General features: G+C 48.3%; 165 protein-coding genes, 5 tRNA genes and 1 pseudogene (2 of these 171 only partly in view). 113 read left to right on the top strand and 58 right to left on the bottom strand.

Going from position 1 to position 230,686, the window contains the following annotated elements:
• The 18 genes and pseudogenes from lpxK to G8768_RS10880 form a co-directional block, all read left to right on the top strand.
• Positions 1-664: the 3' portion of a tetraacyldisaccharide 4'-kinase gene (lpxK, locus tag G8768_RS10960; protein WP_166847159.1), read on the top strand. Its footprint begins 401 nt before the window's first position; the window shows 664 of its 1,065 coding nt (coding positions 402-1,065); its start codon lies off the left edge, out of view; the stop codon is at positions 662-664.
• A gap of 61 nt (positions 665-725) precedes the next feature.
• Positions 726-1,487: a 3-deoxy-manno-octulosonate cytidylyltransferase gene (gene kdsB, locus G8768_RS10955; RefSeq protein ID WP_166847162.1), complete on the top strand. Its 762-nt coding sequence runs from the start codon at positions 726-728 to the stop codon at positions 1,485-1,487.
• A 19-nt stretch (positions 1,488-1,506) separates the two neighbouring features.
• On the top strand, positions 1,507-2,013 hold the full coding sequence (locus G8768_RS10950) for a low molecular weight protein-tyrosine-phosphatase (RefSeq protein WP_184679373.1): 507 nt from the start codon (positions 1,507-1,509) through the stop codon (positions 2,011-2,013).
• 10 nt (positions 2,014-2,023) lie between these two features.
• Positions 2,024-3,082, top strand: a complete 1,059-nt coding sequence (murB, locus tag G8768_RS10945) for a UDP-N-acetylmuramate dehydrogenase (protein ID WP_166847165.1) — start codon at positions 2,024-2,026, stop codon at positions 3,080-3,082.
• Between the two features lie 6 nt (positions 3,083-3,088).
• Entirely contained in the window at positions 3,089-5,032 is a 1,944-nt protein-coding gene (gene uvrC, locus G8768_RS10940) for an excinuclease ABC subunit UvrC (RefSeq protein WP_166847168.1), read from the top strand.
• A 153-nt stretch (positions 5,033-5,185) separates the two neighbouring features.
• Positions 5,186-5,734 (top strand): CDP-diacylglycerol--glycerol-3-phosphate 3-phosphatidyltransferase, encoded by a 549-nt coding sequence (gene pgsA / locus G8768_RS10935; protein ID WP_166847171.1) that lies wholly within the window; start codon positions 5,186-5,188, stop codon positions 5,732-5,734.
• Between the two features lie 197 nt (positions 5,735-5,931).
• A tRNA-Cys gene (locus G8768_RS10930) sits at positions 5,932-6,005 on the top strand.
• A 382-nt stretch (positions 6,006-6,387) separates the two neighbouring features.
• A tRNA-Leu gene (locus G8768_RS10925) sits at positions 6,388-6,474 on the top strand.
• A gap of 420 nt (positions 6,475-6,894) precedes the next feature.
• Positions 6,895-7,488: a DUF6338 family protein gene (locus tag G8768_RS10920; protein WP_166847178.1), complete on the top strand. Its 594-nt coding sequence runs from the start codon at positions 6,895-6,897 to the stop codon at positions 7,486-7,488.
• 647 nt (positions 7,489-8,135) lie between these two features.
• A complete protein-coding gene (locus G8768_RS10915) occupies positions 8,136-8,969 on the top strand; it encodes a TIR domain-containing protein (RefSeq protein WP_243749481.1) in 834 nt (277 codons plus the stop codon).
• A gap of 303 nt (positions 8,970-9,272) precedes the next feature.
• Positions 9,273-10,181 (top strand): FRG domain-containing protein, encoded by a 909-nt coding sequence (locus G8768_RS10910; RefSeq protein WP_166847184.1) that lies wholly within the window; start codon positions 9,273-9,275, stop codon positions 10,179-10,181.
• A gap of 563 nt (positions 10,182-10,744) precedes the next feature.
• Positions 10,745-11,389: a hypothetical protein gene (locus tag G8768_RS10905; RefSeq protein WP_208020156.1), complete on the top strand. Its 645-nt coding sequence runs from the start codon at positions 10,745-10,747 to the stop codon at positions 11,387-11,389.
• 138 nt (positions 11,390-11,527) lie between these two features.
• A pseudogene (locus G8768_RS21035) lies at positions 11,528-11,800 on the top strand (hypothetical protein); the annotation flags it as partial.
• A gap of 637 nt (positions 11,801-12,437) precedes the next feature.
• The gene (locus G8768_RS10900) at positions 12,438-12,968 is read left to right on the top strand and encodes a hypothetical protein (RefSeq protein WP_166847191.1); all 531 of its coding nucleotides are present in this window, start codon (positions 12,438-12,440) and stop codon (positions 12,966-12,968) included.
• Positions 12,965-13,462 carry a hypothetical protein gene (locus tag G8768_RS10895; protein WP_166847196.1) on the top strand — a complete coding sequence of 166 codons (498 nt, stop codon included), beginning with the start codon at positions 12,965-12,967 and terminating at the stop codon, positions 13,460-13,462. The genes G8768_RS10900 and G8768_RS10895 overlap by 4 nt, the downstream gene beginning before the upstream one ends.
• Before the next feature lie 2 nt (positions 13,463-13,464).
• Positions 13,465-14,445, top strand: coding sequence for a type II secretion system F family protein (locus G8768_RS10890; protein ID WP_166847202.1), 981 nt, complete (start codon positions 13,465-13,467; stop codon positions 14,443-14,445).
• Between the two features lie 9 nt (positions 14,446-14,454).
• Positions 14,455-14,931: a pilin gene (locus tag G8768_RS10885; RefSeq protein WP_166847206.1), complete on the top strand. Its 477-nt coding sequence runs from the start codon at positions 14,455-14,457 to the stop codon at positions 14,929-14,931.
• 294 nt (positions 14,932-15,225) lie between these two features.
• The gene (locus G8768_RS10880) at positions 15,226-15,615 is read left to right on the top strand and encodes a hypothetical protein (RefSeq protein ID WP_166847213.1); all 390 of its coding nucleotides are present in this window, start codon (positions 15,226-15,228) and stop codon (positions 15,613-15,615) included.
• Positions 15,616-16,692: 1,077 nt separating this feature from the next.
• Here the strand turns inward: G8768_RS10880 and G8768_RS10875 are convergent.
• A complete protein-coding gene (locus G8768_RS10875; RefSeq protein WP_166847217.1) occupies positions 16,693-17,088 on the bottom strand; it encodes a hypothetical protein in 396 nt (131 codons plus the stop codon).
• Between the two features lie 233 nt (positions 17,089-17,321).
• Here G8768_RS10875 and G8768_RS10870 point away from each other — a divergent pair, with 233 nt between their 5' ends.
• From G8768_RS10870 to G8768_RS10845, 6 genes are all read left to right on the top strand, one after another.
• Positions 17,322-19,166 carry a hypothetical protein gene (locus tag G8768_RS10870; protein WP_166847221.1) on the top strand — a complete coding sequence of 615 codons (1,845 nt, stop codon included), beginning with the start codon at positions 17,322-17,324 and terminating at the stop codon, positions 19,164-19,166.
• Between the two features lie 34 nt (positions 19,167-19,200).
• Positions 19,201-19,488 carry an excalibur calcium-binding domain-containing protein gene (locus G8768_RS21370; protein WP_166847226.1) on the top strand — a complete coding sequence of 96 codons (288 nt, stop codon included), beginning with the start codon at positions 19,201-19,203 and terminating at the stop codon, positions 19,486-19,488.
• Between the two features lie 509 nt (positions 19,489-19,997).
• Positions 19,998-20,465 (top strand): paraquat-inducible protein A, encoded by a 468-nt coding sequence (locus G8768_RS10860; RefSeq protein ID WP_243749540.1) that lies wholly within the window; start codon positions 19,998-20,000, stop codon positions 20,463-20,465.
• Between the two features lie 69 nt (positions 20,466-20,534).
• The gene (locus G8768_RS10855) at positions 20,535-21,392 is read left to right on the top strand and encodes a hypothetical protein (protein WP_166847233.1); all 858 of its coding nucleotides are present in this window, start codon (positions 20,535-20,537) and stop codon (positions 21,390-21,392) included.
• Between the two features lie 606 nt (positions 21,393-21,998).
• Positions 21,999-22,778 carry a sterol desaturase family protein gene (locus tag G8768_RS10850; RefSeq protein WP_184679372.1) on the top strand — a complete coding sequence of 260 codons (780 nt, stop codon included), beginning with the start codon at positions 21,999-22,001 and terminating at the stop codon, positions 22,776-22,778.
• A gap of 196 nt (positions 22,779-22,974) precedes the next feature.
• Positions 22,975-23,343 carry a helix-turn-helix domain-containing protein gene (locus G8768_RS10845; RefSeq protein WP_166847236.1) on the top strand — a complete coding sequence of 123 codons (369 nt, stop codon included), beginning with the start codon at positions 22,975-22,977 and terminating at the stop codon, positions 23,341-23,343.
• Positions 23,344-23,421: 78 nt separating this feature from the next.
• Here G8768_RS10845 and G8768_RS10840 read toward each other — a convergent pair whose 3' ends face one another.
• Complete coding sequence (locus G8768_RS10840; protein WP_166847239.1) at positions 23,422-24,030, bottom strand: pyridoxamine 5'-phosphate oxidase family protein; 609 nt, start codon at positions 24,028-24,030, stop codon at positions 23,422-23,424.
• Between the two features lie 31 nt (positions 24,031-24,061).
• Entirely contained in the window at positions 24,062-24,526 is a 465-nt protein-coding gene (locus G8768_RS10835; RefSeq protein WP_166847242.1) for a nuclear transport factor 2 family protein, read from the bottom strand.
• A gap of 220 nt (positions 24,527-24,746) precedes the next feature.
• Between G8768_RS10835 and G8768_RS10830 the strand changes: the two genes are divergently transcribed.
• On the top strand, positions 24,747-25,643 hold the full coding sequence (locus G8768_RS10830) for a LysR substrate-binding domain-containing protein (RefSeq protein ID WP_166847245.1): 897 nt from the start codon (positions 24,747-24,749) through the stop codon (positions 25,641-25,643).
• Positions 25,644-25,774: 131 nt separating this feature from the next.
• Complete coding sequence (locus tag G8768_RS10825; RefSeq protein ID WP_184679371.1) at positions 25,775-27,913, top strand: TonB-dependent siderophore receptor; 2,139 nt, start codon at positions 25,775-25,777, stop codon at positions 27,911-27,913.
• Between the two features lie 220 nt (positions 27,914-28,133).
• On the opposite strand, the gene G8768_RS10820 is transcribed toward G8768_RS10825, so the two are convergent.
• Together G8768_RS10820 and G8768_RS10815 are read right to left on the bottom strand one after the other, a co-directional pair.
• Positions 28,134-28,583 (bottom strand): nuclear transport factor 2 family protein, encoded by a 450-nt coding sequence (locus G8768_RS10820; RefSeq protein ID WP_166847251.1) that lies wholly within the window; start codon positions 28,581-28,583, stop codon positions 28,134-28,136.
• A gap of 40 nt (positions 28,584-28,623) precedes the next feature.
• A complete protein-coding gene (locus G8768_RS10815; RefSeq protein WP_166847254.1) occupies positions 28,624-29,067 on the bottom strand; it encodes a DUF2147 domain-containing protein in 444 nt (147 codons plus the stop codon).
• 833 nt (positions 29,068-29,900) lie between these two features.
• On the opposite strand from G8768_RS10815, the gene G8768_RS10810 reads away from it, so the two are divergent.
• Both G8768_RS10810 and G8768_RS21365 read left to right on the top strand, forming a co-directional pair.
• The gene (locus tag G8768_RS10810) at positions 29,901-30,671 is read left to right on the top strand and encodes an SIMPL domain-containing protein (protein ID WP_166847257.1); all 771 of its coding nucleotides are present in this window, start codon (positions 29,901-29,903) and stop codon (positions 30,669-30,671) included.
• Between the two features lie 33 nt (positions 30,672-30,704).
• Entirely contained in the window at positions 30,705-30,968 is a 264-nt protein-coding gene (locus tag G8768_RS21365) for an acyl carrier protein (protein WP_166847259.1), read from the top strand.
• A gap of 104 nt (positions 30,969-31,072) precedes the next feature.
• Here the strand turns inward: G8768_RS21365 and G8768_RS10800 are convergent, their stop codons facing one another.
• The 3 genes from G8768_RS10800 to G8768_RS10790 all read right to left on the bottom strand — a co-directional run bounded on the left by G8768_RS10800 (position 31,073) and on the right by G8768_RS10790 (position 32,736).
• Complete coding sequence (locus G8768_RS10800; protein ID WP_166847262.1) at positions 31,073-31,669, bottom strand: STY4526/YPO1902 family pathogenicity island replication protein; 597 nt, start codon at positions 31,667-31,669, stop codon at positions 31,073-31,075.
• Positions 31,670-31,753: 84 nt separating this feature from the next.
• Positions 31,754-32,497, bottom strand: coding sequence for a hypothetical protein (locus G8768_RS10795; RefSeq protein ID WP_166847265.1), 744 nt, complete (start codon positions 32,495-32,497; stop codon positions 31,754-31,756).
• Complete coding sequence (locus G8768_RS10790) at positions 32,497-32,736, bottom strand: thioredoxin family protein (protein ID WP_166847268.1); 240 nt, start codon at positions 32,734-32,736, stop codon at positions 32,497-32,499. Before G8768_RS10790 ends, G8768_RS10795 begins: the two co-directional genes overlap by 1 nt.
• A 109-nt stretch (positions 32,737-32,845) precedes the next feature.
• On the opposite strand from G8768_RS10790, the gene G8768_RS10785 reads away from it, so the two are divergent.
• Positions 32,846-33,406, top strand: a complete 561-nt coding sequence (locus G8768_RS10785; RefSeq protein ID WP_166847271.1) for a MarR family winged helix-turn-helix transcriptional regulator — start codon at positions 32,846-32,848, stop codon at positions 33,404-33,406.
• Between the two features lie 20 nt (positions 33,407-33,426).
• Here the strand turns inward: G8768_RS10785 and G8768_RS10780 are convergent, their stop codons facing one another.
• Both G8768_RS10780 and G8768_RS10775 read right to left on the bottom strand, forming a co-directional pair.
• Positions 33,427-33,954, bottom strand: coding sequence for a redoxin family protein (locus tag G8768_RS10780; protein WP_166847274.1), 528 nt, complete (start codon positions 33,952-33,954; stop codon positions 33,427-33,429).
• Between the two features lie 177 nt (positions 33,955-34,131).
• Positions 34,132-34,560, bottom strand: a complete 429-nt coding sequence (locus G8768_RS10775) for an Rrf2 family transcriptional regulator (RefSeq protein WP_166847277.1) — start codon at positions 34,558-34,560, stop codon at positions 34,132-34,134.
• A gap of 147 nt (positions 34,561-34,707) precedes the next feature.
• Between G8768_RS10775 and G8768_RS10770 the strand changes: the two genes are divergently transcribed.
• The 6 genes from G8768_RS10770 to G8768_RS10745 all read left to right on the top strand — a co-directional run bounded on the left by G8768_RS10770 (position 34,708) and on the right by G8768_RS10745 (position 44,648).
• A complete protein-coding gene (locus G8768_RS10770; RefSeq protein WP_166847280.1) occupies positions 34,708-34,980 on the top strand; it encodes a hypothetical protein in 273 nt (90 codons plus the stop codon).
• A gap of 110 nt (positions 34,981-35,090) precedes the next feature.
• Entirely contained in the window at positions 35,091-36,323 is a 1,233-nt protein-coding gene (gene hmpA, locus G8768_RS10765) for an NO-inducible flavohemoprotein (RefSeq protein WP_166847284.1), read from the top strand.
• Between the two features lie 318 nt (positions 36,324-36,641).
• Entirely contained in the window at positions 36,642-37,310 is a 669-nt protein-coding gene (locus tag G8768_RS10760; protein WP_166847289.1) for a 2OG-Fe(II) oxygenase family protein, read from the top strand.
• 211 nt (positions 37,311-37,521) lie between these two features.
• Positions 37,522-43,287, top strand: a complete 5,766-nt coding sequence (locus G8768_RS10755; protein ID WP_166847291.1) for a cadherin repeat domain-containing protein — start codon at positions 37,522-37,524, stop codon at positions 43,285-43,287.
• Positions 43,288-43,357: 70 nt separating this feature from the next.
• Positions 43,358-44,035 (top strand): hypothetical protein, encoded by a 678-nt coding sequence (locus G8768_RS10750; RefSeq protein ID WP_166847294.1) that lies wholly within the window; start codon positions 43,358-43,360, stop codon positions 44,033-44,035.
• Between the two features lie 49 nt (positions 44,036-44,084).
• Positions 44,085-44,648, top strand: a complete 564-nt coding sequence (locus G8768_RS10745; RefSeq protein ID WP_166847297.1) for a hypothetical protein — start codon at positions 44,085-44,087, stop codon at positions 44,646-44,648.
• A gap of 14 nt (positions 44,649-44,662) precedes the next feature.
• Here the strand turns inward: G8768_RS10745 and G8768_RS10740 are convergent, their stop codons facing one another.
• The 5 genes from G8768_RS10740 to G8768_RS10720 form a co-directional block, all read right to left on the bottom strand.
• Entirely contained in the window at positions 44,663-45,208 is a 546-nt protein-coding gene (locus G8768_RS10740; protein WP_166847300.1) for a redoxin domain-containing protein, read from the bottom strand.
• Between the two features lie 2 nt (positions 45,209-45,210).
• A complete protein-coding gene (locus G8768_RS10735; protein ID WP_166847303.1) occupies positions 45,211-45,420 on the bottom strand; it encodes a carbon storage regulator in 210 nt (69 codons plus the stop codon).
• 11 nt (positions 45,421-45,431) lie between these two features.
• Entirely contained in the window at positions 45,432-45,803 is a 372-nt protein-coding gene (locus G8768_RS10730; protein ID WP_166847306.1) for a hypothetical protein, read from the bottom strand.
• On the bottom strand, positions 45,800-46,333 hold the full coding sequence (locus tag G8768_RS10725) for an STY4526/YPO1902 family pathogenicity island replication protein (RefSeq protein WP_166847309.1): 534 nt from the start codon (positions 46,331-46,333) through the stop codon (positions 45,800-45,802). Before G8768_RS10725 ends, G8768_RS10730 begins: the two co-directional genes overlap by 4 nt.
• A gap of 286 nt (positions 46,334-46,619) precedes the next feature.
• On the bottom strand, positions 46,620-47,054 hold the full coding sequence (locus G8768_RS10720) for a hypothetical protein (RefSeq protein WP_166847312.1): 435 nt from the start codon (positions 47,052-47,054) through the stop codon (positions 46,620-46,622).
• Between the two features lie 377 nt (positions 47,055-47,431).
• Between G8768_RS10720 and G8768_RS10715 the strand changes: the two genes are divergently transcribed.
• The 3 genes from G8768_RS10715 to G8768_RS10705 all read left to right on the top strand — a co-directional run bounded on the left by G8768_RS10715 (position 47,432) and on the right by G8768_RS10705 (position 48,870).
• Positions 47,432-47,638 carry a hypothetical protein gene (locus G8768_RS10715; RefSeq protein ID WP_166847315.1) on the top strand — a complete coding sequence of 69 codons (207 nt, stop codon included), beginning with the start codon at positions 47,432-47,434 and terminating at the stop codon, positions 47,636-47,638.
• 334 nt (positions 47,639-47,972) lie between these two features.
• A complete protein-coding gene (locus tag G8768_RS10710; protein WP_166847318.1) occupies positions 47,973-48,371 on the top strand; it encodes a hypothetical protein in 399 nt (132 codons plus the stop codon).
• The gene (locus G8768_RS10705; RefSeq protein ID WP_166847321.1) at positions 48,364-48,870 is read left to right on the top strand and encodes a hypothetical protein; all 507 of its coding nucleotides are present in this window, start codon (positions 48,364-48,366) and stop codon (positions 48,868-48,870) included. The genes G8768_RS10710 and G8768_RS10705 overlap by 8 nt, the downstream gene beginning before the upstream one ends.
• 49 nt (positions 48,871-48,919) lie before the next feature.
• On the opposite strand, the gene G8768_RS10700 is transcribed toward G8768_RS10705, so the two are convergent.
• On the bottom strand, positions 48,920-49,495 hold the full coding sequence (locus G8768_RS10700) for a class I SAM-dependent methyltransferase (protein WP_166847324.1): 576 nt from the start codon (positions 49,493-49,495) through the stop codon (positions 48,920-48,922).
• 103 nt (positions 49,496-49,598) lie between these two features.
• Between G8768_RS10700 and G8768_RS10695 the strand changes: the two genes are divergently transcribed.
• The gene (locus G8768_RS10695; protein ID WP_166847327.1) at positions 49,599-50,252 is read left to right on the top strand and encodes an ArsR/SmtB family transcription factor; all 654 of its coding nucleotides are present in this window, start codon (positions 49,599-49,601) and stop codon (positions 50,250-50,252) included.
• 47 nt (positions 50,253-50,299) lie between these two features.
• Here the strand turns inward: G8768_RS10695 and G8768_RS10690 are convergent, their stop codons facing one another.
• Positions 50,300-51,097: a MerR family transcriptional regulator gene (locus G8768_RS10690; RefSeq protein ID WP_166847330.1), complete on the bottom strand. Its 798-nt coding sequence runs from the start codon at positions 51,095-51,097 to the stop codon at positions 50,300-50,302.
• Between the two features lie 236 nt (positions 51,098-51,333).
• Here G8768_RS10690 and G8768_RS10685 point away from each other — a divergent pair, with 236 nt between their 5' ends.
• The 19 genes from G8768_RS10685 (at position 51,334) to G8768_RS10595 (ending at position 118,805) form a co-directional block, all read left to right on the top strand.
• The gene (locus G8768_RS10685; protein WP_166847333.1) at positions 51,334-51,726 is read left to right on the top strand and encodes a hypothetical protein; all 393 of its coding nucleotides are present in this window, start codon (positions 51,334-51,336) and stop codon (positions 51,724-51,726) included.
• A gap of 482 nt (positions 51,727-52,208) precedes the next feature.
• Positions 52,209-52,667, top strand: coding sequence for a type II secretion system protein N (locus G8768_RS10680; protein ID WP_166847336.1), 459 nt, complete (start codon positions 52,209-52,211; stop codon positions 52,665-52,667).
• Between the two features lie 122 nt (positions 52,668-52,789).
• Positions 52,790-54,682 carry a type II secretion system secretin GspD gene (gene gspD / locus G8768_RS10675; RefSeq protein WP_166847339.1) on the top strand — a complete coding sequence of 631 codons (1,893 nt, stop codon included), beginning with the start codon at positions 52,790-52,792 and terminating at the stop codon, positions 54,680-54,682.
• 1 nt (position 54,683) lies between these two features.
• Positions 54,684-56,165, top strand: a complete 1,482-nt coding sequence (gene gspE / locus G8768_RS10670; protein ID WP_166847343.1) for a type II secretion system ATPase GspE — start codon at positions 54,684-54,686, stop codon at positions 56,163-56,165.
• Positions 56,165-57,382 carry a type II secretion system inner membrane protein GspF gene (gene gspF / locus G8768_RS10665; protein WP_166847347.1) on the top strand — a complete coding sequence of 406 codons (1,218 nt, stop codon included), beginning with the start codon at positions 56,165-56,167 and terminating at the stop codon, positions 57,380-57,382. Before gspE ends, gspF begins: the two co-directional genes overlap by 1 nt.
• Positions 57,383-57,392: 10 nt before the next feature.
• Complete coding sequence (gspG, locus tag G8768_RS10660; protein ID WP_166847349.1) at positions 57,393-57,836, top strand: type II secretion system major pseudopilin GspG; 444 nt, start codon at positions 57,393-57,395, stop codon at positions 57,834-57,836.
• Positions 57,805-58,407 (top strand): pilus assembly FimT family protein, encoded by a 603-nt coding sequence (locus tag G8768_RS10655; protein ID WP_166847351.1) that lies wholly within the window; start codon positions 57,805-57,807, stop codon positions 58,405-58,407. Before gspG ends, G8768_RS10655 begins: the two co-directional genes overlap by 32 nt.
• Positions 58,376-58,759, top strand: coding sequence for a type IV pilus modification PilV family protein (locus tag G8768_RS10650; protein WP_166847353.1), 384 nt, complete (start codon positions 58,376-58,378; stop codon positions 58,757-58,759). Before G8768_RS10655 ends, G8768_RS10650 begins: the two co-directional genes overlap by 32 nt.
• On the top strand, positions 58,756-59,481 hold the full coding sequence (gspJ, locus tag G8768_RS10645) for a type II secretion system minor pseudopilin GspJ (RefSeq protein WP_166847355.1): 726 nt from the start codon (positions 58,756-58,758) through the stop codon (positions 59,479-59,481). The genes G8768_RS10650 and gspJ overlap by 4 nt, the downstream gene beginning before the upstream one ends.
• Positions 59,468-60,601: a type II secretion system minor pseudopilin GspK gene (gene gspK / locus G8768_RS10640; RefSeq protein WP_166847357.1), complete on the top strand. Its 1,134-nt coding sequence runs from the start codon at positions 59,468-59,470 to the stop codon at positions 60,599-60,601. Before gspJ ends, gspK begins: the two co-directional genes overlap by 14 nt.
• Positions 60,594-61,718 (top strand): type II secretion system protein GspL, encoded by a 1,125-nt coding sequence (gspL, locus tag G8768_RS10635; protein WP_166847360.1) that lies wholly within the window; start codon positions 60,594-60,596, stop codon positions 61,716-61,718. The genes gspK and gspL overlap by 8 nt, the downstream gene beginning before the upstream one ends.
• 10 nt (positions 61,719-61,728) lie before the next feature.
• Positions 61,729-62,214, top strand: a complete 486-nt coding sequence (gene gspM, locus G8768_RS10630) for a type II secretion system protein GspM (protein WP_166847362.1) — start codon at positions 61,729-61,731, stop codon at positions 62,212-62,214.
• Between the two features lie 455 nt (positions 62,215-62,669).
• Positions 62,670-95,885, top strand: a complete 33,216-nt coding sequence (locus G8768_RS10625; protein ID WP_167202765.1) for an Ig-like domain-containing protein — start codon at positions 62,670-62,672, stop codon at positions 95,883-95,885.
• A gap of 11 nt (positions 95,886-95,896) precedes the next feature.
• Positions 95,897-101,266, top strand: a complete 5,370-nt coding sequence (locus tag G8768_RS10620) for a hypothetical protein (RefSeq protein WP_166847368.1) — start codon at positions 95,897-95,899, stop codon at positions 101,264-101,266.
• 27 nt (positions 101,267-101,293) lie between these two features.
• Positions 101,294-102,112, top strand: coding sequence for a peptidylprolyl isomerase (locus G8768_RS10615; protein WP_166847371.1), 819 nt, complete (start codon positions 101,294-101,296; stop codon positions 102,110-102,112).
• Between the two features lies 1 nt (position 102,113).
• Entirely contained in the window at positions 102,114-102,932 is an 819-nt protein-coding gene (locus G8768_RS10610) for a peptidyl-prolyl cis-trans isomerase (RefSeq protein ID WP_166847374.1), read from the top strand.
• A 13-nt stretch (positions 102,933-102,945) separates the two neighbouring features.
• On the top strand, positions 102,946-109,422 hold the full coding sequence (locus tag G8768_RS10605; RefSeq protein WP_166847377.1) for a LamG-like jellyroll fold domain-containing protein: 6,477 nt from the start codon (positions 102,946-102,948) through the stop codon (positions 109,420-109,422).
• On the top strand, positions 109,423-118,497 hold the full coding sequence (locus G8768_RS10600; protein ID WP_167202763.1) for an RHS repeat-associated core domain-containing protein: 9,075 nt from the start codon (positions 109,423-109,425) through the stop codon (positions 118,495-118,497).
• A 14-nt stretch (positions 118,498-118,511) separates the two neighbouring features.
• Positions 118,512-118,805, top strand: coding sequence for a hypothetical protein (locus tag G8768_RS10595; protein WP_166843625.1), 294 nt, complete (start codon positions 118,512-118,514; stop codon positions 118,803-118,805).
• Positions 118,806-118,870: 65 nt separating this feature from the next.
• Here the strand turns inward: G8768_RS10595 and G8768_RS21150 are convergent, their stop codons facing one another.
• Both G8768_RS21150 and G8768_RS10590 read right to left on the bottom strand, forming a co-directional pair.
• The gene (locus tag G8768_RS21150; RefSeq protein ID WP_279545617.1) at positions 118,871-119,143 is read right to left on the bottom strand and encodes a DDE-type integrase/transposase/recombinase; all 273 of its coding nucleotides are present in this window, start codon (positions 119,141-119,143) and stop codon (positions 118,871-118,873) included.
• Entirely contained in the window at positions 119,103-119,576 is a 474-nt protein-coding gene (locus G8768_RS10590; protein WP_279545615.1) for an IS6 family transposase, read from the bottom strand. Before G8768_RS10590 ends, G8768_RS21150 begins: the two co-directional genes overlap by 41 nt.
• A 72-nt stretch (positions 119,577-119,648) precedes the next feature.
• Here G8768_RS10590 and G8768_RS10585 point away from each other — a divergent pair, with 72 nt between their 5' ends.
• A complete protein-coding gene (locus G8768_RS10585) occupies positions 119,649-120,077 on the top strand; it encodes a T6SS immunity protein Tdi1 domain-containing protein (RefSeq protein ID WP_166843624.1) in 429 nt (142 codons plus the stop codon).
• A gap of 247 nt (positions 120,078-120,324) precedes the next feature.
• On the opposite strand, the gene G8768_RS21360 is transcribed toward G8768_RS10585, so the two are convergent.
• Complete coding sequence (locus tag G8768_RS21360; RefSeq protein WP_371315432.1) at positions 120,325-120,720, bottom strand: DDE-type integrase/transposase/recombinase; 396 nt, start codon at positions 120,718-120,720, stop codon at positions 120,325-120,327.
• Between the two features lie 171 nt (positions 120,721-120,891).
• Here G8768_RS21360 and G8768_RS10575 point away from each other — a divergent pair, with 171 nt between their 5' ends.
• From G8768_RS10575 to G8768_RS10555, 5 genes are all read left to right on the top strand, one after another.
• Positions 120,892-121,452: a DUF7919 family protein gene (locus G8768_RS10575; protein WP_166843623.1), complete on the top strand. Its 561-nt coding sequence runs from the start codon at positions 120,892-120,894 to the stop codon at positions 121,450-121,452.
• Between the two features lie 325 nt (positions 121,453-121,777).
• On the top strand, positions 121,778-122,110 hold the full coding sequence (locus tag G8768_RS10570; protein WP_166843622.1) for a hypothetical protein: 333 nt from the start codon (positions 121,778-121,780) through the stop codon (positions 122,108-122,110).
• A 331-nt stretch (positions 122,111-122,441) separates the two neighbouring features.
• Entirely contained in the window at positions 122,442-122,618 is a 177-nt protein-coding gene (locus tag G8768_RS10565; RefSeq protein WP_166843621.1) for a hypothetical protein, read from the top strand.
• A 126-nt stretch (positions 122,619-122,744) separates the two neighbouring features.
• On the top strand, positions 122,745-123,464 hold the full coding sequence (locus tag G8768_RS10560) for a hypothetical protein (protein ID WP_166843620.1): 720 nt from the start codon (positions 122,745-122,747) through the stop codon (positions 123,462-123,464).
• A 321-nt stretch (positions 123,465-123,785) separates the two neighbouring features.
• Positions 123,786-124,382, top strand: a complete 597-nt coding sequence (locus G8768_RS10555) for a hypothetical protein (RefSeq protein WP_166843619.1) — start codon at positions 123,786-123,788, stop codon at positions 124,380-124,382.
• 181 nt (positions 124,383-124,563) lie between these two features.
• Here the strand turns inward: G8768_RS10555 and G8768_RS21355 are convergent, their stop codons facing one another.
• On the bottom strand, positions 124,564-124,878 hold the full coding sequence (locus G8768_RS21355; protein WP_371315431.1) for a DDE-type integrase/transposase/recombinase: 315 nt from the start codon (positions 124,876-124,878) through the stop codon (positions 124,564-124,566).
• Here G8768_RS21355 and G8768_RS10545 point away from each other — a divergent pair.
• Positions 124,855-125,313 (top strand): SMI1/KNR4 family protein, encoded by a 459-nt coding sequence (locus G8768_RS10545; RefSeq protein WP_166843617.1) that lies wholly within the window; start codon positions 124,855-124,857, stop codon positions 125,311-125,313. The two genes, G8768_RS21355 and G8768_RS10545, sit on opposite strands and share 24 nt — an antisense overlap.
• Before the next feature lie 183 nt (positions 125,314-125,496).
• Here G8768_RS10545 and G8768_RS10540 read toward each other — a convergent pair whose 3' ends face one another.
• Positions 125,497-126,339, bottom strand: coding sequence for a hypothetical protein (locus G8768_RS10540; RefSeq protein WP_166843616.1), 843 nt, complete (start codon positions 126,337-126,339; stop codon positions 125,497-125,499).
• 169 nt (positions 126,340-126,508) lie between these two features.
• Between G8768_RS10540 and G8768_RS10535 the strand changes: the two genes are divergently transcribed.
• A complete protein-coding gene (locus tag G8768_RS10535) occupies positions 126,509-126,949 on the top strand; it encodes an RHS repeat domain-containing protein (protein ID WP_166843615.1) in 441 nt (146 codons plus the stop codon).
• On the opposite strand, the gene G8768_RS10530 is transcribed toward G8768_RS10535, so the two are convergent.
• Both G8768_RS10530 and G8768_RS10525 read right to left on the bottom strand, forming a co-directional pair.
• A complete protein-coding gene (locus tag G8768_RS10530; RefSeq protein ID WP_166843614.1) occupies positions 126,916-127,206 on the bottom strand; it encodes a type II toxin-antitoxin system mRNA interferase toxin, RelE/StbE family in 291 nt (96 codons plus the stop codon). The genes G8768_RS10535 and G8768_RS10530 overlap by 34 nt on opposite strands.
• On the bottom strand, positions 127,196-127,438 hold the full coding sequence (locus G8768_RS10525; RefSeq protein ID WP_166843613.1) for a CopG family ribbon-helix-helix protein: 243 nt from the start codon (positions 127,436-127,438) through the stop codon (positions 127,196-127,198). The genes G8768_RS10530 and G8768_RS10525 overlap by 11 nt, the downstream gene beginning before the upstream one ends.
• Positions 127,439-127,502: 64 nt before the next feature.
• Here G8768_RS10525 and G8768_RS10520 point away from each other — a divergent pair, with 64 nt between their 5' ends.
• From G8768_RS10520 to G8768_RS10510, 3 genes are all read left to right on the top strand, one after another.
• Positions 127,503-127,700: an RHS repeat domain-containing protein gene (locus G8768_RS10520; RefSeq protein WP_167202761.1), complete on the top strand. Its 198-nt coding sequence runs from the start codon at positions 127,503-127,505 to the stop codon at positions 127,698-127,700.
• A 332-nt stretch (positions 127,701-128,032) separates the two neighbouring features.
• Entirely contained in the window at positions 128,033-129,988 is a 1,956-nt protein-coding gene (locus tag G8768_RS10515) for a hypothetical protein (protein WP_166844877.1), read from the top strand.
• A 110-nt stretch (positions 129,989-130,098) separates the two neighbouring features.
• A complete protein-coding gene (locus G8768_RS10510) occupies positions 130,099-132,915 on the top strand; it encodes a DEAD/DEAH box helicase family protein (RefSeq protein WP_166844874.1) in 2,817 nt (938 codons plus the stop codon).
• A 14-nt stretch (positions 132,916-132,929) separates the two neighbouring features.
• On the opposite strand, the gene G8768_RS10505 is transcribed toward G8768_RS10510, so the two are convergent.
• Positions 132,930-133,553 (bottom strand): hypothetical protein, encoded by a 624-nt coding sequence (locus G8768_RS10505; protein WP_166844872.1) that lies wholly within the window; start codon positions 133,551-133,553, stop codon positions 132,930-132,932.
• A 17-nt stretch (positions 133,554-133,570) separates the two neighbouring features.
• A complete protein-coding gene (locus tag G8768_RS10500) occupies positions 133,571-135,682 on the bottom strand; it encodes an MOSC N-terminal beta barrel domain-containing protein (protein WP_166844870.1) in 2,112 nt (703 codons plus the stop codon).
• A 188-nt stretch (positions 135,683-135,870) separates the two neighbouring features.
• Between G8768_RS10500 and G8768_RS10495 the strand changes: the two genes are divergently transcribed.
• A complete protein-coding gene (locus G8768_RS10495) occupies positions 135,871-136,890 on the top strand; it encodes an AraC family transcriptional regulator (RefSeq protein WP_166844868.1) in 1,020 nt (339 codons plus the stop codon).
• Positions 136,891-136,920: 30 nt separating this feature from the next.
• Here G8768_RS10495 and G8768_RS10490 read toward each other — a convergent pair whose 3' ends face one another.
• Entirely contained in the window at positions 136,921-138,294 is a 1,374-nt protein-coding gene (locus tag G8768_RS10490; protein WP_166844866.1) for an NAD(P)/FAD-dependent oxidoreductase, read from the bottom strand.
• 144 nt (positions 138,295-138,438) lie between these two features.
• The gene (locus G8768_RS10485) at positions 138,439-140,805 is read right to left on the bottom strand and encodes a TonB-dependent receptor (protein ID WP_166844864.1); all 2,367 of its coding nucleotides are present in this window, start codon (positions 140,803-140,805) and stop codon (positions 138,439-138,441) included.
• 511 nt (positions 140,806-141,316) lie between these two features.
• Here G8768_RS10485 and G8768_RS10480 point away from each other — a divergent pair.
• Together G8768_RS10480 and G8768_RS10475 are read left to right on the top strand one after the other, a co-directional pair.
• Positions 141,317-142,525, top strand: a complete 1,209-nt coding sequence (locus tag G8768_RS10480; protein WP_166844862.1) for an RtcB family protein — start codon at positions 141,317-141,319, stop codon at positions 142,523-142,525.
• Between the two features lie 120 nt (positions 142,526-142,645).
• A complete protein-coding gene (locus G8768_RS10475; protein ID WP_166844861.1) occupies positions 142,646-143,593 on the top strand; it encodes a hypothetical protein in 948 nt (315 codons plus the stop codon).
• A 271-nt stretch (positions 143,594-143,864) separates the two neighbouring features.
• On the opposite strand, the gene G8768_RS10470 is transcribed toward G8768_RS10475, so the two are convergent.
• The gene (locus tag G8768_RS10470) at positions 143,865-144,740 is read right to left on the bottom strand and encodes an MBL fold metallo-hydrolase (protein WP_166844859.1); all 876 of its coding nucleotides are present in this window, start codon (positions 144,738-144,740) and stop codon (positions 143,865-143,867) included.
• 166 nt (positions 144,741-144,906) lie between these two features.
• On the opposite strand from G8768_RS10470, the gene G8768_RS10465 reads away from it, so the two are divergent.
• Positions 144,907-145,797, top strand: a complete 891-nt coding sequence (locus tag G8768_RS10465; RefSeq protein ID WP_166844857.1) for a LysR family transcriptional regulator — start codon at positions 144,907-144,909, stop codon at positions 145,795-145,797.
• Positions 145,798-145,850: 53 nt separating this feature from the next.
• On the opposite strand, the gene G8768_RS10460 is transcribed toward G8768_RS10465, so the two are convergent.
• From G8768_RS10460 to G8768_RS10440, 5 genes are all read right to left on the bottom strand, one after another.
• Positions 145,851-149,006 (bottom strand): efflux RND transporter permease subunit, encoded by a 3,156-nt coding sequence (locus G8768_RS10460; RefSeq protein ID WP_166844855.1) that lies wholly within the window; start codon positions 149,004-149,006, stop codon positions 145,851-145,853.
• The gene (locus G8768_RS10455) at positions 149,003-150,079 is read right to left on the bottom strand and encodes an efflux RND transporter periplasmic adaptor subunit (RefSeq protein WP_166844853.1); all 1,077 of its coding nucleotides are present in this window, start codon (positions 150,077-150,079) and stop codon (positions 149,003-149,005) included. Before G8768_RS10455 ends, G8768_RS10460 begins: the two co-directional genes overlap by 4 nt.
• Positions 150,080-150,524: 445 nt before the next feature.
• Entirely contained in the window at positions 150,525-151,196 is a 672-nt protein-coding gene (locus tag G8768_RS10450) for a glutathione S-transferase family protein (protein ID WP_166844852.1), read from the bottom strand.
• A 7-nt stretch (positions 151,197-151,203) separates the two neighbouring features.
• The gene (locus G8768_RS10445; RefSeq protein WP_166844850.1) at positions 151,204-151,761 is read right to left on the bottom strand and encodes a hypothetical protein; all 558 of its coding nucleotides are present in this window, start codon (positions 151,759-151,761) and stop codon (positions 151,204-151,206) included.
• Positions 151,762-151,845: 84 nt separating this feature from the next.
• Positions 151,846-152,898: a helix-turn-helix domain-containing protein gene (locus tag G8768_RS10440; RefSeq protein ID WP_166844847.1), complete on the bottom strand. Its 1,053-nt coding sequence runs from the start codon at positions 152,896-152,898 to the stop codon at positions 151,846-151,848.
• Between the two features lie 125 nt (positions 152,899-153,023).
• On the opposite strand from G8768_RS10440, the gene G8768_RS10435 reads away from it, so the two are divergent.
• The 11 genes from G8768_RS10435 to G8768_RS10385 all read left to right on the top strand — a co-directional run bounded on the left by G8768_RS10435 (position 153,024) and on the right by G8768_RS10385 (position 167,455).
• On the top strand, positions 153,024-154,832 hold the full coding sequence (locus G8768_RS10435; RefSeq protein WP_166844845.1) for an acyclic terpene utilization AtuA family protein: 1,809 nt from the start codon (positions 153,024-153,026) through the stop codon (positions 154,830-154,832).
• A gap of 171 nt (positions 154,833-155,003) precedes the next feature.
• The gene (locus G8768_RS10430; RefSeq protein ID WP_166844843.1) at positions 155,004-157,097 is read left to right on the top strand and encodes a TonB-dependent copper receptor; all 2,094 of its coding nucleotides are present in this window, start codon (positions 155,004-155,006) and stop codon (positions 157,095-157,097) included.
• Between the two features lie 101 nt (positions 157,098-157,198).
• Positions 157,199-157,975 carry a tellurite resistance TerB family protein gene (locus G8768_RS10425; RefSeq protein ID WP_166844841.1) on the top strand — a complete coding sequence of 259 codons (777 nt, stop codon included), beginning with the start codon at positions 157,199-157,201 and terminating at the stop codon, positions 157,973-157,975.
• 161 nt (positions 157,976-158,136) lie between these two features.
• Positions 158,137-158,988 (top strand): M90 family metallopeptidase, encoded by an 852-nt coding sequence (locus tag G8768_RS10420; RefSeq protein ID WP_341800998.1) that lies wholly within the window; start codon positions 158,137-158,139, stop codon positions 158,986-158,988.
• A gap of 56 nt (positions 158,989-159,044) precedes the next feature.
• A complete protein-coding gene (locus G8768_RS10415) occupies positions 159,045-159,698 on the top strand; it encodes a methyltransferase domain-containing protein (RefSeq protein WP_166844839.1) in 654 nt (217 codons plus the stop codon).
• Positions 159,699-159,885: 187 nt separating this feature from the next.
• Positions 159,886-161,136 (top strand): efflux RND transporter periplasmic adaptor subunit, encoded by a 1,251-nt coding sequence (locus G8768_RS10410; protein ID WP_166844837.1) that lies wholly within the window; start codon positions 159,886-159,888, stop codon positions 161,134-161,136.
• Between the two features lie 70 nt (positions 161,137-161,206).
• A complete protein-coding gene (locus tag G8768_RS10405; RefSeq protein WP_166844835.1) occupies positions 161,207-161,893 on the top strand; it encodes an ABC transporter ATP-binding protein in 687 nt (228 codons plus the stop codon).
• A gap of 11 nt (positions 161,894-161,904) precedes the next feature.
• Complete coding sequence (locus G8768_RS10400) at positions 161,905-163,230, top strand: ABC transporter permease (RefSeq protein WP_166844833.1); 1,326 nt, start codon at positions 161,905-161,907, stop codon at positions 163,228-163,230.
• Positions 163,231-163,239: 9 nt separating this feature from the next.
• A complete protein-coding gene (locus G8768_RS10395; RefSeq protein WP_166844831.1) occupies positions 163,240-164,451 on the top strand; it encodes an ABC transporter permease in 1,212 nt (403 codons plus the stop codon).
• A gap of 147 nt (positions 164,452-164,598) precedes the next feature.
• Positions 164,599-165,954, top strand: coding sequence for a sigma 54-interacting transcriptional regulator (locus G8768_RS10390; protein WP_166844829.1), 1,356 nt, complete (start codon positions 164,599-164,601; stop codon positions 165,952-165,954).
• A gap of 109 nt (positions 165,955-166,063) precedes the next feature.
• Positions 166,064-167,455: a sensor histidine kinase gene (locus tag G8768_RS10385; RefSeq protein ID WP_166844827.1), complete on the top strand. Its 1,392-nt coding sequence runs from the start codon at positions 166,064-166,066 to the stop codon at positions 167,453-167,455.
• A gap of 5 nt (positions 167,456-167,460) precedes the next feature.
• Here the strand turns inward: G8768_RS10385 and G8768_RS10380 are convergent, their stop codons facing one another.
• Complete coding sequence (locus G8768_RS10380; protein WP_166844825.1) at positions 167,461-170,139, bottom strand: beta-propeller domain-containing protein; 2,679 nt, start codon at positions 170,137-170,139, stop codon at positions 167,461-167,463.
• 162 nt (positions 170,140-170,301) lie between these two features.
• On the bottom strand, positions 170,302-171,885 hold the full coding sequence (locus G8768_RS10375; protein ID WP_166844823.1) for an AMP-binding protein: 1,584 nt from the start codon (positions 171,883-171,885) through the stop codon (positions 170,302-170,304).
• Positions 171,886-171,997: 112 nt separating this feature from the next.
• On the opposite strand from G8768_RS10375, the gene G8768_RS10370 reads away from it, so the two are divergent.
• A complete protein-coding gene (locus G8768_RS10370) occupies positions 171,998-172,597 on the top strand; it encodes a uracil-DNA glycosylase family protein (protein ID WP_341800997.1) in 600 nt (199 codons plus the stop codon).
• Between the two features lie 18 nt (positions 172,598-172,615).
• On the opposite strand, the gene G8768_RS10365 is transcribed toward G8768_RS10370, so the two are convergent.
• The 3 genes from G8768_RS10365 to G8768_RS10355 all read right to left on the bottom strand — a co-directional run bounded on the left by G8768_RS10365 (position 172,616) and on the right by G8768_RS10355 (position 177,851).
• Positions 172,616-173,386, bottom strand: a complete 771-nt coding sequence (locus tag G8768_RS10365; RefSeq protein WP_166844821.1) for an SDR family NAD(P)-dependent oxidoreductase — start codon at positions 173,384-173,386, stop codon at positions 172,616-172,618.
• A 202-nt stretch (positions 173,387-173,588) separates the two neighbouring features.
• Positions 173,589-175,685, bottom strand: a complete 2,097-nt coding sequence (locus G8768_RS10360; RefSeq protein ID WP_166844819.1) for a 3-hydroxyacyl-CoA dehydrogenase NAD-binding domain-containing protein — start codon at positions 175,683-175,685, stop codon at positions 173,589-173,591.
• Between the two features lie 297 nt (positions 175,686-175,982).
• Positions 175,983-177,851, bottom strand: a complete 1,869-nt coding sequence (locus G8768_RS10355; RefSeq protein WP_166844817.1) for an acyl-CoA synthetase — start codon at positions 177,849-177,851, stop codon at positions 175,983-175,985.
• A gap of 328 nt (positions 177,852-178,179) precedes the next feature.
• Between G8768_RS10355 and G8768_RS10350 the strand changes: the two genes are divergently transcribed.
• Positions 178,180-179,067, top strand: a complete 888-nt coding sequence (locus tag G8768_RS10350; RefSeq protein ID WP_166844814.1) for an acyl-CoA thioesterase domain-containing protein — start codon at positions 178,180-178,182, stop codon at positions 179,065-179,067.
• Positions 179,068-179,131: 64 nt separating this feature from the next.
• Here G8768_RS10350 and G8768_RS10345 read toward each other — a convergent pair whose 3' ends face one another.
• A complete protein-coding gene (locus G8768_RS10345) occupies positions 179,132-179,950 on the bottom strand; it encodes an IclR family transcriptional regulator (protein WP_341800996.1) in 819 nt (272 codons plus the stop codon).
• A 182-nt stretch (positions 179,951-180,132) separates the two neighbouring features.
• Between G8768_RS10345 and G8768_RS10340 the strand changes: the two genes are divergently transcribed.
• The 6 genes from G8768_RS10340 to G8768_RS10315 all read left to right on the top strand — a co-directional run bounded on the left by G8768_RS10340 (position 180,133) and on the right by G8768_RS10315 (position 186,808).
• Positions 180,133-181,029 carry an HAD family hydrolase gene (locus G8768_RS10340; protein WP_166844812.1) on the top strand — a complete coding sequence of 299 codons (897 nt, stop codon included), beginning with the start codon at positions 180,133-180,135 and terminating at the stop codon, positions 181,027-181,029.
• A gap of 125 nt (positions 181,030-181,154) precedes the next feature.
• Positions 181,155-181,364, top strand: a complete 210-nt coding sequence (locus tag G8768_RS10335; RefSeq protein ID WP_166844810.1) for a hypothetical protein — start codon at positions 181,155-181,157, stop codon at positions 181,362-181,364.
• Positions 181,365-181,403: 39 nt separating this feature from the next.
• The gene (locus tag G8768_RS10330; protein WP_166844808.1) at positions 181,404-182,465 is read left to right on the top strand and encodes an AraC family transcriptional regulator; all 1,062 of its coding nucleotides are present in this window, start codon (positions 181,404-181,406) and stop codon (positions 182,463-182,465) included.
• A gap of 416 nt (positions 182,466-182,881) precedes the next feature.
• Positions 182,882-184,681 carry an acyl-CoA dehydrogenase C-terminal domain-containing protein gene (locus G8768_RS10325; RefSeq protein ID WP_166844806.1) on the top strand — a complete coding sequence of 600 codons (1,800 nt, stop codon included), beginning with the start codon at positions 182,882-182,884 and terminating at the stop codon, positions 184,679-184,681.
• Between the two features lie 24 nt (positions 184,682-184,705).
• A complete protein-coding gene (locus tag G8768_RS10320) occupies positions 184,706-185,050 on the top strand; it encodes an SCP2 sterol-binding domain-containing protein (protein WP_166844804.1) in 345 nt (114 codons plus the stop codon).
• Between the two features lie 162 nt (positions 185,051-185,212).
• Positions 185,213-186,808, top strand: coding sequence for an AMP-binding protein (locus G8768_RS10315; RefSeq protein WP_371315439.1), 1,596 nt, complete (start codon positions 185,213-185,215; stop codon positions 186,806-186,808).
• 90 nt (positions 186,809-186,898) lie between these two features.
• Here G8768_RS10315 and G8768_RS10310 read toward each other — a convergent pair whose 3' ends face one another.
• The 6 genes from G8768_RS10310 to G8768_RS10285 form a co-directional block, all read right to left on the bottom strand.
• Positions 186,899-187,555, bottom strand: coding sequence for a glutathione S-transferase family protein (locus G8768_RS10310; RefSeq protein WP_166844802.1), 657 nt, complete (start codon positions 187,553-187,555; stop codon positions 186,899-186,901).
• Between the two features lie 177 nt (positions 187,556-187,732).
• Positions 187,733-189,262 (bottom strand): SpoVR family protein, encoded by a 1,530-nt coding sequence (locus G8768_RS10305; protein WP_166844800.1) that lies wholly within the window; start codon positions 189,260-189,262, stop codon positions 187,733-187,735.
• Positions 189,259-190,554 carry a YeaH/YhbH family protein gene (locus tag G8768_RS10300; protein ID WP_166844798.1) on the bottom strand — a complete coding sequence of 432 codons (1,296 nt, stop codon included), beginning with the start codon at positions 190,552-190,554 and terminating at the stop codon, positions 189,259-189,261. The genes G8768_RS10305 and G8768_RS10300 overlap by 4 nt, the downstream gene beginning before the upstream one ends.
• A 53-nt stretch (positions 190,555-190,607) precedes the next feature.
• Complete coding sequence (locus tag G8768_RS10295) at positions 190,608-192,530, bottom strand: PrkA family serine protein kinase (RefSeq protein ID WP_166844796.1); 1,923 nt, start codon at positions 192,528-192,530, stop codon at positions 190,608-190,610.
• Between the two features lie 1,505 nt (positions 192,531-194,035).
• Positions 194,036-194,112 (bottom strand) — tRNA-Asp (locus G8768_RS10290).
• Positions 194,113-194,156: 44 nt separating this feature from the next.
• Positions 194,157-194,232: transfer RNA gene (locus tag G8768_RS10285), tRNA-Val, on the bottom strand.
• A 248-nt stretch (positions 194,233-194,480) separates the two neighbouring features.
• On the opposite strand from G8768_RS10285, the gene G8768_RS10280 reads away from it, so the two are divergent.
• From G8768_RS10280 to G8768_RS10245, 8 genes are all read left to right on the top strand, one after another.
• A complete protein-coding gene (locus G8768_RS10280) occupies positions 194,481-194,963 on the top strand; it encodes a cytochrome c-type biogenesis protein (RefSeq protein ID WP_166844524.1) in 483 nt (160 codons plus the stop codon).
• Positions 194,964-196,268 carry a c-type cytochrome biogenesis protein CcmI gene (gene ccmI / locus G8768_RS10275; protein WP_166844526.1) on the top strand — a complete coding sequence of 435 codons (1,305 nt, stop codon included), beginning with the start codon at positions 194,964-194,966 and terminating at the stop codon, positions 196,266-196,268.
• A gap of 219 nt (positions 196,269-196,487) precedes the next feature.
• Positions 196,488-199,988 carry a chromosome segregation protein SMC gene (gene smc, locus G8768_RS10270; protein ID WP_166844528.1) on the top strand — a complete coding sequence of 1,167 codons (3,501 nt, stop codon included), beginning with the start codon at positions 196,488-196,490 and terminating at the stop codon, positions 199,986-199,988.
• Between the two features lie 114 nt (positions 199,989-200,102).
• Complete coding sequence (zipA, locus tag G8768_RS10265) at positions 200,103-201,077, top strand: cell division protein ZipA (protein ID WP_243749478.1); 975 nt, start codon at positions 200,103-200,105, stop codon at positions 201,075-201,077.
• A gap of 102 nt (positions 201,078-201,179) precedes the next feature.
• Positions 201,180-203,228 carry an NAD-dependent DNA ligase LigA gene (ligA, locus tag G8768_RS10260; RefSeq protein ID WP_166844531.1) on the top strand — a complete coding sequence of 683 codons (2,049 nt, stop codon included), beginning with the start codon at positions 201,180-201,182 and terminating at the stop codon, positions 203,226-203,228.
• Positions 203,229-203,252: 24 nt separating this feature from the next.
• Positions 203,253-203,903: a transglycosylase SLT domain-containing protein gene (locus G8768_RS10255; RefSeq protein ID WP_166844533.1), complete on the top strand. Its 651-nt coding sequence runs from the start codon at positions 203,253-203,255 to the stop codon at positions 203,901-203,903.
• Positions 203,904-203,964: 61 nt separating this feature from the next.
• Entirely contained in the window at positions 203,965-204,390 is a 426-nt protein-coding gene (locus G8768_RS10250) for a hypothetical protein (RefSeq protein WP_166844534.1), read from the top strand.
• Positions 204,391-204,490: 100 nt separating this feature from the next.
• Positions 204,491-204,922 carry a PaaI family thioesterase gene (locus G8768_RS10245; RefSeq protein ID WP_166844536.1) on the top strand — a complete coding sequence of 144 codons (432 nt, stop codon included), beginning with the start codon at positions 204,491-204,493 and terminating at the stop codon, positions 204,920-204,922.
• 1 nt (position 204,923) lies between these two features.
• Here G8768_RS10245 and G8768_RS10240 read toward each other — a convergent pair whose 3' ends face one another.
• Positions 204,924-205,802 (bottom strand): EamA family transporter, encoded by an 879-nt coding sequence (locus G8768_RS10240; protein ID WP_166844538.1) that lies wholly within the window; start codon positions 205,800-205,802, stop codon positions 204,924-204,926.
• 170 nt (positions 205,803-205,972) lie between these two features.
• Here G8768_RS10240 and G8768_RS10235 point away from each other — a divergent pair, with 170 nt between their 5' ends.
• Entirely contained in the window at positions 205,973-207,388 is a 1,416-nt protein-coding gene (locus tag G8768_RS10235) for a Na+/H+ antiporter NhaC family protein (protein WP_166844540.1), read from the top strand.
• Between the two features lie 60 nt (positions 207,389-207,448).
• On the opposite strand, the gene G8768_RS10230 is transcribed toward G8768_RS10235, so the two are convergent.
• From G8768_RS10230 to G8768_RS10220, 3 genes are all read right to left on the bottom strand, one after another.
• Positions 207,449-209,326 (bottom strand): polysaccharide biosynthesis protein, encoded by a 1,878-nt coding sequence (locus G8768_RS10230; protein ID WP_167202759.1) that lies wholly within the window; start codon positions 209,324-209,326, stop codon positions 207,449-207,451.
• Between the two features lie 281 nt (positions 209,327-209,607).
• Positions 209,608-210,636 (bottom strand): MraY family glycosyltransferase, encoded by a 1,029-nt coding sequence (locus G8768_RS10225; RefSeq protein ID WP_166844544.1) that lies wholly within the window; start codon positions 210,634-210,636, stop codon positions 209,608-209,610.
• Complete coding sequence (locus tag G8768_RS10220) at positions 210,633-211,637, bottom strand: NAD-dependent epimerase/dehydratase family protein (protein ID WP_166844546.1); 1,005 nt, start codon at positions 211,635-211,637, stop codon at positions 210,633-210,635. The genes G8768_RS10225 and G8768_RS10220 overlap by 4 nt, the downstream gene beginning before the upstream one ends.
• Positions 211,638-211,892: 255 nt before the next feature.
• Between G8768_RS10220 and G8768_RS10215 the strand changes: the two genes are divergently transcribed.
• Both G8768_RS10215 and G8768_RS10210 read left to right on the top strand, forming a co-directional pair.
• A tRNA-Val gene (locus tag G8768_RS10215) sits at positions 211,893-211,969 on the top strand.
• A gap of 423 nt (positions 211,970-212,392) precedes the next feature.
• Positions 212,393-212,842: an energy transducer TonB gene (locus tag G8768_RS10210; RefSeq protein ID WP_166844548.1), complete on the top strand. Its 450-nt coding sequence runs from the start codon at positions 212,393-212,395 to the stop codon at positions 212,840-212,842.
• 285 nt (positions 212,843-213,127) lie between these two features.
• Here the strand turns inward: G8768_RS10210 and G8768_RS10205 are convergent, their stop codons facing one another.
• A complete protein-coding gene (locus tag G8768_RS10205; RefSeq protein WP_166844550.1) occupies positions 213,128-213,691 on the bottom strand; it encodes a hypothetical protein in 564 nt (187 codons plus the stop codon).
• A gap of 260 nt (positions 213,692-213,951) precedes the next feature.
• On the opposite strand from G8768_RS10205, the gene G8768_RS10200 reads away from it, so the two are divergent.
• The 3 genes from G8768_RS10200 to G8768_RS10190 all read left to right on the top strand — a co-directional run bounded on the left by G8768_RS10200 (position 213,952) and on the right by G8768_RS10190 (position 215,849).
• Positions 213,952-214,335, top strand: a complete 384-nt coding sequence (locus G8768_RS10200) for an energy transducer TonB (RefSeq protein WP_166844553.1) — start codon at positions 213,952-213,954, stop codon at positions 214,333-214,335.
• Positions 214,336-214,573: 238 nt separating this feature from the next.
• Positions 214,574-214,933, top strand: a complete 360-nt coding sequence (locus G8768_RS10195; RefSeq protein WP_166844555.1) for a hypothetical protein — start codon at positions 214,574-214,576, stop codon at positions 214,931-214,933.
• A 496-nt stretch (positions 214,934-215,429) separates the two neighbouring features.
• Complete coding sequence (locus tag G8768_RS10190; RefSeq protein ID WP_166844557.1) at positions 215,430-215,849, top strand: hypothetical protein; 420 nt, start codon at positions 215,430-215,432, stop codon at positions 215,847-215,849.
• A gap of 116 nt (positions 215,850-215,965) precedes the next feature.
• On the opposite strand, the gene G8768_RS10185 is transcribed toward G8768_RS10190, so the two are convergent.
• The 3 genes from G8768_RS10185 to G8768_RS10175 form a co-directional block, all read right to left on the bottom strand.
• Positions 215,966-216,406, bottom strand: a complete 441-nt coding sequence (locus tag G8768_RS10185; protein ID WP_166844559.1) for a hypothetical protein — start codon at positions 216,404-216,406, stop codon at positions 215,966-215,968.
• A gap of 11 nt (positions 216,407-216,417) precedes the next feature.
• A complete protein-coding gene (locus G8768_RS10180) occupies positions 216,418-216,915 on the bottom strand; it encodes a hypothetical protein (RefSeq protein WP_166844561.1) in 498 nt (165 codons plus the stop codon).
• A gap of 360 nt (positions 216,916-217,275) precedes the next feature.
• Positions 217,276-217,725 (bottom strand): hypothetical protein, encoded by a 450-nt coding sequence (locus tag G8768_RS10175; RefSeq protein WP_166844563.1) that lies wholly within the window; start codon positions 217,723-217,725, stop codon positions 217,276-217,278.
• A 372-nt stretch (positions 217,726-218,097) separates the two neighbouring features.
• Here G8768_RS10175 and G8768_RS10170 point away from each other — a divergent pair, with 372 nt between their 5' ends.
• From G8768_RS10170 to G8768_RS10155, 4 genes are all read left to right on the top strand, one after another.
• On the top strand, positions 218,098-218,886 hold the full coding sequence (locus tag G8768_RS10170) for a leucine-rich repeat domain-containing protein (protein ID WP_166844565.1): 789 nt from the start codon (positions 218,098-218,100) through the stop codon (positions 218,884-218,886).
• A gap of 523 nt (positions 218,887-219,409) precedes the next feature.
• Positions 219,410-220,198: a leucine-rich repeat domain-containing protein gene (locus tag G8768_RS10165; protein WP_166844567.1), complete on the top strand. Its 789-nt coding sequence runs from the start codon at positions 219,410-219,412 to the stop codon at positions 220,196-220,198.
• 25 nt (positions 220,199-220,223) lie between these two features.
• Positions 220,224-221,045, top strand: a complete 822-nt coding sequence (locus tag G8768_RS10160) for a leucine-rich repeat domain-containing protein (protein ID WP_166844569.1) — start codon at positions 220,224-220,226, stop codon at positions 221,043-221,045.
• Between the two features lie 25 nt (positions 221,046-221,070).
• Complete coding sequence (locus G8768_RS10155) at positions 221,071-221,394, top strand: hypothetical protein (protein ID WP_166844571.1); 324 nt, start codon at positions 221,071-221,073, stop codon at positions 221,392-221,394.
• A gap of 99 nt (positions 221,395-221,493) precedes the next feature.
• Here the strand turns inward: G8768_RS10155 and G8768_RS10150 are convergent, their stop codons facing one another.
• Together G8768_RS10150 and G8768_RS10145 are read right to left on the bottom strand one after the other, a co-directional pair.
• On the bottom strand, positions 221,494-221,967 hold the full coding sequence (locus G8768_RS10150) for a hypothetical protein (protein ID WP_166844573.1): 474 nt from the start codon (positions 221,965-221,967) through the stop codon (positions 221,494-221,496).
• A 428-nt stretch (positions 221,968-222,395) separates the two neighbouring features.
• Positions 222,396-222,566: a hypothetical protein gene (locus G8768_RS10145; RefSeq protein WP_166844575.1), complete on the bottom strand. Its 171-nt coding sequence runs from the start codon at positions 222,564-222,566 to the stop codon at positions 222,396-222,398.
• Between the two features lie 445 nt (positions 222,567-223,011).
• On the opposite strand from G8768_RS10145, the gene G8768_RS10140 reads away from it, so the two are divergent.
• Both G8768_RS10140 and G8768_RS10135 read left to right on the top strand, forming a co-directional pair.
• Positions 223,012-223,479 carry a (2Fe-2S)-binding protein gene (locus tag G8768_RS10140; RefSeq protein WP_166844891.1) on the top strand — a complete coding sequence of 156 codons (468 nt, stop codon included), beginning with the start codon at positions 223,012-223,014 and terminating at the stop codon, positions 223,477-223,479.
• Positions 223,476-225,749 (top strand): xanthine dehydrogenase family protein molybdopterin-binding subunit, encoded by a 2,274-nt coding sequence (locus G8768_RS10135; RefSeq protein WP_166844577.1) that lies wholly within the window; start codon positions 223,476-223,478, stop codon positions 225,747-225,749. The genes G8768_RS10140 and G8768_RS10135 overlap by 4 nt, the downstream gene beginning before the upstream one ends.
• Before the next feature lie 97 nt (positions 225,750-225,846).
• Here the strand turns inward: G8768_RS10135 and G8768_RS10130 are convergent, their stop codons facing one another.
• The gene (locus tag G8768_RS10130) at positions 225,847-228,240 is read right to left on the bottom strand and encodes a TonB-dependent receptor (protein ID WP_166844579.1); all 2,394 of its coding nucleotides are present in this window, start codon (positions 228,238-228,240) and stop codon (positions 225,847-225,849) included.
• Positions 228,241-228,372: 132 nt separating this feature from the next.
• On the opposite strand from G8768_RS10130, the gene G8768_RS10125 reads away from it, so the two are divergent.
• Positions 228,373-229,407, top strand: a complete 1,035-nt coding sequence (locus G8768_RS10125) for an AraC family transcriptional regulator (RefSeq protein ID WP_166844581.1) — start codon at positions 228,373-228,375, stop codon at positions 229,405-229,407.
• A 38-nt stretch (positions 229,408-229,445) separates the two neighbouring features.
• Here the strand turns inward: G8768_RS10125 and G8768_RS10120 are convergent, their stop codons facing one another.
• A protein-coding gene (locus tag G8768_RS10120; protein ID WP_166844583.1) for a DUF1254 domain-containing protein crosses the window boundary here: on the bottom strand, positions 229,446-230,686 show its 3' portion. The gene runs 229 nt beyond the window's last position; only the last 1,241 of its 1,470 coding nucleotides appear in the window; its start codon lies off the right edge, out of view; the stop codon is at positions 229,446-229,448.

Genomic DNA, 230,686 nt, shown 5'->3' with positions numbered 1-230,686 from the left:
GGCTCTGGCCAAACTGCAAGCCCGGCATAACTGCGATATTGTTTTGAGTGATGATGGCTTGCAGCACTATCGTTTGGCGCGTCATATTGAATTTGCCGTGCTGGACAGTGCGCGGGGATTGGGCAATGGCTGGTGTTTGCCGGCCGGCCCCTTGCGTGAGCCGCCCGAGCGATTGGAAGAGGTCGATTTTCTGATTGTGAACCAAAGCCCGCGTTCAAAAAGACACCCAAGCTTTGAACAGCTTCCCACGAATGCTCCCAAGCCCTTGGCTATGAGCTTGGAAGCCACCGGTTTGCGTAATCTGCATACCGGCGAACAGCGCCCTTGCGATGAGGTTCAGTTGCAGAACATTGCCAGGGAAGGAGACTTGCAGGCCATTGCCGGCATTGGCAATCCCCAGCGCTTCTTTGACAGCTTGCTGACCTATGGGTTGAGCTTTCAGAGCCAGGCTTTTGATGATCACCAAAATTACGATGTGCAGCATCTTGCCTTTGCGTTGAACAAGCCCCTGCTAATGACCGCCAAAGATGGGGTAAAATGCCAAAGCCTGGCGACACGGCCGGGCACAGAACAATGGTGGCAGTTGGAAGTTGACGCAAAGCTCGATGAAGAGTTCTGGCAACACTTCCTTGCCCGCCTGGCAGATCTGAAAGCTGCCGATTAAAACCGCCGAGTATTGATTCGCTGGTGCTTAACGCCAAACCCTAATTGTTAAAGAGCCCATCATGGAATTTTTTGTTGTTATCCCCGCCCGTTACGCGTCCAGCCGATTACCCGCCAAGCCTCTGGCTGATATTGCTGGCAAGCCAATGATTCAGTGGGTGGTTGAGCGTGCGCAAATGAGCGATGCCAAACAGGTGATTGTCGCAACCGATGATGAGCGCATTGAAGCGGCTGTAAAAGCTTTCGGTGGGGAAGTGTGCATGACCCGCACGGATCACCAGTCGGGCACCGACCGTTTGCAGGAAGTGGCTGAAAAATACGGCTTGGCGCCAGACGCCATCGTGGTGAATGTTCAGGGCGATGAGCCTCTGATTCCGCCTGAAGTAATTAATCAGGTGGCCAACAATTTAGATCGAGCCAAAGAAGCCAGCGTGGCCACCTTGAGTGAACCGATTCACAGCGTGGAAGATTTTTGCAATCCGAATATTGTAAAAGCGGTGAGCGACGAGCAGGGGATTGCATTGACGTTCAGTCGTGCCCCTGTGCCCTGGCCTCGTGATGCGTTTGCACAAAGCCGGGACGCATTGCCCGAAGGTTTTGTGCCTCAACGTCATATTGGTATCTATGCCTATCGTGTGGCCTTGCTCAACCGCTTTGTCACCTGGGACGTGGCGCCTATTGAGGCCACGGAATCCCTGGAGCAGTTACGCGTACTTTGGCACGGTGAAAAAATTCACTTGGATGAAGCCTGCGCTGAAGTGCCCGGTGGTGTGGATACACCGGAAGATCTCCAACGCGTTGTTGATTTTATTCAAGGCCAATAATCAAGGAGAGCAACGCAACATGGCAAAAGAAACCTTGCAGGCACCGGTGAAGGTGCTTTTTGTATGTTTAGGGAATATCTGCCGCTCACCCACGGCCGATGGCGTCTTTCAAAAGAAAGTCAAAGATGCCGGCCTCGCCGACCAAATTATTATCGATTCGGCGGGCACTGGCGGATGGCATATCGGTAACCCGGCCGACCCTCGAGCGTCGCAACATGCCGCCAAGCGCGGCTACGATATGAGTCAATTGCGCGCCAGAAAAGTGGCCGACAGCGATTTTGAAGCGTTCGATTATGTTCTGGCGATGGACGCCGATAATCTTCACGATCTGCAAGCGTTGTGTCCAGATGCCTATCAAGATCGCGTGCAGCTTATGCTGGATTACCTTCCCGAAGATTTCCCTAAGCCCATGACAGAAGTGCCCGACCCGTATTACGGCGGTGAAGACGGTTTTGAATTGGTCTTGGATTTGATTGAAGCGGCTTCTGATAATTTATTGGCCGACATTCAACAGCGTTTGACGTAAAGCGACGACTATGGCCCTAATTGAACATCAAGACCTGAGCAATTTTAATACCCTGGCCATTCAAGCCGAGGCGCGTTTTTATTGGGCGATTCAAAGCTTTGAAGATTTGCAGGCTGCACTGGACTGGTATCGCAGCGAAAATGCCAATATGCCACTGCTGGTGCTTGGGGGTGGCAGCAATGTAATTTTGTCGGATCATTTTCCGGGCTTGGTTTTGCACATGCAAAATCAAGGCATCACATTGCTTGAAGAGCTTAGCGATTCGGAAACCGTGTACCTCGATGTAGATGCCGGAGAAAACTGGCATGAGCTGGTCTGTCATTGCTGTGAGCAGGGTTGGTATGGCTTGGAAAACCTGGCACTGATTCCCGGTGCGGCAGGCGCTGCGCCTATTCAAAATATCGGGGCCTATGGTGTCGAGCTTTGCGACGTAATGGACAGCCTGGAGTGCCTGGAAATCGACAGCGGTAAACACTATCGCCTTAGCGCCGAACAATGTCAGTTCGCCTATCGCGACAGCATTTTTAAACAGGCGGGCGAACCCCGTCGCATCATCAGTCGAATTCGTCTTCGCTTGCGCCGAGGCGCCCAAGTTAACACCCGGTATCCCGGCCTGCAGCAAAGCTTACAGGATCTGGGCGTTCATCCGGAACAGGCCAACCCCAAAGATATTCTCCAGGCCGTTTGCAATTTGCGGCGTGTCAAATTGCCCGACCCGGCTGAGTTGCCCAATGTGGGCAGTTTCTTTAAAAATCCTATTGTCAGCGAAGCCCACTACCAGCAGCTCAAAGCCGAGTACGCCGATCTGGTGGCTTATCCCCACGGTGATGATTATAAGCTTGCCGCAGGCTGGCTGATTGATCAGGCCGGTTGGAAAGGGCACCGCGAGGAGCAGGTGGCCGTCCATGAACGTCAGGCGCTGGTTCTGGTCAATTACAATAAAGGTTCGGCAAAAGAGGTACTTATGCTGGCCAAAAAAATACAAGACGATATCTGGCAGCGCTACCACGTTGCACTTGAAATCGAACCTCGCCATATTTTAGCCAGCGGTGAATTGGCGCAGGATTAAAACCGAATGACAGAAAAACGCAGCCCCAAGAAAAAAGAGCTTTCTAAAAAGCGCGCAGAAGAAATCACCGCGCGCAAAGTCGAAGCTCGCGCCAGTGCGGACGGTATCGCCCCGGCCCCCGAAGGCGGTTGCCAGTTTGATCACAAGAGTTTTTTGAAGCAGCTCACCCAACGTCCGGGCATTTATCAAATGTACGATGCCGACGGCAAAATTCTCTATGTGGGTAAAGCCAAGAATCTTAAAAACCGAGTCTCCAGCTATTTTCGTTCCAGCGGTTTAAACAACAAAACCATGGCGCTGGTGGCGCGTATTGCGCGGGTGGATGTCACCGTTACCCATACGGAAGTGGAAGCACTGATTCTTGAGCAGAACCTGATTAAAGCTCAGCGCCCACCGTTTAACATTTTATTGCGTGACGACAAATCCTACCCCTATGTGTTTCTGTCCAGCGGCGAAGACTATCCGCGAGTTGCCATGCATCGCGGTGCCAAGCGCAAAAAAGGTGAGTACTTTGGGCCGTTCCCCAATGTGATGGCGGTAAAAGAAAGCCTCAGCTTTCTGCAAAAAACCTTTAAAGTGCGTCAGTGTGAAGATTCCGTTTTTAAAAATCGCTCGCGCCCTTGTTTGCAGTATCAGATCAAACGTTGCGATGGCCCCTGTGTAGAAGCCATCAGCAAAGAGAATTACGCCGAAGAAGTTCGTCACACCAAAATGTTCCTGCAAGGTGAGAGTGATGAAATCCTCGAAGAGCTGGCCGATCGCATGGAAAAAGCCTCCATGGATTTACAGTTTGAACAGGCGGCGGTGTATCGCGATCAAATCAGTGCCTTGCGTAGCTTGCAAAGCCAGCGGGTGGTGGAATCCGGCAACGCCAATGTGGATGTCATCGCCATCGCAATAGAGCGCAACGTCTGTTGTATCCACCTGCTGTACATTCGCCAGGGCCGCATTCTGGGCAGCAAAAGTTATTACCCCAAAGACAATCTCGCGGCTGGCCCCGAAGTCATGCTGAACGATTTTGTTGGGCAGTATTATTTAGGCAACAAGGGCAGGGATGTACCGCGAGATGTTATTCTGAGCCACCCATTGCCCGACGCTGAGCTGCTGAGCGAGGCTATTAAAGAAAGCCTGGGTAAAAACATTCAGCTGCGCCACAGCGTACGCAGCGAACGCCAGAATTGGTTGCAGCTGGCCATGAGCGCCGCCGAACAAAACCTGAAATCCCAATTGGCGCGTAAACAAAACTTGCAGCAACGTTTTGAATTATTGCAGGAACGCTTGAATCTGGAATCCATTCCCCAACGCATTGAATGCTTTGATATCAGTCACAGCAGCGGCGAGCTCACCGTTGCTTCCTGTGTGGTGTTTGGCCCGGAAGGTGCCATCAAATCCGACTATCGCCGTTTCAATATTGATGGCATTACCGGTGGCGATGACTACGCCGCCATGGAGCAGGCGCTCAGCCGTCGCTACAGCCGCATCCAGGAAGGTGAGGGCGTGTTGCCCGACATCCTGTTGATCGATGGTGGCAAGGGCCAGCTCAATCAGGCCAAGGCGGTGTTGGGTGAACTGGGCGTGCAAAACGTCACCATGATTGGTGTGGCCAAAGGCACTACGCGCAAAGCTGGCTTTGAGGTGCTGCACATGGCTGATACCGGTGAAGAGTGGGTACTCGATGCCACCTCTCCGGAACTGCATCTCATCCAGCAAGTACGCGATGAAGCCCACCGCTTTGCTGTTACCGGCCACAAAGCCCGCCGTGATAAAAAACGCCGCAGCTCCAGCCTGGAAGATATTCCCGGCGTGGGTGCCAAACGCCGCCGCGAACTGTTGCGCCATTTTGGTGGCTTACCACAAATCAAAGGCGCCAGTGCTGACGACCTGGCCAAGGTAGAAGGCATCAGCAAAAAACTGGCCGCGGAAATCTACGGGCATTTTCACGCCGAATAAACGCGCCTGGGCCTCAGCTTTACCCAGCGATGCTGGCCAAGGCAGCCCAGATCAGGTAGGCTGCGCTTTTTTTGCAATAACTTCATGTTTTCAGGCTAAGTGTCTGATTTTTGCACTAAAATCGTAAAGACGGATCGAGCCAGTAGAAACAAGATGAACCTAGCCAATCAACTGACATTATTACGCGTACTGCTTATCCCGGTGATTGTGCTGGTGTTTTATTTGCCTTACGGCTGGAGCTACCCGGTCGCCGCGTTCATCTTCGCACTGGCGGGCATCACCGATTGGCTCGACGGTTTTATCGCCCGTCGCTACAACCAGTCCACCGCCTTTGGTGCTTTTCTCGATCCGGTGGCCGACAAGCTGATGGTGGCATCCGCCCTGGTGCTCTTGGTGCAGGCCCATTCCACCGCCTGGCTTACCGTTCCGGCTGTTGTAATCATTGGCCGCGAGATCGTCATCTCCGCCCTGAGAGAGTGGATGGCCGAACTGGGCGAGCGCTCCAACGTCGCCGTTTCCTTTATCGGCAAAGTGAAAACCGCCGCCCAAATGGTTGCCATCACCGTATTGCTGGCCTTCCCGGTAGACGATCGCTACTGGCTGATCGACGTCGGTTACATCCTGCTGTACATGGCCGCGGGCCTGACACTCTATTCCATGATTCTATACCTGCGTGCAGCCTGGCCATCATTGAAGCCATAAGACACAAACTGCCGCCTTTTTGTACGAATTTCGCCAAAGTCGCTCGCAATACTTGACAGTGAGCGGCCAAACCATAGAATAGCCGCTCTTTGCAGAAACGGCCTTTTCAAGCCGCAAATGCAATAGGCTCTAATGCGGCTAAGTCCCAGAAAGTACTAGGAATTTTCAAGCGGATGCATTAGAATTGCCGCCCTTATGGCGCGATGTCAGAGTGGTTATGTCACGGACTGCAACTCCGTTTACTCCGGTTCGATTCCGGATCGCGCCTCCACTTTCCCTTAGGTTGAATCCTTCAACTTAGGTGCCGCAAGGCAAACCCGATTGGCCAAGCTGATCGAAGTAGGGCTGCCTCCTACTTTAAATACCCCTCGATGCCCGGGTGGTGGAATTGGTAGACGCCGCGCAGGAAGCGCAAGTGCAGCGAGAGCAGGAGCGGTAGCTGCCACAGGACTCAGCGCCCAAGCGCTGATAAAAGTAGGGCCGCCATACCTACTATAAAAAATACCTCTCGATGCCCGGGTGGTGGAATTGGTAGACGCCGCGCAGGAAGCGCAAGTGCAGCGAGAGCAGGAGCGGTAGCTGCCACAGGACTCAGCGCCCAAGCGCTGATAAAAGTAGGGCCGCCATACCTACTATAAAAAATACCCCTCGACGCCCGGGTGGTGGAATTGGTAGACACAGGAGACTTAAAATCTCCCGATAGCAATATCGTGCCGGTTCAAGTCCGGCCCCGGGCACCACTATCTATCGATAGTAACTACTAACTTTGTTTTCATAGTAGACGCCCCTCTGCACAATCTTGTGTTGTACTTCTTCAATTCCTTTAATTAGCCTTTCAATAAGGATACTTGATTGTCACCCTATTTATATTGTGGTCTTGTATGGTTGGTTCTTTAGTATTAATCTTTGCGTGAAGTCTATTGCTATAGCAAACTTGATTTTCATTTCAGAATTACTATTGTTTTGTGAATGTGAGTTAGAGAGCCCAGTTTCCCATTGAAGAGGTGTATTATTTAGAGGTGGTAAACTCTTAAGAAAAGCCTCAGATGATTAAAATTGAAACAAGGAAATATGACAGGATGTTATTCGGCCGCCTATTGATTGATATTGCTACTCTAATTGCAAAGACGCCTGTCTTTTCAATTGGTTATTAGATCCCCATGGAGAGCATAGCATCTGATCTAGTCCAGCTGCTGAGGTATTTATTGCCTGGCTTTTTAGCTGCTTGGGTTTTCTATGGCTTTACCTCCTTTGTAAAACCAAGCCAATTTGAACGAGTTGTGCAAGCCCTAATATTTACACTGATAGTTCAGGTGGGCGTTTACTTTTATAAGGCTTTGGTTTTTTGTATCTCAAAATATTGGGCGTTTGGCTCTTGGAGTGCAGATGTGGAGCTTGTTGTTTCAGTCGTAATCGCAACAATCTTAGGTTTTGTATTTGCATATTTTGCAAATAACGATAAGTTTCACTTTGTAATTCGAAAGATAGGTATCTCGAAGGAGACTTCGTATCCGTCCGAATGGTATGGCGAGTTTTCAAATAAGGTAACCTACGTTGTTTTGCATTTGGATGGAGAGCGGCGCTTATATGGATGGCCTAAAGAATGGCCATCTAATCCTGAAACAGGTCATTTTTCTATACAGCAGGCATCGTGGATTGTCGATGACGAAGTGCCTCTTATTGGTGTGGATACTATCCTAATACCAGCAAAAAGTGTCCAAATGGTAGAGTTTATGGAAAAAACATGGGAGTGATTTATGTCTAAAAAATCATCTAATCCACCGCCTCCAGCGCCCCGGCCTTCAAGTATAAATAAAGGAGCTAACGTAAACCCGCCGCCACCAAGTAATGTGCGGCCATCACCGCCACCAGCTCCCCCGCCAAAGCGTTAAGATTAATAATGCTCTTTAGAAGTTATCTGTGAATAAACTTCAAACATGGAAGCTATGCTAAATAATTGTTTGTGGTTTAGTGAAATTTGGAGGCTTAGCCTTCATCCGTTCCAGTTAGGTTTCACCGACCGTCAAAACTGGCTGTTAAGGAAATCGGTGAAAGGTCTGAACTTTCGGGGCCTAACTCTTTAAGAGCCCCTCGAAAACTTTGAGGATGATTTATGAATAATAGATCTGAATTGGGGTGTTCAGATAGTTTGTCAGATATGCAAACGGCATTTGGGTACCTATTCCTTATGTTGCTAGTGGCTTTTCCAGAGCCTCTAGTGGCATTTGGCATGGCATCATTAGCAACGGTGATGCTTGCATCTGTTAAAGGTGCTGTCTCGTCGCTTTTGCCGACTAACTGACACTATTGGCCCTGGGTGGTTGCTCGCCCAGGGTCACCCTTATCCCAATAATGAGCGCATATTTAAAGCCAAAAGCAAAAGCGATAATGTGAAGGTATTATGTTGAGAAAACCAAGATTATTCATAGCTTCATCTGTTGAAAGCCAGCGAGTTGCTGAGGCGGTGAATGTGAACCTTGACCATGAGTTCGAGGTGACGTTATGGAAGAATGGAACATTTAAGTTATCGTCGACGTCGATCGATGACCTGGTTGAGAAGTCCTCATTTGTGGATTTTGCGCTTTTTATTTTCGCTCCGGATGACATAGCAACAATTAGAAACAGAGAAGAATATGTTGTTAGAGATAATGTAATCTTTGAAATGGGGCTGTTTGTTGGTGCGATTGGTAAATCTCGCTCATTTATATTGAAGCCTCGTGATGTAAAGATGCATCTTCCCACTGATTTATTGGGTGTAAATCCTGCTGATTATGATGCTGATCGCTCGGATGACGATTTGATTTCTGCGACTAATCGGGCGTGTTCTCTGATTAAATCTGAAGCCGAAAGGCTAGGTCTTCTTGATCATGTAGGTCTCTCTGAATCGAGGAAGATTGTAGTAAATCCATCTAGTTATAACCTTCAAATTCAAGACTATAAAGTTTTAGCAGCTTGCTTGCAAAGTCATACAGCAGATCCAGTAGGGCTGAGATTCCATATGATTGCTAATAGCTTTCGTGGTGTGGATGAGTCAGCCTTGCAGGTGTCATTGATTAAGCTTGAAAGAATGGATTATCTAAGTAAGTCGATAGAAACTGATCACCATGATGAATACAGTTTTTATGCATATTCGATTACTGAAATGGGAATTGACCTTTTATTGAAAAATGAGGATGCTCTAGGGGCGGCGGCTCAGGAGCATCCGCAGATCTTTCCGGATGATGTTCCGTTTTAGCCTTGTAGATGAACATGAAGAATAAATAAAAATTAGTATTAAGAATAAATGGAATGTTCGTCCATAAGAACAGTTTCATTGAGAATGGTATTTTGCGCACTTCTTCATTTGAAAATTCTACCCGGTAGTCGTTGCTATGCCTTTCCTTAAACCTCTTTGTGCGTGTTGTCTAGGAGTCTGGAAACCGTAAGAGGTGATTCTTGATTTCTCGTTTGACTCGTTGAGGTTGGCTGCGCAGTAGAATGGTCTAATTTAGTAGCCAGAGTCGGTGTTCTTTTAATTTGGTTGGTGAGTGCGTTTCTAGTGAAGAGTAACGAATTAATTTCAACGGCAAAAGAATTTTTAGACTTTTTTATCGGCGACTCTCGGTTTAAGACATCGAATAAGTTCGACGCTTCTAAAGGCTCGCGTCGTGGGATGCTGTTTAGAGGGCAGAGTGATGCGGCTTGGGGGTTGCTGTCTAGTGTATTCCGAGGGGGGCGCCCCTTGCTAGATTTTACTCCGCAGGCTCCCGAAGTAGATAAAAGTAGCCTTAGAGAATCCTTGGGGCATCACCTGCATGCCGAAGCACGTTCTGTGTTCTTGTTTTTAGAATCAGCTGATCGAATGGGTATTCCAACCCCCATCGATTTGACAACTTTGAATGACAGCACCGATTTAATCACAGCAGCAATGAGAGATGAAGAGTATGACTACTCTGAGCAGTTCCCGAAAAGCACTTTTGAGGCGTCCATGGCTCTCGCTCAGCACAATGGTGTTCCAACTAGGCTGCTTGATTGGTCTGAGTCACCATTGGTAGCATGTTATTTTGCTGCTTTAGGGAGGTCGGTTTTTTCTAGCAAAAAAAGCAAAATAAATCAGGAGATAGTAGTTTATTTTATGTCTAGAGATCAGTGTCATCATGCAAGTTCCCCTGTGTCCTTAATCAAAGTGCCCAAGTTTCAAAACGTGAATTTACGGTGTCAACAAGGGATGTTTACTAATATTAAGGGCGCAAATACCATTTTTCTGGAAGACGGAGCTTGGCCAGACCTGTTAAGCTTGACCAGTTCAAAGTTTCAAATTCAAAAAAGACGATTGCCGGCTTCTGAGTCAGATGACTTGCTTCGATTGTTGTATGATTTAGATATATCTAGAGAATCACTGTTCCCATCTTTGGCGAATGCAGCGGCTTCTTATAAATATCGAAAAGCGCTATTCTCGAATATATAGCGCGCGTAAGATTTTCCTAAAATTGAAGGAATAGAGAGGACATCCACTTTCATTAGCCTAGTGCCGCTATCTTAACATTAGGCCAATCTCCTGACTTTTACCGGCCCCAGCGATATTGCAGCGCCCAAATATAGAGTCTAAGGTATTCATGGTGGCCGTTATTCAGTTTGAATCTTGTTTTAAAACTCTCGCAGGTGCTTCTGCCGTTCTCAAGAAAACCTCCTCCACTTTGGTTTACTTAGGTTGGCCGTGAGCTGAGTTTTTCAGTTATCGTGCTAATCAAATTAATTCTCCACTTTTAGGATCAGTTATACTTGACTCTAGTAAAATCTAATCAGTAGATAGAATTAGGCAACTTGCCTATGCCTGATCGCAAGTTACTTGTGTTAGCATTGGGTGGTAGTTAAAGGTGGGTGTCCCGTTTGTTCTTGTTTTTCTCCATTAAAATGATCTTCGCAAATCCATTTTTAATGAATGCCGGTGTCCCCCGTTAATGATGAAGAGCCGACAATAGCTCTTTTGACAGAGCTATTTTTATTTTAGCAAAAGGATTAAGAGTTGTTATGAAAATACCCATCGTATCGAGTTTAGTTATTGTTGTTATTTCTCTTGGTAGTTCTGTCGCTGTGAATGCAGCGGGCTCAAAGAACACGAGTGGTAAATCCGTGGTTTTGCCTGCGCCACAGGTGTCTATCGCAACCCATGATGCTTATTTTGAGCATTTAAAAGCACATTGTGGCAAAGCTTACCAGGGGAAAATTACGGTTGACAACGCTAAAGGCGGCGGTTTTGCTGGCAAGAAATTAATCATGCATGTTCGCCGTTGTAGTGAGCGTGAATTGCAGATCCCATTTCACGTAGGTGATGATGCTTCACGCACTTGGATTTTAACCAAAACGGGCTCTGGTATTTCGTTAAAACACGATCATCGCAAAGCTGATGGTAGTTATGATGACTCGACTATGTATGGCGGGCATACGCTTGATGGGGGCTGGGATCGCGTGCAGTCGTTTCCTGCCGATCAATATTCAAAAGAGTTATTTGTCAAGCATGGTATTCCGCAATCGAGTGGCAACACCTGGCAAATGTTCATTTACCCTGATAAGTTCACTTATCGCATGGTCCGTGAAGGACGTGAATTTAGAGTGGACTTTGATTTAACTAAGGCGATTTCGCCACCAGCAGCGCCTTGGGGTTACAGTGATTAATGGGCTGTTATTAAATACTAAGGATATCCACCTTCATTGGCTTAGCTCCGCGAGTAAAGAGCTAGGTCAATCCCTTGATTTTTAATTCCATCCTCAAATATAGCTAAGAATCGTCCAAAGTTGTTGTAATTTAGCAGCATGACGATAGCCCGAAGCCAGCAAGTGTCCTTAGCCGATACTCCTTATTATCACTGCGTAAGCCGTTGTGTGCGTCGTGCCTTTTTGTGTGGGAAAGATCATTGCAGCGGTAAAAATTACGAGCATCGCAGGGGGTGAGTTGAAGAAAGAATTCTGGCGATGCAGTCTGTGTTTTGCATCGATGTTTGTGCTTATGCCGTAATGAGTAATCATTATCATGTTGTACTGCATGTCGACCACCAAAGGGCCAAGGCATTGAACGCAAAAGAAGTGCTTATGTAAACCTCCTCCAAATTAGTTGCAATCATAATTAGAGTTTTCCAGTCATTCATGTTTGTATAACATCCTCGTCGTACAGGTAAATCTTCGAATCATTCGATAGGGGGTGAACTTTGATTGTTTTAGCGGAAATACAAGATCAGCGCGATAGAGGTGCTGAACCTCGATTCCTGAACGGCCTTAGGTGCGTTATTTCGTATGAAGGTATGCCAGCGGCTGAATGTGGGGTTGAGCTTTCAGGCGGTATTACGGAGATTTACCCAGGCGAGAGTGCGGAGGTGTTTATCCACTTTGTGACCCCTGAACTTCATGTTGACAAGCTAAAGGTGGGCGATACCTTTGAGCTGGTTCGTGTGCCTTATTCAATAGCCACAGGGACAGTGATTGACCTATAAGGTCATAATCGATAGATGTTGGCCTATGGCGCCCTTGCGTAGCCGTGAATATCCTCGGCATCCTTCCTGACAAGAATGACTCAATGGGGGCAGATTATCTCGATGAGATAAGAGTGGTATGTGGTGTGATGTTGATATTTTTCAGAGTAGGCTCAGGCTGAATTTGACTAAGTCAGCATGTGCGATGTACTTTGTCGGAGTAGGGTGGGTAAAAATAATGACAAGGATAGCGATAGATGTCAGAGTCGGTGGGTTCATATTTCCAATATAACTGCGCGGGAGACAAGCCACTTTTCTACCAGGTTAAGCCTATAACAGCATTGCTTTACAGCATCGCAACTTGGGGCTTGTATTCTTATTGGTGGCACTATCAAAACTGGCATTTGATTAAAAATAATGCTGAAAGTACTATTTCACCGCTTGCCCGATCTGCGTTTCATCCGTTATTTGCGTATTCACTATACGATCAGATCTCAGAAACAGCCTCCAGCTTAAATGTCCGCGGCGCTGTATTCCTCAGGACTTTGGGTATACTCCACGTGCTTTCCGTCGGATTTTGGTTTGAGCCAATCTTTGATTTATTTCCAATCATTTCACTGCTCGTCCTTTTGCCATCAATGTTTGACTTGGTTCTCGTGCAATGGAAGGTGGTAGAAATCAACCAAGCTCTCGGTCTATCAATTTGCAATAAATTCGAAACAATTGATTTGATACCCTTATTTTTAATCGCTAGCCAAATGTTGGCTTTTTACTTGGTGATGATATGAACAACATCCCTAAGAACCTTTCTTGGAGTTACAACCAGCGTACGCTTGTTGAATTCTCGTTTTTCGCTTTAATTCTCGGAGTGCTAATTGCTTTAGCAGCAGAGACTATGCCTACCTATATCAAAAGCGCAAAACTAGTAGAACCAATAAATTTTGCTAAAGATGTTCAGACCCATATGATTATTGATGCTGCTTTGACCGGTCGGTGGTCAGGGGAGGACGATATACCCATAGACAAAGAACGTTGGGGAAGGGCTATACAAGAGTTCGAGGTCAATCAATTCGGGAATATTTCTATTACCCTTCATGATGATTTGGGTTTTAAAGATAACAACGTATTGGGGTTTAATCTCAATTCTCAGACGCAGGGTAAGGCTTTTCTATTTTACAGCTGGCAATGCGGTAATCCTGCACCCCAAGTTTCACTTTATATGGCCGAACCTGTAAGAACCACGGTTCCACCAATTATTTCTCATACCATCTGTAGGAAGTGATGATGATTACAAACGAATCAGCTATGGATCGAATATCGGTAGTAAGTCGAATGCTTGCGTACCAGCAGGACCAAGGGGAGTCAATGGTCTCGGCTCTGGCCAAGACAAAGTCGAGTTTGCCGGCCCATTATGACGATAGTATTGAGGCGATTAAAAATATTATTACAGGGGATGAAGACGTAGTATTTACAGGATACGGTGCTGGGCCATTTAGGATATTTGCCGTCTTGGCTGGCCTAATTCGAAAGGAGGACGGCGACGTCAGTCAGCTCTTTATAGGGGCAAAGGAATACATACAAGAAGCCGTCATTCAAGCGCGAGAATATTGGAGTGGTTTCAATTCACTAATTGCCTACCTGGTCGTAGTGTTTATTTTGGCTATAACGGTTATTGCAATCTTTACGAAAAAAGTTATGCCTGGATTTGAGGAAGTGTTTTCCAATTTTGGGGCAGAACTACCTACTTTGACAAAGTTTATTCTTGTGAACGAGTCAATGTTTATGCTGGTAACTGGCATTCTAACGCTATGTGTGCTGATTTGCGTTGCCAGTTCCTATCATGTTAGGAAACAGGTTGCTCAGCTTAGGCCGCTTTCATCTATTTGCAGGTGGATTCCTGGCGTGAGATCCTTGGACGATATTTATAGTTATTTTTTGTTTGTCCACTTTGCAAATGTACTAACCAATGCACGAGTGGAAGGGGTGGCTTCGTTTAATCATGCCAAAGATTTGTCGATGCTCACAGATAAAAAGACTAGTAAATTTTCAGTTTGGTGGGACGCCGTAAAGGCTGCTCAGGAAGTTGGCGTTTTGGATCAAGAAATTGAATATCAGGTTTCCCACATAAATACCTTGTTTAGCCGACAAATGATCCTCTTGAGGGAGTCTGTGACTCTCATAACCCAAATATCCCTGGGATTACTGATAGGCCTGTTTGTTATTGCAATGTATTTACCCATATTTATGCTTGGTTCAGCAATTTAAGGAGTTAACATGAATTCACGTGGATTTACTTTAATTGAACTGATGATCGTAGTGGCGATCATTGGTATTTTGGCAGCTGTTGCTCTACCTTCTTACCAGACATATACGACCAGGGCCCAGGTTTCAGAATCGTTAGTCATTGTGGGTGAGTTGAAAAACACCGTCGCGGAGTACTACAAGCACACGGGTAAATTTCCGCTTACAAATAAGGATGCAGGTATGCCAGAGCCCAAGTACCTACTTGGTAACTACGTAAAAGAAATCCGCGTAGAAAATGGTGCTTTTCATATTCGACTGGGAAACAAGGTGAATGCAATGCTTGATGGAAAGATATTAACTGTGAGGCCGATTGTTGTAACCGGATCCCCAGCCAGTCCTTTTTCTTGGGTTTGTGGGCATTCTTCAATTCCGGAGGGGATGGAGGCTGTCGGAAAAAATCGAACAGAACTGGACCCAGCATTGCTGCCGGGTAGTTGCCGTATATAAGTAAGTTTGAGGGGGAAAGCTATGATCGAAACGAATTCTTTCAGTTTTTGGGAAGGGTATTTTTGAATCGCACACCATCTTTGCATATGGGCAAGAGAGAATATATTGTCATAAAACTAGCTGTGTTTTCTGAAGTTAAATCTGCGGAAAAATTTCCATTGTTTGAGCGGGATGTTGTATGAAAATGAAACTCATTAGAGAACCAATAAACGCAGTAGATGTTGATGCTTAACAAAAAGTTTCGCGTCGTCGAACGTTAATCTATGGGCTCAGAGTTTTTAGGGGAAGTTGCAAATGAGTCGAAGGAAAGAAATCGATAAGGAAGAATTCGATTTGATCTATCTATATAAGGTTATGAGATCCTTATTTTCAAGGAAAAATGACATTTCTTCAATGGAGGAGCTCGATGAGACTGTGGGAGAACTTAAGAAATTCTCTATCCTGACAAAGCGCGAAGTTCGAAAGTTCCTTAAAAAGCACAGGAAGAAGCTCCTTTTAATTGACAGGGAGTCATTAGATTTACGTCATCAGAAGCTTTATCGTGAAGACTTGGGGGAAGAAGAGTACCTTGATTCGATTAGGCGTCAGTATTGGTTTGGCTATCCGGGTTTGATTCGAATTGCTATGGAGATAGAGTTTGGGAAAGCTTATGAAGACTTTGCAGACAAGCGAGATGGAAATTAGCGAGTGAAGGTGTAGAGTGCGAAACTCATAATTCGCTGATCTGACGTTAAATGGTACCCTGTAAATATGAGCTATATAAAAAATAAGGCTAACGATACTGAGTTACAATGTTGGCTAAATGTAAACCGAAATCAGCTCTTACGACTCGGGTTTCCCATAGACGTATTAAATGGGAATCGATGGAACTACCTCTTGGATCATGGATATGATGTCGAGTCGGGATGGGATTTAGATCAGCTGTCTGTTGCAGAAACAAGATTATTTCTAGATCTTGTGGGTGGTCAGTTTTCACGGAATAGTTGGTCATGTCTCAATGACTTGTATAAGGTAATTGGAAAAGCTTAGAAGTATCAAGTAAGAGCAGCCTACTGACTTTACTTTGAGTTCTTATTTTATTGAAAGCACGTTCCTAATAATTCTAGATCTATAAAATCTGATAGTGATTGCAGGGTCGCAATTGGTAGGTGCTTCTTACAGTGTGTTCAGTGGAGGTTTCCGAGCATGGTAAGTTTTTTAAACAAACATCGATAATGTTATCTTTGCAATTTGGATTAGGTCTAATGTTTTTGTTAAATCCTAGGTTGTTGCTTGTTTTGTATACAAAGGTTTCCAAGTGATGGTGGTAAGAGAAACCATCAATTAAAATCGCTGTAGTGAGCTCATATGAAAAAGAAAAAAATAGCCTACGCATATTGCATTTTCTTAATTGGATTGTGCCTGCTTGGCAGTTCATTGTTTCAATGGCCAATGCAGTGCGTGCTTATTGTCGAAGAGGTTGTGCTGAATGATTGAATACTGGAAAAAGTGTTTTCCTTTCACCATTGGAATAATTCTGAGCGTTTTTTTTGTACTATTCGCGATTGAGTTTGTTAGGATGCTTGATCTTGACGATTTGGAAGATACTCTCTCTACACTTCCGTATTTGTGGGTTGGGATTGGATGTGGGTTGTTTGGCGTGCCTTTGGTTATGTTCGGAATAGATAGGTTAACAGGTGAGGAGTCTTAGGTGTCGAAGTAAGAGGGCCGGAGTTTAATGAGTCATATATAGAGTTGGCTTGATTGGGGTCAATGATGGGTTTATTCGAAGCTTTTACTGAGAAGATAATAACGGTTCAAGTAGATCAAGTGAATTGCTCCAAGAGCAGGAGCGATAAAGATATAGAGATGCCAACCGAAGTTGTCAAAAACGCCTAAAAACCAAAATGCTATTGTGGCAAGTATTCCAAGTAATATCTGAAGAGTGATGACTCTGGGGCTTGAAATTTCTATGGCTGGATTCAACCGCTTGCGCACCAATTGAAAGCAGGCGTAAAGCCCAAGCAACGAAAATATCTCAATCAGCAGTATAGGTATCATTTCCAGCAAAAGGCCGTGACTTCCCAAGAACAAACTTAGAGGGAAAACGGCTAAACCAACACCAACAAATAGAAGTGCTGGGCCAAATAATAGTAAGTACTCAATTATTAAAAACATCTCTTAGCTATCCAGTGCGATTGACTTTTAACAGGGTGCACGTGCCCATATTGCTTATTGAAAGCCCCGCAGTGTTCTGACGCATAGAAGGGTGCTGTGAGGTATAAGACTCCACTCAATTGACCTTTATTTTCTGTGGTAATTCTTATACCGTATTCATTAGATAGTTGTCGTGAAGGAATATGACTTGTCGACAATGCCCCCTAAGTTAATTTGTAACAAGGAAGTAAGTCATGAAACTAAGCCAGGTTCTCTCCCAAGTAAATCAGGTTGAAAAGTCTAAATTCATCAATGTGTTGGACAAAATATGTTCAAGTAAAGTGGGTGAGGATACGCGTTTAGCTCAAGACTTGTCTAGGATTGATGGTCACTTACGCAGTGCTTCTGGTAGTGAAATTAATCAACTGTTTACCTCTTGTGAGCGTCATTTTGCTGATTTCCTACGTTCTGAACTGGCCCTTACTGGTAGTCAGATTTCTCTATTGGTGAAAATTCTGTCCCGTGATGGCAATTGTGTTGCCAGGGTTTCGTGGATTGAGAAGTTGTACGCACGTGAATATGCTCGCATTGATACATTGTCAGAAGAGCTAAAAAAGGAAATTGAGGCGTCAGAAGAACTTTCAGATTACGGGCGAGGGGTACGTTTATCGATTTACAAGGATTGCTTTGATGCGGCCTATCACAATGATTTACGGCTTAATCGTGAAGCTAAAATCAGTGATGATGAACGTTCAGTATTAAATGTCCTTGCAGCGCGAATGGGGCTGACAGCGGATGAGGTATTTGCTATTGAGCATATGGTAGTCAAGATTCCCAAAGTTAATATTGATGATTCGTTAAATGCTTTGCGTGAGCTAGGTGTTTTATTTGTTGATCGCCGAAGAATGGAGGTTCTAGTTGCAGATGAGGTGGTTGAAATTCTGAACAAAATCCAGGGGGTCGAGCTTACTGATAAACATGTTTTACGAGTTTTGCGTAGTTTAAGCGATCCTGAGCTGTCATTGGTAGTTCGTAAACACGGTTTTAAAGCCCGAGGAACAACAAGACAAGAGAAAATCCAACTGATATCTCTGTCTGGTGTTCCTATCAGAAGTGTACTCTCCAAAGATATTTTTTCTGATGATGCACCTCTTAATAAGCGCAAAGAAAGATTAAAGACTCTGATGGATGGGCTTGAACTTGATTATTCACGCTCAGGAACAACGTTAAATGATCGAATTGACATTTTAATTGAAAGTTTGAAGTCTGGTTTTGAACGTGAATGTAATGCCTTGAGTGCCAGCGGTTATAAAGACCTCCTTGGTGTTCTGAGCGAAACGGAACCCTCTATGGCTGCTCGTCTAAGAGAGGACTTTGAAATTGAAGAGGTCGAAAAGATTAATCCTGAACGGCTGAAGCAGCTGAGTATTTCTCCCTTGGACATACTTTTTTGTTACTCAAATGATGAAGTTAAAAGAATCCGGGATAACTTGAATATTAGTAAGCGTGGTAGTGCAAGATCACTTATTTTAGAGGCGTTTGCGAGTAGTAACGATAAATTGCTGGAACACTATGAACTGTTAGCTACTCGGGATTGGTCGGGTCTCAAGGAGAGGAGTATTGATATTCGAGAACCAGAGATTGGAATAAAATTTGAAGAAGCAACCAGAACAATGCTTGAACACCTCGGACTCACTGTAGATGAGGATCTTCGCAAGAAACTGAATACCTCTAAAGATCAGATTGATATTATTGTTTCAATTAGCGATGACGATATTATCATTGGTGAAGCCAAGTCCTTCAAAAATGGAGAATTTGGAAAGTACTCATCGACTTCACGTCAAGTTAAATCTTACGTAGCTCAGTGTGAAGCGGCTGGAAAAAGAGTGGCTCAAGTTTTGATTGTGGCCCCCAGCTTCTCACAGGACTTTATCGAATCAGCTGAAATGGATACTGATATTAATATTTCTCTCCTTGAAGCCGGTGGGTTAAAGAAAATAGTTGACACATACAAGTCTAAAAAGAACCCACGTTTCTCAGAAAAGCTTTTGACCAAGGGAGGACTTTTGAAGTCAGATCTTATTGCCAAAACTATATAGAGTTAGGGCAACCCAAGTTATGCGAGGGTAACAGATGAAGCATTGGATATTATTCTTCGCCATAGTGTTTGTCGATTTCGCGGTTGCTCATGGTGGAAGGTTAAACAGTCAAGGGTGTCACAATAATCGCAAAACGGGTGGGTATCATTGTCATCGAGGTTCCCCATCGGTTAAGCCAGCACCGAAGCTTAAATCCAAGTCTTCTGTAAGCTATCGGAACTGTAGTGAAGCGAGGGCAGCCGGCGCCGCCCCTATTCGTCGGGGCCAGCCGGGTTACGGTAAGCATCTTGATCGAGATGGTGATGGGATTGCGTGTGAGTAGGGCTTAGATATAGCCGATATGGTTATGTCTTGCGGTGAATGGTCGTAGTCCAGAGTGCGTTTTAAAGTTGTGAGGGAAATGTGGTCAGGAAGAGAAGAAGGGCAATGAGTGCCTTAAGTAAGGACAGTGAGATATCAAGCTCTTTATATATGAGCGCTTTTTTTCTGGTAATTTTTGGCCTTTGGGGACTGGCCAGGTTATTTGTGTTGTTTTTCGATCACTCTCTAATCTCCATATTGATTACTATTTTTGTCAGTGCAATTGCCATACAATCCTTTTCAACCTTACGGGCTCTTCGAGCGCTAAGGAAAAACCTTAGATCCAAACCTGATGAGTACAGGGATAGTGTTGTACCTAAGCCCATTTTGTATCACGCCGTATTCTGGTTTTTGCCTAAATATTGAAAATCGAACACGCAATCCATTCTCTATTGTGGGTATGATTAAGCTTGTGGAAAAACTTAGTATTTTAGGTTCAAACACTGATTTCAGGAGTAATTCACATTGACCATGATTAACAGGGTGCTCTGGGTATCGTCTGTTGTTCTGTTCCTTTTTGGCATTTTTCTGCCGATGTTCACCATGCAGAAGTTTCTGGTTTTCAATGATACTTTCTCTTTAGCTGGTGGCTTATATGAATTGCTGAGTCGTGGAGAGTTCTTTCTCTTCTTGCTGATACTCGTATTTAGCGTGTTAATGCCCGCCTGCAAATTCTACATAAGTTTTATGCTGACCTTCGATAAGGTCAGCTCACCTGATGAAAAGCTCGATACAGTCAAGAAAATGTTGTTGGTAGGGAAGTGGTCCATGGCGGATGTGTTTGTTATCGCAATTTTGGCATCGACCATTAAGGTGGGGGGCTTGGCCCATGTAAGCGTGCATGTTGGTTTGTTTGTATTCTGTGCTTCTGCTTTGTTGACTATGGTGCTTTCACATCAATTAATGTCGGATTATGAGTTAGCTATCAAGAGTGAATGAGACGGCGGTGTGTTTTTCTTAGATTGTTCGCAATTTATTTACTGAAACTGTATGCAACGAGAGCACTTTATGAATAAGGTGATTGTATTCTTTCTAACAATGGGATTTTCAATGTTTGGATTCGGGAAAAAGGAAGTTGAAGTTGAGTTTTATGAGGGGAAGGAAAGAACTCCTTTCGCTGTATCTAATGTTCCAATTGATCAGCTGCCAGATACCTTTGAAATCGATACTGTTATGCATTTGGGCAATGAGGACTGGATAGTTGTTACTGCGGAGCCCGCGGAGAAATCTAAGTTCCGTAAAATCGGAAAATTGAGTCTCTACTTGGAGAAAAGTGAAATTATTCAGATGGACCCAAGTGAGCTGCTCTACAGCCTCCCGACAATTAGCAATGACCTGGCTAGCGTTGAAAATTCACGATCTGTAGAAAGCGTTGTTGTGCTTCGAGAAGATGATTGGCGACAGTTTGAATTTCTGAGTAAAAAATTTGAATCGACTATTGAAGAGGAATTAACTGCTATAGAAAATATCTATAAGAACTTTAGGGACGGAGTTGGTTTTAAGGACATGCACCTTAGAAAGGGAATTGATACTCCACTAGAGGATAAATCCCTCACAGTCAAGTCTCTGGAATCATCTTTTGATATTACCGATGTGTATGGTGGTATTGCTTTTAACGAAGCCGAAGCAACGATTGTAGGCGGTTTTGCAATAAAAACCAGTAGTGGTTGGTTGCTCTGGGGGCAAGCCGATGAATCAGGTAATATTAAGGTGTTAAATATCAGCCCGACTCAAGATTCCAGTGTAGACGATGTCGCAACCGAAATTGATGATTTTACGGGGAAATATGGTTTGTACCTTGTAGATTGGCCAAGACTCTTTTGGTGTGGTCCGGATAAAGCTCGATTCAGTGAATATGGGCAGTAACGTTTTGAAACCGAGTGTTACAGAAAAATTGACCTTAAATTGATTGTTGAATCGCTAAAACTATCCAATAAAGGCGCATGCGGAGTGATAAGACTATTGTTGTTAATTGTGATGTTGTTTCCCATGGATTACTTTTCTCACGAATGCCCCAGGACGAATGACTCATAGGAGGTAAAAGTGCATTGGGATGCTAGCCGGGAGGTATTTCTTGGTAAAGTTCTGTCGGGAATTTATCAGCCTGAAAGGGAGCCTAAGTACAAATATCGTGTTCGAGTTGACAAAGTGTTTAAAGGTGTAATGAATGAAGGGATTATAGCCTTTAAGGCGAGTTGGAGATCATATGATTTAACGTTAGGAGGTAACTTTGTATTTTTCTTCGTCGAGGGGTAACCGAAGGCTATAAGTTGGTTTTGCCTTTTGAACATCATTGGGAAAAACGAAATGATATCAGTCAGGCGGAGTATGTTAGAGAGATTCTTGCATTGGAGAAGGCTAGTAGAGAGAATTTCGAATAAAAGGGTAATGCAGCTTGATATTAAACTAATATGGCCTGATGTAATATGAGGTCATGTTTAAATACGGTTCAGATCGTTAGTGGTGGATAATGTGGAGTTACTGACTTTAGTTATCATTTTTGTTGCTTTTATTGGCATATTTACACTCGAGGTAATTGCTCCGGCTTCCAAAAACAATTGCGACCGTCGGTGGATGATTTTGGCCTCAGCCGTGAATGCATTTCAATCTATTTCCACCATAGGCTTCGGGCTTGTATTTGTCGAACTTTTCAGTGAGCTGTCCCTTCTTGACCTGAGCAATATCAATATTCTGCTTCAGGGAATCCTGGGTTTTTTAGTTACCAGCTTTGTAGCCTACTGGTGGCATCGTGCGATGCATAAATTTGATCTGCTGTGGAGAATTTTTCATCAGCTTCATCACAGTCCGAGGCGCATAGAAGCTTTGACATCGTTTTACATGCATCCATTTGATGGCATGGCGGCAACCTTTATAAATGGCCTGTGTTGTTATCTGATTCTGGGGCTAAGTGCATATGGTACGGCTATCAGCCTAATCATTGCGGCTCTATACAATTTGTTTATCCATGCGGACTTAAAAACACCCTATTGGCTGGGACTGATACTGCAACGGCCAGAAATGCATCGTGTACACCACAAGCACATGCATCATGCTGATAATTATGGATTAGCTGTTTGGGATTTGCTCTTTGGAACCTACGACAACCCGAAAGAGTATATTGAAAAGGTCGGTTTTGATGAAAAGCGAGAGCGCAGAATATACGATATGCTGAGAATAAAAGATGTCTATAAAGCAGAGAAACCACCTCAAAATCCCGGCGGCAAGACCGCTGCTGATAGCATGACCTCTTAGGGGCTTTGTTAACGAGTTTACCCTTGATGTCTTTGTTAGCATCAAATTATGATCTGCTTTTAAATGCTCAAATTCGTCCCATTTACTAGCTTCTCTTGTGAAAACCGTACAAAAATCACCCAATGTCACGACAGTGTCGTGTTTTTGTCCCTGAATTTCTGCGATAAAGACTGTGAAGCAGCTAAGGCGAGATTTGATGAGTATTAAGCAACGTCGTTTGGACCGGGGATGGTCCCAGGAAGAATTGGCCCGTATGTCTGGCCTGAGTACCCGTACAATTCAGCGGATCGAGGGCGGGCAAAAGGCGGGTTTGGAATCCCTGAAATGCTTGGCTGCTGTTTTTGAAACGTCGATAAGCACTCTAATGGAGGAGCAGATGATCACAGAGCAGAAGCCGGTAGACCCGCCAAAGCAACCCATGATCAACGAGATCGAGCGGGAGGCCATTGAGTTTGCACAAACCATTCTCAATGACCCTAAGAAGGGGCAGGCCGATACCCTTAGCCAGGTTGAGCGTGATGCGATTCGCTATGCCAGGAATCTATTGGGAAAGTTTGGGGGGTAAGGGCGCAGGCTCGGGATTGAGCTGCGAATCTATATAAGTAGACTTACTTACCTCTATATGAACGAAAGCTTGGACAGTTCAACCGCTTTCAAGCTTCTTAATCCTTTCCTTTAGCATCATTATCTCTCGATCCTTCTCCTTTAAAACCCTCTCAACATCCTCAGCTTCAAAGCGCTGGGGAATATGCTGGGGGCAATTAAAATCGAAAGCATCGATATTGAATTGGATGATCTGTTCTGGAATAGCTCGGTATTCTCCTGGGGCCGGCATAAGCTGTTCGAGCAGTTTGACGTTGTCTTCGATGACTTGGGCGGTGCCCCAAATTTTCGCACGAGCTTTTCGGCTATAGTCGATCAGAAAGATAAACGCTTTGGCGTTTTCTGCCAGGTTTCCATGGGTGATAAATTGTCGATTGCCTTTGTAATCGGCGAAGGCGAGGGTCTTTTTATCAAGGATTTTCAAGAACCCTGGTGGACCGCCCCGATGTTGAATATAGGGCTGGCCCTCGGCATTGCTGCTGGCAAGAAAAAAGCTTCTTTGACGGGCAATAAAAGCACTGAGCTTGTCATTCACTTCCGTTGCCCAAGCGCCGTTTCCTTCCATTTGGGCGTAGGCGCGCCTTGAGCCTTTTCGGCTTTGGATGGCTTTTACCGTCTCGGTAAACGCGATATCGCTTGAGTAGCTCATAATGTTATTCCTTTACTTGCCCGCGTTGCTTTTATAGACCTAATTCGCTGAGGCCAGGGTGGTCGTCCGGGCGGCGCCCCAGGGGCCAATGAAATTTGCGTTCGGCTTCGTCGATGGGTAAATCGTTGATGCTGGCGTAGCGTTCAATCATCAATCCTTCTTCATTGAACACCCAGTTTTCATTGCCGTAAGAACGAAACCAATTTCCCGCAGCGTCGTGCCACTCGTAGGCGTAGCGCACGGCAATGCGGTTGCCGGTGAATGCAAACAGCTCCTTGATCAGCCGGTATTCCTGTTCTGTTGCCCATTTTTCAGTGAGGAAGGTCTGGGCATCTTCACGGCTATGGACAAAGTGGGAGCGGTTGCGCCATTGGGTGTCGAGAGAGTAGGCCTGGGCAACCGTTTCCGGGTTACGGCTGTTCCAGCCATCTTCAGCAAGACGTACTTTCTGGCGAGCGCTTTCTTCGGTAAATGGGGGGAGGGGCGGTCGAGACATTGTGGATTCCTGGGTTTTGACTTTGGTGGTTGGAATATACCCTTGTTTATTTTGTTAATAATTGATTGTTTTATTAATTATCTATTTCGTTTTATGAAATAATAATGTTTCTGCTCGAAGTCTATCTGTGACGCTGAAAAGCTCCCGTTAAACGATATCGGGCCGTTACAGCTTCCAATGGAAGGAAGCCTGCGGGAAAGTAGCTAAGAGGTAAGCATTCGTGAATAAGCTGGAATATTTGAAGATCTTTGTTGAGGCGGCGAGCCGAGGGAGCTTTGCGGAAGCCAGTCGCCATCTGGATATTTCGCCTCCGGTAGTCACTCGAGCGGTTGCGGCATTGGAGCAATCGCTCGGAGTGCGCTTGTTCAATCGAACCACTCGACAAGTCCGTTTGACGGAAGCGGGCAGCCGCTTTTATGAAGACAGTAAGCGTATTCTGGATTTGTTGGAGGAGGCTGAATCGGCCGCTTCCGGTGGGTATTCCCAACCCAAAGGGGTGCTAACGGTTACGGCGCCGGTGTTGTTCGGCCAGAAACATATCGTTCCCATTCTGAGTGATTACTTAACGTGCTTTCCCGAGGTGGACATACGGGCGATGTTTTATGACCGCGTGAGCAATATGCTTGACGAAGGCCTGGATGTGGCGATTCGGATTGGTCATTTAAAAGATTCCAGCCTGTACGCCGTACCAGTGGGAAATGTGCGGCGGATTGTTTGTGGTTCACCTGACTATTTTGAACTGCAGGGAATGCCAAAGAGTCCGGCTGATTTGCTGAAGCACCAGATCATCATGGCCTCAGGTGTTGAAGCGTCTACCCATTGGAATTTTGAATCCCCCAAAGGCAAGGAATCGGTCAAGGTGTCACCCCGGATGTACTGCAATCAAAACGGTGCGGCCATTGAGGGGGCAAAATGCGGGGTAGGTATTACCCGTTTGATGTCATATCAAGTCGGTGAGGAGTTGGAACAAGGCTCTCTGTTGCGCGTTCTTGAGGACTACGAAGCCGAGCCACTGCCAATCAATATTGTGTATCTGGAAGGCCGCGAGGCCAACGCTAAAATCCGCTCCTTTATTGATTTTGCGGCGGAGTGTTTGCGAAAAAATCCGTTTATTTGAAATGATATCCCGGCTTTTAGAATCATGGGCGCAGAATTTTGTTCCTGTGAAAAGAATTCTCTTGATTATTTTTATGAATCTAAATGATAATGCTTATCATTGCGGTCATGACAAGGTATCGGGAGAATCCAATGGCAATAAAACCTCACTGCGTGCTTATGGCGAGTTTGCTGGCCGCCTCTATGGCCAATGGACAAGATAGCAAGAACGATGGGATTGAAGAGGTCATTACCTACGGTCGAGCACAACAATTTTATCTGGAAAAGCAGACCAGCATTGGTTCGAAGATCGAACTGGAGCAGCTGAATTTGCCTCAGTCGGCCCAAATTCTGTCGGCCCAGCTGATTGAGGATCAGGCCGCGCGGGACATTACGGACCTGTATCGTTCAATTGCCGGGGTGAGTGAATTTAGTTATTCCGGCGTGACGTTTCGAGGTTTTCGGGATTCTTCCAACGTCTTTTATGACGGTGTTCGCGGTGATCCGTATTCCGGTTTCAGTGTGCCTCAGTTGTTCAATGTAGAGCGTGTCGAGATTCTAAAGGGGCCGGCGTCGGCTTTGTACGGTGGCGGTGAACCTGGCGGTATGATCAATTACGTGACCAAAAAGCCGAGCTTCGATGACAATGTTGAGCTGAGTTTTACGACCGGGAGTCGTGATTTACGAGGCGGGTCGCTTGAGGCCACGGGTGGGCTGACAGAGTCAATTGCGTATCGTTTGGGCGCCTTCTATGAAGAGGCGGACAGCTTCCGGAATAATGCCGATGAGGTGAATATCGAAATTGCGGGTGGCCTGTTGTTCGAGTTAAGTGATGCGACTCGCCTGACCACCACATTCGACTACATCAATCAGGATTTGGGCGGGAACCGCTTCCGTGGCGTGCCGGTTGATGATGAGGGGCGCTTTCTGGTTGACCCTTCCTATAACAGCAATGAAGCTTCGGATTTTCAGGATCTGGAAGCCTGGGTTGTGCAGTTAAGTTTAGAGCATCGCTTTAATGATCAGCTTCGCAATACCACCACGGTTCGCTATTTGGATAATGAGCGTTTTCAGAAATACCATGAGCCCAGAGGATGGATCGATGCCAATGGTGATGGTGTGGCCAACGCTGCGGATCAAGTGATTCGCCGGGAATACCGCGATCAGGATCGCGCTAATACGGAATACAGCGTGACCACAGATTTTGTATTGAAAGTCGACAATCTGGCGGGTGAGCATCAATTCCTCTTTGGTGCGGATTTCCACGATGTGGATTCCGAGTATGAATATTTGAGGGCGCGTTACGAAGGCGATGGTGTTCGAAATCTGAATATTTTTAATCTTAACTACGGTTTAACTGATCCAAGCAGCTACCGTCTACGTGATTTGAATCGTGACGGTGCAGAGGCAAGACGCTGGGGCCTTTATGTGCAGGATTATTGGGTGTTTAACAAAAACTGGTCGTTGATGGCCGGTTTGCGCTATGACAACTTTGACAATACCGATAAGGCTTCTTCTTACAGTTTCGACGACAGCAATGTTTCGCCGCGCATAGCCTTGATTTATAAACCCGCCGAAGGCTCGACAGTTTATTTGAACTATTCCGAGAGCTTTAATCCGGTGTCAGTAGGCAATCAGGCTGATGTGGCGGGTGAGGCCACTCTGGAACCCGAAACCGGTGAGCAGATTGAACTGGGCATCAAAAACGAATGGCTGGATGGTCGTATTATGACGACCGCAGCCATTTACCAGATCAAAAAGCAAAATGTGGTTCAGCAAAACCCGAACGATACCGCCGACTTGCCGAACGACGGCATTCCACCTCTGGTCAATATTGGTGAAGTGGAATCCGAAGGCGTGGAGCTGAGTTTGGTGGGCGATTTGGCCGCAAACTGGACGATTACCGCAAACTACGCCTACAACGATACTCAGGTTGTGAAAGGTGTTTCGGGTGATTCTCTTCGCAATACATTTGGTGACGGCAGCCGCTTTGTGAATGCACCTGAACATCAGCTGGGTTTATGGACACGATACGATTTTGAGTCTATTGATTCAGCAATTGCCTTTGGGGTAGATTACGTCAGCGAGCAGTTCAGTTTTCATGGTCAACGTGTTCGCCCGTATACCATTTTTGATATGAGCTGGCAGACCCAGTGGAACGACACCTTGATCAAGGTGAACGTTCATAATTTATTCGATAAAGAGTACGCGGTCAGTGGTTTCAGCGAGCGTACCGGCCATTTCCCAGGAGCTCCCAGAGAAGTGGTTCTGCAAGTGGTTCACAGTTTGTAACGTACTCGCCAAAGACCGGCTCGATTTCCCTGCCTGTATAGCAGTCAGGGAAATCGAAATTGCAAAGACGATCATGGTTTTTCTGCACAATCGGATTTTGCCTTCTGGCAACGGTTATTGTGTTCTCCTAACCTTGTGGTGCCAGAGCACGCAAAGAGAGAGAAAAGTAAAAAGGCCCTTGATCTGGGCCGAAGTTAAGCGTTGTTATGTTATATGGGCGCTAGTGGCTGCTAAAGGTTTTACTGATGATTTTCCAGCCATTACCATCATTAATCAGGTGAAAGAAGTTACTAAAGCGGGTGCTTCCTGGGAATCCGGACTCTTCCAGAATCACCGAAGCCACGTTCCCCTGGATGCTAATGTGCTTAATTTCATGTTGATACTTTGAACCACTGTTTTTTACCGGATTTTTTACCATGTCTTCGATAAAAAGATGTGGGCTTGCCATAAGCAGCTTACCCATCAGGTATCCATTCATGGTGGCATCTTTGTGAAAACAAGCGCTCAGTAACTCACGGTCACCCTCGAATGTACCTTTGGTGTATTGGTCCATCAGCTTGAGGATGTGAAGCCTATCACTGTTATTTGAATCGGCTTGAGCAGGCGTAAATGATGCCATGCCCAAAAGCAGGCAAATCCATACTGTGGTAAAAAGTGGTTTATTTTTCATGATATTGACTTGGTGCCTTTATAAATATTAGGTAGCAAGGTTAGAGTTCGGATTTGTACCAGTTGTCGCCCTGACACAGAAAGCTATTGATACAGCCGGAGAGTTTCATTTTGTCTGCGGACTTAAGCGCTATTTTGGCGCGGTAGGTCTTTCCGCTTTTCGGGTCATAGATTTCACCATCATCCCATTTCTTCGCGGATTGCTTTTCCAGGCCAGTTAAAATGTCTAAGCCTACGATGGGGCGATCACGCAGCGCCTCATTTTCATTGTTGGCGTCCAGTACCGGACTGCCGTCTTCCTTCTTATCGTTTTTGAGCCAGACAATCTTGCCGCAAAGTTTTTCATCGCAATTAAATATTTCCAACTTGCTTTCTTTGTCGTCGGATAGCCAAATGCCAATCGGGGAAAGCCCGTCAGTGGCTAGCGCCGGAATAGCCAAAATGGTAGACAGCAGGAATATGGACGGTTTTATTATGTTGTTCATAGTAGCTCCTAAGGTAGGTACCTAGTGCTGTATATACTAACGGACTTGTTCATTTGGATACCAGCTTTTGTCTGAGAAATTAAGGCTTGTTTTGCCTGAGAGCGCTGATCTTGCATGTTAACCCTTATGCCCGGTACACAGTTCTGCATGCATATCGGTTGCTACTTGCCCTTGTGAGTAGTAGGCGGAGGGCTTGACTGTGAGAAAAGTGGATGAAATAAATGGTGATACACTCTAATATGCCTGTTTTGCTTGGGCACATCTTTTTGCAGATGCCCGTGCCGATCAAAATGTTAGGGAAGCAAGCTTGTTTAAGGGAAAAATATGATTCAGCGATCACTCAGAGTTTTTATGCTTGGCCTAATTTTATGGCCTATTTCAATTGAAATTATCGGCTTTCTGTCTCCCTTCTGGGCTCACTTCCATTTGGGTGACAGCACTGGAGCTTCTGATTATTTGTTACTTTCAAGGTTTCAGCCTTATATGCCCTTAATTTCAATTCTATTTTCGTATGCCTTTTATTTGCTATCTATGACCAGCGATAAGCTCTATGTGAAAATAATATGTGTTCTTCTTGCCATTCTGCTCATAGCTACCTCTGTTTATGGGTTTCTCGAAAAAGGGACCTTGAGTTATGTCATTGTTTCGAGTATGAATTACATTATCAGACTGCTTATGTTGTGTTTGGGCGTTAAGTTACTCTTGAATCACTTTTCTAAGGATCGGGATTCTATGTCCTCGACAGGATGACATTTTACTTATAATAATAAGAGTTGATTGCTTTGCTCGACACTTTGCCCATATGTCAGGTTTATTCACAAAAGGAAGTTACTGTGAAAAGTTTTTTATGTTTTATTGGTGTTCTGTTTTCCGGGACTGTGATTGCTCAGCCCGAAATTAAAGGGAATCCCGAGGACTTGAGAGGATTTCTTCATCCCACCGGAAATGTTGTTGTTATAAGTGCTTCAGCCGAAGAAAAGGCCTACTCTGATGTGGCGATTATTAGTCTTGTTGTGACCACAGAAAATAAGATGCTATCTCAGTCCATCGCTGATAACAGCTCTTTGCGGGATAGAGTAAATCAAGAATTGCTTGATTCCGGAATTGAGGAGAGTGCCATCAAAAGTTCAAAGTTTTCTTCTTCTCCTGAGTATGGATGGTTTGGTAGCAAGCCATCCAGCTTTAAGGTTGTTAATCGTATGGCCATTTCGATCATTCGTGAAGAACATCTGGAAGAAATCGCGAAAATTGCCGATCGGTACAAGCAAGTTGTTCTTTCCGACACAGTATTCGAACATTCGAAGAAAAAAGAGTATCTCGAAAAGGTTAAGGCCAAGGCCCTAGCTGATATTCTTAAGCAGAAAGATATGTATGAATCACTGCTGGACTTAAAACTTCGTGCAGTCGGTATTAGAGATTCCAACGAAGGGCATCGAGCTTCTCGCGGAGCAATGATGCTTGAAGAGGTTGTTGTTACAGCTTCGTTGCGAAAAGGTAAGTCATTGCCGTTGTCAAAACAACGTTCCCCCGCTCAAGAGTCATCTTTTGATGAGGTGGTATATACCTCTGACTTGGTCGTGGATTTCGAAATCATCGATCAGTGATTACATTTTTTCTTAGCTCAGGAAACTAGAAACATGGGCCTGGACACAGTTGAATTGGTCATGTGGGTTGAAGAGGAGTTTGATATATCCCTCAGCGATGATGAAGCTTCTGTTGTTTTGACAGTAGGGGATCTAGCGGAGTTGATTGCGAACAAAGTCAACGAGAAGCATGGGAAGCGTTGGACTTATATTGATCCATTGCCGGCAGTGATTGATGTTTTGGTCAAGGATTACGGTGTAAAAAGGGAAAAAATCAGTACTGCGAGTCGTATTGTCGATGACCTGGGGCTGGATTAGTTCGGCCGGCCGGGTGTGGTCGCGGAAGTTTATCAGTCTCTAAGACTATAATTGCCTCCTCCCCGAGGTTTGGATTTTGAAAGGCCCTTTCATATTAACCCAGTTCACATAGAAGCTTTGGGGCGCGTTACTGTGATCGATGGCATACGATTGCAGGGAATCGGATCTTGATCAATATACGCTTTGATGGAGGTCCAGAGCTGACGCAGCGTTAAGCCGGAGCTTTCGGCAGCTTTTAGAAATCGTTGATGCTCATCGAGATGGCTGTGCTGTTGCCAATGTCGCCAGGCCTGCTGCTCATCGTTTTCGCTGCAGCTTTGCGGGCGTCCATTTCCGATACCGCCTTGATCCAACAAGCGGCGGCGATAGGAGAACTCCCCAGCATTTAATCCAAAAAGGCGACGCATCAATTCGAGTGGAGCGCCCAGTTCAAGGTATCGGTCTTCGAGTGCTCGTCTGCGCTGGTGATCGTGAAGCTCTTCCAGACATGCGCGAAATTTCTGAATGTCGATTTGAACATCCATAAACTGTGAAGCACGTTCGACCAGGTATTGCTGCTGCCCGAATGTTAATGTAGAAAGGGCGTAAAGTTCCTGGCTGCTTAAAGGGCTTAGTATCATAGCCAGGCTGAGGGTGCGTTCGGCTTCGCAAATAAGTGATCTGGCCGCAGACATACACAGTTGTTTATAGACTTTAGGCATTATTTGTTCCTCCAGTTTATCCGGTATAAAACACTCGCTAAAAAACGGGGGCTGCTGTGGAGTTTATGCAGCAACCCCAGTGAGCTATCGATTGACTCTCCCCGGCAGGCTCAAATCACCTGAAGCAACATCCATTACGTTGACCACACACAGCAATGGTGCATGAACGCTTTCGTTCACTCTCAGGCCGGCAGTGACACCATCGAACTTAAGCGCTTGAATGGCTTGCGGCGTATCGAAAGCAACTTTGATATTTACCGATTCATTGTGAAATGTTGGGTCCCAACCGGGGCTGTCCAGCAAAATGGGGAAACCAGGCCAGGTTTTGGGAAGTCGGGGTTTGGTGCCTTCGGGGATATCAACAACCGCTAAAGCACCTTTACCACAAGCGTCATTGGGTTTGAGAACCACCCAGTGACTATGCCAAACATCGCCATCGTTTTCGGTTGAACCATCGCCATTTTCATCGTAAAGCGGGGTGTCATCGAAGTCAGGGTGGGAAGTGATTGCCAGTGCTAAAATTCCGGCATTGCGTTCAAAGCCCACTTCGTAGCTGTCGATATTGGTTGGCCAGACATAAGAGAAAACGTCACTGCCAGCGGTTTTTCCTGTTGCAGTTGGCTTGTTCTTTCCAGCTTTCCCCGACACCGCCATATGGAAGGTGGCGATTCGGCCCTCGGTGGTCACACGTGTGTGTACGATGTCGAACTCTGCGGTGGTATTTGGCTGGCTTTGTGAATGGATGCCGCCTTGATGCTTATCACCAGAGTGGGCTGCAATTCCGCCGCTGATGAGCAGCAGGGGCAGCAGTGTGCAAATTGCTTTCATCACGATTCCCCTTTCAGATCAACCAGGGCAGCACCGAAGTTGATGTGGAAAACCTGATCGTCCAAAACCAAGGCAGGAACGGATTGCACACCGCGGCTTTCAGCTTGTTGGATGGAGGCAGGTTTATCACCTAAATGGACAATATCAATGGCAATTTGAGAGTCTAAGGCACCCAATATCTGTTGCTCTGCATCGATGCAAACCGGACAGCCTGCGTGATAAAAAATTGCGTTTCTCATGAGGTATATCTCCAGATAATAAATTTACATGTATCGACTCGATACCTTTTTATTGTTGCTGTATTTTTCTGGGCTTGTCAAGAAGGTTTTTAGTCGATACCATTTGATTATGAGTCAATTAGAATTGCATAAGCGGGTCGAGCGGCTTTCAGAGCTCTACAAGGTGGATCTCAGAAGATCGGCGGCCAGGTTTGGTCTCTTGCCCGTGCATCTGGAAATGTTGCATTACCTGTCGATTTGCAATCAGTACTCGGATACCCCCATCGCGGTCACTGAATATTTAGGGCAGACCAAGGGCACGGTTTCCCAGAGCATCAAAGTGCTTGAGAACAAGGATTTGCTGCGCAAAGTCGCGGACGCGAATGATCGGCGATTGGTGCATCTCAGATTGACCGATGAGGGCAGGCAAGTTCTGACTGAAGCCCTCCCGGCAACCTGGCTTGGCTCGGCCTTTGAAAATCTGGAATCCGCTGCTCGACAACAGGTTTTGGCGGGGCTGGACATTTTGTTGATGCAATTGGTCGTCGAAGGGGATGTGCCAGGTTTTGGGGTGTGCCGTAGTTGTAAGCATCATTCAAGGGGTCCGCAGGGGGAGCCTTATTGCCAGCTTTTGGCTGTGTCGCTGGAAAAAAATGGCCCGGATCAATTATGCCGCGAGCACCGGGCATAGCGATGGCCTGCTGTTAGGTCTTATTCAGTATCTCCAGGCCTGCATCCCTTGGCTGTGGTGTTGCTGCCGAAGTTTGCGGGGTTGTCTGTGGATGAATGTCCGTTGTTCAAACGTCCGATACAGTGCCCCAGAACCACGTCGGGCAGCAGGCCAAAATGGCGCAAGCGCAATTCGCCACCAGGACCAAAAATCAACAGGCTTGGGGTGCCTGATAGGCCCCATGTGGACATGGTTCGGGGAGTGCCGGAAGCTTGAGCCTGATCGATGGCCACAGGAATGGAGATCCGATACTCCTGCAAAAAAGCTTTCAATGCGTTGCTGTCCATCGCGTCATGGTGTTCAAACACAGTGTGCAAGCCAATGACCTGCACATCCTTGTTCGAAAAGGTGCGGCTTAAGTCCATTGCCTGGGGCAGACTATGGGACACGCAGGCAGGGCAGAGCATCTGAAAGGCGGTGACTACGACCACTTTCCCCCGGTATTTTTCAAGGGAAAGCGGGGCGGCGCAGTTCAACCATTCACTGGCGTAAATTTCCAAGGGTTTCATGGTTATCTCCCGTCAAAAGAATCTGTTGAGGGAAGTTGATCATGGCAATCGCTTTGCCTGTGAGCGTAAACCTATTTTTGAAAATAATAGGTTTCTATCTAGGTTGACGCTGCTGGTGTTGCCCGAGCGCTGGAGAAAAATGTTTGAATCTCGATGGTAGAGCAGAAAGCTTGAAGCTCAGGCCAGTTCCAAGGCGTGGATAAGATTAGGCATTGGCTTTTTGATTAAATCAGCCAGGGTATATTTGCCCAGATGCTGCATGAAGGCTTGTTGCGCATCGTGAAGAATGCCTTTCAGTTGGCAGTGGGGGTTCAAGGTACACAGGGGTGAGTCGCAGTTTACTGGCGCAAGTGTCTGTTCCATAACTTCAACCACTTCTCTCAGAGACAGGGTCTCGGGAGGAATTCCGAGCTTTATGCCGCCGTTTTTCCCTCGGCTCGCGTCGATCCACCCCTCTGAAGCCATTCGATTCACGATCTTCATTAAGTGATTTTTCGAGATATCCAGAGACAGGGATATCTTCTGTATGGTGGTTTTTTCCTCGGTCATAGAGGCCACATACGTCAAGATTCGAAAAGCGTAGTCGGTGTGTTTTGTGAGCTGCAAATAATGTCCTCCTGTTTGTATGGCCTAATTATAGCTTGACCGTTTATAAAAAGCATGTAACATGCATCTTTAAAGATGTATGTAACTTGCATCTTTGGGGTGATGTGAGGTTTGCATCAAAATCGCTTCAAATCCGGGAGAGGTGCTATGTATCGACAACTCTGGATGCCGAAAGACATTCATGAATCCAACGAAATTCGGGCTCACCAGTGGGCTCTGATTCTCGGGAACTGGATTATGTTGGTTGCCACGGGAAGTATTCTCGTTTCCGTGGTGCTGAGCTACGGCTTTGAGCAGTCTCTGTCAATTGCGACGCTCATTTTCTGGCACACCACAACCGTGATTTGCGCGGGCTTGCTCAAGATAGGCTATCTCCTGCGCTGTATTGCATTGAAATTCTTTGGAAGTCGCGATTTTTAAGCCGTGGCTTTTCATCCCCCAGCTTGGGGTTGTCCGATAGACATTCTGACCACTAGCCCAGATGTCGAGAGAAGGGCAGCTGTATTATCGTTTCGTAAGGATTCTTTTGTATGCTGAGTGAACATACTATTCAGGTGGTCAAATCGACCATTCCATTGATCGAGGGTGCAAGTGATATTTTAACCGATCATTTTTACCGCAGGATGTTTTTACACAACCCGGAACTGCAAGATGTGTTCAATATGAGCCATCAGCGTTCGGGCCGTCAACGTGCGGCGCTCTATGATGCAATTGCCGGCTACGCGAAAAATATTGAAAATCTCGAAGTGCTTAAAGGCGCTGTAGAACGCATAGCACACAAGCACAGCAGTTTTGGTATTCAGCCCGAGCAATACGACATTGTAGGGCATCACTTAATTGAAACGCTCCGGGAATTGACCGGCGAAGCCTTTACTCCGGAGGTCGAAACGGCCTGGGTGGAAGCCTACGGTTTGCTCGCCAATATTTTTATTCAGCGTGAGGAGAGTATCTATCAGCAAGGTGAAGATGACACGGGTGGCTGGAGAGGGAAGCGGGTATTCCGGCTTCGCGAAAAGCGTAGCGAATCCAAACTGGTAAAAAGCTTTGTGTTTGAGCCGGTGGATGGTGCTCCGGTGATGGATTTTCTTCCAGGCCAATATCTGGGGCTCGAAGTTAAACCTTCGAAATCGGAAAATATCGAGATTCGCCAATATTCCCTGTCAGGTCGATCTGATGGCCGTCGTTATCAGATTTCTGTTAAGCGAGAAGGTATGGATCATCCCGGCATGGTGTCCAACTATTTGCACGACGAGTTGCAGACCGGTGATGAAGTGATCATTCGTCCCCCTTGTGGTGATTTTCATTTTGTTGATCGCCAGGCTCCGACCGTTCTGATCAGCGCGGGGGTTGGATTAACGCCCATGCAATCCATGCTGGAAACTCTTTATGAACATCAGGTTGGCCAGGGGCTTAGTTATCTCCATGCCTGCAACCACGCCGGTGAGCATTCTTTTAAAGACGCTGTGTCGGATATTCTGGGCAGTGCGCACGGAAAACAATGGGGCTGGCAAGGCCATGTATGGTATTTGGAAGGAGAAGAACGCGCGGAGAATAACTCGGCGTGTTCCGTTGACGGCTTTCAGTGTCATTCGAATATGATGGATCTGTCTTCGGTTCGTGACGATCTTCATCTGGAGAGCGCGCATTTCTATGTTTGCGGCCCTGTGCCATTTATGGCCTTTGTTAAACAACAGTTACTGGACCTTGGGGTTGAGGAAGAGCGCGTTCACTATGAAGTGTTCGGTCCCCATGAAAGCCTGTAGCAGAAAAGATATCATTCACACTGTCGCCCCGTCATCTCGGGGCGCGTGGCTCACTTGACCAAAATAAAAAGCTGATTTTTTCGCGCCTACCATATTTGCTGTCATCCATTCTTATCGATTCCTTATCCATTATTCATATTTTCAGTGTCGCGATTGAACGGGTGATGTTGAAAACTATTTGACGGCCGGGCAGCATTGATTGATGCCTGGCAAGCATTAACTCGCTCTGGCGCGAGGAAGCTTTTTTCTGGTGGCGGGTCACTCCAACTGCTTAACTGCGCTCCTTTTTCAACCTCAAAGCGTTTGATAGGAGGGTAGGTGTCTATTCAAATCTGCCAGGTTTTGGATCGGCCAACATTGGCTCGGGTTCGTGCAGCAATATCAAAAGGAAATTGGCAGCCTGTGTCGGGCACGCCATCATTGCTGTTTGATGTCTCTTTTGATCGGCATCTTTGGCGAGGAGCGATTTCCCTTCGGAGGGCGTTAAATCACTTGTTGCTGCACGAGTTAAAAAGCAATTCCAAAGTCCAGTCCTACAGTTTTGGTCGCCGACTTTCTCCGTTCGGGTGGCTGGGGCTGTCGATTGGGCAGAAAGTGATACCGCATATCGAATCCCCCTTAAAAGAAGGTTCTCAAACGCGAGCGGATATCGCCTGCATTCTATGCCTCTCCGATGAAAAAGAGTATCAGGGTGGTGCGATCAGCATTCGCTATAACGGATGGCAGCGTTGTGTTCGTCTTGGGCCGGGTATGGCGGTGCTCTATCCGGTCGGTGCGTTGCTTGAGATTCAGGCCGTCAAGGAAGGGCGATTGTGTCTTGCAAAGAATCATGTTCAAAGTTGGGTTCCAAATGCGGCGCATCGTTATGTGTTGCAGTTACTCGGTGCGTCACAGCGTGAGCTGAAAGCTGATCCTCGATGCCTGGTTTCTCTGGATCGTATCAATGTTGCCTACAAACGATTGCTGCACGAGTGGTCGTCAAGCTAGTGGATTTCTTTAATCTTTCTTCCACTTTGGAAAAGTTAAAAGGAGGAATGGGGTGACAATTTGGGTTTAATGCCATGCTCGTCGGGGTGGGTTTCCTTGTGTTTTCGGATGACCTCCTGACGCGTTTGTCCCGCACAGTTACGTCACGTTTGAAACTTCGTTTCTGGGGATTAGGGTCATGCTCAAATTATTTACAATGGAAGGAACGAAAATGACAGACAATGTTTCTCAAACCAACAAGAATGCTCTCGTGAATCCGGAGTTGATTTCGGGTGGCAATAAACCTGCAACGCCATCGGTGCCAACGTTTGAAATCAAAGAAAATGACGCTGGCGCAAAGGTCGTTCAGCTTGGGGTGACGGATCCTGATAAAGGCGATACCCACAGTTATACCGTCAGCGATGACCGTTTTGAGGTTGTTGGTAGTGTTTTGAAACTGAAAGATGGCGCGAGTCTGAATTATGAATTGGATGCGGAATTGCCGTTAACCGTTACCGTTACTGATGCGGGTGGTTTATCAAGCTCTCTGAACGTCAAGGTAGTGGTGCTGGATATTGCTGAAACGGTAAGCAGTATCGAAAACCAAATTCTCACAATGGTTCCTGTTCCTGAGGACAGCGCTATCGGTTCCGAAGTTGGTGTCAAGGTTAATGCCGTTGATCCAGATGCTGGTGACCAGGTGTCCTACGAGTTGGTGGATGACGCAGATGGCTTGTTCACCATCGACCCGACGACCGGCCTGGTGACCTTGGCGGGTGAGTTGGATTATGAAACTGCGGAACATCATGAAATTACGGTACGTGCCACTTCGAGTGATGGTTCCTCTAGCGAAGCGAGCTACATTATCCCCGTTGGCGACGTAGAGGAAATTGTTCCTGTAAGTGATATCAGCGACAGCAATGCCGAGGATAATAGCGTCGTCGAAAACAGTGTGGTTGGAACCGTTGTCGGAGTAACCGCTCTGGCGGTAGGTGACCCAAACGACACGATTAGCTATTCCCTGAGTGAAGATGCCGATGGCCGCTTTTCCATTAACGGTACAACGGGCGTTGTCACCGTTGCCGGTGAATTGGACTATGAAACCGCATCAAGCTACGAGATTGTCGTGGTGGCGATTTCCAGTAATGGCACTCGAAGTGAAGCGTCTTTTACAGTCAACATTGCGGATGAAAATGATGCACCGACCTTACTTGTTAACGGTCGCAGTCAACAAGGCAGCACTAATACAATTACGGAAGACTTTGAGAGTGGTACAACGGGTTGGAGCAATAACAACACTACGGACGGTGGTGCGAGCCTGAGCAATTTTCTTGGTCGTTTCAGTGGTGGCGGAATTTTCGGTGGTGGCCCGGATGCGGTAGAAAAAACCTTTGCCCTGGGGAGTGGCGCAGAAAGCGCGGTCATCGAATTTGATCTTTATGAGATCGATTCTTGGGACAATGAAAATTTTATCATCGACGTGAATGGTGAGCGTATTGAAATACCGTTGTCCTATACGCGAGACGATGAGGCGAATTCAGGTACTCAGGGTTCAGTAAGCTGGTCACTGGTTCCTCAAGGGCCAGCGTCTAATCTGGGTTTCACAAACGCCTGGTATATTCAGGGAACCGATCAGATTCATACGGTCCGAATCGAAGTTCAACAACCTAGTGATCAGCTGACATTGAAACTCAGCAGTTCTTTGGATGAGTGGGTCGAGAATGAATCCTGGGGTATCGACAATCTTCGTATCCAGAGCTTCGATAGTCATGGCGGCAGTAACAGCCTGGCGGTTCAGGAGAACCAGGCCGGTGCCCACATCGCAACGGTGGCTGTTCAGGATCAGGATGGTCAGGGCCAGGAAACCTATAGCGTTAGTGATTCCCGCTTTGAAGTGGTCGGCGGTGTTCTGAAGCTTAAGGATGGCCAGAGCCTGGACTATGAAACGGAAAGCTCGGTCACCCTAACCGTTACCGTCACTGACGAAGGTGGTTTAACAGACCAGCAAACTCTGACCATTGGTGTAATCGACGTTAATGAGTTGGTGCCGGTCGGAAGTGTCAGCGACAGCGATAGCCGTGATAACACTGTGGCTGAAAACAGCACCGTTGGTTCGGTTGTTGGAGTTACCGCTCTGGCCGTCGCAGGTCCTAATGACACCGTGACTTATTCCTTGAGTGAGGATGCGGATGGTCGTTTCACTATTGATGGCGATACAGGTGTTGTCACCGTTGCCGGTGAATTGGACTATGAAACGGCGTCCAGCCACAACATTGTTGTGGTCGCCACCTCCAGCAATGGCACTCGCAGCGAAGCAAGTTTTACCGTCAATATTGCTGATGCCAATGACGCGCCTACTTTGTTGGTCAATGGCAGCGATCAGGTGGGGGCAACGACCCTCATTACCGAAGATTTTGAAAACGATGCCAGTGGCTGGAGTAATAATACGACTACTGATGGTGGTGTCCATTTTGGAAACTTCCTGGGACGCTTTGGCCAGGGTGCCGGAAACATCTGGACGGGTAAGATAAACGATGTAGTCGAAAAAACATTCTCATTGGGCAGCGGTGCCGAGAGTGCTGTTGTTGAATTCAATTTATATGAGATCGATTCCTGGGATGGTGAAAACTTCATTGTTGAAGTGAACGGCGAGCGTATCGAAATACCGCTGTCGATTTATCGTGACAGTGAAGATAACTCAGGTTCTCAGGGGAACATCAGTTGGTCCCTCGTCACTCATGGTCCAAGTGCGCATCTGGGTTTCACAAATGGTTGGTCGCAGTATAACGACGGTGACCAGATTCATACGGTTCGTATCGAAATTCAACAGCCGGGCGATGAGCTGAATTTGAAACTCAGCAGCACATTGGATGAGGCTGTAAGCAATGAGTCCTGGGGTATCGATAATTTACGCATCCAGAGCTTTGACGGGAATGGCGCGAACCATAGCTTAGCCGTTCAGGAAAACCAGGCCGGTGCGCATATCGCTACGGTAGCGGTTCAAGACCCGGATGGCCAAGGCCAGGAAAGTTATCGTGTCGATGACGCCCGTTTTGAAGTGGTGGGCGGTGTTCTGAAACTGAAAGATGGTCAAAGCCTCGATTATGAAGCCGAAACCTCTGTCACTCTGACTGTGACCGTCACCGATGAAGGCGGCTTAACGGATCAGCAAACCCTGACGATTGCAGTGATTGATGTCAATGAACAGGTTCCCGTCGTGCCGGTGGGCAGCATCAGTGACAGCGATGGCAATGACGATATCGTTGCTGAAAACAGCGCCGTGGGGTCTGTTGTCGGTGTGACCGCTTTGGCGGTGGGTGGTCCAAATGACACTGTGAGCTACTCTCTGAGTGAAGATGCGGATGGTCGCTTTGCGATTGATAGCGATACCGGTGTGGTAACGGTTGCGGGTGATCTGGATTATGAAGCGGCGTCCAGCCATAACATTGTGGTCGTCGCGACGTCCAGCAATGGCACTCAAAGCGAGGCGAGTTTCACCATTAACATTGGAAACGCCAATGAGGCGCCCACCTTGCTCATTAATGGCAGCGACCAGCAAACGTCAACGGCGATAACTACGATTACAGAAGATTTCGAGAATGGTGCGACGGGTTGGAGTAATAACACCACCAGCGATGGCGGATCTCCAACCGGCACTGTTTTAGGTCGCTTCGGTGGTCCTAATATTTTCACGGGTAACGCCCCGGATTCTACTGAGAAAACCTTTGCTCTGGGAAGTGGCGCTGATCGCGCCGTCATCGAATTCAATCTTTATGAATTTGATTCCTGGGATGGAGAAAGCTTTGTCGTTGAAGTGAATGGAGAGCGCGTCGAAATTGCTTCTTTGTCTCATCAAAGAGATGACGGTGCGACGTCAGGAACTCAGGGTTCGTTGAGCTGGTCGATGGAGCCACAGGGCGCAAGTGCCGATCACGGCTTTACTCAATACGCAAATGGTTATGTCACAGATCAACTCTATACCGTTCGTATTGAGGTTGAACAACCAGGGGACCAGCTGACGTTAAGACTCGGCAGTACTCTGAACGAGTGGTTGGAAAATGAATCCTGGGCGATAGATAACCTGAAGATAGAAAGTTTTGATGGCAATGGCGCCAGCAACACTTTGGCGGTTCAGGAAAACCAGGCCGGTGCACAGATTGCGACGGTGGCAGTTCAGGATCCGGATGGCCAGGGTCAGGAAACCTATAGCGTTGATGACGCTCGCTTCGAAGTGGTGGGCGGTGTTCTGAAACTGAAAGATGATCAAAGTCTGGATTATGAAACTGAAACTTCTGTGACGTTAACAGTGACCGTTACCGACGAAGGCGGCCTAACGGATCAACAAACACTGACCGTCGATGTGATTGATGTTAACGAACTGTTGCCCGTTCCTGTTGGCCACGTCACTGATCGCGATGGCGGTGATAATACCGTGGCAGAAAACAGCCCGGTTGGCACAGTGGTTGGTGTGACGGCTCAGGCGGCAGGTGGCCCGAACGACACCGTAACGTATTCGCTGAGCGACAATGCCGATGGCCGTTTTGCCATTGATGCCAGCTCAGGGGTCGTAACCGTTGCTGGAGATTTGGATTACGAAGCGCAAACGAGTCATGTGATCACGGTTGTTGCAACATCCAGTAATGGAACGCAAAGCGAATCTTCGTTCACTATTCAGGTTTCTGATGTGCAGGAGCTGGTACCGGTTGCTTCGGCGACTGATGCAGATGCTTCGACCAATAGCGTGGCAGAAAACAGTCCGGTCGGAACCGTTGTGGGTATTACCGCGCAAGCCGTGTCCGGACCTAACGATACCGTGACCTACACCCTGGGTGATAATGCTGGCGGTCGTTTTGCTATTGATCCAAATACGGGCGTGGTTACTGTTGCAGGTGATCTGGATTATGAATCCAACAACAGTCATCAGATTGTGGTTGTAGCAACGTCCAGTAACGGAACCCAAAGCGAGGCGAGCTTTTCGATAGAGGTTTCCGATGTACAGGAATTAATACCACTGGGTTCTGTCAGCGACAGTGATATTTCCAATAATACCGTCGATGAAAATAGTTCCGTTGGTACCGTTGTTGGTGTTACCGCTTTGGCGGTGGGTGGTCCTAACGACATCGTAAGTTATTCTCTGCTTGACGATGCCGGTGGCCGCTTCGCCATTGATCCGGAATCCGGTGTGGTTACCGTCGCCGGTGATCTGGATTATGAATCACACATCAGTCATCAAATTGTCGTGCTCGCGACGTCCAGTAATGGCACCCAAAGTGAAGCGACATTTACCGTATCGGTTGCTGATGTTGTTGAGTTGGTGCCGTTGGGTAGTACCACGGATCGTGATCCTCGAGAAAACAGTGTGGCGGAAAACAGTGCGGTGGGTACAGTAGTGGGTTTGATCGCTTCGGCTACTGGCGACCCAGCGGATCAGGTGAGCTACTCGCTCAGTGATGATGCCGATGGTCGTTTTCAGATCGATGCGAACACGGGTGAAGTCTCTGTCGCTGGAGGTCTGGATTATGAGTCGGCGACAGAACATAGCATCACTGTGGTGTCGACATCCAGTAACGGCACAAGCTCGGAGGCGTCCTTTACGATCCAGGTTACTAACGTGAATGAAGCGCCGATTATCGATCTGGGTGTCTTGGCAGACTTCGCCATTTCACGATCAGCTTCCATTCCATCCTCAATGTCAGATGTGGCGAAAGCACTGAACGTCCAAGTAAATGATCACTTGGTGCTTGCCGATGAGACGCCGTTGATGCTGGCGACGGATTTTTCGGATCAAGCTACTTTGCCTCTCGACGATGTGCTGGGCGGCTCCGAAAGTGATCTGTTTGAACAGGAAGAGGTAGAGGTGAAAGAAGAAATGATGGCTGCAAGCCTTGAAGAAGGAAGTCGTGCTCAGGTTTCAGGTGGCCCTCAATTGGATGCCGCTTCATTAGAACTGATGACTTTTGATCCTCTTGCGCAGTTTGAATCGGTGGATGCATTCTGATTTGACAACGTTCACTGTTCACAGTTTTCAAAGCCCCTCCTGAGAGGGGCTTCTGAATCTGAGAAGTACTATGTCCAAATTTGAATTTTCCGATGCAGTGATATTGTCATTACTGGAACGAATCCATGTCGATACTTTGTATTTGAGATTAACGGTGAATCAAGCTGTCCAATCTCTGTATCGTGGTGCCATCGTATCCAGACAGTTATGGGATACAGGGTCTTCAGTGGTCGCCCAAAAAAGGCAGGGTTTATGGTATGACAACACCTTGTCCCTAAGTGATCCTCATCGGGAACGCTGTCGGAATGCTTTGAGTGGTCCTGTCGTATTTGAAATTTCAGCGGACTGTTTGTCACAACAGTGGGTACGTTCTCTGCGGTTATCTCATTTTCACCCGGAGCGATGGAGTTACATTCAATCCGACTTAAGGCTGACGCATCTTCCCGTGCAGTGGTTGAGCGAATTCCGATTCGGGCGGGAGCAAGCTGTCATCTTACTTCGATGCATCGCAGGTATGTTGGAATTGCCTCAGCACCTGAAGGCTGTACGGCTGGATGGCCTGCCATCAACGATACCTCAATACAAAACACTTACTGCCAGTGCGTTCAGGTATCTAAAAGCGGCAATGGCTTCAAATCCAGACTACCACGCCGATCTTTCCACTTTCCCCTGTGAAGAGGGCTGCGAATGCATCCGGCATTACCATTCCATGTCACCTGAAGTACTGAAGTTTTCGTTCTCCTTATAGTCTTGTCAGCAGGGCAGGCGATTGTTGGTAAATGGACTGAGAGTTTGCTATGAAAGCCCAGGAAGGCACCCTAACAACTGTGAATTTACTGCTGTTGTCAGAGATAGCTCGATCTTCAAGTGCCCGCCATATTTTCTTTCAGAAAATTCCCATGGTTTATTCACTGGCGGCTCGGGCCCATCGAGTGCCACTTGATCTGTTGTATGTAATGAGCGTGGTTCTGGATGGAAGAGAATCGGAGTTAAGGCGCTCGGAGCGTCTGCCACTGATCAGCCCCTGGGTAATCATGATCAATGGATTGGCAGTGCGGTTCCGTTCAATTGTGGCCGCTCGAAATGTTTTGACCCAATTGGAAAACAGCGCACGCCGTGTTCGTATCGGCTTAATGCGGGTTCATTATCAACCACGATCTGATACGGGCGTTTTGCTCAGTCCGCTTGGCAATCTGTCTCACTCGGCCCGAATATTGCGAACCCACTTTGAGCTTGGCGGTGATTGGTGGTTTGCAGCCCGCTGTTATGCGGGCCATGAGGTGGGGTATACAAAAGATCAGAGCGGAGAGTTCGAGCGAAAGCTGCAGGAACACATCCATTTTCCGTTTGAGGAACGATAATTCGGATCTCGCGGTTAGTTTGCCGCAGTAGCCAGAGATGCTGATTGTTGTTTGGCTTCTGTCAGATTGAGCCAGCGGATACCTGAGAGGAGCAGGTTGATATTCGCTTGCAGAAACGGGCTACTTGAATAATGGCTCATTTTCACATCGCCGTGTTGGTCAATCAAAATGACGGCGGGTTCTGGCTGTAGGCGATTGGCTTTACTGTCGAGATAGGTATAGGCCCCCAGGGCGTTCAAGTGCTTCCGGCTTAAGCCATATCCATATTTCACACCAGGAAGCGCATCGTCATTGCTGGCTTCCGGCTTTCTAGGGTCACCCGAGGCAGCGATCAGTTCGATGCCAAGATCAGACAACGCTTCACTGTGTTTGCTCCATTGCTCCAGGTAAAGCTTGCAAACCTGGCAGCGCTTGCCTCGATGCAAAAGAATGATTCTCCAGCGCAAATCAGCATTCGGCGAAGACAAGGAAAACAGGCTTCCATTGTCGTTATACACAAAAATTTCAGGTAGCCTCTGGCCTTCCTTTAGAGGCTCTGTGGGCGTTGATATATGGGGCATACTCATAAATTCTTAATCCGTCTATGTTGAGAGGGCATGGTGATGCGCCTCTCGGATAATTCTGAAGTTTGTTTTGATCTGATAGGAATGCCGCTTGGTGCCTGAATGGCAAGGCGAACCTTGCCCTTATCGATACCAATGACCTCGACCTTTACCTGTTGATCGATAACGATTCCTTGGCCAACTTTCCTTTTTAGTACCAGAGTGCTCATTTTATTTGCCTCTAGGGTTTGCTGACCGCAGAGCAGGTGAAACCATGCTCGACAACGGCGTGTTTGGATTCATGTAAAAACATGGCCAGTGTCGGCATCACTTTTCGCTCGATATAGGTCTGAAAATCAACCGGACGTTGGCTGTTCAGGATTTTAACGAAATGTTGATCCTCTCGATCTCGAAACCACAATTTGGTTTGTACGGTTTGAGAGGGCTGAGTCACAGCAGGGGTATCCAGCCAGGCGCCGTTTTTGTAACGTGCCAATGTCCGAAATCGTTCTGACTTACGCGAGGAAGGTTGACTCTTCCTGCGTGATGAACGAGTTTCTGCCCTGTAGCGAGCCAGCTCTGAGAGGCCTCGCTGAAAAAGTTGTGCAATCATTTCAAGTGTTCTCTCAAGGCTGACCAGATTTGATGCAGGTCCAAATCAGTGACTTCGGCTATTTTCAGAAATCTTGCTCGTTCATCCAGGTCCTGATGTTGTACCCAAAGCTTCCATACGATGTGTTCGGTGTCTTCTCCGCATTGCCTGGGGCGGCCGTTTGAGGAACCGGCAATACCCAATAGTTTGCGGCGATGGGAAAACTCCGCAGCGTGTAAGCCGAACAATCGACGCATCATGCAAAGGGGAGCGCCTAGCAATAGGTAGGTATCTTCCAGATCGCGCAACGACTCCATATTTTTGACTTCCGACAACTTCTGGCGAAGCGCTTCTATATCAAGACTGATTTTGACGAACTGATCGGCTTTTTCTACCAAATACTTTTGTTGTCCAAAAGTAAGATTGGATAAATACAGTTGCTCGTGATGTTTTAAGGGATCCAAATCTTGTGGTGTGGCTCGCGGGCTTTCGATCGCTGTGAACAGAGATTGAGCGGCGGCACGACATAAGTTTTTGTGAATCTTTGGCATATTACCCTCCAGGGGAACTCACTAAGTGGCCAGCATCATTCAGATTTGACCACTTACTGCTTAAATCTCTTTACCGGTCGAAGGAAAGTTTATGGCTTTGCCTTCGATGGATGTGCTTTACCATACTTGCGTGTTTTGCATGCAAACGGTGTGTGAGGGGCAGCGCTGCAGATATGTTTTCAAATAACACTGCAGATATGTGTATGACTGCTCCTTTGGGGCCAGCACTTTGTTGCCCGAATGTCGACGTTTGTTGGTGAACATTCGAGGGTGCATTGTGCGGGCGCTAACGCAATAATTCGTTTAGAGGAGGGCGGAAAGGGCCTTTGAGCCAAGCTTGCGGTACGGCTCGATTGGTGTGAGGTATTTTTCCGTTTGAACTGCCATCAATGGACGGAAGGGATTCTGCAATTGGAAGTGTGCTGCAGGAAACTTCCATGACCGTACATAGGCAGCTATCGCAACCGGACTCCTTGATTGACGGTGTTTTTTCGTCAGTTTCAGGATGGTGCTCACTCCCACTGCAACCATCTGTTGATTCATAATCAGGAAAAAGATAGCTGGATTCCTGGCTGCTGTTACTGATTGGAGAGCAACCGTTGGCTGCCAATGCAGTGACTTGTATCAGCAGCAAAATAGCAGTTAACCATGCACCGATTATTCGGGTCGCAATGATATTGCGCCGAAAAAAAGAATTCTTTTGTAAGTTAACGTTGCTCATGCTGCGTAAGTCCGATTCCTTCGATGTTGTGGCGAGAGAATATACTTAAATGACTGGGGCAGGGAAAGAGTAAATCATCAGCTGAAAGGCTCGCTTCAGCTGGAAAAAATAACTTTTTCAGTGATGGCTAAAGAATTATCTTGGGAAAAAAGAATAAATTCCCTTGTTTTTTTTGGTAAAAATACCAGCTCACCAATCACCTTGCTTTTGATGGCCATTTGAGTGGCTTATTTTTGAAGTGTTAGCACTTTTTTCTGAAATTTGATGAGCGGTCATCTCCATCAGGGGTATTGGTACGGTAGTGCTAATGCAGGCAGGAGTCAATCCTGTTCTGCTCGACGGTGCTTGCTACCACTCATCTAAACTTATTCATTTCCATGAAAGATTATTACTTGGGGCAAGTCACCGCGTTTGCTCTAATTCAACTGCGCTTACCCGGTACATTCCATGGACGTTATTCGCCTTGTGGTCATGCAGGGCGATCTGCCAAAGAGGGTAGTGGTAAGCTTGAAATCGATGCGCTCCATGGATTGCCCGGCCATCGATTAGCGAACGTCCTGGAAGCGGTTGCTGTCGAGGTGTAGTCAGGACGTTCATTTTGGCCACAACGATTCTGATGGAGTCAGAGCTTGTCGATTCATTGGTGATCTTGAGTTGAGAAGGCTTTTACGTTCAGTCAGTGGTGTTACCGTTACCCCGGTAATTGCTCCGCCGATGAGTGCACGTGACAAGGAAAGGTTCAGAGTCGTTGTGGTCCTCTGTCTGCGAAACTGTGTTGCATTGCAGAGTTGGTTTAGTGTTACGGTTCCTCCAGGTTTTCTTCGCCGTACGCTTTCTGCTCACGGGACATCAATCTGCATGTGGTCACACCCTTGGCCAAGGACGGCCCCTTTTTTATCCAGCTTGTTAAGGAAATTCATGATTGTAAATGAAGTGCAGGACTCTCTGCGTGATCGTGTCGTAGGGCTTTTGTCATATCTGATGTTCAGAAAGACAGCGACAACATTAAGTAGCAGTGCCGCCGCTCAGCTAACATCAGATCCGCTGTTGAAATGGATGGAAGAGAAACCAGATCTCACATTGAATGATATCGAAAAGGTTTCGAAAGCCCTTAATATACAGCCTGTTTTTTCCGTTCAGCTGCCGAGGCGATCCCATGCCATAAAGATCGAAGGGCTAGAGGCGAAGGACAGTGTCGATATCTCCCTGGCTGCGGTAACCCAAAGCAATAATTGGCGAGAAGAAACGCTTCGTACAGTATGGAAAAACAATAATCGCCCGCGATGGATGGAGGTGGTAGGTGGCAGCCATGAGTGAAACCGAAGAACTACAGCTCTATGAAACCTGTCTGCTGGATGCCTATGTGAAAACCAATTTGACGACCTTGAATCGCGCTGAGCGATGCGATCTCTATCGAAGAGTTGATCGAATTGAGTGTCTTAGCGGAGCCCCTAATCTGGGTGATCAATTAATTTATCGTTATCAAGTCGGTTTTGGTTTGCGCTGCGTATTGTCGGATGAGGAAGACGGCGGCGATATGAACGAAGTAAAAAGCGGGGGGCGAAGTGAAATGCATGATCCAGGTTTGAGGTTGCTCGCATCGTTCCAGCTGGATTATCTTTCGAATACGACTATCTCTGACAAAGCACTGAGAGCCTTTGCAAAAAAGCAGGTGCTTTCCAGTGCGGCAGTGTTATGGAAAGACTGGGTGGAATTGCTGTCGTTGCGATTGCCATTAAGGGGCGAATTACATCGAGAGCTGGTGCGCGCTACGGGAGTCAATGTGCTTACGACACGGGATCGCAAGGCATTTTAAGCACAGCTTGGAAGCCGTTTGAAAGAGGGCAAGCGGCAGTTTGCCCGGTTTAATTTACAGCCAGTAATCCGAAATGATAGGGGCAGGATTGCGTAATATCGATGGCTATGACTTCGCGGAAGCCTGCTTGATACATCCACTCTGAACATTGTTCCGACGTTGGCCGAATGGTTAGATCAGGGCCTCGGGGTGTGGGAATATCACTGCGCCAGTGTATGACGGACAAATAACCGCCGGGTTTTAAGGTGTCGCGGAGCTTCCGAAGGAGGCTAACAGGTTCTTCCAGATGCAAAAGGTTGTAGACCATAGCGCCTGCTTGACTGCCTTGAGGAAGGCCAACCCCCTCTGAAATCACATCACGCCGTTCAACATGAATATTTCCCAGTCCAGCGTCGCTCCCCAGCTGTTTGGTACGGGCTACCATATCCATATCGATGTCCACCGCAGACAGTGTACCGGTAATCCACCGCGCCGCGGGCAAGGTGAAGGTTCCATATCCACAGCCGACTTCCAGCCAGTCTCCCTGGCGAGTTTTCTCCGGGATAAGCTGTTTTATAGCGCTATCGGCATCAAAAAACTCGGCCCAGTACCCTTCATCGGGCATGCCGCTGTCACGAACCTTCATAGTGTTTCCGTATTCAAGTAATCCTTTGAATACTATACTGGGTGCCCTTTTTGTATTCAAGAAGTTATTTGAATACAATGTGGGCAAATCTTAAGGCGGGCCCATGACACAGTTTAAAAAAACGCTCTTTAAGCACTTTGCTGCGGTGGCCAAGGCAGTGGCGAATCCCAACCGAATGGAGATATTGGAGCTGTTGTCTCAATGTGAGTACTCGGTTGAAGAGCTAGCCAATCGAACGGGATTGAGCGTTGCCAACACTTCGCATCACCTTCAGCAATTGAGGGGGACCGGCCTGCTTATTAGCCGAAAAGAGGCCCAGCGCGTGTTTTATGGTTTAAGTGGCGGCGACGTATTAACCCTGATGAAAAGCATTCAAACCGTTGCCGAAAATCATATTGAGCAAGTGGACGAGCTTATTTCGGATTATCTGCTGAGCAAAGATGAGCTGGAGCCGGTGTCCCGGAACGAGCTGCTCAATAGGGTTGAAGAAGGGTCTGTTATCGTACTTGATGTTCGACCTGCCATGGAATATCAAGCTGGACATTTGCCCACCGCGATTAATCTGACCGTTGAAGAGTTGAAGCAACGATTTGCGGATTTAAGCCCGGATCAGGAAATTGTGGCTTACTGCCGAGGCCCGCATTGTATTTTGTCGTTTGAGGCAGTGGAGTTTTTACGTTTGAAAGGGTTCAAAGTTCGCCGCCTGGAAGAAGGCTTTCCAGAATGGAGGAGTGCAGGCTTACCAATTCATTCTTGATCGGCAGCCTGAACCCGTGGAGCTTCAGCGACGTTGTCAGCTGTGCTTTATTCAATCGGTATATGTATTTCGGTTCGATACCTATCGGGATTCCCCTTAAATATCATTCCAGGCCCTTTCAGATACACTTCTCTTGTCGGTAGGCTAGGGTGCAACTGATGTTCACTCAGATAGTCGAACAGCTTTTTATAGCTTTCACCCAGGGTGTCGTAGGGGCCTGAATGAATCAGTGAAACGCATTTGCCGCCTTTGAGAACTCTACAATCCAATGCACTTTTGATTTCCTTTTTCAGGGGTAAGCAAGACTCAACCTCGGCGACTTTCTTATGCTCACCATCGTAATATAAATTGAAGGCGGGGCCACGTCCGTGGCGCCCGGCGGTTTTATATAACACCGACATGGCTTTGCCGGTGTCGGAATACGGGCCTTTCCAACGAGTTGCAAGGACTAGGCAGTCGTCGAGTGTTGTCATGGTAATCTCGGAAGCACGTTCATTCATTTTACTGACCTCAAGTTCTTTGTGAATAATCAAATCAATTGAAGACGTAAGCTTTCGAAGGCCCTTTATCTTTCGGTCGATATCGGATTTCTTTTCCGTGAGTGCCTGAACTAACTGAGCATCACTGTCCACCTCGCTCAAAATTTTCTGAATCTCTTCCAGGGAAAAATCCAGGCTTTTAAGAGCTTTAACAAGACGAGCCACTTCAAGATCACGCTCGCCGTAATACCGATAGCCGCTATCAGGGTTTATATAGCTGGGTTCGATGATTCCTTTCTTGTGGTAAAACCTGAGCGTTTTAACCGTCATCTGGGTAATTTTGGAAAACTCGCCTATCGAATACATAAATCAGCCTTCTGTTACGTCAGGAACGCAAAATGAAAGCTCCCCCAGGGGGAGAGTCAAGGGAAGTCTAATCGGTGGTCCGGGTTTGTTTCCATACCTGGGAGATTAAAAGCCCTAACTCAGCGTTGACCCGTCTACAGGTTCCGGCTTGATGATTACTGTTCTTCGCATCTGGAAAGCGAAATAACCTTTATCACAGCGCTTTTTCACAAGCCGCAGAAATCTGGAGACCGTTAATGCTAAATGCCGAAAACCTATTGCAATCATTTGAAGCACTGGAAATCCCCGCACCGGACTTCCATCATATTGACCATGTCAAAGTTGCCTACAGCATGTTGGACCGGTACGAGTTTATGGATGCGATGACACGCTACGCGTCTACAATACGCACCATGGCCGAATCCGTCGGGGCGCCCGAGAAATACAATCTGACCATCACCGTGGCCTTTATGAGTGTCATCGCCGAGCGCATGGCCAGCACCCGCTACCACAATGTGGACGAGTTTCTGGATTCCAATCCGGATTTACTGAACGGGGACATGCTTAGCAGGTGGTATTCATCAGAACGGATCAACTCTCCGCTGGCACATGGCCAGTTTGTGTTGCCGGATAAGGTGACCGTTGATTGATCAATTGTTCCCTTATGGGCATCTTTTGAGGCCCATATTTCTTTTTGTGTATATTGGCTCTATGCCGCTGTTCCTAAAGGCTTTACTCGTTACTGTCCATGCATTCTCGGATAGGCGAATACGCACCGATCACTGATCTAACTTTGCGATGTGAGTTGCCAAAGCGCTTTGACTTTCAGGCCAGCCTAAAAAACGATCAACTTCCGTGGTTCTTCATGAGGAGTTCGTATCTTTTTTATTTTCTGTTCATTTTTTAGTCTTAGGTTTCCAGGTGTTTTGTTCACGTTTTCAGGTGTTCGTTCTCGGCCCAGGACTGCCAGAGGTGAAAGGCATATAGCGGTTTGTCAGTATGTCCCTGAATGCCAAGGGCGTTGGCCATCCCCTGTCTTGGCATAATGAAGTGATCAGGTTAATATCGCTCCCTCAATTAATGACGCCTCAATTTACGGGATGCAGGAGCATTGCAGGGCAAAGGGAATTTAATGAAAACTTGGATTTACGCATACGTCATTGGAATTCCGCTTATCATTGCTGGAATCGCCTATCAGGGATACCTTGATTATGAATTTCTTAATGGCAGCAGCACTGCTGTTAAGGGTACCCCAGTCCAGAAACAATCCTCTCGAGCTGCCAGTAGCTCATTCTCCGCAGCGTTTTTAATGGGTAATCCAGCTGAGAAGCCTGCCCCTGAAGTGAAAGCTGTTGAGTCATTGCCCGAAACTCGTTTGAGCTTTGAATTGAAAGGTATTTTTTTGAGTGACGACTCGGCCTTGGCCGGAGCCGTCATTGAGGTTTCACCCGGGAAGCCGGCTTTTTATGGCCTTGGCCAGGAAATATCCGATGAAACCACTTTAGTTGAGCTAATGCACAATGGAGTGGTGCTGGAGCGGGGGGGCAGGCGTGAAACCTTGCTCGTAAAGCAAGCTCGGAGTGAAAGCTAAGAGCCGCTGCCTGGCGGCTTATAAACATAATATTAAGGACGTCTACCTGCACAGGGTGTCAGATATAGGAAGCTGTAGTGTCATATACATTAAAAAATATCCTTCCATCTATAGTCGCTTTTATGAGTACCTTGCTTCTCGCTGGTATGGTAACTGTGGTGTCGGCACAGGAGGAACAAGCACCAGCGGAGCTGGGCGATGGTCAGGTGACTTTATCCCTGTTTAATGCCGATATTCAGGATCTGGTGCGTTGGGCGTCCTCTGCGACCCAGAAAACCATCATTATTCACCCTACAGTTAAGGGTAAGGTGACGGTTGTGGCGGGTGAACCGATGAGCAAAAACGAAGCTTATCAGGTTTTTCTTTCGGTGCTTCAGGTCCATGGTTATGTGGTTGTGGAATCAGAGGGTGCCCTCAAGGTTGTGCCTGATAAACTGGGGCGCGAGAGTAATATTCCGCTAGCGGATTCTCAGACGGGCTCGGGCCTTGAAGACATGGTCGTACAGGTTTTCAAGGTTAACAATATGGCCGTTGGGGAAGTTCTTACGATTATTCGCCCTATGGTTCCGCAAACAGGACATCTGGCGGCTTACCCCAGTACCAATTCTCTATTGGTTGCTGCCAGGTCCGGGAAAATTCAGCAAATAGCGAAGATCATCGCCAAGTTGGATACCGCAGGTTCGCTGAATATTGAAATGGTACCCATTGAATTCGCAAGTGCCCGAGATCTCTCCCAAACCCTCGGTCGCCTGATTCCCCAGGCCAAAGGAAAGAACAGCAGTTCAGCATTGACGATTGCGGTAGATGAACGTTCAAACAGTATTCTGCTTACGGGTGATCCGGGTTCCAGAAAAGAGCTGCGTAAAATTATTAAGCGCCTGGATCAGCCTCTGCCGGGTGAGGGCAACACTCAGGTTATTTTTCTGCAATATGCCCAGGCAAAAGATTTGGTCCCGATTTTGGAGAGTGTTGGGGGAAGTGCTGCCAAGGAAGGAAAGGATCAAAAGGAAAGTAAGGCCAGTTTTAGCATTCGGGCCGATGAGTCCCTGAATTCCATTGTGGTAACTGCGACGCCCTCGGTTCTGAGCACAATCAAAGGTGTTATTGCCAAGCTGGACGTGCGGCGTGCGCAGGTGCTTGTTAAGGCGATGATTGTTGAGGTAAATGAAGACTTCACTCGAGATCTTGGGATCGAATGGAGAGCTTTATCAAGCGAGGGCAATACTGAGATCACCACCGGGGTTTCAAATTTCCCCAATAATGTGAATTCTGCGGTTGCTGATGTCGCCGGGCTTGGTGCCTTGGGACAGGGCCTCTCGATTGGCTTTTTTCGAGGTGGTGATTTGCGAGGTGTGATTCGCGCACTGGAAGGTGATTCGGACGCAAACGTTCTGTCAACGCCCACCATTCTGGCGATGGATAATGAAGAAGCCAGTATTCTTGTCGGTGAAACGGTGCCGTTTATTACCGGTTCGCAGAATCGTCAAGGGAACACTGATCCTTTCCAGACAATTCAGCGAAAAGACATTGGTGTGACCTTAAAAATTAAGCCACGTATCAATAACAGTGATTCTGTAACCCTGGAAATTGAGCAAAGCGTCGAGAGTATTGCCCAAACCACTGCGGCAACTGCTGACATCGTGACCAGCAAAAGGGAGATCAAAACACGGGCATTGGTTGATGACAATCAGGTTCTGGTATTGGGAGGCTTGATTCGGGATGAGATGACCGAAACCGAATCCAAAGTCCCTGTTTTGGGAAGTATTCCTCTGCTTGGGAGAGCTTTTCGCAGTACTAACAGCAGTTTGGTGAAAAGGAATCTCATGGTATTCATTCACCCTGTAATATTGCGAGACTCCAGAAAGAGCCTGACGGTAAGTCGGGATCGCTATGACTATATGCGTGAACGACAAGACGCATTGCAAGTAAGAATGGAAGGCGTTCTGGTTCCTGGTACCGCACCTCGTCTGCCTGACCTGCCTGAGGTCAACCCAGCTCCAGAGGGTGAGCAATAGTATGTCGATTGCAGATTCGGTATTGCCTTTTTCCTATGCAAAGAGGCATCAGCTTCTTATGGGGCAGGGGGAACTGGGGCTCTGTATTTACCATGCTGAGCCTATACAAACTGCGGTTTATAGTGAGCTGTGCCGCTATTTCAAGCAGGCGTTGCCTATTGAGCAGCTTGAAGCATCAACGTTTGCCAAGTTGATGGCGCAAACCTATGAGGCAAGTTCGTCTGCCTCAAGAGAGGTAATGGACGAGATTGATGCTGATCAGTCTCTCGCGAGTCTGCAAGAGTCCATGCGAGAGGCCGAAGATTTGCTCGAGCAGGAAGATGAAGCGCCTATTGTCAGATTAATCAACGCCATTCTGGCGGAAGCTATCCAAAAAGCGGCTTCGGATATTCATCTGGAAGTTTATGAAAAGAGCTTGTGCGTTCGTTTTCGTGTTGATGGTGTTCTGAGCGAAGTTGCTCGTCCCAAACGTGAGTTGGCAAGCTTGTTGACTTCGCGTGTGAAAGTTATGGCGGGGCTGGATATCGCTGAGAAGCGTGTACCACAGGATGGACGTATTTCACTGCGTTTGGGGGGGCGGGAAATTGATGTGCGGGTTTCTACTTTGCCCTCGGTTCATGGTGAGCGCTTGGTGATGCGTTTATTGGACAAGCAGTCAGGGCGCATGGACCTCTCCAGTCTTGGATTGTCACCAGTAGTAAGGAGCAAGCTTCTCGAGCTGCTGCAGTTCCCCCATGGAATTGTGTTGGTCACGGGGCCGACAGGCTCGGGTAAGTCGACAACACTTTACGCTGGGCTTACGACGATCAATAACAAGGAAAAGAACATTCTTACTGTCGAAGATCCGGTTGAATTTCATGTGCAGGGAATTGGCCAAACCCAGGTCAATGAAAAGTCCGGGATGAGTTTTGCCAAAGGGTTGCGAGCCATTCTTCGTCAGGACCCGGACGTAGTTATGGTCGGTGAAATTCGTGATATTGAAACCATGAAAATTGCTGTGCAAGCAAGTTTAACTGGCCATTTGGTCCTATCAACTTTGCACACGAATTCGGCGGTAGGGGCAGTTACTCGTTTGATGGATATGGGGGTTGAACCCTTTTTGCTGTCTTCCTCATTGCTCGCTGTGCTCGCCCAGCGTTTGGTTCGCAGGCTGTGTGTGAATTGCCGAGAGGAATATCGACCAGATGCCGCCGATTTAAGACGTTATGAGCTAGAACTTGGCGACGGCCAGATATTGTACAGAGCATCCCAAGATGGTTGTGAGGCCTGCGACCATAGTGGTTATCGTGGGCGGACAGGTATATATGAACTGGTTGTTGTAGACCAAATTATCAAGCAGCTTATTCATGATGAGGCTGCTGAAAAGGACATCCTTGATTACACGCGTAAAAGTCAGGCTTCCATGCTTCATGACGGCTGGGAAAAGGTCTTGTCAGGGGAGACCAGTCTTGCAGAGGTTCTTAGGGTTGTGCAGGAAATCTGATGGCCAGTTTCAGTTATCAGGCTATCGATAAGGATGGTCGAAAGGTTAAAGGCGTAAAGCAAGCCGACAGCGCCAAACAGCTGCGACAGAACCTGAAGCAAGAAGGCCTGATGCCGGTAGATGTTCGAGAAAATAAAATCTCTGAGAATTCACGAAATGGTGGTTTGTCAGGTAGCGGCTTGGTCTTGTCGAGTAGCCAGTTGGCCATGCTCACTCGGCAGCTTTCAGTCTTGCTGGATTCGGGAATGTCTTTGATTGAAGCCTTGGAGGCTCTCTCACAGCAAGCGGATGGTAAGCGCATGAAAACCCTTTTGGGGGTTCTGAAATCAGGGGTGAGTGAGGGAAACAGTTTTGCAGATTGTCTGGCTCAGTTTCCTCGAACGTTTGATCAACTCTATATTTCCTCGATTCGGGCTGCTGAACAGTCAGGAACACTGGATCGCATACTGGATCAGTTAGCAGATCATACTGAATCTGAACGGGAGTTTCGTCAGAAAACGATACTGGCACTTATCTATCCGATCCTTGTTGCAGTTATCTCTTTACTGATTGTCGTTGGATTGATGGTGTATATCGTGCCTCAGGTTGTTGGTGTGTTTGAAGAAAGTGGTCAAACGCTTCCGGTTCTTACTCGAGGGCTAATCAGCATCAGTGAGTTTTTGCAGCAATGGGGCTTGCTGATGTTGCTGGTATTGTTAGCTACACTCGCAGGAGCACGTATTGCCATACAAAATAGTCAAGTCCGCTATCGGTTTGATCAATTTCTGATTTCCATGCCTCTGTTAGGTCGTTATTTACGGGGGATTCAATCAGCTCGCTATGCCCAGACCCTTGGAATGCTCAGTGAAAGTGGTGTTGCGCTTAGCAGTGGATTGCCGATCGCCGAAGAGGTTGTTGAAAATGCTTTTTTCAAACGGTCCCTCAAAAATGTTAGCAAACGAGTGATTGATGGTGAAAGTTTGAGCATTTGTCTTGGTCAAACCAAGTTGTTCCCGATGTTAATGGTGCATATGTTGGCCAGTGGTGAAGCCAGCGGAAATCTGGACCAAATGCTTAAAAAATCTGCCCGGCAGCAACAAAACGATTTGGCGGCTCTTGTGAGTACCGGGATAGCTCTATTTGAACCGTTGATGCTGCTGGTTATGGGGGCGGTTGTTCTTTTAATTGTATTAGCAATTCTGGTTCCAATCTTGTCGATGAATCAGTTAATTTCCTAAAGAGGTTTTTATGGCTGAAAAGAAGCATCTTAAATATAAAAGGCACTCAGGTTTTACCCTGATTGAAGTGATGCTCGTTGTTGTTATTTTGGGTGTACTGGCAACGTTGGTCATTCCCAATATGGTCGGGCAGGATGAGCAGGCACGCAAAGCTGCAGCGGCTTCTGATATTCGAGCGATAGCCACGGCACTGGGAAACTACCGATTGGATAATTTTAGTTATCCGAGTACCGATCAGGGGCTTGCGGCTCTGGTGGAACAACCGAGCGGGTTTCCGGAGGCAAAAAACTGGCGTCAGAAGTATCTTCGCAAAGTGCCTACGGATCCTTGGGGTAATGAGTACGTGTACATAAGTCCTGGGGCTGACGGGGATTTTGATTTAATTAGCTTTGGCCGAGATGGAAAGGCCGGCGGTGAAGGGAATGATGCCGACATCAACTTCAGCGAGTTGTAGCATTTCTCTGTACTCACACAGCCGAGGTTTTACACTGCTGGAGTTGATGTTGGTGGTGAGTATTATTGCCACCCTGAGTTGGCTGACCGTTATTGCCATTCCGAACGGGCAGCAAGCCAGGGTGGAAAGCGCCGCTCAGATGTTTCGCCTACAACTGGAATCGCATCGTCGAACAGCGAGTATGAAGGGAAAAATGCTGGGGGTGGATTTTCTTGAAGGGGCTTATCAGTTTTTAATTTGGGATCACCGTCAAAAAATATGGCAAGCCTTCGAGCAACGATCAAACATTGGAAAAGATCTATCCTCCGGAAAGGTAGAGCTTGATCAGCCTGTGGAGTTGCAAATCGAGCAGGGGCTTGATTTTGGTGAAAGTGGTTTTGCTGATCGCTTGGCTGACCCTAGTGAAGAAATAAGCGATGTTCTGGAGCCGGAATGGCAGGCGGATATTTTAATTTTTCCGGATGGTCGCCTCAGTAAGTTCAGCGTGTTGTTCGATTCTGAACAAAGTGAACTGTCGGTTCGCGTGGTTGGAGGTGCATATGAAAAAACCAAAATGCAAAATCTCCTCTAAAGGATTCACGTTGTTAGAGGTGATGGTTGCATTGGCTGTATTTTCGTTGTCTGCCATCGCTCTCACTGTGCAATTGGAGGCAAGCAATCAGCTTAGGTACAACATTATCGAGCGAGAGCAGGCATTGTGGTTGGCGCAGACTGAACTAAGTTATCTTTCGCAATCAGAGAAAGCCAGATCTGAATTACCCGAGCGCAAGGATCTGATTTTTGGAGGGCGTGACTGGATGATATCAAACGAAAGGGAAGTGCATACTTCCCATGGCGTAAGTAAGCTTGTCGTAAAGGTGTTTGTCTCAGGTAAAGAAGAAAAGCCTGTATTTACAATGGAAAGATACGTTAGGGAAAAATGATCGCACAATCACACTGTCAGAGTCGGGAGTCAGGGTTCACATTGATGGAGTTGCTGTTGGCTATCGGAATTTTTTCAGTGATCAGTGTTGGTGCCTTTCGTCTGATAGATGATGGCCTTAAAAATATCAAGCATGCTGACCAGCGTTATGAAAATTTCTCGCACATCTCTCGTTGCCTGAGTTTGTTTGAGCAAAGCCTCCTGCAAGCCGTTGCCAGGCCCGTTAGGGAAGAATATGGAGATGTTCGGGAGGCGTTCAGTGGTGACAGCCAAAGTGTTGAGTTTACCCATTTTGGTTGGGGAAATCCGATTTCCAATTGGCAAGGGGATTTGAAACGCAGTCGTTTTGAAGCGAACCTGATTCAGGATGAAGATGGTATGCGAGATGTTTGGGAGTTGAAGCAATGGCAAGTATTGGACCGGGCTTACGACAGCCAGGCTGACACAATTATTTCCTGCGAATTTGAGCGGGTAGAGCTGAGGTATGCCGGAAAGATAGATGACTGGTACAACAGCTGGCCAGTAAGCGACCTGGACAACAGTAAATCAAGAATGCCTGTTGCTGTAGAACTGACGGTGGATGCTCCTGGATTTGGTGAGATTCAGAGGTTTTTTACGGTTGGAGGCCAATATCGCGAAAGGAAGAAAGAAAAACTGCAAGCTAGGCCCTCTGAAACCAAGCAGAAAGTAGAAGCGAAAGGAATTCAACGTGGGCGCCTGTAGAGATCAAAGTAGGGTATACAGCCAGGCTGGTGTCGCTCTGATTTCAATGCTATTGGTTCTTGCGATCGTTACGGCGTTGTGCACGCAGATGTTGACGAAGAGCCGACTTGAACTGAAACGCTCGGAGGCGTTGATACGAACAGCTCAAACAGAGCAAATGGTGTTTTCAGGGCTGGCTTATGGCCAGGTTTTGGTTCTGAAGTACACAGAGAAAGAAACAAATCCTGGCGCAGCAAGACAGGTGAATGAGCCATCTTCGCAAAAAGAGATGGGATCAGGGTTTGAAAATCGGAGTTTAGCCCATTTGCAAATTCAAGGTGGTGCGCCGCTTCCTGAGCCGGAGGCGGGGGAGGCAAGCAGTGTGTTTGTGGGGCCTTATTGGCCATTTGCTGGAAATGCGGAAGAGTTTTCGATTTTGATCGAGGATGAGCAGGGGAAATTTAACCTGAACAATTTGGTTAATTCGAATGGCAAGGTTAATGAAGCTCAGTTGAAAGTTTTTCAACGAATATTACTGGCTTTGGAGTTGGAGCCTGAGCTGGCGCTATATATTGCGGATTGGATTGACTATGACAGGAATCCAATTGCCTATAACTCAGAAGATTTTTCCTATCTTCAAGAGGTTGTAGCGTATAGGACCGCGAACCGACCAATAAAGTACTGGAGAGAAATTATATCTGTTAAGGGTGTCAGCCAGGAAGTACTGGAACAACTACTGGCTTACGTAACCGCAATACCAGGACCAAGCAAAGTCAACGTTAACTCAGCTTCATCAGTATTACTCGAAGCGATGATCCCGGGGTTAGATGGGGAAGCCTTGCTTGAATCCCGCGATGCAAACGGGGGGTATTCCTCGGTCTCGGAATTAAGCAAGTCAACACTGACAGCTGGATTGAAAATGGATGCTAATTTGTTTTCAGTGGACAGTGCCTTCTACGCTATAACGGCCTATTGTCGATTTGACGGTTTTGAGTCCAGCTGGCAAATATTGTCCGAGCGAGTAGAGGCGAAGAAAAAAAATAAAAAGCCTCAACTTCACACTCTTTGGAAAAGGCAGCTGCCTTTTTGGGAGTTGGGTTTAACAAAAATGCAGAAAATTGTTGATTTAGAAAATGAATGACAATCAATACATAGTGTACTGGAATCTTTCAGAGGGAGAGGAGCCTCTTTATGCGCTCAGGCGTGATGGTCAATGCGTACTTTTGGATTCGCTGCCTGAATCTGCAATTAGCTGTGTCGTTGTTCTGCCGAGTGTGGCGGTTTCCAATCAATTACTCACAGTTTCTGTAAAACAATTGAAGTCAATGCATCGAGCATTTCCTTATATTCTCGAAGATGAGCTGCTTGAGTCCGTTGATTTGATGCATCATGTGTATGCTTTGAAAGCAAAGCAGGGAGAAGAAGCTGTTCTTCAAAGCATATCGATTTCTGCTGAGCTGATGGAATCAGTGCTCGGTTTTTTTCAAAGACAAAATGTGCGTGTTAATGCAATCTATGTTGATGCTGATCTGATTGAGTGTCCCGAGGAAGGGCAGGTGAATATCCTGCCCACTCCCGGAGGCGTAAACGCCCGTTTACCAGATGGCAGTTTTGTCGCGGTGGAATTGCTTGAAACCTCTGAATGGAGTGGATTACTTCGTAGGGATATCCTGAGTTCAATAAATGATGACTCCTTTCTTAGCTATCTCTCGGACCGTTTGGCTCTGGAGCATGATGCGCAAAACTTGCTCCAGGGAGATTACGCACAAAAAGACAGTGGAAAAAACTGGAAGGCTCCGCTCAAAGCGGGTTCTGCCTTGTTTGTATTGGCTTTTGTAGTTCAGTTTATCTATTGGCAGGCAAGTGCCTATGTTTTTGGAGAGCGAGCTGGAGCCCAGTTGGAAAATGCAAGAAATGAATATCGTCGCATTTTTCCGGGAGATGCGAGAATCATTGATATACGAAAACAGGCTTCGGGACATTTGAAGCGAGCCGCTCAGCCGGGTGGGAATATCGTATTGCTAGATCTCGTTTCTGTGCTTTCTGAAGTTTCCGAGGATGAGGGTTTAACACTTGTATTACAGTCTATTCGTTATGATCAAGCATCGGGGGAAACGACCGTAGTTATGCATCTTGATAGCGTGAGCCGCGCGGAAAAGCTCATGCAAGCTCTAACTGGAAAAGGAATTTCATCGAGTCTTGGGCAGGTGCGAAAAGAAGGTGATGGTGTTATTGCTCGGTTGAGAATTAAATCTTAGGAACGTATTTATGTGGACTTCTTTAACAGCAAAGTTTTACGCGCTTTCACCGCGTGACCAACGAGCAGCTATAGCAATTGGGCTTGTTCTGGTTCTTGCACTGATATATTCCCAGATTATGTTGCCAAGCTACCAGCATTATATTTCCCAAAAAAGAAATTATCAGGACCAGTTGGCTCTCAATTCCTGGTTGGCTGAAAACAGTTCGGTACTCGAACAAGTTTCTTTGTCCAGTACGGTTAAGAAAAATCGTACCGGTAAGTCTGCGGCGTTGAGCACTATATCAGAGAGTGCTAAAAAAGCAGGCATAGAATTAAACCGTATAGAGCCTCATGCAGAAAGAGTTGTTGTCGCAATTGACAAAGTATCTTTCACGGATTTGCTTGAGTGGTTGCAACTGCTCTCAGTGAAGCATGGGGTTGATATTTCTGAAGCATCTATTAATCGTATCGGTGAGAATTTGGCCTCAGCCCGTTTATCTCTTAATGGTGGTTAGGTCTTATGTTTTTTAATGGGATTCATGCTTTTGCTTCAAAAATTCATTACTTTGTAGTAATTAAATAAAAATAATGCCGGCTAAATGTTGAGCGTTTAGGATGGCTAAGGCCAAAAGAATGATAAACAGTCGTGTCTTTGCTTGACCGACTCTTAAGCAATACGTAATAATTCCGCCTCGTTGGATTTTGAGCCACAGGGTGGCGTACAGTTTTTGAACTGTACGACTTAGGGTTAGGCAGTGAAGTGGGTGTGCATAGCCTGCTTGATATGGAAATTTAAGGTGGAGCAGTGCAGTCTATTTATGGAAAAATAAGTACAGTTTTTGTACTTCTTCTCTCATGCCTATTACCTCAGAATTCACTAGCGATTACCGCGGACTTTCTAGCCCGTAGCCAGCTAAGCCCGGACGCTGATCGTGTAAGTTATCGATTTGCACTCGATCAGTGTGATAATTTGGCTCATGCCCAGTTCACGGCAGGCTCTTTTCAGCAAACGGTCGGTGTTAGTGAGTTTTCCCCCTTAAATGGTGAAATGACTTGTTACTATGACTTCGATGCAGAAGGTTCAGGTAGCACGAGTCCGAGTGTTGTCCTTAGTTACCATGATGGTAGCAGCCACAACTATGCTGAGAATTTCAGTTACGAACAGACCGCTCCCAGCCTGGAGCTGGTTTCTATTTCAGTCGCTGAAACCGATGGCGAAAGCCAATTGGTTGTTCAGGTTCGCGCGGAAGATGATACGGATTTACGTTATGTTGACTTCAATGTGGACGGCCTGCGTGCGTCTGAATTGAGGGCAAATGGCGGTATTATCTCAAAAGCCCGTGAAAAAGCGTTTGCCCGTAGCGGAAACACCCGCCTCAACTTTCCGGCGATATCCTCTGGTCTCTATACCGCGCTGATTCCCTTTAACTCTCCACTGTCTCTGGACGAAATCGATCGTGATGGTGTAGTGCTACTGTCGGTTTATGCGAGTGATGCGTCTGGCAATCAAACCAGTATCTCCTCTGTCGAGTTTACCGGAGAGAAAATCAGCGAGAAACCACTGTCCATGTCAGTGGTTCCCGACTCAATCAATTTTGGAAATATTCTCGAATCTCTGTTGATTGTGCCTAGTGTACAGTTTGAATTCCGAGGTCTTACGCCATTAAGCGGTGAGGGGACGGGTGTAAGCTATCGCTCATCCAGACCTGATTTGGTATCTGTCACCCCGGCTGGTGTCGTGTACCCTTTAGCTGAGACGCGAGGGCAGGCAGTAAGCATTTCGGTGGCCTATCCGGGGTTGGATACTCAAGAAATCCCTGTTGTGGTGGAGTTTACCAAGCAGGCTCAAAACCTTGAAGTTGATGGTCTCGACGCTTCAAACAAGTTCGTGCTGCCAAGTCTGAACACGGAATATCCGCCATTGGATGTTTATTTGGTGTTTGATGATGGTTCAAAAACCCTGTTGAACGAGCAGCTCAATCTCGAATACAGCGTATCCAATGAGGATTCCAATCTGCTTTCTGTTGGTGATGATGGCAGCTTAACAGCCAATGCCGTGATTGATGAAAGCACACCCGTGAATATTCGTGTTCGTGTCGTTCAGGAGCCGAGTGTACAAGCTGAATTTTTTATTGCTGCGGTTGATGCGGCGCCAAGTGTAGATTTTGAATTGCCAGATGAAGTGGCCGTTGATTCTGAGTTGCTGCTGGATGCAAAAGCCGAAGATGATGTGTCGATTGCATCAGTTCGCTATCTGGTAAATGGTCTACAGGTCGGAGAGCGTGTTGAAGCTCCGTTCAGCATGAATCTTTTGATATCGCAGGATTTGGGCAATCAGGCTGTAGAATTTCAGGCCATCGCCACTGATAGTCTTGGTCAGGAAACTTTTTCTCCGGTGAGGTCGGTTAATGTCCGTGACGTTTCCACGCTGGATGTCCCAACCCTGAACTTCAGCAGGCCTGCACCTAATCAACTGGTCGTAGCTGAAACCAGTATCATCATCCAGGCTGAACGAGATATGGGGTCAAGCTTCGTTGCTGGGCGGGATCACCAATCCGAAATTAAATATGTAGAATTCACTCTAGATGGCTCTGTCGTTTTCGTATCTCATTTCCCTCTGTATGAAACCCGAAAAGTTGGATTTGAGGATCATACTTTTGAATTATGGCGGTCTGTAGTTAGCGTTGGGCGTATTGCCGTAGAGCAGACAAGTTTGAGCGTGGCTGCGACTGTCTATGGCAGAAATAACGGCATTGGTAATGTCAGTGGTCAGCTCATTAAGGTTGTTCAGAACGAAAAGCCTTCTATCCGTTTCACTGGCCTGCAAAACGATAATTCTGTAGCTCGCGGTCAAAAACTGGACCTTCCGATTGTATTGGTCGACGATACCCTGCATCTAGGTGCAAAGCTGGATTTGTTAGCTAACGGTGAAGTTGTCGCAAGCTATGAAATACCTGAAGAAATTCTGGCTGATGCGAACACTTCTACAAACCGAGAACTTACAGAGACCCTCGAATATCAGGTAAGTAGCAGCGCGGATTTCGATCAGCTTTCGCTGAAGCTCAGGGCCGTGGATTTTCACGGACTTATTTCCGAGTCGGAAGAGCTTCGCCTACAGTTGAGTGCTGACCAAGCGCCAACTGTTGCAATTAGCTTTCCTGATGCATCCAGCACAGTTGTAGCTGGTTCTGTTGTGGAATTACGTGCGAATGCCGAAGATGATATCTCAATTGCAAGGGTCGATTTCTACGTCAACGATCAGTTGGTGGGAAGCGACGTTAGCGCGCCCTATAGCTTCAACTACCAAACTCCAAAGGAAATTCAGGCTAATCAGCTGCTTAACATTAAAGCGATCGCTACTGACAGTATAGGGCAGGCCGCTGAAAGTGCCGTGGTTACTGTAACACTGGGCTTTGATGAAGATGCTCCGGTTATCAATATTGTCGCGCCCGAGATTACCGGCAATACCAATGGCCAGGCGGTGGCGGACGTTGTCGAGGGCACTAATTTTCTACTGAAAGCTGCCGGATTCGACAATGTATCCGTCCGAAGTGTTCTGTTGCGGGGAGTTGCCAAGTCTAACGGTAGCTATATCGTTACCGGTAATTTGGAAGATGAGCTTAGTGGCGATGATTTTGTTCTTCAGCTCGCCTCTGAAAACGCTAAAAACTTTTCAGCAGCTCAGATTGTAAAAACACCTGATATTAATTCCGGCACCAACGAATACGCCATTGAAATTGATGTAGTAGATTTTCAAGGTAATCGCAGTACTGCTGCGATTACTATTCGTGCAGTAGGGGATGCAACGCCTCAAATCATCTCTCACAACTTGTTTCAGAGTGAATACTATACAAATGGCGTAGCTCGTTTTTCGGTTTCGGCTGAAGATGATCATTTAGTGAGCCGAATTGAGGCTGAGTTTGTTGACCGAAGTAGTGGTAATACTCTAACTCGAGTTAATCAGGACTCGAGTAATGGTCTTGTTCCTTCAAAAACCGTGAATGCCCAGTTTTCCCTCGATTTGGGTCTTTTAGGCTTAGGGAATAATAACCGGGATATTGACGTTAAATTGCTTGCCTATGATAGTTCAGATCAAGTATCGGCCGAATACAGCTTTGGAATTTCACTGCTCAAGGATGAAGACAAGCCTTTATTGGCTATTGAAAAACCTGCAATTGGAAGCAATGTTTTCGCAGGTCAGGCGTTCGATTTGCATTGGCGCGTGCAAGACAATGCTGGTTTAAAGAAACTTGGCATTTCTCAAGAAGGGAATGCGTTACTGGACCGGTCTTTGAGTGGAAATAGTCAGTCTGATTCACTGAATATTGATGTGCCTGAAGGCATCGACTCTGTCGATTTGCGTATTGAGGTGGAAGATGTTCATGGAAATATCTTGCAGCGCGACATTGCCTTTCCTGTAATCGTCAATAATCCTCCGGAAATTACTATTCATCAGCCTGGCATTGGCAGTCAGTTTATGGAGGGTGAGCTCTTCACCGTCACCGCTGTGGTCATCGATGACTTGGGTGTTGAATCCTTGCAGGTTTCCATTCAGCAGGATGGCGTTAACGCATATGTGAAAGAATACGCAGATTCTGCCTTGAGCGAGCTTATACAGGATGGCGGACATGTCTCGGTTTCATTGAGAATGCCCAACGTGGATAGCAGCAAGCCGGTTAAATTGGTATTACTTGCCCGTGATACAGCGGGTCTTGAAGGTACAGCAGAGATTGAGCTTAGTGTCGAGGCGGATACGGATGCGCCTTCGGTTATTCTGGACGTACCTGACAAACCAATTGAAGTAATGCCTGGAGACAGAGTGGCCGTCCAGGGGATTGCACAGGACAATCGTATTGTCACTGATATTGAAGTTATGCTCGAGGGTCCGGGTTCTCAGCTTCTGAAGCTGGAGTGGGAATTCTTCTCACGCAACGACCACCTGGAAAAGAAAACCGTCGCCAACCCCTTGAGTCTTGGGGAGCTGGTGCTCGAAGAGCGTTTTATTTCAGAGTTTTCTGGAAAGGTCATAATTCCTTCCAACTATAATGTTCATGCGGGCCAGGTACTGAAACTCTATGTGCAAACCCAGGATATCGCTGGAAATTCAGCTGAGTCGAACAAACTCGATGTCACCGTCCTGGCTGATGAAGAAGCTCCGGAAATTCATATCATAAGCCCGGAAGCTCTGGAGTTGGTTGTGGGTTCCGCAACCGATCTGGATGTCAATGTGTTGGATAATACACAGCTCCAATCGGTACTGATTTTTCTACAGGGATCACGTGATCAACCTATAGGCCTGACGGAAAATATCGGCAAGCGTGACTTTAACTATTCAGGTGTATTGGATATTCAAGGCAAGCAAGTTGGTGATACGGTTAGTTTGGTCGTTGAGGCAACTGACAGCTCGGGTAACAAAAATACCGAGACCAAAACCTATCAAGTTGTAGACGATAAATCACCGACGTTCACACTGGATGATGATAACAGCCAATCAGGGGCCTTGAATAAAGGTGGTTTCAGCTTCCATCGTATAATTGTCGAGGATGATTACATACCAAGCCTCTCAACGGATGGTTTTGAATATTTTAGTACCTTCAGTACATTACAGCGTAGCTCGGGAGATCAAGTTCGAGAGATAAATTCCGCGCGAGCAGCTGTGGATGGCTCCCCGGGTGGGAAAGTTTTGCCGGTTATCGACATTAACTACTCAGAAGCTGATATTGATATCGGTCTATTCATCAATGACACTCCCTACATCCAAACCGAATCGGCCCGTCTGCGTCAATGGCCATTGCCGGAGATAAAAGGGCAGTTGCGTCTACAGTTGCCAGTCAATTACAGCGCGAGTTATCAGGTTTCATTATTTTCCAGCAGTGATTGTAGCCAACTGCTTCAGGAACAGGAGTATCAGGACTTCGTTGATCTCGATACGCTCCTGGCTGGTAAAAGTGCCTATGTAGAAATTACACCTGTTGTTAAAGACGGAAGTGGCCAGGCAGTAGAGTTTTTTATCGAGAAAATACTACTCGATACATCCAGCTTTAAGCAGATTCAACGCGTACATGGTGGGCGTTCGGCTTACAGCGCCGCTGACCCGAATCGCTTGCAGGTAAGTCTCCAATTATGGGATCAAATGAGTGGCGGCCGGCGCCAGGCGACCCTGGGTGCCAGTCCTCTGAAATCTTCCAGCTCTCTGCGGAGCGTTTACAACGATATCATTGTGGTACCTGTAGACGACGGGGGACACCTGGAAGTTTATGCGCATGGTCTTGATGCTGTAGAGCGTGATCCGGCTCTAATTCAGCCCGTAGCTCGACAGCGCCTGCAATTGGATCAGGAAAATCCGAATGTCGAGCTGCTGTCACCTGCCAGCCATCAGGCGGTAGTGCCATTACAACCTTTGGATATTGATGTTCGAGTTAACGATAACAGTAGCATTCTTCGTTCGCTTAAGTTGGTGGATGTCGATGGAAATGTCTTGGCAGAGCAGGCGGGTTACTTCGGTATAGAGCCAGCCAGTGGTCTCAGCGATTACAAACTGTCCTACACTGTGCCGCGTAATCCGGCTTCGCAATTGGCTCTGCGATTGCTGGCAACTGATCACAGTGGTAATTCAATCAGCGAGGAGATTCGTTTCCCTGTTGCAGAAAATACAAGCCCTACACTCCAGATAACCGAATTCAAGAGTTATAAGGTTAATGGGATTTTCAACAATGTTATCGATAGTCCTCAACAGCTGAATTTGGGCGAGTTCTACGTTCGTACTGGTGAGTCCTTTCAGTTTGATTCCGTAATTTACGATGATGCGGGCTTATCCAAAATTGTCATTGAGCGTGTGGACCCCATTCAGGGTAATGAAGTTCTATACGAAGAAAACTTTGGTAATACGTGCCCAGAAATTCAACCGCTGAGAAAAGAATTGTCCACCGAGCTGGTTTTCCAGCAATACGAGGCCACTCAATTCCGGATTCGAGTGGAAGACAATTTTGGCAATGTCAGTAATCGCGAATTCGTTGTTAGTCCGGTGCAGAATCTTCGCCCACTGGTTCGAATTCTGACGCCTAGAGATCAGCAATCCATTGTGTCTGGAAGTTTCCAGATTAAAGTCGGCGTTGCGCTCACTGATGACCGAGTTGTTCCATACGATGGCCTTAGTGTGTCGGCTGGAGGTATTCAGCTAATAGAACTAACCCGCAGAGATGGATTATCCCCTGAAGATGTAGATGATGTTGCGCTGGTTGCGGCCTATGACAGTATGTATGCGCAGTATCTCAACGAATACTCGGAATCGCTCGCACGTGAATATGGCTTGATGAACAGCCCCAATGCTTTGGTGCGCGAATATGTGTTGGAATTGCCTCAAGCGGCAATCAGTGGGACCGAGCAAATCGAACTCAATGTTCAGGTGAGAGACTCTGATGGTAGTGTTGGCAACCATGTTATCAATCTGAACATTGTTCCCGATGATATTAATCCTGAGGTTGTGCTGCACAAACCGGGTGCGGGCTCTTCAGCCGTGGAAGGGGCGGCGCTGGAACTGATGTTCAGTGCCTACGATAATTCCAAAGTTTCCTCTATTGAACTCTATCAGAGTTACGGTGCGCGCCTCCACGATGGCAACTATGTGCAGCTTGATTACGGAAGTCCATTGCGGATTGTTGATAATATCGAGCGACGAGATTTCAATGTCATCACCACTCAAAATATTGATACTCCTGAGTTTGCGCAGGCCGTCGACATTGATACCTTCAGTGAGATTCAGGGGCGTATCGATGGTAGCCAGGCGGGGGATGATTTTTTTGTTTGGTTTAAGTTAGTTGCCCGCGATGAGGCTGGAAATACAAAAACTCGAGAGTTGAGTTTTCCGATTAGTGTAGACCAGCAACCGGTTGTTGATATTCGCTCTCCAATTCAGGGTGAAAATATTGTTGAATTGGATCGTCTGGCGGTTAATGTTGATGCATTTGATGATATTGCCATTGAGACCGTAACACTTGTGGCCACTCATCCACAGTTGGGAGAAATATACAGCCGTATTCTGCGTCAGGCACCCTACACATTTATTGTGGATGTGCCTGCTTTTGATGCTTCCAATTCCGCCAATAATCAACTGCAGCTGCAAGTACGGGCTCAAGATACTTTTAACAATGGCCAGCAGGTGGCTACGGAAAGTATGACCCTGAATATTGTCGAGGATACCCCACCCGTAGTTTCGATTTCCAAGCCGGACAATGAAAGTCGTGTGCTGGAAGGAGAAGTGGTATTGATTCAGGTCGCGGCTGTTGATGATATCGGCCTGGAAAGCGTGAGTCTGAATGTCAGTGGCTTGCCTGGTGGACAGAAAAGCTATGTCGATACCAGCTTCCCCTATGAATTTGGTCTCGAAATTCCTTATGGAATGGCAGGAAAGTCTATTGAACTGAGTTCGAGCGCTGTTGAGCTTCGATATCACGGTGATGCCCGCGTATCTATTACCACTAGCCCGACTCGCCTGATTGTGGGCAAAGACGATGTTGCTCCAACCATTAAGATTGATTTGCCCAAAGCTTCCGGAGCATTTGCTGCTGAAAACCGATCTTTACCATTTTCTGTTGTCGTAGAAGACAACGTCGAAGTTGGTGCGGTAAAACTCAAACTCTTTGCCGACATCAACGGTAATGGAACCTTTGAGGCAAGCGAAGAGCAAACTTCCCGAATATTTTTCCGTGGTCCTTTTGCCGGAACCATTCCTTTACGTTCCATTAAGGATTATCTGGGTACAGACACGACTAAAACAGAGTTGGCGATGAGTCTGGTGATAGAAGCACTGGACGGCGCTGGTAATGTCAGTGTCGAGCGTCGGGCGGTAACTTTACGCCCTAATCAGCCGCCAATTGTCGATGGTATCAATATACTCGATATCGAAGGTTTCAGTCTGGGATCGACGATTACAGAAATTACCGAAGGTCGAGATATTCTGGTAAACGTTTCGGCGACAGATGCTGAATCCGGTGTTGATTCTGTCGATCTTCTGTGGGCATATGGCGAGCCCGATAAGCTTAACTATACAAAGTTGAGTCGTGATAATGTGGCGCCATACCAATTCACCGTCGCTGTTCCAGAAGCACCCGGGCAGGTAATCAGCTTTAAAGCGATTGCAACGGACATTGATGGCTTTAGCTCATCCGAGTCAGCAGCGTTGACGATGACTATAGCCAATGACAAACCGCCACAGGCTCAAATTATTTCGCCCGCTAACGACGAAACCGCTATCGTCGATGGTCAGTCCTTCGATGTCATTGTGGAAGCTATCGATGATTTGGGGCGCCGCGGTATTGATCGAGTCGTGTTCTACGTCAACAATGAAGTCGTAGAAACGGTCACCAATTCTCAAAATACCCCTGAAGGTGGGGCTAATCTGCAGAATCAGTACAAAATCAATGTGATTGCTCCTCAGGGGGCGAAAGGCTTGGCCTTGCATGCTGTTGTATTTGACGTGAAAGGGCACAGTACGAAGACTCAGGTTGTACGTGTGGGTGTCGTTGAAGATACCGTCAAACCCAAACTGTCAGTCTTGAGCCCGATTGATAATGCAATTGCAACAGCTGCCGAAACGATGCTTCTTGGTCTGGAGGTGACGGATATTGGTTCCGATATTGGTCGAACCGTATATGCCAATCTTGATCGTCAGTTCCGAAACCCGGCCGGTGAGTGGGAGTCTATTTACGAGACACGTGTTGAACTTCAACGCGATGATAATAGTCCTACACGTCCCGATCTTCCGCTAAGCAATGCTGATGATTTCCGTTACATATATTGGGCACGTTTTGCGGATGGCAATATCCTTCGTCGTGGACAGGGAACCAATGAGAGGGTACTGCTGACCTATCAAGTGGAAACTGAAAACCACGATGTAGAAGAATCTGTGCGATTGGAAATTGGTCTGCCGCTGGCAGAGCGATACTTCCTGTTGCCCGATGAGCCGTCCGAAGACAGCCGTTCTCTAGCGAATAAAGTTTACTACAGCGCAGTTGATCGCTTCATTGATCAAGACAGAGCAGCGGCGATGGTTGCTGCATGGTCGACCCTAAATCCAATGAACCTGGAAGCTGGTTCAAAGGGTACAAGCAGTGCTTCAGGGAACGCCAAAAGTGGTCTTTTCTTCCCTGAACAGCAGGATGAGGTCAGTGGTTCGGGTAATATCAAATATCTGTATTCCGATGTTCTGCTGAACGGGGGTGAAGTTTTCACCGGCACAATCAGTGAACTGAGTGCAGGTGCTGATTTCATTCTTGCTGGTAAGTCTGCGGTTGATACGCTCAGTGGTCCGAGTGGAAACAATTTTTCTCAAACATTAATTAACAACATCGAAAGTAATGTCCAGACAGGGCGGGTATACAGCAATGATACTGAAGCTGAACTGTTAATTTTCAGTTCGAAGAGTGACCCGCGCCATCCAGGGCTACCCTATTCATTATCTGGACGAATTGCATTGCCGTTCCCGGATGTTTATGGTCTCCACAGTGCTGGCCAGTTGGCCTTTGTGGCGAATGGCTTGGGTGGGGTTCAAGTCTTTAATATCTCCGAACTGGAATCCCCCTACAAAGCTTCCTTTATTCAAACAACTGGTCTTGCCCGTGACGTTGTCGTCGACGGTCGATTTGCGTATATCGCTGCTTCGGAAGAAGGACTGGTAATTGCTGATGTCAGCGATCCAGCGATGCCGATTGTAGCCAAACTCGATACGTTCGGAATTGCCAATCGACTGACCATTAAAGCGGGTGTTGTTTATCTCACCGATATGGCCGGGGATACTCAAAACTCACAGCTAAACATCATTGACATTCGTGACCCGTACCAACCAAAGCTGTTAAATACTGTTGCTTTAACGCCAGCACGCAAAGATCTGTTGGCGGGCGGTAGTTATGATGTTTCCGTATTAGGTAACCAGGCTTTTGTTTCAGTTCATTATTCCAATGCTGAAGGAAAGGCGGTTCAGGGGATTGTAGAGATCATTGATCTTCCGAGCCTTGAAGAAGTGGGACTTGATGCGACGATTCCGGTGATCACTCATCCTGAAGCCAGCAATCAAGACCCGGGCAGCCGCGGCTTCTCTGTCGTTCGCGGTGGTATTCACGTGGCAGCAGGCACGCAAGGTCTCGCTCGCGTCACTTTGCCGAGTCTTACGATCTTATCGACGTCCCCGAAATCCGGTGCAAGAGATTTAAACAGCCAGATTGCTAGTGTTGATATTGAAATGTCTTCCGCTTTGCCTGCAGATATTGATATTCCGGCCTATGTCCGAGTGACGGTATCTGATCCTTTGATCGGAGAAGACGTCAGTGATCGCTTTGCAATGTCACTGACGCAACCTGCAGGTATCGACAGCAATCGTAATATCAGTCTAGTGCCCGATTCAGAATTCAGTTTTGCTGCGAATACGGAATACTTTGTTGAAATTGCTGACGGTCTGACGGCTTTGAATGGGCAGACTCTGCCACGTAGCTACAGTTTCAGCTTTTCGACTTCCCGAGCGGGCGCTGAAGCGGCGCCAATTATCGAAAGCATCACGCCAAACGCTGGCGGTATTGAAGGTGGCACTGAAATTGTAGTGAGTGGTGAGCACTTCGGTGAAGGTGCTGAACTCTTTATTGGCAAACAGAAAGCTGTAATCAGTTCAATTGAGCTGGCGGATTCTGAACAGCCTTATGATCGAATTCATGCTACCACTGTTGCCAATGTGGCTGGCCCAGCGAGTGTTATGGTACGTAACCGTCATGGCCTTGAAACAGAATTGATCGGTGGCTTCAACTATATTCAGACCCTACAGCTGTCGTTTGTAAATCCGGCCGTTGTTAAAATTGATGGCCAGGACACTGTGGTTGAGTTAACTGGCTATGGTTTTTCCAATCAGACCTCGATTAAAGCGTGGCGGGAAACTCACCCGGACGACATTCGTGAATACAGTGTTGATGGGGAAGCATTGACTCTCCTGAGCGCCCAAAAAATGCGTTGGCGCATTCCAAACTTCAACGATTACCGAGGTTTTCTGAATGTAGAACTCAATGATGAGTTGGGACGTGTGTATTATGCGCACAATGCACTGTTCTACGGTAAGTTGAGTGTGAACGGTGTCATTGAAGCAACCGCACCACTTGGAGCAAGCGGTGCAGGTGACTATATTCCTGACGCTGGCAAACTGCCACCAGGCAAAATTGTAGCGACGGCGGCTGATCCAGACCAAAATTTGTTTTATGTCCTGGGTGCTGGCTACAGTGATCAACAAAAGTTTGAAGTTAATCCAGATGTCGAATACAACTCTTTGGAGGAATTTCGACAGTTTGCTGCCCCGGGCTGGATTTCTCTGGTTGCTTATCAGCCTGGTGATTTGGAAAATGCCGCTCCGATGCACGGACTTGGATATTTCAACTTGCCTCAGGATGTCGTTCCTCAATCTATGGCTCTAGAGGGAGAGCACTTTTATTTGAGCGCGGGTGGTCACGGCTATTCACGTATCGATACGGAATTTGAAGATCGTCGTATGATATTTGTATACGAACGAGAGGATCGTGATCTTGCATCACAAGGAAATCCGGGAGTAGGGCGCGATCGAAATTATATCTATGCACTGGAACTGAATTTCAGTGTGGCCCCCGAACTTATGGTGGCGAAGGACAATATTCTTGTTGTTTCCCAAAAGCTCTCTCGAGCGGTCCCTGGTGAGGGCGTCGCCGTCATCAGTATTGCCGACCCAAGCCGTCCTACTGTTGTAAAAACTTTGAGTACGGCGGTTATCGCGGGAGAGACTGTTCAACTGAAACCCAGTTATGTTGACATTATCGGTTCCAGTTTGCATGTTGGCACCGAATCCGGCACGGTCGTATTTGATTTGTCAAAACCAAGTATTCCGCAAATCAATGATCATGGAGTGAGCGGATCTGCCGAGCGCGGCAACAATTGGATCTTCTCATTGAGCGGGAAAACTCTCCGCAGTTTCGGTATTCGCGGGGAAAGCGATACTGAGCTGCTTGGTAGTTATAGTGACAATGGGCTGACGCTTCCTGGCCATAAAACCGCCATCGCGGCGGCCAGTAGTCTGTCAGCTTATGCGACATTCAAATCCAATTTAAATTCTCCACCCGATAGCTATATTGGGGTATTGGATGCGGGGCAACCGGATAATCTGCGTCTGTTGGATGCGGTTAAATTGCCCGACTATGCGAAGACAAGTACTCGCAACCTCCAGTTAAATGGCGATGGGATTCTGAACGGCTTTACGGAAGGAGCAGTTGGAAATCCTGGATTAAGCTCCAAACTCTTGCTGATCGATACTGAAATACTCGATATCACTAATAGCCAGCCTTATAACGGCGAGGCCAATGTTTCTCCAGATGCAGAAATTGTGTTGCAGTTTAATCGTCCACTGGCGATTCCGGCAGGTGAGACTGCGGCAGCGTATCTGTCTCGTTACCTGGCTCTGGTCCATGACGATGGTACGGCAAATGGGCAGGTTCAGGCGATCAACATCAGTTACGATGAAGGCTCTCCAAAAACGATTCGACTGCAGGCAAATTCACAACTGCAGGGCAGTGAAAACTATTATATTCAATTGAAAGATGAAGCAGGTAGCCGTCGCAGTCTGGGCTTGCTGGATCATCGAATTTATTTCAGTACCGCGGTGTCTGCAGGCCTCAAACCGGAAATTCAGGAAATTCAACCTCAGCAATTGCCAACCGCCGGTGGACAAATCAATGTGTTGGTTAAAAATGCGAATAATCCAGCATTTACCATAGCGGGTGAAGCGGTTTCTATTGCCAGCCAATTGCAGACCAATCCCGAAGAAATTCGCTTTACATTGGATGTGGGTGAAAATCTGGCCGGCTTGGCAGAGCTTGAGATTATTAATCAAAATGGTATGACTGACCGAGAGCTGGGGGCATTGCAGTTTGTTGAACCTATGGTTCTTAACAGCATTTCTCCAAATAGTGGCTCTGTGAATGGCGGCACTGAAGTTATATTCAGTGGTCGAGGGTTTGGTTCCGATTCTACGCGCTTGTCTGTGTATTTTGGAGATCTTGCCGTACCGTCAGAGAATATACGAGTTCTTGATGCTCAAACGGTGAAGGTCATTACACCCGCAGGCCGAGTGGGTACCGTTGATGTACGCCTGAGTGTGAGTGGTGGATTGAGCTCTACCCTTGAACAGGCCTTTAGCTATGAGCAGGCTGTGGACGCCAACATCCGGGGTGGTGGGCGTGAGCATATTTATGATTTGGACCTCGATCCGACCGCGACCTTTGTGCTTGCTGCAAAAGGCCAGGACGGCATTCTAATTTATGATATAAACCCGGCCAAATACCTGAATGGCCAGGACGCCGGTGATGGCGCAGAGATCGATCCTTCTGTATTAAAGCAGTTGATTGATGCGGATGGGGACGGAACCGACGATCGAGTGCTGGCAGAAATTGATCTGCCAGAAAGCTATGGAGCCTATGGAGTCGAGTTCTATTTTGAACGCTCACTGGACAGGGCGTTTGTAACCGCGAGCAATGGTTCTGAAGCGGCTCTGTTCATTTTGTCCTTGAATTCAGCGGATTTAAGTAAGTCCCATGTTGTTAAACAGATTGCACTCCCGTCGACGCTTGCCAAAGGTATAACCGCGCAAAGTAATGAAATTGCTATTGCAATGGGCGAGGCAGGCTTTGGAATAGTCGATAGTTATTTGCAAAACAAAGCGTATCTCAGTAGTCGTTTTACGTTGCCAAATCAGCAGCAAGCTCTCGACGTTGTCGCTTTGCCCGCCGAAAACGGAAAGTCTCGATATTTACTTCTAGCCGGACAATTCGATCCTCAAACCAATCGACTGTTGAATCCTGAGGATCTGGATAGCGGTGGTTTGTATTTACTGGAGAACAGTGCAGAGAAGGGCATCGAACTCCTGTCAAGCCTGCCATTGCCAGGCCTGAAACTTGCAAAAGAGGGTGGTAACTTTTTTGTCGCCAGTGGCGAGGCAGGCTTGTCTGCGGTTACTCTGGGTAGCGACGGAGAGCTTCAGTTGCTGTCTCGTGTGAGTTTTGATACTCATGTCTATGACGTTGATGTGAAAGGTGGAATCGCTTATCTCGCTCTTGGAACAGGAGGTGTGGCCAGCGTCGATGTCTCCAATCCGTCGAATCCAATTGTCGGTACCGGGCTGCAAGTTGAAGCGGCGGGGCACTATGATGCCGTATTACTGACCGATTTTTCAGTGGTAACCGGTGGGTTGAGCAGCGATGGTCGACAGGGTTTCTTGCAAACCTCGGACTCTCTCGCTCTGACAGTAAGCAGCGTGCTGCCTGATGACGGTTACGTCTACAAAGATCAGGCCGGCGCTATTATCACTCTCAGGTTTAATAAAGAGATTGATGTCTATCCTGACAATACTGATAAGTTCAAGTTAATAAATGAAAGCGGCTCAGTTGTCGAGACCAGCGTTAGCATTGAGAACAATGATGCTAAAATTCGGATTACCTCACCCAACGTGTTATCTAATGGCGACGTTTTGCGCCTGCGCGCTGAAGCTGGAATTGCCAGTGCCAAAGCGATTAACGATGGTTATAGCGTACTGTTTGAACTTCAACAGGACCGGGAATTTACTTTTGAGTATCAGGCGAATCGAGGAGATAAGCCGGAACTCAATACAGTAGTGCCTCGTCGTTTAGAACTGGGCATCCAGACACAAATTAGTGTAACGGCGCGTAATGCCAGCGCTAACGCAGAGCGACTACGCCTGTTTATTGGTGGTCTTGAAGCGACTATCCAATCTGTAATTGATGATGATACCGAACAAGGCAGTATTATTATCGAAGCACTGGCTCCGGCAATAAGTATTGCAGGTCAATTTGATGTTGAACTGCACAGTCTCTCCCGTGGCGTATGGCGTAAGTCTTTGCTTAAAGGTGGGGTTGCTGTTGATGGCTCACTCAAGGTGGAGTCCATCAGTCCAATCTGGGGGCCTGTAGATAGCGAAACCCAATACACGGTTATCGGTTCGGGCTTTGAACCTGGTCATTCTCTGGGGAATGGTATTAAAGCCAGTATCGGCGGTATTCCTGTCTCTGCACTTGAGGTTATTTCTCCCAGCGAAATGCTGATTACTGTAAGTGGCGGTGCTCCGGGATTAAAGGATCTCGTGATCGAAAACCGTTATGGTCGAGAGGTGCGGGTTGAAAATGCAGTTGGGTATGGCTTGCGAACCTTGTCCGAGGCTCAAGTCAATGGCCTTAATCCTCAAAGCATAGTAGTAGAGCAAGAAGACGGGGTGGCGCTGGCCGATGCGGGCTTATTTTCAACCTTGTTCTCAAGTAGCAGCCAAAATGACAGTGGTATTCCAAGTGGCGACTCATCTGGACAGGAAACCCCGGATGCGGATTCTATATCCGAGTTGCTTGGAGGCGGTGCGTCCATTGATCCTCTGATTGTCAGCAGCTTCGATATTCAAGATGGCGACCAAACGCTATTAGTAGGGGGCGCTTCAACTTTGCCGAGCGGTTCCTCCGGGCGTGTCGATTTGTTAACACACCAAAACTTCCTTGAGCTGGATATGAAACGGGCAGCGTCTGGCCTGTCGGAACAAGAGAAAATAGAATTCAGCGAGTTGGAGGGGCGAGGACTTCCAACGGCCACCGATTCATTGGGACTCGAACTTTTCTCGTACACCAAAAACAACACTGATCACAAAGCTCTGTTGGTTGCCAATGGTGTTGGCGGGGTTGCCATGTTGAACCTTGATGACTCTCAAGGTATGCAAGTGGTTTCTCGTGAACTGCAGGCTTACCAGGGCGATGTGACCTATGGCATTGAAGTTGTCGGGCGAGCTGTACTGGCCTCTACATTCGGGGGTGCCGGTGAGCGTCCTTTGTTTAGTGATCCTCCTCCACCCAAGTGTGAGCCGAGCGCTGGTATGGGATCAACGAATGCTGGACGCATTAAGCTCTTAAGCTACCTATCCCCTGAAGACCCTGTCGATCTGGGGGCCATACAAGGGGTATCCGGGGCTGCTCGCTTGCGTGCGCACAATGATTGGTTATTCGGTGTGGGTGGCGTGAACGATACAGGCTGGCCCGAGATTTGCCCGTTCGACTTGAGGACAGCAGGCGCTTCGCGTTTGCCTCCTGCACCGGACAGTGGCGGCGTTGTGCTGGGTGTTGTTAATGCTTACAACACCTTCGATCCACAATTGAGTCGCAAGTTTGAATTTGAAGGTAATCCGAAAGACATTGCGTTCTACGGTGATTTTGCGATTGTCTCTATTGAAAACTTTGGCTTGAGAATCTTTAACCTCAAGCGTGAAGAACAGACCGCTGCTGTTGATTTCAGCAACATTATCAGTCGCACACCAAAATTGAGCAGTCTCAAGGTAGTGGGCAACTTACTGTTAGTGTCGGCAGGTAGTGCCGGACTTATGGTCTTTGATATCAGTGAGCCACTTTCGCCTGTCATTATTTCCGCGGGTACCGCAGAAGTGGTAAACGATCTGGATATCTTTAAGGGACGATTATTGGCAGCATCGCGTCGCGGTGTTGTGCAGTTGGAATTACCTCATTCTCTGGTGCTGAAGGCTTCCCATGTTGAAGGTGACAAGATCGGTGCTGCTGAAAGCATTGTTCTGACCTTTAATGAACCCGTAACTGTTGACTCGGTTACTGATGTCAGTAATTGGGTAATTACTGATGACGAAGGCAACGCGGTCAGTGGTTTAAATATCACGGCGGTTGATGATGCCGACAATCAGCTCAATTCGGTTGAGCTAAGTTTCGACAGGGAGGCGGGCAAGACTTACCGTGTTCAGCTAAAAGATCTGCGTAATTTACGTGGTAGCGGTTTGTGGCGTCCATTCCAGATGAACTTGACGGCAGCGGATACAGGCGCAGTCCGCCCAGTGATTGAGGGTTTTGCAGAACCGACTTATCGCTTCGGTGAGAGTCGAGACCTGATTATTGATGGCAGCGGCTTGCGTAACGATCCGGCAGTCAAGGTGCGGATAGACAATCGAGAAGTCAGCTATGAGTACGTTGATGAAAATACTCTGCGTATTCCAGCGGTAACCGTAGAACTTCTCGGATTGAATGCAGGAGCTCATCATTTGCAGATCAGTGATTCCGGTCTCGTTGCAAATCAGTTGGGTGCCCTGGTAGTGGCTGAGGCGATGACTGATGCCAGTTTTGATCTGTCGCGGGAGTCAGGTTCAAGTGAGGGTGGCCCTGTTGTCAGTATTACAAGTCAGTCCAAAGTTTTCCTCCCTGGAGCCAAAATCATATTGCGCTCTTTCAGTGGCAAAGAGATTCGTACCCAGGAAATCCAGGCTGGGAATTACCTCTACAACTTGCGTGATGACGTGCGCAGTATGCAGCGAATGGATTTCCGTCTTCCCGCAGTAACCGAGCCTGAGCTTTATGAAGTTTTGGTCACTCAGTCCGGTCTTGAGCATAAAGTTGGCGAGTTTTCATTCCAATTGAGGGAAGGCCGAGGTATCGAGCTCCCTAATTATCCTCCACAACGTATCGGGGCATTGGGTAGTCGGAATGAAGAACTGTATGTCGGTGTTGATTTGGGTGGAGTTCAGGACTCGGCCTCAGCGATACCTTATGGTTTGGAAATTTTTGATGCCGCCATATGGGATCGACCTGTTCGCTTGGGGCAACTTGCTACCAATGCTCCGGTCAATGGTTTGGCTCTGGTAGACGATAGCGTTTATTTAGCGGCTGACAGTGCCGGTGTATTGCAGGTTGATGTTCGTGATCGAGCCAAGCCTTATGTGGTGAAGCAACTGGAAATTCCTGGCAACCGTGTTATGGATGTTGCGTTTAATGCCGCTGAACATGTTCTGGCGGTAGCGATCGACAATGGCCAGGGCGGCAGCTTTATTCGATTTATTGATGTGCTCGATCCTGAATTGGATGCGGCAACACAGTATTCAACGTTGAATTTAAATCGCAGTGAGCTTTCAGGCAGCGTCGTAGATATTGATTGGCTGGGGCAGCGTTTGTATGTATTGCTGCAACGTGCAGATACACTTGAACTTCTGACATATCATGATGTGGCCAATGCCAATTTTGAACGCCAGGTTATTGAGCGTGCATCGGTACAAGCTGATCAGCGACCATCTTTTGAGGTGTATTACGGACAGATTCTGATTTCTACCGGCGCGGAATACTTGATTCTACGAGAAGACGGGCAGAGTGGGTTTTATGAGACCACTTATTGGCAGGAAGCTCAGGAGTACTACAGTGAAATCGCCTCTATATCCGGTCGCGTGTTCGCTGCAGTTGAAAGTGGTCTACAGGAAGTGGGGAATGGTCAGCTGGTTCTAACGTCGACCAGTAACTTCAGTGCCGGAATCAGCAGTGGCGAATCCATACAATTTGCCTTTAACCAGTTACTTAATACCGACCAGCTTCTGCCGGGGCAAGGTGTACGCTTAGAAACTGCTGCAGGTGATGTCGTGGATCCTGCAAATTATGAACTTGTTGCAGTGAATACACTTGGTGGTGCTCAGGTAGAAGTTCGCCTGTTGCCGGGTTACAGCTACGAGGGTGGATTGCGTATCTTCCTTGAGCCTTCAATTGCGACCTTAAGCGGTCAGGTGCTGGATCGTGAGATTAGTTTTGATTTTGATCGCAGTCTCAAACAAAGACCTGAAATTAATTCGGTAGTTCGTTTCTCCGACGATACTGAATACAGCGAACATTTCCATGCAGATGGCACTGAAACGGCCCGAGTCAAAGGCAATGGCTTCGGTCAGGATCCTGCGGCTTTGAATATCCGAGTGGCTAATGTACTGGTATCGGCAGCTGATATTCTCAGTGTTGATGAGCAACTGCTGAGCTTCCGTGTACCCGATCTCAAATTGGGTAATGACGCCGTAGCTCTGTCTTTGAGTATTGAGCGTGAAGGGTTGAGCAGTACAGCACATGGTGCGATGATTCGCCTGCCTAAACTCGCCCTGGAAACCTTAACGCCGGATTCCGGCCCACCAGAGGGTGGTGGCCTTGTTGATATATATGGCCGTGGTTTCGATGCCAGCACTCAAATCAGTTTTGGTTCGCAAATAGCAGGTGATGTTCGTCTGCTGAGTGAAAACCATCTTCAGGTTCGCGTGCCCTCGGGAGAGCTGGGGAGAGTGGATGTCAGCGCAACATCACAGCTGTTTGCTGATGAAACTGCGACACTGGGTTCTGCCTATTTCTACACAGAAAAGCAAATCGGTACCGTTGATTTGCCTCGTGATAATGCGGCACCCATTAGTGCTTTGGCTTTGAGTGACCAAGTACTCTACGCCGTTACCGGGGGTAGTTATCCCGTGGTTAACGAGCAGGGTAGAGTGTTGAGCACATCAACCAGCGTCGATGCGCAGTTGGTCCTGAGTGACGTGTCCGATCCATTGCGACCAGAACTGCTGTTCCGGGATTTGGCAGGCAAACAATTGCCATACCATTTCCGTAGCACAATTAATCCTGAAGGGTTCAGAGACATCGAACTGGACGGCAAGCATCTTTATCTCGTAGGTGGGGATCGTCTATATCACTTCGATATCACCTTGCCGAGTGACCCAAGTTTGCTGCGTGAATATCGCCTCAACGATCAACTTCATGACGTAACGGCCAAAGGTGGTTTGTTGTATGTCGCTGGCGAGAAAGGTGTTTACGCTTATCGGGTTGGCCCTGACCTGGATCTACAGCGTTTAATTGTAATGGATACCACTAAGCTGGGTGGCAAACCGAGCAAGCTTGCGCTCTCTGATGAACTGCTATGGGTTGCATTGGCTGAAGCCAGGAAAGTTGTATCAATTGAATTGCGCAGCGGCCTCTACAATATTGAACACAATATTGCAGCGTTGGATAGCAGTGCTAACAGCTATCGCCCTGAAGATATTCTGGTTCATCAAGATAAACTGTTGGTGTCCACTGGCGAGGGCGCCTCGGTACAAGTTTATCAACTGGGTGATGTTGCCAATAACGCTCGTGCTGAGTTGAGCTTGTTGATTCTGCGCCAGGATGGTGAAGTCTTTGCTGGTGACTTGGCGATTCAGGGGCAAGACCTTTACGTTGCCGCTGGGCAGGGAGATCTGCAATTGTTTGACATCTCTACCTGGTTGGCGGGAGATTTCAGGCAAGGTTTGGCGCTGAAACAATACTATTCTCTGACTGGTTCTGCCGAGGCGGTTGTACTGGCCGATAAGAGTTTTTATGTTGGTAGTGCCTATATTTATGCCGATGGAGAGCCTGCCGAAAATCCGGTATCTGTTGACGCTCATATTGGCGGATTGGGCGGTGGTTTAAACACCTTTGAGCCGAAAGGGCTGGCGGTGATTGAGCAGTTGCCAGTGTCGGGTGCGTACCTGCCTGTCGATGGAGCGATTGAAATTCAGTTCAACCGAATTCTCGACAATAGCCAACTGGCATTGATCGACAGTAGTTTGTTGATCCTTACCCAGGCAGGGCAGCGTGTCGAAGGTTTGAGTTCAGTAAGCACCAATAACGCGGGTTCTCGAATTCGATTCAAACCCACAACTGAACTTGATGCTGAAAAAGTTTACCAACTCACACTCAGTGGAGCCTTGAAAGATATTCATGGCAATTTGCTGGGTGAAGATTATCGCTTTGGCTTTACAGCAAGCGCTCACCGTCAACCGGAAGCGAAGCAGCTGCAACCGAATGCAGGCACTTGGCGTGGTGGAAGTCGCATCACGGTATTGGGTAGCGAACTGGCGAATGTCGATACGATTTGGTTAGGCGATAATTCCATTGCGGCCAGTGAGTTTGCGGTTCACAAGGATTCTGAAATTCAGTTTGATACGCCTGCTTTATCGGTAAGTCCTACAGGAAATTTGAGTGTTGGTCTGCGCCTGAGTGCTGGGGCGATGAACCAGTTTATGCCGTTGGCCTTTACCTATGTCGCTGATCCTGAAATTCAGGAAATCGGAGAATATTCCCGGGATAATGAATCCGTACTTGAGCAAGTCAAAAGCTTTGAATTCAACGGCAATCAACGAATCGGCATCCGAGGTTTGGGCTTGGGCGTAGAAACCCGAATTCAAATCAATGGTCGCCCAGCCAGCGGGGTGGAGTATCACAATGACAGTCTGATCAGTTTTGATCTACCGAGAGATACGATCGGTACTTTGACGATCAGTCTGAGCAACTTGCCAAGTGGTAATGATCGTATTGAGAACACTCAATTGACAGTTGTTCTTGGCTCGAAGATTGGTCGTCCGGGTATTCATCAGATAAGCCGAGATGGCTCAATTCTGGCTATGTCTTCGACGAACTCTGTATCCCTGTTCAGTCAAATTGAAGCAGGATTGCCGACGTTACTGTCGCAGATTCCACAATCTGGAACGGTAGGCGCCGTGTCGATTTCAGAGGGCTATCTGGTCGTCGCCGATGGCGCCGGTGACCAATTGCGTGTCTATGATATTGCGAACGTTTATTCACCTCAGGAAATCAATCAATTCGATTTGCCTGAAGCAGCAAGTCTGGACGATCTTGTGCTGCAAGGTCAGACAATATTGGTACGTACTCAAAATGATGTTTACGCCGCACACGTTAAAGCGGGGGACTTTGTTCGTATCGAAACCGGTTCAGCCATTGTTGATTTGGTCGCTGATAAACAACACGCCTATATGTTGTATGGTGATCGACTTGAGGTGCGCAGCCTGGAGCAACCTGAAACCGTTGCAGCCACTCACAATCACAGCCTCAGCTCAGCGAGTAATATTGTGCTCGATCAACAGCGTGCGTTGATTTACAGCGCGAGCGGATTTGAGCTTCTGACCTTGTCCCGGATTCGCAGTCAGCAGCAATTGCCGCTACTTGGAAGTTATACTGGGGTCATCGAAGAGCTTACCTTTGAGGGAGAGCTTCTGGCTCTGTACAAAGAAAATGAGCTGCGTTTATTTGATATCAATCTTGCGTCAGGTTCGGTTATAGAATTAGCGGAACTGAGCGAAGTCGACATAAAACAATACACTCCTGACAACTTATCGTTGAGTAATGGAACGCTTTCCTGGATTGATAGTGAGAGAAGCTATCGCTTCGCGAATGTTCCTTTTGCGAACGTCGTAAGAGTACTTCCTGAACAGGGCATTGCATCGGCTAATGCGTCTGTTGCTCTGAACTTTAGTGGATCATCCGAATCCTGGGAAGGGGTGACATTAGGGCTCAAGGATCTTGAGTCAAATAGCGATATCAGCGGTGTAACGTCACTATTGGGCTCTCGCTTGAGCTTCCAGCGAGTTGACGGAAATTACATCGAAGGCCGTGATTATCAAATCAATTTATTGAACGAACCACAGCAAGCTTTGGTGGGAGCGAATGTAAGCTTTGATTTGCCTTGGGATATTTCCGCTCAAGCATTGTTCGGGGCCGTGAAATTCGAAGTGTACGATATTTCTCCAAATCTGATCTTAATTGACAGTAGTCACGATATCAGTGTGACGGGAGATATGCTGGAGAACATCACAGAAGTTTATCTGAACGGCACTCAGCTGGCGGCTCAGCAGTGGCGTTACGACGAGCAGAATAAAACCATTGTGTTGAGCTTGTCTGTGTCGGAGCAAGGCGACTATTCAGTGCGTTTCCGCTCGCCCTATCATGAGCAAACATTGCTTGGAGCTATTGTCGCTCAGGCACCTCTGGGCGCCATTCAGGCAACGACGGATAATTCTGCAGCAAATAATCTGCTGAGTGATACCGGGGGTGATACGATTGTCATCGCCGGGGAAGGGCTGGGTAAGGACCTCGTGGTTTATATGGTACCTTCCGGTTTTGAAAGCGGATACACACAAGCCGATAGACTGAATGGTGACTTTAGCAATAATCAATATACGGCGAGTTCTCCAGCCGTAGAACATGATCAGCTGTACTCTCTGATTTTGATTCGTGAGGATTCTGGCCAGGAAATTGTCTTGCAGGATGTCTTGACCGGTGTCGACGATACTTCCCCGATTCTGGAAGAACAGCAGCTCATGTCTCGCACTCGAAACCTGGTGCTGGAATTTGATGAGCCGGTTGTCGCAACAGCGATGTCCGTCCAGGAAGAAATTCTGGACTACAGCGGTAGCGCATCGGTTGATGTCAGTACACAGTTTGATCTCGTTCAGACTCAGGAGAAACTTGAACTCAAACTGCTTCCTGGATTTGAGTTGCGTAGCAATCGCCGCTACACCATTACGATAGAAGGTATTGCGGATGAGCGCGGCAATCAGCCAACTGAAACGCAAACATTGAGTGCCGGAGCCTTTACTCAGGTTCTGAATACCGAAGACAGCTTGGCGCCGCGCAATATTCAAATTCTTAACGCCGCCAATGATCAGGCACTGAATGAAGGTGATGCCTTCACTCGCGGTCGTCAGTATGAGGTGCGTTTCGCGGCGGAAGATAATCTGGACGAAATCGATGATCTGATTTTCAGAGTGCGCTTATCTACCGATGGCGGTGCCAGCTATGGCGCGCAAACCGAGTTGGCGAGTGACGAGAGCTTTGAGTTGGATATGCCCGCTGGTGTTGATTCGCTGTCGATTCGGGTGGATGTTGTTGATAGCAGTGGCAATTCGGCGCAGCTGATACTGCCGCTAACGGTTGCAGATCCGGATATTGCCATTGGTGATATGCAGCTAAGCCCTTCAAGTGTTGAAGAGGCCAGTCGTGTTCTAATCAGCTTTGAATTGAATGGCGATGTCGGGTTGGTTCGCGAGGCGAATATTCGAGTTCTCGATCGTTGGTACCCGGCTGAAATTATTCTAAATGGCGAAAGCCAGGCTCAGGTTCAGCTCTCTTTCCTTAATCCGAAGTTGGCCGACATTGCACCTGTCACCGAGATACCCGTGCGTTTGAGCCTTGAATACGGTGAGGGTGTAAATATCACCGCTGACAGCAGCTATACCTTGGTTCAGGACGCGACTGCGCCGACCATCAGTATTGTATCGCCACGTGATGGCGACAAGATCCCTGTTGGAGAACCTGTTGATATTATCCTGAAATCGTTCGACCTCTTCGGTGTTGATAGAGTAGAAGTCAGTATTGGTGTCGGTGGCTTTGTTGAGGCCGATAGCCCGACCTCACATCGTTTCACGCCGGATAACCTTGGTGGACTCACAATCGCTGCACGCGTTATTGATTCCTCCGGTTTGATTACCGAAGCCAGCCCAATCACAGTTGAGGTGATCGAAGGCCAAGCTCAGACCGAAGCGTTAAGCATCCTCAAGCCTAAAGATGGCGCTGAATTCTATGAAGGCGAGCTTGTAGAATTTGAAGTCTTGCTGGGTAAAGATCAGGGTACTTTAAACCTCTTTATTGGTGGTGATGAGAACGACGCCCGTAATCCAACTCCGATCACATTGGATCGAACCGCTCAGTCGTCTGATCGCTTCAGCTTCAATGTCACGATGCCGACGATTGGTGAGAGCGCCGTATTGTTTGCGACCTTGGAAGCAGATGGTGCTCAGGATCGCCGGTTTATCAATCTGGTTAAAGATGATGGTCTGGACCTGGATCCAGAAATCACGGTTCTGCCCGAAAACAATGTATTGGCGGGTAGCGAATTGTGGTTGCAGGCCAAAGCACCAGACACCATGGAAGATTTCGATAGCTCGTCTCGCTTGACGATCATCGATCCAAAAGATCAGGGACAAACTCAGGAGCTGCCGTTCAGCGATGGCCTGCAGGTGTATCGCAGCCGTGATGCGGGAGCAGAAGTCTTGCTGCGAGCAGAGCTGCGGGACCGTTCCGGCAACAGCAAAATCGCAGAAAAAACGCTGGCGAAGATTCCATATTTGAGCACAAATAAACAGCTCGCCTATACGGCGCCAGCGGGAGATCAACGCGTTGTGGCTTTGCACCACCTCCCAGGTGCAGGCTCTGACCGCATTCTGCTTGCCCTCGATAAGGCCGTTGAAGAGCGTTTCGCTGTTAATGATCTGTCGGGTAGTGAAGTACTGAGCGGTAGTGGGCGTTTGTTACGAAGCGAAATGACGGGCTTGGGTCTCTTCTTATTGTTGGAAGATCAATCCGGTCAACGTATTGATTACTTCGCTCACACGACAAATGGCTTCGCGCCGGTACAGAGCCTGCGCCTCTATGGCGACTTGCTGGCGACAGCTTCCAACATTGCTTATCTGCAGTTTGGTCAGTACGTGAGTGCCGCGGTGTTCACCGAAGAGGGGATCAGTTGGTTGGCAGGCATCCAGGCTGGTGGAGAAATTCGCAGTGCTGAGGCTTCCATCAATGGATTGCTATTGCTCAGCAGTGAAGGTGTTGAAGAGCTTCGAATTAACTATCAGGCTGCTGTTCCTCAGCTCGAATTGAGCAGCAGTATTGTTGCCGCGGGATACACAGAACTGGCGTCTCAGCATGACAAGTTGTATTTGTGGAATGACAAGCAAATAGCCGCGTACAGTCGAGGCCAAACGGTTCAGCACCTGCATACTATTGAACTGGCAGGAGAGGTTCGCGATCACGTAACCGATGGTGAGCTGATCTGGCTGCAAATTGATAGCGATTTGTCGAGTAAAGCCTGGTATGGCTTGCGTGGCGAAGAGCTATTGGCGATTCGCACAGAGGGTTTTGTTAAGCAGTGGTTTGCCGGAAACAAGCTCTATGAACTCTACCGTGAGAATGACCGCGATAAGCTGTATAGCCGTTCATTGAATGCGACAGCTACTGCCCCTGTGCTGTCTCCGGTAGTAGAAGCGAATGTTCAATCCGTAGATATCATTCTGGAGCATAACGCTGAAACCCTGGGCGGTGCTGAATCATATATTGTGGATACCTCGGGTAATTATCGCCCGGCCGCAAGAGGCTCGAAAGATGGTAAGCCTATGTTGCGTATTGCGCGCAGCCAGCTTGCTGCTGGTAATCTGCAGCTGTTGTATCGTGATCGCTCTGGTGCTGAAGAGCGAGTGGATTTGACGATCAGTCATACTCCGTTAGGCACTATTGACAGCGTTATTCCAGTCGCTGCTCAGGATTTGAGTCGTGGTGCAGAGATCCCACTGCGTGCGTATTTTGCGGATACTGCGAGAGTCGACGAGACCTCAATAGAAGTTTCGGGAGAGCGCAAACTTGCCGTGGGCGAGCAAGCGGTGATGCGTTGGGTTCGTCTACCTGAGAGTGGCGATACTGTAGACTTGCGCTACTACGCCAATGGCAGTGTGCAGCTGGAAAACAGCCACAACCTGATTGATAACGATGCCTCACTGGACAGTGTGACCTTGGCAGCGCCTCAGAATAACCAGCGCTTTGCCGAGGGTGAGTTAATGTCTGTTAGCTATCAGTTGACGGATAACAACAGTGAGTTCCGTTTTGCGGTTGCGACGCTATCCAGCTTCGAAGGCGAGGAAGTTGCACGCCTCTACTTGCCTGAGAGCAATGGTCGATTTGAGTTGCGTCTACCGCTCTTGTCGAGCCAGCAGAATTTCAATTTGGTGGTTCGCGCATACTATGGCGACAGCTATCGTTACTCAGAGCTTGCACGTAACATTCGAATTTCTCCGCAGTTACAACTGCCGGACGCACAGTTACAAGGCGTAAGCAGCGCGGTGATGCGTGGCTCACGACTGCGTCTCTCGCATCAAAATAATTTAGCGAGTGACTTGCGTGCAACCATTGAAATTACCGATATCAATGGCAGTGTACTGGCCAGTGGTGAGCGCGAAATTGACTTCAGTGTTAATGTCGCATCAGACGTGAACCAGTTGCAGATAAAAGCTCGCGTTCGTGATCAACTGGGCAATGAACGTTCGCGTCAGTACCGTATTGCGGTTTATGACGGCTTGACGGCCAACAGTGGTTCGGCACCGGCTTATGATTTTGCTCTGACGGCTGCGGATGAATTATTGCTTGTACAGGGAAGAACCGTCCGGAATTTGGCTGGTGATACGCTTCTGCAATTGGGTGGTACAGTCACTGCGGCTACCTATCTTGGCGAGAAGCTGCTATTGGCCATTTCCGGGGAAGGCCTGAAGCTTTATGGTCGTGCTGATGTGACTCAATCGTACAGTGAAGAAGCCAGTTACAGTTTGAGCGGTAACGTTGAAAGCATGAGTAGCCTGGCCCATGACCGACTCCTTCTCAATGTGGATGGACGCTTGGTGGCCTATCAAGTCTTTGGTAAGGAACTGTCCAAAACCAATGTTGCGAGTATTCAAGGACAGGTTTTAGCTGTTCAGGTTCAGGGCGAGCACTTCCTGGTTCTGAGCAGTGCAGGACTGTACCGTTTGAATCGCAATTACACAGTAGCGGCCAGCAGCAATGGTAGTTTCAAAGCTATGGCTGCGATGGATGGCTTCGTGTATCTGGTTGACGAGTCAGGAAACTGGCGTGCTTATGATGAGTCGTTCGATGAGTATCGTTTGAGCTTGAATCATTCGGCTCAACAGTTGATTCCACTACAAAATGAACTTCTGGCATTAGACGGAAATACGGGAAGAGCTCAATTGATTGACTTCCGCAATCCGTTCCTGCCTGAGGTGCGTGGTAGCTTTGTTATACCGACTGCCACACAAGCTGACTCTGCTTTCCTGTATGGAGGTGAACTGTTCCTGGGTGGTAGCAGTCAGCAGAAATTGTCATTGGCATCAGCGGCTAGCGGTCTACTGAAACTGTATGAAGATGACAGGCCTAAGGGTAATGTCAGTAGTGTTGCTATTGATCGGGGCTACTATTTGGCCGCTGCCGATTACTACGGCAGTATTTCCCAGCATCTGGACGAAAACGGACAGTGGGATATTCAAGTTGTACCTGCGCCTTATCAGGAGAGCGCCCAAATTGTTGACGCGGAAGCGGGCAGGGCCTTTGTCTTGCAACGTGGCGTCCAGCGTATTCTGGATCTGCGCAAACTTCTTGATCAGAAAACCGAAGCTCTACTGCAAGGTGCCCAGTTCGAAGACTTTGCGTTGAGCAATACCCGATTGGCCGCCAGCGTAGGTAATCAACTCTACATGGTTGATCTGGATCAGAGCGGTCAGGGTTCTCTCGAAGTTGGCGCCAGTGAGCCGATCAGTGCTCTAGCGGTGGCAGACAAGTTGGTTTACACCGCAGATGGCCAGGGTGTGGTTTATCAGGTCGCCACTGAGCTTCCGATCGAAAGTGGACGTGAAAATATCCAGGCCCTGTTCAATGCGGGCGAAGCGGTCAGTCAACTGGCAGCGAGTGGAGATCACTTGTTCTACGGTGCTGGACATCGTATCCACCGCTACACCATTTCCAGCTTGCTGGACGAATCGTTCGACCTCGAAGGTTCTGTATCAGCGCTGGCGTATCGTCAGGGGATGGTTTGGTTTGCTGTCGGTAAGAAACTGTACCGCAGCGATGCTTACAACTGGACTCAACCCGAGTTGGTGCTGGAACTCGACGTCACGGTTCAGGATATTGCTGTTGATGGTGATCGCCTGCTGTTGGCATTGGGTGAAAACGGCTTGGAAATTTACCGTATAGCGACGTCATTGCTGGCCGCAGATCCAAGTTTGGCTAACCCTGCCAGTATGAAAGTTTTGCAGCAGGGTGATGAAATCGAACTGAGTCTGGCCGATACCAGCGGTGTTCGTGCGGTTGACTACTACGTAGATGGTCGCTTGCTCAGTCGCCAGGCGGCCGAACCGTTTGCCACACGCGTTATGTTGCCGGCGGATTTACGTAATGGTCAGACCTTTGATGTCAGTGCCAAAATTGAAAGTGTTTATGGCCTGCATCGTGAATCCGTGGCTCGCTCCCTGGTATTGCAGGGTGAGAATCAGCCGAGCAATAATTTCCGTATCGGTATGGATTTGACCAAACCGCATCGCAATTTGTATCTGCCAAATCCAGTTCAGATTGAAGCGTACGTGCTGAACAGCAGTCAGCCAATCCAGCAAGTGGAATTCTACGAAGCCGACAGTGCATCAGGTCCATTTTCACTGATTGCCAAACGTACTGGCCCGGTTTATTCGGTGCAGAAATTCTATGAGTTGGACGCCAATAAGTTTATCAAGGCGCGTGCTATCGATATCTACGGTAACTTCACTGAGACTCCGGCTCAGGCCGTAACGCGTCTTGTTGACCCGTTCGCTCCGGAAGTTGAATTGCAAATTGAGGGCTTGATTAAAAATGGCAATCCGGTGGCCGGCCGACCCTTTACCATTTTGGCGAAGTCTTCCGATACGGGAAGTGGAGTGGATACGGCATTCCTGAAGCGCAACGGTTTGATTGTTGCTGTTGCTCGTGGTGGTGATGACATCAGTTATACCGAAACCGCGCCAGAATTGGGCACTCAATTGAATTTTGAAATCGAAGCGCTTGATTTCAGTGACAACAAGTCCAACAGTACTCTCAACCTGACGGTGTTGAATGATTTGTTGCCTAGCATCAATGAAGTTCGAGTGGGTGATGATATCTACGAACGCGAAGAGTTCAGGGTAGAAGTTCAGGCCAGCGACGATATTAGTGTTGCAGCCATCGAATTGAATTGGCAGGGCGAGCGTATTGAGATGAATCTTGGCAAGGACTATGCCGGTTTCTATCGTCATCAACTGAAAGACAATCGTTCTGGACGTGTGAGCGGCCAAATAGATGAGCCTTTGGTAGTCAGAGTCATTGATAGCAGTGGTCAGGTTCAGACTCAAAATAATTCTGTAACGATTAAAGAGAATAAAGCCCCTGAAGCTGACAAGCTGAGCATTGTTAAGCCCACCAGTGGTTACTATGGTTTCCGAAACGTTATCCGCGTGAGTAATCTTCGTGAGGCCAATGGCGAAAATCGACTGGAGTACTTGAATCTGGAGTTGATCCAGGAAGATCAGGACGGTGCGCCAATTAAGGTTCACAAAGCATACACCGCTGAAGAGTCTAAATACTTCGAGGTCACTGCTGATCCGGGTTCCAGTGCGGATGATATTTACCGCTTCCGAATCAAGCTGATCGACGAACTGGGCCAGGAATCCCTCACTGAGGTGCAGAGTTTCCCGCTTAACGCCTTGCCTGATCAGTTACGATTTGTCGATGAGGTTGACGTGAACCCCGGTGTTGCTACTGTCGGTTCGGAGCTTACCTTTAAGCTGTTGGTTCTGGATGGTTCCGGTATTGCAATTTCAGGTGCCGAAGTGGATTTGGTTCTGCGTACCGCAAATGGGTCGTATATCCAGGATATCGCGAACGGTCTACCGAGTGATGAAAACGGAATCGTTAACTTCGCTTGGACCAGTCCAAGCGAAGCAGCAGCTTATAAAGTCGTTGCCAGTTCTGTAGCCGGTTTGCAGGCCGTGCATGATTTGCAATTGGTGTCGGGCGATCAGAGCAGTGTGTCTGTTGACTATATCGAAGCAGTGAAACCGGGCGAAACAACCACAATTGTCGCTCACGTGCTGGATAAGGACGGCAATGTTGTTACTCAGAACTCAACGTCGACAGTATCCCTCACCATTACTGAACCGCTGTTCCACTTTGGTTTTGCAGAAGGCGTTGTGATCGAGCCGCTGCAACCGGAAGGAGAGAAAGCGACAGTAACCCTGAACGAAGGTGAGCTGAGTGTGGACTTATCAGCAAGCGTCAAAGGCGGTGATTATGAACTTACGGTTCTGGTGGATGGTCAGGAATTGCCGATTGTTTATGACAATGACGGTGAGAGTGCTACCGACCCTGTAAGTGTTGACGCGATTCCATTAACGGTAAGCTATGGCAGCCCGCAGGGCTTCGCGATGGAAACCATAGCCATGAGCAATCACCCGTTTGGGCGTGAAGATGTTCTGGAAACCGGTGAAACTGCCACGGTGTCTTTGGCCCTGGTCGATGAATATGGTAACCGCGTTAAGACGGTCGACAACGCTGGCCAAACTCAGGATGCCAACCTGACGGTGAACATTAGTGAAAATGGCGAAGCTCAGATTGATGGTCAGGCTGACAGCGCGACATTACAAATTTCTGCGGGTTACGTAGAGTTTGCTGTGCATAATAACGAAGTCGAAACCATCGAGTTGAATTTGTCTTCTGTGACGCCGCAGCTCTCGGGTGTCGATAATAGTGCGAGCCATTCGCTGGTCTTTGCTCGTCGTCCAGCTGCGATCAATCAGCGTCGCTTTGTCCAAACTCGTAATGATGACCCGGCGTTGATTGAATTCACCTTTAGCGAACCGGTGAAGCAGCAAAGCTCTGCCCATATGGTTCGTTTGCTTCTGGGTGATCAGGAAGTATCAGGCTTGGCAGAGCTGTCCGATAGTACTGTCAGCTTCACATTCGCTGATGCCATGGAGCTGGGGCGTTGCTACCAGTTCACGACGGTAGGTTCAAGTTTGGTATCGGTAGCGGATGATACGCCGGTACTGGAACGTGCCGCTAACCTGTGTGCTCCTGTGATGTCAATTCCTGCACAGCCTGATCCGTATATGCTCGAAGGCAGCAGCCAGAATCTGGTGGTTACGGCGGCAGCAAACTTTAATCCAAATGGCTTTGAAGGTATGGAACTCAGAGTGGCGGGTGAAAGCTTCTTTGTGAGCTATCCAGAGTTGCAGTTTACGGTTCCTACCACTACGGGTACCGCCGCAAATGATGGAGACAGTTTTGATATCGAGCTTGAGATCGTAGGGGCAGAGACCTCAATGGATGTTGCCAATACCCGCTCGATTCGCATTCTCCAGCGTGAGGGTGATTTCGACAATGACGGCCTAAACAACGCACTTGAAGTTCTGCTGCAGTTGGATCCAATTTCTTCGGATTCCAATGGCGATGGTACTGATGATGGTGCCGAGGATAGCGATAACGATGGTTTGAGTAACAGCGATGAACTGAGCCGAGGCACTGAGCCATTTAATCCGGATTCCGACGATGACGGATTAAACGATGGTGCTGAAGTGAATACTCATGGTACCGACCCATTGAATCCGGATCATGACAATGACGACATCCCGGATGGTCTTGAAGTCGCGACGGGCAGCTCGCCTACCGATCCTGCATCGGGTGATATCAGTAGCGCAGTTACCGCGATAGTGGTTAATCCATCCGATATTTTGATCGACCTGGACGCCGCCAATGAGATGAGTCTTGAAGTGACGGCGACGGCCGAAGCGGCTGGACGTCAATATGAACTGAACGTCAGCGAAAACCGCTTCGGCACTCAATACACTTCAAACGACAGCAGCATTATTGAATCTCTGGGCAATGGTCAATTTGCATTGCGCAAAGACGGTGAAACCAGTATCGATATTACTCTGGGTTCAGCGAGTGCAAATATTCCAGTGAAGATCAATCCTGGTGTCGGCCCTCAGGGAGCCTGGCGTTTGCGTCCGATGTTGCCGGCACAGCGTCTATATGCTGGCAGTAACCACGCTAAGTTGTGGCTGGAGTATCAGGATACGCAGGCGGTTGGTGAGTTAACCTCCGTAACATTGGATGGCGAGGCAATGAGCTTTAAAGTGAATAGCTTGCTTCCAACCTGGGTTTACCGTGCACCGAAGTTGGTAGAAGACAAGCAGCGTCTCGATATTGTCTACGATCCATCCAGCGGTGGGTTTTTGCCTCTGTTTGTACGATTCAAGTACACAGGTAACAGCTATGACTTTGAGATGTATACAAGAATCTGCATAGACTCAACATGTTCCGATACTCTGAGCAGTGAGCGTATTTACTTCGTGGATGATGGAAATCTAAGTGTGGATGATGAAATCAAAAATGTTCAGAATCCGAAGCCTGGTAATTATATTATGGCTGTGATTGTTGGTTATCCAACTCCACCGATTGAAGATGTTTTGGCGAATAAGCCTTATCCGCCTCAAAACACGCCGCCTCAGTCAGGAAACTTGATTACGGAAATCAATCTGAACTCAAACATTTTGGATCTTCAGCCTGAAAGTCAGGGAACTACGATATACAGCCTGGAACTTACCTCTCCGAATGGTGTGCCGACCCAAAGCAATGGTGAACTGGAAATTCAGTACACAGGCGCACTGGATGGTGAACAGAAAACAGAAATTCTTACTGTGCCTGTCAGCAGCGATCCGGATGCAACCATTGTAGTTGATCCAGCGGTGCCTGATACCTTGCAATTGAAGGTGGGCGAACCCATTCAGGTTCCGGTCAATATTGAAGATCCTGGATTAAATGATATTCGAGTGGAATATTTGCTTGATGGCGAATTGCTGGAAGCGCCGCGCAAGGGTAATACGGCGAACCCCTGTGAACCCTATCCAGAATGTAACTCTTAATGGAAGTTGAAATGGAATTAAATCGACTCGACTTTAAAGCCCTGCGGTGTCTCTCGCTAAGTCTGCTTTTATTTGCAGGCTTAGTTCAGGCACAGATTGTGATTCCTCCTGGTGGAGGAGAGCAGCAGCCAGAAGAAATGGTCAGTGAACGTGAAAGCTATAAAGCCGAAACTTTGAATGACTTTTCTCAGGTATATAAAGTCGATCGTCACTTTTATAAATTGAAGAGTGAAGATGTCGGGAACCGCAGTCTGGTTATTCGTGTTGTTGAGAAAAAGGCTGGCGGAACCGAATTAAGTCGAGATATTAAAACCATTGCTCTGACTGTTGAGGAAGAGGCTGCGTGTTTGCCTCCCACAATTGAAGCGATATCAAGTCCTTCGGAACTGAGAAATGTTTTCAACTCATCTTTTCAGGGAAGTGGTTATTCCTTACAGGGGAAAACCAGCTTGGAGCCAGATTCCCTAATGGGAGGCTCATTCAATTATCAGTTACCTGGAGTGAAGGTAACGTTGAACGCTTCGGGTCGCTTAAGTGTTGAAAGCGGGAATCTCGATGGAAGTGATGATGCTGGTGGTTACAACATGCATGTTTATCGGGATGATGGCAATCTCGATCAGAGTGACCTAGTGTCAAGCCAGAACATTAACTCATATCCGGCTGGCATAGACCTTGATGCAGGGAATTATATAGTTGCATTTTCTGTATTTTCCTATGTAAGAATCAATGGTTCAAACTTGCAGTCAAGTTGTACTAGTGAGTGGTCTTTTTGTTCTGGAAGTCTTGATTTTTCAATGCAGCTTGCATTCGATCAAGGTGATATGACAATAGTTCCATTGCAAAGTGCAACACCATCTAAAGGTGTTGTTCCTCCGTTTCAATACAAAGCAACTTCTCCCGGTGGTATAAGCAGAGTAAGTATGCAACACAATGGCCAGTCCTTGGATTTAAGAACAGAAGATGAAGTTATCTATTTTTTGGATCTTGAAAATCCTGAGCACCTGAATTTTCTTGGGGGAGCAATAAGCGGCCAAACTCAGGTGGACATCACCCTGAGAGCTGAAAATAACTGCGGTATGAACTTCGAGAAACCCTATCGAATCGATGTGCTTCCAGATGTTGCTCCGAGTATCAGCAGTGCCAGTAGTCAGGCACTGAGTTTGCAGATCGGTGAAATTCAGCAGCGAGCACTAGTGGTTCAGGACCCGGGTTTCAATGTGCAACATATTAAAGCGGTTCTGCTTTCTGAAAATGCAGATCCATCAAGCTTGGATCTGTCTCTGTCAAACTACAGCAATGAAATTGTTGCGGAAGTTGGCAGTTTGAATCTTGACGACTATGGTTGGACGTCATCCAGAACCAGCGAGTTGAGTCTGCGGGTTCCTGTGGAAGCGAAGGTAGGTCTAAATCCTGGTAATTTTCAATTTCGTTTTTTGGTGTTTGATGGGCTGGGAAACAGCGTTGTTTCCAGTTCTGTAAATGCAGAGATCAAAGCATCGGATTTTCCACCGAGTCTAACGCTGACACCCCCGGGTTTTCGTATTCCTGCCGGTGGAAAAACCAACGTCGAGATTAAGGTACGACATCAGGCTCCATTGGCGAATCTGGAGTATCAAATTGGCAGTGCTGATGTACAAACGGTTAATTTGAATGGAGACCGGGAGTATGACGGCCTCGTGCAAATTGATATTCCCCAAAACGCACTTATCGGTGATTCCATCAGTTTTTCTGCTACTGTTACCGACCAAGGCGGTAAGGCGAGCACCGAGTTTGCTCAAATTGAGGTTGGTGATTGGGGTGAAAACAGTATCACTATTGATGCCAGCAGTGGTATCGAAGAACTTACTCTCGCGCACAGTTACAGTAATATTACCGTTTTAAATACCTCGGTGAGGTATGCCAACCCTGATATTCAATTAAATCGCCTGACGATTGGTAATGGTGGAGAGGTTATTACTCAATACCGTCAACTTGATGATGGCAGCGGTTCGGCAAATGAAAATCTGGGTGAATTAACAATACGCGAACAGCTGGACGTTCAGGCGGGTGGCATATTGAGTGTCGACTCACTGTACACCCGAACAATTCCAGGGTTCACGGATTTCCGAAGCTCACATGGTGGTGCAGCCCTCGAAGTCAATGCAGAGGCCTTTGATTCCATTTCTTTGCCAGTTTGGCCGGGTATGTCTGGCCCGGATCAAGGCCATCAAGAATATAATCAACAGGGCTCCGGTGGCGGGGTACTTATCATTCACGCACCAGCAATCGTTGTTAACGGTACGATTCATGCCAATGGCAAAGACGCATCTTCATCCGGTGCTGGTGCCGGAGGTACCGTTCGCTTACATACGACCAGCCTGTCGGGCACTGGTACGGTCAGTGCAAATGGTGGAAATTGTACAGGTTACTACTGTAATTCCAGTGGGGCAGGTGGACGTATTGCGATTTATTTCGACAGTTTTTCCGGTGGTGACATTCTTGACAGTCTGACCTTGCAAGCTCGTGAAGGTACTAAAATTCATCCTCGTAAGTCGTCTGGTCCCGGCACAGTTTATGTGAAGGCTCAGAGCGATGCCGCGCCAAGTTTGTTGATAAGTTCCAATACTGCAAATAATACAGCTCAGAATGATATTCCCAGCACAGTAATATATGGCCTTCTTCCACACACGATCAGTCAGATTGAAGATATTGGTTCAGGGCAACAAAAAATCACCATCAGTGACAATTTTAATACGGAGTTAAAGTGGTCCCAAACCTACCCATCAACGCTGGCAAGGCAGAGTTTGATTGGGCAGCCTTTTATTTTGGACAGTAGCCAAAGTGATGGCAGCATCTATACCGTTATAGCGAATACCGATAACAGTTTAACGATTGACTCAAGTGATGATCTTTCCTCTTATGTAGGTAAAGAACTGGTTGGTATTCTTCGTCTGAAAGAACTGCGAGTTGAAAACAAGGCGTCTATTAGTACTGGCCGCTTGTTGTACGCCGACTCGTACGACCTCACCAATAATAATTCCATCGATGATGTGCCTAGAATCGAGACCGGTGCAGATACGGTTTTAGGTCATCTGGATACCGCTCAGAAGAACACTTTTCTTGGCAATGTGATTGCAGACTCTGTAACGATCGGTGATGAGGGTTTGAACGTGCGCGGGAATCTTACCGTCAATGGAGATTTTTCGGGCAACGGATCTGTAGAAATTATTGGTGACTTAAACGCCGACAACTTTTTATATCAAGTTCAATACAGCAGTTTTAAGTTCAAGGTGGGTGGCGATACGGTTATTGGTTCCGGACTGTCGTTAGACCTTGGCACTTATGATTTCAATGGAGATCTCAGTGTAGACAGTATTGCTTTAACTGGAAATACAACAGTCAACGTTGGCAATAATCTTTCGGTTACTCAAGGTGTCACACAAAAGGACAGCTCTAAGCTGATAGTGGAAAAAGCCACTCAGATAGGTGCCGATCTTGATCTTGATAACAGCTCCTCTACCACTTTTGGTACGGGGAACTCGACGATAACGGGAAATGCGTTATTGGAAGATTCCTCATTTATCAGGGATAGTAGTGATTTCGGTATTCGTACAATTAGTGCGGCGAGCTTCAGCTTTCTGGAGAGTTCCGGTATTGCAGTGGTTGCGGCGGTGAATACAAGTGGTAACTTTACGTCGAACTCAAGCGGATACATAGATATAAAAGATGCCTTATCAGCACAGACAGTGAATATTGAAAATGTCGGGAATGTGACTATAGCAAGAGACGCCACCTTGTCGGCTACCGACGTTCTATTGACGAATGTCAATCGCCTTTATCTGGGTACTGTGTCCGCAGGTGGGCGTTTCGAAATCAATACAAGCAGTACTGATAATTCGAATTGGAGTATTGGTGGAATTGACGGAAATCCTCAAACCCAGATCAGTGCACGCAGAACAATCGAAATCGAGGGTGCAGCTAACGTAAGTAGCCTGGATTGCTCGGCTGTAACCGAACTGAAATTGAGCGGAGCATTTGTATCTTCCGGTGGAATATCTCTGGATGACTGCAAGATGGTGTCAAGCGAAGCGGTTAGCGCTGGTGCTCAGGTGAGCTTGAAGGCGGCAACGTTGCAAGCGGACAGTCTGACCTTAAGTGGTACCGAAGGCGTCATTAGCCAAAATGAGTCTGAACTTCGTGTTAAAAACACGGCGAATTTGAATGGCCCTCTGGTAGCTTCCAGCGGGAGCAGTTTTAAAGCAAGGAATCTCAGTGCAACGGTGTTCCAATTGGATGGCAGTACCCAGCAGATTGTCGTCAATGTTGAATCTTTGCAGAGTACGGCAGCTATGACGCTGCTCGATACAGTGATTCAGCCTTTTCAAAGCAGTGACAGCAGCTTTTTCGGTTTCGGTTATTCACCAATCTCTGTGCAGATTTCGAGTGGCGGCACATTACTGCTGAATGAAAATTCACGCATTGATATGACCAATGTACGTGCTGACAACTACGCAAGAGACGATTTAGGGCTTTCCTATCCCGCCTGTCTAGCTAACGAAACGGTATACTCCCACGCAGGTGTTGCAGCAGGTTTGACTGAGTGCTTCTACGGTCATTATGACCGTGCCGATACGGCAGGTTTTGGCAGCGATACTGGTGGTAGCATTTCACTTGAAGCGCCCACAGTGAATATACAGGGGAATGTATTGGCTTACGGGGCAAATCGATATGGCTCCGGTGGCAGTATCAAGATTCAAGCTGATCAATTGCTGGGTAGCGGTACGATTGACGTTCGCGGCTTCTGTGACAGTTGCGGTTCTGCCAATTCGGCCGACGGCGGTGGTCGAGCTTTAATTGCGGTTGATGATGTGAGCGGTTTTACCGGGAGTGTCTTTGCCCAAGGGGCTCAGGACAGTTCCCAGATTGGCGGTGCGGGCACAATTCTTTATGCCAACCGTGACCTCAGTAATCGTAAACTCATCGCCGACAATGGCGGCAATACGGCTGCCCAATACAGCACACCTGTCCATACGGTGGGTGAGTTGGTGATTAGTAATTTGACCGGCAGTGCCGGTATTTGGGATGTCGAGGTCGCAGGCACACCATGGACAACTGACAACGAGCTTGCTGGTCGACTCGTAAACCTCGATGTAAACGACGGTGCTGCACCGAACTACACCATTCATAGCCATACCGATAACACGTTGAAAATTCATACAGATGATGATCTTTCGGTATATGACGGAAAGACGCTCATCGGTGTGCATGTGTTTGAAATTATCGAAGTGAAAAACGGCGCGTATCTGGACTTCGGTGCAGACCGCGTCATCGTAAATAACATTGGCGCATCTACCATAGACCTGGACCGGATTCGTTCCGGCTCCGGTAGTGTGCTTCAGTAAAACCAGGTAATGAACAAGAGATTAAACATGAAACTCAACAAATTACGCTTAGTACTGGCATGTGCTCTGATTGCATCGCTGACAGCCTGTAATGATAAGGCACCATCAATTGCGACGGTGAACGGCAAAGGTATTACCGCTGAAGAGTTTGACGCCTTTCTGGCGTATCGAAACCTCAAACCTAAAGATGACGCTCAGAAACAAAAGCTTCTGGATGAATATCTACAACGTGAAGCGCTGGCCGATGCGGTCTCTGCATTGAATGAAGATTCAAACCTGGTTCAAGCTGAAATCAATGAGTTGCGCAAACAGGTTCAGATTAATCGCTATTTTGAAACGTATCTTGAGAAACGCGTCGACGAGAAAGCGGTAACCGCTTATTACGACGCTAACCCTGAAGAGTTTGAAAAGAAAAAGGTGCATGTGGCTCATATTCTGGTGCGAGTTGGTCCTTTGACCGACGATACCCAGCGTCAGGCAAAGCGCAATACCTTGCAAGAAGCCCAGTCTAAAATACAAGCAGGTATGGACTTTAAAGAAGCCGCCAAACTGTATTCTGAAGATAAAATTTCGGCAAAAAAAGGCGGCGATATCGGTTGGATTCAAGAAGGCAGTATCGCACCTAACTTCAGCGAGCTGGCTTTCAAGCTGCCAGTAGGCGACGTGTCCAACATTATTGAGACACCCTTTGGATACCACCTGCTGACAGTCGTGGAAGAGCCCAGCGTTATACGCCGCCCGTACAATGCCGCGAAAGGTGAAATTCGATACAAATTGCGCAATCAGTACAAGGATGCCGAAATCAGCCGACTGTTGGAAACCACTAAAGTGAAAAAAGAGGGCTGATATGGCTATTCGCGCTAAGCGCTTGCCGCTGACGGCATGTGTGTTTGGACTGTTTCTCGGAGCTTGTGCGGAAAAGCAGGAGCCTTTTATTGCCAAAGTTGGGAACAGTACCATCACTCAGGCCCAGTTGGATATGACCTTGGCCAAGGCCTACGGTCCGAACTATCGATCGATTGTCAGTGCCGATGCACGAGCAAATGCGCTCGATAGCCTCGTTCGCATGCGAGCCTTGGCCGATGCCCAGCTTGCCAAAATGGACAAGCAGGAGCTGGCCCAACTTGAGTTGGAAGTCGAGCGTTATCGGGAAGAGCGTTTGGTGGAAACCTATCTACAGGAATACAAGATGGGTACACCGCCGTCTGCTGCTGAGGTCGAGGCTTATTATCAAAGCAACATCGACCGTTTTACCGCGCCAGATAGCTATCACTATGAAATCTTGCAATTCAACGGTGTTGTTGACGAGCAGGATTTAGGTGAGCAATTGCAAACGTTGTCCTCACAGGCAAGCCGTGAAAGCTGGCAACAGGATTCGCTGCCAGAATCTTTGCGGCATTTACAGTCCAGTACCGCAACAACACCTGTTTCTGCACGTGTTAGGAATGTCTTATCGCGTTTATCACCAGGTGAAACTTCCTCTCTGGTGTACATCGACAATGTGCCGAAACTGTTTCGCTTGATTTCAAAAAATGACGGCGAGCGTCAGTCTTTGGCATCAGCAACCCGGGAAATACAAAGAGCGTTAACCGTTCAGTCGATCAAGGATTCGGCGAAAGAGGCCTCCGATCAGGTTTTGGCCGACCTCAAAGTGGAATACAAATAAAAAGCATTGAAGCATGAGTAATTTACGAATTTTGACATTATTGTGCGCTCTGGTCCTGACATGGTCAGCCCAGTTGAGATCCGAAACTCTCGCGGAGTACCGTTTCGATGAGGGCGCCGGAAATGTGGTTCGTGATAGCTCAAGCGTGGCGGGGCCATTAAATCTGAGTATTCACGATCCGAATGCGGATCAATGGCTGGCTTGTGGTGGTTTGGAAGTCAGTGGTGATATGTCGGTCAGTTCCCAACAGCCCGCAAGCAAAATTCGCAACGGCGTTATTTCCAGTGGCGAAGTCAGCGTTGAAATGTGGTTGAAGCCCTCTGAAGACGCCTCCTTTTTTCTGGATGAAATTGTCAATCTGTCCGGTCCATACAGGGAGTATTTCTGGATCAGCCAGTATGGCCGAGGATATCAGGCTGGTATCAGCATTGATAATGGTTACCGCAGAGGTAATCGCAGAATCCTTTCCAGTGATCCGGCCGGTTCGGGAAGCGAGGGTCTGGATCATCTGGTCTTCAGTCACAGTGACAGTGGTTCAATCAGTCTCTATATAAATGGCACCTTGGTTGATGAGGTTCAGGATAACTCTGGATTGGATCGGCAGTGGAGCCGTGGTAACAATGCCTATTTGTATTTGGCAGATTTGGGTTTCCTCAGTGATCGTTGGCAGGGGCAGTTTCTCTACCTCGCTGTTCACGACGAAAGCTTGGATGCCGCTGAGGTTCAGGCACGTTATACCAATGGTGTGCAGGGCAGTTGTAATCGGGCGCCGATTATAAGCGTCGAAGAAGGTGAAACGGTTTCCAACCAGGCGTTTAACCTCACCTTTGATGCCAGCGCCTCCCATGACATTGATGGGGATATTGCCTCTTATCGTTGGACGCTCAATGGTGAGGAAATCTCAACCGACGCCGAGCTGAATCACTTCCTTGATACAGAAGGTTTACATCGCCTGAAACTTACAGTAACTGACGATGGCGGTGCCGTCAGTGAGCAAAGTTGGGATGTGCAATTGCTGTCCAGCACATCACCACATCGGGTGGTTGCCGGTTTGCAGGCGATTTATACCTTTGCCGAAGGTCATGGAAGAGATGTTAAAGATGGCTCCGGGCACGCGCCTCTGATCGACCTGTATCTGGAAGATACCGGTCGCAGTGAATGGATGGCTTGCGGAGGTTTGACCGTAAAAGGTCGAGCACAACTGACATCGAGTAGCGGTATTGAAAAACTCTCGGATTCAGTATCTGACAGTAACGAATTCTCGGCGGAGTTTTGGTTACGCCCATCGCGCTCCCAACCCCGTTACGGAATGCTGGCCAGCATTGCCGGTTCAAATTTTTACCCTGATATGGAGATCTATCAGCACCGCCGGAAAATAGAAGTCGAATTTTTCAATGAATGGGGCGGAAGTTCGAGTCTGAAATCCAAGGATAAGCTCAAACAAAATAAATTGAGTCATGTGGTGATCAGCAAAGACAAGGACGGCATGACCTCCATTTACATCAATGGTCGCCAGAGTATTTTACGCCACTTGAGTGGTAGCGACTTGGGCTGGGATAAATTTGCTAACCTCCAACTGGTCAGTGGCGATGGGTACAACCGAGGTTGGCGCGGTGATATCCACATGGCGGCGTTCTACAGCCGGGCGTTGTCAGATTTGGAAGTTGATAATAACTACAGTGTAGGCGCCCCTGATAGCTGCGCTGCGAATACTCCCCCGGTTATTGTCAGTGAGCCGGTAACGACAGCGGGAATAGGGCAGCTTTATCAGTATCAGGTTCAAGCGGAAGATGCTGATGGTGACTTTTTGCTGTATGAACTGCTTACCAAGCCGGATGGGATGGAAATCAATTCAGCAACGGGATTGATTAGTTGGACGCCAGATCAAAACGGCAATTACGACGTAAAGCTCAAGGTGAGCGAATTGTTCACGGGCAAAGGTGTCGAGCAAAGTTATACCTTGAAAGTGGGAGCGGAGGATCGCGATGGCGATGGTGTTCCTGACGAAGACGATGCCTTCCCGGATGACCCGACTGAATGGGCCGATCTCGATGGCGACGGTATTGGTGACAATAGCGACCCTGATCGCGATGGTGATGGCGTTAACAACGATGAAGATGTCTTCCCGAACAATCCCGAGGAGTGGGCCGATCTTGATGGCGATGGTATTGGTGACAATGCTGATACGGATCGTGATGGTGATGGTGTACTGAACGATGAAGATGCCTTCCCGAATGACCCGAATGAGTCCAGCGATTTGGATGGAGACGGCATCGGCGACAACAGCGATCCGGATAAAGACGGCGATGGTGTCGACAATGACCAGGATGCTTTCCCGGAAGATCCAAACGAAAGTAACGACCTGGATGGCGATGGTATTGGTGATAACAGTGACCCGGATCGTGACGGCGACGGTGTGCCGAATGATCAGGATGCGTTCCCGAACAATCCAAATGAAAGTTCCGATATTGACGGTGACGGCGTAGGCGATAACGCGGATTTAGACCGTGACGGCGATGGTGTTGCCAATGAAAACGATGCATTCCCGAACGATCCAAATGAATCATCGGATTTAGATGGCGATGGCATTGGGGATAACAGTGATCCGGATCGCGATGGTGATGGTGTTGCCAACGATCAGGATGCGTTCCCGAACGATCCAAGCGAATCATCGGATATAGATGGCGATGGTATTGGGGACAATAGTGACCCCGATCGGGATGGTGATGGTGTCGCCAACGATCAGGATGCCTTCCCGAATGATCCCAATGAAACTTCGGATCTGGACGGCGATGGTATAGGGGATAACAGCGACCCGGATCGTGATGGCGATGGTTTTAGCAATGACGACGAAATCGAGCTGGGCAGTGATCCAAACGATCCGAATGATAAGCCTCTGGATACCGACGGTGATGGCATCCCAGACGCGCGCGACGATGACAAAGATAACGATGGCGTCGAAAACGATCAGGACGCTTTCCCATTGGATCCAAGTCGTTCCCAGCTGCCAGCCGTAGAACAATTGCAAGCGGTGCTGGCGCCGTTGCAGCAACAAATCAGTATTCAGTGGCAAGCACCTGCGGATACCACCAATATTGACCACTATGTCGTTTCTCGTCAGCGTCATGGGGAAACTTATAGCCAGCTGGCCGATGTCACTGAACTGGAGTATGTCGACAGCAGTGCGATCGCAGGTGAGTTATATCGTTATAAAGTCGCGGCGGTGACCGCCAACGGTTTGGTCGGCATCGAACAAGAGCAGGAAGTCTTTGCGGGTTTCAACACCAATCTTCCAGGCGGCTTAACGGTGCAACGGGTTTCGGGCAGCGAGGTTCAATTACAGTGGACGGCAGCTGCCACCGGCATTTTCCAGGTTCATCGCGCTGAAAATGATGGCGACTTCAGCTTGCTGGGAGAAGTAAGCAGCAACAGTTACACGGATGCGCAGGCGCCCTGGCAAAACCGCTATCGTTACAAAGTTCGCAATCTTCAGCGTTATACCCACCCGGTAACGGGGGGCAATGTTGATGTCTTTTCTCCATTCTCGGATGAACTGAGCATTGACGCCTTACCGGCATTGAGTGTGGTCGTCAAAGAGGTTGTAAAACTGGGTGAAGGGCAGTACCGGGCTATTCATCATCAGCAGGGCTTCTATTCCTTGAATGTGGCCGTAAGTGGGAGTCAGGGTGACGTTAGCCTGGAAGCCGAATCCAATGGCTCGCGTGTAACGGCTCAGGGTGGCAATGGCGATTTAAGCTTGCAAGTACCTGTTGAGGGACAGACCGCGACTTGGACAATAACACTCACCGAGCAGGATATGCCCCAGCGGAGTTTGCAGTTCACTCTCGAATTGGTGGTGGACAATATTGCTCCAGTACTCGCACCGATTGATGACCAGGATGTCCCTGCCGCGAGAACCAGCCTGGTGATTTCCGGACAGGTCAGCGATGACAGCGGCGCCATTGGCAGTGTTTATATTCGTTCTGATCGTTTGGGTGAGCAACAATTCTCAGGTGAAATTCAGGCCGATGGCAGCTTCAGCATTGAAATGCCTATCTTGGTTGGCGTGAACCAGTTAACCGTTTTCGCCACAGACCTTGCCGGGAATGTTGCTCAGCAAAACGTGACCATAAATCGTGAAACCGGAAATCAGCCTTCCATTGCGATTAGCAGCCCAAATAATAATTCCGTGGTCAATACCGAAGTGATTACGGTCAGTGGCTATGTGTACACCCAGCTGCCCGCGTCGCAGATACGAATGAGCCTGGGAGATCGAGTTTTATTCCCGAGCGATGCGCAAGATGGTCGCTACAGTTTCAGCTTTGACAATATTCGTTTGAGTGAAGGCATTAACCAACTGGTGGTAAAAGCCGAAACCTCAGCGGGCGATACCACTGCCAAAGTTAATGTAGAGTATGTGGCGGATGGCAACGGCGGTGGCAATGATGATGGCCCGGTTCTGGTGTTTAATGATGCAGCCACCGAGCGCTTCACTCAAAGGGACTCCCTGGTTATCGCGGGTTGTGTACGTGCGACATCGCTACCGGTTCAATTTACCGTGAACGACGCGCCGATTGCCTTGACTTTCAACGGAAACCAGGCCTGCTTTGATTACCCGGCCAATACCGCCAACGCCGAATCCGAAGCATTGAGTTTGTTGTTCCGGGTGGTGGACGCCGGTGCGAAAGAAACCGAGCAGACTATCCGCATAAGCAAAGACAGCATTAAACCGAGTTTTACTTTGGAGCAATCAGAGCTTCAGTTAAGTCCTGAAGTGAATGACGTCAGCAGTAACCCATTCACCTTGAGCGGCGCGGTACGTGATAAGAACCTGGCCGGTGCAAGCCTTAATGGGGTTCCACTCAAACTGAATCCAGGAGCGAACCCGGAAGAGTCACGCTTTAATACGGCGCTGCAGTTACCGGTAAATGAAGCGAAAAGCGTAACGCTGGAAGCTTGGGATAAAGCGGGCAATCGACAGACCTTGCGCTACGAATTGCGCAGTTCCAGTGCCTATTCGATCGAGTTGCTGACGCCAGACGTTAGCCAGACTCTGGAATTAACCGGGCCAACCGCCAATATTGAAATCAGCGCTCGTGTGTTGGGGCTAGAGGCCGGGCAAACCGTTGAACTTCAGCTCAATGACGATGCGCCGCTGACTATGCAACTGGTCGAGACTTTGGCGCGCAGCAATGTAAACCTCGATTTGAGCAGCAATCAACACCGACTGACATTGCGAATCTTGTCGAGTGCGGGTGAGCAACTCAGCCAACAGGTCTTCACGTTGACCACTCTGGATCTCAATAGCCTTGAGCTTCAAGTGCAAGAGCAAGTCCCGGTAGCGGGCAGTTTGCATAATGAACCAAACGATATTGTGCAGTTGCATTTTAACCGCGCCATTGATCCCGATTTATTAACCGTCACGATTCGTGAAACGGTCAACGGTCTGGATTATGTGCCCCCGAGTCGTATTCCCAAGGATTTCCCTGAACTGGATAACACTAAGGCGATTATTGTTCAGCGAAACCAGGAAACCGTGCCCGGAGAGTTGTCCATTCAGCAGGGGCTCAGCAGCGTCGCGTTTGTGTCCAGTCGTGACTTTGCCTATGGCTCTACGGTCTATGTGGATGTGAGTTATGACGGCGAAGAAATATCGCGATCAAACTTCAAGGTACGCGCCGTACCGAGCTTCTTACATGGCTTTATTCTGGATCAGCGCCAGGAGCCAATTGCAGGTATTGAGGTTTCGCTTCCTTCTCTTGGATTGACATCCACCAGTGATGTGAATGGCGGCTTCAGCTTTGGCTTTAACCTGCCACCGGAAAAAGCCCTGCGCGCAGGTCGCTATGAAATCGTGTACAACCCGGAAAAGGCATCCCCTCATTATGGCGAGGTGCGTGAATGGGTAACGGTTGAAGAAGGTAAATTGAGTCGTGCAAGAGCCGTTGTCGTGCCGTTGTTGAACAAGGAAGTACCTTATCGTCCAATTGCCAGCGCTAGCGAGCAGGTCATTCTTGCCAGTGGTGAATTGGAACTCAACTTAAGCCAGGCGCAATTGGAATTTTCTCAATTACGCGACAATGGTTCGGTTCACGTACAGTTCACGCCGTTCCAGCAAATGAGTTACATCGCTCAAACCGGGGCATTGCCTCAATGGGTGTATAACATTCAGCCAGCCAACATTCAGTTACGCGGCAGTTTCAGTGTCCGAATGAAAATGCCGGCTTTCCGTGGCAGCTACGACTACATTCCTCAGGACGATTCGCTGGTGGTAATGGTCGGTCTTGATCGAGACTCAAGACGCGTACTGCCGATTGGCGTTGGACGAATTAAAGCGGGTTGGGTAGAGGCCAGTATTGACAACGCCAATACCCTGGACCAGCTGGGTTACGTCATTGCGTCACCGCCACAACAAGCATTATTACAAGCCTTTTTAGATGGTGAGACCAGTATTCACGCTCTTCGAAATGGATTGGAGCAGGGCAACTAAATGAGCAACAAGATGTTTAACAACTTTTTTAAAACGGTATCTCTTTTCATCTTATTCGCACTGCTGCCTCAGTTCAGCATTGCGGAAGTTGCTAATTTTAAACACCGTGGTTACGTAATGGCCCGTGGTCCTATTTTGGGCCCCAATGACCAGCCAATTCTGGTTGAAGTGGATCAATATGGCGAAGAGCTTCAGGAAATTGGTGAAGTTCATGGAGCGCTGGAAGGGGTAGTTCCAACGTCAGCTGTTGATTATCAAGCCCGCGTTGAAAGTTTTAAGTTGTTCAAGGAAAACGCAGACCCGGATCTCATCAAGGGTGCCCTGGTTTTGAGCACAGTCTCTGAAAACCTGGTCGCGAAGAGTGAATACAAATCCTACTGTGAATCACTTCCCCAAATTGAAGTCGCTTCACCGGTTGCAGGTGATCCACCGCTTAAAAAGAATGTTCCTTGCCCGGACGTTAATTCGTCCACCATTAAGAGTGTTTATTTTCGATCAAGCGATACCATTGTTGATCCAGATGTACTGGGGCCAGAGGGCCCAATTCTGTTTCAGTCCACCATCGACCTGCGTAATTATGAAGACCTCAGTGAAAGTTCTTCTGATTCTTACGTTACCGTTTTGCTTAAGAAAAACGGCGATATCGCCCGCGAGGCAAAAGGGGGGCTGTTCAGAAATACCGTCACCTATAAGTGGGGTGAATTCCTTGAAGACGGCGAGGGCGGGAAAAAAGCGTCTCGTACCTTGTTCAATCAGGAAACCCACGACGCCGTCATCAAACCTATTCCAGGGGTAAGGGTATTCAACTCTTTGGCGAACGAGGTATCTGTTACTACCGGTGAATACGGTGAGTATCGCCTGAATATGTATTTGCCGGTGTGGGACTGTGATTCCTTCTCGTTTGACGGGCAAATGATCGCTGAAATTCCCTATCGGAATTTCAATCCCAAAACAAAAAACATTCTTTCAACGGGCTTCTATAACGCCGTAGCCAATACCTACGATTATTACATACCCACAAATTTTGATTTCTGTTACGGCTGGAGCCCAGCTTACCAGCGACAGCGAGCAAACGTTGTGGCCATTCTCGCAACCATTGCCGTACCCATTAAAAGTCGAACAGACCTGAGAGTGGATTCGATCATTCTGACCGGTGAGGGCAGTATTGACGTTGAAGTGGAAAGCACTGCTTACGATCAGGAGCGTGCACAAGTTCAGGAAATCGACCCGGCAAACAATGTGCTGCACTACGATTTTGATGGCGATCGCAACCTCGATATCGCCGTGTTGTATCAGGGGAAATATTACGTCTACCTGGGTGGACGTCCGCCAAAATACGATACTGAATTTCCCGATAAGCCCATTGAGGAAGATCTGGTTCGTCTTGCTGACCACCTGCCGGATTTCCAGGATCGAGGCTTGTTGAAAAGCATCTCATTGGAAGACCTCCAGCAAACCGATATTTATGTGTTCCGCGCTTCGACCGGGCAGCTTATTCATGAGCGTATTGGGCTTGAGGAAGAGGAGTTCCAACCTTTTAACCTGGTGGGCGCTGACCAAGAGAACACTGAAAGCGCTAACTTCTACTACAAGTTTTTGATCCGCGGTCCAACGTTTCTTGAAAGACATACAGGCTCACTGGAAGACTGGTGGAGCAAAACCGGCATTAAAATCGAGCTGTTTGAAGGTCGTAAAGCCGATTATCTGCGCATGGGTGAGCGTGTTCAGATTGTCGCGGTAAACCGGGCCACAGGCTATGTGGGTTCAGTAACCTCCGTTCTGGAGCACTCGCAACTTGATCAAGGCACCAGCATTGCTGTGGATATCAGCAAACTGGTATTGCGCCCACCCAATCTGAAAATTCGTGCAGAGCGCACAAGCAGAACTGAACTGGGTCTCGACAAGGGTGAGATCAATCGTTACTTGATTGGCGGCGAAGGTTCCGCCTTAAGCGATGATACCTACATTAAAATCGACACTGAATGGTTTGACCATGATGGCAACACATTGCCAGCGGAATTGCCGGGCTACAGTGCCATGCTGGCCAAAGTGGTGTCGCCAGGAAAACTGGCGAAGGATGCCGCCTGTGGCAGTCAGCTGAATACCATTGAAATCAAACCCGGTGTTCACCCTCAGCTGCTCAAATTGAGCGGCAGCTGTGATCTGCAAAATGAACATTACTATCTTTACGTTTGCGGTCACAACATCGACAGCGAGGGTAAAGACCAGTGCTTTAACTTTAACGGCGAAGGCGGCCGCCCAAGCGTTTATGTGCCAGTAAAGGTGCCAGTTTACGACGAGATTGCCAGTCGCCAACGTCAAAATGCCCACGAATACGCTCGCCAGGATGACCTGCTGAGCGACACCGAGCGCAACCGTGATCCAGAACCGGTTTACCGTTGGGCCTACCGCCCAGAAATGCAGTTCAGTGTTTACGGTTTGAAGGTAAACGGAGTTAATGCCTACGATAAAGAGGGCGCGCCACAGTATTTGGATTTGCGTGGAGAGCGAGTGGCTGAAATTGGTGCTCAATCTACCAGTTATGTGGAAGTGTTGCACGATCTTTTCACCTCCCCGAATGGGCCGCTTTCACTGTTTTCTCCAGATAAAAAACTGGTGTTTGCGCTGGGCGAACATGAAATCGAAGCGACTGCCGGAGCGGCGAATCGTATTCTCTTTGAAAACATCGAGCACCTGTCGAGCCTAACGGCCTCGGATCATATTACCTTACGATTGTTCGATAATAACGATACCCACAATATCCTTTGGCAGTATACCTTTAGCCCCGATTACAGCGGACGTAGTACGTTTACCCGCGCTTATATGCGTGGCGTTACCTCATCAGCGTCTCGATTGGGCAGTTTTAAAATCTACGATGTTGATGTGGAAAGCCCTTCAAAGGTCACGGTAAAGCTGTATGACCACGAGGAACGTTTCGAGCGTGATCTTGTTGAAGAAACCGACATGGAAGCGGGTGCCCATCAGTTTTTGATGACCCGCAAAGATCTGGAAGATTTTGTACCCCGCGCCGGTGAAACCGATCTCCACATGCGCATTATTATTGAGCCAGACAACGGTGACCCGGAAGTCGTGGTTCAGTACAAGATCGAACTCGACGATAGTTCGACAGGCGATATGCTTGGCCAGATCATTGAGCACGATACCTTAATTCAACGTGGCGCATTAACTCTGCAGCGTCAGGATATCAGCCTGCAAGGTCTGGGTCCTCAGCTGAACTTTATCCGCAGCTACAGCAATGAAACCAAAATTGAAAATGAGCAGGGGGTAGTCGGCCCAGGCTGGACTCACAACCACAATCTGTTCGCCAAGGTTCTTCGTTATTCAGATGGTAACGCGCCCTATGGCGACAATCTGCCAAGCTGGGTAAAAGATACACGTAATGAACAGGACGACGAGCAACCTCAGCTGCTTCTGAAGTCAGAAATGGAAGCCTTGCAGACCCATGCAGTATATCCGAGCATGGTGTTGATCAGTAATGGTGGTATTTTTACCCGTGAAACCGTCTTCGATGATTGGGTTCCCCAACGTGCCCGCCATGGTGTATTGGAAACCAATGATGAAGGTTTTTGGCTGTATCGTTCCAAAGACGGCACCGAGTATCACTTTGAACAGTTTGACAGCGATAAAAATCGAATGATGCTGGATCGTGTTGTCGATCGAAATAGCAATACGCTGACCTACGAATACATTACCCTGACCGGGGACAAACTGGTCTCAAAGGTGACTGATGCGGTAGGCCGCACCTTGAACTTCCGTTATGGCATTCACAATTATGCGCCGCGCCTGGAGTCCGTCAGTACCTCGGTTGGCATTCAATTGGACTTCGAGTATTTCCCGGATGGCGATCCGATGGCGGGCTTCCTGAAAAGCTTTAGCCGTGAAGATTTTGTCGAATCCTATGAATACGAACTGGTCAACCCTGATCCAGTCGCAAATCTGGTGGCCGTAACGGATGCTAATGGTCGTCGCCACAGCTATGAATATTTCCCCTGGGATGATTCTCCGGTTCATATGCGAAATCGCGTGCCCGGTATTGTGCCCAGTGATTTGGTTCGCAAAGTCAACTACCCCGGTGGTGACAGTGCGGAAATTAAATATCCCGCAGGAGGGGACAATGTTCGCGAAGTGGTTGATCTTCGCGGTAATACCACACGCTATACCTTGAACCTCTATGGCAACCCGATACTCATCGAAGAGCCTGAAGGCCGTGTTACGGAGTTTGATTGGAGTCTGGATCTTGGCGAGCCCGATAACGTCATGCGACGTAAAAAAGATCGCTCCATCAATGCCGAATGGCACTACGAATACGATGCAAAGGGTAATCTCACCAAAGAGACTGATCCTTTCAATAACAGCATGACCCAGAGCTGGGATCAGCGTTACTCGGTGTTGCTCGAACGCACAGATAAAAACGGCGTGGAATTCCGTCAGACGCTGGATGGCAAAGGTAACGTTACGGCGACTACACTCACTGAAAAAGTGATTGGTGAAGCTGGTGGCAGTGGCAGCACAATTAGCGAGAGTTTTGCATACAACAACAAGGGCCAGAAAACATCGCATACCGATGGTCGCGGTAATGAAACGACCTATAAATACGATATCTACGGAAACCTGGAAGAAAAGAAAGAAGCCCTTGGCAGTGTTACCCGGTATCAAAATACCGATCGTGGCTTGATGACTCAAAGCACCGACCCTAACGGTAATATCAGCCGCTTTGAATACGACAAGCTCGATCGACTGACAAAAAAGACCGACCCGGCCGGCAATACCGTTGAGTATGTCTATGACAAAAAAGGCAATAAGGTCAGCGAAACCAGTCGCGACAGCTATCTGGATCAAAACCGCCGTTTATTCCTGAGCTATCAGTACGATGAACGCGACCGCGTTGTTTCTGTAACCCGCCAGGGCAGCAATAATACTGAAAACTACGACGGCCGCATGCGCTACAGCTACGATGCCAACAGCAACGTCGTGCGTGAAAGCGATTGGAAAGGGCAGTTCACCGAACATGAGTACGATGATTTAAACCGTCGCACCAAAACCACCAACGCCCTCGGCGACGACATGAGCTACGCCTATGAGTTCACCAACGATGGTTTGCGCAAAACCATGGTGGATTACGAAGGCCGTACGACTGTCGAACAAATGGACAAACTGGGCCGCAAAACCTCTGTGGCCCTGCCGTTAAGTTTCAGCCGAAGCTATGAGTACGACAAAACCAAGAACCTTCTGGCTCAGACAGACGAAAACGGCAATCGAACTCGCTTCAGTTACAACGAACGCTACCAGAAAATTGCCCAGCTCGACGCGCTCGACGGCGTATACCTTTGGGAGTATGACGACGCCGGTAACCTGAGCGCCACGGTTGATGAAGAAGGTCGTCGTAGCACTTACACTTACGACAATCAAAATCGCATGACCGCCAGCACCGATGCTGCGGGTCGCGACAGCACTTACGGCTATGATGCCAATGGCAACTTGACCAGCGAAACTCGCCCCTACGGCTTCGCGTTCAGTTACCGCTACAACGCCTTGAATCAACAGGTGGGCATCACCAACCCCGATGGTGGTGAAGAGAGCAAAAGCTACACCAACGATGGCTTGTTGGTGCGCCATCAAGACGCCGAAGGCCGAACCAGCATCATGGTCTATGGCCCGGAACAACGCCTCTATGAAAGCACCGATCCGGTTGGGCGCAAAACCGCGCAGAGCTTTGATCTGAATGGCAATGTATTAACAACCACTCTGAGTCAGAGTGGAGAAGGTCCGCTCACTAGCAGCAACAAAACCTACACTTACGACGCCTTGAATCGCAAGCTGAGTTTGAACGAGGCCAATATTCGTACCACCAACTGGGAATACGACAAGGTGGGCAATGTCTTAAAAGTCACTCGCCCCAATGGTCGTCAAACCAGCTCCAGCTACGATGATCTCAACCGTGTGCTGACGGTTACCGATGCCATAGGTGGGATTACTCGTCAGAGCTACGATGGCGTAGGTAATGTACTAAGCCGCACCGATCGCAGAAACTTTACGTACAGCACCGAATACGATGCCCTGCATCGTCCGACCCTGAAAACCGATCCGCTCTCCCAAACCGAGCGCCTGATGTATGACAAGGTCGGCAATATCACCCAGCTGACCGATAAGCGCGATATTGTGACCACCACCACCTACGATGGCATTAATCGTCCATTGGTGGAAACCCGTGGCGGCATTCGCCTGAGTACCCGCAGCTATGCCGGTAGCGGTGGACGTGAAACTCAAACACTTGTCGATGCTAACGACAATACCTTTGTTACCGAAAAAGATTTCCGGGGCAATACGCTCTCATTAACCTTTGCGGATAACAGTGTTCAGAAACAACGCTATGACCTCTCCGGTTTTATGACCGAAGAGGAAGACGAATCCGGCTTTATCACACGCTACAACTATTTTGCGGATGGCCGGGTAGCCAGCAGTCAGAATCCGGAAGGTGAAACCACCAGCTATCGCTACGATTTGTTCGGTAACCAGCGTCAGATGACCCGCCCATTGGGTGCCGTGCAAAATCGTGATTACGATGCCCTAAACCGTTTGGTGCGTGTTAGCGATGCCCTCAACCAGCAAACCCAGTTCCAGTACGATGCCAATGACAACCTGCTGGTGCAAACCATGCCGGGCTCGGCACCGGTTAACTTCACCTACGATGTACTCAACCGTCAGCTCAGCCGTGAACACGGAAGCTTAACGAGCAGCTACGAGTACGACGCCGAAGGCAACCTGACCAAAACCACTGACCCCAAAGGGCAGGTGTTTACTCAGCAGTTTGATCAGCTGGGCCGCCTGCAGCAGCAAGACTTCCCATCGGGGAGTGACCTAAGCAGCGTGACCACCAGCTACGATGGCAACAACAATCCGCTGAGTGTCAGTGAAACCACCAATCGCGGCACTGAACTCTACAGCTATGCCTACGATACTCTGGATCGCCTCACGCGCAGCGAACAACGCGGCCAGGTATTAACCTACCAATACGACAATAACGGCAACCGCACCCAGCTGGTCTCCCCAGGGGGCAGCAGCGATTACCGTTACGATAACCGTAACCGTCTGAGCGAAGTTCAGTCCGGCAGCGAAATCAGCCGCTATCACTATCTGGCCAATAGTTGGCTGGAAAGGGTAGAGAATGCCAATGGCAGCCAGGTGGCGTATCAATACGATAACGCCGGCCGCGTGGTGGATATCCAAAACAGCTTGGCCGGTGGTGGCTTACTGTCGAGCTTTGCCTATCAGTACGACAACAATGGCAACCGTACCCAGCAAGTTGAAGTGCAAAGCGGCTTTGCCGATACCCAAAGCCTGACCACCACATACAGCTACGATACCTTAGATAGACTGACCCGCTATACGGAAAACGACGGCAGCGAGAATAAAGAAACGGTTTATACCTATTTCCCAAGCTACGATCGTAAATCCGAAACCGTTACGGTGGGCAGCCAAACCGAGCGCCAACGTCAATACACCTATGACAACATCAATCGCCTGACGACCATCACCGAAGCCGCTGGCGGTGAAATCAGCTACCTGTACGACCGAAACGGCAATCAGCTGAGCCGCACCGATACCATCGACGGTGCCAATGACAGCACCTTGTTCACCTACAACAGCCGAAACCAGCTGACTCAGGTGCAAAACGGCGCGCCCGGCAGCGAAGCCAGTCAAGGGCAAAACCACTACGATTACCGTGGCATGCGTATTCGTCAGTTGGGCTCATCCAGAGGGGATATCGAATACCTCTATGACCAAAAGAGCATCGTAGATGAACTGCAATCCGGTTCCACACTCGCACACTACACCTACGGTGACCGCCTATTAAGCCTCAACCACAGCGGCGAATCCCAGTTCTATCACTACGCAGCACTGGGTACCACCGCCAACCTGAGTGACAGCGCCGGGCAGGTAAAGGTCTCGTATCGCAGTGATGTCTTTGGTAGCATTACCAAGCAAGAGGGTACGAGTGTTAACCGCCAGGTGTTTACTGGCCAGGAGCATGATGAAAATACAGGCTTAATTTACTTCGGCGCACGCTTCTACGACCCAGCCATTGGCCGCTTTATGACCCAGGATACGTATCTGGGTGAGAGCAATACGCCACCGAGCTTGCATCGTTATTTGTATGCCTATAGTAATCCGACGTATTACTTTGATCCGAATGGGCATGCAGCAGTTGCTGCTCCTCTTGCTGAAACTGCGATTGTAGCCGCTGAAAATGTAGCTGTTACTGGGGCTATAGCTCTTGCTACGGGTGTTGACAATAGTGTTGATATAGAACCACTAGATGACCTTCCCCCGACTTTGCGTACTGTTGCCAAATTGATGGTTGTTCAGCAGGTTGTTTCAAGTGCGCTTGAAAATATGGCCTCGGATGTTTGGTCTACAATTACCACTGAAAATGATGCTGGTCCCCTGAGCACAGCTGATACAGAGGGTAAAGCACGAGTTGATTTGGGGCGCAATGAAGGATTCCCTGCGTTAACGGAACAGCTGCCAACTAATACTGGTGGTAAACAGATAGAAGAAGGAAATATACGTGATTCGATTCTATCTTCACCAAATGTTGGTCCTAGGGAAGGATATGATACTGGTGGTCAACATACAGTTGAAACTGGCCCGATTAATATGTATCGGGATGAAGATGGTGTTAACGAGAAAGATGGTTTTAATTCTGAAGCTGATGTTACGAATACTGTAACTGGGTTTCATGGAACCAAGGCTAAGAATATTGAGTCAATTAGAAATGATGGCGCAATGAACCCAAATTCGGAAGGAGAAATTTTCCTCAGTGGAAACCAGTCAGATACGTTTGTTCATGGTGCCGACTCCTCAATTGGAGGAGCACTCTCAGCTAAAGTTACTATAGATGTTGGTAAGGCTAACTCTGTAACTAATATTTCCGTTCCAGGAAACCCAAATGCAATATTGATTAAAACGGATACGCCGCTTTCTACCACTGTAGATTCTGTGACAATTCGAAAACCTGATGGAGATGGTGGTTTCGAATATGAAGATCAATAACTTTTGGAGATGAAATGTTTGTTTTAACTTTCAGCGATGAAATAGTCGAGGTCTTGATTGCTTACATATCACTATATATTGCCGCACCTCCTGATCCAATTGAAGTGAAGGAGTTTATAGAAAAAAAATGTACTGAAAAAGATCTTGAGAGGTCTTTTTCTACTGGTTTGATAACAAAGGATGAGCTTTGCTCTTTCATATTGGGGCATGTATTTACGAAGTTTATTTTGAATAAAGGTAGTGTTGAAGTTGTTGAGAGTGATGTGGAAGAAGTAAGAGTTAGATTATTAACATTATTTTTTAGTTGATGTTGTACTGCTGGGCACCGTCAACTTAACTTTTCAATTCGATAAAGAAAAACGAAGCTGGCCAACTATTGAGCAGTTTCCATGTTCGAGGCACAGGTAACCTGTTGCCACTGTGAAAATGCTCTGTTTCTAAGCTCTCGGTAGTACTTTGCTTTTAGCAGGTGTCTTTGTTGTCGAAAATGATTATTGATCACTCCGTGGCAGGTGAGGAACCTTTGGGCTTGGCCAACTGATTTGAAACGCCGCATTTGCCGTTCCTGCTGTCGAGTTTTTTGATGGGAAATTTCAGCGATATTGTTATGATATTGTGCGATGGAATGTTGCACTGTGCAGCCCAAGTCTCTTAGTGCAGAGCGATAGCTGGCCAGTCTGTCGGTTGTTTTTTTTGGTTGTTTGAGTCTGAGTTTTAAAGAGTTTTTTAAAGAACCTAGTGGCAGCATACTTGTTTCTGCGTTTGGTAATGAGTATATCCAGCTCACTGCCATCTGATTTAACAGCACGCCATAAGTAATGCGGTTTCCCATTGATTTTGATAAAAACTTCGTCAAGAAACCAGTGATTTCCATGTGTCCCATGTTTCTTCTTTAGAGTTTTGGCGAAATAGGGTGCAAATTTCAAGCACCATTGTCGGATGGTTTCGTAGGAAACCGTTACGCCTCGAATGGCTAGGATTTCCTCAATATCGCGAAAACTTAAAGTAAATCGGTGATATAACCATATGGCGTGGGTGATAATGGTCTTAGGGTATCGGAAACGTTTGTAGGTATTCATGAGGTGAAGTTTAGCATGTAGGTTAAGTTGACAATGCTAATGTGATTTAGGGGTGTTACTTCTGAAATAGTTATGAAGAATAAATATTGCGTTGTTTTTAATGAGCCTAAACCAATAACAGAATTAGATTTGTGGCCTGCCCAAGCAGGTAGGTTCGATCTCATTTTAGGGCATAGTCTTTTTGGCGATCTGTTTTTGATGGATAGTTCGAATGATCAATTGGCCTTGTTGTATGTCATGCCGCCTGAGCTAAATGAAATGCAGTTCTTTGGTAGGCAATCTTTTGCGAATGATTGCCTCGAACATGAAATCATTAGAGAAGATGTGTTGTGTGAAGAAAAGGTTGATAAATTAGAGGGGGTAGTTGGCATTTTAGAGGAGGGCGAAGTTTATATTCCTGAGCCATATCCCTTTTTAGGTGGCGACTTGAAAATTGAAAGTTATTCAAAAGGTCAATTGATGGCATTTCTCTCGATTATAGGAACCCTTCAGCTCGAATGAGGTAAATAAAAGGTGAAAAGAATCAGAAAATCGGCTCCAATGATCCAGTCGCATTGATCTTATTCTTTGAGTTTAACAAATAGGTAGGCTGGATCGTTGTTGTGGACATTGATGTACCATTTCTTGTGTTTGGACTTTGAAACTTTAAGCCACCCGAAAACCAATACTGTTGCACCGCTTAGGTCTTCAGCGGGCGTTGTCAACTTAACTTTTCAGCTCGATAAAGAAGAACAGGGCTGACCAATTATTAAGCAGCTTCCATGTTCGAGGCACAGGTAACCTGTTGCCACTGTGAAAATGCTCTGTTTCTAAGCTCACGGTAGTATTTTGCTTTTAGCGGGTGTCTTTGTTGTCGAAAATGATTATTGATCACTCCGTGGCAGGTGAGGAACCATTGGGCTTGGCCAACTGATTTAAAACACCGCATTTGCCGTTCCTGCTGTCGGTTTTTTTGATGGGAAATTTCAGCAATATTGTTATGATATTGTGCGGTGGAATGTTGCACTGTGCAGCCCAGGTCTCTTAGTGCAGAGCGATAGCTGGCCAGTCTGTCGGTTGTTATTTTTCGGGTTGTTTGAGTCTGGGTTTTAAACAGTTTTTTAAAGAACCTAGTGGCAGCATACTTGTTTCTGCGTTTGGTAATGAGTATATCCAGATCAATTACGCGATTTTTGCTCCAGATTCTCAGACAAATATTTTTAGGAATTCTACGACTGTTAATTATAGAACTCCGCTTAGTGAAATATTAAAGCCTGATGCAGGTGTTTGCACATTGGCTACATGTACTGAAATTGTTACCAAGAGACGTTAGTGAATGTTCTATAGAGATTTGTCTTGTTATCGAGATGGGGATGGAGAGGAAATTGTTGATGTATTCCCTTCCGTAAAAAATATAGGTTGGCTTGGTGTTGAGTCAGAATACTCTAAAGGTATTGTAAGAGAGGATCTGATTCAGAAGCTTCGCGAAATTACTTTCCTTGACTTAAAAAACGATGAGGATATAAAAACGGGTAATTATGAAAAGGAAAAATCAATTAATGTTCACTGTATGCATGTTCGAGGTAGCCCATACAGTTGCCCTTTTAGTCAGGCATCAATAGAGTACAATCCTTCGGGGTTAGGCCTCTACAAAGGCAATAGTACTATGAAAGCAGGTGTGAATGAAATTTGTATTCCATCTCTTAAAAGTGGCGAGTTTTATTCATTCCCAACTTTATTATTACACTATATTACTGAACATGGATATTGCCCTCCGCAGGGATTTTTGGATGCTTTAGATGCTTTTGACTTGAGTGTGCCTTACGACATTGATTCTAAGCAAGGGGACTTAGAAATAGTAGAAGTTGATAGGACTGATATGGATAAATACAATTAGTCTTTAGAAGTTTAAGTGGCGAAGCTCTTGGCTTTAGCCGTTTAAATTATTGATCACCTGCTTAGTTTGATTCTTCAAGATGTGCCTATAGTAATCCGCTTTACTACATTGATCTTCATAGTTACTCGTCAATTTTCGAAATCAGCCCAGGTAAATATGGCAAATGTTCACCTGATGCTAAGCAAGATTCCGTCCGTGTGATTAATGATGGCAAGTCAACAAAACATCGCGAAGAAGCCAGACGGTCATCACCAGAGGCCGAAGTTAAACCCCAGGAAGTGGTACTGGTTTTTTTATCAGGTTAAAAATTCTCAGGGTCTTGATTATGATAATTTCTGAATTAAATGTATCGGATGGGCAGATTACTGAATTTACTGTTCAATCAGATGTAGCAAAAGTTGTTCTAAAGGATTGGCAAGAAGCAACTCATATTCTTGTTTTTAAAGGTGTAGTTGGAGTTGAGGCTTATTCCCCTGAAAGGGTTGATTTATGCCATATTAAAGTATCAACTGAATCAGAAAAGGTACGGAAGGTTTGTTCTATCGTTGAGGCTGATGAGAACGAGATTACTGAGTACTCGTTTATTTCTGCGTGGAGTGATCTTCCCGCATTAAGCATTTTTGGTGAAAGCGTAGAAATAAAGACACTGTCAACTTAAACTCTAAACTCTAAACTCTAAACTCTAAACTCTAAACTCTAAACTCTAAACTCTAAACTCTAAACTCTAAACTCTAAACTCTAAACTCTAAACTCTAAACTCTAAACTCTAAACTCTAAACTCAGCCCAAATACACCCTGCAGCCTAATTATTAGGCTGCTTCCATTTTCAAGGACATTGTCAACTTAACTTTTCAACTCGATAAAGAAGAGCAAAGTTGACCAATTATTAAGTAGTTTCCATGTTCGAGGCACAGGTAACCTGTTGCCACTGTAAAAATACTTTGTTTCTAAGCTCACGGTAGTATTTCGCTTTTTAGCAGGTGCCTTTGTTGTTGAAAATGATTATTGATCACTCCGTGGCAGGCGAGGAATCTTTGGGCTTGGCCAACTTATTTGAAACGCCGCATTTGCCGTTCCTGCTGTCAGGTTTTTTGATGGGAAATCTCAGCAATATTGTTATGATATTGTGCGGTGGAATGTTGCACTTTGCAGCCCAAGTCCCTTAGTGCAGAGCGATAGTTGGCCAGAAGGCGAGCACAGGGTGCCTTGGAGAACTCTATGCGTGATGGTGAGTGTTTAATTAGTCCTTGTGTGCCATCTGAATATATTTCGAATCCAAAATCTAGATGAAAATGAAAGAGTTAGATCTTATTAACAAATCGGAAGACGGTGAATTTATTGGCTTCTATGAAATGTTGCTTTTGCCAAAAGATGAGATACCTGTCAATAGGGTGGCTGATCTTTTGGATTTGGTTGAGTTAGGAAGTACGCCAGAAATAAAAGTGTATGCCTTGTGTTTGCTGGTGTCTTGGGGCAATGAAAGTGCCTTTGATCGGCTTGCTAAGGAGTGTAGCAGCGGTGAAGGTTTGTTAGAGCTAGACAAGAGTTCCCATCGGTTGAGGGGATATAGCACTGTTTACGAAAAGGTCTTGGAAGCTTTCATTTGTTATTGGATTAATCAGGTTGAGGTGTCTGAAATTTTGGGGGATGGTGCGAGAAAAAAAATTTTTCAACCTTTATCTGATATTATTGAGAAGTCAAATCGAAATCCCTTTGAGCTGAAAAAATTGTATTCACATATTTTGGATTATAATTGGTTGGAGTTTGCACCTCTGGTCAAAAAACACCTAGAAGAAGTTTTGAGTGATGATAGCGGAAATCAATGGAAGGTGGTTGATGCGATAAATTTTTTAGATCAGTATGATGTGGAATTTGTATCTATGGCACTTTTAAAAAAGCAGAAAAGTAGAAAGGATTTTCAACTAGATAGGTGCTTAGAGAATGCTAGTCGAACTAGGAGAGTAATGCGTCATCTTGATTTAAAGTGGCGCAGTTTTTATAAAAAATTTTAGCAATTACAGTCTAAATCTCACAAATATAGAGTGATAACGGCACTGTCAACTTAAATTACAAACTCGACAAATAAGGAGCTATTTAGGCGGACCATTGGTGGAATCGTTCAATCGAAACAAAGAAATGAATAGATTCCTAGAGAACAAGACTGATGGTTTCGGAAGTAATATGAGACCTTCCTCAAATAGCATCGGCTTCGATATCCAAGAAAACTTCACTAGAGATGAGTGTTTAGGTGCTTTATGTGATTTTTACAAAGGGCCGGGAGCCGAGTTTAAAGACACGGCAGATGATTTTTTCAAACAACATCCGGATTTAGAATGACAAATATTTTTTCAATTGCATCTGAGTTAAATGATGGAAAATCTTTCAAATCGGGTTCAAATATAGAACTTTGTCCAGTATGTGGCACTGTGCTCGATTGCTCAGTTGGCGCATATTGTCATGACTTTGAGCCCAAGATTAAAGGATTTGATATCTCTTATTCATATGAGGGTGTGCTGGTTGTTAGTGAAAAATTCAAGCAAGTGTGTTTAGAATTGGGGTTGGGAGGCCTGAGCTTTCATAGCATCAACCAAAAAGATAGTTTGTATGCATTGAGTGTAGAAAGTGTCGTAGAATTTGATTCTATTACTCGGAAAACAAGATTTGTAAACAAGTGTGAAGAATGTGGGGAATATGAGTCTGTTGTAGGTGCTACGCCTGTAATTCTTAAAGAGCCTATAAGTGAATCTACGATAGAATTTTATCGTACGGATCTTTGTTTTGGCACAGGAAGAAAAAAACATTGGTTGATAGTTGTAAACGATGCTACTAAAAGAGAATTGGAAAAGTACAATTTAAAGGGGTTGCGATTTAAAAAAGGGTTTTCTGAGTGCGAAAGGCTTCTAAAGAGGCACTGTCAACTTAAAGTCTAAACTCAGCCAAATTACACCCTGCAGCCTAATTATTAGGCTGCTTCCATTTTCAAGGTACAACAACTATTTTGCGGATGGGCCGGGTAGTCAGAAGCCAGAATCCGGAAGGTGAAACCACCGGCTATCGCTACGATATATTCGGTAACCAGCGTCAGATGACCCGCCCATTGGCATTGTCAACTTAACTTTTCAACTCGATAAAGAAGAACAAGGTTGACCAATTATTAGGCAGTTTCCATGTTCGAGGCACAGGTACCTGTTGCCACTGTGAAAATGCTCTGTTTCTAAGCTCAGGGTAGTATTTTGCTTTTAGCAGATGTCTTTGTTGTCGAAAATGATTATTGATCACTCCGTGGCAGGCGAGGAACCTTTGGGCTTGGCCAACTGATTTGAAACGTCGCATTTGCCGTTCCTGCTGTCGGGTTTTTTGATGGGAAATTTCAGCAATATTGTTATGATAGAGAGCTAAACTGTGACTAGTTATGACAAAGTTCAAGAATTGGTAAAACGGTATAAAGTGGAGTTTGCGGATTATGATGGTTCAGGGGCTTCTCTTAGCTGTATTGAACAGGCGGAGAGAAGTTTGGGGGTCAATTTCCCCCCATCTTATCGGTGGTGGTTGCAAAGGTATGGAGGCGGCCAAATAAGATCAGATATTATTTATGGGTTAGATGATGAAGAAATAGGTAAACCCGATATCCTCGAGCTTGATAAACAGAATAAAGCTGATGGTTTGCCTTGTCTTTTGAGCTCAAGGTTAATGTTTGCAATTTCTAATGACGAAGAGTTTTACTTAGATCTCTCTACTGTTAACAGTGAAAATGAGAGTCCAGTTTATATACATGCCTACGAGGAGGGTGAGTTTAGAAAATACTCTGATTCTTTCCTTGGATATATTGAAAAACGCATATTGGAAATATGCGTATATTAGTATCTTGGGGTGTCGCCCCGATGCAGCTAAAGATAGCAGGAAACCCAAGTTGACCGGCCCAACATCGCCAACATCGGATTGCTTAAGCTGGGTCTAAATGCTGAAGTTTCTGGTTACTTATAAAAATAGTGACAAAACTGCTCCAGAAGAAACCCTGGAGCACTCAGTAAAGCATCATTAGCGCTACTCTTTTTTAAGTTTTACAAAGAGGTAAGCGGGGTCATTGTTATGGACATTGATATACCACTTTTTGTGTTTCGACTTTGAAACTTTAAGCCACCCGAACACCAATACTGTTGCACCGCTTAGGTCTTCAGCATCGCTGATGCCAAAAACCTCCGTTAGATAATCTTTAAGACCGGATACGGGGATGCTGACATCTTGTTCGTTTGCGGTGTTAAGCCAATTGATCTCTTCATCTGCATTACTGATGACGCCCCAATAGCCACGCATTTTCTTTTTGTTTGCCAACTCTTCATAGATATCATCGAAATTGACAAACAAGTTTTTGGCCTTGTAGTGATATTGCCCACCCATATTAATGGTTATATCGGAATGAGCGAACGTATCCGAATGCATTAGCATCCTGAGGAGTGAGCGTAGCCCTTTGTTTGTGTTTCTGATCTGGGATGCTTGCCTGGTGTGTTGTCTGGAATGAGTTGGCGAACCTGTATTGGCGTGTGTGCTGTTGCTGCTTGGTGGTGTGAGCTGCTGGCTGGTATAGGCCGAAAAGTTAACGTCTATGATGTCGTTGTTGGTGATAATACCGTTAACTTCTTCTACCGTGTGTGGATCAAGCTTTGGGGCTGTTATACCTTTTTTAAGTTTAATTGGGCAACTGTCTTCATGGTAAGCGCCAAAATAGGCCGCTTTGCCATCCCTGGATTGTTTCGTGTAGTAACCTTTACCTTGGCACTCTTCGCAAATGAGTGCGCGACGTAGCTGACCGAGACGTACAGGGGGTAGCTTGCAGAAATTGGCGATATCATAGCGTTCGCCATCCAGTAAACATAGGGCGACATCCATTGTTATTGCTCCGTGTTGGACTTATAGGTAGTCACAGGTTGTTTTGATCTATACAAATGCGAGAGTGTTCTTAAGTCTCGTACCAGCTCTATTCAAATATCCTTTCTGAGCCTAAGTGCTTTGCATAGTTGTTGTCTATACAACTAAATGGTTAATTTGTGCGGGTGCCGTGCAAAATCGTGATTACGATGCCCTAAACCGTTTGGTGCGTGTTAGCGATGCCCTCAACCAGCAAACCCAGTTCCAGTACGATGCCAACGACAATCTGCTGGTGCAAACGCAGCAGGCGTTAAACTCATCTCTTAGCTGCGCATCCATCCGAAAAGACATCAAGAACGGTGCGGGTGTGCGGTTTATCCAAGAGCTATTGGGTCATGCCTGTCTCGATACTGCCCAGCGCTATACCCATGTGAGCATCCATAAGCTAAAGGAAATCCACCAGGCCACGCACCCAGTGGCTCAGCTGGGTAAGGGTGCTGGCTCAGAGTCGTTGCTGGTCGAGCTGGAAGCGGAAAGCGAAGAGTGTGGTGATACTGGGGAATTGCACTGGGTTACTGGCGGTTGCAGCCTCGATCATCACCAGCGTTTAGGCGGTCGCTTTGTGGTGTGAAATACTCTGAGAATCTCAATGCGTTCCAAGCGAGGGCGAACGCGGTAGGGCACGATATAGCGGGTGTCAGGTACGATCAGCTCTCTTGTCCCATGTATGCGTCCGGGGTGTCCCAGAGCTGGGTTATCCGGCAATAAGCTAATGGCATTGACAATACGCTGCACAACTTGCTGAGCCGCCGCAGGGTTCTCCTGTGCAATATACTCGGCCTTATCATCCAGGTTTTTTAGGGCTTTGTTGAGCCATTTAACCTGCACTCACGCCCCACTTAGCCAAGGTCTTTTTGACGCTTTTGTCACTGGCGAAATCGCCGTTATCAGCCTCTTTGAGGGCTTCGCTGATCTCTTGCAATTGCCATTGGTTCAGATCGATAAAGTCGCGAATGGCTTCAGCGGCCAGGAAGGACTTGGATCGGTGCGTCACCTGGGCGAGCTGTTCCAGCTGGTCTTTAAGTTCGTCATCAAGACGGACGGTCATGGTTGTGGACATGGTGCGATCACTGTGTGTGTGGAGATGTACACACTATAGCACACCCCTATAGGGTGTGTCTTAGATGACCCGCCCATTGGGTGCCGTGCAAAATCGTGATTACGATGCCCTAAACCGTTTGGTGCGTGTTAGCGATGCCCTCAACCAGCAAACCCAGTTCCAGTACGATGCCAATGACAACCTGCTGGTGCAAACCATGCCGGGCTCGGCACCGGTAACCTGTTGCCACTGTGAAAATGCTCTGTTTCTTAGCTCAGGGTAGTATTTTGCTTTTAGCAGATGTGTTTGTTGTCGAAAATGATTATTGATCACTCTGTGGCAGGCGAAATTCGGCGATATAAACAGATGGCGTGGATGATAATGGACTTAGGGTATCGGAAACGTTTGCAGGTATTCATGGGATGATGTTTAGCATGTAAGTTAAGTTGACAATACTTCAAAGATTATCTCCATTACGAAAGCTTAATATAATCGATTACAAAGTCACAAAGTGTGGGTGATAACATCTTTAGCGTCTAAAATTTAGCACTCGATAGTGCGTTATCTTGGTATAATCTTTTGTATTGAAAACAGTAAATAAATAAGAGAAAGGGAATGAAATTTAGTTATATATGGATGCTTTTGGCTTTTACTTCGTCGGCGTATGCTGATCTAGATAAAATTAAAGTTTGCTATCAGCAGAATATAAATGTTTTTGTTGAACAATGTGAAGCATTGGTTGAGCTCTATAACGGCACCAATGGAGACCAATGGGACAAAAATGAGGGGTGGGGGAGCCCTGATGTCAGTACATGGCACGGGGTGATGATTTTCAGGGATCCAAGGAAGGCTAAAGCCGATATTACCTGGATAGATCTTGGTGATAACAATTTGATTGGAACAATTCCCAAGAGTATTTCAAACCTGAATAAAGTTAGAGTTTTGGTGTTGGGGAAGAATAAATTGTATGGCCAAATACCTTCTGAAATTTCAGGAATGAAGTCTCTTTTCTTGGCCCACCTTGGGAATAACTATCTTTCAGGAAAAATTCCGCACTCTTTAAATAAGATGAAAAAATTGGCCTCGTTTGAGGCGAGCGATAATTTTTTATCTGGTCGCTTACCCCCCGTGAGTGTGGTCGAGGGTAGGTTATCCCCTATCTCATATGTAGTCGAGCAGAATGCAATAACTGGTGACTTTGCCGAAAACTTAAGACTTAGGCGAGGAGGGAACTTCTATTCAACATTTATGCATGGTGGCATTACTCTCCCAGGTGGTGAAAGACCTGAAGGGCGCACTCAATTTCCGGACCAAAACGTATACGACGTTTCCCTAGAGGGCAATGCTACCTACATTCCAATTCCAAGAATGGGTGGAAATCCAGGTGTTGTTTATATTTTTCCAATGAAGGGAAATATTATCGATCGAGTTTCCGGTTGTGGTGGGGTGCTTAATGGGTATAAATATATTTTGAAGGATGGCAGCTTAAATGGCTGTGAGGTAAAAATTTCGACAAGAATTTGCGGCGATAATGATTTTTGTCATGTAGAGTTAGGGAAAGAAAATGGTATTCCTAAAGCTGCACTGGAGGTTCCTAGTCCAAATAATACATTATCAGGATTGGCTAACCTAAGGGGCTGGATGTATATGCCTGAACTAAACGATTTATTTCCGAAGTTAAGCAATAATGGCAGTGTTTATATAAATGGCGTTCCTTATAATTTGAATTCTAGCACAAGCCGAAAGGATATACTTGATGCGTTTGGTGAAAGTGTTCCAGAAAATGTGGTATTGGGTGGGAGCCAGCTATTTTACTCCGGGAACATAAAAAACGGTGAAAACGTTGCGGAATACGTAAATAACGCTGGATTTTTGGTGTCAAGAATACCTTTCAATGCTTTTACCCCTGAGGATAGAAATGGAAAATTGAGCTATATAAAAGGGGTCGAACGTAGTTTACGAGTGTATGATTTTCCATTCCCCGGCTCTGATGTGGTTCTACGTTTCAACCAATCTGAACAGGTTTTCTCTATAGTCGACCAATTCTTGGATGGAAAATCTACTCGATCTTCAAAGATACACTATCCCAATCAGCCTCCCTTTTATATCGTAGAACGGGATCCAATCAACGGCGTACCGTATAATAAATTTGAGTACCCGAGTGCATCTTTTCCATTAGCTGGAGTTTCAACCATACGAGGTTGGTCGCTTTCCGGCATTTATGAATTTATTTTAAATGGTAAGCCCCTTGCTGTTTCGAAATCTTCGCGTGAAGATGTTAGAAAAGCTATGGATGTTCATAGCTCGGTATCGGGGTTGAGCGTTCTTGAATATTCTGGAAATTTGCCGAACGGCTTGCATCGGATATTAATGGCGAAAGGTAGCGCTACTTATGAATATGTGGTTTTTGAATCATTTACACCTTTGGATATATTGGGGCGGCAAGCTTTTATAACGGGCGTCGAGAGACGTATTGAAGTTAATAACTTCCCTTTTGCTGAAAGCACAGTATTAATTGAATTTGATGAGGCAGGCCAGAATTTTAAAATCGTTGATCAGTATATCGATTAAGGTGGGGATGATAGAATTTTTACCTTGGCCTTGATAAATTACTTCGAGGCATTTAGTTTCAGTATCCTAAGCCCCTAGATATCACAACAAGCTATCACTAAGGACAGATTTTGCCTTTCCACAGTCTTTCGTTTTCCTATTCTTGGCGCCCTTACCAGCAGCGGGTTTTGTCGGCTATTGATGATCATCTGGACGATAGTCGTCTGCATATTGTGGCCGCACCGGGGGCGGGGAAGACGACCTTGGGTTTGGAAGTGTTCCGGCGCTTGGAGCGGCGGGCGCTGGTCTTGTCGCCGACGCGGGTGATTCGGGATCAGTGGTTGCTTCGGCTTAAGGACTTTGTGCCTGAAGAGGCAGATCTGAGTCTGGATAATCTGCCTGATTGGGCCAGTAATGATATTCGCAATATTCAACCTTTAACCTCGATTACTTACCAGGCTTTGCACAGTAAGTTGCCAGGGAAGGATCAAAAAGTCGAATCGGAGGTGGATATTGCGAATGGGGCAGCCGATGAATCGATAGAGGAGGCTCCTATTGATGAGGATGCCGGTCTGGAAGCCGATGAGTTGGATTCCTTTGTTGCCTTGCTGATGCAGCATGATGTGCAGCTGTTGATTCTAGACGAGGCTCACCATTTGCGTGCGGAGTGGTGGCGGGCGATCGATGCAGTGTGCAATAAGATTCCCAATATGGTTCTCGTGGCGCTGACGGCGACGCCGCCTTACGATTCCGAGAATCTGGAATGGCAGCGTTATCAGGAATTGTGCGGGCCGATTGATGAGGAAATCTCGGTACCTGAGTTGGTAAAGGCAGAAACGCTGTGTGCCCATCAGGATTATATCTGGACGGTTTCACTGGACAGTAAAGAGTCAGAGAGGGTGCTTGAGTACGATGAGCGTGTATCCAAGCTGTGCCAGTCTCTATTTGATGATGAGCGCTTTCGAACGATAGTGCGCCAGCATCCCTGGGTAAAGATTGATGATGTAAAGGTGGACAGTGCCGAGGTTGAAGGTGCAGAGACTCAAAGTGTAGAGGCTGAGGATGTCGAAGATTCTGAAAACATGCTTGCCAATGCGGATGATCTATTTAAGAACCCTGAGCTAGCGGTTGCGATTCTTAGTTATCTAAAAGCGATCGAGGATAAGCTGCCAGTATCTTTATGTCGGGCATTGGATCTGGGGCACGAAGAGATCCCTGAACTGGGGCGGCAGCAATGGCAGCGTTTGGTCGAGGCCATTATTTTTACCGACAGCTTTAAGCTGGAAAAGGAAGCGACGGATTATGTTGCCGAGCTTAAACGCCTGTTGCGTTCCACAGAGCTGTTGCATAAGCGAGAGTTGTCTTTGGTTCGCTCCCGTCGCTTGGATCGTTCGATTTCTTTGAGTGTCTCCAAGATCAAGGCCTGTCTGGATATTCATCTTCTGGAAAATAAGCATCGCGGAGAGTTTTTACGACAGGTGATACTCACTGACTACATTCGTGATGAAGCTCTGAAGAGTACGGTCGACGCTGGTGAGGTTAATCTGGGTTGCTGGCCGGTGTATCAGGCCTTATGTAAGGGTTCGGCCGTACCTGAACAAATAGGCATGCTCAGTGGGCGATTGTCTATTTTGCACGAATCCCGACTGGAAGCTTTTTTACAATATGTCACCGCTGAGAAATTCAAGATTACGCCACTGACGTATCTGGAAGGATACGTTCAACTATCAGGGCCTTTGAACCAGCTCACCACGGCCTTTACGGCCCTGTTAACTGCCGGAGAGATTCGGGTCTTGGTGGGCACGCGTTCGTTATTAGGGGAAGGCTGGGATGCACCCTGTGTGAACTCCCTGATTCTCGCCAGTGTGGTGGGTTCTTTTATGCTGACCAATCAGATGCGTGGGCGGGCAATTCGCCTGGATAAAAATATCGAGCATAAAGTCAGCAGTATTTGGCATCTTCTGGCAATTGATAGCAAATCGCCTTCAGGAATGAGGGATTACGGAGAACTGAGGAAGCGTTTCAATACTTTTGTGGGTTTGTCAGAGCAGGGGGCGACCATTGAAAGTGGATTCGAACGTTTAAATATAGATGAACATTGGGAGATGCTCAAAAGGGATAGAGAATACGATTATGTAACAACTATCAATACTAGAATGAGAGAAAACTACGGTAATCGAGAGAGTTTGGCCGGACGATGGAAAAAGGCTTTAACACTTGATTCCAATGCGCGTGTCTTACCCTCAGTGTTTACACCCAGCTTGCCAGATATACGGTTTTACCATGTTAAAGAAACTTATAAGGCCTTATTGATTGAAATGACCAAGCTTCTGGGTGGGGTCATTGCTATGTCGATATACAATTCCCGAAACCAGGGGTTGGACTTTGTACTCATGGTTATCGGTATGGTATGCATTGGAACAGTGATTTATAAACTACCCCAAACAATCGCGATTATTAAAACCTTTTTAAAACACCTTCCCGTTGACGGTTCGTTGAAACAAATCGGCTATGCACTGGCCGATGCATTGTGTGAATCAGGAATGATCAAAACCGAACGAGAACTAATGACCGTAAATACGGTGGAGAATTTTGACGGCACCGTGGTTGTTTCTTTGTCCGGCGGCACATTCTATGAGTCATCTTTGTTTGCGGATTGTATGGCTGAAATTCTGGGACCGATAGATAACCCTCGTTATATGTTGGTCAGGGAAGGTGAGCTCCATGGCCAGGCTCGCGATGACTTTCATGCGGTCCCTGTTCGATTTGCTGTTAAGAAAGAGCTTGCGCAGCTGTTCTCTGAATCCTGGCGTCGCTATGTATCACCCACCGAATTGATCTATACCCGAACCAAAGAGGGTAAGCAGCGTTTGTTGAAAGCGCGAATGCGAGCCTTTTCTTCAGTTTTTGAAAACAAAGTGCGCCGGGAAGACCGCTGGCAGACTTGAGCTTTATCAGAAACCTATGTAGGTTCTAGTGGTTCAGGATGCGGGTGTTTTTTCCCAACTTTTGCCCAAGCTGCGATTCTAAGCAACAATGCCCCGAAGTATAAAGTCCAGAATATTGGGCTTGGGTCATCCAAGTTGCGATAGATTAGATCGTAGCCAAATACCATTAGAAACATATAGAAAGCCAGCTGATGTATCAGCCGAGTTTTCCTCATTCCAAGCCAGGAAACCGCTATTGGAAACGTGAAAGCCGTCATTAAGCTTAAATACGCGGCAGCCGTTAGTCCGCCAAGCAGCACAGATAAGGGTTCGGGGTTTTCTACGGTTTGATACAAACGATAAACAAAGCTCAGGTGAAACAGGGTGCTGCCAAAGAAGGCCATGCCGCACAGCGGACGAATATGAAGTAAACCACGACTGAGTGCGTTATTTGCAAATGAATAGAGTGGTTTGGCAATAAGTGGGATAAAAAATATCAAAAATGATGCTCGCCCGGTGGCAACCAGGGTACTGCGCATGGCTTCTTCATTGAGTGGGGCTTGGTAATTGAACAGCGCAATAAAGAAAGAAACGAGAAATCCAAAAGCAATAGCCAAAAGCAGAGACATATTGCTGAAGCTGTGGGCTTTTACCGGCATGGTTTTCTCGCTAAAGCTTACAATTCCAGTTCCAGGTCAGAGCTGGGACGTGCCGAGCAAAGTAACACTTTGTTATCTTCGGGCATTTGCAGCTCCTCCGGAAAGCTGACACTTCCATTCAGAAGTGTCGCCTGACAAGCGTGGCAGGCACCATAGCGGCAGCCCGACGCGATATTGATGCCATTGTCCTCACAGAAGCTCAATAAGTTTTCCTGTGCTGGATTCCATTCCAGTTCTCGCTGACTGACGGCTAACTTAATCTTGTAGCGTTCCTGATTTTCAGAGGATTGGTTAATCAGTGAGGCACCAAAGCTTTCGGTATGGATGCGATCTTTTGAAATACCCGCGTCCAGGAATCCGTCGTGCATTTGCTGGCTGAATTCAGGCGTGCCACAGAAGTAAAATTCGGCATCTCGCCTTGTTGAACATTCCAGGTTCTCAAGAATACTACCCACCGATAAGCGACCGCGGGCCATATAGGAATCAAGATTATAGTCTTCAGGCTGGCTGATAAAGAGTTGCAGCTTGAAGTTGCTTAAGCTGTTTTGGCACTCTTCCAGCTCCTCCTTAAATGCATAGTTCTCCAGGCTGCGTATACCATGAATCAAATGGACAGTACGCTCAGGGTTGTCTCGAACCAGCGTTTTCAGAATGGATAAAAACGGCGTGATGCCAATACCTGTGCTGACTAAAACCAATGGTCTGGTATCGCTGGGTACAACGGCAAACTGGCCTGCGGGGCCTCGAATATAGAAATGATCGCCGACATTGAGTTGCTTGTGCAGATAGGCAGAGGCGCTGTCTGGGGATGTTTTCTCGGTGAGATCGCATTTTACAGAAATGCGATAATGTCGGTAATGCCGTGAGGTATCTGACAGGGTATAGGAGCGATAAATAAACAAAGGGGATTTAATACCACTGTCAATTTTAAGGGCCGCATCACAATTGTCCTGGGGCAGGGCGACAACAATATGTTGCCCTGGAACAAAATCGGGTAGCTTGTTCCCTTGGGCATCTCTGAAATAAAAAGACTGAATGCCTTCGGCTTCAATAACTTTGCGAACCAAAACGACTTCTCGATAGCCCGGAGGTGCGCTTTTCTCGGCAAGAAGGGTTTGCGTCTGTTGGGCTTTCGCTTGTTCCAGTTCTTTCTTTTCCTGCTTTTCTGCGAGTTTAGTCAATTGGGTCAACAGTGCGCTTTTAACTTTGCGCTGCACCGCTCCCAGGCTGTAGAACACTTTGGAGTGTGCGGGCAGCAATTCGACGTCGTCACCGACCCGAATGGTTTTACACAATTTAGGTGTGCCATAAGCCCCCAAATGCTGGTTGGCGTGTTGCAGAACCGCCCGTGGTATTTGTGGGTCTTTTTCCATACCTGGCTGTTCGGCACCGGGCATGGAGCAACGAATGGTGGGGTGATTACAGTGAATAACAGCATCGCCAATGCGCAGGTCACGGCCGCGCCATTTGTTTTCGACAATGCCTTCAATACCGGTTTGGGTTTCAATCAAAAAGCTTGGTCGATAGCGCTCTGCTCGAAAGTCACCTTTGGGATAATAACGTCGCATGTCTTCCAATGCCGCGGTGGTCATAAAGTGCAATGGATACACATCGTAAAATGTGCCCGGCGGGGTGACGTATTGTGAGACCGTTGATAGCAGTGATAGGGAAAACGAGGAAAAATCCGGCGCCGGGTCATCGGGTTTCATGCCCAGGGCATAACGCAGTTCAGTCGGCGTCATCACCTTGGACAACTTATAAAGTTCCTTGTGAGAAGCGGGTTGGCGTGACTGCAAGCTGACTTCCCGGCCAAGATACATAGAAAGTACGGCGGAGGCATAAGGATCATCACTGGACAGCACTCGACCATCCGGGAATTCGATTTCTACCTTGGCGTCGCTCGCTTTGTCAAAACCCGCGCTGGGCAGCTGACGGTAGCGCGCTTTGAGTGTCATCAGTTTGGGAATCTTTTTGCCGCCAACAAGCTGACCACTGGCTTCGTCGCGTACTGCCCAGCAGCGATCATCGGCAAAGCCCATGGGTGAAAGTTCGGCGCTGGATTGTTTTTCACCGAACATGGACTTCACGGGGTAGCGCCAGATTTCCTTGATTTTACCGACAATCGCCATAGAACCCTTCTTTGTTTTTCTGATTTTCTTACACGGTATCGCTGTTATTTGTTGCCGTTATTTAGCGCGAATTGGCCCGCTTACGGGTTTACTCATGATATGGGGGCGCTTAAAGAATATATTGACATTTTGAGCCAAGTTGGCGTTTGAAGGGTTTTTCTTTTGCCTTGGCGAGCTACTATGCGCTTATGAAAACGCAAATTCCCGAGATTCACACAGCCTGGCTGATTCGCTATTTGTTGAACATTCCCCTCGACAGTGAAGCGATTGCGAGTGCTGCCCGTTTACCCGTTGATACTGATCTGGAGCAGGTTAATCGCATTGCGTTTGTGGACTATGTGCATTTGCTGAGCTGGGCTGCCGAGCGTTTGGGACGTCCAAATCTGGGATTGGAGTTATCTTCCTATATGTCCCCCGGGGATTGGGGACCTGTGAGCCAGGCGGCGTATCACTTCGCAACCATGCGTGAGACGTTACGGGCAATCCAGCGTTTTCACCCTTTGGTGACCCAGTGTGTTCGTATCGCTTTTGACGAATCTCCAAGAGTGGGACGATTAAGCTGTGATGTGACCCTGCCGATGGGGGAGTCTGCACGCCAGGATGTGGAGCTGACATTGGGGTTTCTGGTTGCAGGTGCCCGTGAAGCCATTGGCAATGACTGGAAGCCTTTGGAGGTGACGTTTACTCACCCGAAACCGGACAACACTGACTTACATCAGGAAATTTTCGCCTGCAATGTGATTTTCGATCATGCCGATAACAGCATTCTGTACCACAGTGATGATCTGGATATTGAAATTGCCGGGCGGGACCCTTTGTCCCGGCGGCGCTTCACCACTCAGCTGGAAAACTTGATGGATAATGTGTTACGCGAGGAAACCATCTTGGCCCACACCCATTTTTACATTAATGCGATGCTGGGTACGGAACATTGTCAGGCGGAAGAGGTGGCGCGTTTGATGAATATGTCGCGTCGTACGCTGACCCGACACCTTGGCAATATGGGGACCGGCTTTCGGGAAATCAAAGAGGAAATTTTAACGGCGAACGCCAAACGATTGCTGAGTGAACAGCGTTGGAATACCACAGCAATTGCGCTTGAATTGGGCTTTGCCGACGCCACCGCATTCAGTCGTTCCTTTAAAAACGCAACTCGTTTAACGCCCGGGCAATATCGACAGCAAGCCCAGGCGCAACAGCGAAGCTAGTTTGCGCCAGAGCCTGCCGAAGCCTGTAAGCTAGGGCTTTTCAAGCTCGCGCTCCTGCCACCAGTCCATTGCGTTCAAGGTTTGACTGATTACGTTGCCACCCAAATACGATAAAAGATTACCGGGTGGCATGGGAATGGCTCGGCGATTGACGATCCAGAATTCGCTAAGTTCACTTTGCTTGTTTTGCAGGAGGTCGGTAATCAGACGACCGTTCAATTGGGTAAGCGAGACACCGTGACCCATGCAACCACTGGCTTGGATAATGCGCTCATCCCCAAGGTAGCTGATTTCCGGGGTCATATTCAAATTTACGGATACCGCGCCGCCCCATTTGTAGTGAATGGCTTTATTTTTAAGGGTGGGGAATAGCCAGTGCAGGTGCTTCTCCAGTTGTTGCCAGCTTTTCTCGCAATGCCATTGATCCATTTTGGTGCCAAAATCCGAATTGACTCGGCCACCACCCAGGGTGATTCGTCCGCATTTGGTAATGCGGGTGTAGTGAACTAAATTGCGGTTGTCCTCGATGGACATGCGTCCCTCCCAACGAATGTCTTTCCACTCTTTCTCGGTCAGTGGTTCAGTAACAATCTGATAGGTCCAGATAGGACGTTGTTTATTACGCAGATTTTTTTCGGCATCAAAGGCATGACCCCAGGCATTGACGGCCAGAACAACTTTATCAGCGCGAATAGAGGCGTTGGCGGTTTTTATTTGAATATGATCGCTGTGGCGATTGAGCTCGGTCACCGCGGTGTTTTCATAAACATCCGCACCTGATTCCAGAGCCAATCGCTTTAGCTCCCGCACATGCTTGCAGGGGTCGAAGATTCCGGTACCGGGTTCAACGATGGCTGCCCGAACATTCGGGGCATTGAGGCGTTTCTGAACGGCTTCATGATTCAGGTATTGATAATCTTCTTTGCCCATTAGCTCGCACAGCAGCTGATAGGTTTTTTGCAGACGTTTTTCCTGAGCCGTACTGTAGGCCAAACGCCACATGCCTGTATGCTCATAGTCGCTATCTAATTGCTCGCGCTCAACCAGGTCACGCACAAAATTGACCGCTTTTTTCATATATTGCTGGGCTTTTTGAGTGCGATCTTTGCCCCAGAATAATTCGGTGACTTCAGGCTCCAGGCCGAATAAGGTCATATTAAAGCCGCCGTTACGCCCGGATGCGCCAAAGCCGATTTCTCTGGCTTCCAATAGCATAACTCTGGCATTTGAATTTTCCCGGCAATACTCACGGGCGGTTGTCAGTCCCGTAAATCCGCCGCCAACAATAACGATGTCTGCCGAATAGTCGCCGGCGGGCAGGGTGGGTTCTGCTTGATAGTTGCCGTATTTGTGTTGCCAGAATGAATGGTTAGCGGCCATGGATTCCTGAACGGTCGAGGGCATATTGAGTTCCTTGTTTTCTGTGCGGCGGTTAGAGCATGTTAGGTGCCCGCAAATACTTCTGATTCAAATGAAAAAGAAGCCCGCCCTTTGAGCGAGCTCTAAACCCTCGAACAGAGTATGTGGATGCGAGGGTAAGCGATTGAATCAATGGTTAAAGTGATAAGTAAAATCTACGCCAAACATTCGTGGTTCGTTTCGTGAATACGAAGTAGAGGCTGTGCCCAAAGCGCGGAGGGCGGCATTGCTGATGGAAACATGGTCATCGTCCCGAAAGGCTTCATCGCCCAGATTTGTTCCCCATAGGGATAAACTCCAGTTGTCATCTGCGGGCTGAAGCGTAAGTTTTGCATTAAGTAAGTTATAACTGTTCGACTGCAGATCAGCTTCGCTGAAGGCCAAGGCATTGCCTGACGCCGCCGTGAGCGTTTCGGGTACGTCGTTGGCAATGCGTTGGCGACCATTGTGAATATAGTTGGCAGTGAGGCGCAGTGAGAAATTGTTTGTCAGATTCCAGACATAATCCGCGTTGAATACCGCTGAAAATCGGGGGGCACGCAACATATCCTGACCTTTTTTGATCACGAGTATTCCCTGTAAATACGTATCTTCGGTGAACTCGGCGTCCAGGATGCTGCTGCTCATGCCAAGGGTCAGTGCTTCACTTGCCCGGAAGGTCATATCCATCTCGAGACCTTTGGTCTTGGCATCGGCCGTCAGGTTCAGGGCAACCCCAGGATTATTCGGATCGGATTGTTGCAACTGAAAGTTTTTATAGAGCGTGTAAAACGCTGAGGCATTTAACCTGAGGCGACCGTCCAGCCAGTCAGATTTAATACCACTTTCAAAGCTATTGGCTTTCTCTTGATCAAATGTGTCGGCGGGGTCCTGCCCTGTAGCAACAACGGAATTGTAACCGCCAGCCTTATATCCCTGGCTAAAGCCGGCATAAAACGTGGCATCGTCGTTGATGGTGTAATCGGCCACCAGCCTTCCTGAGAGGTTGTTCCAGCTTTCTGTATCACGACTCTTAAAGGCAGGCTGACCATCGAGTCCGTACAGAAAATTGCCATCAGATATGGCGGTAAAGACGGGAGCCCTTGAGAGGGCAGCATGGTGATGTACGCGTTTTTCATCATAGGAGTAGCGCAGACCGGTCGCCAGTTGCCAATCATTTCCCAGTTGTATTACCGCATCTGCGAAGAGGGCAAGACTGTGAGTCTTGATAGTGACATCTGATCGGTTGTCACCAAAATTTCCAATCACACCGGGAACACCGGCTATAGCGAAAGCCGGCAAAGCAAAGTCACTGCGTTCGTTCACATCACCATAGAAATAATTCACGCCGACAAACCAATCCAGGTTTTCGGTGATGGATTGAAGGCGAAACTCCTGATTGAATTCCTTGTTATCCACTTTTAGGTTACGCACATAAAACGAGGTGATCAACGGACCGTGAATCGAGGGGACACTGAGTAATCCATTGGAGGGTGTGCCGGTATCCAAATCACTGCGGCGATAGGAACTGACCGAAGTAAGTGAGAAATCATCGTTGATCTCCCAATCCGTCTTAAGGGAAATGCCCGACGATTCCCGCTTCAGTTTAGGTGGCACCGTGCGCGGTAGGCCATTATCAAGCACAATGGCTTGATTGTTGGTGCCTTTGGCTTCAATACCCTCGGGATTAACACCGGTGATGCCGAGTGGGCCAGCAGAACCTACGCGGGTTACTATGAAAGCACTGCGAGTATCGTCCTGTTTATAATGATCGGCGGTTAGTTGTACACTGAGTTCATCGCTGGCGTGCCAGAGTAATTTGGAACGTAAGCTGTTGCGTTTTTGTTGATAGAAATCTTCCTCATTTCCTGGGCTTGTGTTTTTCAGCCAGCCATCGCGTTCTCGAAAGGAAGCGTTCAGGCGCAACAGCAATGAATCATCGACCAGGGGGATATTGCCGAGCCCCTGGAATGATTTCAGGCTTTTGGAGCCATAGGCAACTTTGAGCTTTCCCTGCAGATTGTCTTGTGGTGCAGCCGTCGTGATGTTTACGGCACCCGCTGCCGCATTGCGGCCAAATAAGGTACCTTGTGGGCCACGAAGAACTTCCACACGTTCAACATCAAGCAAATCTCCAACGAGATCAAAGCCCCTGCCAAGATACACGCCATCCAAGTAAAGTGCGGTGCTTTGTTCAACGCCCGCGCTGACGGTAGCGGTGGAAATACCGCGAATGGCGATTTCGGTATCGGGGTTGGCGGTGCTGCTAAAGGATAAACCTGGCGTCAGTTTTCCGATATCAGAAATATCATTAACACTGTTTTGCGCCAGTTGGTCCGCGCCCAGCGCTTTTACCGATACGGGTACGTCCTGCAAACTCTGTTCACGTCGCTGAGCGGTAACAATAACTTCTTCAATGGCTAAGGCTGGGCTCTGTGCCAGAGAGGGGGTTGCTATGAGTGGGCTACTCGCGGCGATTATTGCGGGAATCACCTTTTTCTTATGGTGTGAAATCATTCTGTTCCTCTGCTTACCTAATTCAGCTCAATCACCGTTGAGCTATGGGTAAATTTATTATGGTTCGGGAACAGTACGAAGTTTGAGAAAGAGGGGCGTGTCAGTTTGAGTCAATCCATGGATAGTTTGGGCCAGAAAATAAAGTGGGGCATGTGGATGTTTTCAAATTTGATCAATATCTTGTATGCGAGGAATAGGATGAATGTTTTATGAAAACTGAAAATATCGGTTGACTTTAAAAATCTGGACACTATTATTCACCGCAGTCAATTATTGATCAGGCCTTTGGCGCTGATCCTGCATATGAGGAGCACTTAAATGAAACCATTACCGAGTTATAAAGGATAGTCTTTTAAGTGCTTGCGCTTGGAAGGCTTTTTGTTATGCCTTCCAGCACAGAACCTGCTTTTAAAAAGCCCTGGCTGGAAACAGCCGGGGCTTTTTCGTTTTAGTCCAAGCTTGGAAGGCAAGTATGAAATTATGCCCTGTAGTTCAGGGGTAGGGATTTATTATGCCTGTAAAAATGGAATTGAATGCTGGCGCGAAAAATTCACATAAGCCAGTAAAAATATACACCCGTGATGTGGAACAGACAGCACTGAGCCAGTTAAAAAATCTGTCTCAACTGCCGTTTATTCACTCGCATATCGCGGCAATGCCGGATGTGCATGCGGGTATTGGTGCGACCGTAGGTTCGGTGATTCCCACGAAAGCTGCGATTATTCCCGCTGCTGTTGGTGTGGATATTGGTTGTGGCATGGTCGCTGCAAAACTGACGATTAAGGCGTCTCAGCTACCGGATAATCTCAGACGAATTCGAGACGAGATTGAAAGGGCGGTGCCGGTTGGAGCCAGAGCTCACAAAATGATATCGGCCCGAACCTCGGCTTGCCGTTTTTTGGAGCCGGGTATTCAACGCTTGTTTGAGAAGCATCCAACCTTGTTGAAAATGTTGAAACAGCCTCAGCAGACTTGGGTAAAACAGTTGGGCACCCTGGGAAGCGGAAACCACTTTATTGAGCTGTGTTTCGATGAAAGTGACGACGTCTGGTTAATGTTGCATTCGGGGAGCCGAGGTATCGGCAATGCGATTGGTCGATACTTTATCCAGCTTGCGAAGAAAGATCTGCAGCGTAATTGGCAAAATATACCGGATCGGGATCTGGCGTATTTTACCGAGGGCAGTCAGCACTTCGACGATTATTGGGAGGCGGTAGCTTGGGCTCAGGAGTACGCGCGCATTAATCGGGAGGAGATGTTCAATCTGGTGTTGCGAGCGATTCGTCCTTTGTTGCCTGACTTTACATTGGAAAGCAAGGCGATTAACTGCCACCACAACTACGTCTCGTTGGAGCAGCATTACGGTGAACAAGTGTATGTCACCCGTAAAGGTGCGATACGTGCTGGTAACGGCGATCTTGGCATTATTCCGGGCAGTATGGGGGCTCGCTCTTACATTGTTCGCGGTAAGGGACAGGAAGAATCCTTCTGCTCCTGTGCCCACGGTGCCGGTCGTCAGATGAGTCGTACCGAAGCGCGTCGCCGCTTTAAGAGAGAAGACCTGTTGGCACAAACCCAGGGAGTGGAGTGCCGTAAGGACAAGGGCGTACTGGACGAAATTCCAGGTGCCTATAAAGACATTGATGTCGTAATGGAAAACCAGAGTGATCTGGTCGAGGTGCTGTACACCTTGAAACAAGTGCTGTGTATCAAAGGCTAAGCCAATGAACATGATGATCGTTAACTGCGTAAATAACCCTTAAACAAGGAAGAACCATGAAAAAGCGAAACGGTTTCAGAACCGAACATAAGCATTTTATTTTGGATAAAGGTAATCACCATGGAAGCATCATTGGTAGACGAGGTATTGGCATGTCTGGCTGACGAGCGAAACCTGTTTCAGTATTTTCCAGACCGCTATGCATTGGCATTGCTGGAAAAATCACTAAAGCGGGATGGTAGAGAAGAACAGGACATCGCAGCGATTCGAAAGGGACCGTTTGGAAAGTTAATGCACCGCCCCGCGTTAAAGCGTCTGCTTTCGGAACAGGGAAGTGGCAAGCTGTCGGCTTGGGATCTGTACCGGGTATGGCCAGAGCAACAATACAATTATGTACTGAGTCTGGGGCGTTGGGGTAGCAAGAAAGATTATCGATGGGATCAGATGTCCAGACCCGGCGAAAATCTGGTGCTGCAATTAAATTTCAACAGGGCCCATGATCAGCAGTTCGATCGAGCGCTGGGGATGGACAAGCGCGAATTCAATGGCTGGTATCACCCAACGGCCCGAAATGGTCGTTGTACGCTGGCCTGGGCAAGGCTGGACTTTGACCTGGCTTCGGGGCAGGCCCTGATCGAAGAGCTGCAAACGGATTGGTTAAGGGACGTTCAGTGTTTGCACAAACGCTACCTTGATGCCGTAAAGAGAAAAGCAGAGCGTTTTTACTTTTGGGGTTATGAGCTTTCGGTGAAAAAAGCAGAAAGCTACTGTAAGCAGACGCTGGAGGAACATCGAATTTGGCAGGAAGCCATGTTGACTGCGGCCTTGGAGTTCTTGTGGCAGGATATTGGTATTCACGATGTGTATTACCACAGCTATGAAACCGGCAAGGCCTTAAAAAACATTGAGTATGATGGGCCACCGCGGTCATTGTATAGTGACTTGCCCAAGCGCTTTTGTTTCCAGTTGCAGGAGCAAGGGCCTGAATGGATTGAACAGTGTAAGCCGGCAAGGAAGCGTTTAAATAAACTGAAGCACAATGCTGCCTGGTATCGATTGCAGTTTTAACGATGCCAGATGGCGCAATGAGAAACCGCCATAAACAGGAGATGACTATGGCCAAGATATCATCCGTAACACCCAGGGCAAGGGGAAACCCGATTGCCCGGAACCCTCTGATGCGAAAAGGAGGCGTTCATGAAAAAAGTCGTAGTGCCAAGCGACAACAAGCCAAGCGCGATTTGCGAAAGCAAATCGCGCTTTTTTATCACTGGCTGTTTTCGTTTGCAGTTGTTTCCTTTGCTCGTAAAGCTTCAGCTGAAGCTCACAAAGCTTTTACTTACCATGTCATTTCACCAGTAGCAACCTTGGCGCCAATATCCAGAGCAATATTCAATTGGCTCTCGGGATACTGTTTATTGATGGCGTTGATTAAGCTTTTTGAATTTTTCGCCTTTGCCAATTCAGCTTCATAGTCCTTCAGGTATTGACGTGTAAACTCGAGTGCTTTGAGACCTTCTTTGTCGGAGCTTGTTGAGTGTCCAGGGACAATGACTTCAGGACGCAGTGCTTCTATCTGATCGAGAATATTGTTCCATTGTTGACGGCTTTCCTTTGTCGGAGAATCCGCGATCCACAGATGCACCTGACTGTAAATGGGTACGCCACCGACAACGGCCTTGATGGAAGGAATCCAGACAAAGGTTCTGTCGGGATGAGTCTCCAAACCAATGATGTTCAGTTCCTGGCCATCAACGCTTAAGATTTTCTTGCCGATCGCCTGAGGCAAGGTGACATTCTTCGGGCCATTTGCCGCAAGTTTGGGGCCCCAGAAGTCGAGTTTCTTTTGCAATGTGGATTCAATATGTTTGCGAGTGGCTTCCGTTGCGTAAACCTCGGCGTCAGGAAAGGCCTGCTGAATCACCTCCAAACCAAAATAATAGTCAGGATCACCGTGGCTGATGTAGATCGAACGTAGCGTTTTACCGCTTCTAAGAATGTTCGCGACGAGCTGATGAGCGTGGGCGCGAGTAAACTGAGCATCGATCAATACCGCTTCCGTAGGGCCTTTGACCAGCACAGAGGCTACAAAAAAGCTGTTTTCATCAGCGCGATAGACCTCCAGCTCAAGAGGGGCTTTTGAGGCGAGGCTGCCTGAATTCCAGCTCAGGGCGATCAAAGCCAGTATCAACTGACCGAATTTGGAAAGGTTCATTGGATTTCTCCGTATTGGATAAATTGATTGTTTGTTATCAGTGGATACTATTTTAAGTTGCTTAAATCGGCGCAAAAACACTAAAATGGTTCAGTAATTGTTGCTTAAATCGATTTAATAGATTTGCTTGATTTCATTGGATATCCGAAGGTGGGGAGCGCAGGCAATGGATAGAATCACCGCGGCCAAGGTATTTGTCGCTATTGTAGAGCGTGGCAGCATGGCACAGGCCTCTGAAGCGCTGGATATGTCGCGCTCCATGGTGAGCCGTTATCTCAGTGAAATGGAAGACTGGGCGGGTGCACGCCTTTTGCACCGGACCACGCGCAAGATCACCTTAAGCGATGCGGGAGAAAAGGTGTTGGCTGAGTGCTACAAATTGAAGGATATCGAAAAAGATGTTCAGTTTGTTTCCAGTTCCTTGAATACTGAGCCCCAGGGTGCTCTGCGTATTGGTACGTCCCAGGTGTTTGGCGAAAAGATTCTGACGGACTTTGTCTGTGGCTATCTCAGCCGTTATCCAAAGGTGTCCATCGATATTCAGATTTCAAATCATGCCGTGAATCTTGTCGAAGAGCGGGTAGATCTGGCGATTCGAATCACCAATCAGCTCGACCCCAATATTATTGCCCGCAAATTTGGCGATCTTAGATCGGTTATCTGCGTTTCAGAAGCTTACTTGAAGCAGCGGGGATTGCCGAAGGATATTGAGCAATTGGAACAACACAACTGCATTAACTATTCCTATTTTGGAAATGCCGTCTGGAATTTTAATGGGACTGACGGGGCACGATCGGTGAAGGTCAGTGGAAACCTGACTGCGAATGACCCGGCCGCTCTCTTGCAGGCGAGTTTATTGGGCGTGGGAATTTCCCAGCAACCACGTTTTGCGACGGAACCGTATTTACAGAATGGAGATTTGATTGAATTATTTCCAGAACTCGAGCCGGAAACTTTGGGTATTTACGGTATTTACCAATCCCGCAAACATATGTCGCGGGCGCTGCGAGTGTTTATTGATGAGTTGGCGGATTACATGATGAACATAGCGCTTTAGTTTGCCCGGGCACTGAGCACTCGGGCCAACTGAACACTGTCCCAGCAGCGTGTTTACGCTGCCGGAGTTGCTTCTCCTTTGTGAAGTTTGGCGTTCTTCTCTGGCATTAATGCCAACAGTAAAGCCGGCAGGAAACTCAGGCTCAAAACCGTTGAGGCGAGAATGCCGCACAACACGATAATCCCCACACCTCGATAAAGCTCGGTGCCTTCACCGGGAATCAACACCAGGGGCGCCAGACCAAACAGGGTCGTGGCGGTGGACATTAAGATCGGTTTCAAACGCTTGCTGACGGCCTGGCGAACGGCGTCCTGAACAGCAACGCCTTCGTCCATAAAGCGACGAGTTTGATCCACAATCAAGATGGGATTGTTGACTACGGTTCCCAAAAGAATCAAGAAGCCCAGCATAGTAATCATGTCAAAGGGCTGGTGGAAACCCGCAAAACCCATGGCACTGCCAAGGCTGCCAAAAGCATTGGCAGCGATTAACCCCAATAAGCCACCTGCCATGCCAAGAGGAACCGTCGCTAAAATAAACAGCGGCATTTGCCAGTGACTGAAAATAGCCACCAACAACAGGTAAATCAAAATCAGAGCAATGGCAAAATTACTCGAGAGAGAGCTGCGTGTGGCTTCGAGCTGGTCGGCCGCACCACTGATTCCAAGCTTAATGCCCTGGGCTATCTTGCCCGCTTGCCACAGACTTGGAATCAACTCCTCGCGAACCAGTGCTTCCGCCGTTTCCAACGCAACCTCGCGTGGCGGAATGATATAAACGGTAACGGTTCGGTTACCATCTACCCGGCGCACGGAATTACTGTTTTTGCTTTCGACCAAATCGGCAAGGGCACCCAAAGGCAGAATACTGCCGCCAGGGCTTACCATGGGTGTTGCTGCAAGTTGATCCAGGCTTTGCTCGGTACCGGCACCGCTGAACAGAAAGATGTCGACCTTATCGTCGTCGAGAATAAACTCATCCACATAGGCACCATCACTAAGTGCCGCGACGGCGTAATTGAAATCCTGATTGCGGATATTCAGCTCGGCGAGTCGATTCCAGCGGGGTTTGATTTCGATTAAGGGCTGATCCAGGCTCAGAGAACGAGGCTCGGAATTGATCTGGGGCTTATCGAAAACAATCTCGGCCTGCTGATACACCGCTTCGGCTGCGCGGTAAAGTTCGACGGTGTTATTGCCCGCAATGTCTACAGCGACTGCGCGCGTACCACCATCGTTACTGGAAATGATTGAACCGCGTGAAGAAAACGCGCGCATTCCAGAGTAGCTTTTAAACTTCTCGGTGATGCCTGTCATCATGGCGCCAATATTATTGGGGTCTTTGGGGGCACTCAGAAACCAAATGCGCCCCGCGGAAACTGTCATGCTGTAATAAGCCATGGGTGGCATGGCGTCTTTCTCCGGTTCAAAGGCATTAATGTCCTGATCCAGATACGGTTTAAAATAGGCTCGCAGTTCTGTCGCAATGCTCTCCATTTGTGAAAGATTATAATCGGGGGGAGCAATCATCATGGAAAACGCTTTCGGCTCTTCACCTTCCGGAAGGTATTCGGCCGCCGGCATTAAGACGTAAGCACTGAGCAGAATACCGCCGGCGATTGCCGCAGAAATCATTCGCGCACGCGATTTGCTGGCAGTTACAAAATTAACCAGGCTCAGCCAGCGGGGTGAGAGTTTGTAGTTGCGATTGGGCTTTAGATCACTGCGGCTGCGCAATTGAGCCAATGCGACCGGCACCACAAAAATAGCGATCAGCATGGAGGCGATGATCGCCGCCGCGATGGCAATAGCGATATCGGAATACAGTTGTCCGGCTTCTTCCACAACGAACAAAATCGGGGCGAATACCAGAACTGTGGTTGCGGTTGAGGCCAGTACCGCTGGCCAAACATCTTGCACGCCTTTAATCACAGCATCGAGTTTATTCCGGCCTTTTTGTTTGGCCTGAACAATCGATTCAAGAACAACAATGGTATTGTCTACCGTCATCCCGATAGCAAAGGCCACCCCGGCGAGTGAAATTACATTGATGGTTCGTGAGAAGGCCAGCAAGCCGATAAAGGCGGCGATGGTACACAATGGGATACCAAAGACTCCCACCAGCGTTGCACGGCCGGATCTCAGGAAGTAATACATCACCAATGTCGCGAGCAGGGCGCCCAGGGCAAGGTTAAACCATACGTTTTCCAACGAGCTTTTGACGTAGGTTACATCGTCACTCAGCAGGCGCAGTTGCAATCCGTTCTGGGCGAGCAGTTGGCTGTTCAGCTCTTCAACCAGAGGCAGTATTTGATCCTTGATCGCCAGTACATTAGAACCGCTTTCGCGGCGTACCGACAAACGCAAAGTGCGTTCGCCATCGGCATAGGACAGCCCGCGGCTTTCAAAGTGGTCGAGTTCTACCTCGGCGATATCCTGCAACAGGATATTGGCATCGCCCTGGCGTTTGACAATCAGTTGTTTGAGTTCTTTGAGCTGTTCAAATCGTCCTACGACACGCAGAAGATAGCGGCTTTTGCCACTTTCGATATCACCGGCAGAGGCATCGCGATTTCGATCACGAACGGCACTGCGAACATCCGCCAGACTGATTCCTCGTTGGGCAAGCCGATCGGCATCCACTTTAATTTGAATCTGCCGACGGGCACCACCGTTTACACGAACTTCAGAAACTCCGGTCACTGATTCCATGCGGGGACGTACAAAGTCTTCGGCAAAGTCGCGCAGGAGATCAACGTCCAGTTGCAAAGGGTTGCCTTCCAGTGGTTGCAACAGAAAGAACATAAAAGCATTGCTGGAAAATGAGCTGGAAAACAGGCGAGGCTGATCCACATTTTCCGGGTACGAGGGCACTTGACTGAGGGCGTTGTTCACCCGAATCAGGGCATCGTTCACATTGGTGCCAAAGGGAAATTCCAGTTCAATGGTGGCACGCCCCATATCCGCGCGTGACACCATGCGTTGCAAATTGGGCAGACTGCGCAGATAACGCTCTTGCTCGATCAGGATTTCTTTTTCAACATCTTGTGGCGTTGCACCTGGCCAGCCGGTTTGTACGGTAATGCTGCGTACTTCCAGATCGGGAATCATCTGCACTGGAATTTTCATGGCCGCTACAATCCCCAGAATGGTACTGATTAACACCAGTACCGCGACCAGCAGGCCGCGTTTTGCCGCTGCTGCGATCATTGGCCAGGCTCCTTGCTGCGAGCGATAGTCAACTCGTCACCGTCTTGTAACAGCTCCACGCCGCTTTTCACATAGGCTTTACCAGCAGGAGCGCCGGTGATGGCAACGCGTTCGCTCTCTTGTTCTTCAATCTGAATGATGTGTCGTTGGGCTTTTCCGTTCTCAACCGCGAAGACGCTGGCACCGCCGTCAGGGTGCTGTTTAATTGCGCTTTTGGGGAGCCACAAACGCTGTGTTGATTCATCGCTCAGCGCGATATTCACGATGGCGGACATGCCGACATTCAAGCCGGCATTGTCAGGGATGGTGATGTACGCCACAAAGGCGCGGGACTGATTGTCCGAAACAGGCACGATGCGATCAATGTGAGCGTTGAGGGTTTTTCGGTTGTCGTGATCCGCGGTTATGGATACCTCGGCACCGAGTTGCAGTTGCTGAAAGTATTCTTGGGGAATCGCCAGTTTTAAGCGCAGGGCATCGCCTTGCACCAGACTGAGAACGGCACTTTGTTGATTGACCCATTCGCCAATATTCACAAGGCGCTGCGCGATAATGCCATCAAAGGGCGCGTAGAGAGTATGGCGGCGCAGTTGCTCTTCCCGAATTGCCAGAGAGGCTTGTTGTCGACTCAGCTCAGCCTGACTTTGGGCCAATTGGGCTCTGCGTTCACTGATGCGGGTGGCCGCCACAAACTTTTTGCTCGCCAATGCCTTTAGTTCTTTGTATAAACGTTCGGCTTCTTCCTGGGCAACTTCGGCCGCTTTCAGGCTGGCCCTGGCTTCATTGAGTTCCAACTTGGCCAGTTCGCTGTCCAATGCCAGTAGTGGGGCTCCGCTTTCTACTTTATCGCCAACCTCGACAAAAAGCTCAGCCAGCAATCCGGCCTGTTGGGTGGCCAGCTGGGAATGCTGCACCGCTTCCACGGTGGCGCTGATTTGCAGCTCACCGCCTTTACTGTCACCTACGGGGTAGACCACATCGACACTGGCCGCAGTGGCCTTGGCGCCTGTGAGTAACAAACTTGCCAAAAACAGGCTTTGAGAGATCAGGCGGCCGAGAGTAATTGTTGACATAAATTCCTCATACATCATATTTGCCGCCGATGGCTGTGTTCACCGGGGGCGTCAATTTACAGGTATAGAATTATCAGGTGTGGTCGCGGTACTCATCGAATGAGAGTAGGCGCTTTATAATCTGACACGTCGCTGTGCGTGCTGTGGCTCTGTCGGCCATATTATTTCATATTTCGGGCCATGATGGCTCCAATTTACGGGTCTTCCGAGCGGGCAGCTCATGGGACAGGGGTAAATTGATATCCGATCAATTCTCAGGGGATATCCTTCGGAATGCAATCAGGCTGCGACCAGTTGAATCTGTTGCTGGTTGAGTTGTAGAGCGCGGGATAAACCAGCAGAAATACATGGTTTTGGGAGGGGGGGATAACCATGACAAGGAAGAGGGGGACAAGAATAGAGTAGAGGGAAGAAGGCGCCATATCATAACCGGCGCCGGGTGACCTTATTCCGCCAGCGGGTTAAACGGGCCATTCTTCTCAAGCGCTCGCTGGTAAGCCGGGCGCTCACGCATACGCTTTAAAAAACCGTGGATGTGGGCGTATTTTGGATCGATACCCGTACGGACCTCGGCAACCTGTAAACAATAGCCCATCACAATATCCGCCGCCGTGAGCTGTTCACCGGATAACCAGGTGGAGCGGCTGAGTTCGGCTTCCATAAATTCCATGTGGCGGCCGTAACGTTGCCACAAATAACCATCGCGAACTTTATTGACCACCAGTGAAATAATGGGGCGGATAAAAAACGGCACCTTGGAAATCATACGTTTGAAAATCAGTGCTTCTAACAGCAGGGGCATATAGCTGGCCTGAGTGGCATGCAGCCAATATAGATAGCGCTCGCGTTGGGGGTGACCGGGTGCCGGGCGCAGGGTGCTGCCCGGGTGCTTGTCCAGAATATAATCCATAATCGCACCAGTTTCAGGCAGCACCAGATCGCCATCACTGATCGTGGGCGAGGTACCAATGGTATGCAGCTTTCGATATTCTTCGGGGGCCAGAGTTTGCGGCCCAACGCGATTGTAGTGCTCGATATGATACTCCGCATCGAGTTCTTCAAGCAGCCACAGTATGCGAATGGATTGGGAGTTCTCCAGATGGTGTACGGTAATCATAAGTCACTCACTTTAATAAATGCCCTGAAGCATCGAATTGCCCAACGGGGCCTTTCATTAAAAACCACATGGGTCGAATCGAAAAGCCCAGAATTGGTCGGTAGTGTGCCAGGCCCAACAAACAGTTATCGTCGAGGCGGCGAAATTCATCTTGTACATCCAGCAGGCCGCAAAGGGAATAGTAGTGTCCGTAGCGCAGGCTGAAGCTGTTTTTTCCATCGTATCTCGACGGTGCAATGTGAATGTGCATGGGCCAGCGTCGAACAAGGCCACCAAACTTTTTCAAGGTGTTGAAACCCCAGCCGTGGTTCTGGGAAAGTAATTGAAAGGACTTACCTTGCCAGATGCCATTGCTCCAGTTGTTATAGGCGGAGAGTTTCCACATCAGCTTACTGAAAAAAGGCGCTTCCCGGTCAAGCCATTCTCCGGCGAATTCACCTTCCATTTCATTCAGTTGGGGAGCCTCAAGGCGAAGGTAGAGCGCCATTAGTTGTTGTTCACTGTATTGATGAAGTTCGGTTTCATCCACAGTGGTGTTGCTCGGCTTTTGTATTTCTGTTGTCATCGGAATGTCACCCGCGTTGGAATGGCGGCATTCTGGCACAAGCACATTTCGGGCAATAGGTTATTTTTTGCCAGCTATCTGTCACTATGAATGGCTGTTCCCTGAGCCGCTGTTCTGGAATGATTGGCGGTACTCACTGGGACTTTTGGAAAACCAGCGTTTAAAGGCCCGGCGAAAATTGGCAACATCGGAATAGCCCAGCAAAACGGCAATGGATTCCACGCTGGCCTGGCTTTCTCGTAATTGCCGAGAGGCCAACTCGGACAGCAGTTCTTCTCGCACCTGACGAAACTTTTTGCCTTCGCCCTCCAGGCGTCGAGCGAGTGTACGCTTGGAGACAAACAGGGCGCGGGCAACCGCATCCTCATGCATTTTTCCAAGAGGTTGTGACATTAAGGTACGACAAACTCGATCAGCCATGGTCAGGGAATGATTAGGCACTTGTTTCAGTTGCTGTTGGCAAATGGTCTGAGCGAGTTGATAGGCATCCGCGTTGGCCTTCGGGTTAGCCTTGCGCGCGTAGTCAATGGGAATGTAATAACAGTTTTGGTTTTTTCCAAAATAGCAATGGCCATGAAAATAGTCTTGATAAGCATCTTGATAGTCCGGCGCTTTATGGCGGAACTCAAAATAGCAATCGGGAATTTCTTCACCAATATAACTGTGGGCCAGGGTTTGAATAATCTGAAAATACACTTCCGATAAACCTTGCAACCGATCTTCACTCACATCAACAAACACCAGTAATTCGATTTTCAAATAATCGGCTTCAAGGCTCAGTTTGCTGCGAAGAAAGGGCACGCGCAATGGTTGATATTCCGGTGGGGCCGACATTGCGGAATACAAATCCGGTGCATTCAGAAAATACTCATTTAATGGCCACATGACGGAGAGCTGAGTGTTGGCACCAATGTCGAGATTTATTGTTGGGCTTTCACGCAAGCCGCGTATGCGTTCCATGATTTCAAAAAAGACCTCACCGGGAATGCTTTCCTGATTGCCGGGGTACAAGTCGATGGGCTCTAAGCCGCTGCCTCCGAGCACGGAGTGTAATTCGGATTCCTGCAGGCCAGCCGCTTGTGCTGAAGAACTCAGTATGCGAATCGGGATTTGAAAACTTGGGGGTGCTTGCAACATGGCTTTTACGCTAGAGCTTCCGGAATCGCCTGTCAATAAATGACCTGCGTTTGGCAAAAAATAACCTCTGGAAGTGATCGCGGGAGGGATAGCCTGTGGCAAAAAAGCAGACGATCAGGTGACATATGAAAAAAGACAGCATTCGCATCGCAAACTGTAGTGGATTTATGGGCGATCGCTTCAGTGCGGCACAGGAAATGGTAAACGGTGGTCCGATTGACGCGCTGACAGGGGATTATCTGGCTGAAATCACTATGGGTGGGCTTAAATCCTTTCAAGAACTGTCCGATTCGCCAGAAGACTCGGGTTACGCGGCCAACTTTTTGTTTCAGGCCCAACAGGTGTTGGCGGAGTGTTTAGAGAAAAAGATAAAGATTGTGGTGAATGCGGGGGGCATTAATCCGGCTGGTTTGGCAAGTGCCTTGGAAAAAATGGCGAATAATCTTGGCCTGCAGCCCAAGGTTGCCTGGATTGATGGTGACAACTTGCTGCCGCGATTGTCTGAGCTTCAAGCTCAAGGGGAAGCCCTGAGCAATATGGAAACCGGTGACGCTTTGGCCAGCTGCGATCGCGAAATTAAAACCGCCAATGCCTATCTCGGTGGCTGGGGCATCAAAACCGCATTGGATGCCGGCGCCGATGTGGTGATTGCACCTCGAACAACCGATGCAGCTTTGGTTCTGGGCCTGGGCGCGTGGAAATTCCAATGGCAACGCGATGACTATGATGCACTGGCCGGTGCTATTGTTGCTGGCCATATCATTGAGTGTGGTCCCCAGGCCTGCGGTGGAAATTATTCCTTTTTTGATGAAATGGAGAGAGACCTGCATATTGGTTTTCCCATCGCGGAATTGTTTGCCGATGGCAGCAGTGAAATTTATAAGCACGAAGGTACCGATGGCTTGGTATCGGTCGGTACCGTAACCGAGCAGATTCTGTATGAATCCCAAACTACTGAGTATTTTAACCCGGACGTAGTTTCCCATTTCGACAGCATTGTGCTCGAACAGCTTTCGAACGATCGGGTGAAGGTCAGTCAGGTCAAAGGCTCAGCCCCAAGTTCCAGCCATAAAGTGTGCATCAATACATTTGGAGGCTACAAAACCATGATGACGGTGCCCCTGGCAGGTGCCAAAGCGGAATTAAAAGCCGATTATGTTTATCGTCAGTGGCTACATTTTGCGGGCGGTGAAGAGCAATTTGATTCCATATCTCGTGAGCTGATTCAAGCACCTTATCGAGATGCTCAATCTCAGGAAGAAAGTTTCAGTTATTTGCGTCTGGTTGCTTATGCGAAAGATCGGGAAACCCTGGAGTTAAATTTTAAGGCCAAAGAGTTTGAATTGGTCCTGGCCAGCATTCCGGGCTATGTTCCGAGTTTGTCCCACGGTTTAAGCAGCAATGTGTTGAGCTATATGGTGCATTGGCCAGCCCTGGTCAGTAGCAAATACATTACTGAACATGTGTATGTTAACGGTGAATGTATCGAGGTAAAACCTATCGTACACAAGCAGGTTGAGTCTGAAAAAAGAACATCCCTTAAAGAGTCTGATGCCGAGCAAGCTGCTCTTACTTCGCCAGCGGAGCCATTGAATAAAGTGAAGTTGTTGGAAGTGGAATTGGGTGAAGTATTCGGAACCCGTTCCGGTGATAAAGGCGGTCTGGCGAATGTGGGCGTTTGGGCCAGGGACGACAAAGCGTTTGAGTATTTGAAAGAGTACTTAACGGTTTCCCGTTTGCAGGAACTTCTGCCAGATACTCAGGGCCTGAATATTGAACGCCATGAGTTTACTGGTGTAAGAGCGCTGAACTTTTGTTTGCATCGCTACTTAAAAAACGGTGCGGATTCCTCCGGACGTTTGGACGGCCTCGCAAAAGCGCTGGGTCAGTACCTGGCGGGGAAGTGCATTGTGGTGCCAGAAAGTCTGCTTTGAGGCAGCTGTGTGAAACAGGTGCTTTTGAAACACAATTTACGTCAAAAGCACCGCCCACGGAGCAAGCGCGACAATTTGACACATCCCATTTGCAGAGTAGGGTTTTTATAATGGTGTTATCCGCAAGGCCAACGGCGGCCTGTCAGTAGCGATACCCCAGGAAGGAAAACCGTGTCTATATTTCATTTGGGCGCGAACAGCGCCAACAACACTTCGGTAAGCACCTCATTTGTTCCCCATTGTTTGGCGATGGCTATCGCTGTTGCGTCGGCGTCGACTTGGGCAGCTCCAGCGAAGCACAATCATGATAAGGCCATTGAATTGATCGAGGTCACAGCGGAAAAGCCCAGTGACGCCGAAGCACAAACGGTGTTCAGCGAAGCGCCCGTCACTCGGCCAACGCACGATGCGGGTGAATTGCTGCGGTCAGTGACCGGCATGACCGCGTTGCGCCGTGGTGGGCGAGGTTTTGACCCGATTATTCGCGGGCAGAGCCAGGCGAACCTGAATATCATCAGCAATGGCGCCTTTAACTACGGCGCCTGTCCTGGAAGGATGGATCCACCGAGTACCTATGTCGGGGTCGACAGTTTCGATTCGGTGCAAGTTATCAAAGGCCATCGTACGGTTGTCCACGGCAGTGGGGGAAGCGGTGGCACCTTATTGTTTAAACACCTGCGCCCGGAATTTCTGGACGACAATGTGCAAGGGCATGTTAAAGCGGGCTACACCTCAAACTCGGAATTAAGTCATCAAGGCCTTGATGTGGCCGCAGGTGGAGAACAGGGCTACATTCGTGTTTTCGCGGCACGCAAGCGCTCTGAAAACTATGAAGATGGCAACGGTCAGGAAGTGGCTTCAGCGTTTGATTCAGACAGCTGGGGCTTGGTGACGGCTTGGGATATCGGAGTGAACGATACTCTGGAACTGAGCCACGAAGACAGCCGCGAAGGTGATGTCTGGTACGCCGGCAACGGCATGGATGCCGTATATGCCGATTCCCGAAGCACATCTTTGAAGTGGACGCACGATGCGGCGCTGGCATTTATTGATCGCGTCGAGGCGAATGTTTATCGCAGCGACGTTGAGCACCTCATGGACAATTATACTGTGCGTAATCGCAACGGTATGCCTAATGGTATGGCAGCACCATCGTCTTCAGATACTTGGGGTGGCCGCTTCCTGGCAACAATCGAAGGTCAGAACAGTGAATGGCGCATTGGTTTTGATCATCAAGCCAATGATCGTCGTGCGACGCTGTTTATGGATCGTGGAAAGGATGGCAGCTTGGATATGCTGGTTGCGCGCATGTGGCCCGATGTGGAGCAGCGTCAATGGGGCCTGTTCAGTGAATTGGATTATCAATGGACCGAGCGCAGCAGCTTGCGTTTGGGTTTGCGCGTTGACGATTATGAAAGCAGCGCCAATACCGCCACTGTCAGCACTGGAATGATGGGGGCGGCCACACCAAGCCGTTTATACGAGCAGTTCTACAATGCGAACAGCCGAAGCAAGAACGACACGGCGATTAGCGCCGTGCTTGGCTGGGATGTGAGTTTGGATAATGGCCGCAGCTTTAACGCCAATCTCAGTCGTTCCGTGCGTCGCCCCGATGTGTCTGAACAATGGATTGCGCGAGCGGCCATGGGGCGCCTGTGGGTCGGAAATCCGGACATCGATGCCGAAGTTCATCAGCAATTGGATATCAGTTTGCAACAGAATCGTGGCCAGTTCGAGTGGAGCGCAACGGCGTTTTACAACGATGTGGATGATTATATCGAGCAGTATAAGCAGGGCGGTAACAGCCTCTATCGTAATATTGATGCCGAATTGTTCGGGACGGAAATGGATGTTCGTTGGCAAATGAGCGAAGCCTTCAGTGCCCGTGCCGGAGTGTCTTACACACGCGGTAAAGGGGATAACGGCGATCTTGCTCAGATTGCACCCTTGGAAGCGCGCATCAATATGGATTACCAATCCGGTGACTGGGCTTTAGGTGCAGAATGGATCGTATCTTCTCGACAAAATCACTTTGATCCGGATGTGGATGTGAACGAAGCCAGTGCCGGTTTTGGCGTTGTGCATTTGTATGGACATTGGTATATCACGGAATCTCTGTTGCTGGAAGCAGGGATCGAAAATCTGGCGGACAAGGCTTATGCCTACCATGTGAACAGCGCCAACTCAGACCCCTTTAATCCCGACGCTGTGCGTGTCAATGAGCCTGGCCGTCAAAGCTGGGTTAAGTTGCGCTACCAGTTCTAGATGATTCTTTACGACGTCTTTTAATCGCCCGGCGGCTCACTTGAGTTCGGCTTCCGGGCGATGCTATATTTCCGGGGACTTTAAATTCGCTGGGAGCGCTTATGTTTGACGCCGCAAAAATAATGAATGAACTCTTGGGTGCCGGTGGTGGCCAGGGTGCAAATGGCAGGCAGGGTTCATCGTCCAAGGGCGATTTGCTGCAACAGGGAAAAGAATACCTCGGTAAAAACAGCGGTGGTTTAGCCAGTGGCGCTGTTGCCGGTGGTCTGGCAGGGTACTTACTGGGATCGAAGAAAGGCCGCAAAATGGCGAAAAAAGCCGCCAAATACGGTGGTATGGCTTTGGTTGCTGGTTTGGCTTACAAAGCGTACAACAACTGGCAGACCCAAAAGCAGGCTCCTGCTGGAGCTAATCCTCAGGCTGCGCCTCAAGCCGCCCCACAAAACGTCAATACTCAGGAAGAGATTCCGGCCTTGCCCCAGAATTCTCCGTTTGCCTTGCCCGATCAGAGCCAGGGGCAACAGGATTTTTCCGCGATGTTAATCAGTGCCATGATTGCGGCCGCCAAGGCCGATGGGCAGATCGACGGGGCAGAGCATCAGGCGATTTTTGCCAAAGTGGATGAATTAGGCCTTGATACCGAAGCGAAGGCGTTTGTGTTGGATCAGTTAAACAAACCACTGGACATCGACAGCCTGGTGGCTTCCGCATCCAATAAAGAACAAGCGGTGGAATTGTATCTGGCTTCGTTGATGGCCATTGATGTGGATACCGCCGCCGAACAGGCCTATATGAACATGCTGGCCGCGCGCTTGCAGCTGGAACCGGAACTGATTGAGCAAATTCATCAGGCGGTTGCCCAGGCTGAAGCGGAATAGCTTTCTGCTGTAGGGCAGACAGGGGCTCGGGCAACCTATTGTCCGGGTTCCGAACCCCTTTCTTATCGTCTTTATTTCAATTCCTTTAAACACCGGCGCTCAGGCTTTTGTCCTCTGTTGAGCTGGGTTACACTGCGGCCTTTTATTCGAGCGGAAGAACCGTGTTGGGATCTCTCTGGCAAACTTTTAAAGACGCAGTATTGCGCTTCCTTAAGCTCAAATCCCCGAAGCCCCATATCCAGTGGCAGGCGGAATGGAAGGGGTTTCTCGAAGAGCATGTGGAGTTTTATCGCCAGTTGACAACGGAAGACCGCTTGCTGTTTGAACAGCGTGCCTTGCTGTTTATGCACACTACCGAAGTATTCAACGGGGCAGAGCCTGCCAGTTTTGAAGATCGTTTACTGGTGGCCGCCAGCGCGATCATCCCCGTATGGTCGTTTCCAAAATGGCATTACTTCAATTTAAGCACGGTTTATTTATTGCCGGCGGCGTTTAATGATGATTTTCAATGCGGCCAGAAAGATTCCCTGTATACCGGTATGGTGGGTACCGGCCCCATGGCGGGCAAGATGGCGTTGAGTCGACCGGCCTTGTACCAGGGGTTTCGAAACCCGAATGATAAACGCAATGTCGGTATACACGAGTTTGTTCACCTGATCGATATGGCCGATGGGGATATGGACGGTTTCCCGGAGCGTTTGCAAGCCTATCGATTTGCCATTCCCTGGTTTGAACTGGCCGAAAAGAAAATGAAAGCCATTGAAAAGGGGCGAACGAATATCGACCCTTACGGCGCCAGTAACAAACTGGAATTTTTCTGTGTTGCCTCGGAATACTTTTTCGAGCGCCCGCAAATGATGGCTAAAAAACACCCGAAGCTTTATCAGGCCCTGGAAGATATTTATCAGCAAGATCGAGCGGCAATTGTTGCGGATATCAAAAAGCGAGAAAAGGAAATCTGTGTATGCGGCAGTGGCAAGGCTTATCGAGAGTGTTGTTTGCCACGGGATTGACATGTCTGTGTACAGAATAATAACAACCGAAGTAAATCCTGTGGTAGGGAGTTGACGTGCAGTGCCCTCTATGTAACCAAGATCAAGTTGAAGATTTTCACAAAGATAAACGCCGCCAGTATTTACGTTGTGAAGGTTGTGAGCTGATCTTTGTACCGGAAAATGAAATCCTCAGCCCGGCTTTGGAAAAAGCGGAATACGACAAACATCAGAATCAACCGGATGATTCTGGCTATCGGCGTTTTTTAAACCGATGCCTTGAGCCCTTGCTCAAACAGCTTGAGACCCAAGGTGTAAAAGCCCCTGAGGATATTGTTGGTCTGGATTTTGGGTGTGGTCCCGGGCCGACTTTGTCCCGCATGGCGGAAGAGCGGGGCTATGTGCTTGCGGATTACGATCCTTTCTATGCGCACAAGCCGGAGTTGTTAAAAGCCCAGTACGACTTTATCACCATGACCGAGGTGATCGAGCATGTGCGGCACCCGCGCCTGGTGCTGGACTTACTGGATCGCTTGCTTGCGGCCTCCGGTACTTTAGCCATCATGACCAAGCGCCGTACCGAACCCGAACACTTCGCCAGTTGGCATTATAAAAACGACCCCACTCATATTCGTTTTTACCATCTCAAAAGCTTTGAATTTATCGCCAGGCATTACGGCTGGAAGCTGACCATCATCGATAAGGATGTATTGTTTCTAAGCCGTTCCTGAGCACCCAACCTCCCCAGGTGTCCGCGGACACTTTCTCTGTATTGCCGGACAGTGAACGGACAGTGTTCGGCGGACAGTTTTGCGATATCTGTTTGAAATAATCAATAAAAACAATAAGTTACAATTTTGGCACGGTACTTGTTATAAGCAGACCTATTAGAACAATTACACATTGATAGGTTGTTGCATGATTCGAGATACTTCCGGGCAGGATCGAGTGATTAAGCCCAAGAAAAAATGGGCCAGCAAAGTAGGGCTGGCATCGGTGGCCACAGCCGTTATGGCTGGACTTTGGGTTTGGGCGCCTTGGCAAGCAGAGGCCTCTCTGTCTGTCAGCAATCTGCGTTTCGCTGAAGCCCGCAAAGGCCTGTTTGAGCGTGCGGTCAATGCGACAGGTCGAGTAGTGGCCAGCCATTCTCCAGCACTGTACAGCGCGGCGACTGGCCGTGCTCAACTGTTGAAAAAGCCGGGCGACAAGGTCAACGAAGGCGAAGTGGTCGCCAGCATCAGCAGTCCGAGTCTGGATAATCAGCTGAAGCAGGAAGAAAATCGCCTGGAGAGTGCCCAGCTCGACTTGCAACGTATGAGCCTCGAAGTGCAACAGCGCAAACTGGCCCTGCACAAAGCGCTGGATGTCAGTCGCGTAAACCACCGTGCTGCCAAGCGCGAGCTGAAACGCGCTGAGGCTTCTTTCAACATCAAAGTGGTTTCCGAATTTGATTACGCCAAAGCCCAGGACGACTTGCACAAAGCCGAACTGGATCTGAAAAACGCCGAGCGCGAGGCCAAAATCAATTCCGACATGATCGATTTCGAGCTGAAGGCCAGCAAAATTTCTGTCGCCAAACAGCAGCTCGTTGTGGATGAACTGCGCCGCAAGCAAGAGCAACTCACTCTGCGCTCGCCGGTCGCGGGCATGATCGGGAACTGGTTGGTCCAACAGGACAGCCAGGTATCTGAACACCAGGCTTTGCTGACGGTAGTTGACCTGAGTGCCTATGAAGGCGAACTGGATATTCCGCAAACCTTTGCCGATGACCTGGCCCCGCAAATGCCTGTAGAAATTACCGTTGCTGGCAAGGCTTACCAAGGGGAATTACGTTCGGTATCTCCTGAAGTGCAGAACAATCATGTGAAAGCACGAGTGGTTTTTCTGGAAACAAACTCTCAGGGCCTTCGCCAGAACCAGCACCTGAGTGCCCGCATCAGTTTGGCTCGCAAGGAAAACACCTTGTTTCTGCCTCGGGGCGCTTATCTTGAAGCGACCAATGCCGTGTTTAAAGTGGAAGACGGCCTGGCAACCAAAGTACCCGTTCGCTTCGGTGCGCGCAGCATTGATCAGGTGGAAGTTCTTTCCGGCTTGAAGGAAGGGGATCGCATCATCAGTTCTGCGGTGGAAGACTTCCTGGATCACGAAACGGTTTATATCAACGATTAACTCTACTTAAACAGTGACAACTGTATTACCAATTTATACATCGACACGTAAAGAATAAAAGGGAATAAACATGTTAAGAATGAACAAAATTTCAAAAGTTTTCAGTACTGACCTGATCGAAACCCACGCTTTGAGAGAATTTGATTTGAGTGTGGCCGAGGGGGAATTTGTTACCGTAACCGGCCCATCCGGTTCGGGTAAAACCACCTTTCTGAATATTGCCGGTTTGTTGGAAACCTTCAACAGCGGTGAGTATTTCCTGGATGGTGAAGACGTTGCGAGCTTGAACGATCGCCAGCGTTCGCAACTGCGTAACCAGAAAATCGGCTTTATTTTCCAAAGCTTCAATCTGATCCCGGATCTGGATTTGTTTGATAACGTTGATGTGCCATTGCGCTATCGCGGTTTTTCGTCTGCTGAACGCAAAGATCGTATTAATCACGCCCTGGAGCGTGTTGGCCTGGCGGCTCGCGCCAAACATTTACCCTCACAGTTGTCCGGTGGTCAGCAGCAGCGTGTTGCCATCGCCCGTGCCTTAGCCGGTGAGCCTCGTTTCCTGCTGGCGGATGAGCCAACCGGTAATCTGGATTCCTTGATGGCTCGCCAGGTGATGGAGTTGCTGGAAGAAATTAACTCCGAAGGCACAACCATTGTGATGGTAACCCACGATCCGGATCTGGCCCGTCGTTCCCAGCGCAACATTCAGATTATTGATGGTCAGGTGAGCGACCAGCAAATGTTTGCCCAGGCGGTATAGGAGAGAAGGTGATGCTTGTTTATTACAGTAAGTTAGCCTGGCGACACATTCTGCAGACTCCGGTTCTCAGTTTGTTGATTGTTATGGCGATTGCCCTTGGCATTGGTGCTTCAATGACCATGATCAGTTATTACAAGGCCATGGCGCACAATCCTGCTGAAGACCGTTCAGAGAGTTTGTTCGCGGTTCAATTAGCCGCGTACGGCAATGATATGGAAGAGTGGGGCGGTCGCCCCGATGGTTTGCCGATTCAGTTGACCCATCAGGATGTGAAGAACCTTCGCGAAGCTGAGCTGTCGTTTCCTCGCTCGGGCATGCACCAATTCATGACGGTAGTAACAAGTCAGCGTGAAGGCGTGGCTCCGACGAACGATTACGCCGGCCGTTTCGTAGACAGGGATTTCTTCAATATGTTTGATGTGACGTTTCTCTATGGCGAACCCTGGAGCACCCAGGTTGACAAAGAGGGCGAGAAGCATGCGGTTATTTCCAAAAGCCTGAGTGAGTGGATTTTTGGTGAGGCTGATAGCGTTGGTAAAACCTTCGTGATGATCGATGGTGAAATGCTGTTTACCGTTGTGGGCGTATACGAGGATTTTAACCCTCAGCCCGCTTACTATGATTTGTCGACCAGTAATTTCCCGAGCGATGGCCCGGGTGTTTTTCTGCCATATTCCATGGTAGACACTTTGGATCAATTTCCGATGGGCAATATCAGCGGTTGGTTTCCGGAAGAAATTAACACTCACGAAGACCTGAGAAAAAGCGAGTACGTGTGGCAGGTTTTTTGGGTAAAACTGGACAATGAAGAGCAACGCGAACAATACCGCAACTTTTTGAAAGCCTATTCCGAAGAGCAGCACAGCCTTGGACGTTTTCAGAACCCGAATCCCCGAGGTGATATCAAGGATGTTGCGACCTGGTTGGAATACAACGAGGTCATTAACGAGGACAACAAAGTGATGGTGGGTTTGAGCTTGTTGTTCCTGCTGGTTTGTCTGGTGAACGCGGTAGGTCTGCTGTTGGCGAAGTTCCTTCGCAAGATGAACGAAGCGGGTATTCGTCGCGCTCTGGGTGCGAGTAAGCGTCAGATTTTTTCCCAGTATCTGGTTGAAGTGGGCATGCTGGGCTTATTGGGCGGTTTGCTTGGCCTGGTGCTGGCGGCGTTTGGCTTATGGGCGGTTCGTGAACTGTATGAAACCGATATTGCTCGCCTGGACCCAACCCTGTTTGCGGGTGCCTTGGCCCTGTCATTGTTCGCGTCTTTACTGACGGGCATTTTGCCCGCACTGCGCGTATGCAACAGCAACCCATCACTGTTCTTGAAAGCCCAATAGGAGTTCATCATGGCACTAGGACCTATTTTTAGAAGTACCTTGCGCAATCCTACCGGGGCGGTACTGATTGCATTGCAAATTGCGTTAACCCTGGCGATTGCCAGCAATACCTTTTACATGGTGAAGCAGCGCATTGATAAAATGAATCGTGATACCGGTGTGGTGAACGAAGAGTTGTTAACGGCCCGCGTCTTTTATTTTGGTGCGACGGTTGATCAGAAAGCTCAGGCGGACATTGATCGCAAAACTCTGATGGACATTCCCGGTGTTAAAAGTGTGAGTTATTCAAACTCGATCCCTCTGGGTGGCTCGAACAACACCAGCAGTTTGTGTTTCGAGCAGGAAATGAATGACGGCGGCGAAGAGAACTGTCCGCACAGTCCTTCTTACTACCGCTCTGATGTGAGTTTTCATGAAACCATGGGCTTGAAGCTGCTTGCCGGTCGTTGGTTAAACGAGAGTGACGCCATTGACTCGGAGAGTATTTCATCAACCGCCAGCCGTACCATGCTGTTGAGTGATGTGCTGGCCAAGCTGTACTTTCCGGAAGAGAGCGCGGTGGGTAAGCAGTTGTACCTGGGGGGCCGCCCATTAACCGTTGTTGGTGTCTACGAGCGTATGTTGCGCCCGGGCACTGGCGGTTCAAACCCTGATCACACTATTCTGGCGGCTGAACCCCAGACAAGTGGCTATCTGTCGATTCGAATTGAAACGGATCGCATTGAACAGGTGAAAGCGGAGTTGGAAGCCACTATGGTGGGCTTGAATGATCAGCGTGTTGTCAGTGTGATTCGCACTTTGGATGAAGTGGCGGAGCGCACCTATCGCCGTGACAAGGCTATGGTTGTCTTGCTGTTGGGCGTGGTTGCGTTGCTGTTGGTGGTAACGGCCTTGGGTGTTGCGGGCTTGGTGAGCTTTACGGTGGCCAATCGTAAAAAGCAGATTGGTACACGACGTGCTTTGGGCGCCAGCAAGCGGGATATCCTTGGCTACTTTATGAGCGAGAACTTTGCCATCACGGCAACGGCTCTGTTGCTGGGCGGTTTCCTGGCCTACGCGCTGAACCAATACCTTCTGCAGAGCTATCAGCTCAGCCGACTGGAGCTGGTGTATGTATTTATTGCAGCTGGCTGTTTATTGTTCATCAGTCAAATGGCCACTTTATTGCCCGCATTGAGAGCCAGTCGAGTTTCTCCGGCGATTGCGACTCGCACGGTGTAACTTTTAGAAGGATTGTCGTCTAATAGGGGGTGGAAGCATCCCCTTGATTCGGCACCGCCTGAACCGCAAACCACGGCGGTGATACCGAATAGAGGGCAGTATGGCAAGACTGAAGACAAAACTGAAAAAACTAAATAAGGAAGCCCTGTGATACTGATTGTTGATGACAATCCGGCTATTGGTGAAGCCCTCAGCCTCCTGCTCGAACTGAACGATTTTCAAACCGTATTTGTGGATTGTCCCGAGCAAGCCCTGGCGGCACAGCAGGAACGGAGTTTTCAGTTGGTGATCCAGGACATGAATTTCAAGGCGGACACCAGCTCGGGGCTCGAAGGCCAGCAATTATTTTATGAGCTACGCAGTCGCCAGCCCGATTTGCCGATTATTCTCATGACGGCTTGGACTAATCTGAGCATGGCGGTGGAATTGGTGAAAGCCGGAGCGGCGGACTACATCAGTAAGCCCTGGGATGACAGCAAGCTATTGGTAACGGTACGCAATCTGCTGGAGATGTCCTCATTACGGGAGGAAAACGCCCAGCTGCACGCCGAACAGGAAGCCCAGGCCCAATGCCGTGAGCAGGTGAGTGAACAGCTCGATTCGGCGAATTTATGCGGTGCAGTATTTCTAAGCCCATTGATGCAGCGCCTGATGGACATGGCGGTGCAGGTGGCGCCCACCGATGTGCCGGTTCTGATTACCGGGCCCAACGGTTCTGGCAAGGAAAAAATTGCTGAAGTAGTACAAGCCAATTCCCGCCGACAGGAAAAACCCTTCGTGAAGGTGAATGTTGGAGCATTGTCCGCTGATCTGATGGAAGCTGAATTGTTTGGTGCCGAAAAAGGCGCCTACACGGGAGCGGATAAAGTACGCATTGGCCGCTTTGAATCCGCCGACGGTGGCACGCTGTTTTTGGATGAGATGGGGAATTTATCCCTGGAAGGGCAACAGAAACTGTTGCGGGTTTTGCAATCCGGGGAGTTCGAGCGTGTCGGCAGTTCCCAAACGCGTAAAGTGGATGTTCGTGTGATCACAGCCACCAACGAGGACTTGCCCGCAGCCATAGCCCGTGGCGATTTTCGAGAAGATTTATATTACCGACTCAATGTGATCGAACTGAAGTCTCCAGCCTTGAATGAGCGCAGCGAGGATATTATTCCTCTGGTTAAACACTTTATTCAGCTGGCAGAGCCTGAGCGTACACGAGCACTGTCTGCGGCCGCAAAGGCGGCATTGCAGCAGTATTCCTGGCCGGGTAATGTGCGTGAATTACACAATAAAGTGCAGCGGGCTTTGTTGTTACAGCCAAAAGACGAGCTACAAGTTGACGATTTTGATCTGGCCGATGAACACTCGGTGAGCATCAGTGCGACTGAGCTAGGTCTGGAAGACATTCAGGCGGCGCTGGATGCCCATGGCGGGGTTGTTGCCCGGGCGGCTCGCCAGTTGGGTATCTCCCGTCAGGCGCTGTATCGCCGCCTGGCAAAAGCCGATAATGAATAAGATAATTGTGACGGGCTGGCGGCGGTAATTCATGATCTTTACGGATCGTTGAAAAGTCGCTGCCCGTACCGTTTGCTATTAGAATTGCCCACAAGACAGATAACACAATATGGTTTTACGCCCCAAAACTCTCACTCAACGTTTGTGGTTCAGCTTAATTTCCTGCGTACTGATTACCGCACTGCTTACTGTGATTGCCCTGGAGTTCAGCAAGGGAAACAGCTGGATAATGGCCGGTGTGTCTTTGCTTCTTTTTTTGATGTTATCGTTATTGTGCATGCGCTGGGCCCGCCGGATTTCCAAAGACCTGTCCAGTCTTGAAGTTGCACTTCTGAATTTAAGTGACGCCAATTTCAGCGTATCCATGCCGCCCCCGGAACTGCCGGAAATGGATGCATTGGTACAGCAAATGAATCGCAGCTTTGGCGATCTGCGCCGCCAACGACAGAGTATTTATCAGCGTGAATTGATGCTGGACACCATGATTGAAACATCGCCGGTGGCGATGATTCTTTGTGGCGGGAGCGGGCATATCTATTTTGCCAATGCCGCCGCACGCCAGCTCTTGTTTAAAGGGGAGCGCCGTGATGGTGCCCATTTGGTTGAGGCGCTCAGTGATAACCGCAGTGAAGACAGTGAAGAGTTTGCACGGGTGATTCTGCAGGGCAGGGAGACTTTCTTCAGTCTCTTGTTGAGCTCTCAAACCCAAAGTGCCCTGGCGCAGCGTGAAGGGGAAACGTCAGCAGACGATGCTATGGTGAGCGGCCTGCGCAGCTTTCACTATCTGTGCAGTGAATTCAGCATTGATCGCCAGCCCCATCGTTTGCATTTACTCAAAGACATTACCCGTGAGGTAAACCGCCAGGAGGCGGCCAGTTGGAAGAAAACCATTCGTGTCATCAGCCATGAACTCAATAACTCGTTAGCACCCATTTCCTCGATGGCCCATTCCTGCCAGTTGTTATTGGAGCGAGGGGAGAGTGAGCGTTTGATGAAAGTGTTGCAACGGATTGAAACCGGCGTTGGTTCTCTGCACGAGTTTATTCAGCGTTATGCCAGCTTCGCTCGTTTGCCCAAGCCCCAACTGGCACCGGTCAGCTGGTTGAACTTTGTTCAGCAGTTACAGGAGCATTTCAGCTTCCGGCTGCCCGACGGTATTCCTGATTGGGAATTGCAAGCGGACAGCAGTCAATTGCAGCAGGCTCTACTGAACCTTCTTAAAAATGCCCACGAATCGGGTTCTGAAACCGAACATATCGCTATACGATTTAAAGAAATGCAGCAGGGCACGCGAATCGAAGTTGTGGACCAGGGCGGCGGTATGAGCGGTGAGGTTATGGAACAGGCTTTGTTGCCGTTTTATTCCACCAAACCATTGGGCTCTGGGATTGGTCTGGCGTTGTGCAGAGAGATTGTTGAGGCTCACCAGGGGCAGATGAGCCTGGATAATTATCGTGGTGGTTTGCGAGTGGCGATTAGCCTGCCGGGGCAGGCTAATTGATCTGTTTAGTCTCCTGAGGGCACATAGTCAGGAACCTTATCACCCCATTTTGCTCCCCAGAGTCGCCCACCTTCGTAGTAGATTAGCTGGTTTTCGAATAGGGTGGAGCGGCCGTTTAATGCGGCGTTTTTGACCTGGTTGTCGTTCTGGTAGTTGCCCGTAAATTTATGAGTCGTCAGATCCTGGGTGACATTCATATCGGTGAAGTCACTGTTAAATTCAAATTGATAGAGACCACTGGAATCCCATTCAATCTGAGTTCCTGAACCAGTAGACACTCGCTTTTGTAATACCATTGGAATTGCAAAACGTGCGTTGCGTGCGTTGTCGCCTGGCAGATAACTGAAGCCGTGGTGGCTGCGCTGTACCGCTGAGTTGCTTCCTCCGGCACCAATAACAATGTTCTTGATCAGGGCAGGAACCTCGGGATTACTGATGTCAAATAGGCTGACTTGATTACCCAGGTCACGCCCTTGGTCATCAGCTGCCTGACCTACGCCCAGAAGCTTATCGTTGGGCAAGGGGTGAAGGTAGGAGGAAAAGCCCGGCACTTCCAATACGCCCTGAATGTATGGATCATCATGATCACTCAGGTTCACCACATACAGTGGATCGATGCGGCGGAAGGTAACAGCATACATTTTGTCGTCTACAAAGCGTGTTGCTTCCAGGCTTTCATTGAGTTTGCCTATGTACTCCGGGCGCTTTTTGTTGGGTATATAGGAACGATAAACCAACAGGCCTTTCTGTTTTTTGGAAGGGGTCAGAATAGAAAGCTTATAGGCAGCTCGACCTTGATCTCTGTATCGGGTGACTACTGCCAAGTCGCCATTGCGTTCGCTGAGTCTAAACGGAGATACCTCAGAATTTCCTTCCAGATATCCGTCTACGCTGCCGCTGCCTGCATAGCTGAGTTCTTCATCCAAGTTGATTTTATGGATCTGAGTGCTGTAGGCATAGCTGTAAAAATGGTTGGTAGTATCGTTAACAATACGATATCCGTTGGCATTGCTTGCGAAGTATGCCGCGTTAGTAGAGACATAAACTGTTTCGGTTTGACCGGCAACGGATATGGTTTTGACATCATCCGGTTGTTCTAGGTTAATGCGAGTTAACAGCATAAAGTTGGTTGCCGGAAGTTCCTGATCTGCCAGAACGTAGCTGTTGTTGTGATCGACGGCAGGTTGCCAATCCTGATCATTGATTCGAATTTTAGGAACCAGTTTATCAATTTCAATGGCGGCCAGTTGATCAAGAAGGGATCTATCTAGCGACGGGACACCTCGCCACATGATGTACAGATGTTTTCCAATACGACGTGTGCTGATCGCGTTTCCAGAAAGCGTAATACGCTGATACTCCTTGAGTTCACAGGCTTCTCTTTGGTGAACATCGACGAAGGTGTATCCTTTTCTCCAGAGTTCATCTTGTACCCAGGCATCTTCATGGTGTGAGACATAGGCTGTGTTTATGGAAGCGAGTTGTTGTTCAGTGAGGTACAAACCTAGGTCGTTGCTGCTATTGGAGGCCGTTATGGTATCGCTAAACACCAGAGGGTCCTTGGTGAATTGTTTGCGTTCTCCGATTTTTCCATCACTGTCTAGGGCATAGCTGCTGATGGTAAAATCTTCTTCACTGGGGTAGGTAAAAGCACATTGTGGATCGGCTTTCAGATAATCAATTTCATCCACACCTTTCTCTTGCACATTGGTGCTTGAAATCACACTGCTACTGGACGTTGCTGCGGGGCCAATTGGCGCTGGAGAAAAATCGTAGCTGTAACTAATTTCACGCCCCAGATTTGTGTAACCCTGACGCAGATAGTCAGCGAGTGCCGTATCGCTCTCAAAACGACTCAAGGCATGAAATGAAGGGCGGGCACTTTCAGGTTGCGTGAGCATGCGGATAGGGCTGTCTTTCAATGCCCAACGGCTGCTGTCATCATTCAGTTGAATATTAATGTTACCCTGCATAGCACCTGTAAAGCTAAACGTTGCGCTACCCGCACTGCTGCGGATGCTTGCTTTCTGTTCGCAGCTCAAGCAAGAGCCTTGAAAACGTTGGAAACTGATTTCCTCTTTGTGGCCGTCATTGGCACCGTATAACCAAGTCGGTTTGCCTTCCTCGTCATAAAAATAATACAGGCCGAACTTCCAACGCTGTTGTTGTACGTAGGTAAAGCCGTAACCGGACTTATCGGGGTTGTACCAGAGTCCGGTTTTGGGTTCGTCTTCGGAAATATTGCTTTGGGCGAAGGGGGTTAACTCCAGTTCTCGTGTGCCACCGTTGAGTTCAATGCTCGCTTTGATGCGATAGGCATTTTGGACTTCCAATTGCAGTCGGCCTTCGCGTACAAAATCCAGATATTTATCATCTGTGTTGTCCCAGCGGTGACGCATAAACTGCGTATCGAGTTTATGGTTGTTTAACGGCGCCTCAGCGGTGTACCAAATGGGCTCGCCTTCGGCATCGTAGGTGTAGATAACCACAAAGACGATATCGTCGATAAATTGCAGATCCAGACCGTGTCCGCTGGCTTGATCGGACCACCATAAACCGGATTTAAACGGCGGTAACTTACTATAGACAGTGGACGCATCCGATGAGTTTGCGGCGTGAACCTGAAAAGTCAGCAGAGTGCTGAGAGCGAGAACGCTGAATAGACGACGCGGGAAAGACAACATGGCGATTTCCTGTAATCGATAGGCCCGGAATGGGCTTCTTCCATTGAATATGTTGGCTCCGATTATAATCCCAATTAATGTATGGGTATGTTGCTTTATGTGCCAGCCTGCTACAAATAGGGGTGAACGGTTTGCCGGGGCTGACAAACCGTTCATGCTTTTTTATGAGTTGCTTTCTATCAAACGGTCGCGCAGCTCTTTCTTGGCAATTTTGTTCAACAATGAACGAGGCAACCCCTCGACAATATGCAGTTCCTGAATGACTTTGAAATCAGCCAGTTGCCCACGGCAATGCTGAATGATTTGTGCCTGGTATTCGGATTCACTGAGTTCGGTACCCATCAACGGGCTGCGAATAACAAAGGCGACAGGAACCTCATCAAGCATCGGGTGGGGCTTGCCAACAACGGCGACTTCATCCACCAGACCGCTGGCCATAATGACGGTTTCCACCTCGGAAGCGGCAACGTTTTCACCGCCGACCTTAAGCATATCTTTGGCTCGATCAGCAAAGAAATAATGACCTTCGTGATCAAGGCGGATTCGATCACCGGTTTCAAACCAGCCATCGACATAGCTGTTTGCCGTAGCGTCCGGATCATGCAGATATTCTTTGAACAAGTTGATGCCGGGAATGCCGCGGATAAAAAGATCACCTGTTTCACCGGCGCTGATATCCTGCCCCTGTTCATTGCGTACGCTGATCTCATAGCCGTGGCAGGGGCGACCGATGCACATTTCCGGGCCCGGGTGATTGAGATCCCCGGTAATAGCCTGGGTAATGGTTTCGGTCATGCCATACAAACCGAAGGTTTTAATCTTGAAGTGCTCTTCGATGCTGGGCAGGGCAACGGCTGGTGTCCAGAAGCGAAAATGATGTTCTGGCACTGCTTCTTCCACAAGGGCTTTCAGGCAGAAAGGAATCATGGAAGCCCAACTGGCTTTGTACTCCAGAGCTGGGCGCCAGAAATGGGTTTTTGAAAAACGGGGCTGCAAGATATAGCTGCCACCCACCCAGAGTGTTCCCAGCAAGGAATAGGATTGATTATTGGTGTGGAAGAGCGGCAAGAATGCCTGGCAAATGTCATCGTGGTGCAGGGCAAAGTTTCGAGCGTTGCACTGGGCGCCCCAAATCGCATTAGCGTGGGTCCAGACTACTGCTTTAGGGCGAGATGTGGTGCCGGAGGTAAATTGAATGGAAAGATCCTGTTCGGTCATAACCGTGTCCGGTAACGCCTGTTCACCGTCCGCGTAAAGGTCTTCGAATGCCAGGACACCATCGTTTTGCTGATGGTTTTGATGGTCAATACTGCTGATAAGCTGCAGTTGCTCGCGACAGCCATCAAACCCGCTAATCAAACTCTCCTGGGTGATGACGGCACGAGCACGGGTCTTTGTGACGAAATACTCAATATCACTGGCAACGCTGCGAGTGTTGGTGGTCACGGCTACTGCGCCAAGCAGGGCACAGGCGTACCAACTGAACAGAAATTCCGGGCTGTTTTCCAGATGGATAATGACTTTGTCACCGGATTGGATACCACGTTCGTTTAGGCCTTTGGCGAGACGACCGCCTTGCTGACAGAAGGCTTCATAGCTCCATTGCTGATCCTGCCCATCGAAATCGGCCCAAATCAGGAAGGGTTTGTCCGGGCAGCGTTGCCTCCAGTAGTCAAACAATCTGGGCAGGTCTCGCCCTGCTACGGCTTGTTGAAGGGTTTGTGATGAATTGGCCTGGGCAGTCATGGTATTTATTATTATCCATTTGCTAATAGTGATTAGCGAGTATATAAGCTTTCAGCTGAGCAAAGCTTGCCAATTACTTGGTGTAAAGCGAAGTTTTTAAAAGGAGGCTTTTGTGTCAGTGAGCAAGGATTGGGTGATTATGTCGAGCAGTAGTACATTACTGAAAAAAGTACGCGCCTGTCGGACCTGTGAGAAGGACTTGCCGTTGGGACCAAGACCGGTCTTGCAATACGATAGTTCCGCGACGCTATTAATTGTGGGGCAGGCACCTGGCCGACGAGTGCATGAAAGTGGTCGGCCCTTTGATGATCCAAGCGGTGTGCGTTTACGTCAGTGGTTGAATGTCACTGAAGAAGAATTTTACGATCCCAAACGATTGGCCATTGTTCCCATGGGCTTTTGTTACCCCGGCACAGGAAAAAGTGGAGATTTGCCGCCGCGTAAAGAATGTTTGCAGTGGCGAGAGCCTCTCATGGAAGGTTTACCTAATATTCAATTGACCATTTTGCTCGGGCAGTATGCTCAGCGCTACCATTATCCGGAACACAAAGGCAGTTTGACCGATCTGGTGAAACAGGTGGACTTAGACAGCAGCACGATTGTGCCGTTGCCGCATCCGAGCCCGCGCAATAACCGTTGGTTAAAACAGCAACCCTGGTTCGAAGAAGAATTTATTCCCAGGCTGCAACATAAATTGAAAGCGTTTTTCTGATTCAGGACAAGAGGTTCGTTAATAATCTTCCGGGACAGACTTTTTCAAAATATACCCCAGTAGAGGTTTGGGCAAGACTCTGGCCAGACGAACCAGGCTCGCGGTAACAAACGGAAACAGCACGTCATTTTTTTCTTTTTCAATACCACGAATCATATAGCGTGCCGCTTCCTGCTCTGAAATTTCAAAGGGTGCTGGTATACCATCTTCAGCAACGCGTTCTGTCGCAACAAAACCCGGGTAGAGGGAAACAAATTTCAAACCGTGTTGTTCCAATTCAATTCGGCAACTATCCATGAGGAGTCGGCAGGCCGCTTTGGCGGCGGAGTAGGGGCCTTGCATGGGCAAACCGATAAAACCGGCGAGGGAGTTGGTATGCGCAATTATCCCGTGACCCTGATTTTTCATCAGAGCAATTAATGGAATCAGAAAGTTCACCAGACTTTGGTAATTGATATCCAGATTGTCACGAACCTCAGTGACGCTGACCTTATTCATATTAAACGCCGGTCCATCACCCACATTCAGCAGGGCGAGATCCAATGGTTTGTCTGACTCGTGGAGACGCTTTAGCAGGGCTTCCACGTTGTCCTGATCCAATACATCGCAAACTTCGACTTGGGCTGTTGAACCATTCGCGTGTATGTCTTTAGCGAGGTCTTCAAGCTTATCCTTGCGCCGTGCGCAAACAATCAGGTGATTATTGTTTCGGCTCAACTCGATAGCACAGGCTCGGCCAATGCCTGATGAGGCACCGGCAATCAAAATGGTTTTGCCGCTCAGTTTCATGGGGACATCCTGAATTTATGTTTGAATGCAGTAATTATAGTTATGACTAACTTTTTGTTTGAGGATAATAAAGCCCAAAGGATGTCTTTGTAAACGGTTAAATCGAGGAAAGGGAAACGGAAGGGAATTGCTCAAAGCCCCGTGTTGAGTTTACAGGGCTTTGAGCTGGAGCGAGTGTTAGATCAGTGCTTGAATTGGCGGCTTATTTTATCGCCCACTCTTTAAAGGTTTTACCGGATTCAGCCAGCTCTTTCAGCAGCTTGGAGGGTGCCCAGTACTTTTCACCATGTTGCTTGGCGAACTCGCTGATGCGGGCGTAGATTTTATCCAGGCCAATATGATCAGCGTAATGCATTGGGCCACCGCGATACACAGGGAAACCGTAGCCGAAGCAGTACACCACATCGATGTCACTTGGGCGCTGGGCAATGCCTTCTTCCAGAATTTTGGCACCTTCGTTAATCCATGCGTAGGTCAGACGTTCCAGAATTTCATCGTCGCTGATGTCGCGGCGCGCAATGCCCTGTGCCTTAGCTTGCTCTTCAACCACTTTCATTACTTCAGGGTCGTTGATGCGGGCACGGGTATTGGCATCGTATTTGTAGTAACCCGCACCGGATTTCTGACCCAGGCGGCCCATTTCCACCAGCGCATCGGCGATGCAATAGGTTTTAGGTTCACCTTTTTCTTCGTCACTTAAGGCCTGACGAGCCTTGTAACCGATGTCCAGACCCGCCAGATCGCCTACCGCCAGTGGGCCCATTGCCATGCCCCAGTTTTGCATGACGCGGTCGATTTGCTCAGGGCTGGCGCCTTCAATCAAGCACAATTGTGCTTCTCGGCCATAGGGGCGCAGCATGCGGTTGCCGATAAAGCCATAGCAGTTGCCGGCGAGAACGGGTACCTTGCCAATTTTTTTCGCGAGCTTCATGGAGGTGGCAATCACATCATCAGCACTCGCCGAACCACGTACCACTTCTAACAGCTTCATCACGTTAGCAGGGCTGAAAAAGTGCAGGCCGATCACATCTTCCGGACGCTTGGTCGCATTGGCGATGGCATCAATATCCTGATAGGAGGTGTTGCTGGCCAAAATGGCGCCCGGCTTACACACCCGGTCGAGTTTCTGGAAGACTTCTTTTTTGATGTCGACGTTTTCAAATACTGCTTCAATTACCAAATCCACATCCGCCAGATCGTCGTAGCTGGTGCTGCCGCTGATCACGCTCAGGCATTGAGCCTTTTGTGCCTCGGTCATTTTGCCTTTGCTGACGGTGATGCTGTAGTTCTTATCAATGATGGCCATACCACGATCCAGGCCTTCCTGATTGATTTCCAGCATGGTCACAGGAATACCAACATTGGCGAAGTTCATGGCAATGCCACCCCCCATGGTACCCGCACCGATGATGCCGACGCGCTTGATGTCGCGCAGAGCGGTATCTTTCGCCAGCCCTAAAACCTTGGCGGCTTCGCGCTCGGCAAAAAACATATGGCGCATAGCGGCAGATTGGGGACCCTGCATCAGTTCAACAAACAGCTCACGCTCGGTGGCCAGGCCTTTGTCCATATCCTGATTCACGGCAGCTTCTACACAGCGGATGATGTTTTGGGGAGCTTGCTGTCCACGATAACGTTTGGCGGCTTTGGTACGAGCCGCTTCAAAAACCTTGGGGCCGGCCTTGCTGGCCGGAATGTCGATATCGCGAACACGCTTCAACTGGGCTTTGTCTTCGGCCAGGGATTTGGCGTAAGCAATGGCGCCCAGCTCAAGGTCGCCGTCGACCACGACGTCGACCAAGTTCATTTTTTCAGCCTTCTTGGCGGCCACAGGGTTACCGCTGGTGATCATATCCAAAGCGGCTTCAACACCGGCGAGGCGTGGCGTGCGCTGGGTTCCGCCGGCACCGGGCAGTAGCCCCAGTTTCACTTCGGGCAAACCAACCTTGGCACTGCTCAGCGCAACGCGGTAGTGACAAGCGAGGGCGGTTTCAAAGCCACCGCCCAAGGCCGTACCGTGAACGGCGGCCACAACAATTTTGTTGGAACTCTCGATGACCTTCAGCATATCGCTGAGGGACGGTGATTTCGGTGGCTTGCCAAATTCGGTGATGTCCGCGCCGGCAATAAACGTACGGCCTTCACAAAGAATAACGATCGCTTTGCTGTCGTCTTTTTGAGCTTTTTTAATGGCTTTACAAATACCATCGCGCAAGGCGTGGGACAGCGCATTGACGGGCGGATTGTTCAAACGAATCACGCCAATGCCATCGATAATTTCATATTGGGTAACGGACATGAAAAACTCCTGCTGGGGGTTCTTGGGTATAGCGCGCCATTTTACTTTATGTGTAACTAAAATGGCATGCCTTTACGGATTTAATTCTGTGGAGTGCCGGGCAGGGCCCGGACTTAAAGGTTCGAACAGCTCGGGTTCGGACCCCGGCATCAACAGGCTCGCAGGCCTGTCTCAGTGTATAAATCGCAGGGTGATAATTTTATGACAAGCCGTTGGCCTGTCATAGTATTTCAAGCTGTCTTTCCTCAAATAAAAACTTCCTGCAAATCAAAACAGCCGGTGATCGCTGGTGGACGGCTATCGAATGCTGATGCTCAGGGCAAAGCCCTGTAAGGCTTCCTCCAGTTCTTTAACACGCGAAGCCTCCGCGACCTCTATGCTGGTGGTCAATCCTTTCTCGGTATCGTGAATGCATTCCACTCGGGCCTGGATACCCAGCTCGGCCAAACGCTCCAATAACACCGTTTCAGTGGCCATGCGGCGCAGCTCAGGCTTGAAGATTTTACCCACTGCGGTCAATGGAATTTCATCCAATACCGTAATGCGTTTGGGCACGGCAGCGCGTTCGGAGATGGTATCGGCGGCGAAGGCCATCAATTCCTCTTCATCGTACTCAGCACCGGGATGTACGGTAATGTACACCACGGGCAGTTCGCCGGCGTAGTCATCAGGTTGGCCAACCGCAACGGCTTGAGCAACGCTGGGGTGCTTGAGCAGAGGGTCTTCAATGATCACGGGGTCGATATTGTGGCCGCCACGAATAATCAGGTCCTTGGCTCGCCCAGTCAGATAGAGGAAGCCGTGTTCATCTTCATAGCCCAGATCACCGGTATTGAACCAGCCATCCACCCAGGCTTTTTCGTTGTCACTGTCTTCCATATAGCCAACAAAAATATTTGGCCCGCGACTGAGAACCACGCCGGCTTCTCCGGGCTCGCAACGGCGCACCAGTTTATTGCCGTCAACATGGCCTATGATACGCTCCGCGTAGGGAATTCGTAGACCGGTTGCGCCCGCCGGTGGGGGTTGTTTTGAACTGGTTACGGAGAGCATGACGGTGGTTTCGGTCATGCCGTAGCCATTGAGAATGGTGCAGTCGAAACGCTCTTCAAAATTTTTCTTCAGTTGAATGGGCAGCGGTGCTGCACCGCTCAGAACTTCATTCAGGCAACTGATATCACAATCGCCCACGGGCACTTCGTAAATCAGTGACAAAATTGTTGGCACACAAGGGAAAGCGCTGAATTGAAAGCGTTCAATATGGTGCCAGAAGTTTTCGATCACATTGGGGTTGCGGAAGCCGCTTGGCGTCATAATGACAATGTTCAGTCCCGCCGCTATGGCGCCGATTCCCGAAACCATCAAACCATAAATATGGAACATGGGTAGAGCAGCAAACACATTTTCACGAGGGCGATCGCTGACTCGGTCTTTATAAAACTGGGCGATAAAGGCGAAATTGGCCTGGCTGATCTGAGCAACTTTCGGACGGCCAGTGGTACCGCCCGTGTGCATATAACAGGCAATATCTTCGCCCTTGAATTCACGGCCGCTATCAAGACTGGCCGGGTTTTGCTCTTCCAGCTGCTGATTAAAATCGGTGACGGTAACGTTTAGGCCATCGGGTATGGAATCGGTAATACCCGGTAGGGAAATCAACACCAGGTGCTCAATCTGGGGGCTTAATTCCAGAACCGCTTTGGTGGTTTCCCACAGATGAGGGGCCGATGGCATAGGTGCCATGGCGACAAATACCTTGGAGCCGGTGACTTCAATGATCTCTGAAATATGACGAGGTTCCAGCAGCGGGTTCAGTGGGCTTGCAATACCAGCGCACTGTGCCCCCCAGATGGCGTAGATAGTATGGGGCAGAGTGGGCAGCATAATGGAAACGGCGTCTTTGCTGTTTACGCCGAGCCCATGAAATAAATTGGCGGTTTGGTGAAGGCGAGCCAGAAGCTGTTCGTAAGTAACCGGGATGGCGATATCGTCTTTCACCCCTGTCGGCAGAAATTCCATCACCTTGTCACTGGCGTAATCGCGACAGGATTGCTGAAAGATGTCGTAGGTATTGCTCCAAGGGTAGCGTTGCTCAACAGGGACCTTTTCAAATTCCAGGGTATCTTCCAGGGTGAGTACATCGGCTACGGATTGTAGCTTGCTCATAGTGTCGCCTCTTTATCAATTATTGTTGCTTTAATGACCAGCTTTTCATTGCTCGGTGGACAGCTCGGGGTTTTTATACCACTGTCTGGTTTTTTGTTCCACTGTGCGGAACATTGTTTTATGATCCGGTTTTTATTATTCCGTTCCCCTTGTTAGCTCAAGCTACGCAAAACTCTGGCAAAGCTGTAAAAAGTGCTTTTAAAGGCGCTAAATAATTGGCTAAAAGTGACTTGCAAAGAGACTGCAATAGAAAAAAGAGTTATTAAAAAGAGCTTCGAAAGAGAAGCGAATAATTCAGTTGGGAACAAGCGCTAAGGAGAAACCAGGGGTGAATGTCTCACCGGCACAATTTGAGCTTGATCGCGATAGCCATATGCAATTGATCGAGGAGGGTGAGGGCCTTTTTCGTTATTCCCTGAACGTCAGTGATCGCTGGTCGTTTGGCAATGCGCCGAATGGCGGGTATATGGCCGCTTTGCTGGCCAAAGCCGGCCGCCTGTCTCTGCCGAATCATCCAGATCCCGTTTCCTCAACGACTCAATTTATCCAGGCCGCCGAGCCCACTGATGCCGAAATTGAGGTCAGGGTGTTACGCGAAGGTGGCCGTTTGGCCCAAACCACAATTGAGTTGCAACAGGGTGGTCAGGTATGCGCCCAGGCTTCGGTGGTGTATTCGGACATGCACAAGCCCCGGGGGGTGAGCCATTTTCAGGGGGAACGCCCAAGTCTGGCTGAGCTTGATCATTGCGTACCGGTGACCGGCGCTAATGCCAGTTTTCGTGACCGGGTCGATGCTCGCTTTTTTCCAGATTGTGCCGACTACTGGCCAGGCGGTGGCAGTGACCGCATGAGCAATGGAGGGTGGATCGCGATGGCAGATAATCGACCGAATGATGCACTGAACCTGATTGTTTTTGCGGATGCGTTTCCAAGGGCAGTTGCTATGCGAAGCGGTAAGGTTGGCTGGATTCCTACTGTAGATATGACCGTTCAAGTATTACAACCGGCAGCGCCGGGGCATATTGCCTGTTTGTTCAACACGCGAAAAATCCACGGTGGTATCCTGGAAGAGCAGGGTGAGTTGTGGGACAGCGAGGGAAATCTGGTGGCTTTATGTCGTCAATCTGCGGTGCCGAGAATCCCGCAAGAAGCCGCAGCCTGGGCGGATGATCCCGGTGATTTCAAACGCCCCGGGAGCGGCAGTAAAACCTATTGAGCGTATTGCTTGGAGGGTGTGGTGGGCAAGTGTGGTTCAATGTGTAACTTGTCTGCTAATGAACTCAGTAGCGAATCAGGGTCGCTTCAACATTTCGCACCATGCGCTTCAGCTGTGGTGCGACTTCATTTTCCAGAAATTCTGTTGACAGACGATAGGCCGGGCCACCGGCATTGAAGCTGTAGATTTGATTGCCGACCAGCAGGGGCACGGAAACGCCATTGATGTCTTTATCCCATGAGCCAAATCCGGTGCAGTACCCCTTTTCCTGATAGCTCTCTATGGCGGCCATAATGCCATCGCGCAATACCGGCCAGTTGTCGGGGTTACGCTTCTCAATGTAGTGCAAAAAATATTCACGTTCATTGTGGGGGAGCAGCGTGAGATACGCTTTGCCCAATGCTGAACTTGCCAGTGGCACCCGATCGCCAACTTCATTACGAAAAGTCATTACGTTGGCCGGCGCGCAGTATTCCAGGTAAATCATTTTCAGGCGATCACGATCAGCCAGGCCAACGGCGGTACCGGTATTATTCGCCAGTTCCTGCATCAAGGGCTTGGCAAGTTGGCGGATGGCGAGGTTCGCAGTAAACGCATAACCCAATGCCAGCACACCGCTGCCGAGCTGGTATTTTTCCAATCGTTCGGAATAGACCAGATAGCCAAGTTTTGTCAGAGTGTAGGTGAGACGGGAGACGCTGGATTTTGGTAGGCCTGTGCGCTTGGCAATATCTTGATTACCCAGAAAGCCATCACCGGGTTGAAAGGCACGCAGTACATCCAGGCCTCGGGCCAGGGCATTGATAAACTTGCGATCGGGTTCGTCATCGTGGAGAACATCGCTGGGCAGGCTAAAGATATTATCGGCGCTGGGTTTGTCCACTTTTTATACAGTCTCGTTTTGCAGCCTTGGGATTATGCTCGGTTTTGCGCTTGTGATTATAGGCGAGTATAAATAATGATTATAGTCTTGGGCGTGCCGGTCTCTATTGAAGCGGTTTCAAGTTATAATCGCTTTCTCTCGTTACTCATTTCCGATTGTTCATTTTGATCATTGAATTTGCCATGCAAAACCCGAAACCGTTGTCCGTGATTGAGCCTGATACGGCCAAAGAGACAAAGCTGATTTTCTTTGATGTAGACGGCACCTTGCTCGACAGCTCAGGGCAGTTCAGTGACGTACTGCAACAACAGTTGAAGCGATTACGTGAGCGAGGTCTGTCACTGGCTATTGCTTCCGGAAGGCCGCCGTTTGCGTGTCGGTTTTTATTTGAGCAGTTGGGCTTGGTCGATACCGGTTTGTTTTATACCGGTGGTTTGATCTATCAGCCCAGTAGCGATAAGACGTTCACCCGGCACAGTCTGGCGAATGATGATGCTCGAGATTTGTTTTATGCGGCACGGGAACTGGGTTTGTATTTTGAACTGTACGACAGTGAACGTTTTATTCTTGATGTGGCGCATCAATGTGCACCTCATATCACTGCGGAGCACAGTCGTCAGCTGCGTTGCGAACCTGAGCGGGAAGTGATTGAAACTTTGCTTTTGAGGGCAGAGCCGGAAGCGACAAAGAGCGGAGAATCGCCCTGGATCAAAGTTTTGCTGGGTGAAGACGCCAGGGAAAGTGATTTTCTGCCACAGCTGGAAGCGCGTTTTCCCGAGCTGCATTTTGCCTACGCAAAGCTGCCTTCATACCCCGATTGGCGTTTTGCCAGTGTGATTCCCAAGGCGGCGGATAAGCATCTCGCCTTTGATCGTTTGCTTGACCACTATCAGTTAGCCTCCCATCAGGTGATGGCCTTTGGTGATGCAGGTTCGGATAAGGTCTTTTTGCAAAGGGCCGGAGTGGGGGTGGCGATGGGCAGCGCGGTTGCTGACGTGCAAGCCTGTGCGGATTTTCTTTGTCCGAGTTCCGATGAAGAGGGCGTGGCTCTGGCTTTGGCCAGCTTTTTCCCTGAATAGAGACAGGCTTAATGGCTTTTTCAGCGCTTACCCATTGCCGGCACTTGGCTTATAATGGCCGCTGTTTAAAGTCGATACGGTCGAAAACGGCTGAAATGCGACAAGATTGATACTGTAGTGACAACATGATTAAAGTTGGTTTTAAAAAACGTTCCCTGTTTATTTCATTATTATTGGGTTCGCTGGCCTTTATCGCCGGGGCAATATTTGGTTGGGATTTGCCTGTCGATAAAGCGCTAAATTTTTTCCTGATGACGGTGCTGTTGTTGGCTATAGTTATGGCAGCAGCCTTGGTCACGGTATTGCTGATCAAACTGATTCGCCGCTTGTTTTAATTTCAGAACATCGATCATTGTTACAGAGGAATATTGAGCTTGAGAAGCCCAGATACTACTTGTGTACCAACGGCTTATGCCCGTGCATTATTGCAAGCGGCAAAGGAAAAAGGTTGTGATGTCGATCGCTTGCTCAGTGATCTTTCGATCGATCGTCAGGAGTTGGACGATGCGCTGTATTTTTCAGCGGTAAAATACGGGCAGCTGTATCAGCAAGTCATGATCGTGATGCAAGATGAGCTGTTCGGTATGATCAGCTCGGGCAAGGTTCGTCTCGGTTCCTTCCGGATGTTGTGTTATGCGGTCCTGTCTTGTAATACTCTGCGTCAGGCGATTAACCGAGCTGCAGAATTCAGTGAAGTTGCCCGCGGTTTTATTGTGCGAGGCTCTTTGCAGGAAGATGGCGATAAAGCCCAGGTGGTGATGCGTCGCATTAATGGTCCCGAAGGCGAGGGTGCCGCTGAGCTGATTGCCAATTCCAGCCCGGATAAGATTCGCACTACCATGGCAGTGTGGCACCGCTTTAACTGCTGGTTGATTGGCCAGGAGATTCCACTCAGCGCTCTGTGCTTTACGTTCAATTGTCCGGAAGAATTTCAGGTGCTGGCGGAAAGTTATCCCGCAGAACTTTATTTCGATCAGGAAGAAAATCTTCTCGAATTTCCGGCAGAGTTTCTGGATTATCCCCTGGTGCAAAATCGCGAAACCCTTTTCGATTTTCTGCGCTCCGGTCCGTATCATTTGGTGATTAACGACAGTGCCCAGCGCAGTTTGAAGGCCAAGGTGCGCGCGATTCTTTCCAAAGACGTCAGTGATGCCATGCCGAGTGCAGAAGAGGTAGCATCGCGTTTGAATCTTTCTGTAACGACCTTGCGTCGTAAATTACAGGCAGAAGACACGTCTTACCAAAAGCTGAAAGATGAGTGTCGTATGGAAGCTGCGTTCCATTATTTAAGTTGTCCGGATTTGAACAATGCCTGCATTGCCGAACGTTTGGGTTTTGATGAAAGCAGTGCGTTTTTCAGAGCTTTTAAAAAGTGGACGGGTGTTACGCCCGGAGACTATCGCAAGCAACTTGCCAATCATAAACCAGCAAAATAAATTGCTGTTCGGCTCTGCCAATATCCTTTGATTTTTACTGGGCGCCGACATCGGCGCCTGTCATCTATAAGCCTTTCTCATTATTGCCTCGCTTTTTCGGCTTTGTTGTAGATGTCTTATTCTCGTTTGAAGTTTTTGGGGCAATTCTTAATATTGTGTGTTCCAAATAGATACCTAGTGTGTGCCGTAAAGCCTTTCACTTTTAATGGTTTCTTTATGGGAGTGTCGAAGCTAGATCGAGGTTGTGTTCAAGCCATATCCGCGCTGTATCGGTTCTGGACTACACTGTAGGGGCGCACTGTCACTTCTGGCCCGATTTGTCAGCCAAACTGGTCAATCTGGCTATTGTTGCAAATGGGGTGATCGGCGATTCTCACCCACCATAGAAACCCTATATATTCCTAACCGAGGTTACCATGGCCGAATACAAAGCTCCTTTACGCGATATGCAGTTTGTTATGAACGAGCTGCTGGATTACCCAGCTCACTACCAGTCCCTGCCGGGTTGTGAAGATGCTACGCAAGATGTCGTTTCTGCCATCCTGGAAGAATCCGCGAAGTTCTGTGAAAACGTATTGGCACCCCTGAACCGCGTTGGTGATGAAGAGGGTTGTAAGTGGGACGACGGTGTTGTGACCACTCCAACTGGATTTAAAGAAGCTTATCAGCAGTATGTTGAAGCCGGTTGGCCATCCATGACCGCCGATGTTAACTACGGCGGCCAGGGCCTGCCAGGTTCTTTGGGCAGCATCCTGTCTGAAATGAAAGGCTGTGCAAACTGGTCCTGGGGTATGTATCCGGGCCTTTCCCACGGTGCCAAGAACACTCTGGAAGAGCATGGTAACGAAGAACAGAAGCAGACCTATCTGACCAAGCTTATCGATGGTAGCTGGACCGGCACCATGTGCTTGACCGAACCTCACTGTGGTACCGATCTGGGTATGTTGCGCACCAAGGCTGAGCCTAATGCTGACGGCAGCTATGCAGTAAGCGGCACCAAGATCTTCATTTCTGCGGGTGAGCACGATATGGCCGAAAATATCGTTCACATCGTACTGGCGCGCCTTCCGGATGCGCCTGCCGGCACCAAAGGCATTTCCCTGTTCATCGTTCCAAAAATGAACCTCAATGAGAACGGCGAAGTTGCGGATCGTAACGGTGTGCACTGTGGTTCTATCGAACACAAGATGGGCATTCACGGTAACGCGACTTGCGTAATGAATTTCGACAACGCCAAAGGCTACCTGATTGGCGAGCCGAACAAAGGCTTGATGGCGATGTTCACCTTTATGAATACCGCGCGTTTGGGTACAGCGATCCAGGGTCTGGCGCATGCAGAAGTGGGTTATCAAAAGTCTCTGGAATACGCTCGTGAGCGTTTGCAGATGCGTTCTTTGTCCGGTGTTAAAAACCCTGAAGGTCCAGCGGATCCAATCATTGTTCACCCGGATGTTCGCCGCATGCTGTTGACCCAGAAAGCCTTCGCAGAAGGCGGTCGCATGATGATTTACTACGGTGCCCAGCTGGTTGACACCATGCAGCACTCTGAAGATGAAGACGAGCGCAAAGCCGCTGACGATATGTTGTCTTTCATCACGCCGATTGCCAAAGCCTTCCTGACCGAAACCGGTTTTGAAGCCGCCAACCTGGGTTTGCAGTGTTTCGGTGGCCACGGTTTCATTTCCGAGTGGGGCATGGAGCAGAACGTTCGTGACTGTCGTATTTCCATGTTGTACGAAGGTACAACCGGAATTCAGGCTCTGGATTTGCTGGGTCGTAAAGTATTGGGCTCAGGCGGCGAGCTGCTGAAGGGTTACACCAAAATGGTCCACAAATTCTGCCAGGCCAACGCTGATGTTGAAGGTTTGCAGGAATTCGTTGCACCATTGAATGAAGTGAATAAAGAACTGGGCGAGTTAACGATGCACATCGGTGGCAAAGCGATGGAAAATGCCGATGAAGTTGGCGCGGCTTCCGTGGATTACCTGATGTACTCCGGTTACGCGATGCTGGGTTACTTCTGGGCGCTGGCCGCCAAGAAAGCCCAGGAAACTCTGGCCGAAGGTACCACTGACGAAGCGTTCTACAAGGCAAAAATCAGCACGGCGCGTTTCTACTTCGAGCGTATTTTGCCGCGCACCAACAGTCTGGCCATTACCATTAAGGCTGGCCTGGGTAATTTGATGGAATTGGATGAAGAGCACTTCGCCTTTTAAGTCGTTTTAAAGTTTGGAGTAAACATGCACCCATTAGATGGCTTGCGTGAACAGCTTTTCGAAAATTTTAATCGCGAAGCGGCTGCTGATATGTCGGAAGTGGTTCAGTTCGACATTTCCGATGCGGGCAATTATTTTTTAGTCATCGACCATGGGAATTGTGACATTCAGGATGGAGAGCACGACTCTCCATCGGTGTCCATCAGCATGGATTCAGAAACCCTGTTAGACATTATGGCCGGCAAGTTTAGTGGTATGCAGGCCTTTATGTTTGGCAAGGTCAAAGCTGACGGAGATCAGCGTTTGGCGGCTATGATCGATAGCTTGTTTGTGCACCAGCGTACGAATAAGTCTGTAGAGAAGCAGTAGGCGGCCGGAGATTAGCAAAAGGACCACAATTGTGGTCCTTTTTGTTTTTGTATTGCGTAAAGAAAAAGCAGTGCTTTGAACACTGTCGCGGATAATAAAAATTAACACACATCCGACGAAAAATAGAATAAAGTTAAGTACGGAATTTAAGAGGAAACGATTGTGAATCGAGACCAGCGCACGATCATTGATGTGCTTGAAGACGTTTTTAAAAAATACCCTGACAATAGCGCATTCAGCTGCATGGGACAGACGTTAACTTACGGCGACCTGGATCGTTTGAGTGCGCAGTTTGCCAGTTATTTGCAGCATCATACCAATCTGGAAGAGGGCGATCGTATAGCGATTCAACTGCCCAACGTATTGCAATACCCCGTCGTTGTTTACGGTGCAATTCGTGCCGGTTTGGTTGTGGTGAATACCAACCCTTTGTATACCGCTCGCGAAGTGAAACATCAGTTTAATGACTCTGGTGCCAAGGCGCTGGTGGTTTTGTCGAACATTGCTGACGTAGCGGCAAAGGTTATCGAGGAGACCCAGGTTGATCAGGTAATTGTTACCGATATTGCCGATATGCATCCTCCGCTTAAGCGAACCATTATGAATTTCGCGGTTAAGCACATTAAGAAGATGGTCCCGGAATTCCGTTTCCAAAATCAAGTCAGCTTGCGAGATGCTTTAGCTAAGGGCAGCGCTCCACGACGCCCGGTGGTTAAAGACATTCACGATGTGGCAGTACTGCAATATACCGGTGGAACAACCGGTGTTGCGAAAGGCGCCATGCTGACCCACAACAATTTGGTTGCCAACATGGAGCAGTTGCTGGCGCATGTGGGTGACGATATTAAAGAAGGCGAAGAGTGTGCAATCGCGCCACTGCCGCTTTATCATATTTACGCGTTTACCTCGAACTGTATGGCCCTGGCCATGACAGGTAATCACAGCGTACTGATCCCGAATCCGAGAGACATTCCAGCGTTTATCAACGAAGTGAAAAAGCATAAGTTTACTTCCCTTGTTGGAATCAACACCTTGTTTACTGCCTTGGCTCGCAATCCGGAATTCCGAAAAATTGATCTGTCGTCATTGCGTCACACGGCGTCAGGCGGCATGGCGTTAACGGAAGATGCGGCCAATCACTGGCAGGAACTGACGGGTGTTATGCCGGCGGAGGGCTATGGCCTGACCGAAACCAGCCCGGTCGTATCGTCCAACCCTTCCCATGCAATTCAGCGTGGTACTGTGGGCACGCCTGTGCCGGGTACCGAGGTAAAAGTTATCGATGCCGATGGTAACAGCCAGCCGAGCGGTGAGCCGGGTGAGCTGTGTGTTAAAGGCCCTCAGGTGATGAAGGGCTACTGGCAGCGTCCAGAGGCGACCGCAGAAGTGCTGAGCGAAGACGGTTGGCTGCGTACTGGCGATATGGCGGTGATTCAGGAAGACGGTTATATCCGCATTGTGGACCGTAAAAAAGACATGATCATTGTGTCCGGTTTCAACGTCTTCCCGAACGAAATTGAAGATGTGGTGGGTCAGCACCCGAAAGTGGTCGAAGCAGCGGCCATTGGGGTTGAAGATGAAAAGTCAGGTGAGGTGGTCAAATTGTTTGTGGTTCGTGATGGCGATCTGAATGAAGAGCAGGTGATCGACTATTGTCGTGAAAACCTGACGGCTTATAAAGTGCCCAAACACATTGAATTCCGCGATGAATTACCGAAGTCTGCTGTGGGTAAAATTCTGCGTAAAGATCTTCGTTAACCCTGAGCTAAAGGGCTCTAAAAAAGCGGTATTGGCGTTGGCCAATGCCGCTTTTTTGTTTGCTTATAGGAATTAAATTGCGGTCAGAGATTATTTCTTGAACTGAGCAAAGTATTCCATTAAGTCTTGCATGGCGGCTTGGGAGTCCTGATCCACTTTCTGGGAAACAGCATCTTCCCGCATCATTTTGCTCCACGCCTTTAACGCAGGATACTCATCCAGAGGCTTCCAGTCGTACACCTTGGCTGCCACCATATTTCCGACAACCAGCGCGTAACGTACAAAAATATCCGCAGCGGTCATTTTGTCACCCATCAGGTAAGGTGAGGGTTGGCATAAGGTGTCCAGGGCCTTGAAACCTTTTTCCATCAGTGGGCGGGCTTCCCGGAAGGCGGTTTCGCAACGTGGATTGCCAATCAGTACCTCGCCATTATTGCGTCGTGCCGGCAATTCAATGTACAGCTCGGCCACTTTCATAATTTCACGACATTTGGCTTTCTCAAAGGCCTCTGTAGGAAAGAACTTTGGGTCTGACAGGCTATCGACATATTCCATAATGATGTCGGTTTCTGACATCGGACCTTGATCGGTAACAAGTGCAGGTACTTTACCAAGTGGATGAATACTCAAGTAGTCCTCATTCTGGCTTGGGTACTCTTTAACTTCTTCAAAATCCAAACCTTTAGCGAGCAATAAGTGTTTAACGGCGTTGTAGTAGTTACTGGCGCTGAATCCATACAGTTTCATAGTCGGCCTTTATAAAAGCGGGTTGAAGAGTGAAAAATCATTAGGGGTTCAAATGGCGAATGTTAAAAAATAAAAGTTGCCTGAATTGCCAATAGAGTGGCATTTACAGCAATAAAAAATCCCTGGCCAGAAAACTGGCGAGGGATTTTATAATCGATTTTTGCGGTGAATACCAGTTTAGGTTTCGACTTTGTCCGGTGTCGGGCATTCAAACTGTTGCAGTGGGATAGGGCAAACTCCGGACGCCTGAGGTTCCACAGAGAGCAATTTCACGGGAAATCCCCATAAGCGATGGACGTGTTTCAGCACCTCTTCTGAGCTTTCATCCAGTGGTTTACGCTCATGACGAATATGATGAAGTGTCAGCGATCGGTCACCGCGAATATCGGCGCTATAGACCTGTATGTTAGGCTCCCGGTTTTGCAGATTGTACTGATTACCCAGCGCTTCTCTGAGCGATTGGTAACCGGTCTCATCATGAATGGCCGAGATTTCCAGTTCTGAATCGTTATCGTCATCTACCAGACTGAACAGCTTGAAGTCTCGCATCATCTTGGGAGACAGGTATTGCAACACAAAGCTCTCGTCTTTGAAGTCGCGCATGGCCAGGTGCAGGTTTTCCAGCCAATCGCGACCGGCAAGATCAGGAAACCAATAACGATCTTCGTCGGTAGGGCTTTCACTGATGCGGCGAATATCACTCATCATGGCAAATCCCAAAGCATAGGGATTGATGCCGTTGTAATAGGGGGTGTCGAAGCCAGGCTGCATAACGACGCCGCTGTGGGATTGTAGAAATTCCAGCATAAAGCCGTCGTTCACAAGTCCACGATCATAAAGCGTATTCAGCAGGGTGTAGTGCCAATAAGTTGCCCAGCCTTCGTTCATGAGTTGGGTCTGGCGCTGAGGATAAAAGTACTGGGCGGTTTTGCGAACAATGCGCACCACCTCCCGCTGCCAGGGTTCTAACAACGGTGCATGCTTTTCAATAAAGTACAGCAGATTCTCCTGGGGTTCGCTGGGGAAGCGGGCAGCAGATTCAAATTGTCTGTCTTTGTCGCCTTCAGGAATGGTACGCCACAGTTCGTTCACTTGTTTTTGCAGTAGCTCTTCCCGTTCTTTCTGTCGATTCTCTTCTTCTGCGGCGGAAATCGGGTAAGGGCGACGATAGCGATCGACACCATAATTCATCAGGGCGTGACAGGAATCCAATAGTTCTTCCACTGCGCTGATGCCGTAGCGTTGTTCACACTCGGCAATGTAATTTTTAGCAAACAGCAGATAATCAATAATCGAGTCCGCATCTGTCCAGCTGCGGAACATATAATTGCCCTTAAAAAACGAGTTGTGACCATAGCTGGCGTGGGCGATTACCAGCGCCTGCATGGTCATACTGTTTTCTTCCATCAGGTAGGCAATGCAAGGGTTGGAATTAATCACAATCTCATAGGCCAGCCCCATTTGGCCACGACGATAGGATTGCTCTACATTGATAAACTGTTTGCCATAACTCCAGTGGTGGTAGCCCAGCGGCATACCGGCACTGGCGTAGGCATCCATCATCTGCTCGGAGCTGATGATCTCAATTTGATTCGGGTAGGTGTCCAGTTGATACTCTTTGGCAATCTTGCCAATCTCCTGGTCGTAGCGTTCAATCAGCTCGAACGTCCACTCCGAGCCCGTCGAAATATAATTCTTGTCCTTCATACTGCTGCTCCCACCCCGTCCTGACCCAGTTTGCGCTGGAAAAGCTCGCGGAATACCGGGTAAATATCAGCGGCAGTGCGAATGTTCTGCATGGCGAAAACATCACTGAAATGGTCCTGGATCTGCTGATACTCGTGCCACAGGGATTGATGGTCTTGTTCAGTAATCTCGATATAGGAAAAGTGCTGAACCTTATCGAGCAGGTCGTTGGCCAGAATTCGAGAGCAATTGCTGGAATCATCGTTCCAGTTATCGCCGTCGGAGGCCTGAGCGCCGTAGATGTTCCACTGGGCTGGTGGGTAGCGTTTATCCACTATTTCCTGCATCAATTTCAAGGCGCTGGATACAATGGTGCCGCCGGTTTCCCTGGAATAGAAAAACTCCTGTTCATCGACTTCTTTGGCGCTGGTGTGGTGACGAATAAATACCACGTCGGTGTGTTCGTAATTTCGCTGCAAGAAGAGGTAGAGCAAAATAAAGAAGCGCTTGGCGATGTCCTTAATGCCCTGGGTCATGGAGCCCGAGACATCCATCAGGCAGAACATCACCGCCTGGGATCTCGGCACGGGCTGTTTAACATGCAGATTGTATTTCAGATCGAAATCATCGAGCCAGGGAATACGCTTCAACCGGCTTTTTAATCGATGAATCTCATCCTCCAGCTTTTGCTGCTGGTCGTGATCGGGTACCGGGGCGAGTTTTAACGCTTCCAGTTCGGCCTCAAGAGCTCGGAGTTTGCGGCGGTCCTTGCCCCCCAATGCCATACGGCGTGCAGACGCCGAGCGCATGCTGCGAACGATATTCACCTGCCCAGGGTTGCCCACATCCGCAAAACCGGCCCGATGGGTTTTGTATTCAACATCGCCCATCAGGTGGCGCTTCACCAGATTGGGCAGTTCGAGGTCTTCAAACATGAAATCCAGAAATTCGCTTTGGCTGATTTCAAAAACAAAATCATCCATACCTTCGCCGCTGTCGCTGGCTTGACCAGGGCCGGAACCCTGGCCGCCACCGCCTTGGGGGCGTTTAAACCGATCACCGCTGATGAACTCTTTGTTACCAGGAAGAACCTGCTCCTGATAACCACCTTTGCCGTGGCGAAAGACGGGCTCATCGGTGTCTTTTCTGGGGATACTTATGCGCTCACCTTTGTTGATGTCTGTTATCGACCGTTCGCCCACAGCTTTCTCTACCGACTGCTTGATCTGCTTGCGGTAACGTTCCAGAAAGCGTTGGCGGTTTACCAGGCTTTTCTGTTTTCCGTTTAAGCGACGATCGATAACATAGTTCATAAGTGATCCTTAGTGCATTGTTGTGTACCTTGCTAATGTGTCATGCCCTGTGCTTACTGGGACTTGCGAACTCGCAAATACCATTCAGACAGCAGGCGCACCTGCTTCTCTGTGTAACCACGATCGATCATGCGAGCCACAAAGTCCTGATGTTTCTTCTGGTCGCTGGCCGAGGCCTTGGTGTTGAAGGAAATAACCGGCAACAGGTCTTCGGTATTCGAGAACATTTTCTTCTCGATTACCCGGCGCAGCTTCTCATAGCTGTTCCAGAGCGGATTCTGACCGTTGTTGTTGGCCCGAGCCCGTAAAACAAAGTTGACGATTTCGTTACGGAAATCTTTCGGATTGCTGATTCCCGCTGGCTTCTCGATTTTTTCGAGTTCTTCATTCAGTGATGCGCGGTCGAGAATCTCACCGGTTTCCGGATCTCGGTATTCCTGATCCTGAATCCAGAAGTCCGCATAGGTCACATAGCGGTCAAAGATGTTCTGGCCATATTCGGTATAGGACTCAAGATAGGCGGTCTGAATTTCCTTACCGATAAACTCGACATACTTGGGTGCCAGAAACTCCTTGATAAAGGAAAGATACTTGGCCTGAACTTCTTCCGGGAATTGCTCTTGCTCGATCTGCTGTTCAAGAACATACAGGAGGTGAACCGGATTGGCAGCCACTTCAGTTGCATCAAAGTTAAAGACCTTCGACAAAATTTTGAACGCGAAGCGAGTGGATAAACCATCCATGCCTTCGTTGACTCCGGCCATATCGCGATATTCTTGAATGGATTTTGCTTTCGGGTCGGTGTCTTTCAGATTTTGTCCGTCATAGACCTTCATCTTTGAATAAAGGTTGGAATTTTCCGGCTCTTTCAGGCGAGAGAGTACCGAAAATTGGGCCAGCATTTTTAATGTGTCAGGCGCGCAGGGCGCTTCAGACAGTGAACTGTTTTCGATGAGCTTGTGATAAATCTCAATCTCTTCGGTCAGGCGCAGGCAGTAGGGCACCTTGACAATATAAATACGATCTAAAAAGGCCTCATTATTTTTATTATTTCTAAATGATTGCCATTCTGATTCGTTTGAGTGAGCCAGTATTACACCCTCAAAAGGAATCGCTCCCAAACCTTCGGTGCTGTTGTAATTGCCTTCCTGTGTAGCGGTCAACAAGGGGTGCAGCACTTTGATCGGTGCCTTAAACATTTCCACAAATTCCATCAGGCCTTGGTTCGCTCGGCAGAGGCCGCCGGAATAGCTGTACGCATCGGTATCGTTTTGAGGAAAGTCCTCCAGCTTGCGAATATCAACTTTACCCACCAGGGAGGATATGTCCTGATTGTTTTCATCACCGGGTTCGGTTTTGGACACTGCAATCTGATTCAGAATCGAAGGCTTGAGTTTTACCACCTTAAACTGGCTGATATCGCCATTATATTCCTGCAGGCGTTTTGCCGCCCAGGGAGACATGATCGTACCCAGATAGCGCTTTGGAATACCGTACTCTTCCTGCAGAATGTCCGCATCTTCGTTCGGGTCAAACAAGCCCAGTGGAGATTCAAAAACCGGCGAGCCTTTCAGGCAATAAATAGGTTCTTTTTCCATCAACGCTTTTAACCTTTCGGCTAATGAGGACTTACCACCACCGACAGGACCCAGCAGGTAAAGGATTTGTTTCTTTTCTTCCAGGCCTTGGGCGGAGTGTCTAAAAAATGCAACGATTTGTTCGATGCATTCTTCCATGCCAAAGAACTCTTTAAAGGCACTGTATCGCTTAATAATTTTATTGGAAAAGATTCGGCTGAGTCGCGGGTCGAGAGAGGTATCGATTAACTCGGGTTCACCAACAGCATTGAGCAAGCGCTCGGCTGCAGTGGCGTAAACACTGTTGTCTTGCCGGCAGAGATCAAGGTATTCCTGGATGCTCATTTCTTCTTCTTGTCCGGCGTCATATCGGTCTTGGAAGTGATTAAAAATGCCCATCTTGCTGTCCTCCGCTCTGGGGGAATGCTGGCAAATCTCCCGAGAGCAAAATTAGTGTAAAGAAACAAAAACCATGCTGTTTGAAATACTCTTTTTCTATAAAGGTTGCTGTGCCAATTTACAGCAGAAAATACCGCTTGCGTATCTCAGTATTTACTACTAACTGTCATGATTAAACGCCTTTTTATAGGCAAAGGCAATTATCACGTCGAAAATATATTTAAAAATATTCCTTACAGTTAAGACAACTTATTTGAAACAAAAGTTGCTTAGTAGTTAATGTAGTTGAAATTTTTTAACTCCGCGCCTTTAAATGTTGAATATTTGACGCGTTATTTTGATAAAAGCATAAGTCGTGCCACCCGTCGGTATTTTTCCTCGTCGATTTATTTCTTTACACTTTTATAGATTTTGTCGAAACGCTTGTTTTGTTTTTGAATCTATATTGATTTTGGTTGATATAGAGGCGAGCCCCTTTATTTGTCTCACTTTCCGGCAATGTTTTTGTCGTGTCTTTTGAAGTTTTCTTTTCAATTTCTCTGTCGATGCAGCGTTGCGAATCTCCTCGTTGGTTGCATCAAATGTTTAACAAAAAAAGATCGAAAAAGTGTCCCGTGTTGCGAGCTTTGTTTTTTGGCGCGCCTTATAACTTTTTGTATTGAGAAGCATAAGTTTTTGGGTTTGCAAGTTTTGACGCGGGAAAAATTTTTGTTATGGATGTGGGGTGCGGGGAGGTGAAAACTTGCCGCCTGGTAAGTTGGGTGGTGTTGGTTTTGGGGTGGATTTAGACGTGGCGTATAGATGTGATGTATAGAGGTGGGGTTTGCGGTGAGGTCTGGTGGTCGTTCAGAAGGGTGGGGGATGGTTTGCAGGGAGGAGTGAGGAGGTGATAAGGAGTTGGGCGGAGCTTGGGGTTATAAAAAGCTGCAACTGCTTGCAGCCTTTTGGAATAGTGGCGGACCGGACGGGACTGATCATTTGCTCCTGCAAATGCCCCTCTGGGTTGCTCCTGACGTCGCAATCCAAAATCGCTCCAGACGATTTTGTCGAGCCACGCGGGTTCTCGCCCATCCGGTCTATGGGGTTTTCTTTCGGGCAATAAAAAAAGGCTCAATCGCTTGCAGCCTTTTGAAATAGTGGCGGACCGGACGGGACTGATCATTTGCTCCTGCAAATGCCCCTTCGGGCTGCTCCTGGCGTCGCAATCCAAAATCGCTCCAGGCGATTTTGTCGAACCGCGCGGGTTCTCGCCCATCCGGTCTATGGGGTTTCTTTGGGGCAATAAAAAAGGCTGCAATCGCTTGCAGCCTTTTGGAATAGTGGCGGACCGGACGGGACTGATCATTTGCTCCTGCAAATGCCCCTTCGGGTTGCTCCTGGCGTCGCAATCCAAAATCGCTCCGGGCAATTTTGTCGAACCACGCGGGTTCTCGCCCATCCGGTCTATGGGGTTTTCTTTCGGGCAATAAAAAAAGGCTGCAATCGCTTGCAGCCTTTTGGAGTAGTGGCGGACCGGACGGGACTCGAACCCGCGACCCCCGGCGTGACAGGCCGGTATTCTAACCAACTGAACTACCGGTCCGCGTATCTGACATTCAGGCCACTTTATTTATCACGCTAGTAAAGTGGTGGGTGGTACAGGGATCGAACCTGTGACCCTCGCCTTGTAAGGGCGATGCTCTCCCAGCTGAGCTAACCACCCGCTGTCAGGAGCGGCGTATATTAATGATTAATCTTTTTGCGTCAACCGTTTTTTCATAAAAACTTCACCTTTCTTGTGAAAAGCTGAAATTTGCATAAAAAGTCAACAAAAGCAGTGGCTTAGCGCTGGAATTGTGTGCAGGGTATGGGTTACTGGGGTTTGCATTGTTATACTGCGGGCAATTTCCAGCTCTGCAGTCCCGATCCCTGGCGACCAGAGCGGGTTCATTCGGCTAATTTGTGAATAACATGACGTTAATCAATCGCTGTTTTTTCCTTCTGTTCCTTTTTATTACGGCTACTTCTGCGCAGGCGGTGGTGGATCTCTATGAATTTGATGACCCATCCTTGAGGGAGCGTTACCTGGTGTTGGTGGATGAGTTGCGCTGTCCCAAGTGTCAGAACCAGAATCTGTCGGGCTCAGACTCTCCGATTGCTTCGGATTTGCGCCGGGAGCTGCATCGCTTGTTACAGGAAGGGCAGAGTGATGAAGAAATCAAAGACTATATGGTTGCCCGCTATGGCGACTATGTCTTGTACCGCCCACGCCTTGGGGCTAAGACCCTGTTGTTATGGGGTGGGCCAATTGCCTTGCTGTTGCTGGGCCTGATTGTGGCGTTCTTTATTTTCCGCCGTCAGGCACCGGTAGAGCAAACGGTGGAGATTGATAAAGAGCGTTTGGATGAAATCCTGCGCGAAGCCCGAGAAGAAAAAGAAAAGGATCAAAATTAAATGGTGTCTATTTGGTTGGGGGCAGCCTTACTTATCCTGCTGGCATTGGTGTTTGTTTTTTGGCCGCTGCTGGTTCGTGAAAGCGAGCAAAAGGCGAGCAGGGAGCGACAGACCCTGAATGTGGATCTTTATGACCAGCGCCGTGCCGAGTTGGACGAGCAGCTCAAGGCGGGCGATTTGGACGAAGCCCAGCATGAGGCCTTGTGCCGAGAGATGGATCTTGAGCTGGTGGAAGCCGAAAAGCAGCCGAGTGAGTCTGGATCAGCATCTGCAAGCAGCTCCGGAAGAGTGGTCTTTTTGTTGTCAGCCGCTGTGCTGGCGGTATTCGTGTTCGGCTTTTATCAATACAACGGGGCCAGCGAAGATATTCGAATTACCGAAGAGATTCGTGACAAGTTTATGGCGGATACCCAGGCTATACAGGCCGGTAAAGATCCTGACCCGGCTCTGGCGCGACGCTTGATGTCCCAGTTGGAAGAGCGCCTGGAGAAAGATCCGGAGAATACCCAGTATTTGTATCTGTTGGCCAGAAACGCTGCGGATCTGCAGGAGTACCCGACGGCCATCAATGCGTATCGCGCAATTCTCGCCATCGATGAATCCCCTTTGGTGATGGGTGAGCTGGCACAGCTGTTGTTCGTGGTGGGGGGGAATCGCATTACTCCTGATGCCGAAGCCCTGATTGACAAGACACTGTCATTAGACCCGAACAGTCATGTGGCACTGGGTTTGGATGGCATTCGCTATTTCCAGACTGAGCGCTATCAGAAGGCGATCGAGCAATGGGAAAAAGCGATTAAATTGCTGGGCCCTCAGTCGGCGGGCTCCCAGTCTCTGGCCGCGGGTGTGTTGCGGGCCAGGGCACTTCTGGCTGAGCAGAACGGAGGTCCTGTATCTTCGGGCGCCGTGGCTCAAGTTTCACCACATCAGGTTTCATCTGGCCAAGAGGCCCAAGAACAGCCATCCAGCTTGAGTTTGAAGCTAAAGATTGATGTGGCGGACGGTATACAGCTGAACCCTGAGCACGCGGTCTTTGTTTACGCGAGGGCTTGGCAGGGAGCGCCCATGCCGCTGGCGATCTCCCGCTTAAAAGTAAAGGATCTGCCGGCGGAAATAGAGCTGAGCGAGGCCATGGCGATGGCGCCGGGCATGTCGATTGCGCAGTTCCCGCAGCTGGAGTTGGTGGCCCGAGTGTCCGCCAGTGGTCAAGCCATTCCCCAGCCTGGAGATTGGCAGGTGACATTGGGGCCGGTTGCCAACAGCAGTCAGGACCAGCATCTTCTGCAAATTCAAAAGCAGTTATAAACCTTCTGAAAATCGGCGTTCAGCGTAGGGTGGGGTAACCCTTGTTAATCTGGATGAATATGGGCGCCGATTGCCTCTCCTTGGGGCTTTGCGGGGTGCCAAAGCCTGGTCAAACGTGTAAAATGGCGGGTTTTAGGTTGTGTCTCTGAAAACCTCCAGGCTCTTCAGAAAACTACAATAAAATCAATATATTGCAAGACTATTGAGTGACAAGGATTTATGCGGCTAAAGTGCATTAAGCTAGCAGGTTTTAAATCGTTCGTAGATCCAACGACGGTTTCCTTTCCATCAAACCTGTGTGCCATTGTTGGCCCCAACGGCTGTGGTAAATCCAATACCATTGATGCCGTACGCTGGGTAATGGGGGAGTCCTCTGCGAAGAATCTTCGCGGTGAGTCCATGACGGATGTTATTTTCAACGGTTCCGGTGGCCGTAAGCCTGTCGGTCAGGCCTCCATCGAACTGATCTTTGATAACAGTGATGGCACCCTGGTTGGGGAGTACGCCGGTTACAGTGAAATCTCTGTAAAGCGTAAAGTAACCCGCGACGCCACCAATACTTACTACCTTAACGGCAACAAATGCCGTCGCCGTGACATTACCGATATCTTTCTGGGCACCGGCCTGGGGCCACGCAGTTACGCCATTATTGAGCAGGGCATGATCTCCCGCTTGATTGAAGCCAAGCCGGAAGAGCTGCGTGTTTATATTGAAGAAGCGGCAGGTATTTCCAAATACAAAGAGCGCCGTCGCGATACTGAAAACCGTATGCGCCGTACCATGGAAAACATGGAGCGCCTGACGGACATCCGCGATGAGCTGGAACGCCAGTTGTCTCGCCTCGAGCGCCAATCGGTTGCAGCCGAAAAATACACCGAATTCAAAAAAGAAGAACGTTTGCTGAAGGCTCAGCTGCAGGCTTTGCGTTTTCAAATTCTGGATGAGCAGGCCAAATCCAAGCAGGGCATCATTACCGAACTCGAGCTGAAAGTAGAATCTTTCGTGACCGATCAGGTAGGTAAAGATACCGAGATCGAAGAGTGCCGTCTGCAACACACCGAGTTGGGTGATAAATTCAACGAGGTTCAAGGCCGCTTTTATGCGGCGGGTTCAGACATTGCCCGCCTTGAGCAGAACATTCAGCACGCCCAATCCCGTTCCCAGGAATTGCAGCGCGATCTCGAACAAACCGAACGCGACTGCAAGGAAGCCGAACAGCATTTATTGACCGATACAGAAAAAACTCGTCAATGGGAAGAAGAACTGGCTGAGATTGAACCGGAATTGGAAATGATCAAAGCCGCCGAAGAAGACTCCGGCGATTTCCTGCAAAACGCTGAAGATGCCATGCAGGATTGGCAGATCGACTGGGACAGTTTCAACCAGACGGCTGCAGAGCCTCGCCAACGCGCTGAGGTTGAGCAATCCAAAATTCAGCACCTTGAACAGGTGCAAACCCGTTTGCTTGAACGCATTAAGCGTTTGGATGAAGAGCGTGGCAACTTGCAGTCCTCGGAAGTGGATGAAGAAATCGCCGAACTGAGTGAGCGCATGGCGGAATTGGATATCGATGCCGATGCCAAACGTGCTGCAGTTGAAGAAATGGGCGAGTCCATCAATGAACAGCGTGAGCAGAGCAACAGCGACAGCGAAAAGCTGGACCAGTTGCGCAGCCAGTTGTCGAGCATGCGCGGTCGCCATGCATCACTTGAAGCTTTGCAGCAGGCCGCAATGGGACAGCAAAACGAAGCGGTCAGTGACTGGCTGAGTGAGCAGGGGCTGGCCGACAAACCCCGTTTGGCTGAGCAGCTGCAAGTGGATAGCGGTTGGGAAATGGCCGTAGAAACCGCATTGGGTAATCACTTGCAGGCGGTGTGTACCAATGGCCTTGATCAAGTCGCGGATGTGTTTGCGCAACTGGATCAGGGTGAATTGGTCTTACTGGATGCTGGCAGCAGTAAAGCCAGCGTCGATGCGAAAAGCCTGGCCAATTTTGTTAAGGGCTCGGCGGACGTCAGTCATTTATTGGCCAATGTTCTCGCCGCTGAAGATTTAAGCGCGGCCCTCGCCATGCGTTCCAGTTTGTCCGCTGGCCAATCAGTCATGACCAAAGAAGGCATCTGGTTAGGTGCCAACTGGATGCGCGTTGCGAAAGACAGCGATGCCGCCTCCGGTGTACTGGCGCGTAAGCAAGAACTGGAAGAATTGACGGCCAGCATTGCGGAGTTGGAAGAGCAGGTCGAACAGCTGAGCGAGGCCAAGGATCAGCGCCGCGATAACATTAAAGATCTGGAGCAGCAGCGTGAAGCCAAGCGTCGCGAAGCGGAAGATTTGAATCGCCGTTACGGTGAATTGCGTTCCCAGGTCAGTGCCAAACAAGTACAGGTTGAGCAAACCACCATGCGCCGTCAGCGCCTGGACAGCGAGATCAGCGAAGCCAAAGAACAAATGGACAATGAGGCTGAATCCTTGTCCGAAGCGCGTATGATTCTGCAAGAAGCCATTGATGCAATGGAGCAGGACACCGACAAGCGCGAAGAATTATTGAGCAAGCGCGACGATCTGCGTGAAAAACTGGATCAGGCCCGTCAGCGTGCTCGTCATGATAAAGATCGGGGTCACGAATTAGCCATTCGCTATCAGTCACTGCGTACCCAGTTGGACAGCATGCGTGCGGGAATCGATCGTCTGCGCGATCAAGTGCAGCGCTCTCAGGATCGCCGAGAGCAATTGCAGGCGACTCTGGGTGAAAACCGCGACCCGATTGAAGAATACAAAATGGAGCTCGAAGAGCGCCTGGAAGATCGCCTGACGGTGGAAGGTGAGTTGGCTGAAGCCCGTCGCGCGGTAGAAGATGTGGAAGCCAAGTTGCGTCAAATTGAACAGGATCGCAGCAAAGCCGAACATGAAATTCAATCCGTGCGCACTCGCCTGGAGCAAGAACGTTTGTTCACCCGCGAGGTTGAAGTTCAGCGCAGCACCGTTGAAACCCAGTTGGTTGACGACGGTTTCCATCTGCCGACATTGATTGAACAGTTGCCGGAAGATGCCCAGGAAAAGCCCATGGAAGAGGAGTTGGAGCGTATTGGCAATCGCATCAGCCGTTTGGGGCCCATTAACCTGGCGGCGATTGATGAATACAAAACCGAGTCCGAGCGTAAAACCTATCTGGATACCCAGAACAAGGATCTGGAAGATGCCTTGGAAACGCTGGAAAACGCCATTAAGAAAATCGACAAGGAAACCCGCTCTCGCTTTAAGGACACCTTCGATCAGGTGAATGAAAGCTTGCAGGAGTTGTTCCCGAAAGTCTTTGGTGGTGGTCATGCCTATCTGGAACTGACCGGTGATGATTTGCTGGATACCGGTATCGCGATTATGGCGCGTCCTCCCGGTAAGCGTAACAGCACAATTCACCTGTTGTCCGGTGGTGAGAAAGCACTGACAGCGATTGCGCTGGTATTCTCGATTTTCCGTTTGAACCCGGCGCCGTTCTGTATCCTCGATGAGGTTGATGCGCCATTGGATGATGCCAACGTGGGGCGTTATGCGCGCATGGTGGAAGAGATGTCCAAACACGTACAGTTTATTTATATTACCCACAACAAGATCGCGATGGAGATGGCGCATCAGCTGTTGGGTGTTACCATGCATGAGCCGGGTGTTTCCAGGCTGGTTAGCGTGGATGTTGATGAGGCGGCCGAACTGGCAGCCATGTAAGAGATTGAACTTTTGCCCACCGTATTTTTCTATTGAAGGAGTGGGCAAAAAAGATTCCCGGTTGCTGCCAGGGGGGTGGCCCAGTGGGGAAGAGCTTGAGGGGCAATAATAAGGATGACTTTCGATTTTGAAATGCAGCATGTTCTGACCATTATCATCGTGCTGCTGATTGTCGGTGTGGTACTCGACGGTATTCGACGTATGCGTCAGAATCGCCGGGACTCCATTCGCATGTCTTTGAATATGCAGCACAATCTCGACCGCGAGGGCGAGGAAGAGTACGGCAGTGAGCTGCCCAATGGTGGCGCCCGCGTGGTCAATCGCGACCCGTCTGAGGCGGACGATCTGAACACTGAAGTTCGCAAGGCCTTTACCCCTCCCGGCACTAAATCCCGAGCGGTTCCAGAGCAGGTGAGTCTGAATCTGGATGAAAAAGTCCCGATGCTGATGGATTCTGTGCATGAGCAGGCCGACGAGCATCAGGAGCCCGGCATTGATGAGTCCGAGCTGGATTACCATTCCGGGCGACGTGAGCCGGTATTCAATGAGATGGATTCCAGTGCCGCCTTGGAAGAGGGGATTGTTTCTTCCCCTCGTAGTGTGACCCGCGAGGAGGTAGCTACAGAAGAATCACTGGACCCTCACGGTGGCCAGGACCCGGAAGAAGTGATCATCATTAATGTGATGGCGCCGGGCGGTACCCGTTTCCAGGGTGAGGATTTATTGAAGGTATTGCTGTCCAAGGGTATGCGTTTCGGTACCATGAATATTTTTCACCGCCACAGCGAAGCCGATGGCTCCGGCGAAATTTTGTTCAGTATGGCCAATATGGTGGTGCCGGGCACTTTCGATCTTGACGCTATGAGCACCTTTGAAACCCCGGGTGTGAGCTTCTTCCTGACCTTGCCGATTAATGGTGATAGCCTGAATGCTTTCGAGGCCATGGTGGAAACCACCCAGGCCCTGTGTGAAAGTTTGGGCGGTGAACTAAAAGACGAAAACCGCAGTGTGATGACTCAACAAACCATTGAGCATTGTCGTCAGCGTGTGCGCGAGTTTGCTCGTCGCCAATTGTCCCGCCAATCTTAATATCCGTTTTAGCATTGATTTGATGGCTCGCTCTGTGCGAGCCTTGGTCCATTAGATGGGCCTTTGCTTCCTATTGCTCCAAATAAAAGTCATTGAGTTTCTATGAGCCAGAAAAATAATGAGCAGTGCGCTTCGCGCGAAGAATACCAGCAGTTAGTCAGCCAATTGCAGCGTTATTCCCACGAATACTATGTCATGGATGCGCCGAGCATTCCCGATGCGGAATACGATCGTCTGTTTAGGAAGTTGCAGGCTGCCGAAGAAGCCCACCCGGATTGGACAGTGTCCGATTCCCCTTCCCAGCGAGTGGGTGGCGATGCATTGGATGTGTTCACTCAGGTGCAACATCGCTTACCGATGTTATCTCTCGGCAACGCTTTTGATGACGAAGAGTTGGAAGATTTTAATCGCCGTAACCAGGAGCGTCTGGGGTTAAGCAGGGATATTGAATACGCTTGTGAACCCAAACTCGATGGTATTGCGGTAAGCTTGATGTATCGCAATGGCGTACTGGAGCAGGGAGCCACGCGTGGTGATGGCAGTACTGGCGAAGACATTACCCAAAACGTAAAAACCATTGGTTCCATTCCTTTGCGTTTGCAGGGTGGTGATGTTCCAGATGTTCTGGAAGTGCGCGGTGAAATTTACATGCCCAAAGAGGGTTTTGCGCGCTTGAATCAAACCGCCCGAGACAAGGGTGAAAAAGAATTTGTCAATCCACGCAATGCCGCCGCAGGCAGCTTGCGACAGTTGGATTCCAAAATTACCGCATCACGACCACTGGAAATGTGTGCTTACAGCGTGGGCTATCTTGAAATCGGAAACGCCCCGGAGCTGCCCGACAATCACACCGATATTTTGTACAAGCTTCAAGAGTGGGGCTTTCTGATTAATGCCCAAATGCAAGTCGCGAATAATATTCAAGGTTGCATGGCGTACTATAAAAAAATTGCCGACATTCGTGATGAGCTAAGCTACGACATCGATGGCATTGTGTTCAAAGTCAACAGCAGCGCCCAGCAGCAAGCGTTGGGTTTTGTTTCCCGCGCCCCACGTTGGGCGGTTGCTTATAAATTTCCTGCTCAGGAAGAACTTACGGTACTGCAGGATGTTGAGTTTCAGGTCGGGCGCACGGGCGCCATTACGCCCGTTGCACGATTGCAGCCAGTGTTTGTGGGCGGTGTAACCGTTTCCAATGCAACCTTGCACAATCGCGATGAAGTGGCACGCCTGGGTGTGAAGATTGGCGATACCGTCATTATTCGTCGCGCTGGCGATGTCATTCCCCAGGTGGTTTCTGTGGTTACTGAACGACGTCCCGATGACGCCCGTGATATCGAGTTTCCGGATCACTGCCCGGTATGCGATTCACCTGCGGTCAGCAAAGAAGGTGAGGTAGTTGTACGTTGTACCGGTGGCTTGATCTGCGCGGCGCAACGCAAAGAAGCGCTGAAGCATTTTGTTTCGCGTAAAGCCATGGATGTTGATGGTCTGGGCGATAAATTGGTGGATCAACTGGTGGAGAACGGACTGGTGGAATCCATGGCCGATTTGTTCCACCTGGAGTTGGATGCAGTCAGCGCTCTGGAGCGCATGGCGGAAAAATCTGCTCAGAATCTTCTGGATGCCCTGGAGCAATCCAAGCAAAGTAGTCTACCAAGGTTTCTGTTTGCATTGGGCATTCGTGAAGTGGGTGAAGCCACAGCTCGAAACCTGGCTCAGCACTTTGGAAACCTGCCTGCGCTCATGAAAGCCGATGCCGAGCAACTTCTGGAGGTCGGCGATGTAGGTCCTATTATGGCGGAATTCATCGTGAGCTTTTTTGCCGATGAGCGTAACCGGGAGGAAGTCGCGCGCTTGCAGGCCGCAGGTATTCAATGGCCAGATATTGAAGTGAAATCGGATGATGAGCTGCCTTTGAAAGATTTAACCTATGTCTTGACCGGAACGCTTGAGCAAATGTCACGCAACGAGGCCAAGGCGGCTTTACAGGAACTGGGTGCCAAAGTGGCGGGCAGCGTGTCAGCCAAAACCAGTGTTCTGGTTGCCGGACCGGGCGCAGGTTCCAAACTGAGCAAAGCGCAGGATCTGGGCATTGAGATTATCGACGAAGATGCTTTAATAGCGTTATTGAAACAACACAATGGTTAAGTGAATTCACAGAGCGAATCGTCTATGAGCAAATGCTGTCCGAATGCTTCTTTCCCCAGCGCCCCCTGGCGCGCCTTGAAGGTTTTGTTTGCAGCATTTCTACTTCTCTCCGTGGTGGGTTGTGCCAGCTCGCCACCATCCAATACCTCCAATCTCTGCGATATCTTTGATGAGAAAGACGATTGGTACGATGATGCCGCCGATTCCAAAAAACGCTGGGGCACACCCATCGAAGTGATGATGGCCATGATGAAGCAGGAATCCAGCTTCAAAGATGATGCTGCACCGCCGCGCACGAAAATCCTCTGGATCATTCCCGGCCCGAGAAAAAGCAGCGCTTATGGTTATGCCCAAGCTAAAGACGGCACCTGGGATTGGTATATGAAATCTGCTGGCCGTTGGAGTGCGGATCGGGATGACTTTGATGATGCCATCGATTTTATTGGCTGGTACAACCACCAAAGCCATAAACGTTTGGGCATCAAAAAGAACGACACCTACAATTTATACCTGGCTTACCATGAAGGGCATGGCGGCTTTGAGCGAAAAACCTACCGTAAAAAATCCTGGCTGGTGAAAACCGCAAAAAAAGTTGCACGTCAGGCAAAAACCTATGGTGCACAGCTCAGGCGGTGTGAAAAACGGTTGCAGTCTGGTGGCTGGTGGATTTTTTAAAGATTGATTGTTTCTTCAGCTGCAATATTGAGCGTCTGGAGTTGTAGAAAAGGTACTGACTATGTCTGGGGATCAAGAATCCATTGTTTACGGCTGTATTAAAGATGCCGTTGGATTGAGTTGTGATCAAGAGCGTCGCCGGATTAATCGCTCGGCGATGCTGGCCTTGCCCAATGCCGAACAGTGGCCGTTTTTAAGTCAGGAAATGTTTGCTATCCCCCGTATTGAAACCAATATGATGGGCTATCAAACGGAAGTCATGCATTTTGGCGCTTCGTATCAGGCCATTGAGTACGAGTGGGAAGAGTGGTTAAAGGCCTTTGAAGCCCTGTTGTCAAAAATGTACTGGGTGGATGCGACTGTGCATTTGGAGACAGAACTGTCTGGTAATCACACTTTCAGCTGGACCTGCGATGAAGATTATCATCGCCCAGGCACCGAAGTGTCTCGGGTGCGCTGTCAATGGCAGCATGAAACCGGGCTGTGATCGCCATTGTGCTTCCCAGGGGAATCGCCGACAATTTAGCAACTGACTCATTGCTTCGCTGGATCAGCAGGGGCATGGCTAAATACACAGGACGCACAATATGAATCACTGGGATGGCAAACAACAACCTCCATTTAATGATCATCTGGGCGTTACGATTGAAGAGTGGCGGGAAGGCTATGTGAAGATTTCCGCAGAGGTTTTGCCCCATTTTCAAAACAGTCAGGGCGCGCCTCACGGCGGTTTTATTATGAGCCTTGCGGATATTGCCGCTTCCTTCCCGGGTGTGTATTGCCCCCATCCAGATCGCCGTCGCTTTGCGTCCACCTTATCTCTGAATACCAACTTTTTGGGCGTTGCCAAAACACCGGTCGTTTATGCAGAAGGGCGAATCAGCAATTCCGGGCGTAAGATTTTCTATTCCCAGGTGGATATTTTCGATGGTGAAAACAATCCAGTCGCGAGCTGTCAGGGGGTGTTTCGTTACCGTGGGGGTTCCGAAGTCGTCGATGGCGTACCGATTGAGGTTTGATTCAGTGTTGAGCCGCTCGCTTTTCTTCTCGAGCGGATTGCCATACGGTTATTAATCCTGCACAAACCACGACCGCGATACCTGCAAAGGCAATCGTATCGGGCAAGTGGTCCCAAATCAGCCAGCCTAAAATGCCCGCATTTACCACGGAAAAATAACCGATCGGTGAAACCACGCTCGCTTTCGCATAACTGTACGCTTTGGTGTACAGCCACATGGCCACAAAAATCGACAGGCTGTTATACAACAGGTACGGCCATGCCCATTTGGGGATGCCTTGCCAGCTGTATATTGCCAGTGGGATGCTCAAGACCAGCGCAATGATGTGATAGTAAAACAGAATTTTGGAGCTGCTTTCATTGTGAGAGAGCAGGCGGGTGCCTACCATCGATGTGGCCAGGCTGAGACCGGAACCCAATCCGACAATATGCCAAATGCTTACCGAACTGCTCGGGCGCAAAATCAGAGCAATGCCACAAAAGCCGATGATCATCGGCAGCCATCGACTGGAAGGCACTTTGGCACCCACCCAAAGATAGGCAACCAGTGCGACGAACAATGGAGCACTGTGCCTCAGTAAGCTGCTGTCGACCAGAGGAATATGTTGCAGGGCTAAATAGAAAAAACAGAAACCCGCAAAACCGGCCAAGCCACGGATAATGTGTCGCTGCCAATAGTCTGTGCGTAATCCACGAGGGCCCTGGCGATAAATCCACGGAGAGAGCACCAGCAAGCCGATAATAAACTGAATCAGGACAATACTGCCCAATGGCACTTCGCTGGAAATATATTTGGTGGCCGCTGAGGCACTGGCACCCACAATGGTAGTGGCAAAGGCGAAAGCCATTCCAAGCAAAGGTTTGTCGCTGTTATTGCTCACTGTGTTTTCAGCCTGTTGTGGTTTCTATTGCAGTGTCTATTGTGGTGCCCAATGTTAAACATCAGCGGGTGGTGAATTCACTATTGTAACCTAAAACGTATTTTGCCGGTGCCGCGCTAGTATTTGCGAGCCCGACTGTTATAGTGCGTAAAAAACACAATGGGTTTCTTATGCAGGATTTGGGCGTCGTCGTTTTATTGCCTTCCTTATTAGCCATCGTTTTGGCGATATGGACTCGAAAAGTATTCGTTGCATTGATTGCAGGAATTTGGCTCGGTTGCTATTTGTTGGGCGGAAACCCGATTGCGGCAATTGCCGACAGTATTGATCGAATTGTTAACGTGCTGGCTTCAGCGGGTGACGCACGTGTGGTGCTGTTCACTTTATGTGTGGGCGGCCTGATTGCTTTAATCGAGGCAAATGGCGGTGTGCGGGCTTTCGTGAACTGGCTGGAGGCCAAGCGTTGGGGGCAGTCCCGTAAACAGGCTCAGGGTTTGGCCTGGCTCAGCGGCGTGCTTATCTTTATTGAGTCCAATATCACCGTTCTCGTCGCCGCGACAACGGCCAAGCCTTTGTTTGATCGCTTTAACATTTCCCGGGCGAAGCTCGCCTATATTATCGATTCCACCTCGGCGCCCATATGCATTCTGATTCCCTTTAATGCCTGGGGCGCTTTCAATCTGGGTTTGTTATCCGGTGCGGGTGTCGAAGATCCGCTGAGTGTTTTCTTTCAAGCGGTGTTACTGAATTTCTACGCGATTTTTGCGGTGCTATTGGCCGCCGCAGTGATTGCGCTGGATTTAAATTGGGGGCCAATGAAAGCCTCAGAGCAGCAAGCCAAGGAGATCGGGTTTTCGGAGCATGCTGAGTTAAGTAGCCCCGAGAATGCGGCAGCGATAAACGAAGCACTTTCACTGAATGATAAAGGCACTGTAAAAGCAAGCAGCCCACTGGCGATGCTTCTCCCGGTTCTCACATTGATTCTGGTGATGCCACTGGGTTTATGGATTACCGGTGATGGCGATTTACGTCAGGGTTCAGGTTCCACCAGTGTGCTGTGGGCGGTTCTGGCAGCCAGCGCCGTGGCAGCCAGCTTTATGTGGCGCCAACAAAAAAATATGGCCGATTCTTATTTTAGCGGTGCCGGAAAAATGGTACCCGTGGCTTTGGTGCTGATGTTGGCTTTGGCCTTGGGCGCAATTTCCAGAGAGTTGCAGGCGGGGGACTATCTCGCCCAGGTGCTACAGGGCAGTATGCCCACCGCTCTGGTTTTGCCGGTTGTCTTTATTTTGGCTTCGGCCGTGGCTTTTGCCATTGGCTCAAGTTGGGGAACCTTCTCCTTGTTGATTCCACTTGCGGTGCCTTTGGCGGCATCCCTGGATTTGCCTCTGGCGGCTCTGGTTGCGGCGGTATTATCCGGTGGGGTATTTGGTGATCATGCTTCACCTATCAGTGATACCACGGTGATTTCGAGTATGGCGGCCGAGGTGGATCATATCGAGCACGTGCGTACACAGTTGCCCTATGCCTTGTTGGCCGCAAGTGCAGCACTGGTGGGTTTCTTGATGGTGGGTCTGTTGAGCTAGTTGGCTTGACGCCAAAGAAAGGGGGATCTTGCGAAGAGCAATATCCCGGTGCGAGTAAAATTAAGAGCCCGCTTGTGCGGCGGGTAGGCTGTCTTCGCAAATCGCTTGGATAGTACGACGGAATTGCGGAGTTAACGGTTGCTGAGTTTGGAAGTGAATGGCAGACGCTTGCAGTAAGCTGGCAATGTCTTCATTGCTTTCACTGCCATCCAGTTCTTTCACGGTATTGATAAAGGCGTTCACTTCATCCCAGCTCATGGCTTCTTCACAACTGCGCATGATGCGTGGATGGCGAGTGCGTTCGCATTCTTCTTTGACGAGTAACTCTTCATAGAGTTTTTCACCCGCACGCAAACCAGTGTAGTGAATTTCGACATCACCATCGGGGTTGTGCTCGTCTTTCAGTTGCAGGCCGGAAAGCAGAATCATCTCCTTGGCCAGATCGGAAATTCTTACGGGCTCGCCCATATCCAACACAAAGACGTCGCCTCCGGAACCCATGGCGCCGGCTTGAATCACCAACTGTACGGCTTCACTGGTGACCATAAAGTAGCGAGTAATGTCTGGATGGGTCACGGTAATCGGACCGCCTGAGGCAATTTGCTCTTTAAAATGCGGAACCACAGAGCCGGAAGAGCCCAGTACATTACCAAAGCGTACCATGCAGAAACGCGTATGCTGTTGCTTGGCATCCATTGCTTGCAGAATTAACTCGGCAATACGTTTTGAGGCGCCCATGATGTTGGTTGGGCGCACAGCTTTGTCGGAAGAGATCAATACAAAACTGTCGACACGATATTCCACCGCGGCTTTGGCGGTGTACCATGTCGACAGTACATTGTTGCGCAGGCCTTCAGCTTTATTGTCTTCCAGCATGGGCACATGCTTATAGGCTGCCGCGTGATAAACCGTGTCAACGGCATTTTTTCGGAATACGCGGGCAATTAATTGTTCGTCAGCGGCGGAACCCAGAATGGTTTTAACCAGAAGAGGGTGTTCTTCGTCCAGCTTATATTCGCGCAGTTCCTCGTTGATGCGGTACAGATTGTATTCGTTCTGTTCGAGCATCAGCAGCGCTTTGGGCTGCAACTGGGCAATCTGCTGGCAAAGCTCCGAGCCGATCGAACCGCCGGCACCGGTAACCAAAACGGTTTTGCCTTTAATGTTGGCCGCCATCAACTTGTAGTCGGGCAGGCTCGGGTCGCGGCCCAGTAAATCTTCAATTTCGATATCTTTAATGTCGTTCAGGTTTGCGCGGCCGGACAGCAGCTCCGCCATATTGGGCACGGTCTGAATTTGAACCGGCATGGTTTCCAACATCTTCACCACTTCATGGCGCTTGGCACGAGGGGTGCGCCCGAGAGCCAGCAGAACCTTGTCGGTTTGGTAGCGTTCCATCAATTTGGGCAGTGAGGCGAAAGAGAAAATGTTCAAGCCGCGAACTGAACTGTTGTGCAGTTTTTTATTGTCATCAATAAAGGCTACGGGTTGATAATCCGGAGAAAGCTGCAAGGCTGCGGCTAACTGGCTACCGCTGACGCCGGCGCCATAAATAATGACTTTTTCGCCCTGCATCACATCACTGATTTGAACCAGGTTGCGAATGATCAGGCGAGGGAAGCCCACCAGCAACAGGGCAGCGAATACATAAATGACGGGTACCGAACGCGGCATAAAGCTGTCAGTGAAGAAGCTGCTGGCAATCAGCGCGACCGCGGAAATCACAATTCCGAGTACAACGGTATAAATGGCTTGATAGGTCATATATCGCAAAACAGCGCGATAGAGGCCCAAGCGTATAAAGGAAGCGACAGAAATGATTGTCGTCAGGGCGTAGGTATAGAGGTCGGCAGCGAGAGAGAAGTGATAGCTTTCACCCAGGCGAATCGCAAAAGCGATATACAAGGCGGTAGCAATAGCCAGCACATCGTAAAGCACAGAAACGCCCCGCTTAAGCGCGCGTGGAGTTTGTGCAAGTTGTGTCTGCAATAGATCCAATGATTTCTTCGCTGTATTGTCGCCCCAGGGGGCCCATTTTTTGTTGTGCTTTTACGGTCTAACTAAATCGCTCAATCCAGGCGTTTTAGGCTATTGGTTTTACCTAGCCAATACAGTCTGCTGTTGTTGGGTACCGAGAGTGCAGCCAATATGATAAAGCAAAATTCAAGCAACTGCCTATTCTAACGCCCCAGTCCAGTATGCGCCATAGCACCTTTGAGCTATAGCTCAGAATTATGACCGGCTTTGAATTTAAGACCAATGGTCAAAAATGGTAGGCAGGCAAGGGCGAAGATCGCAGCCGCCCATTCGGGTGCCTTCGTGGACAGCAAAGCCAGGGGCAATAGCCATAAAGTATTGAATAAAAGCATAGCACAGACGACAGAACTGTGACTTTGCCACTTGCGGCTGAGAATCTGATAACTATGACTGCGATGCCCTTCATTCCAGGCCTGGCCGGTCAACATGCGATAAAGCAGGGTCCAGCTGGCGTCCACAATAAAGGCGGCAAGAAGAATCAGCGAGGCCCAGAGATTAATCTGATATTGATGGGCGCAATAGCAGGCGCAGGCCACTAAGATTAAACCTAAAAAGCAGCTGCCAATATCCCCCATAAACAGCTTTGCTGGCGCCCAATTGATCCATAAAAAGCCCAGGGCAATAGCGCTGAGGCTCAGCAACTGAATATCGAGCGTTCCGCCTTGCAGGTAAATGATGGTCTGCAAGCCCAACAAGACGCTAATGGCTTCAGCGCCGGCAATCCCGTCGATGCCGTCCATAAAATTGTAGAGGTTGATCATCCAGGTAATGGCCAGAACGCTGAGCGGCGCCATCCAAAACGAGGCAATGGGAATCTGATAGCCCGCTAATGGCAGATAAATATCCTTGGGAAGCAGATACAGCAGCAGGCAAGCACAGGCCAGGTGAACAAAAAAGCGCAGGCGGCGGGACAGCGGCTTATGATCATCCACAAAGCTGAACAGGCCCAATAAGCCCGCCGGTAAATAAATAGCAAGCAGCCAGAGATTGGCGAGACGTTCCTGCTGCCAAAGCCAGAGGGCGGCCAAAATAGAAGCGGCGACAATCGCCAAACCACCACCCCGAGGCGTTGTTGTGCTGTGGGAGCTTCGCGCGCTGGGCACGTCCACGACGTTAGCCCGCAGAGCATAAAGACGCACGCCATGACTCATCAGCCAGCTCGACAGGCAAAGTACAGCTAGCAAAAGTCCATCACCAAGCGTGATCATCATGGCTTTTCACCCGTCTGTTTACTCGCCTGTTTGGCTAACTGGGAAGGTGCAAAACTGTGCTCCAACAGGCTTTGCTCTGGGGTAAAAGGTGCCACCCAGCCGAGGGCGATATTGCACGGTTGATTGTTCAACGCAAAATTACTGCTGAGCTTTAGCCACCGCGCCTCGAAACCGGGCAAGCGTCGTAGCATATTTAACAGCCAGTCGGGCAGGGTAAATAACTTCAGCGAACGCCCCTCTGCTTTGGCCAATAGGCTCAGGAACTGACTGCTGCTCAGCGCTTCGCTGTCGGCGGCAATGCAGGTGTTTTCCTCAGGTTGGGGGCAATCCACACAGTGTTCGATCAAATGGCAGAAATTAGCCAGTGAAATCATATTGCGCTGATTGCTCAAACCGCCGAGGGGCAATGGAAGTCCGGTTCGAATCAGCGACTGCAAGCGGGCAATATTCCCCTTGGCATGTCGGTCGTACACCAGCCCGGGGCGTAAAATAATCAACTCAAGATGATGTTGCGGGCAGAAACTTTGCAGCCATTGCTCAGTTTGCCACTTCGCCCGGGCATAAGGGTCTTCCGGTTGAGGGGCTGTTTTGGCGTCAAAAACCTTATCACCACTGCATTCCGCAAAAACCTTGGCGCTGCTTATATAGATGAAGCGCTTGGCCTTTCGGTTCGCGGCAGCCTGGGCAAGTGCCTGTGTGAGATCCAGATGGGCTGCTAGCTGCAGCTGTGCTTCTTCCTCTGGGCATGAGCTCCCCTGATGGGCTCGACCAGCCAGGTGAACAATGCAATCACCGACCTGAATATGGGTTTCGAGCTGATCGGTATGCCAAGTTTCCCCAGAACCCGAAATAACGGCGTATTGAACATGATCGAGAGGGTAATCCGGGAGCTGGCGGCAGAGGGTGCGTAGACCTTGTTCTTGCCATTTGGCCTTGCAAGACAGCTGCTGAATAAGCGCCTGGCCGACAAAACCACTGCTTCCGCTGATTACAATGGCCATCTCGCTTGCCGGACTCCTGTATTCTTCGCATGATTTTGCGGTGCATTGAATTGACAGTAGGGCGGCTGCGCGGGACGCATCTTAGGCTCCGTACTAGCTAAAGCCGCTAAGTACCTGCTGTAGCAGGGTATTTTACGCAAATGACTTGGGAAAGATACGACTTTTTTCACCCTTTGAGCCTTGCCAAGCCCCCATCTCGCTGGTAGAGTACGCGCCTCGATTGCCAAGGCGTCCTGCCACCGCAATCCTCTCAGTACGACCGTAGCTCAGCTGGTTAGAGCACCACCTTGACATGGTGGGGGTCGGTGGTTCGAGTCCACTCGGTCGTACCAATTTTCTTTGCTTATTGATGCACCTGCAAAATTCCCGAAATATGATTGTTGCGGTTTATGCAATAGGCATAAATCTTTGTGGAAAAACTGGCTCACTTGGCTGGTGTTATCTTTTCCAAATCATGGGTGTAACTGTCTTTGATTTCCCGCTCTTTGTGGTTTCCTAATTTCCTGTTTTAGCATCTTTCAGGCTTCGGTATTTGCACATACATTGACAAGAATGCATCGCCAAGTCTGTTAATATGCAGGAAAGCGTTAAGGGTAGGGGGCTAGGGGTTAATTGTAATTAATTCTCCATAAAGGCCGAACTATGTGCGGCCTTTATGCGTTTAAAGTTATGATGCCGTCTGGGCCAAAGGTATAGCGCCATGTGCTTTCCACGTTGTCATTGAGATTTTTTAGAAATTGAAAGGAGCTCGGATTTTGAGGAATCGATTTGGAGCCGCTTTATCGTTTCTCGTTGCTATGGTTTTTGTCGCTGAAGCTAGGGCTTGGGCGGTCACGGTGACCATCGAAACACACATGGAATACACCGAGGAAGAACGTGATGAAAAGTGGATGTATAAACAGTGCGAAAAAGTAGACGCTCAATGTACTCAAGAATACAACGGAGAACTTTTTATTCAGCCTAAATATCCTATGAAGTGGCTAAATAAAGGAATGCAAGCTGTTTGTGTGGCGAGCTTGTCTATTGATGTTGAAGGAAAAGTATCATCCATAAACGAAATTATATGTAAACCAAATATAGAAGATTTTAAGAACTCCATTGAGGAGGTAGTTTCAGAGTTCAAATTCGTACCTAGAGTCGTCGATGGAGTACCCGAGGCGGTCGGTAATGCATTGTTGAAGTTTAATTTTAAGATCGAGTTGTAGTCTTTCCAGATTCTTTATTAGGAAGGGGGGCGTCTTCTTCAAAGATTACATATGCAAAGTACGGAATGACAAAATACGAAACGACATGAAGAGTTAAAAATATCAATAGCTCTGTTTGTTTTTCAGCGAAATAAATAGGAGTATTTGTGCGATTAGTAACAATTAAGTAAATTACAAAGCTGACAAGGGGTTCGCCGATACTGGACTCTTTTTTCACCGCACGGCGGATGTTTAAGAGTAAAACTCCAAATTCAATCAAAAACAGTATAATTACAACATTAATCATTATCTTTGTGTTGAAATTTCCTTGGCAATTTTAGAGGAGCTGAAAGGCATAAGTAGCACCTGAATCGCTATACTTAATGAAAGCGCAGCGATTACCGAACAGATTCCGGTTATTATAAGATCAATAATAAATGAAAGTATTGAAAAGTCTCTGTTAAAGTGGGCGTGCCAAGCGTTGATAATGTCGATATTTTCGTTTATCAGGCTATTTATTCGCATAGCAGCGTAGAGAAAAATGACGCCAATTACCAGGACCTTGACGGAACGAATCAGTGGCAGCCATGGGTGGGCTTTTGTTTTTAGGTTTATTGCTACTAATCCGATTGTTATGAGTAGTGAAAGGCTGAAAATGCCGAGGATTAAAGCAATGCCCCCCAAGAAAGAAGCGTTCAAAAACCAAAGGGTTTTGGCAAAACCATAATATACATGCCCAAAAATTTCGATTTCTCGCGCTACAATAATGACAAATGCGCCACACCAACCGAAAGTTAGAATTATTGCAGCTGGTAGCATTTTCCAATTGTCACGAGCTTCCTTTCTTCTTGCTTCTTCTGCCGAATCCATTTTGAAGTTCTTTATACTTAAAGGCGTTTTTTATACAGTGTGATTTTTAATCCTAGCTTCCATTTGAGAAACAAGGTGCCGAGATAATAGCACTTTTCAAGGATGTGTTTGAAGCACCTTGTATCGCACTCGGGTGACTTGGAGCACGAGAAATGGAAGCAAGCAGAAGATGCAGCTTGATTTTCACCTGTCAGTTCTCGGAGTAGACTAATCGGTAAGCCTCCTTATAATCCTTTACAAGTTTTAGTTAGGAAATTGTGATGAAGTATATTTTTTTAGCATTTCTTGTATTTTGGTTGGCTGCATGTTCAGCCATACCTGAAAGAGACATCACAAAATTTAAGCAGGTCACACTAAGTGATATGGGGTTGAAAGCTAAGGATCTTGTTAAGATCGCCCCAAAGCCTCGGTATCCTAGAGGTGCGCTTAAGGCGGGTTTGGAGGGGCATTGCAAGGTGGTGTTTGACATCGATACGTCAGGCATGACGTATAATTTGAACATTGTTAGTTGTAGCCACCGAGTTTTTGAAGCCAGTTCCTTAATGTGTGTTAAAGATATGGTTTTCGAAAAGCCTGTTTTTGATGGAGAAAGTGTGATCGTAAAAAACGCTGAATGGAAGTTGAGCTATTCAATTGAAGGCTGATTTCAACCTCCCAATAGGTGGCCATTGTTGATAAAAATCTATCGGGGTTTTGGCAGAAAAGAAGCTGCGCCAAGCTGAGTCTGCTGCCTAACCTTGTACCAAGCTGCTGGAGAGCTTCACAATTGAGTAAATTGCCAAAGAAAACTGGGTAAAGAGTGCTGCTCTATCGAAGTTTTCTACAACCGGCAGCGACAACACAGCCATCTCGGTGATGGCAGTCCAAAGGAAATTAAAGTCTATGACTATAGAAGGTAAGGCAGCGATAGTTTTAGTTGCTTGTGTACTGGTGCTCGCGTTGTACGGGGAATCTACCCGGGATGGTAGTGGTGGGAATGTTCAAAAACCGATATCAAAGACAAGGACGGCCGTCATTATTAAAGCAGGCGGCAAGGCGAGAGAGGGAATGCTTGATGACCTTGAGTACTTTAACTCCAATAAAGTCGAGATCATTGGTCGAATTAATAGGGCAATAACAAGTGAACATATAGAAGAGCTTCGACGATTGGATCATCGCTTTGGATTCATCGAAGATACCCAGCTACAGGAGGCTCTTGTTAAATCTCGTGAGATTGTCGCAAAGTCTAGAGCAAAGGATTGATCGGTTATGGCGAATACGGTACCGGCAGACAACATTCAGAAAAACTTAGGGTATATAAAGAACTTCAGTCTCTCAACATCTCAACGGAAAGGTTAAGCGCGTTTTTCCGCTCAATGAAGATTTAGGCGACGGGGCGGCTGGGTAGCTTGCTTCGATATCAGGGTACCAGTGACCTTGCTGGAGTTGGGCCAAGTGGCTTTGTCGTCGTTATAGCCCAGTTCACTTCCTGAAACCTAATATCTCCCCGATTCATTCCTGGATCAAACCCGATATATATGAAAAGCAATCGATGGATAACCGTGGCTGCTCTGCAGTATCTGGTCTATTAATTTTTCGTTAATGTTTGTTGGTTATGGTTTCCGATTAGGTGGTGTAATCATCTCTCCGGCTGAATTCTGCGATTCAAAGAAGTGTGGCTTTACTCCGCCAGGCTATCAGTATCGATTTGAAAACACTGAAAAGTAATTGAAGCTTCATTCGCTTAGAAAGGTAATTCATGACGTATACGAACGCATTAAAGACTTTCATTTTAATTTTGTCCTGCTCGTTCCTTACAGCAGCTTGTTCTTCTTATATGGCCGCGAATCAGCCTGGTAAGCTTGATCTTGATCTCTTTCAATCTGGCACCCCTAAATCTTTGCTTATTGCCGAGTTTGGTCGGCCCGCTCAAGAACAGGTTGAGGAGGATGGCGTTAAGTATGATATTTATGTTTTTAATCAGGGCTATAGCACCGTAGAAAAAACAGGAAGGGCTTTGATACACGGGGTGGCGGACATTGCGACCTTGGGCTTGTGGGAGGTTGTGGGTACCCCCATAGAAACCGCTCGAAGTGGACAGAAGATGGCCGTCAAAGTCAGTTATGATGAGTCAAACCTTGTCGAGAAGGTTTTTTTCTTAAAGCGTAAATATGGGTAGTTTGACGTTCAGTCACGCACTACCTCAAGCATCGTAGAGAACACGCTTGGGAAGGTGTGGCGTTCTTTACGATAGAATTCCCGAATGAGCAGCGCATCGTGCTTATGAGCAAGGTGTTAAGCGGCCGTGTCGGAATGCCTGTAGCCGAAAAAGAAAAGCAATCCTGTGAGCAACCAAATAACACCTGCGGCGATACTAAAGGCACTTACCATGTCTGGAAACGCGATGGATAATGGCAGTGTTGCAACCCCTCGGATGATACAGATGAAGGATATAACATAGATAGCGAGCTTGAGAAAAGGCAGCTTTTTTAAGAGTTTGGCTGCTGATAGGGCGTAGCCCGCACAAAGAAGAAATATAAATGATACAAGCAAGGTACCAATGGGGGCGAGCCAGGTACCGTCAATGGCTGATTGGACTATTTCGGGGGGTGCCATTTGGGCTTTGTAACAAGCCGGCCCAAAGTAGATGCACGATATATGGGCCATGGCGGTAAAAATCGAGATCAATGCCCCCAGAATCAGGCTTGTAACACCTATATTCAATTTATTCTTCATGGCCTTCGTATTTAGCTTTTTCGAATCAAGTGAAGAGCGTCATATTTTTCACCAGATTTGCTTAGATACGATTCTTTTCTCAGCAATTTATTAAAAGTCTTATCTAATTCAAAGCCAAGAGAATGCTGATGCGAATTATCCATACTTGGCAGGTTGGTGGCGTCCAGAAAGTCAAAGGACAATAGCTGAGCCGTCGACGTTTTTGAAAGCTGAAGTCTTGGTTGATTTCCCTGAGGGCAGTAATGGGTGGCAAGTAGTGTGTCTCCATCAAGGTGATACATTGTCATAGAGTGCTTCTTGCTTCCTCGGCGCCAGGTTTCAACTAAAACGGTTTCGTTTGAAATAAGCTCAAAATCAATACGAAAATTGGATTCTTCCTTGCCCTCTACAGCCCATGTTCCGGCCAGAGATTTCATATTTCCAAATATCTCAGACGCTTTACTCTGTGCGTTCGCTTCGTCGGCTATCAAAAACATGATCGCCAAAACCAGTGATATAACAATTCTCATACATGATCCTCCATAATTTTGGGTTTGTAATTCGGCTGAGGGCCAACGATGACATATTCTGCCGGCCAAGTCTTCAATATTATTCTCATAAAGTGGCAGAAGTGAACGTGTCTTCCAATATGATCCGGATATTGGCAATTCTGGATAGATTAAGCGTCTACGATACCAATACCGCAGAGACGATCGGTGTTTTGTGCGCAGGGTGCCAAAACTAATAAAAGGGGAGGGTCGTCAATTGTTGGCATCCATTTCCATTCTTTTACCTGCTTCCGAGATCATTTCATCAAAGTGATGAGCGTATGGTGTGGGAGATACAAAGGAGATTATGTAAGGTTTTCCGTTTTTGAGTGTTAGTAAATATCAAAGATAAGCTTCCCCTCTCTTTGAGGTGTGTGATAAATCTATATCCATTCGCAGCATGCCTTTATAGGGTAGAATTTTCTTGGGAAGAAGCTTCTTCCCACCTGGGTTTATGCTTGCAGCGATATTGCTGTAAATGTCCTCAAGGTATGGTGCGAATGCTTCCCCATTGCAATCAATGCCCTTATCCCCGCATATGATTCTGACTACAGCGAGGATTTCCTGATCTCGCTCAATTAGCGCTAAGAGCTTTTCACCCTCTATTAGAGGATAAGCATTTGCGAGCGTTCGATAGAACTCTACTCTATGAGGATCAGTATCGGAGGATGCTAAATAAGCAAGCACATCGACAAACGGTTTTTTGTTGGGGGCTGCGTTGCTTGCTTGTCCGATAGCCAGAACAAGCACAGCACAGATAAATTTAGAGATGTGATCCTTTACAATTTTCATGAAACTTCCCTTTTCACAACCTTCGGGTTCAATTAACGCATAATTCAATGTCGGCAGGGAGATTATGCTTATTTGATTTATTGTTCAACATCTTTTCAAGCTGAATGTGTCTATCTCTCAATGGTATTAGCTCCTCTATATTTTCATATTTTCTTACTACATGAAAATCCGCATTTCCACGTAAACTATTGCCTTATATTCAACACCGTAATGAGGCTTGATCTTCAATGGTTAGGGGCGCTGTTTGGGCTCGACTGTAGTTTGGTTTGAAAGAGGCCCGTTTACCGGAGCAGTAAGGCCGGAATGGTTAGCTGCGTGTGAATTTGTCCCTAAGTTTCCGGACGATTATTAAAAAATGTAGAAGGAGAGGAAGTGAATAATTCTCTAGAGACCTTTAGGGGCTTGTGTGAAGTAGGGTTGGGGGCGGACCATGATCAATGGTATGACTTGGATGGGAAGGCCTTCACTGCTTTTGATGGTTTGGAAAATAGTTCTCTGTCAGGAGTTGAAAGATTCAATCTTCGTCAAGAGGTCGCTGGAATGAGAAATTGGCGAGATAGGTTGAAGTTTTTTGAAAAACTCTTATATCTCGGAATCGAGGGTTCAGTGAATCAGGAATTTTTTGATAAGGTTTGTCTGGTTGCCAGTTTGAAGCGATTATCAATTATTCGATCCAGAATTAAGTCGATTGAGAGTATCGAGGCCCTATCAAACTTGACGCACTTTAATTTTATGGGATCACCGGGACTTGAAAGCTTTAAACCCTTGAAAGGGTTACCTGGTTTATCAGTCCTATCTTTGTGTGGAGATTATAGGGAAATAGATTGTCTTGATGATTTGGGTGAGCTGCCTAATATTGAATCTCTGACCTTAAGTGGGTTAGAGACTAAAACAAAGACATATGAATCTCTATCTTCGATTGTTGCTATGAAAAGTCTAAGAGCACTAATGCTTTATAATGTTCGATTTGAAGAACAAGGGTTAGATCCTCTGGCTAAAATTCAAACTTTAGAGTACGTATATTTATCTCCGGCTTGTGTGAGGTTTTGGAAGAAGCAAGATTACCAATTCTTGCTCGAAAGCCTACCGAACTTGAAAAATGATTGGATCAAACTTGCCGCATTTGATGCTGGTTTTCAGAGAGAATATAAAATCACTTAAGATTTTGTACTTTTCAGAACACAGCTTAAGCGCTGTTTTCATGTTATCAAGACGTGGATCTAAGCAGTTTGGCTACTGTTTTGTTAGGTGAAACTCAAAGCGGTCTCTTTAGCAAACAAGTTGAAATGGCCGTACTCAGTGGTGGCTTGGTAATATTGGCGGAAAATATGAATACAATTTCAGCGCTGCGAATCGAGTCTTTACCAAGTACCTTCAGAGCTGCTGAATGAGTATCACCTGGATGGATTGAATTTGATTCGAGGGCCGATGTGACCCGTTGAGTATGGGGCTGATTTTTGTCCCATTGTCAAATGGATGCCCTGCGCTTCATGTCATCGCTGGCTCGGCCCGGAGTATCGTGAGCTGAGTTTTTGCTCTACGGGTGTGTGCCAGCGATAGGCCGAAATTGAGTGTTGGACGGGTTTTATGGGGGTAAGCCTTGTTAGACCAGAATATGTTACGGCATGCGAAATTGTGCCTAGGTTCCCGGACGACTATTAAATGACTATAGAAAGGAAGTGGTGTGGATATTTTTTCGCGTAACATCGATAGTCTTTGTGATGCAGGTTTGGGGGCAAGTCATGATGAATGGTGTGATTTGGATGGGAGGGTTTTATCCGTTTCCGACAACCTGATGAATGAAGAGCTGAAACATGTTAAGAGGTTTCTCCTTCGCCAGGAGTCTGCAGGAATGAAACAATGGAGAGATAAACTTGGTCTTTTTGAACGATTAGTGTATTTCGCTATTGAAGGGTCAGTTAATCAAAATTTCTTTGAAAGTGTTTGCCAACTAAGTCAGTTAAAAAGGCTTTCGATTGTTCGCTCTAGAGTTAAGTCAATTGAAAAGATACAGCATTTATCAAATTTGACTCATTTTAACCTCATGGGATCACCTGGACTTGAAAGCTTCGGTCCCCTAAGAAATTTAAGTGGTTTATCAGCGCTTTCTTTGTGTGGTGATTTTAAAGTGATAAATTCATTGGATTGTTTGGCTGAATTGCCATTTCTTAAATCTTTGACTCTGAGTGGGATTGAGACCAAAGCAAAGAAATATCAGTCATTATCTCCGATCATGTCTATGTGTAATCTCAAGGCGATAATGCTCTTTAATGTCCATTTCCTTAGCCAAGGTTTGACTCCATTGGCCAAGCTTAAGAAGCTCGAATATATTGTTATCCCCAGATCTTGCTTGAAATTTTGGGGAAGGGGAGATTATCGGCTTCTGTATGAAAGCCTTCCCAATCTTAAAACTGAATGGGTAGAACTTGCCGCTTTCAATACTGAGTTTCAACGAGAATATAAAATCACTTAAGACCTTATGTGAATAAGGCCAATATATGAAGGGTGATAATACTGAAAAGGAAGTGAGCATGGATAATGTCGCTAGGGACTTGGATAGGCTATTCATGGCTGGTTTGGGGCCAGATCATATCCAGTGGTTAGACCTGGATGATAAAGAGTTTACTGCAAACGATGGTTTGTTGGATGAAGAACTGAAAAGTGTTAATAGGTTTCATCTTAGGCAAGAGTCGGCCGGAATGAGCGAATGGCGTAATAAGTTACATCTTTTTGAAAAACTTTCCTATTTGGGAGTTGATGGGTCAGTAAATCAGGTCTTTTTTAATGAGATTTGTCAGATAAAGAGTCTGAAACGATTATCCATTCTTCGATCTCGAATCAGTTCCATCAAAGATATTAGCAATTTGTCAAACCTGACACACTTTAATCTAGCGGGGGCACCAGGGGTTGAAGGCTTCGAAGCATTAAGGGCATTAGATCATTTGTCGGTTCTATCGCTGAGCGGGAACTTTAGAGAAATGAACTCATTAGATCATGTAGGTGAATTATCAGGTGTTGAGTCATTAACCCTTGATGGAACTGAAACAAGAACAAAGGAGTATGACACTCTTTTGCCAATAGCATCCATGACAAATCTTAAGGTAATTATGCTCTACAATGTGAAGAGTAAGGATTTGGGATTGTCACCCTTGGCAGATATCCAGAGTCTTGAGTATATCCATATTCCCCCGATTTATCTGAGATTCTGGAAGAAAAAAGACTATCAGTTATTGTATGAAAGCCTTCCCAATCTTAGAACTGAATGGGTCAAACTTGCGGCCTTCGATACGAATTTTCAACGAGAATATAAAATTACTTAAGGCCCTTTATGGGCAAGGGTAATTTATGATGGGTGATAACATGAGAAAACGGATGTTTATGGTAACTGCAGTCTTATCCTTTGATGTGACTGCAATTTCCCTGCTGGACAGTAGGGCTGAGATTTCCGCTGACCAAATTTCTGCAATTGATGAGTTGTACACTTGCTTGCGCAAAGAGGCGGATGCGCATAAGAAGCCTATGTTGTTAGACTTGGAAAAAACCTGCATGGTTGAATGGGATGGGGCTAATGTGGTCTTGCCGGGCTACAAGAGTGAGCTTCTCAAGTTTTCCAAACGTTTATTACTAAACGAAGTATTGAGTTATCGTAAAAGCCAGTTGTCTCAATAGTATTTTTGATTCTGGCTCGGTAGAGTTTTAAGGTCATTCATTCTTTCTGTTTTTGAAATACTGATCTTTAGGGCAGTTTCTCGCTTTTGGAATAAAAATTTAAAGCGATCTTTTGAGCCCCCAGGCAGCAATGGCGGTGCTCAGTAATGGGCTGGTAGACAAGGCGAGGATTACGGCAAGTATTGAGTGTTCTCCTAGCGGGATTCCTTCTCCAAGTATTGCCTGGCGAGCAGCCAGGTAGTATTGGCAGAAGAATATCAACATAATCCCGGCACCACGTATCCAATCTTTACTCAACTCAATTTTTCCCAGTGTGGCTGATACGTGAACTCTTTTTCGGGATCGAAAATAGACGAGCAGACAGCTGATGAAAAGTAGGGTGCATAGATAGAGCAGGCTCAATATCTGGTCGACTTGAGCCAGTCTGGCGGTTGAAGTGATTAGAAACAGCAGGGGAAGAATGGCAAGTTGAATCATGTTGACGGTTCTGCCCTGGCTTTGCCATATGGAAAAGGCCAGCAGTACTGCAAACAAAGGATATACCCAGAGAGGTGTTCCTGCGATTACGTTCATTCTTTTAGTCCTCATGTTACCGTTTATACAGCTTAGGGCTCATGCGGATGACTGATGAGTGCTAAAAGTCATATTTTGCTCGGAAGACGACAACGATTGCATCGCAGGAACGGTTTTAGCGACATTACCATTTCTATTCTTTCTTCCTTATTCGGGAGCATCTGGCGGCAGTTCAGCTTGAGCAGTGGATCTTAGGCTGGCCTTATCTGTGCCTAGGCATGACGATAGTGTTGATTGTGATGTATTGCCAAAAGCCACACATGATCGAGCCTGGGTTCTCGCTGGGGGAGTGATTTGTTAATGTCTAAAGAAAGGATCAGAGCCGCCTGGTTCTAGCGGCTCCTATTTATTTTTATCATAACGACGGGCATAAACCGGAGAGGCCGGTTTGGCGGTGAAGCGACTTCTCTATGATTGTCCGGGCGAGCTTAGCGCACGGTCACAATGCATTTTCCTGCTTCCACATCGTGGGTCACTCGCGTGACATAATAATGAACATCTTCCATGACTAAGCTCTCTCCCCTTGATGGAACCGTTGGCATCATGACGTCTCGCAGCGCCAAACCAGAGAGTTCCACCTCAATGGTGATAGGTATCATAGTCTTTCCTACATAAAGCTTTCTAACGCGTCTCGCCTGGTTGGGCGCCAGAAGAAGGTGCTTGAGCCAAGTTTGACAAGGCGCGCATTCTACAAGAAAAAACTGTCTAAAAACCAAACAATTTACACTAAATGCGGGGTTCGACGACAAAAATATTGATTTTGATGATCATGCCCAATTTGGGGGCGCTTTATTGTCATATACCTCTGTTAAGTGCTCGTTTTAACCCGCATTTGGCTCGTTTTATCATGGCCCAATTGGCAGGGGTGTTTTGCTAGAATAACGTCGATATACTTGATGCCACCTAATTCTGAGTCAATCCTGACCTCAAGGTTGCAGCATCAGCCCCTAAGTGCCGAATTCCGTGAAAATGGCCAAGTGGCTGAATAAGATGCAGCATACAATTACAGAAATAAATAACCCTAACTACGTGACCGATAGCCTGATGATTAAGTTTACTTTGAACCAACAAGCACAAGCTGTGGAGGCCGAGGCGGATATGCCTTTGTTGTGGGCTCTGCGAGACATTCTACACATGACGGGTACCAAATATGGCTGCGGTAAAGGCCTTTGTGGTGCCTGTACTGTTCACCTGGACGGAGCACCCATTCGTTCCTGTCTGACGCCGTTGTCGGTGGTCGCGGGCAAGTCCATAACCACCATCGAAGGGCTGTCCGAAGACGGCAGCCACCCGGTACAGGAGGCCTGGAAAGACATTAATGTGCCCCAATGTGGCTACTGCCAGCCGGGCCAAATGATGAGTGCGGCGGCTTTATTGGCCTACAACGCCATGCCGAGTGACGAGGACATCGATGGCGCTATGAGTGGCAACATTTGTCGTTGCGGTACCTATCCGCGTATTAAGGAGGCGATTAAGAAAGCCGCCAAAGCCGGACAGGAGAAAACAGCATGAGCAAACATTCTATTCAGGAAATCAGCCAGCTGAACCGACGTCAGTTCCTGCAGGCTACAGGCATTGCCGGTTCTGGTTTATTACTGGGTGCTCCTCTGGCTCAGGCGGCTCCCAAAGCGGTGCCGATGGATCTTATCAGTGGCGCCGACAGCAGTGCCGAAGACTTTTTGCGTTTGAATTTGTTTGTTGAGCTGGCGCTGGATGGCACCGTCAGAATTGTCTGTCACCGCTCGGAAATGGGGCAGGGTATTCGCACCGGTTTGCCACAGGTTCTGGCCGATGAAATGGGCGCTGACTGGAATAAGGTGCAGGTGATTCAGGGGCAGGCGAATAAAGAATACGGTTCGCAAAATACCGATGGTTCTCGTAGCGTACGCAACTTTTATCTGCCCATGAGAAAAATGGGCGCTGCGGCGCGGGAAATGTTACGCCAGGCTGCCGCAAAAAAATGGGGCGTCAGCGTTGATCGTATTTCTGTCGACAAACATCAACTTAGCGATGGCAAGCGATCTGCCAGCTTTGCGGAGTTGGCCAGTCTGGCCGCTCAGGAAGCGTTGCCAAACCTCGACAAATTGAAGCTCAAGGCAAAAAAAGATTTTAACTATATCGGCAAGCCGGTTTCGGGTGTTGATATGCCCGAATTTATTCAGGGTAAGGCCACTTTTGGTGTGGATGTTCAATTGCCGGATATGGTGCACGCCAGTATTGAACGCAGCCCGGTTATGGGTGGCAAGTTGATTTCGGTAGATGATAAAGAGGCACTTGCCGTTGCTGGTGTGTTAGCCGTCGAGAAAATTCAGGGCAAGCCGCTACCTGCGGCGTTTAATGCGCTTGAGGGCGTTGCGGTGATCGCAAGCAATACCTGGGCTGCTCAACAAGGACGCAAGAAACTGAAATTGCAGTGGGATTTAGGAGCAAACAAAACCCACGGTTCAAAAGAATACGACCAAATATTGGCTGCCAGTCACGAGAAAGATGAGGGCAGTTTGCATCTTTATGAACAAGGTGACGTAAAGGCTGCGTTTGCAAAAGCAGCCCATCTTGTTGAAGGCAATTACCACGTTCCGTATTTGGCCCATGCGTCTATGGAGCCGCCTGCGGCAAGTGCAATTTATAAAGACGGACGTTGCGAGGTTTGGGCGTGTACCCAAACCCCACAGTCTGCTCAGCGTCAGGTTGCCGCGAGTTTGGGCATTAACCCCGAACAGGTAACCGTTCATGTGACTTACCTTGGTGGCGGTTTTGGTCGTAAATCCAAACCGGATTTTGTGGCGGAGGCGGCTTTGTTAGCGAAGCAGCTCGGCAAGCCGGTTAAAGTCACCTGGAGTCGTGAAGACGATATCCGTCATGATTATTTACACGCGGTTTGTGATACCCAATTGAAAGCGTCTGTTGATAAAGGCGGAAACATTACGGCCTGGCAGGGCAGTGCCGCCTTCCCGTCCATCGGTTCTACTTTTGGTCCTGCGGACAGTATGGCGGGATGGGAGCTGGATCAGGGCTTCCATGATTTTCCATTTGATGTGCCCAATGTCGCCTTGAAGCGTCGTAAGATCAACGCGCATATGCGAATTGGCTGGCTGCGTTCGGTAATTAATATTCCCATGGCATTTGCAAACGGCAGTTTGATGGGTGAGTTGGCAGCGGCCGCAAATATGGACGCTAAAGAGTTCTGGCTGAAATCGCTTGGGCCCGATCGCAATATCAAGCCGCGCGTAGACAGCTACAGTAACTATGGCAACAAGATTGAGCAGTACCCCTATGAAACCGCTCGTGCAAAAGCGGTGATTGAAAGGGTATGTAAAAACGCGAAATGGGATGCCCCCCGGGAAAAAGGTGTTGGATTTGGCTTGGCCTACCATTATAGCTTTTTAGCCCATGTCGCGGTGGTGGCCAAAGTGGCTTGGGATGGCAACACACCCAAACTGCTGGCCTTATACAGCGTGATTGATGCCGGTCAGGTCGTGAATCCGGATCGAGTGAAATCCCAAATGGAAGGCGCAATGATCTTCGGTACCAGCATTGCGATGTACAGTGAGATCACCACACTGAATGGCCAGGTCGAGCAGGGTAACTTCGACGGTTATCGTTTGACAAGGATGAACGAAAGCCCGGATATTCACACCGAGATTGTTGAAGCGGACGATGCGCCGCGTGGTGTGGGTGAGCCGGGTGTGCCTCCGGTGGCTCCGGCGATTGTTAATGCGTTGGCGAATGCGGGTGGTCCAAGAATCCGCAAGCTGCCGATTGCTAATCACTTAACGGTCTAAATATCGCAAAAAAAGACCACCGCTGTTTAGAGCGGTGGTCAACGCACAATTGGATAGTCGTATTTAAGCTGTGTTTGTTGATCGGAATCTCAGCCGATCAGAATCGGTAAATGGCTTCGAGTGCCACCGTTCTCGGGCGTAAAGTTTCGGTAGACACACCGCCCGCAGGAACCCGTCCAAAACCTTTACTCAGGGAAATATCCGCACCGTAGCTTTGGATTCGTTTGTCTGTCAGGTTTTTTCCACTGATGGCCAACTGCCAATTGTCATCATCCGGGCTCAGGCTGATTCGAGCGTTATACAAAGTTGCTCCACCTTGTTCCTGGCGGGCATCCAGATTTCCAGAGGTGTAGTAGTTGTCTTTAAACTGCGCATCCACAATAAAGTTCAAGCCCAACTGATCATTGATAGCGTAGAAGTAATCCATTGACAGATTCCAGGTCCATTCCGGGGTTTGATTGTTTTCCAATCCGCTGAAATCGCAGTTTACGCCACTGCTGCTCGGTGTTTGGTTGCCAACGCCCGGGCAGGGCGCTTCATCAAACTCTTTCCATTCAAAATCCAGATAGGCCATGCTTGAGCTGAACATCAGGTTCTCGTGAGCACGCCAGCGTCCATCCAATTCGACACCTTGTACGGTCGCCTGGCCGGCATTCAGTACATTAAACCCAAAGGTGCCATCGAAGATACTGGCCTGTAGCTGGTCGTACTCGGTATAGAAAATGGCGGCATTGATTTCCGCTGCCCCATCCAGCAAGCTGCTTTTGGCGCCTATTTCAAAGGTGTCGGCTTCTTCTTCGTCAAATTCAAAGTTATCGCCACCTAAAGAAATTGGTGAATAATTAAATGGATTGTTCGTGCTGGTTGCGCCATTAATTCCGCGAGCATCAAAACCCCCCGATTTATAACCTGAGCTGTAGCTGGCGTATATCATGGTGTCATCGCTGATATCATATTGGATATTAATGGATGGACTTAAGACGCTTTCGTCTCGGCTTTTTTCAAGCGTGTGATCGACGATGCGGAAACCGGCAGAAAGACCTCTGGCTAAAGCAGCCAGGGCAGGCGTTTGAAAAACGGGTGTGCCAGCTGGGATGAGCCCGCCACCAAGAGGGTCCAGCGTTCGCGTGGTTTGCTGACGACGTCCTTCTTTATCCTCATCGCCATAACGCAGTCCCAGGCTCACTCGTAATTCCTCACTGATGTTCCAGGTGAGTTGAGCGAAGAGAGCCCATAAATCACTTTTTTGCGTAAATGGGCGATCGAGTTTCAGGTTGGTGCCCAGGCCCAGATTGGGTGCAAAGTCATTCACATAAATCGAGGCTTCTTCGAGATAGTGTTGCTCCGAACTTTGATAATAAGCACCGACGATGTAATCTACGGTGTCACCACCGGGCGACACGAGGCGAATTTCCTGGCTGAATTGCTCGTACTCTTCGCGCATGTCCAGGGAGTTAAGTCGGAACTCTGTGGTATCGCCATCATAATCCAGTTCCGAATAATCATAATCAGAATAGGCCGTAATGCTGGTCCAGGTTCCAAGGTCGCTTTCATAATCGACCTTAAGCACATAATTATTGCTTTCAAAATCCAGCACACTGGCGCCGTCACCCCAAAGGGTGTCATCAATACGGTTGTCGTCATTTAATGCTGGAATAAACGGATTGACGGCGTAAAACCCGGGTGTGATGACTTGGCGGGCACGACCGTTTCTATCCATTTTGGAATGTTCAATTTTCAATGAAGCCGTCAGGTTGTCACTGGCATCCCATTCCAGAGTGCCACGCACGGCTGCTTCTTCCAGTTGTGGCTGGTCTTGACCGGTAAGGCCGTTTTGCATCCAGCCATCATCGTCACGGGTGCGAAAAGCCAGTCGACCTCTGAGCGAATCACTTAGCGGGCCGCTGATTGCACCGTTGACTTCGAGGTCTGAAAATTCAGGGGCATATTTCGCGCCGATATAACCTTCCAGTTCATCGGTGGGTTTGGCGCTGATCAAGCTGATCGCACCTGCGATGGAATTTTTGCCGAACAAAATACTTTGCGGGCCGCGTAAGACTTCCACGCGCTCGATGTCCATAAAGGCGGAACGAGATTGCAGGCTCCGGCCGTAAAAAACACCGTCAGAATAGGTGGCCACAGATTGCTCAAAACCCTGGTTGCCGCCTGAGCCAATGCCGCGTACAAAAAGTTGGGGCACCAGGCCGCCTTCAACCACTTTGAGGTTGGGTACATAACTGGATAAGTCCTGCAGGTTTTCGATGCCGGCGCTTTCAAGTTTGTCGCCGCTTACGGCGTTCACGGAAATAGGCACATCTTGCAGGCTCTGACTGCGCTTTTGGGCCGTTACGATAACTTCTTCAAGGGCGAGTTCCTGAGCATGGTTTTGTCCTGTTGAGACAATGGCGGCAATGCTCAGGGCCAGTAGGCTACTTTTCCGAAGGCGTGTGTTTGTCGGTGTGTATTTAAAAGGGGGGTAATTTTTTGGCATGTTTCTCCACCAGCTATGGCTTATTATTACGTTATCGATAAAATGTAAGCCTTTGAGCGAGGGGCTTCTGGTCAATCAGCGACAGAAATCAGTCCCCAAGCGCCTCAAGCAGGAATCTTTAGCAGTTACGTAATGACCGAGAGCACCCTAATCCCCAATACCCCAAGCACGACGGCCAGTTGGGCTCAGTTGATCGCAAAGGCGATCGAAAGTTATGGCCTGGATTCTCGCCCATTATTTGAGAAGGCCGGGATTGATATAGAGCAGATAAAGGCTCCGAACGCTCGGGTGCCGGTTTATAAAATGGAAGTGGTGTGGCGAGGTGCGGTGGAGCAATGTGAAGACCCGGCTTTTGCTTTGACGGTGGCTAAACATTTTCAGCCTAATGCCTTTAGTGCGATTGGCATGGCCATGGCTTCAAGCTCGACGCTGCTCGAAGGTTTGCGCCGTTGTATACGCTTTTATCGCTTAACCAGTGATGGGGCGCTGTTAAGCTTGAACGAGAGTGCAGGCTATATTCGCTTGCTGTTTGAAATTCCTGCCGAGCATGTGGAAGTTACCGAAGAGGCAATGGAAGCCTTTATCGGCTGCATGGTGCAGCTTTTTCGTTCTATGCTGGGCGCAGACTTTTCACCGGCTGCCGCGAACTTTATTCATCACCAAGAGAATGAAACACCGTATCAGCAGTTTTTCAACTGTAAGGTCGGTTTTGGCGAAAAACACTACGAACTGATTTTCAACAAGTCGGACACTGAACAGGAGTTGCTGTTCGCGAATCCCAATTTGGGGGATGTGCTTGATGAGTGGATGACAAAATACCTGGCGCGTTTCCAGAGTGAATTGTTGTCCACCAAGGTGCGAGCCTATTTGCTCGACTATCTTATTGATGGTGATGTCGATCAAAAACAAGTGGCTGAGCACATGGGGATGAGTGCTAGGGCCATGCAGCGAAAACTCAAAGAAGAGGGCAGCAGTTTCAGTGAATTGCTGGATGCCTGCCGGCTGCACTTTGCCGAACAGTTTCTGAGAGATGGAAAGTTAACCCTCGCAGAAATAACCTTTATGTTGGGTTTTTCTGATCAGAGCAATTTCTCAAGAGCGTTTAAGCGCTGGACTGGAACCTCACCCCAGCAGTATCGAAGTAAATTTGATGCCGCTGGGGTATAACTTCATTGGTTCTGAACTTTCTTTTTTGCCAGTTCTTATCAGCCAGCTTTCTTTATGCCGGGAATATACTTGTGCAAGGTTTTCGGGTTGCTGGCTTCTTCACTTGGGCGATAAATACGGTAGTTGATTCGAAATAAACCACTGCTGGGCGTGGGTAACCAATTGCTTTCATTTCCTTCCGGTGGCTTTCTTTGAATGTATATCGTCAGTGATCCATCGTCGTTGTAATGCAAGCCTTTGCTTCGGTCAGTGATTGCATAGCGATTGATGGGGTTTTCGACCAGTTGAAAATCCGGGCCATACATTGTGAGCGACCAGAAACCATTGCCAACAACTTTGGGGATTTCATCCGCTTCAAAGTGCAATACGTATTCGGCGCCGGCATCCAGCAGGTCACCTTGTCCGTCTTCATAGGTGCTGAAATAAACCGCTTCCTCTCTGTCGTGAACTATTAAGCCTTCCAGAGCACCCTCGGCGCGGTTGATGTAATTGTAACCGTAACTGCCTTCGTGCAGATTGTTCCAGCCAGTATCGTAGGCGGTGCCTCGGTACTTCACCTTCCAGCGCATAATATTGTAGGCGTCCAGCTCGGCCCTTTGTAAACCACGTAGAGTTGCCGTATCCAGTTTTTCGGGTTCAAATGCTTGGCCCGCGACTAATCCAATGGTTTTGAATTGGGCGAGGGCGGCAGCGTGTTTGGGTTCTGGTGGCGAATGCATCATCAAGTCCGCCATCTTGGTGAAGTAAGGCAGCTCCCCTTGGTATTTTTTGTTGGGGCGTTTTAGTGCAACAGGGTTTACCTTGCCAAAGGCCTTGCCCCAGTTGCTTAAGGAGGTGGTATGCATTTGGGCCTGCATGGCTTGTACCTTTTCCAGGTCACCTTCAATGTCCTGGTCGACGGCAATGCGTATTGCGCCCAGAAAGATATTTTCACGGGTTCGAATCACGGTGGTATCTTCGGGTGCTTTGCCTCTCCAGTCAGGGCCGGCGAAGAGGAAGTGACCCCCTTTGCCTTCACTGGCGCGTGATCCCAGGTAGGCAAAGTTTTCCAGGTTTTGATCGGTCAGTTGCAGCGACCAGTAACGTTCGGTTTCATCAGGTAGGCTCAGAATGACGGGCTCCTCGCTCACATCAAAAACCGCGCCACTGTAGACGGTGTCATTGTTGGGTGTGTATGGCAGATTGTCTTTGTCTGTCGCCAGCTTGTTCATATGCCCCAGTTGATTGGGGGGTGCACAGGGACATAAATGGCGAACGCGCGCCAGAAGCTTGGGGTTGG

It is taken from the genome of Pseudoteredinibacter isoporae, assembly GCF_011602085.1.
Lineage (GTDB): Bacteria > Pseudomonadota > Gammaproteobacteria > Pseudomonadales > Cellvibrionaceae > Pseudoteredinibacter > Pseudoteredinibacter isoporae.
This window is presented reverse-complemented; position numbering and strand designations above follow the sequence as displayed.

What these genes read in the sequence shown, in the direction of transcription:
- gspJ (WP_166847355.1), top strand. Translation starts at nt 58,756, where the DNA reads ATGATCGCACAATCACACTGTCAGAGTCGGGAGTCAGGGTTCACATTG.
- G8768_RS10480 (WP_166844862.1), top strand. Translation starts at nt 141,317, where the DNA reads ATGCCTGTAAAAATGGAATTGAATGCTGGCGCGAAAAATTCACATAAG.
- G8768_RS10200 (WP_166844553.1), top strand. Translation starts at nt 213,952, where the DNA reads ATGAAGTATATTTTTTTAGCATTTCTTGTATTTTGGTTGGCTGCATGT.
- G8768_RS10735 (WP_166847303.1), bottom strand. Translation starts at nt 45,420, where the DNA reads ATGAGCACTCTGGTACTAAAAAGGAAAGTTGGCCAAGGAATCGTTATC.
- G8768_RS10160 (WP_166844569.1), top strand. Translation starts at nt 220,224, where the DNA reads ATGAAGGGTGATAATACTGAAAAGGAAGTGAGCATGGATAATGTCGCT.
- zipA (WP_243749478.1), top strand. Translation starts at nt 200,103, where the DNA reads ATGACTTTCGATTTTGAAATGCAGCATGTTCTGACCATTATCATCGTG.
- G8768_RS10695 (WP_166847327.1), top strand. Translation starts at nt 49,599, where the DNA reads ATGACACAGTTTAAAAAAACGCTCTTTAAGCACTTTGCTGCGGTGGCC.
- G8768_RS10310 (WP_166844802.1), bottom strand. Translation starts at nt 187,555, where the DNA reads ATGAAACTGTATGGATTCAGCGCCAGTAACTACTACAACGCCGTTAAA.
- G8768_RS10880 (WP_166847213.1), top strand. Translation starts at nt 15,226, where the DNA reads ATGAGTCGAAGGAAAGAAATCGATAAGGAAGAATTCGATTTGATCTAT.
- G8768_RS10755 (WP_166847291.1), top strand. Translation starts at nt 37,522, where the DNA reads ATGACAGACAATGTTTCTCAAACCAACAAGAATGCTCTCGTGAATCCG.
- G8768_RS10845 (WP_166847236.1), top strand. Translation starts at nt 22,975, where the DNA reads ATGAGTATTAAGCAACGTCGTTTGGACCGGGGATGGTCCCAGGAAGAA.
- G8768_RS10770 (WP_166847280.1), top strand. Translation starts at nt 34,708, where the DNA reads ATGTATCGACAACTCTGGATGCCGAAAGACATTCATGAATCCAACGAA.
- uvrC (WP_166847168.1), top strand. Translation starts at nt 3,089, where the DNA reads ATGACAGAAAAACGCAGCCCCAAGAAAAAAGAGCTTTCTAAAAAGCGC.
- G8768_RS10555 (WP_166843619.1), top strand. Translation starts at nt 123,786, where the DNA reads ATGACAAATATTTTTTCAATTGCATCTGAGTTAAATGATGGAAAATCT.
- murB (WP_166847165.1), top strand. Translation starts at nt 2,024, where the DNA reads ATGGCCCTAATTGAACATCAAGACCTGAGCAATTTTAATACCCTGGCC.
- G8768_RS10190 (WP_166844557.1), top strand. Translation starts at nt 215,430, where the DNA reads ATGACGTATACGAACGCATTAAAGACTTTCATTTTAATTTTGTCCTGC.
- G8768_RS10175 (WP_166844563.1), bottom strand. Translation starts at nt 217,725, where the DNA reads ATGAAAATTGTAAAGGATCACATCTCTAAATTTATCTGTGCTGTGCTT.
- G8768_RS10400 (WP_166844833.1), top strand. Translation starts at nt 161,905, where the DNA reads ATGCTTGTTTATTACAGTAAGTTAGCCTGGCGACACATTCTGCAGACT.
- G8768_RS10745 (WP_166847297.1), top strand. Translation starts at nt 44,085, where the DNA reads ATGAAAGCCCAGGAAGGCACCCTAACAACTGTGAATTTACTGCTGTTG.
- G8768_RS10365 (WP_166844821.1), bottom strand. Translation starts at nt 173,386, where the DNA reads ATGAAACTGAGCGGCAAAACCATTTTGATTGCCGGTGCCTCATCAGGC.
- G8768_RS10180 (WP_166844561.1), bottom strand. Translation starts at nt 216,915, where the DNA reads ATGAGAATTGTTATATCACTGGTTTTGGCGATCATGTTTTTGATAGCC.
- G8768_RS10355 (WP_166844817.1), bottom strand. Translation starts at nt 177,851, where the DNA reads ATGAGCAAGCTACAATCCGTAGCCGATGTACTCACCCTGGAAGATACC.
- G8768_RS10455 (WP_166844853.1), bottom strand. Translation starts at nt 150,079, where the DNA reads ATGTCAACAATTACTCTCGGCCGCCTGATCTCTCAAAGCCTGTTTTTG.
- G8768_RS10595 (WP_166843625.1), top strand. Translation starts at nt 118,512, where the DNA reads ATGTTTGTTTTAACTTTCAGCGATGAAATAGTCGAGGTCTTGATTGCT.
- G8768_RS10425 (WP_166844841.1), top strand. Translation starts at nt 157,199, where the DNA reads ATGTTTGACGCCGCAAAAATAATGAATGAACTCTTGGGTGCCGGTGGT.
- gspE (WP_166847343.1), top strand. Translation starts at nt 54,684, where the DNA reads ATGTCGATTGCAGATTCGGTATTGCCTTTTTCCTATGCAAAGAGGCAT.
- G8768_RS10500 (WP_166844870.1), bottom strand. Translation starts at nt 135,682, where the DNA reads ATGGCGATTGTCGGTAAAATCAAGGAAATCTGGCGCTACCCCGTGAAG.
- G8768_RS10320 (WP_166844804.1), top strand. Translation starts at nt 184,706, where the DNA reads ATGCACCCATTAGATGGCTTGCGTGAACAGCTTTTCGAAAATTTTAAT.
- G8768_RS10435 (WP_166844845.1), top strand. Translation starts at nt 153,024, where the DNA reads ATGAAAAAAGACAGCATTCGCATCGCAAACTGTAGTGGATTTATGGGC.
- G8768_RS10860 (WP_243749540.1), top strand. Translation starts at nt 19,998, where the DNA reads ATGATTAACAGGGTGCTCTGGGTATCGTCTGTTGTTCTGTTCCTTTTT.
- G8768_RS10815 (WP_166847254.1), bottom strand. Translation starts at nt 29,067, where the DNA reads ATGAACAACATAATAAAACCGTCCATATTCCTGCTGTCTACCATTTTG.
- G8768_RS10875 (WP_166847217.1), bottom strand. Translation starts at nt 17,088, where the DNA reads ATGTTTTTAATAATTGAGTACTTACTATTATTTGGCCCAGCACTTCTA.
- G8768_RS10690 (WP_166847330.1), bottom strand. Translation starts at nt 51,097, where the DNA reads ATGTATTCGATAGGCGAGTTTTCCAAAATTACCCAGATGACGGTTAAA.
- G8768_RS10225 (WP_166844544.1), bottom strand. Translation starts at nt 210,636, where the DNA reads ATGATGATCACGCTTGGTGATGGACTTTTGCTAGCTGTACTTTGCCTG.
- G8768_RS10720 (WP_166847312.1), bottom strand. Translation starts at nt 47,054, where the DNA reads ATGAGCAACGTTAACTTACAAAAGAATTCTTTTTTTCGGCGCAATATC.
- G8768_RS10700 (WP_166847324.1), bottom strand. Translation starts at nt 49,495, where the DNA reads ATGAAGGTTCGTGACAGCGGCATGCCCGATGAAGGGTACTGGGCCGAG.
- G8768_RS10385 (WP_166844827.1), top strand. Translation starts at nt 166,064, where the DNA reads ATGGTTTTACGCCCCAAAACTCTCACTCAACGTTTGTGGTTCAGCTTA.
- G8768_RS10705 (WP_166847321.1), top strand. Translation starts at nt 48,364, where the DNA reads ATGAGTGAAACCGAAGAACTACAGCTCTATGAAACCTGTCTGCTGGAT.
- gspF (WP_166847347.1), top strand. Translation starts at nt 56,165, where the DNA reads ATGGCCAGTTTCAGTTATCAGGCTATCGATAAGGATGGTCGAAAGGTT.
- G8768_RS21365 (WP_166847259.1), top strand. Translation starts at nt 30,705, where the DNA reads ATGGGCCTGGACACAGTTGAATTGGTCATGTGGGTTGAAGAGGAGTTT.
- G8768_RS10235 (WP_166844540.1), top strand. Translation starts at nt 205,973, where the DNA reads ATGCAGGATTTGGGCGTCGTCGTTTTATTGCCTTCCTTATTAGCCATC.
- G8768_RS10950 (WP_184679373.1), top strand. Translation starts at nt 1,507, where the DNA reads ATGGCAAAAGAAACCTTGCAGGCACCGGTGAAGGTGCTTTTTGTATGT.
- G8768_RS10505 (WP_166844872.1), bottom strand. Translation starts at nt 133,553, where the DNA reads ATGCCGGTAAAAGCCCACAGCTTCAGCAATATGTCTCTGCTTTTGGCT.
- G8768_RS10915 (WP_243749481.1), top strand. Translation starts at nt 8,136, where the DNA reads ATGTTGAGAAAACCAAGATTATTCATAGCTTCATCTGTTGAAAGCCAG.
- G8768_RS10375 (WP_166844823.1), bottom strand. Translation starts at nt 171,885, where the DNA reads ATGACTGCCCAGGCCAATTCATCACAAACCCTTCAACAAGCCGTAGCA.
- G8768_RS10840 (WP_166847239.1), bottom strand. Translation starts at nt 24,030, where the DNA reads ATGAGCTACTCAAGCGATATCGCGTTTACCGAGACGGTAAAAGCCATC.
- G8768_RS10870 (WP_166847221.1), top strand. Translation starts at nt 17,322, where the DNA reads ATGAAACTAAGCCAGGTTCTCTCCCAAGTAAATCAGGTTGAAAAGTCT.
- G8768_RS10585 (WP_166843624.1), top strand. Translation starts at nt 119,649, where the DNA reads ATGAAGAATAAATATTGCGTTGTTTTTAATGAGCCTAAACCAATAACA.
- ccmI (WP_166844526.1), top strand. Translation starts at nt 194,964, where the DNA reads ATGGTGTCTATTTGGTTGGGGGCAGCCTTACTTATCCTGCTGGCATTG.
- G8768_RS10615 (WP_166847371.1), top strand. Translation starts at nt 101,294, where the DNA reads ATGAAACTCAACAAATTACGCTTAGTACTGGCATGTGCTCTGATTGCA.
- G8768_RS10220 (WP_166844546.1), bottom strand. Translation starts at nt 211,637, where the DNA reads ATGGCCATTGTAATCAGCGGAAGCAGTGGTTTTGTCGGCCAGGCGCTT.
- G8768_RS10750 (WP_166847294.1), top strand. Translation starts at nt 43,358, where the DNA reads ATGTCCAAATTTGAATTTTCCGATGCAGTGATATTGTCATTACTGGAA.
- G8768_RS10680 (WP_166847336.1), top strand. Translation starts at nt 52,209, where the DNA reads ATGAAAACTTGGATTTACGCATACGTCATTGGAATTCCGCTTATCATT.
- G8768_RS10520 (WP_167202761.1), top strand. Translation starts at nt 127,503, where the DNA reads ATGACCCGCCCATTGGGTGCCGTGCAAAATCGTGATTACGATGCCCTA.
- G8768_RS10600 (WP_167202763.1), top strand. Translation starts at nt 109,423, where the DNA reads ATGAGCAACAAGATGTTTAACAACTTTTTTAAAACGGTATCTCTTTTC.
- gspM (WP_166847362.1), top strand. Translation starts at nt 61,729, where the DNA reads ATGTGGACTTCTTTAACAGCAAAGTTTTACGCGCTTTCACCGCGTGAC.
- G8768_RS10790 (WP_166847268.1), bottom strand. Translation starts at nt 32,736, where the DNA reads ATGAGAAACGCAATTTTTTATCACGCAGGCTGTCCGGTTTGCATCGAT.
- G8768_RS10130 (WP_166844579.1), bottom strand. Translation starts at nt 228,240, where the DNA reads ATGCCAAAAAATTACCCCCCTTTTAAATACACACCGACAAACACACGC.
- G8768_RS10920 (WP_166847178.1), top strand. Translation starts at nt 6,895, where the DNA reads ATGGAGAGCATAGCATCTGATCTAGTCCAGCTGCTGAGGTATTTATTG.
- pgsA (WP_166847171.1), top strand. Translation starts at nt 5,186, where the DNA reads ATGAACCTAGCCAATCAACTGACATTATTACGCGTACTGCTTATCCCG.
- G8768_RS10475 (WP_166844861.1), top strand. Translation starts at nt 142,646, where the DNA reads ATGGAAGCATCATTGGTAGACGAGGTATTGGCATGTCTGGCTGACGAG.
- G8768_RS10655 (WP_166847351.1), top strand. Translation starts at nt 57,805, where the DNA reads ATGATGCCGACATCAACTTCAGCGAGTTGTAGCATTTCTCTGTACTCA.
- G8768_RS10710 (WP_166847318.1), top strand. Translation starts at nt 47,973, where the DNA reads ATGATTGTAAATGAAGTGCAGGACTCTCTGCGTGATCGTGTCGTAGGG.
- G8768_RS10605 (WP_166847377.1), top strand. Translation starts at nt 102,946, where the DNA reads ATGAGTAATTTACGAATTTTGACATTATTGTGCGCTCTGGTCCTGACA.
- G8768_RS10185 (WP_166844559.1), bottom strand. Translation starts at nt 216,406, where the DNA reads ATGAAGAATAAATTGAATATAGGTGTTACAAGCCTGATTCTGGGGGCA.
- G8768_RS10610 (WP_166847374.1), top strand. Translation starts at nt 102,114, where the DNA reads ATGGCTATTCGCGCTAAGCGCTTGCCGCTGACGGCATGTGTGTTTGGA.
- G8768_RS10540 (WP_166843616.1), bottom strand. Translation starts at nt 126,339, where the DNA reads ATGGATGTCGCCCTATGTTTACTGGATGGCGAACGCTATGATATCGCC.
- G8768_RS10785 (WP_166847271.1), top strand. Translation starts at nt 32,846, where the DNA reads ATGAGTCAATTAGAATTGCATAAGCGGGTCGAGCGGCTTTCAGAGCTC.
- G8768_RS10890 (WP_166847202.1), top strand. Translation starts at nt 13,465, where the DNA reads ATGATTACAAACGAATCAGCTATGGATCGAATATCGGTAGTAAGTCGA.
- G8768_RS10495 (WP_166844868.1), top strand. Translation starts at nt 135,871, where the DNA reads ATGAAAACGCAAATTCCCGAGATTCACACAGCCTGGCTGATTCGCTAT.
- G8768_RS10440 (WP_166844847.1), bottom strand. Translation starts at nt 152,898, where the DNA reads ATGTTGCAAGCACCCCCAAGTTTTCAAATCCCGATTCGCATACTGAGT.
- G8768_RS10465 (WP_166844857.1), top strand. Translation starts at nt 144,907, where the DNA reads ATGGATAGAATCACCGCGGCCAAGGTATTTGTCGCTATTGTAGAGCGT.
- G8768_RS10855 (WP_166847233.1), top strand. Translation starts at nt 20,535, where the DNA reads ATGAATAAGGTGATTGTATTCTTTCTAACAATGGGATTTTCAATGTTT.
- G8768_RS10445 (WP_166844850.1), bottom strand. Translation starts at nt 151,761, where the DNA reads ATGACAACAGAAATACAAAAGCCGAGCAACACCACTGTGGATGAAACC.
- smc (WP_166844528.1), top strand. Translation starts at nt 196,488, where the DNA reads ATGCGGCTAAAGTGCATTAAGCTAGCAGGTTTTAAATCGTTCGTAGAT.
- G8768_RS10340 (WP_166844812.1), top strand. Translation starts at nt 180,133, where the DNA reads ATGCAAAACCCGAAACCGTTGTCCGTGATTGAGCCTGATACGGCCAAA.
- G8768_RS10525 (WP_166843613.1), bottom strand. Translation starts at nt 127,438, where the DNA reads ATGTCCACAACCATGACCGTCCGTCTTGATGACGAACTTAAAGACCAG.
- G8768_RS10145 (WP_166844575.1), bottom strand. Translation starts at nt 222,566, where the DNA reads ATGATACCTATCACCATTGAGGTGGAACTCTCTGGTTTGGCGCTGCGA.
- G8768_RS10325 (WP_166844806.1), top strand. Translation starts at nt 182,882, where the DNA reads ATGGCCGAATACAAAGCTCCTTTACGCGATATGCAGTTTGTTATGAAC.
- G8768_RS10650 (WP_166847353.1), top strand. Translation starts at nt 58,376, where the DNA reads ATGAAAAAACCAAAATGCAAAATCTCCTCTAAAGGATTCACGTTGTTA.
- G8768_RS10150 (WP_166844573.1), bottom strand. Translation starts at nt 221,967, where the DNA reads ATGAACGTAATCGCAGGAACACCTCTCTGGGTATATCCTTTGTTTGCA.
- G8768_RS10395 (WP_166844831.1), top strand. Translation starts at nt 163,240, where the DNA reads ATGGCACTAGGACCTATTTTTAGAAGTACCTTGCGCAATCCTACCGGG.
- G8768_RS10250 (WP_166844534.1), top strand. Translation starts at nt 203,965, where the DNA reads ATGTCTGGGGATCAAGAATCCATTGTTTACGGCTGTATTAAAGATGCC.
- G8768_RS10575 (WP_166843623.1), top strand. Translation starts at nt 120,892, where the DNA reads ATGTTCTATAGAGATTTGTCTTGTTATCGAGATGGGGATGGAGAGGAA.
- G8768_RS10725 (WP_166847309.1), bottom strand. Translation starts at nt 46,333, where the DNA reads ATGCCAAAGATTCACAAAAACTTATGTCGTGCCGCCGCTCAATCTCTG.
- G8768_RS10155 (WP_166844571.1), top strand. Translation starts at nt 221,071, where the DNA reads ATGATGGGTGATAACATGAGAAAACGGATGTTTATGGTAACTGCAGTC.
- G8768_RS10895 (WP_166847196.1), top strand. Translation starts at nt 12,965, where the DNA reads ATGAACAACATCCCTAAGAACCTTTCTTGGAGTTACAACCAGCGTACG.
- G8768_RS10515 (WP_166844877.1), top strand. Translation starts at nt 128,033, where the DNA reads ATGAAATTTAGTTATATATGGATGCTTTTGGCTTTTACTTCGTCGGCG.
- G8768_RS21370 (WP_166847226.1), top strand. Translation starts at nt 19,201, where the DNA reads ATGAAGCATTGGATATTATTCTTCGCCATAGTGTTTGTCGATTTCGCG.
- G8768_RS10410 (WP_166844837.1), top strand. Translation starts at nt 159,886, where the DNA reads ATGATTCGAGATACTTCCGGGCAGGATCGAGTGATTAAGCCCAAGAAA.
- G8768_RS10205 (WP_166844550.1), bottom strand. Translation starts at nt 213,691, where the DNA reads ATGGATTCGGCAGAAGAAGCAAGAAGAAAGGAAGCTCGTGACAATTGG.
- G8768_RS10295 (WP_166844796.1), bottom strand. Translation starts at nt 192,530, where the DNA reads ATGGGCATTTTTAATCACTTCCAAGACCGATATGACGCCGGACAAGAA.
- G8768_RS10590 (WP_279545615.1), bottom strand. Translation starts at nt 119,576, where the DNA reads ATGAATACCTACAAACGTTTCCGATACCCTAAGACCATTATCACCCAC.
- G8768_RS10450 (WP_166844852.1), bottom strand. Translation starts at nt 151,196, where the DNA reads ATGATTACCGTACACCATCTGGAGAACTCCCAATCCATTCGCATACTG.
- G8768_RS10305 (WP_166844800.1), bottom strand. Translation starts at nt 189,262, where the DNA reads ATGAAGGACAAGAATTATATTTCGACGGGCTCGGAGTGGACGTTCGAG.
- G8768_RS10685 (WP_166847333.1), top strand. Translation starts at nt 51,334, where the DNA reads ATGCTAAATGCCGAAAACCTATTGCAATCATTTGAAGCACTGGAAATC.
- G8768_RS10820 (WP_166847251.1), bottom strand. Translation starts at nt 28,583, where the DNA reads ATGAAAAATAAACCACTTTTTACCACAGTATGGATTTGCCTGCTTTTG.
- G8768_RS10405 (WP_166844835.1), top strand. Translation starts at nt 161,207, where the DNA reads ATGTTAAGAATGAACAAAATTTCAAAAGTTTTCAGTACTGACCTGATC.
- G8768_RS10380 (WP_166844825.1), bottom strand. Translation starts at nt 170,139, where the DNA reads ATGTTGTCTTTCCCGCGTCGTCTATTCAGCGTTCTCGCTCTCAGCACT.
- G8768_RS10360 (WP_166844819.1), bottom strand. Translation starts at nt 175,685, where the DNA reads ATGTCCGTTACCCAATATGAAATTATCGATGGCATTGGCGTGATTCGT.
- G8768_RS10245 (WP_166844536.1), top strand. Translation starts at nt 204,491, where the DNA reads ATGAATCACTGGGATGGCAAACAACAACCTCCATTTAATGATCATCTG.
- gspD (WP_166847339.1), top strand. Translation starts at nt 52,790, where the DNA reads ATGAGTACCTTGCTTCTCGCTGGTATGGTAACTGTGGTGTCGGCACAG.
- G8768_RS10125 (WP_166844581.1), top strand. Translation starts at nt 228,373, where the DNA reads ATGACCGAGAGCACCCTAATCCCCAATACCCCAAGCACGACGGCCAGT.
- G8768_RS10135 (WP_166844577.1), top strand. Translation starts at nt 223,476, where the DNA reads ATGAGCAAACATTCTATTCAGGAAATCAGCCAGCTGAACCGACGTCAG.
- G8768_RS10795 (WP_166847265.1), bottom strand. Translation starts at nt 32,497, where the DNA reads ATGAAAGCAATTTGCACACTGCTGCCCCTGCTGCTCATCAGCGGCGGA.
- G8768_RS10835 (WP_166847242.1), bottom strand. Translation starts at nt 24,526, where the DNA reads ATGTCTCGACCGCCCCTCCCCCCATTTACCGAAGAAAGCGCTCGCCAG.
- G8768_RS10730 (WP_166847306.1), bottom strand. Translation starts at nt 45,803, where the DNA reads ATGATTGCACAACTTTTTCAGCGAGGCCTCTCAGAGCTGGCTCGCTAC.
- G8768_RS10570 (WP_166843622.1), top strand. Translation starts at nt 121,778, where the DNA reads ATGATAATTTCTGAATTAAATGTATCGGATGGGCAGATTACTGAATTT.
- gspL (WP_166847360.1), top strand. Translation starts at nt 60,594, where the DNA reads ATGAATGACAATCAATACATAGTGTACTGGAATCTTTCAGAGGGAGAG.
- G8768_RS10255 (WP_166844533.1), top strand. Translation starts at nt 203,253, where the DNA reads ATGAGCAAATGCTGTCCGAATGCTTCTTTCCCCAGCGCCCCCTGGCGC.
- G8768_RS10140 (WP_166844891.1), top strand. Translation starts at nt 223,012, where the DNA reads ATGATTAAGTTTACTTTGAACCAACAAGCACAAGCTGTGGAGGCCGAG.
- ligA (WP_166844531.1), top strand. Translation starts at nt 201,180, where the DNA reads ATGAGCCAGAAAAATAATGAGCAGTGCGCTTCGCGCGAAGAATACCAG.
- G8768_RS10715 (WP_166847315.1), top strand. Translation starts at nt 47,432, where the DNA reads ATGAAAGATTATTACTTGGGGCAAGTCACCGCGTTTGCTCTAATTCAA.
- G8768_RS10485 (WP_166844864.1), bottom strand. Translation starts at nt 140,805, where the DNA reads ATGATTTCACACCATAAGAAAAAGGTGATTCCCGCAATAATCGCCGCG.
- G8768_RS10490 (WP_166844866.1), bottom strand. Translation starts at nt 138,294, where the DNA reads ATGCCCTCGACCGTTCAGGAATCCATGGCCGCTAACCATTCATTCTGG.
- G8768_RS10885 (WP_166847206.1), top strand. Translation starts at nt 14,455, where the DNA reads ATGAATTCACGTGGATTTACTTTAATTGAACTGATGATCGTAGTGGCG.
- G8768_RS10740 (WP_166847300.1), bottom strand. Translation starts at nt 45,208, where the DNA reads ATGCCCCATATATCAACGCCCACAGAGCCTCTAAAGGAAGGCCAGAGG.
- G8768_RS10780 (WP_166847274.1), bottom strand. Translation starts at nt 33,954, where the DNA reads ATGAAACCCTTGGAAATTTACGCCAGTGAATGGTTGAACTGCGCCGCC.
- G8768_RS10195 (WP_166844555.1), top strand. Translation starts at nt 214,574, where the DNA reads ATGACTATAGAAGGTAAGGCAGCGATAGTTTTAGTTGCTTGTGTACTG.
- gspG (WP_166847349.1), top strand. Translation starts at nt 57,393, where the DNA reads ATGGCTGAAAAGAAGCATCTTAAATATAAAAGGCACTCAGGTTTTACC.
- G8768_RS10800 (WP_166847262.1), bottom strand. Translation starts at nt 31,669, where the DNA reads ATGCCTAAAGTCTATAAACAACTGTGTATGTCTGCGGCCAGATCACTT.
- G8768_RS10470 (WP_166844859.1), bottom strand. Translation starts at nt 144,740, where the DNA reads ATGAACCTTTCCAAATTCGGTCAGTTGATACTGGCTTTGATCGCCCTG.
- kdsB (WP_166847162.1), top strand. Translation starts at nt 726, where the DNA reads ATGGAATTTTTTGTTGTTATCCCCGCCCGTTACGCGTCCAGCCGATTA.
- G8768_RS10280 (WP_166844524.1), top strand. Translation starts at nt 194,481, where the DNA reads ATGACGTTAATCAATCGCTGTTTTTTCCTTCTGTTCCTTTTTATTACG.
- hmpA (WP_166847284.1), top strand. Translation starts at nt 35,091, where the DNA reads ATGCTGAGTGAACATACTATTCAGGTGGTCAAATCGACCATTCCATTG.
- G8768_RS10335 (WP_166844810.1), top strand. Translation starts at nt 181,155, where the DNA reads ATGATTAAAGTTGGTTTTAAAAAACGTTCCCTGTTTATTTCATTATTA.
- G8768_RS10300 (WP_166844798.1), bottom strand. Translation starts at nt 190,554, where the DNA reads ATGAACTATGTTATCGATCGTCGCTTAAACGGAAAACAGAAAAGCCTG.
- G8768_RS10900 (WP_166847191.1), top strand. Translation starts at nt 12,438, where the DNA reads ATGTCAGAGTCGGTGGGTTCATATTTCCAATATAACTGCGCGGGAGAC.
- G8768_RS10560 (WP_166843620.1), top strand. Translation starts at nt 122,745, where the DNA reads ATGAAAGAGTTAGATCTTATTAACAAATCGGAAGACGGTGAATTTATT.
- G8768_RS10825 (WP_184679371.1), top strand. Translation starts at nt 25,775, where the DNA reads ATGGCAATAAAACCTCACTGCGTGCTTATGGCGAGTTTGCTGGCCGCC.
- G8768_RS10460 (WP_166844855.1), bottom strand. Translation starts at nt 149,006, where the DNA reads ATGATCGCAGCAGCGGCAAAACGCGGCCTGCTGGTCGCGGTACTGGTG.
- G8768_RS10905 (WP_208020156.1), top strand. Translation starts at nt 10,745, where the DNA reads ATGAAAATACCCATCGTATCGAGTTTAGTTATTGTTGTTATTTCTCTT.
- G8768_RS10620 (WP_166847368.1), top strand. Translation starts at nt 95,897, where the DNA reads ATGGAATTAAATCGACTCGACTTTAAAGCCCTGCGGTGTCTCTCGCTA.